The sequence below is a fragment of the Pseudomonas putida genome, from assembly GCF_022627325.1.
In the GTDB taxonomy this organism is placed as follows: Bacteria; Pseudomonadota; Gammaproteobacteria; order Pseudomonadales; family Pseudomonadaceae; genus Aquipseudomonas; species Aquipseudomonas putida_X.
In genome coordinates, this window is the sequence record NZ_JAETZZ010000013.1 from 1 (window position 1) to 173,530 (window position 173,530).

Annotated in this window: 153 protein-coding genes, 2 tRNA genes, 7 pseudogenes and 1 riboswitch; of the genes and pseudogenes, 80 read left to right on the plus strand and 82 right to left on the minus strand. The window is 60.3% G+C overall.

Annotated features, from left to right (window positions below):
• The 3 genes and pseudogenes from JNA92_RS19760 to gdhA all read left to right on the plus strand — a co-directional run.
• Positions 1-108 (plus strand): annotated as a pseudogene (locus tag JNA92_RS19760) (IS110 family transposase); the annotation flags it as partial.
• 270 nt (positions 109-378) lie between these two features.
• The gene (ettA, locus tag JNA92_RS19765) at positions 379-2,046 is read left to right on the plus strand and encodes an energy-dependent translational throttle protein EttA (RefSeq protein ID WP_241806281.1); all 1,668 of its coding nucleotides are present in this window, start codon (positions 379-381) and stop codon (positions 2,044-2,046) included.
• Between the two features lie 241 nt (positions 2,047-2,287).
• Positions 2,288-3,628 carry an NADP-specific glutamate dehydrogenase gene (gene gdhA / locus JNA92_RS19770; protein ID WP_241806282.1) on the plus strand — a complete coding sequence of 447 codons (1,341 nt, stop codon included), beginning with the start codon at positions 2,288-2,290 and terminating at the stop codon, positions 3,626-3,628.
• A 180-nt stretch (positions 3,629-3,808) separates the two neighbouring features.
• Here the strand turns inward: gdhA and JNA92_RS19775 are convergent, their stop codons facing one another.
• From JNA92_RS19775 to JNA92_RS19785, 3 genes are all read right to left on the minus strand, one after another.
• Positions 3,809-4,306, minus strand: a complete 498-nt coding sequence (locus tag JNA92_RS19775) for a GreA/GreB family elongation factor (RefSeq protein ID WP_241806283.1) — start codon at positions 4,304-4,306, stop codon at positions 3,809-3,811.
• 109 nt (positions 4,307-4,415) lie between these two features.
• Complete coding sequence (locus JNA92_RS19780; protein ID WP_241806284.1) at positions 4,416-6,269, minus strand: Lnb N-terminal periplasmic domain-containing protein; 1,854 nt, start codon at positions 6,267-6,269, stop codon at positions 4,416-4,418.
• Between the two features lie 75 nt (positions 6,270-6,344).
• Complete coding sequence (locus JNA92_RS19785; RefSeq protein WP_012316307.1) at positions 6,345-6,833, minus strand: DUF3015 domain-containing protein; 489 nt, start codon at positions 6,831-6,833, stop codon at positions 6,345-6,347.
• Positions 6,834-7,084: 251 nt separating this feature from the next.
• Here JNA92_RS19785 and JNA92_RS19790 point away from each other — a divergent pair, with 251 nt between their 5' ends.
• The 5 genes from JNA92_RS19790 to JNA92_RS19810 all read left to right on the plus strand — a co-directional run bounded on the left by JNA92_RS19790 (position 7,085) and on the right by JNA92_RS19810 (position 11,907).
• Entirely contained in the window at positions 7,085-9,523 is a 2,439-nt protein-coding gene (locus tag JNA92_RS19790; protein ID WP_241806285.1) for a Lon protease family protein, read from the plus strand.
• Positions 9,524-9,686: 163 nt separating this feature from the next.
• Positions 9,687-10,025: a hypothetical protein gene (locus JNA92_RS19795; protein WP_012316305.1), complete on the plus strand. Its 339-nt coding sequence runs from the start codon at positions 9,687-9,689 to the stop codon at positions 10,023-10,025.
• 240 nt (positions 10,026-10,265) lie between these two features.
• On the plus strand, positions 10,266-10,754 hold the full coding sequence (locus JNA92_RS19800) for a TIGR00645 family protein (RefSeq protein ID WP_008092009.1): 489 nt from the start codon (positions 10,266-10,268) through the stop codon (positions 10,752-10,754).
• A 144-nt stretch (positions 10,755-10,898) separates the two neighbouring features.
• A complete protein-coding gene (locus JNA92_RS19805; protein ID WP_241806286.1) occupies positions 10,899-11,204 on the plus strand; it encodes a DUF6482 family protein in 306 nt (101 codons plus the stop codon).
• Positions 11,205-11,289: 85 nt separating this feature from the next.
• Positions 11,290-11,907, plus strand: a complete 618-nt coding sequence (locus tag JNA92_RS19810) for an FKBP-type peptidyl-prolyl cis-trans isomerase (protein ID WP_241806287.1) — start codon at positions 11,290-11,292, stop codon at positions 11,905-11,907.
• A 123-nt stretch (positions 11,908-12,030) separates the two neighbouring features.
• Here the strand turns inward: JNA92_RS19810 and JNA92_RS19815 are convergent, their stop codons facing one another.
• The 3 genes from JNA92_RS19815 to JNA92_RS19825 form a co-directional block, all read right to left on the minus strand.
• Positions 12,031-12,276: a PA4570 family protein gene (locus tag JNA92_RS19815; RefSeq protein ID WP_012316301.1), complete on the minus strand. Its 246-nt coding sequence runs from the start codon at positions 12,274-12,276 to the stop codon at positions 12,031-12,033.
• Between the two features lie 83 nt (positions 12,277-12,359).
• Entirely contained in the window at positions 12,360-12,701 is a 342-nt protein-coding gene (locus JNA92_RS19820) for a zinc ribbon domain-containing protein YjdM (RefSeq protein WP_241806288.1), read from the minus strand.
• Between the two features lie 160 nt (positions 12,702-12,861).
• Entirely contained in the window at positions 12,862-13,830 is a 969-nt protein-coding gene (locus JNA92_RS19825) for a polyprenyl synthetase family protein (protein WP_241806289.1), read from the minus strand.
• A gap of 245 nt (positions 13,831-14,075) precedes the next feature.
• Here JNA92_RS19825 and rplU point away from each other — a divergent pair, with 245 nt between their 5' ends.
• From rplU to JNA92_RS19850, 5 genes are all read left to right on the plus strand, one after another.
• Positions 14,076-14,390 carry a 50S ribosomal protein L21 gene (gene rplU, locus JNA92_RS19830; RefSeq protein ID WP_008092021.1) on the plus strand — a complete coding sequence of 105 codons (315 nt, stop codon included), beginning with the start codon at positions 14,076-14,078 and terminating at the stop codon, positions 14,388-14,390.
• Positions 14,391-14,428: 38 nt separating this feature from the next.
• A complete protein-coding gene (gene rpmA / locus JNA92_RS19835) occupies positions 14,429-14,686 on the plus strand; it encodes a 50S ribosomal protein L27 (RefSeq protein WP_008092023.1) in 258 nt (85 codons plus the stop codon).
• A 190-nt stretch (positions 14,687-14,876) separates the two neighbouring features.
• The gene (cgtA, locus tag JNA92_RS19840; protein WP_241806290.1) at positions 14,877-16,103 is read left to right on the plus strand and encodes an Obg family GTPase CgtA; all 1,227 of its coding nucleotides are present in this window, start codon (positions 14,877-14,879) and stop codon (positions 16,101-16,103) included.
• 87 nt (positions 16,104-16,190) lie between these two features.
• The gene (gene proB, locus JNA92_RS19845; protein ID WP_241806291.1) at positions 16,191-17,309 is read left to right on the plus strand and encodes a glutamate 5-kinase; all 1,119 of its coding nucleotides are present in this window, start codon (positions 16,191-16,193) and stop codon (positions 17,307-17,309) included.
• The gene (locus JNA92_RS19850) at positions 17,306-17,767 is read left to right on the plus strand and encodes a CreA family protein (RefSeq protein ID WP_241806292.1); all 462 of its coding nucleotides are present in this window, start codon (positions 17,306-17,308) and stop codon (positions 17,765-17,767) included. Before proB ends, JNA92_RS19850 begins: the two co-directional genes overlap by 4 nt.
• A gap of 77 nt (positions 17,768-17,844) precedes the next feature.
• Here the strand turns inward: JNA92_RS19850 and mksF are convergent, their stop codons facing one another.
• Genes mksF through mksB form a run of 3 tightly spaced genes read right to left on the minus strand, consistent with a single transcriptional unit; the run spans position 17,845 to position 22,647 of the window.
• On the minus strand, positions 17,845-20,676 hold the full coding sequence (gene mksF / locus JNA92_RS19855; protein WP_241806293.1) for an Mks condensin complex protein MksF: 2,832 nt from the start codon (positions 20,674-20,676) through the stop codon (positions 17,845-17,847).
• On the minus strand, positions 20,673-21,380 hold the full coding sequence (gene mksE / locus JNA92_RS19860; RefSeq protein WP_241806294.1) for an Mks condensin complex protein MksE: 708 nt from the start codon (positions 21,378-21,380) through the stop codon (positions 20,673-20,675). Before mksE ends, mksF begins: the two co-directional genes overlap by 4 nt.
• Complete coding sequence (gene mksB, locus JNA92_RS19865; RefSeq protein WP_241806295.1) at positions 21,370-22,647, minus strand: Mks condensin complex protein MksB; 1,278 nt, start codon at positions 22,645-22,647, stop codon at positions 21,370-21,372. The genes mksE and mksB overlap by 11 nt, the downstream gene beginning before the upstream one ends.
• A gap of 220 nt (positions 22,648-22,867) precedes the next feature.
• Between mksB and JNA92_RS19870 the strand changes: the two genes are divergently transcribed.
• Together JNA92_RS19870 and rimI are read left to right on the plus strand one after the other, a co-directional pair.
• Positions 22,868-23,656 (plus strand): energy transducer TonB, encoded by a 789-nt coding sequence (locus tag JNA92_RS19870; RefSeq protein ID WP_241806373.1) that lies wholly within the window; start codon positions 22,868-22,870, stop codon positions 23,654-23,656.
• Complete coding sequence (rimI, locus tag JNA92_RS19875; RefSeq protein ID WP_012316291.1) at positions 23,653-24,108, plus strand: ribosomal protein S18-alanine N-acetyltransferase; 456 nt, start codon at positions 23,653-23,655, stop codon at positions 24,106-24,108. The genes JNA92_RS19870 and rimI overlap by 4 nt, the downstream gene beginning before the upstream one ends.
• Before the next feature lie 72 nt (positions 24,109-24,180).
• Here the strand turns inward: rimI and JNA92_RS19880 are convergent, their stop codons facing one another.
• Positions 24,181-25,335 (minus strand): hypothetical protein, encoded by a 1,155-nt coding sequence (locus JNA92_RS19880; protein WP_241806296.1) that lies wholly within the window; start codon positions 25,333-25,335, stop codon positions 24,181-24,183.
• 66 nt (positions 25,336-25,401) lie between these two features.
• Here JNA92_RS19880 and JNA92_RS19885 point away from each other — a divergent pair, with 66 nt between their 5' ends.
• A complete protein-coding gene (locus JNA92_RS19885) occupies positions 25,402-25,980 on the plus strand; it encodes a YcbK family protein (protein WP_241806297.1) in 579 nt (192 codons plus the stop codon).
• A 212-nt stretch (positions 25,981-26,192) separates the two neighbouring features.
• Positions 26,193-26,447, plus strand: a pseudogene (locus JNA92_RS26160) (RHS repeat-associated core domain-containing protein); the annotation flags it as partial.
• Between the two features lie 859 nt (positions 26,448-27,306).
• On the opposite strand, the gene JNA92_RS19900 reads toward JNA92_RS26160, so the two are convergent.
• Both JNA92_RS19900 and JNA92_RS19905 read right to left on the minus strand, forming a co-directional pair.
• Positions 27,307-27,383: transfer RNA gene (locus JNA92_RS19900), tRNA-Met, on the minus strand.
• A 95-nt stretch (positions 27,384-27,478) separates the two neighbouring features.
• Positions 27,479-28,308: pseudogene (locus tag JNA92_RS19905) on the minus strand (FecR family protein).
• A gap of 181 nt (positions 28,309-28,489) precedes the next feature.
• Between JNA92_RS19905 and JNA92_RS19910 the strand changes: the two are divergent.
• From JNA92_RS19910 to JNA92_RS19920, 3 genes are all read left to right on the plus strand, one after another.
• Positions 28,490-29,701, plus strand: a complete 1,212-nt coding sequence (locus JNA92_RS19910) for an MFS transporter (protein ID WP_241806298.1) — start codon at positions 28,490-28,492, stop codon at positions 29,699-29,701.
• A 306-nt stretch (positions 29,702-30,007) separates the two neighbouring features.
• Entirely contained in the window at positions 30,008-30,151 is a 144-nt protein-coding gene (locus JNA92_RS19915) for a hypothetical protein (protein WP_241806299.1), read from the plus strand.
• Positions 30,152-30,235: 84 nt separating this feature from the next.
• Positions 30,236-31,396, plus strand: a complete 1,161-nt coding sequence (locus tag JNA92_RS19920) for an MFS transporter (RefSeq protein ID WP_241806300.1) — start codon at positions 30,236-30,238, stop codon at positions 31,394-31,396.
• A 52-nt stretch (positions 31,397-31,448) separates the two neighbouring features.
• On the opposite strand, the gene JNA92_RS19925 is transcribed toward JNA92_RS19920, so the two are convergent.
• The 3 genes from JNA92_RS19925 to JNA92_RS19935 form a co-directional block, all read right to left on the minus strand.
• On the minus strand, positions 31,449-33,923 hold the full coding sequence (locus JNA92_RS19925; protein WP_241806301.1) for a TonB-dependent siderophore receptor: 2,475 nt from the start codon (positions 33,921-33,923) through the stop codon (positions 31,449-31,451).
• Between the two features lie 94 nt (positions 33,924-34,017).
• The gene (locus JNA92_RS19930) at positions 34,018-34,974 is read right to left on the minus strand and encodes a FecR domain-containing protein (RefSeq protein ID WP_241806302.1); all 957 of its coding nucleotides are present in this window, start codon (positions 34,972-34,974) and stop codon (positions 34,018-34,020) included.
• Positions 34,961-35,476, minus strand: a complete 516-nt coding sequence (locus tag JNA92_RS19935; protein WP_241806375.1) for a sigma-70 family RNA polymerase sigma factor — start codon at positions 35,474-35,476, stop codon at positions 34,961-34,963. The genes JNA92_RS19930 and JNA92_RS19935 overlap by 14 nt, the downstream gene beginning before the upstream one ends.
• Before the next feature lie 169 nt (positions 35,477-35,645).
• Between JNA92_RS19935 and JNA92_RS19940 the strand changes: the two genes are divergently transcribed.
• The 3 genes from JNA92_RS19940 to JNA92_RS19950 are packed head-to-tail and all read left to right on the plus strand — an operon-like array spanning position 35,646 to position 39,810.
• Positions 35,646-36,272 carry a DNA-3-methyladenine glycosylase family protein gene (locus tag JNA92_RS19940; protein ID WP_241806303.1) on the plus strand — a complete coding sequence of 209 codons (627 nt, stop codon included), beginning with the start codon at positions 35,646-35,648 and terminating at the stop codon, positions 36,270-36,272.
• 29 nt (positions 36,273-36,301) lie between these two features.
• Entirely contained in the window at positions 36,302-37,354 is a 1,053-nt protein-coding gene (gene ada / locus JNA92_RS19945; protein ID WP_241806304.1) for a bifunctional DNA-binding transcriptional regulator/O6-methylguanine-DNA methyltransferase Ada, read from the plus strand.
• A gap of 56 nt (positions 37,355-37,410) precedes the next feature.
• Positions 37,411-39,810, plus strand: a complete 2,400-nt coding sequence (locus tag JNA92_RS19950; protein WP_241806305.1) for a DUF3772 domain-containing protein — start codon at positions 37,411-37,413, stop codon at positions 39,808-39,810.
• 267 nt (positions 39,811-40,077) lie between these two features.
• Here JNA92_RS19950 and JNA92_RS19955 read toward each other — a convergent pair whose 3' ends face one another.
• The 3 genes from JNA92_RS19955 to JNA92_RS19965 form a co-directional block, all read right to left on the minus strand.
• Positions 40,078-41,508, minus strand: a complete 1,431-nt coding sequence (locus JNA92_RS19955) for an aldehyde dehydrogenase family protein (protein WP_241806306.1) — start codon at positions 41,506-41,508, stop codon at positions 40,078-40,080.
• A 13-nt stretch (positions 41,509-41,521) separates the two neighbouring features.
• On the minus strand, positions 41,522-43,024 hold the full coding sequence (locus JNA92_RS19960) for a purine-cytosine permease family protein (protein WP_241806307.1): 1,503 nt from the start codon (positions 43,022-43,024) through the stop codon (positions 41,522-41,524).
• Positions 43,025-43,115: 91 nt separating this feature from the next.
• Complete coding sequence (locus JNA92_RS19965) at positions 43,116-43,505, minus strand: YybH family protein (protein WP_241806308.1); 390 nt, start codon at positions 43,503-43,505, stop codon at positions 43,116-43,118.
• A gap of 227 nt (positions 43,506-43,732) precedes the next feature.
• Here JNA92_RS19965 and JNA92_RS19970 point away from each other — a divergent pair, with 227 nt between their 5' ends.
• The 5 genes from JNA92_RS19970 to JNA92_RS26165 all read left to right on the plus strand — a co-directional run bounded on the left by JNA92_RS19970 (position 43,733) and on the right by JNA92_RS26165 (position 46,853).
• Positions 43,733-44,722 carry a Fic family protein gene (locus JNA92_RS19970; protein ID WP_241806376.1) on the plus strand — a complete coding sequence of 330 codons (990 nt, stop codon included), beginning with the start codon at positions 43,733-43,735 and terminating at the stop codon, positions 44,720-44,722.
• 107 nt (positions 44,723-44,829) lie between these two features.
• Complete coding sequence (ycaC, locus tag JNA92_RS19975; protein ID WP_046784574.1) at positions 44,830-45,450, plus strand: isochorismate family cysteine hydrolase YcaC; 621 nt, start codon at positions 44,830-44,832, stop codon at positions 45,448-45,450.
• Positions 45,451-45,501: 51 nt separating this feature from the next.
• Positions 45,502-46,320, plus strand: a complete 819-nt coding sequence (ppk2, locus tag JNA92_RS19980; RefSeq protein WP_241806309.1) for a polyphosphate kinase 2 — start codon at positions 45,502-45,504, stop codon at positions 46,318-46,320.
• 77 nt (positions 46,321-46,397) lie between these two features.
• Positions 46,398-46,544 (plus strand): DUF2955 domain-containing protein, encoded by a 147-nt coding sequence (locus tag JNA92_RS19985; RefSeq protein ID WP_241806310.1) that lies wholly within the window; start codon positions 46,398-46,400, stop codon positions 46,542-46,544.
• 102 nt (positions 46,545-46,646) lie between these two features.
• Positions 46,647-46,853, plus strand: coding sequence for a hypothetical protein (locus tag JNA92_RS26165; protein ID WP_241806311.1), 207 nt, complete (start codon positions 46,647-46,649; stop codon positions 46,851-46,853).
• 4 nt (positions 46,854-46,857) lie between these two features.
• Here JNA92_RS26165 and JNA92_RS19995 read toward each other — a convergent pair whose 3' ends face one another.
• Positions 46,858-48,579, minus strand: a complete 1,722-nt coding sequence (locus JNA92_RS19995) for a SulP family inorganic anion transporter (protein WP_241806312.1) — start codon at positions 48,577-48,579, stop codon at positions 46,858-46,860.
• A 553-nt stretch (positions 48,580-49,132) separates the two neighbouring features.
• On the opposite strand from JNA92_RS19995, the gene JNA92_RS20000 reads away from it, so the two are divergent.
• The 3 genes and pseudogenes from JNA92_RS20000 to JNA92_RS20010 all read left to right on the plus strand — a co-directional run bounded on the left by JNA92_RS20000 (position 49,133) and on the right by JNA92_RS20010 (position 53,022).
• Positions 49,133-49,402, plus strand: coding sequence for a hypothetical protein (locus JNA92_RS20000; protein WP_241806313.1), 270 nt, complete (start codon positions 49,133-49,135; stop codon positions 49,400-49,402).
• Positions 49,403-49,455: 53 nt separating this feature from the next.
• A pseudogene (locus tag JNA92_RS20005) lies at positions 49,456-49,701 on the plus strand (PDDEXK nuclease domain-containing protein); the annotation flags it as partial.
• A 723-nt stretch (positions 49,702-50,424) separates the two neighbouring features.
• Positions 50,425-53,022, plus strand: coding sequence for a DEAD/DEAH box helicase family protein (locus tag JNA92_RS20010; protein WP_236232117.1), 2,598 nt, complete (start codon positions 50,425-50,427; stop codon positions 53,020-53,022).
• Positions 53,023-53,145: 123 nt separating this feature from the next.
• Here the strand turns inward: JNA92_RS20010 and JNA92_RS20015 are convergent, their stop codons facing one another.
• Positions 53,146-53,604: a lipocalin-like domain-containing protein gene (locus JNA92_RS20015; RefSeq protein WP_182387373.1), complete on the minus strand. Its 459-nt coding sequence runs from the start codon at positions 53,602-53,604 to the stop codon at positions 53,146-53,148.
• A gap of 9 nt (positions 53,605-53,613) precedes the next feature.
• Complete coding sequence (locus JNA92_RS20020) at positions 53,614-54,378, minus strand: SDR family oxidoreductase (protein ID WP_182387374.1); 765 nt, start codon at positions 54,376-54,378, stop codon at positions 53,614-53,616.
• Positions 54,379-54,481: 103 nt separating this feature from the next.
• Here JNA92_RS20020 and JNA92_RS20025 point away from each other — a divergent pair, with 103 nt between their 5' ends.
• The 3 genes from JNA92_RS20025 to JNA92_RS20035 all read left to right on the plus strand — a co-directional run bounded on the left by JNA92_RS20025 (position 54,482) and on the right by JNA92_RS20035 (position 57,788).
• Positions 54,482-55,417, plus strand: a complete 936-nt coding sequence (locus JNA92_RS20025) for a LysR family transcriptional regulator (RefSeq protein WP_182387375.1) — start codon at positions 54,482-54,484, stop codon at positions 55,415-55,417.
• Positions 55,418-55,565: 148 nt separating this feature from the next.
• Positions 55,566-56,675, plus strand: a complete 1,110-nt coding sequence (locus JNA92_RS20030; protein WP_182387376.1) for an alcohol dehydrogenase catalytic domain-containing protein — start codon at positions 55,566-55,568, stop codon at positions 56,673-56,675.
• Between the two features lie 105 nt (positions 56,676-56,780).
• Positions 56,781-57,788, plus strand: coding sequence for an AraC family transcriptional regulator (locus tag JNA92_RS20035; RefSeq protein WP_236232119.1), 1,008 nt, complete (start codon positions 56,781-56,783; stop codon positions 57,786-57,788).
• 378 nt (positions 57,789-58,166) lie between these two features.
• On the opposite strand, the gene JNA92_RS20040 is transcribed toward JNA92_RS20035, so the two are convergent.
• The 5 genes from JNA92_RS20040 to srpA all read right to left on the minus strand — a co-directional run bounded on the left by JNA92_RS20040 (position 58,167) and on the right by srpA (position 64,589).
• Positions 58,167-58,460: a LysR family transcriptional regulator gene (locus tag JNA92_RS20040; protein WP_182387378.1), complete on the minus strand. Its 294-nt coding sequence runs from the start codon at positions 58,458-58,460 to the stop codon at positions 58,167-58,169.
• Positions 58,447-58,767: an antibiotic biosynthesis monooxygenase gene (locus JNA92_RS26170; RefSeq protein WP_182387379.1), complete on the minus strand. Its 321-nt coding sequence runs from the start codon at positions 58,765-58,767 to the stop codon at positions 58,447-58,449. Before JNA92_RS26170 ends, JNA92_RS20040 begins: the two co-directional genes overlap by 14 nt.
• Positions 58,768-58,875: 108 nt before the next feature.
• A complete protein-coding gene (gene srpC / locus JNA92_RS20045) occupies positions 58,876-60,288 on the minus strand; it encodes a solvent efflux RND transporter outer membrane subunit SrpC (RefSeq protein ID WP_182387380.1) in 1,413 nt (470 codons plus the stop codon).
• Complete coding sequence (gene srpB / locus JNA92_RS20050; RefSeq protein WP_182387381.1) at positions 60,278-63,427, minus strand: solvent efflux RND transporter permease subunit SrpB; 3,150 nt, start codon at positions 63,425-63,427, stop codon at positions 60,278-60,280. The genes srpC and srpB overlap by 11 nt, the downstream gene beginning before the upstream one ends.
• A gap of 13 nt (positions 63,428-63,440) precedes the next feature.
• A complete protein-coding gene (gene srpA, locus JNA92_RS20055; RefSeq protein WP_143514767.1) occupies positions 63,441-64,589 on the minus strand; it encodes a solvent efflux RND transporter periplasmic adaptor subunit SrpA in 1,149 nt (382 codons plus the stop codon).
• A 223-nt stretch (positions 64,590-64,812) separates the two neighbouring features.
• On the opposite strand from srpA, the gene srpS reads away from it, so the two are divergent.
• Both srpS and srpR read left to right on the plus strand, forming a co-directional pair.
• Positions 64,813-65,592, plus strand: coding sequence for a solvent efflux transporter transcriptional repressor SrpS (gene srpS, locus JNA92_RS20060; RefSeq protein ID WP_182387382.1), 780 nt, complete (start codon positions 64,813-64,815; stop codon positions 65,590-65,592).
• A 5-nt stretch (positions 65,593-65,597) separates the two neighbouring features.
• Positions 65,598-66,239, plus strand: a complete 642-nt coding sequence (srpR, locus tag JNA92_RS20065; RefSeq protein WP_182387384.1) for a solvent efflux transporter antirepressor SrpR — start codon at positions 65,598-65,600, stop codon at positions 66,237-66,239.
• Between the two features lie 16 nt (positions 66,240-66,255).
• On the opposite strand, the gene JNA92_RS20070 is transcribed toward srpR, so the two are convergent.
• The 9 genes from JNA92_RS20070 to mhpB form a co-directional block, all read right to left on the minus strand.
• A complete protein-coding gene (locus JNA92_RS20070) occupies positions 66,256-67,899 on the minus strand; it encodes an acetolactate synthase large subunit (protein WP_084851564.1) in 1,644 nt (547 codons plus the stop codon).
• Positions 67,900-68,094: 195 nt separating this feature from the next.
• Positions 68,095-69,843: an FAD-dependent monooxygenase gene (locus JNA92_RS20075; RefSeq protein WP_084851562.1), complete on the minus strand. Its 1,749-nt coding sequence runs from the start codon at positions 69,841-69,843 to the stop codon at positions 68,095-68,097.
• A gap of 411 nt (positions 69,844-70,254) precedes the next feature.
• Entirely contained in the window at positions 70,255-71,523 is a 1,269-nt protein-coding gene (locus JNA92_RS20080; protein ID WP_182387386.1) for an OprD family porin, read from the minus strand.
• A gap of 41 nt (positions 71,524-71,564) precedes the next feature.
• Positions 71,565-72,782, minus strand: a complete 1,218-nt coding sequence (mhpT, locus tag JNA92_RS20085) for a 3-(3-hydroxy-phenyl)propionate transporter MhpT (RefSeq protein WP_084850427.1) — start codon at positions 72,780-72,782, stop codon at positions 71,565-71,567.
• A 265-nt stretch (positions 72,783-73,047) separates the two neighbouring features.
• Positions 73,048-74,058 carry a 4-hydroxy-2-oxovalerate aldolase gene (gene mhpE, locus JNA92_RS20090; RefSeq protein WP_156867043.1) on the minus strand — a complete coding sequence of 337 codons (1,011 nt, stop codon included), beginning with the start codon at positions 74,056-74,058 and terminating at the stop codon, positions 73,048-73,050.
• 11 nt (positions 74,059-74,069) lie between these two features.
• Complete coding sequence (locus JNA92_RS20095) at positions 74,070-75,008, minus strand: acetaldehyde dehydrogenase (acetylating) (RefSeq protein ID WP_084850426.1); 939 nt, start codon at positions 75,006-75,008, stop codon at positions 74,070-74,072.
• A 13-nt stretch (positions 75,009-75,021) separates the two neighbouring features.
• On the minus strand, positions 75,022-75,816 hold the full coding sequence (mhpD, locus tag JNA92_RS20100; protein ID WP_019437720.1) for a 2-keto-4-pentenoate hydratase: 795 nt from the start codon (positions 75,814-75,816) through the stop codon (positions 75,022-75,024).
• 11 nt (positions 75,817-75,827) lie between these two features.
• Entirely contained in the window at positions 75,828-76,685 is an 858-nt protein-coding gene (locus tag JNA92_RS20105; protein WP_172402805.1) for an alpha/beta fold hydrolase, read from the minus strand.
• Positions 76,686-76,708: 23 nt separating this feature from the next.
• Positions 76,709-77,653 (minus strand): 3-carboxyethylcatechol 2,3-dioxygenase, encoded by a 945-nt coding sequence (gene mhpB, locus JNA92_RS20110; protein WP_084850429.1) that lies wholly within the window; start codon positions 77,651-77,653, stop codon positions 76,709-76,711.
• A 327-nt stretch (positions 77,654-77,980) separates the two neighbouring features.
• Here mhpB and JNA92_RS20115 point away from each other — a divergent pair, with 327 nt between their 5' ends.
• The gene (locus tag JNA92_RS20115) at positions 77,981-78,646 is read left to right on the plus strand and encodes a GntR family transcriptional regulator (RefSeq protein WP_139657522.1); all 666 of its coding nucleotides are present in this window, start codon (positions 77,981-77,983) and stop codon (positions 78,644-78,646) included.
• Here JNA92_RS20115 and JNA92_RS20120 read toward each other — a convergent pair.
• The 6 genes from JNA92_RS20120 to JNA92_RS20145 form a co-directional block, all read right to left on the minus strand.
• A complete protein-coding gene (locus tag JNA92_RS20120) occupies positions 78,641-79,558 on the minus strand; it encodes a SphA family protein (protein ID WP_225521985.1) in 918 nt (305 codons plus the stop codon). The two genes, JNA92_RS20115 and JNA92_RS20120, sit on opposite strands and share 6 nt — an antisense overlap.
• Positions 79,559-79,579: 21 nt before the next feature.
• Positions 79,580-80,119, minus strand: coding sequence for a cupin domain-containing protein (locus tag JNA92_RS20125; protein ID WP_182387388.1), 540 nt, complete (start codon positions 80,117-80,119; stop codon positions 79,580-79,582).
• Positions 80,120-80,164: 45 nt separating this feature from the next.
• The gene (locus tag JNA92_RS20130) at positions 80,165-81,280 is read right to left on the minus strand and encodes an alcohol dehydrogenase catalytic domain-containing protein (protein ID WP_023383528.1); all 1,116 of its coding nucleotides are present in this window, start codon (positions 81,278-81,280) and stop codon (positions 80,165-80,167) included.
• Between the two features lie 377 nt (positions 81,281-81,657).
• The gene (locus JNA92_RS20135; protein WP_004574636.1) at positions 81,658-82,947 is read right to left on the minus strand and encodes an ISL3-like element ISPpu12 family transposase; all 1,290 of its coding nucleotides are present in this window, start codon (positions 82,945-82,947) and stop codon (positions 81,658-81,660) included.
• A 21-nt stretch (positions 82,948-82,968) separates the two neighbouring features.
• Complete coding sequence (gene lspA / locus JNA92_RS20140; RefSeq protein WP_003821921.1) at positions 82,969-83,481, minus strand: signal peptidase II; 513 nt, start codon at positions 83,479-83,481, stop codon at positions 82,969-82,971.
• Between the two features lie 3 nt (positions 83,482-83,484).
• Positions 83,485-84,381, minus strand: coding sequence for a cation transporter (locus JNA92_RS20145; RefSeq protein ID WP_004364974.1), 897 nt, complete (start codon positions 84,379-84,381; stop codon positions 83,485-83,487).
• A gap of 95 nt (positions 84,382-84,476) precedes the next feature.
• Here JNA92_RS20145 and cadR point away from each other — a divergent pair, with 95 nt between their 5' ends.
• Positions 84,477-84,884, plus strand: a complete 408-nt coding sequence (cadR, locus tag JNA92_RS20150) for a Cd(II)/Pb(II)-responsive transcriptional regulator (RefSeq protein ID WP_010794431.1) — start codon at positions 84,477-84,479, stop codon at positions 84,882-84,884.
• Between the two features lie 474 nt (positions 84,885-85,358).
• On the opposite strand, the gene JNA92_RS20155 is transcribed toward cadR, so the two are convergent.
• The 5 genes from JNA92_RS20155 to JNA92_RS20175 form a co-directional block, all read right to left on the minus strand.
• Entirely contained in the window at positions 85,359-86,519 is a 1,161-nt protein-coding gene (locus JNA92_RS20155; protein WP_182387390.1) for a S8 family peptidase, read from the minus strand.
• A gap of 72 nt (positions 86,520-86,591) precedes the next feature.
• The gene (locus tag JNA92_RS20160; protein ID WP_084850422.1) at positions 86,592-88,802 is read right to left on the minus strand and encodes a S8 family peptidase; all 2,211 of its coding nucleotides are present in this window, start codon (positions 88,800-88,802) and stop codon (positions 86,592-86,594) included.
• The gene (locus tag JNA92_RS20165; protein ID WP_182387392.1) at positions 88,799-89,971 is read right to left on the minus strand and encodes an AAA family ATPase; all 1,173 of its coding nucleotides are present in this window, start codon (positions 89,969-89,971) and stop codon (positions 88,799-88,801) included. The genes JNA92_RS20160 and JNA92_RS20165 overlap by 4 nt, the downstream gene beginning before the upstream one ends.
• 1,239 nt (positions 89,972-91,210) lie before the next feature.
• Entirely contained in the window at positions 91,211-92,596 is a 1,386-nt protein-coding gene (locus JNA92_RS20170; RefSeq protein ID WP_182387394.1) for a DEAD/DEAH box helicase, read from the minus strand.
• Positions 92,593-93,162, minus strand: coding sequence for a hypothetical protein (locus JNA92_RS20175; RefSeq protein WP_182387397.1), 570 nt, complete (start codon positions 93,160-93,162; stop codon positions 92,593-92,595). Before JNA92_RS20175 ends, JNA92_RS20170 begins: the two co-directional genes overlap by 4 nt.
• Positions 93,163-93,264: 102 nt before the next feature.
• On the opposite strand from JNA92_RS20175, the gene JNA92_RS20180 reads away from it, so the two are divergent.
• Complete coding sequence (locus tag JNA92_RS20180; RefSeq protein ID WP_084850276.1) at positions 93,265-93,483, plus strand: helix-turn-helix domain-containing protein; 219 nt, start codon at positions 93,265-93,267, stop codon at positions 93,481-93,483.
• A 184-nt stretch (positions 93,484-93,667) separates the two neighbouring features.
• On the opposite strand, the gene JNA92_RS20185 is transcribed toward JNA92_RS20180, so the two are convergent.
• The 12 genes from JNA92_RS20185 to JNA92_RS20240 all read right to left on the minus strand — a co-directional run bounded on the left by JNA92_RS20185 (position 93,668) and on the right by JNA92_RS20240 (position 106,013).
• Positions 93,668-94,099 carry a hypothetical protein gene (locus tag JNA92_RS20185; RefSeq protein ID WP_241806314.1) on the minus strand — a complete coding sequence of 144 codons (432 nt, stop codon included), beginning with the start codon at positions 94,097-94,099 and terminating at the stop codon, positions 93,668-93,670.
• The gene (locus JNA92_RS20190; protein WP_182387401.1) at positions 94,083-96,158 is read right to left on the minus strand and encodes a hypothetical protein; all 2,076 of its coding nucleotides are present in this window, start codon (positions 96,156-96,158) and stop codon (positions 94,083-94,085) included. Before JNA92_RS20190 ends, JNA92_RS20185 begins: the two co-directional genes overlap by 17 nt.
• Positions 96,119-97,846 carry a site-specific integrase gene (locus tag JNA92_RS20195; RefSeq protein WP_182387402.1) on the minus strand — a complete coding sequence of 576 codons (1,728 nt, stop codon included), beginning with the start codon at positions 97,844-97,846 and terminating at the stop codon, positions 96,119-96,121. The genes JNA92_RS20190 and JNA92_RS20195 overlap by 40 nt, the downstream gene beginning before the upstream one ends.
• On the minus strand, positions 97,839-98,729 hold the full coding sequence (locus tag JNA92_RS20200) for a site-specific integrase (protein WP_182387403.1): 891 nt from the start codon (positions 98,727-98,729) through the stop codon (positions 97,839-97,841). The genes JNA92_RS20195 and JNA92_RS20200 overlap by 8 nt, the downstream gene beginning before the upstream one ends.
• 493 nt (positions 98,730-99,222) lie before the next feature.
• Positions 99,223-100,323 carry a redox-regulated ATPase YchF gene (gene ychF, locus JNA92_RS20205; protein WP_008099042.1) on the minus strand — a complete coding sequence of 367 codons (1,101 nt, stop codon included), beginning with the start codon at positions 100,321-100,323 and terminating at the stop codon, positions 99,223-99,225.
• 22 nt (positions 100,324-100,345) lie between these two features.
• The gene (gene pth / locus JNA92_RS20210; protein ID WP_008099045.1) at positions 100,346-100,930 is read right to left on the minus strand and encodes an aminoacyl-tRNA hydrolase; all 585 of its coding nucleotides are present in this window, start codon (positions 100,928-100,930) and stop codon (positions 100,346-100,348) included.
• A 76-nt stretch (positions 100,931-101,006) separates the two neighbouring features.
• Positions 101,007-101,603, minus strand: coding sequence for a 50S ribosomal protein L25/general stress protein Ctc (locus JNA92_RS20215; protein WP_241806315.1), 597 nt, complete (start codon positions 101,601-101,603; stop codon positions 101,007-101,009).
• Between the two features lie 118 nt (positions 101,604-101,721).
• Positions 101,722-102,663, minus strand: coding sequence for a ribose-phosphate pyrophosphokinase (locus tag JNA92_RS20220; RefSeq protein WP_003247410.1), 942 nt, complete (start codon positions 102,661-102,663; stop codon positions 101,722-101,724).
• Between the two features lie 48 nt (positions 102,664-102,711).
• Positions 102,712-102,786, minus strand: a tRNA-Gln gene (locus tag JNA92_RS20225).
• 19 nt (positions 102,787-102,805) lie between these two features.
• Positions 102,806-103,666: a 4-(cytidine 5'-diphospho)-2-C-methyl-D-erythritol kinase gene (gene ispE / locus JNA92_RS20230; RefSeq protein WP_241806316.1), complete on the minus strand. Its 861-nt coding sequence runs from the start codon at positions 103,664-103,666 to the stop codon at positions 102,806-102,808.
• A 3-nt stretch (positions 103,667-103,669) separates the two neighbouring features.
• Positions 103,670-104,287: a lipoprotein insertase outer membrane protein LolB gene (gene lolB, locus JNA92_RS20235; protein ID WP_241806317.1), complete on the minus strand. Its 618-nt coding sequence runs from the start codon at positions 104,285-104,287 to the stop codon at positions 103,670-103,672.
• Positions 104,288-104,291: 4 nt separating this feature from the next.
• A complete protein-coding gene (locus JNA92_RS20240; RefSeq protein ID WP_241806318.1) occupies positions 104,292-106,013 on the minus strand; it encodes a tetratricopeptide repeat protein in 1,722 nt (573 codons plus the stop codon).
• Positions 106,014-106,447: 434 nt separating this feature from the next.
• On the opposite strand from JNA92_RS20240, the gene hemA reads away from it, so the two are divergent.
• The 6 genes from hemA (at position 106,448) to JNA92_RS20270 (ending at position 111,796) form a co-directional block, all read left to right on the plus strand.
• Positions 106,448-107,725 carry a glutamyl-tRNA reductase gene (hemA, locus tag JNA92_RS20245; protein ID WP_241806319.1) on the plus strand — a complete coding sequence of 426 codons (1,278 nt, stop codon included), beginning with the start codon at positions 106,448-106,450 and terminating at the stop codon, positions 107,723-107,725.
• Complete coding sequence (gene prfA / locus JNA92_RS20250; RefSeq protein ID WP_241806320.1) at positions 107,722-108,804, plus strand: peptide chain release factor 1; 1,083 nt, start codon at positions 107,722-107,724, stop codon at positions 108,802-108,804. The genes hemA and prfA overlap by 4 nt, the downstream gene beginning before the upstream one ends.
• The gene (gene prmC / locus JNA92_RS20255) at positions 108,804-109,634 is read left to right on the plus strand and encodes a peptide chain release factor N(5)-glutamine methyltransferase (protein WP_241806321.1); all 831 of its coding nucleotides are present in this window, start codon (positions 108,804-108,806) and stop codon (positions 109,632-109,634) included. Before prfA ends, prmC begins: the two co-directional genes overlap by 1 nt.
• The gene (locus JNA92_RS20260; protein WP_241806322.1) at positions 109,628-110,383 is read left to right on the plus strand and encodes a molybdopterin-synthase adenylyltransferase MoeB; all 756 of its coding nucleotides are present in this window, start codon (positions 109,628-109,630) and stop codon (positions 110,381-110,383) included. Before prmC ends, JNA92_RS20260 begins: the two co-directional genes overlap by 7 nt.
• On the plus strand, positions 110,376-111,173 hold the full coding sequence (gene murI / locus JNA92_RS20265) for a glutamate racemase (protein ID WP_241806323.1): 798 nt from the start codon (positions 110,376-110,378) through the stop codon (positions 111,171-111,173). The genes JNA92_RS20260 and murI overlap by 8 nt, the downstream gene beginning before the upstream one ends.
• A 104-nt stretch (positions 111,174-111,277) precedes the next feature.
• Positions 111,278-111,796: an acyloxyacyl hydrolase gene (locus JNA92_RS20270; RefSeq protein ID WP_241806324.1), complete on the plus strand. Its 519-nt coding sequence runs from the start codon at positions 111,278-111,280 to the stop codon at positions 111,794-111,796.
• Positions 111,797-111,852: 56 nt separating this feature from the next.
• On the opposite strand, the gene JNA92_RS20275 is transcribed toward JNA92_RS20270, so the two are convergent.
• From JNA92_RS20275 to JNA92_RS20295, 5 genes are all read right to left on the minus strand, one after another.
• Positions 111,853-112,551, minus strand: coding sequence for an SDR family oxidoreductase (locus JNA92_RS20275; protein WP_241806325.1), 699 nt, complete (start codon positions 112,549-112,551; stop codon positions 111,853-111,855).
• A 17-nt stretch (positions 112,552-112,568) separates the two neighbouring features.
• Positions 112,569-113,990, minus strand: coding sequence for a deoxyribodipyrimidine photo-lyase (gene phrB / locus JNA92_RS20280; RefSeq protein ID WP_241806326.1), 1,422 nt, complete (start codon positions 113,988-113,990; stop codon positions 112,569-112,571).
• Between the two features lie 7 nt (positions 113,991-113,997).
• Positions 113,998-114,879 carry a MerR family transcriptional regulator gene (locus tag JNA92_RS20285; RefSeq protein WP_241806327.1) on the minus strand — a complete coding sequence of 294 codons (882 nt, stop codon included), beginning with the start codon at positions 114,877-114,879 and terminating at the stop codon, positions 113,998-114,000.
• On the minus strand, positions 114,869-115,837 hold the full coding sequence (locus tag JNA92_RS20290; RefSeq protein ID WP_241806328.1) for a YbgA family protein: 969 nt from the start codon (positions 115,835-115,837) through the stop codon (positions 114,869-114,871). The genes JNA92_RS20285 and JNA92_RS20290 overlap by 11 nt, the downstream gene beginning before the upstream one ends.
• A 106-nt stretch (positions 115,838-115,943) precedes the next feature.
• Entirely contained in the window at positions 115,944-116,930 is a 987-nt protein-coding gene (locus tag JNA92_RS20295) for an NAD(P)/FAD-dependent oxidoreductase (RefSeq protein ID WP_012316253.1), read from the minus strand.
• 186 nt (positions 116,931-117,116) lie between these two features.
• Here JNA92_RS20295 and JNA92_RS20300 point away from each other — a divergent pair, with 186 nt between their 5' ends.
• Together JNA92_RS20300 and hemH are read left to right on the plus strand one after the other, a co-directional pair.
• Positions 117,117-118,022: a TIGR01777 family oxidoreductase gene (locus JNA92_RS20300; RefSeq protein ID WP_241806329.1), complete on the plus strand. Its 906-nt coding sequence runs from the start codon at positions 117,117-117,119 to the stop codon at positions 118,020-118,022.
• A gap of 13 nt (positions 118,023-118,035) precedes the next feature.
• A complete protein-coding gene (gene hemH / locus JNA92_RS20305; RefSeq protein ID WP_241806330.1) occupies positions 118,036-119,049 on the plus strand; it encodes a ferrochelatase in 1,014 nt (337 codons plus the stop codon).
• Positions 119,050-119,094: 45 nt separating this feature from the next.
• On the opposite strand, the gene JNA92_RS20310 is transcribed toward hemH, so the two are convergent.
• The gene (locus JNA92_RS20310; protein ID WP_241806331.1) at positions 119,095-120,360 is read right to left on the minus strand and encodes a uracil-xanthine permease family protein; all 1,266 of its coding nucleotides are present in this window, start codon (positions 120,358-120,360) and stop codon (positions 119,095-119,097) included.
• Positions 120,361-120,362: 2 nt separating this feature from the next.
• Complete coding sequence (gene upp / locus JNA92_RS20315; RefSeq protein ID WP_011532223.1) at positions 120,363-121,001, minus strand: uracil phosphoribosyltransferase; 639 nt, start codon at positions 120,999-121,001, stop codon at positions 120,363-120,365.
• A gap of 160 nt (positions 121,002-121,161) precedes the next feature.
• Between upp and JNA92_RS20320 the strand changes: the two genes are divergently transcribed.
• The 4 genes from JNA92_RS20320 to JNA92_RS20335 all read left to right on the plus strand — a co-directional run bounded on the left by JNA92_RS20320 (position 121,162) and on the right by JNA92_RS20335 (position 123,077).
• Positions 121,162-121,719 (plus strand): hypoxanthine-guanine phosphoribosyltransferase, encoded by a 558-nt coding sequence (locus JNA92_RS20320; RefSeq protein ID WP_012316248.1) that lies wholly within the window; start codon positions 121,162-121,164, stop codon positions 121,717-121,719.
• Between the two features lie 2 nt (positions 121,720-121,721).
• Positions 121,722-122,195: a WbuC family cupin fold metalloprotein gene (locus JNA92_RS20325; RefSeq protein WP_241806332.1), complete on the plus strand. Its 474-nt coding sequence runs from the start codon at positions 121,722-121,724 to the stop codon at positions 122,193-122,195.
• Between the two features lie 53 nt (positions 122,196-122,248).
• The gene (locus tag JNA92_RS20330; protein WP_241806333.1) at positions 122,249-122,719 is read left to right on the plus strand and encodes a hypothetical protein; all 471 of its coding nucleotides are present in this window, start codon (positions 122,249-122,251) and stop codon (positions 122,717-122,719) included.
• Between the two features lie 67 nt (positions 122,720-122,786).
• Positions 122,787-123,077 carry a PA4642 family protein gene (locus JNA92_RS20335; RefSeq protein WP_241806334.1) on the plus strand — a complete coding sequence of 97 codons (291 nt, stop codon included), beginning with the start codon at positions 122,787-122,789 and terminating at the stop codon, positions 123,075-123,077.
• 128 nt (positions 123,078-123,205) lie between these two features.
• On the opposite strand, the gene mqo is transcribed toward JNA92_RS20335, so the two are convergent.
• Together mqo and JNA92_RS20345 are read right to left on the minus strand one after the other, a co-directional pair.
• On the minus strand, positions 123,206-124,711 hold the full coding sequence (gene mqo, locus JNA92_RS20340) for a malate dehydrogenase (quinone) (RefSeq protein ID WP_241806335.1): 1,506 nt from the start codon (positions 124,709-124,711) through the stop codon (positions 123,206-123,208).
• Positions 124,712-125,315: 604 nt separating this feature from the next.
• On the minus strand, positions 125,316-125,549 hold the full coding sequence (locus tag JNA92_RS20345) for a hypothetical protein (RefSeq protein ID WP_241806336.1): 234 nt from the start codon (positions 125,547-125,549) through the stop codon (positions 125,316-125,318).
• Positions 125,550-125,741: 192 nt separating this feature from the next.
• Between JNA92_RS20345 and JNA92_RS20350 the strand changes: the two genes are divergently transcribed.
• Positions 125,742-126,326, plus strand: coding sequence for a YajG family lipoprotein (locus tag JNA92_RS20350; protein WP_241806337.1), 585 nt, complete (start codon positions 125,742-125,744; stop codon positions 126,324-126,326).
• 71 nt (positions 126,327-126,397) lie between these two features.
• On the opposite strand, the gene JNA92_RS20355 is transcribed toward JNA92_RS20350, so the two are convergent.
• Entirely contained in the window at positions 126,398-126,604 is a 207-nt protein-coding gene (locus JNA92_RS20355) for a hypothetical protein (RefSeq protein ID WP_241806338.1), read from the minus strand.
• Between the two features lie 160 nt (positions 126,605-126,764).
• Here JNA92_RS20355 and JNA92_RS20360 point away from each other — a divergent pair, with 160 nt between their 5' ends.
• Positions 126,765-127,025 (plus strand): hypothetical protein, encoded by a 261-nt coding sequence (locus JNA92_RS20360; RefSeq protein ID WP_241806339.1) that lies wholly within the window; start codon positions 126,765-126,767, stop codon positions 127,023-127,025.
• A 31-nt stretch (positions 127,026-127,056) separates the two neighbouring features.
• Here the strand turns inward: JNA92_RS20360 and JNA92_RS20365 are convergent, their stop codons facing one another.
• The gene (locus JNA92_RS20365; protein WP_241806340.1) at positions 127,057-128,226 is read right to left on the minus strand and encodes a 1-acyl-sn-glycerol-3-phosphate acyltransferase; all 1,170 of its coding nucleotides are present in this window, start codon (positions 128,224-128,226) and stop codon (positions 127,057-127,059) included.
• Between the two features lie 122 nt (positions 128,227-128,348).
• Between JNA92_RS20365 and JNA92_RS20370 the strand changes: the two genes are divergently transcribed.
• From JNA92_RS20370 to JNA92_RS20385, 4 genes are all read left to right on the plus strand, one after another.
• Positions 128,349-128,534 carry a CPXCG motif-containing cysteine-rich protein gene (locus tag JNA92_RS20370; protein WP_012316238.1) on the plus strand — a complete coding sequence of 62 codons (186 nt, stop codon included), beginning with the start codon at positions 128,349-128,351 and terminating at the stop codon, positions 128,532-128,534.
• On the plus strand, positions 128,534-128,794 hold the full coding sequence (locus JNA92_RS20375; protein WP_115273872.1) for a putative signal transducing protein: 261 nt from the start codon (positions 128,534-128,536) through the stop codon (positions 128,792-128,794). Before JNA92_RS20370 ends, JNA92_RS20375 begins: the two co-directional genes overlap by 1 nt.
• 15 nt (positions 128,795-128,809) lie before the next feature.
• A complete protein-coding gene (locus JNA92_RS20380) occupies positions 128,810-129,430 on the plus strand; it encodes an SOS response-associated peptidase (protein ID WP_241806341.1) in 621 nt (206 codons plus the stop codon).
• A gap of 97 nt (positions 129,431-129,527) precedes the next feature.
• Positions 129,528-130,343 (plus strand): M48 family metallopeptidase, encoded by an 816-nt coding sequence (locus JNA92_RS20385; protein WP_241806342.1) that lies wholly within the window; start codon positions 129,528-129,530, stop codon positions 130,341-130,343.
• 106 nt (positions 130,344-130,449) lie between these two features.
• On the opposite strand, the gene JNA92_RS20390 is transcribed toward JNA92_RS20385, so the two are convergent.
• The 3 genes from JNA92_RS20390 to JNA92_RS20400 form a co-directional block, all read right to left on the minus strand.
• Positions 130,450-131,034: a TMEM165/GDT1 family protein gene (locus tag JNA92_RS20390; RefSeq protein WP_241806377.1), complete on the minus strand. Its 585-nt coding sequence runs from the start codon at positions 131,032-131,034 to the stop codon at positions 130,450-130,452.
• A 90-nt stretch (positions 131,035-131,124) separates the two neighbouring features.
• Positions 131,125-131,245: riboswitch (yybP-ykoY riboswitch) on the minus strand.
• Positions 131,246-131,287: 42 nt separating this feature from the next.
• Positions 131,288-132,283 carry a class I SAM-dependent methyltransferase gene (locus JNA92_RS20395; RefSeq protein WP_241806343.1) on the minus strand — a complete coding sequence of 332 codons (996 nt, stop codon included), beginning with the start codon at positions 132,281-132,283 and terminating at the stop codon, positions 131,288-131,290.
• A 53-nt stretch (positions 132,284-132,336) separates the two neighbouring features.
• Positions 132,337-133,302 (minus strand): 2-hydroxyacid dehydrogenase, encoded by a 966-nt coding sequence (locus JNA92_RS20400; protein WP_241806344.1) that lies wholly within the window; start codon positions 133,300-133,302, stop codon positions 132,337-132,339.
• Positions 133,303-133,463: 161 nt separating this feature from the next.
• Here JNA92_RS20400 and JNA92_RS20405 point away from each other — a divergent pair, with 161 nt between their 5' ends.
• From JNA92_RS20405 to JNA92_RS20440, 8 genes are all read left to right on the plus strand, one after another.
• On the plus strand, positions 133,464-135,146 hold the full coding sequence (locus tag JNA92_RS20405; RefSeq protein WP_241806345.1) for a fatty acid--CoA ligase: 1,683 nt from the start codon (positions 133,464-133,466) through the stop codon (positions 135,144-135,146).
• Between the two features lie 331 nt (positions 135,147-135,477).
• Positions 135,478-137,364: a DUF1302 domain-containing protein gene (locus JNA92_RS20410; RefSeq protein ID WP_241806346.1), complete on the plus strand. Its 1,887-nt coding sequence runs from the start codon at positions 135,478-135,480 to the stop codon at positions 137,362-137,364.
• 25 nt (positions 137,365-137,389) lie between these two features.
• Entirely contained in the window at positions 137,390-138,754 is a 1,365-nt protein-coding gene (locus JNA92_RS20415; RefSeq protein ID WP_241806347.1) for a DUF1329 domain-containing protein, read from the plus strand.
• Between the two features lie 273 nt (positions 138,755-139,027).
• Positions 139,028-141,745, plus strand: coding sequence for a LuxR C-terminal-related transcriptional regulator (locus tag JNA92_RS20420; protein ID WP_241806348.1), 2,718 nt, complete (start codon positions 139,028-139,030; stop codon positions 141,743-141,745).
• A 159-nt stretch (positions 141,746-141,904) separates the two neighbouring features.
• Complete coding sequence (locus tag JNA92_RS20425; RefSeq protein ID WP_241806349.1) at positions 141,905-143,512, plus strand: tetratricopeptide repeat-containing response regulator; 1,608 nt, start codon at positions 141,905-141,907, stop codon at positions 143,510-143,512.
• Positions 143,509-144,201 carry a sensor histidine kinase gene (locus JNA92_RS20430; protein WP_241806350.1) on the plus strand — a complete coding sequence of 231 codons (693 nt, stop codon included), beginning with the start codon at positions 143,509-143,511 and terminating at the stop codon, positions 144,199-144,201. Before JNA92_RS20425 ends, JNA92_RS20430 begins: the two co-directional genes overlap by 4 nt.
• 116 nt (positions 144,202-144,317) lie before the next feature.
• Positions 144,318-144,962 carry an MBL fold metallo-hydrolase gene (locus tag JNA92_RS20435; RefSeq protein WP_241806351.1) on the plus strand — a complete coding sequence of 215 codons (645 nt, stop codon included), beginning with the start codon at positions 144,318-144,320 and terminating at the stop codon, positions 144,960-144,962.
• Positions 144,963-145,071: 109 nt separating this feature from the next.
• A complete protein-coding gene (locus JNA92_RS20440; RefSeq protein ID WP_241806352.1) occupies positions 145,072-145,794 on the plus strand; it encodes an OmpA family protein in 723 nt (240 codons plus the stop codon).
• 103 nt (positions 145,795-145,897) lie between these two features.
• Here JNA92_RS20440 and pta read toward each other — a convergent pair whose 3' ends face one another.
• On the minus strand, positions 145,898-147,985 hold the full coding sequence (gene pta, locus JNA92_RS20445) for a phosphate acetyltransferase (RefSeq protein ID WP_241806353.1): 2,088 nt from the start codon (positions 147,983-147,985) through the stop codon (positions 145,898-145,900).
• A 31-nt stretch (positions 147,986-148,016) separates the two neighbouring features.
• Entirely contained in the window at positions 148,017-148,319 is a 303-nt protein-coding gene (locus JNA92_RS20450; protein WP_241806354.1) for a DUF3565 domain-containing protein, read from the minus strand.
• Here JNA92_RS20450 and JNA92_RS20455 point away from each other — a divergent pair.
• From JNA92_RS20455 to JNA92_RS20465, 3 genes are all read left to right on the plus strand, one after another.
• Positions 148,318-148,803 (plus strand): FKBP-type peptidyl-prolyl cis-trans isomerase, encoded by a 486-nt coding sequence (locus JNA92_RS20455; protein ID WP_241806355.1) that lies wholly within the window; start codon positions 148,318-148,320, stop codon positions 148,801-148,803. The two genes, JNA92_RS20450 and JNA92_RS20455, sit on opposite strands and share 2 nt — an antisense overlap.
• 142 nt (positions 148,804-148,945) lie before the next feature.
• The gene (locus tag JNA92_RS20460; RefSeq protein ID WP_241806356.1) at positions 148,946-149,428 is read left to right on the plus strand and encodes a glutathione peroxidase; all 483 of its coding nucleotides are present in this window, start codon (positions 148,946-148,948) and stop codon (positions 149,426-149,428) included.
• A 124-nt stretch (positions 149,429-149,552) separates the two neighbouring features.
• Positions 149,553-150,656 (plus strand): NADH:flavin oxidoreductase, encoded by a 1,104-nt coding sequence (locus tag JNA92_RS20465; RefSeq protein ID WP_241806357.1) that lies wholly within the window; start codon positions 149,553-149,555, stop codon positions 150,654-150,656.
• On the opposite strand, the gene JNA92_RS20470 is transcribed toward JNA92_RS20465, so the two are convergent.
• Entirely contained in the window at positions 150,625-151,839 is a 1,215-nt protein-coding gene (locus JNA92_RS20470; protein WP_241806358.1) for a glycosyltransferase family 4 protein, read from the minus strand. The genes JNA92_RS20465 and JNA92_RS20470 overlap by 32 nt on opposite strands.
• A 264-nt stretch (positions 151,840-152,103) precedes the next feature.
• Between JNA92_RS20470 and JNA92_RS26175 the strand changes: the two are divergent.
• Together JNA92_RS26175 and JNA92_RS26180 are read left to right on the plus strand one after the other, a co-directional pair.
• A pseudogene (locus JNA92_RS26175) lies at positions 152,104-152,742 on the plus strand (PAS domain-containing protein); the annotation flags it as partial.
• Between the two features lie 165 nt (positions 152,743-152,907).
• A pseudogene (locus tag JNA92_RS26180) lies at positions 152,908-153,330 on the plus strand (methyl-accepting chemotaxis protein); the annotation flags it as partial.
• Between the two features lie 64 nt (positions 153,331-153,394).
• Here the strand turns inward: JNA92_RS26180 and JNA92_RS20485 are convergent.
• Positions 153,395-153,772 carry a hypothetical protein gene (locus JNA92_RS20485; protein WP_241806359.1) on the minus strand — a complete coding sequence of 126 codons (378 nt, stop codon included), beginning with the start codon at positions 153,770-153,772 and terminating at the stop codon, positions 153,395-153,397.
• A 92-nt stretch (positions 153,773-153,864) separates the two neighbouring features.
• Positions 153,865-154,590: a sulfate transporter CysZ gene (gene cysZ / locus JNA92_RS20490; RefSeq protein ID WP_241806360.1), complete on the minus strand. Its 726-nt coding sequence runs from the start codon at positions 154,588-154,590 to the stop codon at positions 153,865-153,867.
• 330 nt (positions 154,591-154,920) lie between these two features.
• Here cysZ and trxB point away from each other — a divergent pair, with 330 nt between their 5' ends.
• Positions 154,921-155,883, plus strand: a complete 963-nt coding sequence (trxB, locus tag JNA92_RS20495; RefSeq protein ID WP_003247318.1) for a thioredoxin-disulfide reductase — start codon at positions 154,921-154,923, stop codon at positions 155,881-155,883.
• A gap of 102 nt (positions 155,884-155,985) precedes the next feature.
• On the opposite strand, the gene nadC is transcribed toward trxB, so the two are convergent.
• Entirely contained in the window at positions 155,986-156,834 is an 849-nt protein-coding gene (gene nadC, locus JNA92_RS20500) for a carboxylating nicotinate-nucleotide diphosphorylase (RefSeq protein WP_241806361.1), read from the minus strand.
• A 242-nt stretch (positions 156,835-157,076) separates the two neighbouring features.
• On the opposite strand from nadC, the gene JNA92_RS20505 reads away from it, so the two are divergent.
• The 5 genes and pseudogenes from JNA92_RS20505 to JNA92_RS26190 all read left to right on the plus strand — a co-directional run bounded on the left by JNA92_RS20505 (position 157,077) and on the right by JNA92_RS26190 (position 162,842).
• Positions 157,077-159,242: a DUF1631 domain-containing protein gene (locus tag JNA92_RS20505; protein ID WP_241806362.1), complete on the plus strand. Its 2,166-nt coding sequence runs from the start codon at positions 157,077-157,079 to the stop codon at positions 159,240-159,242.
• An 85-nt stretch (positions 159,243-159,327) separates the two neighbouring features.
• Entirely contained in the window at positions 159,328-159,900 is a 573-nt protein-coding gene (ampD, locus tag JNA92_RS20510; protein WP_241806363.1) for a 1,6-anhydro-N-acetylmuramyl-L-alanine amidase AmpD, read from the plus strand.
• Positions 159,897-160,727, plus strand: a complete 831-nt coding sequence (gene ampE, locus JNA92_RS20515) for a regulatory signaling modulator protein AmpE (RefSeq protein WP_241806364.1) — start codon at positions 159,897-159,899, stop codon at positions 160,725-160,727. The genes ampD and ampE overlap by 4 nt, the downstream gene beginning before the upstream one ends.
• Positions 160,728-161,780: 1,053 nt before the next feature.
• Positions 161,781-161,984, plus strand: a pseudogene (locus tag JNA92_RS26185) (HAMP domain-containing protein); the annotation flags it as partial.
• Positions 161,985-162,137: 153 nt separating this feature from the next.
• Entirely contained in the window at positions 162,138-162,842 is a 705-nt protein-coding gene (locus JNA92_RS26190) for a methyl-accepting chemotaxis protein (RefSeq protein WP_400626363.1), read from the plus strand.
• A 39-nt stretch (positions 162,843-162,881) separates the two neighbouring features.
• Here JNA92_RS26190 and JNA92_RS20525 read toward each other — a convergent pair whose 3' ends face one another.
• Together JNA92_RS20525 and cra are read right to left on the minus strand one after the other, a co-directional pair.
• Positions 162,882-163,658: a TatD family hydrolase gene (locus JNA92_RS20525; RefSeq protein WP_241806366.1), complete on the minus strand. Its 777-nt coding sequence runs from the start codon at positions 163,656-163,658 to the stop codon at positions 162,882-162,884.
• Between the two features lie 2 nt (positions 163,659-163,660).
• On the minus strand, positions 163,661-164,656 hold the full coding sequence (gene cra / locus JNA92_RS20530) for a catabolite repressor/activator (RefSeq protein WP_241806367.1): 996 nt from the start codon (positions 164,654-164,656) through the stop codon (positions 163,661-163,663).
• 296 nt (positions 164,657-164,952) lie between these two features.
• On the opposite strand from cra, the gene ptsP reads away from it, so the two are divergent.
• The 3 genes from ptsP to JNA92_RS20545 are packed head-to-tail and all read left to right on the plus strand — an operon-like array spanning position 164,953 to position 170,489.
• The gene (gene ptsP / locus JNA92_RS20535) at positions 164,953-167,805 is read left to right on the plus strand and encodes a phosphoenolpyruvate--protein phosphotransferase (RefSeq protein ID WP_241806368.1); all 2,853 of its coding nucleotides are present in this window, start codon (positions 164,953-164,955) and stop codon (positions 167,803-167,805) included.
• Entirely contained in the window at positions 167,806-168,753 is a 948-nt protein-coding gene (gene pfkB, locus JNA92_RS20540; protein ID WP_241806369.1) for a 1-phosphofructokinase, read from the plus strand.
• On the plus strand, positions 168,750-170,489 hold the full coding sequence (locus tag JNA92_RS20545; protein WP_241806370.1) for a PTS fructose-like transporter subunit IIB: 1,740 nt from the start codon (positions 168,750-168,752) through the stop codon (positions 170,487-170,489). The genes pfkB and JNA92_RS20545 overlap by 4 nt, the downstream gene beginning before the upstream one ends.
• A 282-nt stretch (positions 170,490-170,771) precedes the next feature.
• Here JNA92_RS20545 and JNA92_RS20550 read toward each other — a convergent pair whose 3' ends face one another.
• Positions 170,772-170,993 (minus strand): DUF3820 family protein, encoded by a 222-nt coding sequence (locus JNA92_RS20550; RefSeq protein ID WP_012316204.1) that lies wholly within the window; start codon positions 170,991-170,993, stop codon positions 170,772-170,774.
• Positions 170,994-171,194: 201 nt separating this feature from the next.
• Here JNA92_RS20550 and JNA92_RS20555 point away from each other — a divergent pair, with 201 nt between their 5' ends.
• Positions 171,195-171,671 (plus strand): ferritin-like domain-containing protein, encoded by a 477-nt coding sequence (locus tag JNA92_RS20555; RefSeq protein WP_241806371.1) that lies wholly within the window; start codon positions 171,195-171,197, stop codon positions 171,669-171,671.
• Here the strand turns inward: JNA92_RS20555 and JNA92_RS20560 are convergent.
• A complete protein-coding gene (locus JNA92_RS20560; RefSeq protein ID WP_241806372.1) occupies positions 171,668-173,164 on the minus strand; it encodes a GGDEF domain-containing protein in 1,497 nt (498 codons plus the stop codon). The two genes, JNA92_RS20555 and JNA92_RS20560, sit on opposite strands and share 4 nt — an antisense overlap.
• Positions 173,165-173,530 lie beyond the last annotated feature (366 nt).

Sequence of the window (173,530 nt, forward strand, 5' to 3'; positions counted from 1 at the left end):
ACGACCCAGGCGTTGGTAATTCTGGCCAGGAAGCTCGCACGAGTGGCATTCGCCCTGATGAGAAATCAGGACGAATACGTTACCAAAGGCGGGAAAATGGCTTGCTGAGAACCATAGAATCTCCCACTGGGGTAAGTGTGCCCTCGGGGCTTTGGGGCGCCTGGGGCGCAGCGGTCTAACGCCATTTCTAGAAGCCAACGCTATCCCTGTGTGCCGGCTTGCCGGCGATGGGCCGCACCATCCGACCACCCTGTGCAACGCCGCGCGTTGGCGTAGAATGGTCGACTTTGTTAAATGACACCCTGTAAACACATCCGCCTGGCCACCTGGCCGGGGCAATCGTCGATGTCTTTACCTATCTGATTAGAGGGCTTGGTTTTGGCTCAATACGTCTACACCATGCATCGGCTGAGCAAGGTCGTGCCGCCGAAGCGGGAAATTCTCAAGAACATTTCCCTGTCGTTCTTCCCGGGCGCCAAGATCGGCGTACTCGGCCTGAACGGCGCGGGTAAATCGACCCTGCTGCGGATCATGGCGGGCGTCGACAAGGAATTCGACGGCGAAGCCCGTCCGATGTCCGACATCAACGTCGGCTACCTGCCCCAGGAGCCGCAGCTGGACCCGAGCAAAACCGTACGCGAAGTAGTCGAAGAAGCGGTCAGCGTGATCAAGGACGCCCAGGCCCGCCTGGACGAGGTCTACGCCGCCTACGCCGAACCTGACGCCGACTTCGACAAGCTCGCCGCCGAGCAGGCCAAGCTCGAATCCATCCTGCAGGCTGCCGACGGCCACAACCTCGAACGCCAGCTCGACGTCGCCGCCGATGCCCTGCGCCTGCCGGCCTGGGATGCGCGCATCGAACACCTGTCCGGTGGTGAGAAGCGTCGTGTGGCCCTGTGCCGTCTGCTGCTGTCGGCCCCCGACATGCTGCTGCTCGACGAACCCACCAACCACCTGGACGCCGACTCGGTGGCCTGGCTGGAGCGCTTCCTGCACGACTTCCCAGGCACCGTGGTAGCGATTACCCACGACCGTTACTTCCTGGATAATGTCGCCGGCTGGATCCTCGAACTCGACCGCGGCGCCGGCATCCCGTACGAAGGCAACTACTCGGGCTGGCTGGAAGCCAAGTCGGACCGTCTGGCGCAGGAGTCCAAGCAGCAGAGCGCCCACGAGAAGGCCATGAAAGAGGAACTGGAGTGGGTGCGCAAAGGCGCCAAGGCCCGCCAGTCCAAATCCAAGGCACGTCTGCAGCGCTTTGAAGAAATGCAGTCGCAGGAATTCCAGAAGCGCAGCGAAACCAACGAGATCTACATCCCGGCCGGCCCGCGCCTGGGCGACAAGGTCATCGAATTCAAGAACGTGTCCAAAGGCTATGGCGACCGCGTGCTGATCGACAACCTGTCGTTCGCCATGCCTAAAGGTGCCATCGTCGGCGTGATCGGTGGTAACGGTGCCGGTAAGTCGACCCTGTTCCGCATGCTGATGGGCAAGGAACAGCCAGACTCGGGCAGCATCGAGATCGGCGAAACCGTGCAGCTGGCCTGTGTGGACCAGAGCCGCGAAGACCTCGACGGTGCCAAGACTGTGTTCCAGCAGGTCTCCGATGGTTCCGACATGATCCGCATCGGCAACTACGAGATCCCGTCGCGTACCTACGTTGGCCGTTTCAACTTCAAGGGCGGCGACCAGCAGAAGTTCGTCAAGGACCTTTCCGGTGGTGAGCGCGGCCGCTTGCACCTGGCCCTTACCTTGAAAGAGGGCGGCAACGTGCTGCTGCTCGACGAACCGTCCAACGACCTGGACGTCGAGACCCTGCGTTCGCTGGAGGAAGCCCTGCTGGACTTCCCAGGCGCCGCAATCGTGATTTCCCACGACCGTTGGTTCCTCGACCGTGTGGCTACCCACATCCTGGCGTACGAGGACGACTCGAACGTGGTGTTCTTCGAGGGTAACTACACCGAGTACGAAGCCGACCGCAAGAAGCGTCTGGGCGACGCCGCTGCCCAGCCGCACCGGGTACGGCACAAGAAACTGGCCCAGTAAGCCGGTTTCCGATGCACAAGAATGGGGCCCTAAGCGGCCCCATTTTTGTGCCTGGCATACAGTGCTATTGCCGCGAAAAGGGCTATTTTGCCACCGTATAGCCACATGCTTTGTATACAGTTATATAAAACGCACCAAATAATTTCATAAAAACGACATTTTGCCCTGTTCCAGTGCAATTGCTTCTTGGTACATTCCAGAAAACCAATAAGTCCAATCCCTCTTGGTGAGATGTCTGCCCATGATCGAATCTGTCGACCATTTCCTCGAGCGCCTGAAGCAGCGCGACCCGGCCCAGCCCGAATTCCACCAGGCGGTGGAAGAAGTGCTGCGCAGCCTCTGGCCGTTCCTGGAAGCCAACCCACACTACCTGCAGGCCGGCATCCTCGAGCGCATGGTCGAACCTGAGCGTGCGGTGTTGTTCCGCGTATCGTGGGTCGATGACCAGGGCAAGGTTCAGGTCAACCGCGGCTACCGCATCCAGATGAGCAGCGCCATCGGCCCCTACAAGGGCGGCCTGCGTTTCCACCCTTCGGTCAACCTGGGTGTGCTCAAGTTCCTGGCCTTCGAGCAGGTATTCAAGAACTCCCTCACCTCGTTGCCCATGGGCGGCGGCAAGGGCGGCTCGGACTTTGACCCCAAGGGCAAGAGCGACGCCGAAGTGATGCGCTTCTGCCAGGCCTTCATGAGTGAGCTGTACCGCCATATCGGCGCCGACCTGGACGTGCCCGCCGGTGACATCGGTGTGGGCGCCCGCGAAATCGGCTTCATGTTCGGCCAATACAAGCGCCTGGCCAACCAGTTCACGTCGGTGCTGACCGGCAAGGGCATCACCTACGGCGGCAGCCTGATTCGCCCTGAAGCCACCGGCTACGGCTGCGTTTACTTCGCCGAAGAAATGCTCAAGCGTCAGGACCTGCGTATCGATGGTCGTCGTGTGGCGATTTCCGGTTCCGGTAACGTTGCCCAGTACGCCGCGCGCAAGGTCATGGACCTGGGTGGCAAGGTGATCTCGCTGTCCGATTCCGAAGGCACGTTGTACGCCGAAGCGGGGCTGACCGATGCCCAGTGGGAGGCTGTGATGGCGCTGAAAAACGTCAAGCGTGGCCGCATCAGCGAACTGGCCGATCGGTTCGGCCTGGAGTTCCGCAAAGGGCAGACGCCATGGAGCCTGCCATGCGACATCGCCCTGCCGTGTGCCACGCAGAACGAACTGGGCAGCGAAGACGCCCGCACCCTGCTGCGCAACGGCTGCATCTGCGTGGCGGAAGGTGCCAACATGCCGACCACGTTGGAGGCTGTGGATATCTTCCTGGAGGCGGGCATCCTGTACGCACCGGGCAAGGCATCCAACGCCGGCGGTGTGGCTGTGTCGGGCCTGGAAATGTCGCAGAACGCCATGCGCCTGCTGTGGACTGCCGGGGAAGTGGACAGCAAGCTGCACCACATCATGCAGTCGATTCACCATGCTTGCGTGCACTACGGTGAAGAGGCCGATGGCACGGTCAACTACGTGAAGGGCGCCAACATTGCCGGCTTCGTCAAAGTCGCTGACGCCATGCTGGCCCAGGGCGTGGTCTGATTTGAAAGACTGGGGCTGCGTTGCAGCCCATCGCCGGCAAGCCGGCTCACCTCGATTGCGCAGTTCTTCAGGCCTGCGCTTTACCCGTGGAAGCACCCGTCTTGCCCAACTTCTAAAAGCCGGCGCGATACCTGTGTGGCCGGCTTGCCGGCGAATGGGCCGGGCACCGGCCCCTTGGTTTCAGGCCTCAGTCACAATATCCATCACCTCGATCACCTGATCCCCCGCCGGCCGCCGCCACATCACTTCATCCCCTGGCCCTGCGCCCAGCAACGCCCGCCCCAGCGGTGACCCCCAATTGATCAGCCCTCGGCTGGCATCGGCTTCATCCTCTCCCACCAGTTGCACGGTCTGTTCCTGCCCTTGTTCATCGGCAAAGCGCACCCGGCTGCCAATCTGCACCTTGCTGGTCGAGGTCGCAGCGGGTACTACCTGGGCGCTCTGCACCCTGGCGCTGAAATAACGCAAGTCACGCTCAGCGTCTGCCAGGCGTTGCTTGTCACCCTGTTCGCCCAAGGCCTGCAGTTCGGCACGCAAGGCATTGAGTTCGGCCAGGCGCTGCTGCAGCTGGCGCATGCCACTGGCAGTGACGTAGTTGGGCTGGTCGCTGACGTGCCGTTCCACCGGCTGGTCGGCCTGGGCGGCGGCTTGGTCTTCGTTGACGAATGCGCGGCTCATAGGGGCCTCCTTTTGCTCGAAACAGCGTCAGAGAGTGGTAGGTTCACGTTGGCCACGTGTTGGCCTCAAGGGCCCTATCGGCGGCTTGCCGGCGATGGGGCCAGTGCAGTCAGTAGTGGTACCACTTCAGCTCCAGCATCACCTCATTCTGGGCTGTAGCCAAGTGGCTGAACGCCCGCGAAGCACTCAGCCTCAACCCCAGGTTCTGGCTGATCTCCCACTGCTGGTTCAGGCTCACACTGCGCCGCACTTCGCCATTGGTGAAGTAATCGCCTTTGGCTTCCAGTGTCATGTTGCCCAGCCCGTTGCGCCACAGCAGCCCGCCATTGAACCCCGCCGCTGGGGCGATGAACTGGGCGAAGTCGTTATGGTGCTCGACCCGCACAGTGCCCAAGGCGAAGCCCAGCAGCCCGTCGGCCAATTGCCAGGTGCCGCCGGCACCGCCGTTGACATGGCTCACCAGCACTTCATCGTCATGTTTGCCCGGCACCCGCTCCAGGCCACCGGCGACCTGCCACGACCAGGGTTTGAGCAGTTCGTTGCGAGGGGTCAGCGAGCGAATCGTGGCCAGATCCAGGCGTTGCACCTGCCAGTCGTTGCCTTCGTACTGGCGCACCTTGAGTTGCAGGATTTCGATCTGCGCGCCAAGCGGGAAGCCGTAGGCATTGTCGTTCAGGTCGTGATACGCCATGCGCAGCCCGTATTCGGCGTAGGCGCGGTCTTCCCGGGTGCCGACGCCAAGCTGCCAGGTGCGGGAGTCATGGCCGTCCTCGGGCAGGCCGGGGCGTTCGATCTGCAGGGGCGGTGGTGGGTTGCGGTTGATCGCCCGCAACAGCTCGAAGCTACGCCGTGCCTGGCCGGGGTCGCGCTCCTGGCCGTTGGCCCGATAACGCTCCAGGCGGTAAGCGGCGTCCTGCACCAGGGCCTGGCGCTCGCGGGGCAGGGCGGTGAAGGCCGGGCTCTGCAGCTGCGCCGTGTCGGCACTGACGGCCAGCACCTGGCGTTTCTCATCCAGGCCCAGCGGTTCGGCCCGGGCCAGCAGTTCCCGCTCACGCGAGGGCCGGTAAGTCTCGCTGGCGACCATGCCCGACTGTTTCACGGCCTTGACCGTGTCGGTGGGGATTGCGGTCAGCGGGAACTGCGAGGTCAGGTCCAAGCCCGGCCGCGCCACCTGCAGCAGTTCCAGCAGGCGGTAGGAGCAGTTTTCGTCGAAGAAGAAATAGTCGAACTGGACCTGCTTGAGTTCCCACACATGCTCGACCATGCGCCCGGTTTCTTCCGGCGTCAGGTCCAGCTGGTACTCCCACAGGTCACGGTTTTCCAGGCTGCGGTATTCGGACAGTTTTTCCTGATAGGGCATCAGGGCGAAAAGCCCGGGATAGCCGCCCATCAGGCCCTTCCAGGCATACAGGATGCTGTTGTCGCTGCCTTCGATATAGGCGCCGAAGTTGATGGCATAACTCAGCAGCGTGGTGTCGTCGCTGCGGGTATTGGACTGGTCGATGCGCAGCAGGGTATGGCCGAACATCGACGATGGGCTGTTCAGGTAGGCCGCCGGGAAGATCAGCGCCGCGCTGTGCGGGTCGACCGATTCGTACCAGGTCTTGAACTCCTGGCAATCCGGCTGCGGCAAACCTTGCAGGCCCAGTTGCTCCTTCAGCCAGCGGGTGCGGGCGGGGAACACGCATTGGGCATGCTTGTCGCCCAGGCTGGCCGGGGCATACAGCGCCTGCACCGTGGCCCGCAGCTCTTGGTCCGGGTGGTGCGCGCCGTCCTCGGCGAGGAAGAATTTGCGGTCGTCGACATAGCTGCGCCAGCCGCCGAGCTTGGCGGTTTCGTAGTGGCCCAGGGCAATCCAGTAAGGGGTATTGGCCAATTGCTGGAGACGGCCTTCATCCAGCGCAGGCGCGGCATGAACAGGGGCGCAGGCACACAGCGCCAGGTAAGCGAGGCGTTTGAGCATGTCGGGCAACTACTTCTTAACGATGCCGATAAAAAGGCGAAAACCCGCCCCGGGAGGGGGCGGGAGCAGCTGCGCTTAGGCCTCGGTAGCGTACTTGGCCAGGCGTGGGTCGTTCTTCAGAACGGCCAGGGTGTTGCTGTGGACAGTTTCGGCATTCACGTCGGCGCTGCTGAAGATCTGGTTGAAGTGCTGGTGGGTGACCGAGTTGAAGTAACCGCGGTCTTCCGGCGCTACACCCAGTACCACCGCGTAGGTGGTGAGTGCTTCGCCTTGGCCCATGGCCATGTCTTCGGACAGTTCGTTCATCATGCCATTCATGGCGAACCAGGACTTGCCACCATAGGTCAGCGAGGCCTTGGTGGAGCAGCCGTTGGTGCCGGAGGTCATGCCGAAGGTAGCGTTACCGGATGTACCGTTGGTGGTGGAGGCCAGGAAGTGAGCCGGCGTGCCGCGCTGGCCTTCGAACAGCATGTTGCCCCAGCCGCAGTTCGGGCCGCCCGGCGCTTCGGCCATGGCATTGAGCGAGACTACGGTGAACAGAGTACCCAGAAGAATCCGTTTCATAGCATTTGTTCTCTATTTGTCTTAACCAAGGGTCAGGGTTGCTGGCAACTCGGTTGCCAGGTCGGGAAAGCTTTTCACCCACCCGCGCAGCTTGGAGTTTAGGCACGATCTAAAGGTTGCGTCGTTGATTGCGAAAAATTTGCTTGGGTCGCTGATCGATACTGCGACATAAAGTCCCGCTGAGCCTTGCAAGGCGCGCGCGGGCGGCGCCAGAATGCTGCGTATCTGCCCCGCCGAAGTAAGGAAACCCAATGCCCGATCCTGTCGCTGCGCGCCTGCGTCTCGCGCCTGAAGCTTTGACCAGGCGTTTTTCTCCTGAGCAGTTTGCCTTTGCCAATACCGACGATCTGGAACCGTTTCGCGGAGTCCTGGGCCAGGAACGTGCTGTCGAGGCCCTGCAGTTTGGGGTGGCCATGCCACGCCCCGGTTACAACGTATACGTGATGGGCGAGCCCGGTACCGGGCGCTTCTCGTTCGTCAAGCGCTACCTCAAGGCCGAGGGCAAGCGCCAGCAGACCCCTGCCGACTGGGTCTACGTCAACCACTTCGATGACACCCGCGAGCCGCGGGCACTGGAGTTGCCGTCGGGCAGCGCCGCAGCGTTCATCAGCGACATGGGCGGCCTGATCGACAACCTGCTGGCGACGTTCCCGGCGGTATTCGAACACCCGTCGTATCAGCAGAAGAAGGGCGCCATCGACCGTGCCTTCAACCAGCGCTACGACCGTGCGCTGGATGTCATCGAGCGCGCCTCGCTGGAAAAGGACGTGGCCCTGTACCGTGACGCCAGCAATGTCGCCTTCACCCCGATGGCCGACGGCAAGGCACTGGACGAAGCCGAGTTCGCCCAGCTGCCTGAGGAAGTCCGCGAGCAGTTCCACGACGACATCGCCTACCTCGAGGAGCGCCTCAACGAAGAGCTGGCCAGCCTGCCACAGTGGAAGCGCGAGTCGAACAACCACCTGCGCCAGCTCAACGAAGAAACCATCACCCTGGCTTTACAGCCTTTGCTGGCGCCGCTGTCGGAAAAGTACGCCGAGAACGCCGCAGTGTGTGCCTACCTGCAATCGGTGCAGCTGAACCTGCTGCGTACCGTGGTCGAGCAACTGGTCGATGACAGCAAGACCGACGCTGTCGCGCGCAAGCTGCTAGAAGAGCAGTACGCCCCCAGCCTGGTGGTCGGCCATCACGCCGTCGGTGGCGCGCCGGTGGTGTTCGAGCCGCACCCGACCTATGACAACCTGTTCGGGCGGATCGAATACAGCACCGACCAGGGGGCGCTGTACACCTCCTACCGCCAGCTGCGCCCGGGCGCGCTGCACCGCGCCAACGGTGGGTTCCTGATTCTCGAAGCGGAGAAGATGCTCGGCGAGCCGTTCGTCTGGGATGCGCTCAAGCGTGCCCTGCAGTCGCGCAAGTTGAAGATGGAGTCGCCGATCGGTGAACTGGGCCGCGTCGCCAGCGTCAGCCTGCAGCCGCAGATGATCCCGCTCAACGTCAAGCTGGTGATCATCGGTTCGCGTCAGCTGTACTACGCCTTGCAGGACCATGACCCGGACTTCCAGGAGATGTTCCGGGTGCTGGTGGACTTCGACGAAGACATGCCGATGGTCGACGAAAACCTCGAGCAGTTCGCCCAGCTGTTGCGCACCCGTACCAACGAGGAGGGCATGGCGCCGCTGACCAGCGATGCGGTGGCTCGCCTGGCCACCTACAGCGCGCGCCTGGCGGAGAACCAGTCGCGCCTGTCGGCGCGCATCGGTGACCTGTTCCAGCTGGTCAGCGAGGCCGACTTCATCCGCCAGCTGGCCAGTGACGACATGACCGATGCCGGGCACATCGAGCGTGCGCTCAAGGCCAAGGCCACCCGCACCGGGCGCGTTTCGCAGCGGGTGCTCGACGACATGCTGGCAGGCATCATCCTGATCGACACCGAAGGCGCCGCTATCGGCAAGTGCAACGGCCTGACCGTGCTGGAGGTGGGTGATTCGGCCTTCGGCATGCCGGCGCGCATTTCCGCCACCGTCTACCCGGGCGGCAGCGGCATCGTCGACATCGAGCGCGAGGTCAACCTGGGCCAGCCGATCCACTCCAAGGGGGTCATGATCCTCACCGGTTACCTGGGCAGCCGTTACGCCCAGGAATTCCCCTTGGCGATTTCCGCGAGCATTGCCCTGGAGCAGTCCTACGGTTATGTGGACGGTGACAGCGCCTCGTTGGGCGAGGCGTGCACGCTGATCTCGGCATTGTCGCGCACCCCGCTCAAGCAGTGCTTTGCGATCACCGGCTCGATCAACCAGTTCGGTGAAGTGCAGGCAGTGGGTGGGGTCAACGAGAAGATCGAAGGCTTCTTCCGCTTGTGTGAGGCCCGTGGCCTGACGGGCGAGCAGGGGGTGATCATCCCGCGCGCCAACGTTGCCACGCTGATGCTCGATGAGCGTGTGCTGCAGGCGGTCGAGAACGGCGTGTTCCACGTCTATGCGGTCAGCCAGGCTGACGAGGCGCTGAGCCTGCTGGTGGGTGAGGACGCCGGGGAGCTGGACGAGCAGGGGCAGTTCACCGAAGGCAGCGTCAACGCCCGGGTGGTCGAGCGCTTGCGCGAGATCGCCGAGATGGTCAGCGAGGAGGACATCGAGAAGGCGGAAAAGGAACGCCTGGAAGAGGTGATTGCCCAGGCCAAGCCAGCCTGAGTCAATAAATCGGCGCTGGCGGCCATGTGCTACCGTTCAGCGCCGGTTTTCCATCTTTTTGCGTTGCTCTTCTATGCTGGAACTTAGGACAGCGTCAGGGTTCAGGATGGAAACAGCCCGAACGTTTCGAGCTGAACACGGCTTATTGGAGGGGGACGCGGCCATGCGCAACCTCTGCCTTACTCGCCAGTGCCTGGGCCTGGTGACGCGTATCGAATGCAGCATTCGCCCATTGGCCGGTGATAACGGCATGTGGACCTTGCTGTTCGCTGCCGGCATGGCCGGTGAGCAACCCTCAGCCATCAAGGCCCAAGGACCGTTCCATGGGCCGTTGGTCGCCGAGTCCGTGCTCAACGCCATTGTCGACAGCCTTACCCTGCATGGGTACCAGGTGGCCGAAGATCCGCAGATCTGGTGCCTGCACCTGCAGGCGCAATTGCGCCGGATCAACGGTGAACGTTGTCGCAACCTGGGGGACTATCAGTTCCACCCTGAAACCTGAGCGCTTGTTCCTGGGGCAATCGCCGGCAAGCCGGCGCCTACAGCTAGAGCGCCGGCCTTATCCAGCAATTGACGCCCCTGTTGTAGGCGCCGGCTTGCCGGCGATCACCGGTGAAGCCGGTGCCATGCACCGCTGCGTTTGCGCGACACGCAGCCCGCTTGAGCCCGGGCTTTTGCTGTAACAGGCGGCTGGCTATACTCGGCGTCGCTTTTTCAGTCACCTGACGAGTCCCAACCCTCCATGGAACGTATTCTCGAAAACGCGATGTATGCCTCGCGCTGGCTGCTCGCCCCTATCTACTTCGGCCTTTCCCTTGGCCTGTTGGCCTTGGCGCTGAAGTTTTTCCAGGAAGTCATTCACGTCCTGCCCAACGTATTCGCCCTGAGCGAAGCCGACCTGATCCTGGTGATCCTGTCGCTGATCGACATGTCGCTGGTGGGCGGCCTGCTGGTCATGGTGATGATCTCTGGCTACGAGAACTTCGTCTCGCAACTGGACATCGACGACAGCAAGGAGAAGCTCAACTGGCTGGGCAAGATGGACTCTTCGTCGCTGAAGATGAAGGTCGCTGCCTCGATCGTGGCCATTTCCTCCATCCACCTGCTGCGGGTGTTCATGGACGCGCAGAACATCTCTACCGACTACCTGATGTGGTACGTGATCATCCACATGACCTTCGTGGTGTCCGCCTTCTGCATGGGTTACCTGGACAAACTCACCAAGCACTGAGCCCTTGCCGGCCCCGGCGCAGGCTTGCCGGGGCTGGGGCCGGCGCGGCCCAACTGACGAGCGGCGTCAGTAATGCCTTGTGTATTCCCAGGTCCTGTACAAAAAATGAGCACTCATGCCGGGTTGCAGCAGCGAGGTGCTCCCATGAACCTGCATCAGCTCAATACCGAGGCCAGGGCCGGCCATGTCGATGAATTGAACCTGATTGCCATCGAAGGTGGTGATTACCTGATCGAGGCCCGTATCAAGGGCCATGCCCACCCCTTGGCTGATACCCGCGGTGAACGCTTGCGCGTGCACTCGGTGGAAAACGCCCGCACGTTGCTGCAAACCATCCCGATGGTCTCGATGAACCTGGTGCACTGGTCCGTGCAGGACGAAATGTGCGGCATGGGTTCGCACCCCGAAGAAGACCTCAAGGTACCCATTTCCCAGCGTTCGGCCTGGTAGCTGCTCGCAGCGTCCCAGTGTGCTAGGCTGCTCGCCCTTTTCATCAAGGGCGCGGCTGCACTGCGCCCTGCAGTGGAGCACGACAATGTCCGAACTCAACCTGTCCACCGACGAAACCCGCGTCAGCTACGGCATCGGCCGTCAGCTGGGCGGCCAGCTGCGCGACAATCCGCCACCAGGCGTCAACCTGGAAGCCATCGTGGCCGGCCTGACCGACGCCTTCAACGGTGCCGACAGCCGCGTCAGCGAAGCCGACCTGTCGGCCAGCTTCAAGGTCATCCGTGAAGTGATGCAGGCAGAAGCTGCTGCCAAGGCTGAAGCTGCTGCTGCCTCCGGTAAGGAATTCCTGGCCGAGAACGCCAAGCGCGAAGGCATCACCACCCTTGCCTCGGGCCTTCAGTTCGAAGTGCTGACCGCAGGCGAAGGCGCCAAGCCGACCCGCGAAAGCAACGTGCGTACGCACTACCACGGCACGCTGATCGACGGCACTGTGTTCGACAGCTCCTACGAGCGTGGCCAGCCGGCTGAATTCCCGGTCGGTGGCGTGATCGCTGGCTGGACCGAGGCCCTGCAACTGATGAATGCAGGCAGCAAATGGCGCCTGTATGTGCCGAGCGAGCTGGCCTACGGCGCCCAAGGCGTTGGCAGCATCCCGCCGCACAGCGTGCTGGTATTCGACGTCGAGCTGCTCGACGTTCTGTAATACCGCTGGGGCCGCTTCGCGGCCCATCGCCGGCAAGCCGGCTCCCACCAGGGCCGCGCAGAACCTGAGGTTTGCACTGCACTTGGCGCCGGCTTGCCGGGGATGAGGCCGGTGCTGCCGGCTTCAATTCCAGTCTGTTCCCACCGGGCGCAACGCCCGCGCATAACAGAACAGGAACAAATTGCGCACCAGCTCCTTGAGCACCACCGGTTCACTCGAATTCAACCCGCTCATGTCCAGGTCACCCTGATCACGCAGTTCGTCGAGCGCTTCTTCTTCGAGCACGGCGCACACTTCGCCGGTTTCGCGATGCAGGATGCGCAGGTAAGGGTGGGGGCGGTCCAGCCAAGCGTCGATCAGATAAGTCATGGCTATTCTCCTTGGGTGACGGTCCAATGAGAATAATTCTTATTATCAAAATAGCAAGAGACTATTGGCTGTTTTTCAGGTAATCAGACCTTGCGCACGAATTCCGACTTCAGCTTCATGGCGCCAATGCCGTCGATCTTGCAGTCGATGTCGTGGTCGCCGTCGCACAGGCGGATGTTCTTGACCTTGGTACCGACCTTGACCACCAGGGAAGAACCCTTGACCTTGAGGTCCTTGATCACGGTGACGGTGTCGCCGTCCTGCAGTACATTGCCCACTGCATCCTTTTTCACCACGTCATCGCTGCCGGCATCGGCTTCGCCGTTGGCCGACCACTCGTGGGCGCATTCAGGGCAGATCAGCTGGGTGCCATCCTCGTAGGTGTACTCGGAATTGCATTTAGGGCAGGGCGGCAAAGTGCTCACTTCGGTTCCTTAAGCAGACAGACGGTTAAAGGCCCATATTGTATAAGGTTTTAACAGGGAAATGTTTTTGTCCGCACAAATGCATCGCGGGCAAGCCTGCTCCTGCAGAACCCTGTGGATCCTGCGGAGCAGGCTTGCCCGCGAAGAGGGTGGCGCGACCTTAGTGCGTGCGCGCTACGGCAAACTCACTGAGTTCCACCAGTGCATCCCGGTATTGGCTGGCCGGCAGCACTTCCAGGCACTCAATGGCCCGCTTCACGTAATCACGTGCCAGTTGCGCGGTGTAGTCCAGCGCGCCCGAAGCCTCGACCGCCACGCGGATCTGCTCCAGGTCTTCCAGGCCACCCTTCTGGATCGCCTTGCGCACCAGTGCAGCCTGCTCAGGCGTGCCTTCGCGCATGGTGTAGATCAGCGGCAGGGTTGGCTTGCCTTCGGCCAGGTCGTCGCCCACGTTCTTGCCCAGGGTCTGCGAATCGCCTTTGTAGTCGAGCAGGTCGTCGACCAGCTGGAAAGCCACGCCCAGGTGGTCGCCGAAGGTGCGCAGGGCCTCGCGCTGCTCGTCGGTGGCACCGGCCAGCGCGGCGGCGCTGTGGGTCGAGGCCTCGAACAGCATCGCGGTCTTGCCCCGGATGACCTCCATGTACACTTCTTCGGTGGTGCTGGCATCGCGCACGCGCGACAGCTGCAGCACTTCGCCTTCGGCGATCACCCGGGTGGACTTGGAGAGGATCTGCATGACCTGCATTGAGCCCAGCTCGACCATCATTTCGAACGAGCGCGAATAAAGGAAGTCGCCCACCAGCACGCTCGGTGCGTTGCCCCACAGGGCATTGGCGGTGGAACGGCCGCGGCGCATGCCGGACATGTCGACCACATCGTCGTGCAGCAGGGTGGCTGTGTGCAGGAATTCGATGGTTGCAGCGAGCAGGCGCAGGTCGTCGCCCTCGCGGCCCAGAGCCTTGCCACACAGCAGCACCAGCAGCGGGCGCAAGCGCTTGCCACCGGCCGACGTGATATAATCGCCGATCTTCGATACCAGCGGCACGCGCGAGGTCAGCTGCTTCTTGATGATCTCGTCGACGGCGCTGAAATCGTCAGCTACCGCGCGGTAGAAGGTTTGGGGTTGCATCGGCTGCTCCAGTGAGGTTGCGCGGCATGCTAGGTCGCGGGTCCCGGTGTGTCAAGGCGCGCCGCCCGGTGAGCGGGGCCGGTACTTGCAAGCAAAACCACGGTTGCGTACAATCGCGCACCCTAACTTCCTGGGCAGCACCTGCCTTACGCAATTGCGCCGGGCCGTTCCAGCCCTGTGCAGCCATGCCAGCCAATACTCATCATATAAAGCGCTGGGTGAGCAGGATTATCGGAGAAATACCCATGTCTTACGCAGTAATCGTTACCGGCGGCAAGCAGTACAAAGTCGCTGAAGGTGAATTCCTCAAAATCGAAAAGCTGGAAATCGCCACTGGCGAATCCGTGACTTTCGATCGCGTTCTGCTGGTTGCCAACGGTGAAGAAGTCACCATCGGCGCTCCAGTCGTCGCTGGCGCTAAAGTTGTTGCCGAAGTCGTTTCGCAAGGCCGTCACGATAAAGTACGCATCATCAAGTTCCGTCGCCGTAAGCACCACATGAAGCGTATGGGCCACCGCCAGTGGTTCACCGAGATCAAAATCACCGGTATCCAGGCTTAATCGCTCAGATCCCCTGAATTTATTTGGAGAATTGAACCATGGCTCACAAGAAGGCTGGTGGTAGTACTCGTAACGGTCGCGACTCAGAATCGAAACGCCTTGGCGTGAAGATGTATGGCAGCCAGGTCGTCAAGGCCGGCAACATCATCGTCCGTCAGCGCGGCACCCAGTTCCACGCCGGCTACGGCGTTGGCATGGGCAAGGATCACACCCTGTTCGCCAAGATCGAAGGCGTGATCAAGTTCGAGAAGAAAGGCGAGTTCAACCGCCGTTACGTGAGCATCGTCGCCGCTTAATCGCGACGTCGCTCCAGAAGCCCCGTCATGCGACGGGGCTTTTTCGTTTGTGGTGAGCCTCTTGCAAAGCTGTTTGTATGGGCTGCCGGCGTGGGTTTCTTCGGTCGTACGGGGCCGCCGCGCTCATTTTTGCAAGAGCCTCAGGTTTTTTAAGTATTCAGCTCGTCGGAAGGCGAGAGGCGGTTTTTGAATGAAGTTTGTTGACGAAGTATCCATCCGGGTCAAGGCCGGTGATGGTGGTAACGGTTGCATGAGCTTCCGTCGCGAGAAGTTCATCGAGAACGGTGGCCCCAACGGGGGTGACGGTGGCGATGGCGGCTCGGTGTACATGGTGGCCGACGAAAACCTCAACACCCTGGTTGACTACCGCTATACCCGTCACCACGAAGCCCAGCGCGGCGCCAATGGTGGCAGCACCGATTGCACCGGCAAGAAGGGCGAGGACCTGTTCCTGCGTGTGCCGGTCGGTACCACCGTGATCGACGCCTCCACGCAGGAAGTGATCGGTGACCTGGTCACCCCCGGCCAGAAGCTGATGGTCGCCCAAGGCGGCTGGCACGGCCTGGGCAACACCCGTTTCAAATCCAGCACCAACCGTGCGCCGCGCCAGACTACCCCAGGCAAGCCGGGCGACCAGCGCGACCTGAAGATGGAGCTGAAAGTCCTGGCCGATGTGGGCCTGCTGGGCCTGCCGAATGCCGGCAAGAGCACCTTCATCCGTTCGGTGTCGGCCGCCAAGCCGAAGGTCGCCGACTACCCGTTCACCACCCTGGTACCGAACCTGGGCGTGGTCAGCGTCGACCGCTGGAAGAGCTTCGTCATCGCCGACATCCCCGGCCTGATCGAAGGCGCATCCGACGGTGCCGGCCTGGGTATCCGCTTCCTCAAGCACCTGGCGCGTACCCGCGTGCTGCTGCACCTGGTCGACCTGGCGCCGCTGGACGGCAGCAGCCCGGCCGACGCCGCCGAAGTGATCATCAACGAGCTGACCCGCTTCAGCCCGTCGCTCACCGACCGTGAGCGTTGGTTGGTGCTGAACAAGGCCGACATGCTGATGGACGACGAGCGCGACGAGCGCGTCAAGGAAGTGGTGGAGCGTCTGCAGTGGGAAGGCCCGGTCTACGTGATCTCGGCCATCGCCAAGCAGGGCACCGAGCAGCTCTCTCACGACCTGATGCGCTACATCGAAGACCGCGCCGATCGCCTGGCCAACGACCCGGCCTACGCCGAGGAACTGGCCGACCTGGACCAGCGCATCGAAGACGAAGCCCGCGCCCAGCTGCAGGCCCTGGACGACGCCCGTACCTTGCGTCGTACCGGCGTCAAGAGCGTGCACGACATCGGCGACGATGACGCGTGGGACGATGATTTCGAGGACGACGAAGACGGCCCGGAAATCATTTACGTGCGCGACTGACCGGTTGCAGTACACTAAACGCCGCTCTCTGGAGCGGCGTTTTTGTATCCACGGTATCTACAGATTCGACATAGGTTGGAAGAGAAGATGCGAAGCAAGGTGACTGGCGCCAAGCGCTGGGTCGTGAAGATCGGTAGTGCATTGCTCACGGCCGATGGCAAGGGCCTCGACCGCGGTGCCATGGCCGTATGGGTCGAGCAGATGGTTGCCCTGCGTGAGGCGGGTGTTGAGTTGGTGCTGGTGTCCTCTGGGGCCGTGGCTGCCGGCATGAGCCAGCTGGGCTGGACCGCACGACCGAGCGCGATGAATGAGCTGCAGGCTGCCGCTTCGATCGGCCAGATGCGCCTGGTGCAGGCGTGGGAGTCGAGCTTTGGCGAGCACGGCAAGCACACCGCGCAGATCCTTCTGACTCACGACGACCTGTCCGACCGCAAGCGTTACCTCAACGCCCGCAGCACCTTGCGCACCTTGGTCGACCTGGGCGTGGTGCCGGTGATCAACGAAAACGACACCGTGGTTACCGACGAGATCCGCTTCGGCGACAACGACACCTTGGCCGCGTTGGTGGCGAACCTGGTTGAAGCCGACCTGCTGGTGATCCTCACTGACCGTGACGGCATGTTCGACGCCGACCCGCGTAACAATCCAGAGGCGCAGCTGATCTACGAAGCCCGTGCCGATGACCCAGCGCTCGACGCCGTAGCCGGCGGTACCGGCGGTGCCCTGGGCCGTGGCGGCATGCAGACCAAGCTGCGCGCCGCACGCCTGGCTGCCCGTTCTGGTGCCCACACCATCATCATCGGAGGCCGTATCGAACGGGTACTCGACCGGCTCAAGGCTGGCGAGCGCCTGGGTACCCTACTGTCGCCTGAGCGCGGCATGCTGGCGGCGCGCAAGCAGTGGCTGGCTGGCCACTTGCAAACCCGCGGCACCCTGGTGCTGGACGCCGGTGCCGTGCAGGCGCTGCGCCAGGCCAACAAGAGTTTGCTGCCGGTCGGTGTGAAGACCGTCCAAGGCAGCTTCCGCCGTGGTGAAATGGTGGTGTGCGTGGGCCCCGACGGCCTGGAAGTGGCCCGTGGCCTTGCCAACTACAGCGCGCTGGAAGCACAGAAAATCATCGGCCAATCGTCCGATGCCATCGAGTCCCTGCTTGGCTACAGCGCCGAGCCGGAGCTGGTCCACCGTGACAACCTGGTGCTGGTATGAACATGCTCAAACGCGTGATTGCCGTGGCGGCCCTGGCGCTGCCGGTGCTGGCAGTGGCCGAGGAAATCGGCCAGGTATCTACGGTGTTCAAGTTCGTCGGGCCCAACGATCGCATCGTGGTCGAGGCCTTCGATGACCCCAAGGTCGAAGGTGTGACCTGCTACCTGTCGCGCGCCAAGACGGGTGGAGTGAAGGGTGGCCTGGGCTTGGCCGAGGACCGTGCCGAGGCGTCGATTGCCTGCCGCCAGGTGGGGCCGATCAACTTCAAGGGTGAGTTGAAAGATGGCGAGGAGGTGTTCAAGGAACGCACCTCGCTGGTGTTCAAGACCATGCAGGTGGTGCGCTTCCTGGACAAGAAGCGCAATACACTGGTGTACCTGGTGTACAGCGACCGCATGATCGAAGGCAGCCCGCAGAATGCGGTGACGGCGATTCCGATTCTGCCTTGGGCCCATTGAGGCAACAGCGGAGGCCTTCGGCCTCCCATCACCAGCTTGCCGGCGAGGGGCCGCAAAGCGGCCCCGTCACACACTAATCAGGCCAGCTCCTCGGCCTGATCCTCGCGCACCATCGCCTTCTCCACATCACGACGGCTGATGTACTTCCAGTCCGCTTCGTCGATGTAGATGCCATTAGGCCCACTACCGCCTTCCAGGTCGATCGCCACATGCGCCGATACCTGTGGCTTCACGCTCGCCAGAATCGGTACGAAGCCCAGCTGCAGGCTGGTCTCCAGGAGCGCGGCCTGGTTGCGCTCGTCGATGTCCGCCGCTTCGTCCAGGTAGTAAGGCAGGCGAATGCGCCCGGCCAGGTCGCGATCCATCAAGTGCAGCAACAGGTACATGTTGGTCAGCGCTTTGATGGTCATCGTGGTGCCGTTGGAGGCGGCGCCGTCGATGTCGGCGTGAATCACCGGCTGGCTGTTGATCTTGGTGATCTCGAACGCCAGTTCGAACAGGTCCTTGAGGCCCAGCTGGTTGTGGTTGGCCGCCACCAGCCGTGCCAGGTACTCCTTGGCTTCTTCGTTCTTGTGATCCTGCTCCGAATTCTGAGTCAGGTCGAACACCGACAGGGTCTCGCCTTCCTCATACTGGCCGGCGCTGTGGATGATCTGGTCGATATGCTTGAGCGCTTCCTTGTTCGGCGCCAGTACCACGCGGAAGCTCTGCAGGTTGGAAACCTGGCGCTTGTTGATCTCGCGGTTGAACAGGGCCAGCTGGTGCTCGAGGCTGTCGTAGTCGCTGCGGATGTTGCGCAGGGTGCGGGCGATGTCGGTGACTGCGGCGCGGCGCGCCTTGGCCAGGGTCAGGGCCTCGTCGGTACGGTGGGCATACGCATTGACCAGCAGCTGCAGGCGCCGCTCCATGTCATCTTCACTGTCGAACTTGGCCACGCCCTTCAGACGCACCTGGGCGTACAGCGCCTCGATCTGGTTGTCGACACGCTGCAGGGCCTGCCAGCTGTCCTGGTAATCGTTGAGCAGCGGCAATAGGTTGTCCATGGAGTCGTCAACCGCTTCCATGAACGGCGTGCCGAACGGCAGGTCGGCAGGTAGCAGCTGGCGACGGCGCAAGGCGTCTTCCAGGGTGCGCTGCTTGGCTTCCAGGTCGGCGATCTGCCGCCCGACCAGTTGCAGCTTGGCCGACAGTTGCTGGACGCGCTCGGTGAAGGCATCGCTGGAGCGTTTGAGTTCGTCCTGGGCCGCTTCCAATTGCGCCAGTTGTTCCAGCTTCTCCGGCTCTTCAGCCGCCAGTGTTTCGCTGCGACGGTAGTCTTCCAGGGCCTTCTGTGCGTCCAGCACCTCCTGGTACAGGGCTTCGGTCTGGGCTTTGGAGGCGCTGCGGTCGGCGGCCACCGATTGCTGGGTCTTGAGCTGCTTGAGCTCGCGCTCCAGGCGGTCCTTCTGGTCGCGCAGGGCCGCGCGGTCGGCCAGGGCTTGCAGGGCGGGAGGGTCGATGTGCGAAAGGTCGATGGAAATGCCTGGGGCCTCGAAGCGCTCGCCCTTGAAGCCATCGAGCACCGCTTCCAGCGATTTCACCCACAGGTCGCTGTCGTCCAGTTCGATACCGCGCTCGCCCAGCGGCAGGCTGAACAGTGCGCCGTTGAACAGGCGCATCAGGCGGTCGACGTCTGCCTGCGAAAACTCTTCGCGCAGGCGGGCGTAGCTGTTGTTGTCGGCGTGGTCGAGCTGCTGCCTGACCTGCTTGAGGCGTTTTTCCAGGTCGCGTACACGCTCGTCGAGGTCTTCGGCAGAGAACTGCCGCGACTGGGCCAAGGCGCCGGCCAGTTCGTCGTGGGCGTCCTTGGCGGCCAGCAGTTGCTGCTCCAGCACTTTGACGTCATCGACCAGGGCAAAGCGGTGCTTGAGCACCGACAGCTCACCGAGCCAGCGCTGGATACCGGTGATTTCACGTTCCAGGCGCATCAGCTCCTGGGTGCCGCCACGCTGGTCGTTCTGCAGGCGGTCCTGCTCGCCGCGGTAGTGCTCGGCCTGGATCACCAGCTCTTCCTTGCGCGCCATGGCGTATTCCTGCCAAGTGCCCAGCAGGTTGTCGAGCAGTGGCGAGAGGCGGTGCAGCTTGCCGCGCAGGATGTCGCGCTGGGCCACGCCGCCGGCCAGGGCTTCGACCAGCGGGCCGGCGGCAACCAGCGCGTTGTAGTCCTGCTCCATGCGGCGTACGTCGCGGAAGGCTTCTTCACAGGCGGCGATGTAGTCGACGCTGCCCGAGCGCAGGCTATGCTCGAACGCGTCGAGGAACAGCTGTTTGAGCTTGGCGGCGGTGATTTCGCGCATGTGCAGCAAGTTGATGAACAGTGCCCGGAAGGTTTTCAGGCTCTGTTCGCTGGTCGAGCGCAGCGGGATCATGGTCAGGTCCAGCGGCACCGACGTGTGGCCGCCGACCAGCAACCGGCGCAGCTCGTCCGGCTTGAGCTCGTAGGCTTTGAGGCCCAGGCGCTCGAGGTTGGTGAACAGCTCTTTCTGGCGCAGGCAGGTGTCGTTCTTCTGGTAGTGGTCCAGGTCCAGTTCACCCTTGTAGGCAAAGAACTGGTGGCCGAAACCGCCGCCCGGCCCGCGCCCGACCACGCCAATCACGTGGGGCCCGTGGGGCAGGTTGAGTTCGCAGAGAATGTACGAGGTGTCGCTGGCGAAGTAGAAGCGGCGCGACTGCTCCAGGCTGTACTTGCCGAAGCTCATGTCGGACATGCGCGCCAGGATCGGGAACTGCAGGGCGTTGATCGAAGCGGATTTGCCCAGGTTGTTGGCGCCGTAGACCGACAGCGGGTGCTCCAGCGGGAACAGGCCCAGGCTGTAGCCGGCGGTGTTGAGCAGTGCGAAGCGGCGGATGCCGTAGCGTTCCTGGCTCATGCGTCAATCTCCTGTTGCTCTTCGCGGATGGCCCGGGCCAGGGCCTCTTCTTCGCTTTCTTCGCCCTCGAACGGGGTGAGGTCGAGCGGGTCGTCGGTGTGGGCCAGCGCTTCGGGGCTTTCTTCCTCGACCAGCACCGGCGTTGGCAGCGGCAGATCGCTGTGCAGGCTGGCGGCCAGGTCGCGGTCCTGCTGCACCGACAGGCACACATCGAGGAACCGGTGCATCGGCGGCAGGAAGCGGTAGATCCCGTTTTCCTCGTGGGCGAAGCCGAGCTGGGTCATGCGGCGCATGATCTTTTCTTCCAGCTCGTCGACGGTTTGCACTTCAGCCTGCAGGAACAGGTCACGGTATTTGTCCAGCAGCGAGGGCAGCTCATCGCGCCCGATGCTGCCGCCGTCGAGTACCGCCATCGGGTCGCGGCCCTGGTCGGCCAGGTGTTCGACCAGAATGAAGGTGAACAGCGACAGGCGCTGGGCGGTCTTGTTGACCTGCGCGGCGGCCTGCTCGGGGACGAAGTAATAGAAGCCGCGGGTATCGCACACCAGCTCGAAGCCCAAGGCCTTGAACAGGGTGCGGTACTGGTCCTGGAAGTTCGACAGCTGGGCGTACAGCTCCGGGTCGCGGCGGCTGATGTGGAACCCTTTGAACAGCTCGCGGAAGATCGGCGCGAGCTGGGACAGTTCGGAAAGATCAAGATGCATTGGCTGGGCTCGCGTTGGTTTCAGGTTGCGCTTCGCGGCTGGATGTCAGGGCGTACGAGCGCAGGCTGACCAGGTGTTCATGGGTGGTGTACTCGCGCCGTTCCAGGCGTTCGCGCTTGAAGCGCTTCTCACGTGACAGGCGCGAGAACCAGTACAACAGTTCGTCGGTGGCGCCGTCGGGCTCCTGGTCCAGCAGCCAGACCATCAGGTCAGGCAGCGGCAGGGCATCTTCGCAGCGCTCGAGCATTTCCTTGACCGTGCGTGGCGCGCGCGGCAGCGGGCCAGTCTGGGTCTTGTGCGCCTTGGGGAACCTGGCCGGTTTCGGCTCGAAGCGGGCGAGGGCATAAACGTACGCCTCGACCTGGCTGGCGCTGCCCAGGAAGGTGCTCTGCGGCCGGGTGAACAATGGCATGGCCGCCTGCGGCACCGCGTCGATACCTTTGCGCCGGATGACCGACAGGGCCAGGGCGGCGCCGCGGGTCACGGCATTGTGCCGGCGCGCTTCTTCGCGCAGCGGCAGCAGCAGTTCACGGGCGTGGCGCAGGGTCAACTGGGCGCTGGTCTGCATCTCGAGGATGCGCGCATGGGTGCGCAGCAGCATGTCGTCGTCGACCAGGTGGCCCAGGCGCGCCTGTTCGCCGAGCAGTTTCAGCAGCACGGTCTCGACCTTGCGCACGCCCTGTTCGAAGGCGCCGTCGGCGTTGACCAGCTGGATCATCGGCTCGACGTATTCGTCCCAGGTCGCCAGTACTTCGGCATAACGCTGGCGCAGCGGGATCTGGCGGTTGCTGGTCTTGGCCCGTTCGGCCACGGCGACCAGCGCCTGTTCATCGTTGTCGAGCTTCTTCAGCACGTCGCGCACGCGCATGTCGAGCAGGCGCAGCTGGCGCGCCAGGTCATCGCTGTCGCGGTTGTCGAAGGCATCCTGGATATGCCCGGCAAGGCGCTCCAGGTGGCGCAGGTAGGCCTCGATCTCCAGGCACAGGCCCAGACGGTGCTCACGGCGCAGGTAGGCGAGGAAGTCGTGGATCTGGGCGTTGAGCTCGAAACGGTTCGGGCTCTTGGCCACCGGGACCAGGATATCCAGGCGGATCCACACGTCGAGCAGCTGGGTGATGTCCTGCGGCGTGCTTTCCACTTGCTGGCGGCCCAGCTGCTGGCGCAGCTCGACCAGGCTCAGGGTGCCTTGGTCGAAGCGCTCGCACAGCGGCTCGATCAGGGCCCAGTGTTCGGCTAGGGCGCGCAGGACGCGCTTGGGTTCGATCATTGGCGTCTACTCGTTGCCAAGTAAAAAGGGGGCGATTGTACTGCATCCGGGGGTGAGGATTTCACCCCTTGGTCTGTAATCAGGGATAACCCTGAATTGCCTGGGGGGTTCACTGGCCCCCTGGCCAGTTCAGGCGGTAATTTTCTGCCGACCAGTTGCGGCGCTCGGCAGCCAACAGCGTTAGAATGCCCGCTTGTTCCAGCCCCCGGATACCCGTGCCTTGCTGACCGAGCCCCGCCGCCGCGCCTACCTTTCCGCCATGCAAGTGGTGCATTGGCTGCCGCGCGCCGAACTGCCGTTCGCTGCGCCGTCGCGGCCCGAGTTGCTGTTGCCGCAGGTTCCGGTCGAGCAGGCCGCGTTCGAGGTCAGGCCTTCGCCAGCCTCTGCCAACGAAGCGCCGGTCGCACCACAGGCGCGCTCCGGGGAGCGGCCGAAAATCGAGATTCCGCGCCCGGGCACTACCCCCAAGCCCGCTGCCAAACCGGTCGAGGCCGAGGAGCAAGCCCCCGCACCACGCCCGGCCCCCGTGCCGCCACCGCGTTTTTCGCTGCAACTGCTGCGCGCCGGCAACTGCCTGCTGCTGGTGGAATTGGCCACCGGCCAGCCGTTCCAGAGCCGCGACCCGTCCTACCTGCTGCTCAAGGACATGCTACGCGCCGCAGGCCTGCCAGATGCCCCGCAGATCATCGGCGAGCCGGTACGCTGGCCGCTGCTGGTGCGTGGCAACATGGACCAGGGGCCGGAGGCAGCGCGTGATTTCGTCCAGGGCTTCATCCAGGCGCGCCTTGAACAAGCCCCTTGCACCTGCCTTTGGCTGATCGGCATGCCGGCCTTGCGCTTTGCCGCCAATACCGACGCCCAGGCCTATTACCAAGTACTCAAGCTCGACGGCCTGGGCGATGCCTGGGCCTTGCCGGGCCTTGAACTGTTGATGGACGAGCCGCAGCGCAAGGCGGACGTCTGGAAAGCGATGCGCCAGCTGATGGCGCGCTGGAAGAGCGTTGAATGAGTGAATCGATCAGTTTCCGCCCCATGACCGAGGCGGATCTGGATGCCGTGCTTAAGATCGAATATGCCGCGTTCAGCCATCCCTGGACCCGCGGGATTTTCCAGGATGCGCTCAAGTCCTACGAAGTGTGGTTGATGTTCGATGGCCAGCAGCAGGTCGGCCATGGTGTGATCAACGTGATCATCGACGAAGCGCACCTGCTGAACATTACCGTCAAGCCAGAGAACCAGGGGCGTGGCCTGGGGCTGCGCTTGCTCGAGCACCTGATGGCGCGCGCGTATCAGCTCAATGGGCGGGAGTGCTTCCTGGAGGTTCGGGCCAGCAACCAGTCGGCCTATCGCCTGTATGAGCGCTACGGCTTCAACGAGATTGGCCGGCGGCGGGATTACTACCCGGTGGCTGGCGGGCGTGAGGATGCGCTGGTGATGGCGTGTACCTTGCTCGAAGACTGACAATGCGTTGCGTTTGCTGGCCTCTTCGCGGGGCAAGCCCGCGCCCGCGGAGGCCAGCACGGGCTGCATCGATCAAAGATCCTGAAGCCTCTCGATTGGTGCACGCAAATCCCTCAGGGCCCTCGTAACCACCCCGGTATTGCACTTGGCCGCCGCCTGCTCTGGTGGGTACTTGCGTACGGTGCGGAAGAACAATTCACAGGTCTGCTTCTTCTGCGTGGCCTGCCACTTGTTCGAGCACGCTTCCAGCGTCAGCTTCGCATCGGCTTGCCGATTGCGCCCCATGCCGGCCTGCCAGCACGCCGCCGTCAGGTCCTGGCCCATCATCTTCAGCCCTGCTGCATCAGCTTCGTCCTCGTTGCCACCATGGCTTTGCTTGTCTGCCGCATACCAGATCGCGCTCGGGTGGTTGGCTCCCAGCACCGGCACGCTGGCGCCCGCTTTCGGGCTAATGCTGACCAGGCCCAGCACGCCGACGCGGGGCCCATACTGCTGCTCGACCCAGCTGCGCACGGGGGCGCCGAAAGCCACCATCGGCAGGGCTGATGCATCGAGGGGCACGGTCATCTCCCTGACCATGCGGGTCTGGTAAGTGTTGAAGTAGCTGTAGGTGTCTTTCAGCGCTTCCCCGGCACTGGCCGGGGCTGCAATCGGGGCGATATCGATGATGGTCTGGTAGGCCGGTGTGTCGCTGGCCGTCACGCCATTGAAGGTCAGCAGCTCTGCCCAGCGGTCCGTGGTGTTGGAGCGCAGGTAGTCCTGGGCCTGGGTCAGCGAATAATCCGGCGGGAAATGCAGCAGCTCGATGCTGCGGCGGTTCTGCAGGGCCATGCCCAACGGCAGGAACAGGTACCAGTCGTAGGACCATTTGCCGTCCCTGTTCAGCTCGGTGGCGCCTTGGTAGGCCAGCTCGCCGCTGTCGAGCAGCTGGCGCAGTGGCTCGGTATAACTGGCTGGCACATCGCTGATGGTCGCGTGCAGGCGGTCTGCGTCGCGGCTCACGTGCACCTGGGCGCCCGCGTAGCCGTCGCGGCGTACGCTCATGGTCAGGTAGTGCTCGACCGTCTGCTCCAGCGTCCATTGGCGAAAGCAGATCACGTGGCAGTTGTTGGGGAATGCGAACAGGCGAGTGACACGCTGGGCATCGCCCAGGTCGATCTGAGCATCGGCTGCGGCCAGCCCGCTGAAGGCGAGGGCGGCCAGGCTGGGTAAGGCAATCTTGTGCATGCTTAACTCCTTGTAATGGCCGCCCCGATTGGCGGCGATGCTCATACTGGGGCAGAGGGAGCGGGGATGAAAAGGACGAAATGGCTGCTGATGGCCACAAGCCTGATGCTGGGCGGCGTGGCTCAGGCCGATGAACGTGACCTGTGGATGTTCGCGCAGTGGGCCGGGGATCATCAGACCCGGCCCTTCCGTGAGATGTTGGTGGATGCCCGCTTGTATGGCGTGGTGCCGATTCATCAGCTGCTGCGCTCGGCCTCCGACTGGCGGCTGTGCAAGGCTTCACCGTTTGCCGTGCCGCCGCCAGGCAACTGGGCGGCGGTGCGTTCCACGCTGGCGCTGATCAAGACGCTGGCTGATGAAGGCAGCCTGCGTCAGTTCGAAGTGGTCTCGGCCTACCGTGACCCTGGCTTGAACAGGTGTGCAGGGGGCGCCGTGAACAGCGCCCACACCCGTGCCTTCGCCGTCGATATCCTCTTGCCGGGCTGGGCCGACCCCAATCCGTTGTGTCGCTTCTGGCAACAGCATGGCCAGGCCTGGGGCATGGGGCTGGGGCGCTACCCGACAGGCCGCATCCATATCGACACCGCGGGCTATCGCACCTGGGGCGGTGATGGCAGTCCTGGCTCGTCGTTCTGCAGCAAGTGAAATTGACTTATTGTCAGATGCTTTGGCTGATCGGTTGGAGATTGTTAATGCCTTCTAAGAGAACTAGCATTTTTAACAGTATCCCAAGGTCGGCGTATCGTGAATGATGATCCTCGATCATTCATAGGATATGCACCGTGAAACGCTCCGACAATGATGCTATACAAAAGCGAATGCGGGTTTCGGATAACCTGGATTCTGTAGTGAGCGAGTCCGGGCTGGAGCGCAGATCGGTAGCCTACACTCCTTATGGTCTTGCCCCGAACAGGGAGTCGCTGACAGGTTTTGTAGGCCAGATGCGGTCGTTGGTGCCAGAGGGCTATTTTCTCGGTAATGGATATCGTTTTTATAATACGATTCTCATGCGGTTCAATTCGCCTGATGAACTTAGTCCATTCGAAGCGGGAGGGTTGAATGCCTATGCTTATTGTGCAGGAGATCCCGTGAATCGGACAGATCCTAGTGGCCGCATGTACTATGCTGGAACGGGAAAGATTTACAATTGGGTGCGTCCCTGGGAATCGCCGCTGGGAAGTCAAAGTTCAATGCCAAGGTCAAGGTCAAGGTCAAGGTCAAGGTCCAGGTCCCCTGTGCACGTAGTACCGAGGTCGCCCTCCCCTACAAACCAAAATCGGCCATTGACCCCTGCGCAGCTTAGCCGGGAGGGGGTAGCGGCCAGTTCACGATCGCCAAACCGGGAGTCTAAGCGCACTCAGCTGTGGGTGACCAAAGAAATCGCAGATCGTGCTATACAAAAAGTTCAATTAAGCCAGGCAAGTATGTTTGTGGGGCGAGACGGTGAGTCTAATAGGGAGCTGGTAATTAAATATATAGAGCTCAGGCGATTACATAAATCTTGGGAGGCGCGTTACTTGATGCGGGTGAGCGCTCCATCAACTAGTGATGTCGCAAAGTTGGTGGAACATGGTAGCAAGGCCTTAGCGAACACTGCGTATGAAATTCGCCATAGGACTGATAGCTAATTGAAAATGCAGCGGGGCTCGCTCAGGTTCTGTACGAAATCCGGAGGCACTCAATTGGCGCCTACGCTGAGACGTTGTAAAGTTACCCGCCATCAGCGGCAAGGTGTTCGGTGACAGGTCTGCAAAATGATCGATTCAGCCGCGGTGCGCGCAAACCGCGCCTCAATTGGCGCTCGGAAGAAAAGGGGCTGACGAACCTGCCGATCACGCTCTTGGCTGCAGTCGCGGTGGCCTGGCGACCAAGGTCGCAACAGGTGCGATCTCACGATCGATGCCACACAACCTGTCAATTATTCGAGGGCAAAAGAAAAGGGCCTACCTTGCGGTAAGCCCTTTTCAAGTTTGGTGGCTACACAGGGACTTGAACCCCGGACCCCAGCATTATGAATGCTATGCTCTAACCAACTGAGCTATGTAGCCGATGGCGCGCATTATTCCCTTGTGATGCCCCTCTGTCAACACTCATTTCAAAAAAAATTTGCACGCTTTCAAAAACTTAGCCGCCCAGCCTGGTTTCAGCGCACGATCAGCCATTGGCCGAGAATGCTGTACAGCTGCAGATGCTGCTCGGCAACCAGCGCGTCGAGGGTTTCTGCAGCGCGGTCGAGGTCGAAGTCGCCGCTTACCCGCCGCTGCGCCAGGCGCCCGCGTTTTTGATATCGGCCTTTTGCACCGGGCCGATCCGCGCCTCGGTGAAGGTCACCCGCTCACCCGCAGACACCATACGCTGGTCGCTACCCTGGGCGATCAGGGCTTTGCCATTGAGTACCACCAGTTCGTCATGCTCGGCATAACGCGCCACCATCAGGCGAGTGCCGAACACCTGGATACGCGAATCATCCACCTGCAGTTCAAGGGCGCGGCCGTCGAGCGCCACGTGCACCTCTACCTGGCCCTGCACAACCTGCAACAGGCGGGTGCGCCCGCGCAGGTCGACATTCAGTGCACTCGCGCTGCCCATGTGCAGGGTAGAGCCATCGGCCAGGCGCACGCTGCGCCGCTCGCCAGCGCCAGTGTGCAGGTCGCTGCCCAGGCGCTGCATCAGTGGCCAGTAAAGGTACGCGGCCACGCTCAGCGCCAGCAGGAACAGCAATGCCAGCGCTTTGCCGAGGTGGCTGCGCCGCACGGTGAGCTGGCGGGGGCGGGGCCGTGCCGGTGGCGCCTGCAATTGCTGCCAGCAAGCTTCGAGCTCGGCGTAGGCATGGGCGTTGAGCGGGGCCTGGCACCAGCGGGCGAAAGCCTGCCGTTCACGATCATCGCAGCCAGGCTGGCGCAGGCGGGAGAACCACGCGAGTGCTTGCTGTTGCGCGTCGGCCGGAATCTGCGTGGCGGGCATCGGGCTCATGCTGAAAATGTGCTCGCTAAAGGGCGTTATCGCCCAACGATTACGGGAAATTAGTCGGTGAGGATGCTAAATATATTGAGAACCATTTGCAAGTACGCGGTTAAGCGGGATAAAAAGGTAGCTATGTATCCATTTGTTTCCTGATAATCGGATCCCACACCTGCGCACGGATCTCAAACTCATGGCCATCAGCAGCACCTCCACTGCCAGCACCGGTTCGGCAAGCCAAGCCAACCCCCTGGTGATGCGCATCATCGCCTTCTGTGCACTGGCGCACCTGATCAATGACCTCATCCAGTCGGTGCTGCCGGCGATCTACCCGATGCTCAAGGCCAATTACGACCTGAGTTTCACCCAGATCGGCCTGATCACACTGACCTTTCAGATAACGGCGTCGTTGCTGCAGCCCTGGGTTGGCTTCTTCACCGACCGCCGGCCGACACCGAACCTGTTGCCGCTCGGCACCCTGTGCACATTGGTGGGTATCGTCATGCTGGCTTTCGTCGGCAGCTTCCCGATGATCTTGCTGGCTTCTGCACTGGTGGGTATCGGCTCGTCGACCTTCCACCCGGAGACCTCGCGGATTGCGCGGCTGGCCTCAGGTGGGCGTTTCGGCCTGGCGCAGTCGACCTTTCAGGTGGGTGGCAACGCTGGCTCGGCCTTTGGCCCGCTGCTGGCGGCTGCCATCGTCATCCCGTTCGGCCAGACCCATGTGGCATGGTTCGGCGTGGCAGGGCTGCTGTTCTTCGCCGTGACCCTGATGCTGCGCCGCTGGTACACCGAGCACCTCAACCAGGCCAAGGCACGCAAGGTGGTGCAGGCCACCCATGGCATCTCGCGCAAGCGCGTGATCGGGGCGTTGGTCGTCCTGGGCCTGCTGGTGTTCTCCAAGTACTTCTACATGGCCAGTTTCACCAGCTACTTCACCTTCTATCTGATCGAGAAGTTCGACCTGTCGGTGGCCAGCTCGCAGTTGCACCTGTTCCTGTTCCTTGGCGCGGTCGCGGCCGGCACCTTTTTTGGTGGGCCCATCGGTGACCGTATCGGGCGCAAGGCGGTCATCTGGTTCTCCATCCTCGGTGTGGCGCCTTTCACCCTGGCGCTGCCGTACGCCGATCTGTTCTGGACCACCGTGCTTAGCGTGGTCATTGGCTTCATCCTGGCGTCGGCGTTCTCGGCGATCGTGGTGTACGCCCAGGAGCTGGTGCCGGGCAGTGTGGGCATGATTGCCGGGGTCTTCTTCGGGCTGATGTTCGGCTTCGGCGGGATTGGCGCGGCGCTGCTGGGGTACGTCGCGGATTTGCGCGGTATCGAGTACGTGTATGGCGTATGTTCGTTCCTGCCATTGTTCGGCCTGTTGGCGGTGTTTCTGCCTAACACGGGTAAGCGCTGAGCAGGGGCTGCTTTGCAGCCCAATCGCCGGCAAGCCGGCTCCCACGAGGGATTCGCGCCAGCTGTTGGACGTTGAGCCAGACATTGGATGGGTGTCCAACTTCCTGGGGGCAGGCCATCTTGTGGTAGCCGGCTTGCCGGCGATCACCGGTGAAGCCGGTGCCATGCGCCACCTTCACCGGCAAGACCGTCGCTTGCACTGTCGGGGCCGTGCTGCTGCGCGCGGTGGGCGCGGGCAATTGACGGCTCAACCTGGCTTGGCCTAGAGTGCCGCCTCTTGTCTCCAACCTGCGTAGTAGCCAAAGCAATGCGCCGTACCCCATCCCTTCCATACGCCCGCCAGCCTGCCCTCCAGGCCATGCGTCGCGCGTGGCCGAGCGATACGGTGCTCAAGCGTCGCCGCAGTGTGCTGTTTGCCTTTACCTTCTCGCCACACCTCGCCCTGAACTGACCTGCGCCCCTGCGTCACCCGCTTTCCCGGCGTGCGCCCGGGCGCCTGTATCTGCGCGTCTTTTCAGTTTGCTTGGAGTGGTACATGAACATGCGTTTGCTGGCGGGCCTTCTGTTCGCCGTGTCTGTGGTTGGCTTCAGCCTGGGAGCCAGCCTGCCGCTGGTGTCGTTGCGCCTGCATGAGGCCGGCGCCGGCACCTTGCAGATCGGCATCATCTCGGCCATCCCCGCGGCGGGGATGATGCTGTCGGCGTTCATGGTCGACGCCTGTTGCCGGTACCTGACCCGGCGCACCATCTACCTGCTGTGCTTCAGCCTGTGCACCGTCAGCATCGCCTTGCTGGAGCTGGCCTTCGATTCGGTCTGGATGCTGGCCCTGCTGCGCCTGGGCCTGGGTATCGGGATGGGCATCGCAATCATCCTGGGTGAGTCGTGGGTCAACGAACTGTGCCCGGACCACAACCGCGGCAAGATCATGGCGCTTTACGCCACCAGCTTCACCGGCTTCCAGGTGCTCGGCCCGGCGATGCTCGCAGTGATCGGCGCCAACAGCCCGTGGATCACCGGTGTGGTGAGCCTGTGCTATGGCCTGGCGCTGGTGTGCATTGTGCTGACCGTGCCGAACGATCATGTGGAGCATGGTGACGAGGGTGAGAAAAGCTTCGGCCTGGCGGGCTTCTTCCGCGTCGCCCCGGCGTTGTGCGTGGCTGTGCTGTTCTTCTCGTTCTTCGATGCGGTCGTGCTGTCGTTGTTGCCGGTGTACGCCACCAGCCATGGGTTTGCCGTGGGGGTGGCGGCGCTGATGGTGACGGTGGTGTTCGCCGGTGACATGGTTTTCCAGTTGCCGCTGGGCTGGCTGGCCGACCGGGTCGAGCGTACCGGGCTGCACCTGGTGTGCGGACTGGTGGCGATGGCAATCGGTATCGCCTTGCCGTGGCTGCTGCAGATGACCTGGCTGCTGTGGCCGCTGCTGGTGGTGCTTGGCGCCGTGGCAGGCGGTATCTACACCTTGGCGCTGGTACTGATCGGGCAGCGTTTCAAGGGCCAGGACCTTGTCACCGCCAATGCCAGCGTCGGCTTGTTGTGGGGCGTCGGCAGCCTGGTCGGGCCGCTGGTCAGCGGCGCGGCGATGGATGTGGCGCCGCATGGGTTGCCGATGGCGCTGGCGATCATGGCAGGGCTGTTCGTGTGCGTTGCCCGGCAGTCGTACCGGCGGGCCGGTAAGCTGCGGGCAGTGGCGGACTGAAGCGTGTCGTTGCCAGTGCTGGCCCGGCCGCCGGGCAAGCCGGCCGCCTGCGTCAGAAGCTGCCGCGCAAGGTCACCGAGACATTGCGCGGATCACCCCAGTAATACCCGGTCGGCGTCGGCGCGACCTGGCGGTAGTACTTCTTGTCGAAGATATTGTTGGCATTGAGCTGCAACGAGTAATGCTCGTTGAACCGGTAATTGACCATCGCGTTATACACCGCATACCCCGCCTGGGAGGCTTCGGCGCTGCCGCTGCGGTTGTAGATGTCACTCTGCGCTTGCACGCCGCCGCCAACGGTCCACGCTTGTAGCTCACCCGGCAGGCGATAGCTGGTGAACAGGCGCAGCATGCGCTTGGGGTCGGTGGTGCGGATGGCGTTGCCGGTGTTGCTGATGGTGTCCTTGAGTTGCTTGGTGGTGTTGTAGGTGTAGCCACCGGTTACGTTCCAGCCTGGCAGCACTTCGCCGGAAATCTCCAGCTCGAAGCCTTGGCTGCGGTTCTTGCCTGCAGCGACCTTGCAATAGCCCGAGGTGTAGTTGGGCGGGCAGGGGTTGGGGCCGCTCAGGTCATCCAGGGCGTTGCCGACCTGGTAGATGCGGAAGAACGCCAGCGAGGTGTTCAGCCTTCCTTCGTAGAACTCGCCCTTGATGCCGGTCTCGTAAGCTTCGCCTGTGGTTGGCTCCAGCACCGAGCCGCTGACGTCGGTGGCGGTCTGCGGGTTGAAGATTTCGGTGTAGCTGGCGTAGGTACTGAAGTTGTCGTTGAGGTCATAGATCAGCGCTGCGTACGGCACGATCTTGTTGTCGACGCTGAACTTGCCGTTCGCCTTGACGTTGTTTTCCTGCTCGTAGTCATACCAGTTGGCCCGCGCCCCGATGATTGCCGTGAGCGGGTCGGCCAGGGAAATGCGCCAGGTGGCGTAGGCCGCTTCCTGGGTGGTGCGCGTGCGCACCGGATGGGCGGTGATGTCGATGTCCGGTTCGGCCAGGCTGGTCTTTGGGTCCCATTCGCGGATGTCGAACACCCCAGAAGAGACGAAATTGGTGGCCGAGGCGTAGGAATCGTTGCGGATGCGCTCGACACCCAGCATCAGGTCATGGGTGCGGCCGAGCAGCTCGAACGGCCCATTGAGGGTGGCGCTCAGGTTGTTCTGCAGGCTCTCGCCGTCGTCGCCCTCGGTAACCTGATAGTTCATCAGATAGGGGTTGTTGCCTGGGTTGGCCGCGCCGCTGGCCCGGGTGAAGTAGGTCTGCTTGAACCCGTGGTCATCCAGCTCGAAGTGCGTGCGCTGGGCCATCAGCTTGAGCGACCAATCGTTATCGAAACGGTGTTCGAGCTCGGCAAAGGTCTGCAGGTTGCTGCGGTCCCAGCGGTTCCAGTCGGCACCCAGGTAAGTGCTGCGGCCAAGCGGCAGGGGCGAGCCATCGTAGTTGGCGGGCAGGTTGCCCCAGGCGCCGGTGGCATCGAGCTTGGTCCACTCAAGGCCTGTGGTCAGGGTGGTGCTGTCATTCAGATCGAAGGCCAGCACACCGTAGAACACTTCTTTGCGCTCTTGGCGCGAGTCCTGGAAATGGTCCTTGTCATCGTGCACGGCGATCACCCGGCCGCGCACGTTGCCGGTGTCTGTCAGCGGGCCGGAGAGATCGGCGACATACCGCTGGGCATCCCAGGAAGCGAGGGTGACGCTGCCTTCGCCCTGGAATGCGTGCGTCGGGCGCTTGCGCACCAGGTTGACGGTGCCGGACGGGTTACCCGCGCCGCGGATCATGCCGGTGGCCCCGCGCAAGATCTCGGCGCGGTCGATGATGGCCGAATCGCTCTGGATGAATGAGCCTCCGCCGCTGCCCTGCACCACGGTGGCGCCATCGTACTGGATGGCATCGATCGCATAGCCACGCGAGTAGTACTGCACACGTTCGCTGTCGGTGAGGTTCACCACCACACCCGGCGTCTGCTCCAGCAGGTTGGTCAGGTTGGTGATGTTCTGGTCGTCTATGCGCTGACGGGTGACCACGGTCACCGACTGCGGGGTGTGGCGAATGCTCTGTGCAGTCTTGCCGATGGTGACCGCACCGGTCGTGTACGAGCCACTGTGCTCGGTGGTTTCGCCCAAGCGATCGCTGGAAATGCTGGTCGCACCCAGTTGCAGTGCGCTACCGGCGTCCAGTGCCGGTATCAGCAGAAAACTGTTGTCGCCTTCCTGCTGCACTTGCATACCGCTGCCCATCAGCACCAGGGTCAATGCCTGAGCCGGCTCATGGCGGCCCTGCACGCCCTGGGTGGTCTTGCCCAGCAGGCTGTTCGCATCGAACGACAGGCTCAGGCCGCCTTGGCGCGCCAACTGGTCCAGTGCCGGGGCCAGAGGGCCTGCGGGGATGCTCCAGTCGATTTGCCGGTGCTCGCTGGCGGGTGCAGCGGTGGCCTGTACAGGCAGTGCCAAGGCGCTGCCCAGGCCAATGCCGAACACGGCGGCGCGCACGGCATGGCGCAGCCTGTCGTTGCGGGGGGAACACGGGTGGATCATGGACCGCTCCTGAAGGTTTCGTAGACCACTTTTCGGGTTTTGTTCCTTCAGGCCGAACGAGAATGAGATTCCACCTCATTCTTTTTCAAAAAGTTCAGGCGGCTCCTACGCTGACCCAATAGCGTGTGCGGTAATCGACCCGTACCGGCAGGCTGCGGGTCAGCAGTTGCAGAATCTGCCCTGTATCGTTCAGTTGGTAAGTGCCGGATACCTTGAGCGCCGCCACCTCGCCAGCGCAGCGCAGCAGCCCTGGGCGATAGCGGGCCAGTTCGGCGCAGAACTCGCCCAGTGGCATCTGTTGCACGCTCAGCACACCGTCGGTCCAGCCCCACGGGTCGCCATGCAACGAGGCAAGTGCGTGAGCCCCGCGCGGCGACACCTGCAGCACCTCGCCCGCCCGAACCACCCGTGGTGTAGCGGAGGCGGGGAACAAGGTGACTTCGCCGCGGCGCACAGCCAGCAGCAGCCCCTGGTCGTTCTCGCGCAGCAGCAGTTGGCCGTCCCGGGTGGCCATGGCGCCAACCCGGGTAGTGATGTGGAACGGGCGGTTGTCGCCAGGGTTGCAGGCCAGGCTGACTTCACCGCGTAGCAGCGCCAGTTCGCGCAGCTCGGCGTTGTATCGCAGGTCGATAGCGCTGGCTGTGTTGAGCTGGATCTGGCTGCCATCGCTGCCCTGCAAGCGGCGACGTTCGCCAGTGCCGGTGCGGCTGTCGGCCACCAGGGCGGGCAGGCCTAGCGGCTCACGCGCGGCCCAGCCGACACTGCCGCCGATCGCTATCACCGCCAGCAACTTGAGGTGGTCACGGCGATTGATGCGCTGACGTTGGCGGCCATCCAGGGTGCGTCGGCTAAGGTCGCTGGGCAGCCCCGCCAGCTCGTCGCTAAGGGAGCTCACCCGCTGCCAGGCCTTGGCATTGTGGGGGTGGTGGGCCAACCATTGCTGGAACTGCCGTTCGGTAGCCGGGCTGGGGGTGTCGAAGCGCAGCTTCACCAGCCACTCGATGGCCTGGTCGACCTGAGCCTGGGCGGGTGCATGATCACAGTTCGGCATAGCGCAACCGGTAGCAGACGCCCAGGGCCTTGGCCAGGTCGCGTTCGACGGTGGCGCGCGAAATGCCCAGGCGCAGGGCTATCTGCGCGATACTCAAGCCATCGAGCTGGGCCAGCAGAAAGGCCTGACGGGCGCGTGGCCTGAGCTGGTGCAGGGCGCGGTCAAGGCGCTCGAGGGCATCCAGAATCACCAGGCGATGCTCTTCACTGGGTACTTCGCCTTCAGGTACCTGGGCCAGGCTTTCCTGGTAGGCGCGCTCCAGGGCGCGACGGCGGAACTGGTCGATCATCAGGCCGCGAGCGATGCTGCTCAGGTATGCCCGCGGCTCTTTGATCGGCGAAACCTGGCGCGCGCGCAGCAGGCGCACGAAGGTGTCCTGTGCAAGGTCCGCGGCGTGTTCCTGGCAGCCGACCCGGCTGCGCAGCCAGCCACGTAGCCAAGCGTGATGGGACTGGTAGAGCAGGGCGACTTCGGCGGGTTTGAGCGTGTCGTTGAGCTGCATCGTAGCGGCTGACCCCATGAAGCGCACGTGACTGTGAATAGTTCTCAATTCTATGCATGGATGATGGCACGGGGCAATGGTTGCCAGGAATTAGCTGCGCAAGATTCGGCGTTTCCACGATGCGTGGCTGGGCTAAGCTGGTCCTGCCTTGAACCCACTGGAGCTACGGATGATCCTGGCCGACCTCTCGCCTGAAGCCTACCGCGAAGCCACCGAGTACCTGGCCGCGCTGGACCCTGACTGGGCGCGGCACATTGCTGCGACCGGGCCGTGCCTGCACCGGGCGACGCCGGGGCGCGAGCCTTATGAGGCGTTGGTCCGGGCGATTGCGTACCAGCAACTGCATGCACGAGCGGCCGAGGCGATACTCGGACGATTGCTGGCGTTGTTTCCTGGCGATGGGTTCCCCGGGCCTAGGCAGCTGCTTGAGGTGGCGCCGCAAACGCTGCGTGCCTGTGGGTTTTCCGCCAGCAAGCTGGCGACGATTCAGGGGATTGCCCTGGCCGCGCGGGATGGCGCGGTGCCGTGCCGGGAAGAGGCATTGGGCATGAGCGACGAGGCGTTGATCGAGCGCCTGGTTGCGTTGAGGGGCGTGGGCCGCTGGACCGTCGAGATGCTGCTGATCTACAGCCTGGAGCGTTCGGATGTATTACCGGTGGACGATTTCGCCGTGCGCGAGGGGTATCGTCGCCTCAAGGGGCTGGGCAAGGCGCCGACACCGGCGCAGATGCGTTCGCTGGGCGCCGGGTGGCGCCCCTACCGGACTGTGGCAGCCTGGTATCTGTGGCGGGCCTGAGACGATCAGCTTAGTTGAGGCATACCCCAATGACGCCCTACACCACTGACGAACAACGCTGGCAAGCCGTATACACCCGCGATCCGGCGGCGGCAGGCCATTTCGTCTACGCCGTGCGCACCACCGGCATTTACTGCCAACCTGGCTGCAAGGCGCGCATGGCCAAGCGCGAGAACGTTGAATTCTTCACCGATGCCGCCACCGCGCAGGCCGCAGGCTATCGGCCCTGCCGGCGTTGCCAGGGCAAGCCATCGAGCGTTCGCCACGGCGAACTGGTAGCACGCGCCTGCCGCCTGCTCGAAACCCCGGACAACCCACCCGGCCTGGCCCAGCTCGGTACCCAACTGGGTGTCAGCCCGTACCACCTGCACCGCCTGTTCAAGGCCGAAACCGGCCTCACGCCGAAGGCCTATGCCACAGCCTTCCGCGCCCGGCGCCTGCGCGAGGGGCTGGGCGAGGGGAAAACATCGGTGACCGATGCCATCTTTGCTGCAGGGTACAACTCCAACAGCCGTTTCTACGAAAGCGCCGGTCAGCGCTTGGGCATGCGCCCGCGCCAGTACCTTGCCGGTGGTGCGGGCACGGCCATTCATTTTGCCGTGGGGCAGTGTTCACTGGGGGCGATCCTTGTGGCGCAGAGTGAAAAAGGCATTTGCGCGATCCTGTTGGGGGATGCGCCTGAGACGCTACTGGAGCAATTGCAGGACCAATTCCCCAATGCGCGCCTGATCGGCGGCGATGCCGAGTACGAACGCCTGGTGGCGCAGGTGGTGGGCTTCGTCGAGGCGCCAGCCCTGGGTCTGGACTTGCCTCTGGATGTGCAGGGCACCGCGTTTCAGGAGCGGGTCTGGCAGGCTCTGTGTGAAGTGCCAGTGGGCGGCCGGGTAAGCTACACCGAGATCGCCGAGCGTATTGGCGCGCCCAAGGCCGTGCGCGCAGTGGCCATGGCGTGCGCGGCCAACCGTATCGCCGTGGCGATTCCTTGTCACCGGGTGGTGCGCCGGGACGGCGACATCAGCGGCTACCGCTGGGGGGTGGAGCGCAAGCGGCAACTGTTGGAGCGAGAAACGGCACTCTCCTGAACGCTGTAAGCCGCGTAGAATCCACCGCCAAATAGCCTTGTGATGAGGAACGTTCGATGAGGCGTGCCTGCCTTGCCCGATTTTACCTGGGTGTAATGGCCCTGATGCTGGCGCTTGCGTTGCCGGCCTGGTCGGCCTCCGTGCCGGTTGCCAACCTGGTTGCCGGCGAGCTGCCGGTACTTGATGAAAACGCAAGCATCGAGCAGTTGAGCGACAGGCTCGACCAGATTCGTCAGGGCGTGACCAGCAACGCCAACGACGACCTGCTCTCACAACTGCGCATGGCTACCGTGCAGGTCCAGCGCCAGGCTGATGCGCTGAGTAGCTTGCGCGCTGCCGACGTACAGAGCCTCGACGACAAGCTCAAGGTCCTCGGCCCGGTGCAGAAGGACGAAGCCGCCACCCTGGCCGTGCAGCGCAAGGAGCTGGAGGCGCAGAAAAAGTCCGTGCTCGCTGAGCAGGAACAGGCCACCAAGCTGACCCAGTCGGCGCGCGACCTGTCCACGCAAATCGTCAACCTGCGCCGTAGCCAGTTCAACTCGCAAGTTACCAGCCGCGCGGCCAGCCCGCTGAGCCCTGCCTTTTGGCAGTCGCTGATCCGTCCTACCGAGGACGATGTGATGCGCCTGCGTGACCTGCGCGGCGAGGCGGCCGATGCCGTCGCCAGTGCCTTCAGCGCTGAACACCGCGGGCTCTTCATCACCAGCCTGGTGGCTGCGACCCTGGTCTGGACACTGGTCCGCCTGGTGCTTGAACGCGTGCTCGCTGCCGCCATGGTTCGCTGGCTGCCCGAAGGCCGCCTGCGTCGAAGCGCACTGGCGGTGAGCGTGAGCCTGGCCACCCTGGGCACCATCGCCGGCGCCGTGTCGCTGCTGCGCTGGGGCCTTGAAAGTAGTGCCAGGTTGGGCTCGGACATGGCCAACCTGACCAACCACTTCCTCCTGCTCGTGGTGTTCAGTGCCTTCATCACCGGCCTTGGCCGGGCCATGTTGATGCTGCAACGGCCATCCTGGCGCCTGCCGCCGATCCCCGACGAAGTGGCCACTGCTCTGGGTTGGTTCCCCAAGTTGCTGGCCCTGGCACTGATGGTGATGCTGACCTTCGAGCGCATCAACAGTGTGATCGGCACCAGCCTGGCGCTGACTGTCGCCATCAATGGCCTGACCGCGCTGGTGGTGGCCGCGATCTTCTTGGCGGCGCTGGTACGTTACCGCCGTACCTTGCGCAAACATGGGCTGGCGCGCCCGACCGGGCTGGCAGGGCTGATCCCGTTCGTGATCGTGGTGTGGGTCGGGCTGATCCTGCTGACGTTGCTGGCCGGTTACCTCACCCTGGCCTACTTCCTCACTGCCAAGCTGCTGTGGATCAGTGTGGTCGCCACCTGCGCTTACCTGTTGACCACCTTCCTGGCTGACCTGTGCGAAATCCTGCTGTCGCCGCGCCAACCCGGAGGCCTGGCACTGGCGTCGTCGCTGGGCCTGGCACCACGTCACCAGGCGCAGGCCAGTACCATCCTGACCGGTGTCAGCCGCACGGTCCTGCTGTTCCTGGCCGTGATGCTGGCGTTTATGCCCTCTGGCACCAGCCCGGGCGAGTTGCTGCTGAGCCTGGGCGATTGGGACGGCACCGGTGGCAAATTGCTCGGCAACCTGAACATCGTGCCCCAGGACATCCTGCTGGCCGTGGCGTTGCTGTTGGGCGGCATGCTCGGTATCCGTGTGCTCAAGCGCTGGCTGAGCGAGCGCCTGCTGCCGGAAACCGACATGGACGCCGGCATGCGTGCCTCGCTGGTAACGTTGGTCGGTTATTTGGGCTTCCTGTTCCTGGCCATGCTGGTGATGTCGACGTTGCACATCAACCTCACCAGCCTGACCTGGGTGGTCAGTGCGCTGTCGGTGGGTATCGGTTTCGGCTTGCAGCAGATCGTGCAGAATTTCATCTCCGGTCTGATCCTGCTCACCGAACGCCCGGTCAAGGTGGGCGACTGGGTGAGCCTGGCCGGCGTCGAGGGTGACATTCGCCGTATCAACGTGCGCGCCACCGAGATCCAGATGTCCGACCGCTCCACGGTGATCGTGCCCAACTCGCAGTTCATCTCGCAGAACGTGCGCAACGTGACCATGGGCAATGCCTTGGGCGTGGTGGGCATTACCCTGACCTTGCCATTGGATACCGATGCCAACCAGGTTCGCGACCTGCTGCTGAGTGCTTTTCACGAGCATGAAGCGATCCTGGACGCGCCGGCTGCGTCGGTAAGCTTCAAGGACCTGACGGCCAGCGGTATGGTGATCGGTGTCAGTGGCTATGTGGCGGGGCCGCGGCAGGTGTCGGGGGCGCGCAGCGACCTGCTGTTCACCATCCTGGGGCGTTTGCGTGATGAGGGCATTGCCCTGTCTTCACCGCAGAGCATGGTGCTGGTGCAGGAGGGCGCGCGCCAGGGCGACGAGCCGGCGTGAAGGCTTTGCGCGCAAGCCGGCCTGCGGCGGTGCTGCGTCAGGGCTGAGTGGGAGCGACTGTCTTGCTGGCGATACAGGCGCAGCGGTGAATGGCACCGGCTTCACCGGTGATCGCCGGCAAGCCCGGCACACATGGATTGCGCCGGCTTTTAGAAATTGGGCAAGACGGTTGCTGCGACAGGTACAGCGCAGGTCTGAAGAACTGCGCGGTTGGGGTGGGCTGGCTTGCCGGCGATGGGCTGCGCAGCAGCCCCCATGACGGAGCTGTCAGCCCAGGCAACGCGTCACATGCTTGACCGACAGGTAGCCCGACAAACCCCACGGCCCGAGCTCGCGCCCGATGCCGCTACCCTTGGTGCCGCCCCAGGACGTTTCGACGAACACCGCTTGTACCGAGTTGATCCACACATGCCCGACTTCCAGCGCATCGGCCACCCGCTCGGCGCGCTCCAGGTCCGCTGAGCAAACGGTGGCGACAAGGCCGAAACGGCTGTCGTTGGCCTCGGCAATTGCCTGTGCTTCGGTGGTGAAACGGCGCGCGCACAGCACCGGCCCAAAGATCTCTTCAGTCCACAGACGGCTCCCCGCCGGTACGTCGGTATACAGCGTCGGGCTGACAAACCAGCCGTCGCGGTCCAGCGCCTTGCCACCGGCCAGGCACTGCAGCCCCTCTTCACGGGCTGTGGCGAAGTAGCTGGCAACCTTCAGCCATTGCGCCTGGCTGGTCAGCGGGCCCATGTCCACTTCTTCGGTCAGTGGGTTACCGACGCGCAGCGTTTCCAGTGCCTGTTGCAGGCGTGGCAGCAGCGCATCGGCAATGCCATCGTGCACCAGTAAGCGAGAGGTAGCCGAGCACATTTGCCCTGCGTTCCAGGTAATACCGGCGACAATCCACTCTACCGCCTGGTCCACATCGCAATCATCGAAGACCACGATTGCCGATTTGCCGCCCAGCTCCAGGGTCACCGGCCGGCACTGTGCCGATGCGCTGCGCATCACCTGGCTGCCGACGCTGTTGCTGCCGGTGAACGACAGCTTGTCCACACCGCTGTGGTTGCTCAGTGCGGCGCCGGTCTCGGCTTTGCCGTTGACAATGTTCAGCACGCCCGCAGGCAGGCCCAGGGTATCGGCGATCTGGCCGTAGGCCTGCTCGATCAGTGGGGTGATTTCCGAGGGTTTGAGCACCACGGTGCAGCCTGCAGCCAAGGCCGGTGCGAGCTTCCACGCGCTGGTCACCAACGGGAAGTTCCACGGCACGATCAAACCGACCACACCCACCGGCTCCAGCCGGGTGCGGGCGGTGAAGCCCGGTGCGGCCAACGCCACTTCGCGGTTCCTTTGCGGCAGTTGCTCGGCCAGGTCGGCGTAATACGCGAAGGTGGCTATGGCATCGTCCAGGTCGATTTCGGCCTCGTGGCGAGGCTTGCCGTTGTTGCGCATTTGCAGGCTGATCAATGCTTCACGGCGTTGCCCGAGCTGCTCGGCAAAACCGCGCAGGTAGGCCGCACGCTCGCTGGCGCCTACCTGCTTCCATGTGGGCAGGGCTTCGCGCGCCGCCGCCACGGCCTGGTCGACCTGGGCAACGCTGGCGGCCATCAGTTCGGCGAAAGGTTGGCCCAGTGCAGGGTCATTGACACTGATGCAGTCGCTGCCCAGGCCTTCGACCCAGCGGCCGGCAATGTAGTGGGAAGTGGTCATGATCGTTATCCAGTCAGGCTATTTCGGCCGGGTTCAGCACCGGCGTGTGTGAGGTGCTTTTGCAGCGCACCCAGCGTGGGCCGTTGGGGCCATACACGCCGGCAGGTTCAGGGAAGAGGTTGAGCAGCAGCAGGTAAAGCACACCGGCCATGCTCAGGGTGACCGGCAGGCTCACGTCGATGCCGCCAGCCAGGTCGCCCAGCGGGCCGACGAACTGCCCAGGCAGGTTGACGAAGCACAGGCCGACCACCGCGCTGGGGATCCACGCCCCCATGCCGCGCCAGTTCCAGCCATGCAGGAACCAGTAGTGGCCGCCGCGTTGGCCGCGGGTGAACACCTGCAGGTCGTCGGCGTGATAGAAGCCGCGGCGGGTGATCAAGCCGAGAATCATGATCACCATCCACGGGCTGGTGCAGGTAATGATCAGCACGGCGAAGGTCGAAACGCTCTGTACCAGGTTGAAGGTGAAGCGGCCGATGAAGATAAAGGCAATGGCCATTACCCCGATCAGCACGGTGGCGCCCGCGCGGCTGAGCAGGCGGGGGAACACGCTCGACATGTCCAGCCCGGTGCCGTAAAGGGCAGTCGTGCCGGTAGACATGCCACCGATCACCGCGATCAGGCACACCGGCAGGAAGAACCAGCTAGGCGAAATCGCCAGCAGGCCACCCACATAGTTGTTGGCGGCGATATAGTCCGCGGCCTGGGTGGCCACCAGGGTCGCGGTGCACAGGCCGAAAAGGAACGGGATCAGCGTGGCAGCCTGGGCGGCGATCACCGCCAGCATGATGCGCGCCTTGGGCGTTTGCCGCGGGATATAGCGCGACCAGTCGCCCAGGAAGGCGCCGAACGAGACCGGGTTGCTCATGGCCAGGATCGCCGCGCCGACGAAGGCTGCCCAGAACCCGCCCTGGCCAAGGCTGACGCTCCCGGCGTAGCCCGCATCGAATGGGCCGGCGAAGGCGAAGATGCCCAGCAGGAACAGCAGGCTCGAGGCCCACACGGCAATCTTGTTGACCCACAGCATGAAGCGGAAGCCGAAGATGCACACCACCAGCACCAGTGTGGCGAACAGGCCGTAGGCCAGGCCCAGGGTCAGGTCGGTTTCCGGCAGCCCTGCCAGGCGCTTGGCGCCGCCGACCAGGGCATCGCCGGAACTCCATACCGACAGCGAGAAGAACGCCACGGCGGTGAGCAGCGACAGGAACGAGCCGACGATGCGCCCGTGCACGCCGAAGTGTGCGCCCGATGACACCGCGTTGTTGGTGCCGTTGAGCGCACCGAACAAGCCCATGGGTGCAAGGATCAGCGCACCCACGCCGACGCCGAGCAGGATCGCCCAGACCCCGGCCTGGAACGACAGCCCGAACAGCACCGGGAAGCTGCCCAGCACGGCAGTGGCAAAGGTGTTGGCACCGCCGAAGATCAGGCGGAACAGGTCCAGCGGGGAGGCGTCGCGTTGATCGTCAGGGATCTGTTCGACGCCATTGGTCTCGATACCGGTCGAGTGGCTCATGGTGATGCTCCAGCGCGTTGTTGTAGGCCGGCGCGGGGCGCGGCCCTTTTGTGGGTGCGATGGCAGGGCGGCAGGGCCGCGTAAAGGTGAATCAGGCTGCGGTGACGACCGACAGGTGCTCATGGCAGGCCAGCCAGCGTTCGCCGTGGCGGCGGAACACAATGGTTTCGCGCTCGGCCAGTTGCTGCTGTTCGCCAGCGATGCGGATGTGCGTGGCAACATCGTGCATGAAAACCGCCACATCACCCTGCAGGCTTACCTGGGCATTGCGCGAAACGCAGCTAAGCACGGCAAAGCCATCGGCCTGCCATTGGGCCCAGAGGCCCTCGTAGGCACCGCGCGACAGCAGCGGTTGCGCCAAGGTGTGGAAAAGGAAGGTGGCATCTTCGCTGAAGCAGGCGAAGTAGCGGGCGGTGTCGTTGCTGGCGAAGGCGGCGACGAGGTCGGCGGCGGCCTGCCGTACCTGGAGTGTCTGGTCCACGGGAGTGGCCTCACGGTTTTTGTGATTGTGGTGAAGCGATTCTGGTGGGGAGGGGCGGGGGGAAAAATCGCTGGGGGGAAATAATTAGTTTAGAAATTCGTGAACCAACAGCCCCGCTTGCTTTATCCATGCCATAGCAGTGGATAAGGTGAAGGCAATTGCGTGTGGCCTATGGGTGGCAATGCAGCCCCTCTTCAGGTCTTTTGAATTCAAAGGAAATACAGGCGATGAGCAATTATCAGCCGCCGCTGACAGTAACGCCGCGAATATTGGCACTGGTCGCCGAGATCAGTGAGTGCGTGGGGCAACTGACGGCTCATCGGGAGGATACCTTCACACCCCAACTGCGCCGAGGTAACCGTATACGGACCATCCAGGCCTCGCTTGCCATTGAAAACAATACCCTTACCGTCGAGCAGGTGACCGCGCTATTGGATGGCAAGCGAGTAATGGGTTTGCCACGCGAGATCCAGGAAGTCCGCAACGCCTTCTCTGCTTACGATGCGATGCCGGCCTGGCAGCCGGATCGTCAATCCGATTTGCTGACTGCGCACGGTTTACTGATGCAGGGTCTGATTGATGATGCAGGTCACTTCCGCGAGAGTGGCGTGGGTATCTACCGTGAGGCAAAGCTGCTGCACATGGCGCCACCCGCCAGCCGGGTTGCAACGCTGGTACAGGATCTTCTGCATTGGCTGGCCCGCAGTGAGTGGCATCCTCTGATTGTAAGCTGCGTGTTTCATTACGAATTTGAATTCATCCATCCGTTCGCTGACGGTAACGGGCGGATGGGGAGGTTATGGCAGACACTCCTGCTAAGTCGCTGGCGTCCTGTTATGGCATTCATGCCGGTGGAAACTGTTATCCGTGAGCAACAGGAAGCCTATTACGCAGCGCTTGCAGCTTCAGGCCAGGCAGCTGAGGCAACACCGTTTGCTGAGTTCATGCTGAGTGCTCTGCTGCAGGCACTTGTTGAAGCCAGGGCTACCGATCAAGTAACCGATCAAGTAACCGATCAAGTAGCCAGCCTTTTGAGTATTCTTCCGCCCGGTTCCGCGTTGAAAAGCAACGAGCTGATGCAGCGTCTAGGACTTTCTCACCGCCCCACGTTCAGCAAAAGCTATCTGAAACCTGCTTTGGCTGCAGGGCTGATCGAAATGACAGAGCCAGATTCACCTCGCAGTCCGACCCAGCAGTACCGACGAGTGCGTAACTGACATGCTGTGGACGTGATCATCCAGGCCTTCGCCGACTGACGGCGTATCCCAACCTCAATCCTTGCCTACGCTGAAACTCCCAACCTGCGTTCGCAAGGAGATCTGTCATGGCCTTCCAATACAAGCGTCTGGACAAGAACAACGCCGCAGTGCTGCTGGTCGATCACCAGACCGGCTTGCTGTCGCTGGTCCGCGATATCGACCCCGACCGTTTCAAGAACAACGTGTTGGCACTGGCCGACCTGGCCGAGTATTTCAAGCTGCCCACCATCCTCACCACCAGTTTCGAAACCGGTCCCAACGGGCCGCTGGTGCCAGAACTCAAGGAGCAGTTCCCCGACGCGCCTTACATCGCCCGGCCGGGCAACATCAATGCCTGGGACAACGAAGATTTCGTCAAAGCGGTGAAGGCCACGGGCAAGAAGCAGCTGCTTATCGCCGGCGTGGTCACCGAAGTCTGTGTGGCCTTCCCGGCGTTGTCGGCGCTGGAGGAGGGTTTCGAGGTGTTCGTGGTTACCGATGCCTCCGGCACCTTCAATGAGCTGACCCGCGATTCGGCCTGGCGGCGGATGGAGGCAGCCGGGGCGCAACTGATGACCTGGTTCGGGGTGGCCTGCGAGCTGCATCGCGACTGGCGCAATGATGTCGAAGGGCTGGGCACGTTGTTCTCCAACCACATTCCCGACTACCGCAACCTGATGACCAGCTACAGCAAGTTGGCCAAGTAAAACCCCGGGGATCGACCATACTGACTTTCATTCGCCCCAAAGGAGCGTGTCATGGCCAAGCCGTCCAGGAAGAAAGACTTGCAGGCGCCCGCTGAGAAGCTGAGCGGCAAGGCCTATGACAAACAGCTCAAAACCCTGCATGTGGAATTGGTGAAACTGCAGGAATGGGTCGTGGCCAAGGGCCTGAAGGTGTGCATCTTGTTCGAGGGCCGGGATGGTGCCGGCAAGGGCGGTACCATCAAGGCCATCACCGAGCGGGTAAGCCCGCGTGTGTTCCGCGTGGTGGCACTACCGGCGCCGACCGAACGGGAAAAGTCCCAGATGTATGCCCAGCGTTATCTTAACCACCTGCCCGCAGCGGGGGAGGTGGTGATTTTCGATCGCAGCTGGTACAACCGCGCCGGTGTTGAACGGGTAATGGGCTTCTGCACCGAGGAGCAGGCCAGCAAGTTCCTGTCGGTGGTCCCCTTGCTGGAGAAGCTGATGGTCGAGTCGGGGATCATCCTCATCAAGTATTGGCTCGAAGTCAGCGCCCAGGAGCAGACCCGCCGCCTGCAAGATCGCATCAATGACGGTCGCAAAGTATGGAAGCTCTCGCCCATGGACCTTAAGTCCTACTCCCGCTGGGACGAATACACCCACGCCCGCGATGAGATGTTCGCTGCCTCCGACTCATCGTGGGCGCCGTGGTTTCTGGCCCACTCCGACGACAAACGCCGTGCTCGCCTGAACATCATCAGCCATATGCTCTCGCGCATTCCCTACAAGGACGTCACCGGCGACAAGGTGGTGAAGCTGCCCAAACGCGGCAAGATCGGTAAGTACAAAGCCATAGCCTATCCCTTCAAAGTGGTCCAAGAGCGTTTCTGATTCCCTCACTGCGCAGGGTCGCAAGGGTACGAACCTATGCCACATGACGGCAGCCTACTGCAGGCCACGGTGGTCCTATGCCTATTGAGCTGCGCCGCCTGCGCGCGCTGCGCCTGGCGCTAGGCGTGGCGCTCTGCCTGGTGGCGAGTTTCGGCCTTGGCTTGCCGGTGCCCATATTCGCGCCGGTGTTCGTTGTGCTGTTGCGTTCATGCCGCTTGTCATGAAGGCGATGAGCCTTGGGCAGCAGGCTGGCGAAACCCGGGCCCGGCATGCCAGCCGCGAACTCATCGGCTCGCCGGTGCTGGCTGGGGCGCAGGCTCTATCGCGTGGCGAGCACGCGGCATAGCCCTGCGTACTGGGTAAGCTGCCTGACCACCCTGCTCATCCTGCTGGGGCAGTCAGTGCAGGACAGTGCCGCTGGCCAGGACGTCTATCGGGCGTTTGCGGTCCGCATGGCGTTGTTTCTGGCCGTGTCGCTGTATGCGAGTGCCCTGCTGATAGGGCTCGACCGGCGTCGGCTCAAGGCCGTTTAGCGGCTCATGGCTTCCAGTCCACCCCGGTGTCTTGCAGATAGGCATCCACCGCCGCGCCGACAGTGGGGTGAAACGCCGTCTCGCCCATGTGCTGGAACAATTCGAACCGTTTCATCTTGTCTTTCACCGGGTCCTTCATCTCGGCGAACTGCAGCTCGACCCCCCGGGCCTCCAGGGCCCGGTCGAGCTCGGCCAGCATGTCGGCGGACGTGATATCGATACTGGTCACCGGCTCCGCCGCAATCACCAGGCGCTGCACCGGGGTAGGCGACTCATCCACAGCTGCCAGCACCTTGGCCTGAAACTGCTCGGCATTGGCGAAAAACAGCGGCGCATCCCAGCGCAGCAGCACCAGCCCCGGTACCCGGCGAGCCTGTGGATAACGCTGCACGTCATGGTAGCCACGGGTGCCGTCGACGCGGCCGAGCACCGCATGGTGCGGCCGCCAGCCATCCCACAGAAACTCGATCACCGAAATCGCCACGGCGATGCAGATACCGGGGATGGCGCCGAACACCGCAACCCCCACGAAGCAGGTGAACGACAGCCAGAACTCCCATTGCTGCATGCGAAAGATGCGCTTGAGGTCGGCGAACTCGAAAAGCCCCAATGCCGCCGCGATCACCACTGCGGCCAACGCACTGGTGGGCAGGTGCTGCATGAGGTTGGGGGCGACCAACAGCAGGATGGTCACCGCCACCGCGCCGATGATGCCGGTAAGCTGGGTTTTCGAGCCGGCCGCCTCAGCCACCGGCGTACGCGACGAACTGCTGCTGATCGGGATGCCTTGGAACAGCCCGGATGCCAGGTTGGCTACCCCCAGGCCAAACATTTCCTGGTTCGGGTTGACCGTCGTTTTCAGGCGCGCCGCGTAGGTACGTGACAGCACACTGGTATCGGCGAACGACACCAACGCCACGGCGATGCCGCCCAGCAGCACCTCGATCAGGTCGATGTCGGTTACCCAGGGGAAGGCGAAGCTGGGCAAGCCCTGGGGAAGCTCACCCAGTACTTTGACGCCCATCTGGTCGAGGTCGAACAGGCTTACCGCCAGGGTGGCGAGCACCACGGCGATCAGGATGCCCGGTAAGCGCTCGTAGGGCTTGAGCAGCAGAATCAGCGCCAGGCTGCCGGCACCGATGGCAAAGCTGGGCCAGTGCCCCTGGCCGGCGATCAGGGCCTGTGCCAGCCGCCACAGATCGCGCAGGGGCCCCTGGCTGTCGATCGAGAGGCCGAACAGCTTGGGCAACTGGCTGATCAGCACGGTCAGCGCGATACCGTTCATGTAGCCATAGCGGATAGGCTTGGACAGCAACTCGGTGATGAAGCCCAGGCGCAGCAACCCGGCGATCATGCAGAAGGCGCCGGCCACCAGGGCCATCAGGCTGGCGATGGCGATGGCGCGCTGGGGGTCGCTGGCGGCGTACTGCACCACCACCGCCAGGATCGGCGCGGCCAGCGCCGAATCAGGGCCGAGCACCAGGATTCGGCTGGGGCCGAACAACGCGTAGGCCAGCAACGGCACGATGGTCGCGTACAAGCCGTAGATGCCGGGTACACCGGAGGCTTCGGCGTAGGCGATGCCCACGGGCACCAGCATGGTGGTCAGTACCAGCCCGGCAGCGATGTCCTTGGGCAGCCAGGCGAGCTGGTAGTGCACCAGGGTGGCCAGCCCGGGGAGCCAGCGTTGCCAGTCGAAGCCGGGGCGGGGAGGTGTTTCATGCATGGTGGGGCTCCTGGGCGGAGGACGCATGAAGTGCTTGTGGTGGGCTGGCGCAAACAGGCGGCAGTGCGCCAGCCCCGAGGCGTGAGCCAGGTACTCACTTGAAACCAGATGCTTCAATTCACGATAGCTTGGTAATTGTCCTGCGCGGGCTACAGCAACCCACTACTGTCAACGTTGGCCGGGGTTTTTTACCATCATTCGTTTTTTTGGGCACTACTGCCGAGCAAGCCTTCAGGCGTAGGATCTTTCCTAACCTGAAACCAAATACTTCAGTTCAAGTTAGCTTGGGAATTATCCTACGCGCGCAGCTGCCGTTTCTCTGTTGTCGATGATGAGTATCAGGGCTAATTTCCCCAGGTCGTCATGGTTTGACGATCGGGTGTGAGAGCCCGGTGATACATCGTGCCAGTGTTATGGCAGCCGTTCGTGGGCAGGCGTTTGCCTGGCCGGAATTCCGATGTTCGCCGGTCTCTCACCCCGCGTTCGGCTGCCACCCTGCTTCTGTGAGAGGACGTTGAGTGGGGGCTTCGTGTACTGAACTCGGAGAAGCATCATGAAAAAGCTTGTACCTGATCCGCCCACCGCAAAACCCAGCTCCCGCTCGTTCTACACCATCAACAACGACATGCCCTCAGCCGAGGCATTGCTCTATGTCATTCAGTTACTGCGCGGTATTGAAGACACCCTCGACGAATACATCTGCGGCAATGTCGGCGAGGCGGGTATCGGCATGCTGGTCAATTCCGTGCACAACGTGCAGATGGGGCGGGCGTTGACCGAATTGGTGCTGACTCGGGAGGCTGGAGATATTACTTGGCACTGACCGTTTACCCTCAGGTCTCTTAGCGACTGGCCGCGCAGAGGCCTCCTCAATCGCTTCTCAAGGTCGACAGCGACATCGCTCGGCAGTGGTACATGAATGAAGCTGCCCTCCAGAATTGGAGCAGCCGTGCGCTGAATCGGCAAATCGGTACGCTGTTTTACGAGCGTCTGTTGGCGAGTCAAGATCGCGCGGCTGTGAGGTAGGAAGCTGTGACCAATGTGCATACGGGGTGCCAGAGTCCGCGTGATTTTGTGCGTGATCCGATTCTGTTGGAGTTTCTTGGTCTTCCCAAGTCCGGGGCTTTTCACTGGCCTGAAACGGCGGCGCCCCGTTCGCGGGTAGACCCGCTCCTACAGGTTAGCGCCAGCCTGAAGAGCGGCGCAGTACCTGTGGGAGCGGGTCTACCCGCGAACGGGGCGCCGCGGATTTACTGCCGTTATACGTTGTGGCAGCACCGACTAATTGTCAGCCATGGACATAGTGATAACTTATTGATTTTCAAGGAATATCTTGAAGGCTACCATGTCCATTGAAATGTAGGTTTTTTTCCCGGAGGTGGTAGTCGTGAAGTCCATGCTTTGGAGGTTTTTAGCCATCTGTAACCAGTCCGTGTCATCTGCATCTGCCGATAGTCCTCCGCCAATATCCATGAGCGAGGCCGAGATTATCAGGATGCCGATCAAGGCAATGAAATAACCCAAGCAAATGCACGCAATTTGCGCGGTTTTTGGACGTTTTTACCTCTGGCAGCCGCCGCTGCTCATGGATGTCTGCTGGTTTGTGTACGAAATCAGCCATCGAAGGTGGGAAGCTGTTGGCTTCGGTGGTCACCGACAACCCCTGATCGTAGTCGTCATGTGAACACCGGTGAGCACCGAGAGGAAACCGCCAAACCCTTTGATTAGGCAGCATCCTGACTGTACAACTGTACGTTTGACAGCAATTTTTATGGATTCCGTGCTCGCAGGTCCTCATGCAGTGAGGCAGTGAACTCAGGAACAGCGTGTTCGGTTCGCGCTCATGTGGCATTGAAATCCACTGAGCGCAAGCTTGCTGGCTGGCAATGCTGTTTGCTCATCCACCTTGACTGGCAGAAGGCCATCAATAAAGATCCCACCTTGGACAAAACACAGGCGAGGGATCAAATGTTCGACTTCACCAGTCTTACCTTAAAAACTAAATCGGAATGCCCACCGACTCTATTAGATCTGTTCGGTCAACTCGATAGGAAAGCAACTCATATCAGCTTACGGCCTGCGCAGGCAGCAGCATTGAGAAAGTTGGACGAGCAAGCAGCAGAAAGAGATATAGTCCTAAAACTAAGTACTGGTTCAGGAAAAACTGTAGTTGGGTTGGTTTATGCAGAGATGATGCGCTGCCGTTACAAAGGCGATCCAATCATATATGTCTGTCCTACAAACCAATTGGTTGAGCAGGTCTTACAGTCCGCCCAGGCAATTGGGGTTCCCGCTAGTACATTCCCATCGTCGGGTTTACCGTACGATGCACTAGCTGGTGATTCCATCCTGGTTTGCTCATATGATCGTATTTTCAACGCTATCAGTAAGCTTGAGTCAAATGGAGTACGTCCGGCAGCGTTAGTCCTTGATGACGTTCACGCAGGGGTGGAGCGAGTTAAAGCTTGTTATACGGTTAAGGTTCCCGACGCCTGTTTTGAAAAGTTTAAGGCTATGATTCTTCCGCTTTGCGAGGCATCTGATCCGGCTACATGGAGAGGGATCAAGGCGTCCGCATTCGATTCTCGATATGAAGTGCCTTACTGGGTGTGGAGTAATATCCATGCTGAAGTGGTCGCGCTTCTAGAAGAACATAAGGATACAGATGATTTACGTTTCCAATGGGGTAACGTAGCACGCTATTTTGACCAAGCTAGAGTCTGTATCTCAGGTTCCTCTGCAGAGATCTCGCTTTCCGTGCCGCCGGTGGAAGAACGTGCTGTTTATGCTAGTGCTAAGCACCGTCTTTTTATGTCAGCAAGCATCAAGGATGGCTCATCTTTTATAGGGGATCTCGACTGTGATCCTGATGCATTTAAGCGAGTCATTGAGCCTCTTGAAGATGAAGGTGCTGGAGAAAGGATGATGTTGGCAACATCATTGATTTCGCCTGATGCTTCTAAGAAGGATATCGCCGCGGTTTGCTCTAATTTAGCGAAGCAGACCAACGTGGTTGTCCTCACTAGCTCTGAGGCCCAAGCCAAAGTTTGGGTGGAGGCTGGCGCACAGCTTTCGCAAGGAAAGGATTTTGAACCCGCAATTGATAAATTAAAATCTAGCAGTCGCAACTTCATTGTATTTACGCAAAGGTTTGATGGGGTAGATCTTCCCGACGATGCGTGCCGAGTGCTCGTAATTGACGGAGTGCCGTCCGGCGACCGTCTCAGTGATAAAGTAGATGCGCAGAGACAGAAAGATTCACCTGCATTCGAGGTTCGAACAGTAAACAGATTTGAGCAAGCACTCGGTCGAGCCGTTCGGTCCAGTGCCGACTACGCGGCAATTCTGTTAGTCGGGACGGATATTGCCACTTTCATTGGTAAACGAAGCGTAAGGGATCTGCTTGAACCTCGTACGCTGGCTCAGGTCGATCTAGGGAAGGACTTGGTGAAGCTTGGCGGCGGAGCCACTTTGGTTACCGCGATTCAAGGGATGGTTAATGCAGTACTTTCTCGTAACGATCAATGGAAGGATGCACATCGTGCAAGAGTAAAACATCCTGAAAGGTCCGTACGGCAGCAAAATCAGTTAACTCTTCACGAGACCATTGCTTTCACGACGCGAACAAGCTGGAAGTTTGCCAAAGGGAACAATTATCAAGGCGCCGTTACAAATCTTCGCGAAGCGCGTAATACCCAAGGTCTTCACCCGATACAGCAAGCTGAGCTACTTTATAAAATGGGCGCGTACCTTCATCATTTCGATCCAGCTACGGCTGCAGAGGTATATCGAGCAGCTTTTGAAGCTAACTCTAACTTCCCGAGGCCAAATAAAGTAGCTGACAAGAAGTTTGCCAGGATGACAGACCAGAGCATCGCTGCACGGGACTATCTGGGGCAGTTCGCACAAGTTAATGCTGCGATTGCAAGGCTCGACGAGATAGCTGCCAAACTCAGTTTTGCTATGCCAGCCGAAGTTGTTGAGCAAGGTATTATGGAGTTAGGTATTGTCTTGGGTGCTTCATCAAGTCGCCCGGAAAAAGAAACCGGCAGAGGGCCAGATAATTTGTGGCTATTTGACGATGTTGCACTTTGCATAGAGGCGAAGACGGAAAAACATGCTGACCTTTTCAAGGTCGAGGCGGCGCAGTTAGTTCTAAGTCTTGAATGGTGTAAAGAGCATATCGAAGCCCCGGATCGAGGCTTTACACCTGTATTTGTAACGAATTCAGCAAAAGCCGATAGGGTTGAAGATGTAAGTTTCGGTCCGAAGCTTATGACTCAGGATCTTATCTTCAATTTACTGAATGACCTCAGGCAGGCGGTGCTAAGCATTAGTTTTGATGGCCCTCTGTTTACAGATCCTTCATCGCTAGCTAAGGCATATGTTGCTAATAATTTATCGGGCAAACAGATCTTGGCCAGGCTTGAGAAGATTCAATAACATATTTAATCGACCGGCTTAAGGGGCGCTGAGCGGCGACCAGCCCCCGTCGGCAGGCACGCGATAATGTTGGCCCAGCCGGCAATTGTCGGCTGGGCGTAAGTCAGCCTGCTCCATCAGTTGTCATTGGGTAGTTTGCGGTTTTGCTCGACGCCAGCGGATTCGCGCGTTTACTGCCCTTCCGCTTGATCGATATTGACTGGTATTGCCCAGCTCCAAGATATCACCTACCAAATTCGCCGTTCGGGGCTGTACTTGGCCTATCCAATTCGGGAACATCGAGACTGCGATGGTGTGGGTGAGCTCACCCGAGTGTTCGTCTACATCAAAGGGGCCGCTGTAGGAGATGTACGACAGGCCTTGAGAGCGGTACTCCGCATCAGTACCCTCGAACCAGTCACCTGATGTAAACGATGCCCGATTCGGCATGCTCAACTGAGCCGACATATAGCCATCTGCCGAGTAGATTATGAATCCTTCAGGATGTTCACCGAAGGGATGTACAGGGGCAGATCCGTCCACTGGGTATTCTGTGTAGGTTTCGAGAACCCAGGTTCCAATCAGTTTTTCACGCATGCTCATGGTCGTACCTCACATCGTCTGCTGCATGTCGTTGTCGATTGGCAACAGCTGTCCAGAGATGGATTTGCCTGCGTCCGATGCAAGGAAGGCTGCTAGTTCTGCGATGTCCTTCGGGTCCACCAGGCGTTGGAGGGATTGAACAGCAAGCGCCTTGCTACGTTCTTCCTCCACGGAGTTGCCGCTGAGATTGGCCCTGCCTTTGAGCACGTTCTCAAAGCGTTCCCCTTCGACAGCTCCGGGCAGAATGGCGTTAACACGAATCCCGTACCCGCCGAGTTCACGTGAAAGACTCTTGGTGAAACCAATCAATCCCCATTTGCTGGTCGAGTAGGGGGAGCGATCTGGGTAGCCAAGTCGTCCAGCGACAGAAGACATGTTAATGATGGAGGGGTGAGATGAACGCTTGAGCGCAGGAACGGCCAGGCGCGTAACGTTGAAGGTCCCATTCAAATTTATCTGCATGACCTTGTCCCACTCATCGGGGTCAAGTTGCTCAACGGGAGCGGTGGGGCCCGATACCCCGGCGTTGTTGATGAGCACATCTAAACCACCCATGGCTTCGATAAGGCTTGGAATACAGAGTTCAAGGCTGCGGCGATCAGATACATCGCATACCGCGGTGCGAATACTCGTATGCTCTGTATGGAGGCGGTTTAAGCCTTCAGTGTCTATGTCCACTACCGTGACGTCAGCGCCGCGGCTGCTGAAGGCCAGGGCTATCGCATACCCGATTCCGGATGCCCCCGCCGTTATCAGTACTTTCTGTTTAGTCATGGTCGATCTCCATTAGCGTAGGTCTTCCAGAACATTAAAATCTTAAGAAGCTATCCATGAAATTGTTTATTGTTATGCGACCTATCATCGGGATGGATTGGTTATGGACCTGTCGCGTATTGATCTCAACCTTTTGGTTTCGCTGGACACACTACTGGCTGAGTTGAATGTGACCAAGGCAGCTTCACGCCTTCACATCAGCCAGCCCGCGATGTCTGCACAGCTTTCGCGCTTGCGCGAGCTGATGGGCGATCCGCTGTTGGTCCCGATTCAAAAAGGCCGGAGCATGACCCCCACCGCCCGGGCATTGGCGCTGCGGGGACCTCTACGTGCAGCCCTGATGACTCTCGGTTCAGTCATTCAGAGTGAGTTGGGATTCGATCCTTGGAACGACAAGAGAGTCTTCCGGATAGCCGCCTGTGATACCGCCTTAAGCACCATTTGTGAGCCGTTGATTGCATCGATCGCCAAGCACGCTGGTACCCAAATTCAGGTGTCTCTCAATGCCGTTGATCCTGGGCTTATAGGAAGGCAGATGGAGGAAGGCGTTTTCGATCTGCTGATCGACTCTAGCCGCGGCGTTCCTCTGGGGATGAGATGCACGGCACTTAGGACCGATGAGTTCGTCATGGCGCAGCGCAAAGGGCACCCTCGTGGAAGTGAGCCTCTTACCCTGGATGGGTACTGTGAACTCAATCATCTTGTCGTGTCGCCTGAGCGGGAGAGCTTTAGGGGGTATATGGATGAGTATTTGCGCTCCGCTGGCATGAGCCGAAAAATCTACCTCACCGTGCCGACCGCTGGGATGGTTCCAGGGATTCTGATGTCGACGGACTTGGTCTGTACGATGCCTCGCATGCTTACTCAGTCCCATAACGATGCCATCGAGACGTTTGAGTTGCCATTTGAAAGCGAGCCTCTCCAACTCATGATGGCTTGGCATCCGAGGGATGATGCTGACGCAGCTATTCTCTGGCTGCGTCAGTTGGCTCAAAGTCCGGCCACACCAATTCAAGCCTCATCGAGCGATATCAATTAATTTCGCTATCTGGATAGCGGCTATGCGGCCTGGATAGCCACGTTCGAAGCCGAGCGGATAATTGGAGCTGTGGCCGATGTGCCGGTCATATCTCAACGGCTTTCAAAAGCCTCACAGCCCTGACAACGAAAAAAAGAGGGTTTGCTTCATGCCAGGTACGATGTTGGCTGCTCGCCTCCACGAAGTTGGTGGCAAATTTACCGTGGACGAAATTCCGCTTCCAGATGTTGGCGAGCATGACGTCCTGATCAAAACTGCCGCCTGTGGTGTTATCCCAAATCTGCGTAACGTAGTCACAAATTTTCCTGAGTGGTACCCGTTCCTACCTCTGCCGGAGCTGCCTGCTGTGTTCGGGTTGGATGCCGCAGGTACTGTGGTATCGGTTGGCCGCTCTGTGAAAGATTTCAAAGAAGGTGACCGGGTCTATGTCAATCCAGGACTGAGTTGCGGCAACTGTAAGCAGTGTCTGGCTGGCCTTCCGACGCGGTGCGCTAGCTACACCTTCATGGGCTATTTCGGATTCAGTCCGTCTTCGAGTGAAGTATTTCGCGAGTATCGCCATGCCGGGTACGCCCAGTATCTTCGAGCGCCTGCGCGTAACCTGATCACCTTGGCTGACGAACTGCCATTCGAGGTTGCCACACGCCTTGGATACTTGGGCACAGCTTACTCTGCGTTGAAAAAGCTTGAACTCACGCCCGGTCAGAGCTTGCTAGTACTGGGGGCTTCAGGAACCTTGGGTATCGGAGCCACGCTTGCAGCATTAGCGATGGGCGTGACGGATATCATCGTGGCAGCGCGAGATAGGACTGCACTCGAACGACTTCGCCAATTGGCCCCAAAACGCATTCGCTCCCTACAGATCACGAGTACCGACTTGCACGCAAGCATTCGTGACATGGCTCCGGGAGGAGTCCACGCGGTAGTTGATACGCTTGGCGCGAAAGCTCCCGCAGAGCTTTCTGTTTCGGCTATGAACGCCGTCACGTCGGGAGGAAAGATCGTACAGATCGGCGGCGTAAGCGGACCTATTCCGATCGATCCTCACCCGTTCATGTGTACCCAGCTTCATTACATCGGCTCACTGTGGTTTACCACAGCAGAAGCGCAGGAGCTGATGGCGTTGATCAGAGCGGGATTACTCGACACCAATCAGTGGGCACCCCGTCCTTACACACTGGACCAGCTCAACCAAGCCCTTGAAGATATCCAAACCGATGCCAGCGGCTTCTTGAACTATCACATCGTGCACGCATAACGGCGAAGCAAGGCGACGATACAGATCGTCGCCTTGACGTTGTTCTCAGCTCTCTTATGTTGCTAGGTTGCTGGCATAAGTCATCGCCGTATTGGAGGGCTTTCCATGGCCTGGCCCAACGTCTCCCCATTTATACCCTCTGATCAGGTACTCGCGGATTTCAGCGTATGCGAGTCGACCGACCTAGAGGAGGCGGTGCTATGCGGTGAGCGGATGTTCTGCAAGAACCGGCTTGAAAAAAAGGGAATCGATTTCAAGGCTCGATTTTTTCATCGATCGGTCGGCGAGGCTGGGGTTGCCAGAATGTCCTTCGGGGGAGAGGTAGCGATCAACCCTGGGAAGCTGGATGACATCGTGCTGGTCCAGTCGGTCCTTACTGGACATGAGCACGTGATCAGTGATCAGTCGCGCCTCAACTGCAACGCCGGACATGCTACGGTTTTCAACTACCATCGACACTCCTTCTTCAATCATTTCCCTGGCACTGACAAGCTGCTCGTCTGCATTGATCGAACGCTCTTGGAAACCATGCTTCAACGTCAGCTGGGAAGAAGTCTTAAGCAAGACATCTACTTTCAGCCTCATCTGCCCACGGATACGCCAGCAGGCTTGAATTGGCTACAGACAATGGGGTGGGCTTACAGTCAGCTATCGTCCAAGTCATTAGTTTCATCGCATCTACAAAGCCAAATTGGGGAGGTGCTGGCCTCTTCTTTGATCGATTTTCATGTAAGTAATTACAGCCAGGCGCTGCGAGAGTCGGCCGAAAAAAGGGTGGTCCCTGCGGTTGTTCGGATGATTGAGGAGTTCATGGAAGAGCATGCTCAGGAGCCTCTCACGATCTCGCAAATTGCAAGGCATGCCGGCGTGACTGCTCGTACGGTTCAACTCAGTTTTCAACGATTCCGTGGGCTATCGCCGATGCAGTTCTTGAAGGAGATTCGCCTGCGGCGCGTTCGTGTAGAGCTCGAAACCCAGCAGCATCCAGACGTTCAGGTCTCGTCCACCGCACTAAAATGGGGTTTTACCCATCTTGGTCGGTTTTCGTCTGACTACAAGCAGCGATTCGGAGAATCACCTTCCATGACGATCAAACGGCGGGGCGAGAACTAGGAAAGATTGGATTAGAGCAATGTTGAACGTACAGGTTGAGGAGTCTATTAATAGTGACTATCAGCGTGTTTGATTTTGCCAGTGCTAGTTTTTCCATTACTTTGTTTTTCAATGAAGCGAGGCGCGGTACCCCTCCTTGTACCAACCGAGTGTCCTTCATTGCCCTTTGGTGTTGCCGCTTGCCTGCAGGCGGCTTTTTTACCAAACACCCTTCAGTCATTGCGTATGGAATGAGCACGCAGTGATCTCTTCTTGGCTCCTTGGGATGGGATAATAACCTCCCTTTACCATGGCCGTCAGGCCATGGTTTTTTTATTTTCGGTTGAGGCTGAGAGTAAAATCGCCTGGGGAAAGGCGGTAGAGATGTTTCCTTGAGACTCACTGAACGCTTTCTTTATCCACGCTAGCAAGCGCCTCCTGCAAAGTGCTGAGGGCAGGTCCTAGAGCGGTTGCAAGCTGGTTTGCGCGTTCTGTCGGTGTCCAAGCCCGCTTACCCAAAAAGAGCTCATCACCAAATCGTTTGCGAAGCTTAGCTATGGTATTGCTGATAGCTGGCTGTTTTACACCCAAGCGCTCAGAAGCCCGAGTCACTCCCCCTTCTTGATATACCACCAAGAAAGTAATCAGGCTGTGTAAATCTGCATCCAGTAGCGCTTTTTCAGGATTCTGCATGTTGCCCCCACATTTCATTGTCAATGAACAATGCTCTAAAGGAAATGCTTCGGCAATGGGAGGTCAAGCAATCAGTCAATGCTGCGAAACTTGAGCTTGAAAAATGATCTATCATATCTTTCTCATTGTCCCAGAAGCCGCTAATGATCATCGAGCTGAAGTACTTGTTCAGCGCGATTATCGTATAGCTCATACACCCCGGCGCAGTGCGAAGCACGTTAACCAAGTCGTCTACGGCTAAAAGTACCTCATCGTCAGGGCGGTCTTCGAAGCGAACCTCTAACGCGCTTGCTGATATCAACCCCATTGCTAATACTCCCGATTTAAAATCGACGATAATTAGTCACTTCAGTTCGAAAAATATTTCAATATTCGAAATCTAGGGCAGCGCTACTGCTAGCCGCTGCCCAGGATCTTAGTTTCGACTCACGCTCCAGCCGCCCCCGAGGGCTTTGTAAAGCTGGACTTCACTATTGATTTGATCGAGCTGATCATTCAATAGCTTCTGTTGTGAGGAAAACAGTTCGCGTTGAGCATCCAGCACTGTCAAATAGCTATCGACGCCCTGGTCATAGCGCTGCTGAGCCAAGCTAAAATAGGCTTTATAATTATCAACCAACTCGCTTTGAGCACTGAGCTGCTTGCCATAAGTTCCCCTCGCAGCGAGTCCATCGGCTACCTCTCGAAAAGCGGTTTGGATACTCTTCTCGTAGGTCGCTACGCCCACATCCTTCTGAAGCTCAGCGTAATCGAGATTAGCTCGCAGCTTTCCTGCGTTAAAAATTGGCACGCTGATTTGTGGAGCGAAGCTCCAGCTGTCAGATCCGCTGTTGAACAGTCCATCAAGATCGCTGCTGGCTGAGCCCGCTGAAGCTGTCAGGCTAATGCGTGGAAAAAATGCCGCACGAGCTGCGCCGATATTTGCGTTCGCGGCCATAAGTTGATGTTCAGCAGAACGGATGTCCGGTCTGTTCAGCAGCAGATCAGCTGGTAGCCCAGCTGGAACCTTCCCTAGGGCGCTCATGGCCAGTGGCGAGTTTTTTGGCAAATCCGTTGGAATCTTGCTGCCCAGCAACAATTCCAGTGCATTCACATCCTGCGCTATTCGACGGGTGTACAAGGCCTGCTGGGCCTGGGCTTGGTTCACCAAAGTCCTGGCCTGACGAACATCTAGCTCCGACGAGGTTCCTGCCGAAGCACTCGACTCGATCATTGCCAAGCTTTCAACGTAGCTGGTCAGCGTCGCTTCGGTCAGCTCCAAGAGCGCTTGGTCGGTTCGCCACAGAAAATAGGTGGTTGCCACATCGCCTATGAGTGCGATCTGAACGCTGCGCTGCGCCTCCTCAGTAGCGAGGTATTTTTCAAGTGCTTGGTTCGACAAGCTTCGGATTCGGCCAAATAAGTCCAACTCGTAGGCAGTCACCAAGCCTACTTGGTACTGGCTATCGATCCGAGAATCGCCGGTGGGGGATAAATCGTCAGGCAAGCGGGTTCGATTTCCAGAGGCTTGGCCATCAAGTGTGGGAAACCGCTCTGCTCGTTGGATCCGGTACAGCGCTCTGTAGGATTCAACATTTTTGGCAGCGATTCGAAGGTCTCTGTTGTTCTCTAGCGCTGCATCGAGGAGGCGGACCAGCGCTGGATCTTTGAAAAACTCTTTTGCCTTGGGGAGAGCCGCCGCGATACTGCGTTGGTCTCCCAACCCGCCGTAGGCCTGGCCCGTTGGCCATTGTGCCTGCATCGGTGCGGCTGGCTGCCGATAGTCGGGGATCAAGCTGCATCCGCTGAGCATCAGCAAAGCAAACATGGGGAGTGACTTAAACTTCATGAGTCACCTCCTTGACCGCGTTTGGCTTTCTTTTCATGAGCCCCTCGAAAAGCTTGACAACTACCACGTAGAACAGCGGAACAAAGAAGACAGCCAGCACCGTTGCTGTGATCATGCCTCCGACGACGCCGGTAGCAATGGAGTGCTGGCTGCCAGCGCCTGCGCCGGATGCTATGGCCATCGGCAGCACACCGAAGGTGAATGCCAGCGAGGTCATCAATATAGGACGCAAACGCAGCTTGGCGGCCTCTATCGCAGCTTTGACGATCGGATAACCCTCCTTCTCATACAGCTCTTTGGCGAACTCTACGATCAGGATGGCGTTCTTGGCGGACAAGCCAACCGTGGTCATCAAGCCCACCTGGAAGTACACATCTGCCGTCAGGTCGCGCCAAAGCGTTGCCACCACCGCGCCCAAAATACCCAGAGGAACAACCATGATCACTGAGACCGGTACCGACCAGCTCTCATACAGAGCGGCCAGGCACAGGAAAACGATCAGCACAGTCAACGCGTAGAGCAACGGTGCCTGGTCGCCAGTTTGGATTTCTTCATATGAGAGACCGGTGTAGCTCAGGCCAATGCCGGCAGGCAGTTGTTGCATGATTTCAGCGATGGCTATCATCGCGTCACCCGTGCTGTATCCAGGGGCTGGCTCGCCGAGGATGTTCAGGGAAGAAATACCACCGTAGCGCTCCAGCTTAGGCGAGCCGTTTACCCACTCACCGGTTGCAAACGCCGAGAACGGAACCATCTGGCCAAGGCTATTGCGCACGTACCATTTATCGAAGTCCTCAGGTGAGATTCGCGAGATATCTTCGCCCTGGACATACACTCGCTTGACCCGGCCGCGATCGATGAAGTCGTTGACATACATCGAGCCCCAGGCTGCCGACATCGTTTCGTTGATAGACGCGATGCTTACCTGCAGCGCACGGGCCTTTTCGTCATCAATGTTCACCTGGAATTGCGGCTCGTCGTCCTTGCCGTTTGGACGCACTGCTTGGAGCTTCGGGTTCTCGCTTGCCAATTGCAGGAACTGGTTTCGAGCTGCCATCAATGCTTCATGGCCAAGACCAAGGTTGTCCTGCAGGTACAAGTTGAAGCCCATCGCGTTGCCCATTTCCAAAATGGCAGGGGGCACGAATGCCATGACGCTGGCATCTTTGATCTTGGCAAAATGCTGATTAGCCCGCTGAGCGATGCTGAATACGTCCTGCCCGGCTCCGTGACGCTCCTCCCAATCCTTGAAGGTGATCAGTACCAGCCCGGAGTTCTGGCCACGACCAGCAAAGTTGAAACCATTCACCGTCATGAAGTGCTCAACCAACGCACCCTCATCATTGGCCAAGTAGTCTCGCACCTCTTGAAGTACACCCTCGGTACGCTCTGCGGAAGCGTTTGCCGGCGTACGCACTTCGATCATCATCAAGCCCTGATCCTCGTTGGGCAGGAACGCCTTCGGGATCTGAGTGAACAAATAGCCAGTTCCCCCCGTGATGAGCAAGAATGCGAGCAGGTACCTACCGCGGCCCTTCAGCATTGCGCCGACGCCTCGTTCGAATCGCACCGTGCCGCGGTCGAAAACGCGGTTAAACCAGCCGAAGAAGCCCTTTTTCTCGTGGTGGGAATTACCCTCCGGAGCTTTGAGGATGGTTACGCAAAGTGCTGGGGTGAACACAAGAGCGACGAAGATCGACAGCCCCATGCAGACCACGATCGTGATCGCGAACTGTTGATAGATGATGCCAGCGGATCCACCAAAGAACGCCATTGGTACGAATACAGCCGATAGCACCATTCCGATGCCCACCAAGGCCCCGGAAATCTGATCCATCGACTTGCGGGTAGCCTCAAGAGGCGACAAGCCCTCGTCATGCATAAGCCGCTCAACGTTCTCGACCACGACGATGGCATCGTCGACCAGCAAGCCGATAGCAAGCACCATGGCGTACATGGTGAGCACGTTGATATTCAGGCCGAAGTACGGCAGAAGAGCGAATGTGGCGAGCAGCACCACAGGAACTGCCAGAGTGGGGATAAGTGTGGCCCTGAAGCTCTGCAGGAACAGATACATGACCAGGAAGACCAGTACCACTGCCTCAAAGATGGTGTGTACTACCGATTCAATCGAGGCATCAACGACAGGTGTTGTATCGTAGGGATAAATCACTTCCACGCCGTCAGGCAGGTAGGCCTTTTGCTCTGCCATCAGCTTTTTGACCGCCTCTACGGTCTCCAGCAAGTTGCCACCGGTGGACAGCCGCAGCGCCAGACTTGCAGTTGGCGAGTCCTTGTACTGTGCAGAAATGGCGAAGCTGTCAGCACCAAGCTCAGCGCGACCGACATCCTTAACTCGTACCTGGGATCCGTCCGCGTTTACCTTGACCAAAATCTCATCGAACTGGCTAGGCGTCGTCATGCGCGTCTTGCCAAGAACGGTTGCATTCAGCTGGACGCCTGAACGAGTTGGTAATCCACCCAACTGGCCCGAGGACACCTGGACGTTCTGTTCCCGGATAGCATTGGCGACGTCAGTAGGCGTCAGCTGATAGCTGTTGAGCTTGCCGGGATCCAACCAGATACGCATTGCGTATGGCGAGCCAAACAGCTGGAAATCGCCGACACCAGGGATGCGCGAGATCGGATCCTGAAGCTGGGAAGCGATAAGGTTACCGAGGTCGAAGTTATCGAGCTTGCCCGAACGGTCCACCAAGCTCATGACCAGGAAGAAGTTCATCTGGTACTTCACTACACGAAGACCCTGACGCTGAACTTCTTCCGGCAAACGTGGTGTCGCCAACTGCAGCTTGTTCTGCACCTGAACCTGAGCGATATCAGGATCGGTTCCCTGTTCAAAAGTCACGATGATGGTCATGCTGCCGTCAGAGGCGCTCTCAGCCGACATATATCTGAACCCATCCAGACCACTGAGCTGTTGCTCAATCACCTGGACTACCGTGTCCTGTACGGTTTGTGCAGAAGCGCCTGGGTAGCTGACCTGAATCGAAACGGCTGGGGCCGCGATGTTCGGATATTGGCTGATCGGCATCTTCGCCAGCGACAGCGCGCCGGCCAGCATGGCCACGATGGCGAGAACCCAGGCAAAAATCGGCCTGTCGATGAAAAAACGAGACATCAGTGGTGCCCCCTCAGTTAGCCGAGGCTTCTGTGATAGCGGCGAAGCCGTCTACCAAATTCACATTCTTGGCCTCAACCGCGTTGACAGCGATGCCGCTGCGAACACGTTGAACACCTTCGGTAATGATTCGCTCTCCCTCGGTCACGCCGTTGCTGATCAACCAAGCATTGCCCACGGTTCGGAGGGTCTGAATCTCACGGGACTCGACGGTGTTGTCAGCCTTCACGACCCAGACGCTTGGCACACCTCTCGTGTCGCGGCTGATGGCTTGTTGCGGCACCAAGATTGCGGCGTTTTGCACGCCCTCTTTCAGCAGAGCATGCACAAACATGCCTGGTAGCAGCTTGCGATTAGGATTGGGAAATTCGGCGCGAAGGGTCACAGAACCTGTTGTGGGATCAACGCTCACCTCGGAAAACTTCAGAGTTCCTGGCAGTGGATAAGCACTTCCGTCATCCAGCGTCAGGCTGACTTCAGCCTGGTTCTCGCCTGTCTTTTGAAGGCGGCCTGACTCCAGCGCCTTTTGCAGACCAAGAAGCTTAGTGATTGGCTGAGTGACGTCGACATAAATGGGGTCCAGCTGCGTGACGGTGGCGAGCGACTGAGCTTGGCCATTGGTAACGAGCGCCCCCTCGGTGACCGTCGAGCGACCAATGCGCCCGGAGATTGGGGAAAGCACCCGTGTGTATTGAACGTCGATGCGAGCCACCTGGTAATCGGCTTCTGCTTGTTTCCATGCGGCAAGCGCATCGTCGTACTGCTGCTTGCTGACTGCCTTGGTCTTCAACAGCGTTTCATAGCGACGAGCCAGGTTTTGTGCGCTAGTTCGATTCGCTTCTGCACGACGCAACTGCGCTTCGTACGTCCGTGGGTCAATCTGATAAAGCTGCTGACCCAGCTTGACTTCAGCGCCTTCAACAAACGACCGCTTCTGAAGAATCCCCGAAACCTGTGGGCGGACTTCCGCTACACGGAATGCCGAAGTCCGGCCAGGCAAGTCAGTTGTCAGGGTCAGAGCTTGTGCACGCACGGTGTACACGCCCACGTCCGGTGGTGGAGTTGCAGAGCTCACCTGTTCTTTCTCACCACATCCCGAAATTAGCATCAGCGCAGTTAAGGGGATTACCCGTAATGCACGCGGGGATCGTATCTGTCTCACGGTTTGGCTCCATCTCTCTGCCCGCATGACGGGGGCTATTGCTGAATCGTAATGCGGTAGAGTGTACCATTATGCGATACTTTTGGTGCAAGCAAGCCTGAGCCGCCGTTGGTCGAGGTTTACCGATTGAGGCGTTCGCGATGTGTGGCTGGCTAGCGGAGGCAGAGAGCTCTACAGTGGCGGCCAATGTGATAGGACGCAGCCGTACGCGCAGAGGAAAGATATGAACCAATCAGATGAAAATATTGGCAAGGTCGGGGGCATCCAGGTCATCGCCAGAGCAGCCTCGATCATGCGAGCGCTTGGCAGTCATCCGCACGGCTTGAGCTTGGCGGCCATTGCGCAACTGGTTGGGCTGCCTCGCTCCACCGTTCAGAGAATCATCAACGCTCTGGAAGAAGAGTTCCTAGTCGAGGCTTTAGGGCCTGCCGGAGGTTTTCGACTTGGCCCTGCGCTTGGCCAGCTAATCAATCAGGCGCAAACAGACATTCTTTCGTTGGTGAAACCGTACTTGCGCTCGCTGGCTGAGGAGCTGGACGAGTCGGTCTGTCTGGCTTCTCTGGCCGGAGATAAAATCTACGTGCTTGACCGTATCGTGTCAGAGCGAGAGCTGCGGGTAGTGTTTCCGATTGGTATTAACGTACCCGCCGCAGCGACGGCGGCCGGCAAAGTCCTCTTGGCAGCATTACCTGACGAAACCCTACAAGCCGCGCTTGGCGAGCAGCTGCCAGTATTCACCTCCAACACCCTAGGGCGAAAGGCGCTTGTCAAACAACTGAGCGAAGTGCGGCAGAGTGGCGTTGCTAGCGATCTGGACGAGCACATTGATGGCGTGTGCTCATTCGCAACGCTTTTGGATACCTACCTCGGGTATTACTCCCTCGCGGTCGTAATGCCGAGTTCCAGAGCGAGCAAGCAGTCAGACTTGATCAAAAAAGCTCTGCTGCAGAGCAAGCTGAACATAGAGCGTGCTATCGGCCGCGCGTCGAAGAAAGCTCCCTAGATAAGATGGCCAGAAAGACGGCAGCTGAGGCGAAGGAGACAAGACAGCGCATTATTGATGCGGCGCTTGAGGTGTTTGTTGCCCAGGGTGTTCCCGACGCGACCCTAGATCAGATAGCTCGGAAGGCAGGCGTCACGCGTGGTGCTGTCTACTGGCATTTTAACGGGAAGCTGGAAGTGCTCCAGGCGGTGCTGGCATCTCGGCAGCATCCCCTCGAATTGGACTTTACTCCTGACTTAGGTATTGAGCGTTCTTGGGAGGCGGTGGTTGTCGCCATGCTGGACGCCGTGCATAGCCCCCAGTCAAAGCAGTTCTCGGAGATCTTGATTTACCAAGGGCTTGATGAGTCGGGCCTGATCCATAATCGAATGGTGCAAGCGAGCGATCGGTTCCTGCAGTACATTCGCCAAGTTCTTCGGCATGCGGTTACCCAAGGGGAATTGCCCATAAATCTGGATGTTCACACCTCAATCGGCGTCTTCAAAGGACTGATCACCGGACTGCTCTATGAGGGATTACGAAGCAAGGACCAGGAGGCTCAGATAATCAAAGTTGCGCTGGGATCGTTTTTGGCTTTGCTCAGGGAGCCTCCTCGCTTCTTGTTGTGCGAGGAGGCTCAGATTAAGCAAGCCAAACCCTTCGAGTGAGGGGATGACGCGTCGGTTATATAGCCAGCGCTCGTTCCCGAAGCTCGCTGTTGAGGATGCGGTCGTTCTCGCTATAGTCGACAGGGCAGTCAATCACGTGCACGCCAGGGTTGGCGATACAGTGGTCAAGCAGCGGCAACAAGGCGTCAGCGCTTTCTACTCGATAGCCGTGGGCACCGTAGGCTTCGGCGTATTTGACGAAGTCCGGGTTGCCGTAGTCCAGGCCGAAATCGGTGAAGCCCATGTTGGCCTGTTTCCAGCGAATCATGCCGTAGCCATCGTCTCGCAGGATTACCACGGTAATGTGCATGTTCAATCGCACTGCGGTTTCCAATTCTTGGCTGTTCATCATGAAGCCGCCGTCACCACATACCGAGATCACCGGGCGATCCGGGTACACCAGGTGCGAGGCCATGGCCGATGGCAAGCCAGCGCCCATGGTCGCCAGGGCGTTGTCGAGCAGCACGGTGTTCGGCTTGTGTGCCTTGTAGTTGCGGGCGAACCAGATTTTGTAGATGCCGTTATCCAGGGCGACGATGCCTTCGGATGGCAGCACGCGACGGATATCGGCGACCAGACGCTGAGGGTAGACCGGGAAGCGATCGTCGTCGGCACCTTCGGCGATTTGCGCTTCGTTCGCCTCACGGATGGCCATCAGGCGGTTGAAGTCCCAGTGCGCGGTGTCGGTCAGCGCTTCGCTGATCTGCCATACAGAGTTGGCGATGTCACCGATCACCTCCACTTGTGGGAAGTAAACGGCGTCGACTTCTGCGGAACGGAAGCTGATGTGGATGACTTCGGTGCCGCCTCGGACCATGAAGAACGGCGGCTTCTCGATCACGTCGTGGCCGATGTTGATGATCAGGTCGGCCGCTTCGATGGCGCGGTGCACGAAGTCACCGGAGGATAGCGCGGCATTGCCGAGGAAGCGCGGGTGGCGTTCGTCGACCACACCTTTACCCATCTGGGTGGTGATGAACGGGATACCGGTTTTGTCGATCAGTTGCTTGAGGACCTTGGCAGTCATCTTGCGGTTGGCGCCGGCGCCGATCACCAGGATCGGGCTGCGTGCGCTCTGCAGCTTTTCAACGGCGGCTTCAATCGACCTGTGTTCGGCGAGCGGACGGCGGTGCAGGCTGCGTGGAATTGGAAGCGCATCGGTCTGCTCGGCAGCGATATCCTCCGGCAGCTCCAGGTGTACCGCGCCCGGCTTCTCTTCTTCCGCCAGGCGGAACGCTTCGCGCATACGGGCCGGGATGTTGTCGGCCGAGGCGAACTGGTGGGTGTACTTGGTGATGGGGTCCATCATGCCGCACACATCGATGATCTGGAAGCGGCCCTGCTTGGACTTCTTGATCGGCTTCTGGCCGGTGATCATCATCATCGGCATGCCGCCGAGATAGGCATAGGCACTGGCGGTTACCAAGTTGGTCGCGCCAGGGCCCAGGGTCGACAGGCTGACGCCGGTCTTGCCGGTCAGGCGGCCGTAAGTGGCGGCCATGAAGCCCGCGGACTGCTCGTGGCGGGTCAGTACCAGCTTGATCTTCGATTTGCGCAGGGATTCCAGCAGGTCGAGGTTTTCCTCACCAGGGATGCCGAACACATACTCGACACCTTCGTTTTCCAGGCATTGCACAACGACATCAGCGGCCTTAGCCATAGTCACCCTCTTCGCACTCAAGGCAGTTGAGCCCCTAAGTAAGGCGTAGCAGCAGGTTCGCCGCTGTGCCCACGGGCCCTTATAGGTTGGATATTTTTCAAGCGTTCCAGCGCAGTCGGCCGGTTGGCCTCTGCGCGGACGTGAGCAAATAAAAAGAAGGCCCGGCATCTCGGGCCGGGCCTTTTGAGGTAACACTTAACCGAGGACGCTTTTGAGCGCCTGCTGCAACTCTGAAGTAGCTTCATCGGCAGACCAAACAGCATTGCTGTGCCGCCAGGCGATATATCCATCAGGCCGAACCAGAAGGGCACCGGCCTCGTGAATTTCACGAACCGATTGCCAATCGCAGTAAAGGTCCGCAGTACCTTTCGCGCCTGTGACAACTGTGTTCAAGAATGGCAGTTTCAAGCTCTCAGCAGCAGCCACCCAGGCCTGACCGGCAAGGCCAGTGATAAGGGTCATTTTCCCTTTACCTACGACATCGAGCGTCGAAATCCGGTGTCCGTTCTCGTTCACCAGCCAGGCGTGAGGAAGTTTGGCGCCTGCGCGAGTGGTGGCCTGCAGGTACAGTTCTTTGTCCCGAGCCCAGAGCTCAGCACCGTCTCTTGGGTCTGGCTTAACAGCAGAGGATACGTAGCGCTGATTCAGTTCGACACCTTGAGCGTTAAATTCTCGACTCTTGATTTCCAGCGCCTTCTGCAGGTTCATGCGAACTTCTACACCCTCCGGGCTCGGGTCGCGCATGCGATCAAGCAGCTTGGCGATAGTGTCCACGCCATTGCCGAAGTTGAAGCACTCCTTCAGCAGGGCATAGTCCTTGCGGGACTGGTTGGCACGCGCCACGATCTGCTTGCCCACGGGAGCGCGCTCTGCGGTGTAACTTTCCAGCAGATTCGGATCGGCGAATCCTTTGAGGACATAAGCGAGTTTCCAAGCGAGGTTGAAACCGTCCTGCATGCAGGTATTGGAGCCTAGACCGCTGGACGGCGGGTGACGATGAACCGCGTCGCCAGCGCAGAATACGCGGCCACGAGAGTACTCGGTGGCATGTGCCTGGTTTACATACCAGGTCGACATGCGCTCAACCTGGACTTCCAACTTTGGATCGCCGACCAAGAGACGGATTTTCTCCAAAACAGCTTCTGGGGACAGGTCTGGAGCGCCTTTGGCCATGTCGAAGCCCCAGCCTGCAATCCACTGATTCCACGGGCGAATGGCACGCAGCAAGCCCATCCCGATTTCGCCAAAGCCAGCTTCTGGAGTAGCGATCCACTGCAGGATGCTCGGGCGGTGTTCGACGTACTTGCTCAGGTCGGCGTTGAAGATTACGTAGGCGGTTCCGGCCCTGGCCATCTCGCCAACAATCGGCAAATCGATCTCTTTGGCTACTTTTGAGTTAGCTCCATCGGCGCCCACGAGGTACTTCGCTCGGACTTCGTACTCGACACCGGTCAGAACGTCTTTCATGCGAGCAGTTACACCTTCGGCATCTTGCACATGGCTCAGGTACTCGGTGTTGAAGCTCAGTTGAGCACCGCGGATCGCGGCATGCTTCAGAAGGATCGATTCCATCTCAGGTTGGATGAGATCCAGCATGGTGCAGGGACTGCCTTGGACGTAATCGCCCTTGCGTTTGTCGCCAGTACCCCAGGTGCGCATACGTGCGATTTCTTCACCGGCCAGGCTGGTGGTGAAAAGCGTATCGCCCATCTGATCCCAAGGTGTGGCTGCTCTGACAACCTCGTCTTCCAGCCCAAGATCACGCACGACCTCCATGGCGCGCTGGTTCGTGATATGGGCTCGCGGCGAGTTCGCAAGCCAATTGAACATGGTGACCATTTTGACCCGTACACCGTAGGTGGCGAGCGCCAAGGCAGTAGTTGCACCAGCTGGGCCAGTGCCGATCACCAGTACGTCGGTATCGAAGCTAGTGGAGGTAGTCATTTATTATTCTCCAGGCATTACTTGTTGATGCTCTGAACTTGCACGCAAGCCCGGAACATGTCCGACAGGTCCCAAAGCCAGCCAGCACGAAACAGCACCGACCTGGCGTTCGAGACATTAAAAATTTGGGAAACGGCGGGCTCTACTGGGACCCGCAGCTCGGGCGAGCGATGCGAATGAGGGGGAAGAGATTCATGGTACCTCCTGATCTTGTATTTTTTTTCAGGCCATCAGAGTGTCTGGTTCAGCGCTATTAGCTGGCAGGCGAGATCACTCAATTTATACTTGCATGCTAGCATGCAAGAAGAATGGTCGCAATCATCTGGAAACGCCTTTCGTCACGCCAAAAAAAGCCACGAGGTGAGTTCGTGGCTAAGGGTGCAGCGCGTAGGGAGTGGAGCTACGTCGGCTTCACCAAAGGGCAAAGGTGTAATCAATGTTCACACGAAGCTCATTGTCATCCCGGTGCGTTGCTCCAGGGCCGAAATCATTTCGGTACCAAGCGTGTCTGATCCGGAATGCCACGTCCTTGAACGTGCCGCTTTGGATGACATAGGAAAGCTCAACGTCTTTTTCCGACTCTTTGAGCTTGTTGCCGCCGAGGTTCGGAAGGTCAATGTTGTCCCCGCTGACGTAACGCAACATCCCCTTCAGGCCGGGAACACCAAGGCCAACAAAGTCATAGTCGTATTTGACCTGCCAGCTTCTTTCCTTGGGGTTCAGGAACTCCGAGCTCAGTGTGCCTTCCGTGATCACCAGCGGTTCGGTACCAAACAGATAGGGCATCGCTGTATCGCCGGTCAGCTGCATGTAGCCAGCGCCGAGACGATGGACGCCGAGCTGGTAGGTCAACATCAAAGCAGTATTGCGGTTATCAACCTTCCCAGCTTTTGCGGATCCATTGTCTTTGGAATCATAGAAGCGGAAGTCGGAAGTGAGCCGGCCTGGGCCCAACTCACGGTTGTCCACGAAACCCAGGTAGTTTTTGACGTAGATGTCCTCGAGCTCTGCATAGTAATACTTGAGCGTGAGGTTCTTCGACCAGGCGTAATCGCCACCAAGGAAATAAAAGGCATCAGACTCAGCAGCCCCGTTGAAGCGTCCGTTTGGAGCTGAAACTCGCATCTTTTGGTAGTCAGTCGAGTCCCGCAGGTTGATTCGGTCCAGCCAACCCGCGTGCAGAGCAAGATCTGTGATGTCTTGCGAGCGTAGGTAAGTGCCGCGGAAGGTTTGGGGCAGTAGCCGTGTTGGACTTGCGAATGCGATCGGTAAAAACGTGCTTACGGTCCCGTACTGAAGCTCAGTTTTGGAAACCTTGACCTTCGCTGTCAGCCCTAGCTCGGAGTAGTCCTTAGCTGGCTCCCTAGTGGAGGCAGAGAACGGCAATAGGCCGGTGCCGACACGATCTGGTGAGGAGTCAAGGCGCAACCCCATCATGGCTTGGGCATCCAATCCAAAGCCGACAACCCCCTCTGTAAAGCCCGAATTGAAGTTGACGATGAAACCCTGGGCCCACTCTCGCGCTGCAGCTTGCGGTGTCTGGTTGATGTAGTTGCGATCGAAGTAGTAGTTGCGCAGTGTTACCTTGGCTTTCGAATCTTCCACGAAGCCGGCCGCCTGTAGGGAAGCTGCTTGTGCAGCCAGCAGCCCTGCGAATGCAATTTTTTTTGATTTGCTCATGTCGTGTCTTCTTTCTTGTTTTTGTGATGACGCAATCCCGGTCAAACCACCGAGGCGCTGAGCTCAGGGCGTTTTTTCAGCGATGAGAGATAAAGCAGCGAGATAGCCGCCAGAACGATGCCCGGTGCCGAGGCCAACATCACACCGCTCGCACCGGCCCCAAGGACCATCATTTTTCCTACGACGAGTGGACCGGTCATGGCACCGATACGGCCGACTGCGAGTGCTGCACCGGTCCCGGTAGCCCGCCCATTAGCGGGATAGAACTGCGGAGCGAGGGCGTAAAGGACGCACTGGCCACCCGTTGTGAAAATGCCTGCCAAGAATCCTGCACCGATCATGGTAGGGAGTGAGGCCGCCACTGTAAGGCAGGCCAAAGAAATCAGGATGCCCCCATATACCAGCGCCGACATCGCCCAGATAGGCAGGCGATCCATCGCAACGCCGAGCATCAACGTGCCCATGGCCGCGCCAAGCTGCATGGCCAATACGACGACGCTTGCCTCGCTCGGCTTGAAGCCCTGTCCAATCAGAATGCTAGGAAGCCAGTTGATCAGGATGTAGGTGACCATCAGCGTGAAGAAGAAACTGACCCACAAGAGCAGGGTTTTCTTCAGCGCACCGCTCTCTACCAAAATGGCTTTGGTGGAGGGAACTTCGATAGTGGAGGTAGCTGAAATTGTTTGCTTGTATACGTCAGGCAGAAAAAGAAGCAGCAGGGGGACAATGACCAGGGGAACAATGCCGCCGACATAGAAGACGAGCTTCCAGCCAGCCCCGAAATTCAGTAGACCAATGGCGGCTGCCAACGCGGCTCCCAGCGGTACACCGCAATACATCAAGCTGACTGCTGTGCCTCGCATGCGCTCACCAGCAGCTTCAGAGGCGAGTGCAATGAGGTTAGGCAACGACGCACCCAGGCCCACGCCTGTCAGGAACCGAGCGAATAGCAACGCGCCGAAACTCCAGGCTACTGTGGTGACGAGAGAGAAGATGCCGAACAGTGCAACAGAGGCGATGAGCACTTTTTTTCGGCCATAACGATCAGCCAGGCGTCCGCCAACGAAGGCTCCTGGAAGCATACCCAGGACGCCAACACTGAAAACCCAGCCCATTTCCAGCTTATCCAAGCTGTACTCGGCAGACATGCCGTGCGCCGCAATCCCAGGGGCTTGGAGATCCAGGCCTTCCATCAATGCAACGAGGAAGCAAAGCGCGATGGTGATGAATAGTTTGGTCTTATCGGTTTTGTCAGTCATAGCGACCCCCTCCGAAGCCCTTCAAAAGGTCTTCAGAAAACACGTGATTTTGGTTTTAGTACCGCCAGTGATGTGGAGTTACGTCAGCTCAGTAATCACTCAAGAAAAGTGAATAGGTGGGCTGATCACTTCGTGTTCGGAGGTGCTGCGATTCGGAAGTATGCGAGGCATTCATGTTGGTGATCTCTCTTATTGTTGTGTCATAGACCCCCTCCCTTGCGGGAGGGGATTGCTGCAGACAGCTTGCGTGGAGCTGTCTGCGAACTCAGCGCTTCAGCAAATCGAGTGCGACGTCGACGATCATGTCTTCCTGGCCACCGACCATACGGCGTTTGCCCAGCTCGACCAGAATGTCTACTGCCTTGATGCCGTAGCGAGCAGCTGCAACTTCTGCATGGCGAAGGAAGCTCGAATAAACGCCGGCGTAGCCGAGAGCGAGAGTCTCGCGGTCAACACGTACAGGACGATCTTGGAGTGGGCGAACCAAATCATCTGCTGCGTCCATGAGAGCGTACAGATCAGTGCCGTGGTTCCAGCCCAGCTTGTCTGCGGCTGCAATGAAGACTTCCAAGGGAGCATTGCCAGCACCGGCGCCCATGCCCGACAGGCTCGCGTCGATGCGGTCACAGCCTTCCTCGACGGCGACGATCGAGTTGGCAACGCCGAGGCTCAGGTTATGGTGCGCGTGAATACCGGTATGAGTGGCCGGATCGAGGACTGCCTTCACTGCGCGGAAGCGGGCACGAATGTCATCCATATTCATCGCGCCGCCGGAGTCGACGACGTAAATGCAGGTGGCACCGTAGCTTTCCATCAGTTTTGCCTGCTTCGCGAGACCTTCGGGGGTCTGCATGTGGCTCATCATCAGGAAGCCAACCGTGTCCATGCCGAGCTCACGGGCGTATTCGATGTGCTGCTTGGAGACGTCTGCCTCGGTGCAATGGGTGGCGACACGAACAACGCGAGCGCCTGCGGTATAGGCTGCTTTGAGGTCGTGCAGAGTACCGATGCCTGGGAGCAGCAACGTTGCAATCTTGGCGTGCTTCACTGCGTCGGCGGCAGCTTCGATCCACTCGATATCGGTGTGCGCGCCAAAGCCGTAGTTGAAGCTGGAGCCTTGAAGGCCGTCACCATGCGCGACCTCGATCGAGTCGACCTTGGCGGCATCCAGTGCACGAGCGATGGCCTGGACCTGATCCAGTGAGTACTGGTGACGAATGGCGTGCATACCATCACGCAGGGTCACGTCCGAGATGTAGAGCTTCTTACCGTTCATATCTGCGCTCCTCAGGCCTGGCTCATCGACTGTGCCATGCGCTCGGCGGTAGCCAGCGCGGCAGAAGTCATGATGTCGAGATTGCCTGCGTACGCTGGCAAGTAATGGGCAGCACCTTCGACCTCAAGGAAAACTGAGGTCTTCAGGCCACTGAATTTGCCTTGGCCAGGAATGTTCAGTGGGGCAGACTCAGGGATGACTTCAAACTGCACTTTCTGCTTGAGGCGGTAGCCAGGGACATACGCATGCACTGCGGCGACCATTTCTTCAATGGAGGCCTCAACCTGAGCCTGGTCCGCAGCTTCAGACAATACGTAGACGGTGTCGCGCATCATCAGAGGAGGCTCAGCCGGGTTCATGATGATGATGGCTTTACCTTTGGCTGCTCCGCCGATCACCTCGATGGCTTTCGATGTGGTTTCGGTGAACTCGTCGATGTTGGCTCGGGTGCCTGGGCCTGCCGATTTGGAGGCAATCGATGCGACAATCTCTGCGTAATGTACTTTGGCTACACGCGATACCGCAGCGACCATTGGAATAGTTGCCTGCCCGCCGCACGTAACCATGTTCAGGTTCTGCGCGTTGACGTGCTCTTCGAGGTTAACCACAGGCACGCAATAAGGGCCGATAGCTGCCGGAGTAAGGTCAATTACTCGGATGCCCGGCTTGCACTCACGCAGCATGGCGTCGTTTTTGACATGAGCACCGGCACTGGTTGCATCGAAGACGAAATCGATTTCAGCAAATTCTGGCATTTTGACCAGGCCCGCGACACCTTCGTGGGTAGTAGCGACGCCCATTCGACCTGCGCGGGCAAGGCCGTCAGAAGCAGGGTCGATACCAACCATCACAGCCATTTCCAGGTGCTTTGAATTGCGCAGGATCTTGATCATCAAGTCGGTGCCGATGTTTCCGGAGCCGACGATGGCGACTTTGCGTTTTGTTGTCATTTCTAGATCTCCATCACTCGACACTGAACGACACGCCGACGCGGCCAAGGCCTTCAATTTCGGCTTCAAAATGATCACCTGGACTTACGCCAACCATTGGCCCCAGGGCGCCAGTGAGGATGATGTCGCCTGCTCTGAGAGGCTCACCAAACTCAGCCATTGTGCGGGCGAGCCAAACGGCCGCATTCAGCGGGTTGCCCAGGCACTCAGCACCACTTCCGGAACTCACGACCTCACCATTTTTGGAGAGGCGCATCGTTGCACCGCGAAGGTCCAGGCCATCAATGCGCTGCGCAGGGCCACCGAGTACAAAGCACCCGCTTGATGCGTTGTCAGCTACGGTGTCGGCGAACTTGATGTTCCAGCCTTCGATGCGACTGCCGACAATTTCGAGCGCCGGGAGAACCCAGCCAGTTGCGGCGATGACGTCTGCAAAGGTTGTAGAAGCGCTAGGCAGGTCGCGCTCCAGAACCAGTGCAATTTCCGCCTCGATCTTGGGCTGAAGAACACGCTCGAACGGAACCACTTCGTTGTCGCCGTACGCCATGTCGGCAAACAGGCAACCGAAGTCAGGTTGGTCTACGCCCAGCTGCGCTTGGACCTTAGGGTTGGTCAAGCCGATTTTGCGGCCCACCAGGCGTTGCCCATTGGCGATGGCGTAGGCTTGGTTCAGGCGTTGAATCGCATAGGCACTTTCCACATTCGTGGCGCCGATGACGTCACGCAGTGGTCCAACAGGCTCGCCCTTTCCTTCAGCTCTGCGCAGATCAGCCGCCAAGCGCTCAAGGGTCTCTTGTGTGATGTTCATGCTGACCTCGATCAGTGGGTGAGGAAGTCGAGAACCATGCGGTTGAACTTGTCCGCGTGTTCCCATTGGGCCCAGTGGCCGCATTTGTTGAAGACATGCAGTTGAGAATTGGGAATGCCAGCAACCAGCCGCAGGCCGGTATCCATAGGGACGAAGCGGTCGTTGCGACCCCAAACTACGAGGGTTTCGGCCTGAATCTCACCGAGACGATGACCGAAGTCGGGGAATTGCTTGAGGTTCGCAGCGAGGCTTGCGGTGAAGTTTTCGAGATGATCTTTACGAGCCAGCATGTTGTCGAGGCGTGCTTGGAACAGCTCCTCCGTGAGATCGCTGGTGTCGTAGACGAAGATGTTCATCATCTTCTTGAGGTTCTCGATCGTTGGTTCGCGGTACAGTCCGTTCAGCAGCTTGATACCTTCAGTTGGCATCGACACGAATGGGCTGACCCCACCGGTGCCACCGCCCATAAGCACGAGCTTGCCTACGCGCTCAGGCCAGGTCAGCGTGAACGCCACGGCAGTGTGGCCACCCATGGAGTTGCCGAGCAGGTGTACTTTGTCCAGATCCAGCTTATCGACCAACCCTTTCAGAACGCGGGCATTAAGATCGGAGCGAGAGCCGGTGCTTACGATCGAATCACTTTTGCTCCAGCCAGGGCAGTCCATGAGAATGACCCGGAAACCGGCTTCTACCAGGGGCTCGATGTTGCGATTGAAATTGGCCCAGCCGCTAGCACCAGGGCCGGAACCATGCAGCATGACAACCGTTTCTTTGCCTTCACCGCAGTCGTTGTAATGAATATTCAGATCCAGCTCGCCGTCTTGGATGCGAACGAATTTGCTGGTGCCTTTTTCAGTAATTGCAGTCACGATTGATTCTCCGTGAAGGTGTGTTAGCGCTGAGAGTGCGCACTGATAGAGCCGAAGCCTGCGATCCACTCCGGGATCTCTCGGTAATAACGATCTGTCGCGGTATATGCGCCGTGAGCAGCGAGTGCTGAGAACGCAGCGACCCAGGCCTTGACCTCATGCGTGGATTTACCGGCCAATTCGGAAAGATGTGCATTGGGGAGTTGATCGAGGTCGCTAAACAGATCCTGCTCAACAACGTCGAGGAAGTACTGATCCCACTCAGGGTTCAGCGGATGCAGGGTGGTCTGGTCTTCGACAAACCGCTCAGCTGCAATGACCACTCGTTGAGTGCGAGCTGTACGTTCGTCTTCTGGCAGATTGCGGCCACTTCCCATGAGCCGATCAGCCATCCGGGCATCGACTTTGGCTAACTCTGGAACTGGCGGTTGGTGTGAAAGGCCTCCCGACCCAAGGAACAGCACCCGCTTGTTCAGAGTGCGGGTGAATCGACCGACCGCATCACCCATCAATCTGACTCGTTCGAAGGTAGGCAGGGGCGGGGCCACGCAGTTCACGAAGATCGGCAAGACCGGATACTTGTCCAAGCCACCCAGGAGGAATTCGAGCGGTTGAGCGAAGCCGTGGTCGACCTGCATGCGATATGAAACAGGCATGTCGATGCCATTGCTCAGCAAAGATTCAGCGCAGGCTTCAGCGATGGATTTGGGCACAGAGAGGGTGCCGGCGAGCGAGCCAAAATCGCCGATGGCTTCAGCAGCCATGCCCAAGCAGAACGGGGGCATGACATCGTAGAAGAAGCCGTTGTAATGGTCGGGAGCGAAAAGCACCACGAGCTCAGGGTCGAAAGCGGCAATGCGTGCACGGGCAGCGCGGACCACCTCATCCACTTCATCGAGCACGTTCTTGGGCGGATCGAAATGCCCAATGAGGGGCGTGTGTGATAGGCAATGCAGGTAAGCGTTCATCGATACGAAACCTTCACGTCGTGCCCCAGTGCAGGCCGCCTCGCACTGGGACGGCATGAGCGTCTCCTCAACTCCCAAAAGGGGCAGAGGGGGAACGCCATGCAGGTAGATTTGTTTTTGTCTGCCTAATCATCATGCACGCTAGAATGCTAGCATGCAAGCTTGACGATGCCCGCTCATCGTCGGGTGGATCCTCCCCGTGGCAATGGGTCGCGACGTATGACGAAGCGATGGGTGCAAAAATCTGGTTTACTATCCGAAATGCTAGTATGCAAGCCAGTTAGCGAAATGTTGAACCGTGCACTCAGTCCTAGGAAAACCATACCGATGCAAGTGGCAAACAAGAAGACCGCTATCTATCAGCACATTTTGGAACGCCTACTGAGTCGTAGATATGCGTTCGGTGAAAAAATCCTGGTCAAGGAAATTGGCGAAGAAACTGGAGTCAGTCGTCAGCCGATCATGACCGCGCTGAACAGCCTTCAGGAGAGGGGCTTTGTTGTGATCACAGCCCAGGTTGGATGTGAGGTTGTGCACCCTACACGTTTGGAAGTTGATGACTTCTATCAGATGTTTGCGAACAACGAAGCGCTAATCGCAGGGCTTGCTGCTGAACGTGGGTCCCCTGATGATGTGCTGCGTATGTCTGAGATTAACGACAAAATTAGAAGCATCAACCCAGCGCACAGCGATGCCGCCGACAGCTATCGAACATTGAACGTCGAATTCCATCGCCTGCTGCACGCAATGGCAAAATCGCCAATACTCTCGGCGCGCCAAGTGGCAAATTTTGAGCTGTCCGACTTTTTCATCGTTCAGACCTGTGGCTTCCAAGTGCATTTGGATGCTGCTACTGATGAGCACGATGAGATTCTTGCAGCGCTGAAGACCAGAAACAAAATGGCCGCAGCCAATGCGGCTGCGAGCCATATTCACAGTGTGGCGAAGGATGTCGTATCTAAAATGCCTGAGGATGCGAAGCTAGCCTCATAGAGGGAAGGCGAACTCAAGCCATACCGAGTCGCCTTTAGGGCCGTTTTTGACCGCGGTCTCACGCATCCATTTGAGGACGACTCCGGACTTCTGATCGAACGCATAGAAGATCTGGGGGCCAACGGCAAATTTACTCAGCCGATTTCCATCATCGAGGTCACCATGGTCGTAGCGATCGTCGGTGACCTGTTTGGTGTAATAACCCACTAAGCCCAACTGGACCTTGGGATTCGACTGCAGCCTGTAGCCGAGCAGGTAGTCAACGTTGAATACGTTGCCCGAGCGATAGTCGGTGTCGTCGTTCTTCGCATTGATGGTGAAGGTGGGAGCAATCGAGACCTCCCAGTTAGGGTGGGGGAACCAGGTTAAGTCGAATTCCTGGGTATAGCTCGCATTGCCTGTCGGACTATTCGCTAGCTTATTGCCGTCATAGTTACCCAATGGGACGAAGGCGCTAAATCCCGTTAGCAAATGCAAATTTTCCGAAGGCGAGTAGCCGACATACAGAGGGGTCAGGTACAGTTGCCTGAATCCGGAGTCTGTATCGCTATTTCCGAACGCCTCAACCTTGATCTTGTTTGCTGATCCGATGATACCGCTGCTGAGTGTAACGCCGCTATCAAATTTCACATCCCATGTGTGCACCACCCGAATAGCCTGTACAAAGTTCTCCAAGCTAAATCCGGGTACGGAAGATTTTCCGCTGTTGTCTTTAAAGCTATCCGCTTTGTAGTAGGCGGTGTAACTGTACAAAGAGGTTTCACCTGGGGGAGGCAATATTGCTGGAAGAACAGTTTGTACGCCTAGCGGCCAAACGGTATCCCCATTTTCAGTACCGTAACATAGCGAAGAAACGAGCAAAGAGCAGCCGAGCGCGCTGGAAACGCCAGCGCGAGTTACATAATTTTTCATTGTTCTTATCCTATGTAATTTTTACCGCTGAGAGTGGGCACCAATCAGAACGAATGTAACCAGTGCAGGTTCGGTCCCTGGATTTCGCCAAGCATGAATGTTGCCCTGCTGCACTACGATGTCTCCGCTCGCGAGCTCCCTGATCTGGCCGTCGTCCAGTTCGAGGACGAGAGGACCTTTGACGACAATGCCGTAGTCGACTGTCGGAGAAGCGTGCATACCTGGTTGCTCAGGGTCGAAGCATTCATAAAGCCCGAGCAGGTGACGTTGCTGCTCTGAATGAGCTTCATCGGGATTGAAATCCGAGGACTGGAAGATTGTGTCAGGCGGGAAGCTCACCGCCAGGCATTTAGTTTCTCCGGGCTGAGGCAGCAGTGAAGAGGTGGGTTGAACTGGGTCGTCATATGCTTCAGGAAGGGTGGGAGGCGCCTCCGTTTGCCAGATTAAAGAGGTAGCGAATCCTGGAATCGCTTTGTATTCATAGGTCTGAGGCGCCAAATCGTCGGAAAGGAACACAGCTTTACCATTCTGCGTACCCGCAACCACTCGTCTCACTTTCATGTTTGGTCTCCGATTGAGCGCCGCTCGATCGAGCGGCGCTACTGTTCAGGCCAGGCTGGGATTGATTACAACGTTGGTGAAACCGCCTTTGCGGTCTGCTATTGCATCCATTGCCTCGTTGACCTGTTCGATGGCGAAGACCTCTTGGTCGAATACCGAAAGATCCAAGGTGCCGGCAGCAGCCATTTCGGCCATGTCCTGACCTTCTGCCACAGTGAACCAGAGAGAGCCGATCACGCTGATCTGGAAGCACATGAGTTTGAACATCGGTACCGGCAGATCCTCAGACATACCGCCGATATCCACCATGCGGCCGCCGCGGCGAAGCGCACCAATCGCCTCGACGGTAAGTTCATGAGGAGCGCCCGGGCCAACCGCATCAATGAAGACGTCAGCACCGAGCTCATCGGTGTGCTTCCGAACCCAATCACCCAGTGGCTCATCGCCGACGGAAATCGTGAAAATGCGATCTGGGGCGAGTGCGCGTACGCGCTCCAGCAATTGGCGGTTTCGGGCCATCGCGAAGATTTTTGTAGCACCCATGGCTAGGGCAAGCAGGACGGCCCCAAGGCCTAGCGTTCCGGTGGCGCCACTGATCAGCACAGACTGACCAGAACACACGCCTGCTTTTCGAAGGGCCGAATAGGCGGTGCCGAGATAGCCAAACCGACATCCTTGCTCGAAGGATATCGCTTCAGGGAGCTTGACCAAGCCCGACGCTGGCGCGGTCATGTATTGGCACAATCCGCCGTAGGGGTAGTCTTCGAAGATTTCTTGAGAGCCTGGGCCAAACCCGAAGTAGCCCTGGAAGGTGAATGCGGTGCAGTTGATGTGTTGACCGCGCAGACAGGCATGACAGGAGCCGCAGCTACGGCCGGGGTTCACGTACACGCGGTCTCCGACTTTGATGCCGTGCACGCCTTCTCCCACTTCTTTGACGATGCCGGCAGCATCCAAACCGTAAACCGCCGGCAGCTTCGGAAGCGGGAGGTAGGGGAACCAGGTGGAGTAGCTCTCGATGACATTGCGAAGGTTAGGTACCAGGTTGCAAGCCTTCACCTCTACCACCACGTCATGTGCACGGGGTCTAGGGACCTCGATCGAGTCGAGTTGGAAGGTCGGACCAACCTTATGAAGGCGGGCAGCTTTCATCATGCTCATTTCTATTTTCCTTATTTTCATTGGGCCAGAGGCCGTGGGCACTGAACAGAAGGGAACCCCTCTAGCTCGCGGGAGCGAAAGGATTTATCTGCTTGGGAAAAGGGGTAGAGAGGCTGGCCTCGATGGCAGCCATCGGAGGATCTCGTCACGTGCCAGCGTGACGAAACGGGCGATGAGTCTTTGCACGCAATGCTGACCATGATGTGCACCGCTTGTTTGTAGTTATGAGTCCATCATGCACCACTGAAATGCTAGCATGCAAGATGTCTTTCGATAGACGGAGGTAGTCTTGGCTGCAGCAGGTCGGCGCGGATATTCTGGGTATACGGATTTAATGGTTGATGGGGCACCTTCACCCCATCAATCTGATACCACCCTCAGATGGTTGATAGATCGACTCCGTAGTTGAGTTCCTCTGCGAAGTCCGGCAGTCCGTAACCGATGGTTTTCTTGTAGAAAGGAGAGACCTTCGCAGTCGGTGCCTTCTTCTTGTGCTTCGTGGTGTAGAGCATTCGTGCCCGCATCACCTCGAAGGAGTAACCGCGCCCTTCACGGTTCTTGTCCTTGGCCAGTCGGTTGATGGACTCCGTGTAAGCGTTGGTGACGGGCATGTCCGTCTCGAAGTAGGTCATGGTCTCTTCGCGCCAGTTTCCCACTGCCCTGACCAGATCGCTCCAGACTTCCTTTTGGCCCTTCGGGATGGTGGCTATCCACTCGTCCAGGGCGGCTTCTGCCTGGAGCCGTGTGGTGGCGTCCCAGATGCCGTAGAAGCGCTCCTTGTGCTCGTAGGCGGCCAGCAGTTGCGGGAACGCGCCTGTCCAGGTCTCCATGATGAGGCGCTCCCGGTCTGAGACTTCGTGAGCGCGTTTCAGCAGGATTTTCCGGTCTCCCTTGAGAGTCCGGCTCTGGGACGGTTTCAGCTCCTTTCTGAGGCCCTTGCGCACTCTCTCTAGGGCATCGTTGGCCATGCGCACCACATGGAACTTATCGACCACGATACGGGCCTGGGGCAGCACAGCCTTGACCGCTGCCCGGTAGGGGTTCCACATGTCCATGCTGACGATCTCGACCTTCTGCCGGTCTTTCAGCTTCATCAGGTAGTTGGTCACCACGTCCTGGCGGCGGGTGGCCAGCAGGTCGAGCAGGGTTCGCTCCTCAATGTTGGTCAGAATGCAGCGGTAGCGCTTGTTCAGGTATAGCTCGTCAATGCCCAGGATGCGGGGCGTCTCGAAGCGGTGCCAGCGCCCCAGGAACTCGGCGCGGGCGTTGAAGATGTCGCGCACCGTCTTCTCGTCCAGGCCGGTCTGTGCCGCCACAAAGGTGTAGGGGTGGTTGAAGGATTCCTTCTCCACGTACTCATGCAGCCGCAGTGTCATACGGAATCCGTCCACCATCTCCGGTAGCTGGGGCCTGAATGTTGTCTTGCAGGCCCGGCAGGTGTATCGGCGGCGGACCACCCAGAGAGTGACCCGCTTGCCGTGGATGGGCAGATCACGATAGGGAACGTCACGCTTGCCGAACCGTACGAACTCACCCTGCACGCCGCATTCCTCGCAGGCGATGGGATCGGGCACGTCCACCTGGAAGTGCATTTCGTCGTCGGTTGATTTGCAGCCCAGTACTTGGTATTGCGGCAGGTGAAGGATGTTGTCGGGAAGTTCGGTCATGGTGTTGTATAGGCGTAGGTGTCAGTCAGATCCATCCGACTCGGCATTGGTGTTTGCTTTTTTACCCAACAAGCTGCTGGAAACGAAAAGTAAGGCACCGAGGACAATTGCAATATCAGCCAGGTTGAAGGCCGGCCAATGCCAGTCTCGCCAATAGAAATCAAAGGAATCCACAACATAGCCGCGAAAGACCCGGTCAATCAGGTTGCCCATGGCGCCACCGAGGATAAGACTGTAAGCGATGGCTTCTCCTTTATGACGATTTTCAAGGATCAGCTTGATCAGAAAAATCGAGACCACTACCGCGATTCCGATAAAAAAGTAGCGCTGCCAGCCTCCACCATTCGCAAAAAGACTGAATGCGGCACCGGTGTTCCATAGGTGCACCCAGTTAAAGAACGGGGTCACCGAAACATACTCGCCATAGGCCATTGATTGCTGCACCAGCCACTTTACAGCCTGATCAGACGCTGCCAGCAGGCCCGATATGGACAATAGGGCATACGGCGAGAGCTTTTTGCCAATAATGAGCATTATTTAACCCTTCAACGCCAAAATGCGTCTGGCACCGTTAAGTACAATGCCCCCCGCGATGGTGCCGATAATCAGATCCGGATAATTGGAACCGGTCCACGCGACCAGGGCGCCGGCGGTGATGACCCCCAGGTTGATCACCACGTCGTTGGCCGAGAATATCCAGCTTGCCTTCATGTGCGCCCCGCCTTCCCGATGTTTGGATATGAGCAGCAGACAACTGGTATTGGCAATCAATGCGACGAATGCGATAGCCATCATCACCAGCGATTCAGGCTCACTACCGAATACAAAGCGTCTCACCACCTCTACGAGCACGCCCACAGCCAAGATCAGTTGCAGTACACCAGCAAGATGCGCGGCACGTACCTGCATTTTCACGCTATGTCCAACCGCATAAAGGGCAAGCCCGTACACCGCCGCATCGGCAAAATTGTCCAGGGATTCTCCAATCAGGCCGGTGGACCGGGCGATCAGACCGGCAGTCATTTCCACCACGAACAGAAGTGCATTGATGCCGAGCAACCAGCGCAGGGTCCCGGATTCTTGCTTAGCAGAAGCTGCCGAAAACTCGGCGGCCTTGATGGTCTCCGGATTTGCAGCGACGGTTTCCTGAAGCGAGGCGCCTAGCCCCAAGGTCTTCAGTTTCGAGGTGACGGGCTCGACCTCGCCGTCATGCACGACCTTCAGCCGGCGGTTCGACAAGTCGAAGGACAGCGCCCGAATCTCCTCAAAGCCGTTCAGGGCTAGGCGAATCATTCGTTCTTCTGATGGACAGTCCATCTTCGGCACGGCATAAACACTGACCCATCTCCCTGGCGCCTCGGAGGAGGCCTGTATATCGGTATCCGCTGCGGACGTTGCATCACCGCCACAGGCGCCACCACAGGATTTGCTCATGATACGACTCCACTTGAACAATGTTGTGGTACCATTTAAAACTATAAAGCTACTATAAGGTCAATAGAGTAAAGAATCCGTTGGGGAGGAGGCTGATGCGCATTGGTCAGTTGGCGCAGTTGGTAGGGGTCGAAACACAGACGATCCGCTTCTATGAACAGCAGGGCTTGTTGCCGCCGCCTGATCGGCAGGACAACGGTTACCGTGTCTATACCGAGAAACACGTTGAGCGGCTGGCCTTTATTCGTCGCTGCCGCATCCTGGATCTGTCACTGGCAGAAATTCACGAACTAAAGCGCTATCAGGACGACCCTCATCAGCCTTGTACTGCCGTCAACGCCTTGCTCGATGATCACATCTCTCATGTGCGGTCGCAGATAACCGCTCTGCAAGCGCTTGAGAAACAACTCGTTTCACTGAGAGCGAGTTGCAACGATGACCGGGAAGTTGAGGCGTGTGGGGTTCTTGCTGGAATTAGCGAAGGAAACATGCACCAGCAGTAGGTGAAGCATCAACCAGATAATCCGATGAGATGCCGGTCTGTCTCACTCTCATGCAAAGGTAAGATCAACCATTTAATCCGCTTACCCGATATTCTTAGCGTGAGGGAGAGTGAGCTGCCTCGATGCATTTTACTGAGGCGGATCGGGACAATATCGAGTGCCGCCCTTTCGATCGAGGGTCGGCTAATTCCAAAGCAGGGCTTGCTTGCCTAATGGGGCCCGACGGGGGTGGTGCCGACACTGAGCGCTCGGCTGAGTGCCTCTGAGGCAAAAATTATGGTAATGCTTTCTCTCGTTGTGCTCGATAAAGCGGCTTCCAAAACTGAACCTCTACTGATCAGGTCCAGGACGTTGGAGCGCTCAAGAACAAGCAGAGGTACAAAACGTTCTGTCTATTGAAAGTAGCGAAGGCACGAAGGAAAGTTTCCAACCTCAGGACTTCTAAAGAAAGGCGCAGTAATGTGCGCCTTTCTGTCATGCGGTCAGGGGCGCGGTTACCAAGCCGTGACCAAAGTCGCTCGAGTCGAAACCTAAGGTGAAGCAATCTCGACGCGCTTGTGCCGTAAGATGAGCAGAGACAGCTTGAGCGAGCTGGGGGGCTCGAGCTTCGCGAAGCCGTTCCCACCATAGAGCAGCAACTCCGGCTACGTGAGGGCAAGCCATGCTCGTACCACCAATTGAATGAAGCGTTCCCCCAGGCCAGGCAGAAAGCACATCGACGCCTGGAGCGATGACATGAGGAAAGCTGTTTGAGAAATCTGCGACATCATACAAAGGACCAGAAACTCCAGCCGCTCCTACGGAAATCACTCCGTCAGCCGCAGCTGGCAGCGACGCTGCAATTTTGTAATCACGATTTACAGAGCGGCGACTTTCGTTGCCCGCTGCTGCGATGACCAAGGGAGCAGTATTGAAGGCTGCCTGAGCCTTGAACATGGCCATGAGTGAGTCGAGAAGGCGGAGGTTTCCGCGGTAGATTTCCAGAGCTTGTGAGGTCGCCAGGTCTACGGGCCAACCGGCTTGAACCTTCCGTTCAACCTCGCCAGGAAAGTCGAAACCGAGTGACATGGAAATGATGTTCGCGCGCTCTTGGGCGGCCCACTGCAGGCCGCGGAACAGGATGTCGGAGTTCGCATTGCGCTGGCCTATCACCTTACCGATCAAGGCTTGGCTAACGCCTCTAGCTACGCCGATTCTTCGACCATTTACGTCTTGGCCAAAAATGGTTCCAGCGCAATGAGTGCCATGACCGTCCAAGTCACCGTTACCTTCTCCGGTAAAATCACTTTCTATGACATTCATCCCTGCGAACGCCGGATGCGAACGATCAATACCTGTATCCAGCACCGCCACTGTGACGCCCGCACCTGTGTAAGGTGATTGATCAGCCTGGACCGATTCAATCCCCCAAGCGTCACCACTTGACGGAGTCGGTGCTGAGCTTGGAACTGGACGGACTAAGGCGGTAGCCATCGGTTGGGTCACAGCTAAAACTTCGGGATCCCGCCCCAGGTCCGCCACTGCGTGGACAGGCAGGCGCTCCACGGTAAGCATGCTGCCGCTTAAGGGAGTTGCTGCCCGCTTTAGGGAGTTTGTCGAGCTTTGGGGACGTCTCAAGACAATGTAGTTTTCCATTCGCATATCCTTAAGCAAAAATCGAAAGCTGATAGCCTTCGCCCGGGTCTTTTGGCCCGGGCGAGACAGCTGTCAGAGACGTACAGGCAGGGTAACTTGCGGTTGGATCTCTACAAGAGCTGAGTACGCCTCAAGAATGTCAGTGAACAGATCTGGGTGCTTCGGTGCGTGAACAGTCACAATCAGTGCGTACCGAATCTTCTCAGCTTTGTCGGCTGTACCGCCCTTGGCCCTGGCGTTGTAATGGATGTCGAAAGCCGCATCCTTCAAGCTAGACCCGTACATATTTTTTGAGTCATGGAGGACGGTTTCCCACTTCCCGGCGTCGGAACGAAGCTCATCTTCAGTGGCGAATTTCTTCTTCTCGAAAAATGACTTCGTCTTGGCGTTCGCTTTACCTTCTTTTACCTTGTCTTTGTTCGGTCTGAAGGTAACCTCGAGCCCCGCACGGGTGTAGGATGCAGAGTCCTGAGGGTCCGTAGTTGAAGCGAAAGAAAACGTAGCCGTCACCTTCACCTTTCCTGTCAATTGTGAGTCAGGTAGTGGGATGGGGGCACGGATGTACTTGCCGGGCTTGAGCTCACCTTGGTAAACGATGCGGGCTACACCAGATGGGCACGTGATTACCTCAATGAGATCTTCTGGGATCTTTCCCCAACCCACATCTACCGATTCATGGCCGTTCTGATCTGCTGAGTGAATAAGCAAAGCTTTGATAGCTAGTGGAGATAGCTCCTGACCTAGAACGGCGCGTATACCCACTGCAGAGCGCAGCATGTTTGGAGCTGCGAAGCTGGTCCCCAGTAGCGGAGCTAGCGTCGGCTTTTTGCCAGGAGTCAATGCATGGAAGTACTGCTTGCCACCTCCAAATGCCATTAGGTCAGGTTTGATCACGCCAGGACTTCGGCCAGGTCCGCGAGCACTATAGGAGGCACGCGCCCAGGCCTCACTTGTGCAGTTAGCTGCGCCAACGGTCACAGCGTTGACACAGTCCGATGGAACCTGCACGCGATCCAATTGAACGATCGAATCCCTTGCGCCGTTGTTGCCGGCGGCGATCGTCATGAAGGTGTTTCCATCACTGAGCAGATTGTCGATCACTGACGTCCATGCATGTACGTCATCATCCTCTATGGCCACGTCCGGACCTACGCTGAGGTTGATGAATTCATACTGGCGGGACAGCAGGACCTCTTCAATATGACCGAGCGTTCGGTAGAGCTCTAGAGGGTTTTCCAAGCTTGCGCCTTCATCTAGAACCCGAAGGTGATCGACAAACGAGTAAGGGCGAGCCGCTTGCCCCTCTGGCTCAATCGGGCCGAACAGAAAAGCCGAAGTAGCGGCCAAGCCGTGCTCTGGGCCTTCAGGGTCATCGCTAGCGTTCTCATCTAGCACCCGGTAACTACGCAGCCATTTTCCTATTGTGTGCTCTGCTGGGAGGCCGGCGTCGAGAATTGCTACTCGCGGATCTGATGAGAGCGGTGGTTGCGTTGGCAAGGTACATCCAACGGACGGCCCGCTCCGCTTGGTAGTCGGTAAGAGACCACGCATTTTGGGTACGGGCCGGATGACGCGAACAAAAACAAACTCCGAAAGCGCTAGCGCGGCTTGCTGCTCCCCTTCTACGGGTACGAACCAAAGGTTACCGACCTCAAAGCCTAGCTCGGTATGGACGGTAAGCTCTCGTGCTTTCGCAAAATCTACGAAAGCATTCTGGATGAAGCTGCTGTCTTGATCGGGGAGCATGTGGATGCCGCACTCGAAGTACCTATCATGCTCTGTGCCAGGGTTGACCACTCGCTCGCTTGGCTCGAATGCAGAGATATTTTCGATGCGCGTCAGTTCAGTTGCTTCCTCCGAGTCAACTTCAACGCTATTCATCCAATCGCTGAATGCCCTAAACGCTTTTCGCTTGCCTGCGACGAAGATTTCTGTAGTCGGAGTTTCTCTAGGAGCTACCTTGCGGGTCCAGCTCTCCGGAGTAACGCGTACCTTACGGCTCCCAATCGACTCTAGCCCAACTGAACGCAGCATGTTGGCAGGGAAGAAAGACTTCGCGATGTAGCTGGGATTCAAAACGAGACGAGCCACCCCGAAATCCTGAGGACACGCGGAGGAAGAGAGGCTATCCAGCGAAAGAGATGCGCTGTCTGCCTGCTCGGTTAGGCGCTCGCGCGCTTGCTCGAAGGTGTAGGCATCGGCCTTCTCTATCTTCCTACCAACACCTTTGATGCTCTGTGTTAAAAGCTCGCCCCGACCGATCAGAAAATTCGTTTGGCTCATGCAGTAGTACTCGTCCGTGTTGATCGCTTAACAGCGTTTGGTGCTGCATTTCTGTGCTTGCGAATCGTGTCCCGGCTCACACCGGTAATATCGTGAATAGCTCGCTGAGACAGCGAGGTATCGCTATCCAGCATTACCGCGAACTCGATCTGTTCAGCCCGCTCCAGGTGAGGGGTCCTTTGACGTATGAGGTCCTCGATCAACTTCTCAGAACCGGCGGTGCCCAGTGCGAGCGCTCGACGGAAGCGCTGCATCTCTCTCTCAATATCGCTGAAAGACTGATTCTGTAGTGCATACGAAAGGATTCCGGTCCACTTCTCGAACGTAGGGAAATCTGAGCCGAGGAAGCGCTTGATAGCGATGCCTACTGCTTCTGCGTCAGGTGCTTTGAACTCAACCATGAGGTCAAAGCGTCTCCAAAGCGCAGGGTCGATGAGCTCTGGATGGTTGGTCGCAGCCAACAGCAGTCCAGTTGCAGGCCAATCATCTACCTCTTGGAGAATGACGGTGACCAAGCGCTTCAGTTCGCCTACGTCACTGTCGTCACTACGGCGTTTAGCTATTGCATCGATCTCATCGAGGAACAGCACCGACGGTACGCGCTTGGCATAGTCGAGTGCAGCCCTCAGGTTGGCGCCACTCTTACCTAGCAGGCTACTCATCACAGCCGTCAGATCTAGCACGAAGAGAGGTACTCCCAACTGCGCAGCGATCCACCGAGCTGTGATTGTTTTTCCTACACCAGGAGCGCCCACGAACACTGAGGATTTGGTTGGCTGTAACCCAAGCGCCGTCAGCTTCTTGGTCTGTTTTCGTTCTTTGATCAGTTGAGCGAGAGAGTGCTTGACCAAGTCATCCAGCAACGGAGCGGGATAGTCTGGTCCGTCATCGAAAACCTTTAGAAGAGACAGCCGAGACTCTTTGTCGATCGGGAGGGTGGCCTCTTCAATTTTGGTTGGAGCCTCTCTGCGCATATAGGGAGCAGCTCCGCCAGGAGCGATGGTCCTCAGGTACTTGTCGAGCTGCTCCGCCAGCTCGGGTTGCGCGCCTCGATATTGCCTAACGAGGCGCGCAACAAAGAGCCGGACGTCCTCTGTTTTCTCACTGAGGGCCAATCTGGCGACCTGGACTAAATCTGATTTTACTTTGCTGAATTCGTCCATTGTCATGTAAACGCTATGATTCTAAAGGGCTATAGCACATTGTGCTGTGGACTAGATCATAGCATGATGTTTTCAATTCGTCCGCTCTGAGGTGGGCAGGGTCCGAGCCTAGGCGACCTAGCCGACCGGCGGCGTCAGAGGGGCGTTGGGGTGGCCAAACGCAACGCAGGATCAGGTACAAGCCACCTTTGGTGGCCTGCATCAACGACAGAAGCATCCGCGACGGACGGCTCTCTACCCATAGAGGTCAATGAATGTTTGACGGCCGCTATCAAAGCGCTAACCGATGCCAGCTCAACGGTCGTATTTAGACCTACGGTGCCCATTCGCACGCATAGATCGGATCAGGCTCACAATTCTCGTAACCCGACCACTGCTGTGATCCGCGACGCTATCCACGTTTGTCCGCAAATCCGTACCACGCCGCTTTCAGCACAAAAACTGAGGACAAAGATCCAGCGTCCAGTTACTGATGCGAAAAAGGGCCACGCTACTCGGGATCCTGAAATGCAAGGTGGTGTTTCAGGTGACTGCTGCTCTTAGAAACAGCTTTCAACGGCGGCGTAACGGTATTCACTCGGTGAAAATCGACCTGCCCGACCGAATAACAGCAGGGCTGTAATGCACTCCGTGTACGCTAGAGCTTCCTTCTGGACGAAGCGCTCGTACAGGGCGCGTTGAGATTGAGGCACTTTAGCGCGATTTTCTAAGCACTGTTTAACAAGTGGACTAAGCATGGACCCACGAACATCGTACCGGGCGTCAACCGCCTTTAGCACTGTTGTCCAGCATGAATAGAAGATTGGAGGCAGATGGCCAGAAGGCAGTAAGCCTATTTTATCGATCATACCTATTTTATGCTTAGATGTTAAAGAAAACGAGATTGCTTTGATTTGATACCATGATATTTACTCTACAGTCAGCAATAAACTCCATGATCGATCCGGTACAAGAAATCTACCAAATGTAAGAAACCATCGGTGGTCGACGCAACGCAGCGAGGCACACGACGTCCAAGCCCCCAGGCTTCTTGAGCAAGCCACAGATGAGCGAGATTTGAGTTTCCTAGAACGAGCCCGGCAAGATGGCTTACGCAAGAAACTCTTAGCATGAAACAACGTTGCTCCTGGCTCAAACAGCCATGAAGCCGGGGCTTATCCATCCTCAGATAAGTTAGCCTAATCACATGAATTTACCACCCCGGACTACATGCGAAAAATATGTAGGTGCGTACTTGATCATCCGTTAGTAGATGGACAGAATTTCTGTTCGGAACCCCGTGGAAAGTTCCATTCGGAACATGCTTTCTTCTGACAGTGCCCCCTGAATCACTTCATCTGAAGCTGCGGAGGTCTTGAGCACCTGAATATCAAGCGGGCAATTGACTGGCTGCTCCACAGAATCCTCATGGACAGTGGAACCCGCGGCATCAAACCGGAGAAGCTGCGCATAGTCCAATACAGCCAGGTCATCCGGTAAGTCTTCAGCCACTCGCTGTGAGAACTGGACTAAAGAAGGCTCCGCAAGAACGTAGAGCCACGCCTCGTTATCCTTGCTTCCTGTTCGCCTCAGCACTCTGCCCAGAACTTGGCGATAATGAAGTTCGGTTCGAATGCGGCTCAGGTAGCAGCACACCTGCAAGCGAGGAATATCTGTGCCTTCGCTGATCATACCGACCGCGACAATCCACTTACCTTTCCCACTTCTAAAGTCATCTATTAGCTCATGTGCTCCCGGAGTGCGCGTAGTGACTACTACGCAATCCTCGCCGCGTGATTTAAGTACCCGGGCGACCTGGTTGGCATGCCTAATGTTTGTGGAGACTACCAGGCCACCCGCATCGGGAATCCTGCAACGCACCTCATCCAATCGGCTACGCCCAAGATCAATGACCTTCTCGACCATGTCGCTATGGGTGAGCAAGTCCTCAAATGATACTGGGGACTCATTCAGTAGTTGAGCGATGCTTGGATAAACTGTCACGATCGGCGAGTCGTCAACTAGCTCGGTGAGTTTCACCGCGCCATTATCGATGACCACTATTCTTGGAGATCGGCAGACGTTGTCTGCGACTGCTTCCTTCAGACCGTATCGAAAATCACAAACGAGGCGACCTTCAGGGTCGGAATATCGAGCCATAGCAATCGCTTTGTCATCAGAGCGCCAAGGAGTTCCGGAGAGGGCGAGAGTGAAAGCCGCCTGGTCCTGCAACCGTTGAAGGATGATCTGGCCCCAAGAATTGCTTAAAAGCGGATCGTGCCCAGCGCAATGGTGGATCTCGTCGAATACTGCAAAAACACGATAGTCATCGAGCAACTGCCAAAAAGAGGCTGACTGATGACCCATTGCTTGATAGGTATTTGCGACCCCCACCGACCCCAAGCGGCCGTCAAACGGTCGACCCATTACGTGAGCGAATGTCTGCTCCAATCCTGCAACCACTTGGCAAGATGGGGCAAAGCAAAGAACAAGATCAATAGCCTCGGCTTCCAATAACCGCTTCGCGACTTCTGCAGCCATCCGGCTTTTGCCAGAGCCAGGTGTAGCTTGACAAAAAAAATGTGATGAATGCCGATACCGCTCCAGCGCTGCAGCAACGCAAGCGCTTTGCCATACACGCAGATCCTTCATACGGTGACCAGCAGCTTCAACGTTTTTTCGATTGCACGAAGGTGTCCCAAAAGCTTCGAACTGCGATCTCGCGCGTCAATGTAGTCATCTTCAACTCGGACCTTTAGTGCCGGCATCTCAGTAAAAAGCTGTTTATAGCGCTCGGCCTCGCCTAGAGCTGTGAGCATGTCCAGGCGGATTTCCTTCGCCAGTGACTCAAGCCTTTGCGTAGGGCAATCGTTGTGCCGCTGGTGTAACTGCGTTTTGGGGGGGATCACGCTTGGGGTGTCACTCTGTTCATTTGGGAAACGATGATCAACCAGTAAGAGGGTGATGGTTTCAGGCATCTCCATCACATGAAAAATCTGGTCGCGCTTACGCCTGATCGGATCGTGCTTGACCCATCCCACGCGTTTGAGGCGTTGGACTTGGTCGTAGATATATCGCCACAGCTCAACGTCGTTAATCTGGACGTCCAAGAGGCTGGCATAGCCAAGCCTCATCGAGCGGATCGAAAATTGCTCGAAATCGCCATCCTTGAGCAGCTTGAAGACATGCCTGTCTAGCTTAAATGTCGCAGGTTTCATGCAGGCACCCATAAAGCCGAATCGGGCGAAATGCGGATTATAATCCGTCGCTTGCTGTCAGGTAAACGACCGATAGTGCCGCCTTGGTCAATCGAGGCGGTTATGCAAGGGCTGGCAAAGGATCTCGGACAGAAAATCCGTGAGAGGAGGATATTGATCGGGTTGTCTCAGGACGCTCTCGCATTCGCGTGTGCGATAGATCGTAGCTACATGGGAAGGATCGAGAGAGGTGAGGTCAACCTCACCGTTGAAAAGCTTTACAAAATAGCCGTCCAACTCAAGTGCCAACCTCATACTCTAATGCCGCGTCTGCCCCGCTAAGCAGCTGACTGATTGATGTCACGACTCAGTTCTAGGATCGCTGAGTTAAGTACACATTCACAATGCTGAGCCGGCTTTTTGACCCGCAACGCCAGGAGCCTCCTTTCATGCTTTGGCAACTCGCTGTCTAAAAGCTTTGGAGGCGAGTAGTATGCTCTGTTAAGCTTCCAACGTCATACGACTGTTAATCCTGTAGCTTCAATGTCGAAACCGATTGAAAGTTCTTCAACTGTTCTTTGACTGATTGCAACTCAAAGGTTAGCTCAATCACTCTCCGTTGTGCACTAATCAGCTGTGAATGGGCAACGTCTCGCTGCGCTATCACTTCTTCCAGGCGCTTCTTCATATCGGCCCGCAGGCCTCGTTGCCGGAGAAGCTCTTTCCTCTTGGAAGGGCGATCCTGCATGTTGATTTCAATGTAAGCCTGAATTTCTCGGATTAAGGACGGAAACCTGGACTTTCGCAGTGCGCTAGGATCGCATTCAGCCTCCCGGGCTACATTGTTCTGCGATACAATGCTACCAGGATTTAAAACATTAGGTTTATTGGCCTTCAGGCGTTCAAACGCTAGTCGAAAGCGTTGTTCGGCGGTTAGGCATTCAGCTTCTGACGACATTCAGATAATTCTCCAAGCCTTTGCGCTCAGCCAATAGCGCCCTATGACGGGGGCTATTGATGGCAACAATTGCCAGTTCTTGATCGATTAACCGCAACTCCGCTTCGATGTTTTGAACCTTGTCGCGGTCGTAAAGTACGTCAGCACACGGTGCGTTTCCGTCGCCGCCAGTGCAACGTGAAATCGATTCGATTCCCCCATAAGGGCAAGTGCCTCGGTGGGTGCAAGCACCGACGCGCATTTCTCGGAAAAAAATTTGACCACGACGCCCAGCAGCGGCTAGCGCACTGGCATCTTTGTCGCTGACCAAATTGACCAAGACCATCTGCTTTCGCTCATTTCCAATCGGAGACACAAACCGATCTCCAACAGCAACTAGTATTTTATTTGCCATAGCCTCATACATAGCTCCAACGATCATGGCCTCAACCTCTTCGTTGAGCAGTAGCTTTGTGTAGCCGCGACCGTAATACAATGGCATCAGTCTTGATGCGTGCTTCATCTGAAACTGCAGGCTCGAATCAGAGAGCAAGCCACTGGCGAACATATTCACCGCACCAGTACGTCGTAACTGGTGCCAAGCTAAAGGCCATGCGCGTCCTACAGAAAATATCTCGCTTAGGTTTGGTGTCAGCATCTTAGCGATTCGTAAGTCTGCTTCAGTTATGCGAAGTTGGTTCTCGTCGAACAGCCGCTCGAAACGCTTATGAAGTGCACTAAATGAAACGACGTGTATTCGTACAGAGTATGGTTTGGATTTGCTATTGCTGCTAGACGTACTCCACGGTTCGGTTGCTTTGCCAAAGAGATAGGGGTTCTTAATGTCCGCGTCTGTTGGGCGTGAGTATGGATCAGCCGCTGTACATCTCATTCGAAGGTGAGCGACGGAGCTCATTGCTTTCACTGCTACTTCAACGCTTGGGGTTGTAGGCCACCTAGCATCGCTGTCCACATCTGTTTTAGTAGTTTCGCCGCAAATTATTGGTATTCGACCAAGTTTCTCGTCCAGCTCCCAAGTCAAGCAGTCTGCACGTAAAGATGACGCTTCGGTAGTACGCTGAAGGGTGAAAGTTGTAATGTAGGCAAGTCCAGCATTCTGGACCAGAGACATATAGGCGGATAAGTTTCTAATTTCCATGCCAGTAGAGGGGATGGAAACCCATTTCTCAATTAGCTCTGCAATTCCGAATCGCTCGGCAGTTAAAGAAAAGCGGCCATGATACACGTATCCCGCCTTAGAGCCTCTCCCAGGGCGCTCTGGTGACCAAAACGGCAAAGTATTGCTTCTGCGCTCCGTAAAAGCGGCTTCCAGAGAGCCCGAATTTTTAGCATAGGCGTCAACACAGAAGTGGAAACAATCTTCGATTTTTTTCTGATGAGCAAGATAATCGTCTAGACATGCTTTCAGCCGTTCAACCTGATAAGTCCAAATGCGGGGTGGAATATATGCTGTTTGCTCGGTTTCGAATTTTGGACTCGTAGCCGCGAGCCGCTTAATCCCTTCTGGGTCTACGAGGTAAAAACCCAGGTGTTCGCGAGCGTCCCACAGCCGATGAAGTTCTAGTATGGTTGATTTATGCTCGCTGGGTGGAATGATACCGGGAAACTGGTCGAACACCTTAGGAAAGCGCATTAACTCAGTCGCTACGATGCGATTGTCACTACATAGCGAGATTAAGCGACGTATTGCTAGGAACACTCCCTTCAGTCCGTTTGCTGAGCGGCAGGACTTCACTCCCCACATGCGCCACGTGGTTATCACACGAAGCAAGTCCGCGTTAGCTACGTCTAATTTCTTGGCTCTACGATTTTTGAGGTCGTCGCCAAAATCAAGAATCATCGATTTCCCAGCCCACGGAGATATATCCCAAACGGAATCACCCCAACGTGAAAGAATTTTCCCGTCGCGATCTTCGCTGACAACCCACTCCCGTGGTGGTGGCCAGCTAGGAGGGCGAAAAGACTGATTATTCGGAGTCAGCCAGTCGCAGCTGGATCCGAAAATTTCGAGCGAGACTTTCAAAAGATGTCCTCCACAACCATAATTCTTCTTTTCCACTCTGGATGATAAAATCCTTCTTCGACGCGAGCTAATACTTCTTCTAGCCAAGCCTTGCGCTTTTTGTTGGATTCGCCGAGCCAGCGAAGCTTTTCCGATATTCGGTCAATAACAAGTTGTGCAGGATGAACTTCTTTTTCGTGCCGCGGAGGTGTCCATTTTGAGACCTCTATGATTTTCAGATGTCGAAAACAGGCTAATGACCAAAGATAGTCGATCGTATCGATGTCGCGGTGATGTTCACACCACATGCAACCTGACGGTCTGATGCAATCTGGTGTTGGAGCATCTTTTGGCGCGGACTCCAACTGAACTGATATACCGTCGCACAGACCGGGGCCAGCAGGCGTTGTGCAAATAACTGTTGGATCGTGCTCAGACCAAAACCGAATGATTTCGCCCATTGCTCGTTGCTGACTAGGGCGTTCGTAGGTGGTAAGTAGAGTTTCTTTATGGTGTTGCGCCATTGATGCTGTCAGGTCTGCATCACCAGAGCGGCGAAGAAGCCAATTTACGCGAGTATTTCGTAAACTCTGAGGCGGGACGAAGTTGAGACCAATTTTTTTGCAGGCGGCTCTGAGATAAAATTGCGGGTGCTTATGGAGGGCTCGGCCACCACTTCGAATGAAGGGAAAAATGGAATCTGAGCCAGGAAATAGCAGCCGACGCCAATCGAGGTACCTTTCAAAATGAGGCTTGTACTCTTTAAAGACTTCGAAAAGTACTTCGCCATGTCGTCGTGCCTTTCTGTCTCTTACTTGATAGCCATCGAGATGGCTAGAGTAAGTGAATTGGCGTAGCTTTAATTTGTGCGCCTGGGTGAAGTTTATGCCGGTCTGCGCAATGAACATCAGCAGCTCTGCTTCAATTCTTCGATTGGCTATTGGGTAGCGAGTACGAAGAGTACCATCCGCTTCCCAGGCCCGAAAATACTTAAGAGCAATTTCTCGGTCGGGAGTGGGTGGGCCATAATTGTAAGCCTCCAAATGCCGTTCAGCGAATGCTGGGTGGTTAAAGCCCGACCATTCAACCAACTCTTTTCCGTAGCGGAGGGGTATGCGAATGGGAAGAGGAGATTTCAAAACTACTTCAACCGATAGCGCATCGCAGATGTCCTGCAGAAACTGCCCAAACGCAAAGGTATCTTCGAGGTTCTGCTTTTCGGCATTGACACCCAATGCTGTTTTTCGCTGTTTTGGCAGGCGTAAGCGGCTCATTGAAAATAGCGGTATCTTTCGATCTAAGACAGCGTCAAGTACATTGCCCGCACCTACGCCTATTGTGTAGGCGGAGACTTGACTCATATCCTTGATTATCTGGTGCCTATGTACCAGTGAGTCTGTCCAATCTAAATAGATTTGCTGAATCGACTCAATTACGAGTGAGTGTCCTTTGTCCTCGGCCCAAATGAACATATTCCTAATATAACGAATTTCGTTCTGCGCAGTATATGCACTTCCACCGGCTATCAGTTTGGCATTGATTACCTCGTGTATCTTTTCTACGAGATCAAACCGTTCGCGTAGAGGCTGCCCAAGTGCTCCATTTGCTATCATGCGGGTTACTTGCCAGGTCGTGGCTTTTGCCCCGCCGTAGTACAGCAGATAAGTGAGGTCCCATGGGGTTTCGCGAGTGCCTATAATGACGTCCGGAAACGACAAATTTGGTAATTGAATAGTTTCATGCATTGAAGTCGTCCCAGCTTCGTCTCCGGAGACCAGTAAACGCTTCGTGGAAAGCTTGTGCTACCTCTTCTTTGCCCTTTGTACTTTCAAGAAACTTTACATACTTGAAAGTCGTCGATTCGTGTTTGTGAAGCATCGCGCTCTTAACAAACTCAATTGCAGCCGCAGTCGTTGTAACACTGAGGGCCAATTTCATCAGCCATGTTCCGTAGGTGGCTCGGGTCTGATGGAACTTGAAGCGAGCTATAAACTGCAAATTTGCACGCCGGGCCTTATTTCGCAAGCCCGTCATTAATGTGCCTATTGTACTATTGCTATACGGTTTTCCCCGTGAAGTAAGGAAGAGCACCGACCGGTAAGGACTAGCGGCTTTCGCTTCTCTCTTAAGCCGCGCTGTTGAATATGCGTAGCGCTTCAGCTCATCGAGAAGGATCTTTGGGAAAGTAAGATAACCCTCTACATTGAACTTGGTAGAAACTTGTGTCCCGGGCCCAACCCTGATCAAGAAAAGGCCATCAATGAAAGGGTCGGGCTGGGCCTGCTCCAAATTTTCAATTCGCAGCGTGGAGATAGTACGAAGACGTGCGCCGGTAAAGCAGCCGATGGTAAGCATCAGATGGAGCTCTTCGGTCTCCTCATTTGCTGTGAACTCAAGGAGCTCCGTCATATGCGTATCGCTTAGGGGGAGCAGACCATCTTCTAGGCGGTCCCCTGGCGCTCGGCGATTTGGGATAGCGAGATCCGTCGACATGCGGGTGAGCGCACGTCTGAAACCGTGTGTGTCGTGGTAACGAATTAAGATGGGGCGTTCACGCCACATCGGCGTGTTCGTACTGATAAAATCGTGTTCAGCCGCGAATCGATAAAACTGTACGACCGCATTCATGCGTGCTCGCGCAGTGCTTGACGCCAAGGTCCCTGTTTCAATTTGGTGGATTAAATGGCCACGGAAGCGAACAACAGCGCGTTCAGACCTGCGAAGGGGAAAGTGCCGCCAATCAAGCTCGTTTTTCTCAAGGAAGCACGCATATGACCGCAAGTGCTTCATCAAGCTTTTCACGGTCTCAATGTCGCGGTTGTGATTGGTAAGCGTCTCTAGCGCCCAAAGGTTCACTTCGGCCCAGCTTGGTCCGCTCTCCCAAAAGATTTGCGGTAGACGCGGGATGCTTCGCGCGAGCCTATCGTGCTCCCACTCAAGCTCATCACCTACGTGGGCTTCGCGCCAAGGCTTGAAGTCCACGTGCTCTAGGTATGCCATTGACACCCCCATTTCGCGGTTGAGCAAAGGCAATTGCAGCCCTAGCCCTGCGCGAGCAAATCACAACCTCAATGCATGTCCATAGGCTGGCACACAAAGGGTGGATGTCAATGGGGTCGTACTAGACGTTAAAGCGGAAGTGCATCACATCGCCGTCTTTAACGATGTAGTCCTTGCCTTCCAGGCGCCATTTACCGGCTTCCTTGGCTCCGCCTTCACCCTTGAACTGGATGAAGTCGTCATAGGCCACCACTTCAGCGCGGATGAAGCCTTTTTCGAAGTCAGTGTGGATCACGCCCGCTGCCTGCGGGGCAGTGGCACCGACACGCACGGTCCAGGCACGTACTTCCTGCACGCCGGCAGTGAAGTAGGTTTGCAGGTTCAGCAGTTCGTAACCGGCGCGGATCACGCGGTTCAGGCCAGGTTCTTCCAGGCCCAGGGCCTCGAGGAACATGTCCTTCTCTTCACCGTCGTCCAGTTCGGCGATCTCTGCTTCGATCTTGTTGCACACCGGCACCACGACCGCGCCTTCTTCTTCGGCGATGGCCTTGACCACGTCAAGGTGCGGGTTGTTGTCGAAGCCATCTTCAGCCACGTTGGCGATGTACATCACCGGCTTGCTGGTCAGCAGGTGGAAGCCACGGATGACGGCTTTCTCGTCGTCGGCCATGTTCTTCATCAGGCTGCGGGCCGGCTTGCCTTCGGTGAAGTGCGGGATCAGCTTTTCCAGGATTGCCTTTTGCGCCAGGGCTTCCTTGTCGCCGCCCTTGGCATTGCGGGTGACCTTCTGCAGTTGCTTCTCGCAGCTGTCCAGGTCGGCGAAGATCAGCTCGAGGTCAATGATCTCGATGTCGCGCTTGGGGTCGACGCTGTTGGAAACGTGGATCACGTTTTCGTCTTCGAAGCAGCGCACCACGTGGGCGATGGCGTCGGTCTCGCGGATGTTGGCGAGGAACTTGTTGCCCAGGCCTTCACCTTTCGAGGCACCGGCCACCAGGCCGGCGATATCGACGAACTCCATGGTCGTCGGCAGGATGCGATTAGGCTTGACGATTTCCGCCAGCGCAGCCAAGCGCGCATCTGGCATCGGCACGATGCCGCTGTTCGGCTCGATGGTGCAGAAGGGGAAGTTCTCCGCCGCGATGCCAGACTTGGTCAGGGCGTTGAACAGGGTGGACTTGCCGACGTTGGGCAGGCCGACGATGCCGCAATTGAAACCCATGGGTATTCCCCTCTCTAGGAAATCAGGCCTTCTGGCTGTGCAGCTCGCGCATTGCCTTGGCGAAATCGCCGGCAAGCACGTCAGGCAACACGCCGAGGGCAAAATCGATGCTGGCGTCGAGCTTCTCCTGCTCGGCGCGCGGCGCGCGGCCCAGGACGAAGTTGGAGACCAGTTTGGCGTCACCCGGGTGGCCGATGCCAAGCCGCAGGCGGTGGAAGTCGTTCTGGTTGCCGAGCTGCGCGATGATGTCGCGCAGGCCGTTATGCCCGCCATGGCCGCCGCCGCGCTTGAGCTTGGCGACGCCCGGAGGCAGGTCGAGTTCGTCATGCGCCACCAGGATCGCTTCCGGCTTGATGCGGAAGAAATTGGCCAACGCCGCCACGGACTGGCCGCTACGGTTCATGTAGGTGGTGGGGATGAGCAGACGAACGTCGTTGCCCTGATGGCTGAATTTAGCCGTCAGGCCGAAATACTTGCGGTCAGCGGTCAAGGAGACGCGCTGGGCGCTGGCAATGCGTTCAACGAAAAGAGCCCCTGCGTTATGCCGGGTCTGTTCGTATTCGGGGCCGGGGTTACCCAGGCCGACGATCAACTGGATGGCGGTCACGTAGGGGCTCTTCCTTGGAGTTGGTGGGTTACGGTGCGCGGCACTGTAACCCGATCAACACCGGCGCGCGAGTGGATTACTCAGCGGCGCCTTCTTCAGCTTCTGGAGCAACGCGTGGCGCGTGAACGTTGGCAACAGCTTTGTCATCACCGTGGGCCAGAGCAACGAACTCTACGCCTTTCGGAGCTTTCAGGTCCGACAGGTGGATGATGGTGCCGATTTCAGCATTGCCCAGGTCGACTTCGATGAACTCAGGCAGGTCTTTGGCTTCGCAGGAAACTTCGATCTGCGATTCAACGTGCGAGATCTCGCCGCCTTTCTTGACCGGTGCTTCTTCGTTGATGAAGTGCACTGGAACAACAGCGGTCAGCTTCTGGCCAGCAACGACGCGAACGAAGTCGGCGTGCATGATGAAGCCTTTGGCCGGGTGGCGCTGCATGGCCTTGACTACGACGTTCTGCTTGGCGCCGTCGACGTTCAGCTCGATAACGTGGCTGAAGGCAGCTTCGTTTTCGAACAGCTTGGCGATTTCCTTGGCCACGATGGTCAGGGATTGAGCGTCTTTATCGCCACCGTATACAACGGCTGGGATGCTGGCGGTGTGACGCAGGCGGCGGCTCGCACCTTTCCCCAGGTCACTACGCACTTGGGCGTTCAGAGTGAAATCAGTCATTTTGTTTCTCCAAAATAGCCCCCCGAGGGCGTTTGCGACCAGCGCCAACGGGGATGGCAAAAAAGCCCCGCCCCAACACATGCTGGGGCGGGGCGCTTCATATCAGTACCTGTTCCGCTTAGCGGAACATCGCACTGATCGATTCTTCATTGCTGATACGGCGGACCGCTTCAGCGACAACCGGTGCGATATCCAGCTGGCGGATACGGTCACAGGCTTGAGCAGCGGCGGACAGCGGAACGGTGTTGGTCACCACCAGCTCGTCCAATACCGACTTCTCGATGTTCTCGATCGCACGGCCCGAGAGGACAGGGTGCGTGCAATAGGCATAAACCTTGGCCGCGCCGTGTTCTTTCAGTGCCTTGGCCGCATGGCACAGGGTGCCGGCGGTATCGACCATGTCGTCTACCAGGATGCAAGTGCGCCCTTCGACGTCGCCGATGATGTGCATGACTTCGGAGTGGTTGGCCTTTTCACGGCGTTTGTCGATGATACCCAGGTCGACACCCAGGGACTTGGCGACGGCACGTGCGCGCACGACACCACCGATGTCCGGGGAGACGATCATCAGGTTCTCGAAACGCTGGTCTTCGATATCGTCGACCAGTACGGGCGAGCCGTAGATGTTGTCGACCGGGATATCGAAGAAACCCTGGATCTGGTCAGCGTGCAGGTCGACGGTGAGAACACGGTCGATACCCACGACAGTGAGCATGTCAGCGACGACTTTGGCGCTGATGGCTACACGTGCCGAACGCGGACGGCGGTCCTGGCGGGCGTATCCGAAGTAAGGAATCACGGCGGTGATTCGGGATGCTGAGGAGCGGCGGAAGGCGTCGGCCATCACTACCAGTTCCATCAGGTTATCGTTGGTCGGGGCACAGGTCGGCTGAATAATGAAGACGTCTTTACCGCGGACATTTTCATTGATCTCAGTGCTGATCTCACCGTCGGAGAATTTACCGACAGAGACGTCACCGAGAGGGATATGCAGCTGACGTACGACACGCCGAGCCAGATCGGGGTTAGCGTTCCCCGTAAAGACCATCATCTTGGACACGCGCAGTACCTGGAGGCTGAGGGTATACCTGGATGAGTATAAGGAAAATGGCAGGGGCGGCTGGATTCGAACCAACGCATGGCAGGATCAAAACCTGCTGCCTTACCGCTTGGCGACGCCCCTGTATCTGTTGCTGCGAGCGCTATGCACTCGACTTCTTGACCAGACTTTGCAGCTTGCGATGCAACATCGAAACATTGCTTCCTTTCGCCACAAACCCTGTTTGGGTCGCTGAAAGAAGGGCCAGAACTTTATCAGCTTCGGCTTTGCTTGGGAAGGCCCCAAACACGCAACTTCCAGTGCCGGTTAATCGAGCTTCAGTAAATTTACCCAGTAAATTCAACGCGTTGCGAACTTCCGGGTAACTTTGCTCTACCACCGGTTGGCAGTCATTTCGACTGTTTCCCTCGGGAACGGGGCGCATCTTAAGGGGGAGGGAATCACGTGTCAACTGTGGATGTGAAAAAATTTCTACTGTGCTGACAGACACTTGCGGCACCAGCACGACGTACCAGGGTTCTGCCGGGTCGACCGGGGTCAGTTGCTCACCCACACCTTGGGCGAATGCAGCATGGCCACGCACGAACACCGGGACGTCGGCGCCCAGTGTCAGGCCCAGGGCAGCCAGGCGATCTTCGTCCCAATCCAGTTGCCACAGGTGCGCCAGCGCCAGCAATGTGGTCGCGGCATCCGAGCTTCCGCCGCCGATACCGCCGCCCATGGGCAGCACCTTGGTCAGCCAGATATCGGCGCCAAGCCCGGTGCCGGACTGTTCCTGCAGCGTGCGCGCGGCGCGCACGATCAGGTTGCAGTCGTGGGGCACCGCTTCGATTTCGGTGTGCAGGCGGATCGCGCCGTCTTCACGCAGGGCGAAGGTCAGTTCGTCGCCGTGCTCGAGAAACTGAAAGACAGTCTCCAGTTCGTGGTAACCGTCCGGACGGCGGCCGATGATGTGCAGCCACAGGTTGAGCTTGGCCGGGGCGGGCAGGGTGAGCCTGTGCATCGGTCAGTGCCCCAGCTGGCGCGGCTGCCAGTCCTTGACCACCAGGGTCACGTCGAGGTCCTTGCCGTGCAGTTTCAGGCGCTCGGGCAGCCAGTAGCCGTTCTGCTCGGTGTAGCTCAGGTACTGCACCTGCCAGCCGTCCTGGTCCAGGCTGGCCAAGCGGCTGTCGCCATCGAGGGTCAGCTTGCTCTTGCTGTCGGGGGCGGGCAGGCCGCGCACCCACCAGACCAGGTGCGACACCGGCAACTGCCAGCCCAGCTGTTCTTCCAGCAACGCTTCGGGGCTGGCGGCTTCGTAGCGGCCTTGGTTGGCCACTTCCAGTACCACACCGCCGGGGCGGCCGGTCAGGCGTGCTGCGCCTCGGCCCAGCGGGCCGGCCAGACGGATGTCGTAATAGTCCTGGCGCTGCAACCAGAACAGCGTGCCACTGCCGGAGTCGCGCGGCGCGCGTATGCCGACCTTGCCGTTGATCTGCCAGCCATCGAGGCTGCTCAATTGCGCTTTATGGGTGCGCCACTGCTGTGGGTCGCCGTGGCCTTGAAGGGCCTCGCGGCTACCGAAGCCGGCACAGCCAGCCAGCAGGGCGATCAGGGTGAAGGTGATGCAATGGCGCAAAAACATGGCGTTAAAGGGTCTCGGATCCGGTCAGGCGCAAGACGGTCTTGCGCAGGATGGGGCTGTCGGGCTGGGCCTCGAAGGCCTTGGCCCAGACCTGGCGAGCTTCACGGCGCTTGCCGTTGGCCCACAGAACCTCGCCCAGGTGAGCAGCCACTTCATGGTCGGGGAAGCGCTCCAGGGCCTGGCGCAGGTAACGCTCGGCCTCCTCGAGGTCACCCAGGCGGTAGGCGACCCAGCCCTTGCTGTCGAGGATTGCCGGGTCGTCCGGGGATAGCTCATAGGCCTTGTCGATCAGGGCCTTGGCTTCAGTGTAACGGGTTGTGCGGTCGGCCAAGGTATAACCCAGGGCGTTCAGCGCCATGGCGTTTTCTGGTTCGCGAGCGATGATGGCGCGCAGGTCTTTTTCCATCTGCGGCAGGTCGTCACGCTTTTCGGCGAGCATGGCGCGGGTGTAAAGCAGGTTGAGGTCGTCCGGGTAGCGCTGGATGGCCTGTTGCAGCACCTGGTTGGCCTGGGCGTCCTTGTTGTTGTTGCTGTAGCTTTCCGACTCGATCAGGTAAAGCTGGATGGCGAGCTCCGGCTGCGCCTCGCGGGCCTGGGCCAGTTGGCGGGACGCCTCGGTGCCACGGCCGTTGGCGATCAGGATATCGGCCTGGCGCAATTGTGCCGGCAGGTAATCCGGGCCCGGGCCGACCAGCGCGTATTCGCTCAGGGCTCCGGCGGGGTCGTGGCGTTCTTCGGCAATACGGCCCAGGTTCAGGTGGGCGGCGTCGACGTTGCTGTCACGCTCGATCAGCTCGCGCAGGTAGCTCTCGGCCTCATCCCAGTCCTTGTTCTCCAGGCATACCAGCGCCAGCGAGTAACGCAGCTCGTCATCATCGGGGTATTGCTGGACCAGGCTGATGAACTCGGCCTTGGCATCGGCGATGCGGTCCTGTTCGACCAGGGTGCGCGCATAGGTCAGCCGCAGGCGCTTGTCGTCTGGGTTATCGCGAATCGCCCCGCGCAGCAGTGGCAGCGCTTCCGGGCCGCGGTCCAGGGCCTGGAGCAGGCGGGCGCGCAGCAGGGTCGAAGCGATCTCGCCATTTTGCGCCGGGTGCGACTCAAGCAGCTCGAGGGCTTCTTCAGCCTTGCCATCCTGATTCAGCAGCAGGGCCTTGCCGAACACCAGCTGGTTGTTGTCGGGGTACTTGACCAGCAGGCGGTCGAAACTCTGCATCAGGCCGTCGCGGGTGCTCTGGTCGGTTTCGGCGGCCGACAGGGCGAGGAAATCGAAGTGCGTGTCGCCCTGGCCTTGCAGCACCTTCTCCATATAGGTCATGGAGTCGTCATAGCGGCCTGCCCGCGCCAGCTGGATGGCAGCGGCGCGCTGGGCGTCGAGGTTTTGTGGGTCGTTGCGGGCCCAGATCAGTGCGCTGTCCAAGGCCGGCTCGTCGGCGCCGAGGTACTCGGCGATGCGGTAGGCGCGCTCGGACACGCCCGGGTCCTGGGTTTTCTCGGCCTGGTCGGTGTAGTTGGCCAGGGCGATATCGAACCGGTTGCGCTGGCCGGCGAGTTCGGCCACCAGCAGGCTATAGAGCGTGTCCTGCTTGAACGACCCATACACCACGGGCTTGTCGGCCTCTGCCTTGCCGGCTTCGGCAACGGGAGGCTCGGCCTTGTGTGGGGCCAGGCTCTGGCAGCCCTGGAGCAGGGCGAAGGCAAGCAGCAGTGCGTAGGGTCTGTTCATATGAAGAGGCTTAGAAGGACTTACCGGCGGTCGGAGCATGATGACACAAGCGCGGGGGCAAACCCACCTGCGAAGGTCGTGCTTTACAGCGTTGCTGGTGATTAGGTGGGACAGCGGGGTAGGTGGGATGTTCACTGCCCTGTGGCTTGTCGCCGCCGGCTCGGCAACGCGCCAGTCTGACTGCTTTCAAGTGTTGGCCAAGGGCTTGAGCCTGGATATCGTCAATTTTTATAGGCGATAAAGGGCATGTTTCCCGCTCCCTGGCCCTTTTTTTGACATGGGTTTCGGGACCCAGGGGCAATGGCCCCTGGCGAGGGGTTGGCAAGGTTTCGCGGCCTGCGCGCCTCACCCTCACGACAATAGCGAACGGTGGTTGTTCTAAAACCTGCGAAAGAGGACAATTATCGGCTTCTCGTCACAACCAGCGACCTTGCATGGCCTTTCTTGCACTTGGTATCAACCATAAGACTGCCTCGGTAGACGTACGCGAGCGCGTGGCGTTTACCCCAGAGCAGCTGGTCGACGCCCTGCAGCAGCTTTGTCGGCTGACCGCCAGCCGTGAAGCGGCGATCCTGTCGACCTGCAACCGCAGCGAGCTCTATATAGAACAGGATCAGTTGTCCGCCGAGGCGGTCCTGCAGTGGCTGGCCGATTATCACCGCCTTAGCCTGGATGAGCTGCGCGCCAGTGCCTACATCCATGAAGAGCATGATGCCGTCCGGCACATGATGCGGGTTGCCTCGGGCCTCGACTCGCTGGTACTTGGCGAACCGCAGATCCTGGGCCAGATGAAGTCGGCCTATGCCGTGGCGCGCGAGGCTGGCACCGTGGGCCCGCTCCTCGGGCGCCTGTTCCAGGCCACCTTCAGCGCAGCCAAACAGGTGCGTACCGACACCGCGATCGGCGAGAACCCGGTGTCGGTGGCGTTCGCTGCGGTCAGCCTGGCGCGGCAGATCTTCAGTGACCTGGGGCGCAGCCAGGCGCTGCTGATCGGCGCCGGTGAAACCATCACCCTGGTTGCTCGCCACCTGCATGAGCAGGGCGTGCGCCGTATCGTCGTGGCCAACCGTACACTGGAGCGGGCCAGCCTGCTGGCCGAGCAGTTCGGGGCTCACGCCGTGTTGCTGGCCGATATCCCACAAGAGCTGGCGCACAGCGACATCGTCATCAGCTCGACCGCCAGCCAACTGCCCATCCTGGGCAAGGGCGCGGTGGAAAGCGCGCTGAAGCAGCGCCGGCACAAGCCGATCTTCATGGTCGACATCGCCGTGCCGCGCGACATCGAGCCGGAGGTGGGTGAGCTCGACGACGTGTACCTGTATACCGTCGATGACCTGCACGAAGTGGTCGCGGAAAACCTCAAAAGCCGCCAGGGCGCGGCCCAGGCGGCCGAAGAGCTGGTCTCGGTGGGCGCCGAAGACTTCATGGTGCGTCTGCGCGAACTGGCTGCGGTCGATGTGTTGCGCGCCTATCGCCAGCAAAGCGAGCGCCTGCGCGACGAAGAACTGCAAAAGGCCCAGCGTCTGCTGGCCAACGGTGGCAACCCCGAGGAGGTACTGGCGCAACTGGCCCGGGGGCTGACCAACAAACTCCTGCATGCGCCCAGCGTGCAGTTGAAAAAGCTCTCGGCCGAGGGCCGCCTCGATGCGCTGGCCATGGCCCAGGAACTCTTTGCCCTCAACGAGGGCTCGACGGACAAATCCTTGCAATGAAAGCGTCGCTGCTGAACAAACTGGACACGCTCCAGGACCGCTTCGAGGAACTCACCGCCTTGCTGGGTGATGCCGAAGTCATTTCCGACCAGGCGCGCTTTCGCGCCTATTCTCGCGAATACGCCGAAGTGGAGCCGGTGATCGGCGCCTATAAAGAGTGGCGCAAGGTGCAGGACGACCTCGAAGGTGCCCAGGCGCTGCTCAAGGACGCCGACCCCGATATGCGCGAAATGGCTGTGGAAGAAGTACGCGAAGCCAAGGAGCAACTGCTGGGGCTGGAGTCGCAGCTGCAACGCATGCTGTTGCCTAAAGACCCCAATGACGGGCGCAACGTGTTCCTCGAAATTCGCGCAGGCACCGGTGGCGACGAGGCGGCCATCTTCTCGGGCGATCTGTTCCGCATGTATTCGCGCTATGCCGAACGGCGCGGCTGGCGCCTTGAAATTCTCTCCGAGAACGAAGGCGAGCACGGCGGCTATAAAGAGATCATCGCCCGCGTCGAAGGCGACAGCGTTTACGGCAAGCTCAAGTTCGAGTCTGGCGCGCACCGCGTGCAGCGCGTGCCTGAAACCGAATCGCAAGGCCGTATCCACACCTCGGCGTGTACTGTCGCGGTGCTGCCCGAGCCGGATGAACAAGTGGCTATCGAGATCAACCCGGCCGATTTGCGCGTGGACACCTACCGCGCATCCGGCGCCGGTGGCCAGCACGTCAACAAAACAGACTCGGCCATTCGCATCACCCACTTGCCTACTGGCATCGTGGTGGAGTGCCAGGAGGAGCGTTCGCAGCACAAGAACCGCGCCCGAGCCATGTCCTGGCTGTCGGCCAAGCTCAATGACATGCAGACCAGCGCGGCGCAGAACGCCATCGCCAGTGAACGTAAACTGCTGGTCGGTTCGGGCGACCGCTCAGAGCGTATCCGTACCTACAATTATCCACAGGGGCGGGTGACCGATCACCGTATCAACCTGACCTTGTATTCCCTCGACGATATCCTTGCCGGGGGCGTGGACGCGGTGATCGAACCGTTGCTGGCTGAATACCAGGCTGATCAGCTGGCGGCACTGGGGGATTGATGACCATCATCGCCAGCCTGCTGCGCACTGCGCAATTGCCGGATTCGCCCACCGCACGCCTGGACGCCGAACTGCTGCTGGCAGCGGCCATCGGCAAGTCTCGCAGCTACCTGCATACATGGCCTGAGCGCATCGTCAGCAGCGAGGATGCGCAGACCTACGCGGGCTACCTCGAGCGTCGCCGGGGTGGCGAGCCCGTTGCCTACATTCTGGGCCAACAGGGCTTCTGGAAACTCGACCTGGAAGTGGCACCACACACGTTGATTCCGCGCCCTGATACCGAGCTTCTGGTCGAGACGGCGCTTGAGCTGCAGCCTGCAACGCCCGCCAAGGTGCTCGACCTGGGCACCGGCACTGGCGCGATAGCGCTGGCCTTGGCCAGCGAGCGCCCGGCCTGGCAGGTCACGGCACTGGACCGGGTCGAGGAAGCGGTAGCACTGGCTGAGCGTAATCGTCAACGCTTGGGCCTGGGTAACGTGAAGGTGCTCGCCAGCCACTGGTTCAGTGCCTTGAGCGGGGAGCGTTTCGACCTGATCCTCAGCAACCCGCCGTACATCGCTGCCCAAGACCCGCACCTGGCTGCCGGTGATGTGCGCTTCGAGCCCAGCAGTGCACTGGTGGCCGGGGACGATGGCCTGGACGACCTGCGGCTGATCGTTGGCCAGGCACCGGCGCATCTGCTGCCCGGTGGCTGGCTGCTGCTGGAACACGGTTACGACCAGGCACAGGCGGTGCGCGCGCTGCTGGCCGGGCAAGGTTTCATCGAGGTGGCCAGCCGCAAGGACCTGGGCGGTCACGAACGTATTTCCCTGGGGCGCCTGCCATGCTGACCGATCAGGAATTGTTGCGTTACAGCCGGCAGATCCTGCTGGCACAGGTGGACATCGAAGGCCAGTTGCGCCTCAAGCAAAGCAAGGCGCTGATCATCGGCTTGGGTGGTCTGGGCTCACCGGTGGCGCTCTACTTGGCTGCCGCGGGTGTGGGTGAGCTGCACCTGGCGGACTTCGATACCGTCGACCTGACCAACCTGCAGCGTCAGGTCATCCATGACAGTGGCAGCGTTGGCATGAGCAAGGTGGACTCGGCGCTGCAGCGGCTTGCGGCCATCAACCCTGAAATCACCTTGGTCGCCCACCGTCAGGCGCTGGACGAAGATTCCCTGGCTGCTGCGGTAGCAGCCGTCGACCTGGTGCTGGACTGTTCCGACAACTTCGGTACCCGTGAGGCCGTCAATGCAGCGTGCTTCGCCCACGGTAAGCCGCTGGTCAGTGGGGCAGCCATCCGCCTCGAAGGGCAGCTGTCGGTGTTCGACCCTCGGCGCGATTACAGCCCTTGCTACCATTGCCTGTATGGCCATGGCAGCGAAGACGAGCTGACCTGCAGCGAAGCCGGCGTGATCGGCCCGCTGGTGGGGCTGGTCGGCAGCCTGCAGGCGCTGGAAGCCATGAAACTGCTGGCGTGTTTTGGCGAGCCGCTGGTGGGCCGCTTGCTGCTGATCGACGCCATGGGCACGCGCCTGCGTGAGTTGCGGGTCAAGCGCGACCCGGCTTGTGCGGTGTGTGGCAAACGCGATGGCTGAGCGCTCGGCAGCGGTTGGCGTGATGGACTCCGGGGTCGGCGGTTTGTCCGTGCTGGCTGAGATCCAGCGCTTGCTGCCCAGCGAGTCGCTGCTCTATGTGGCCGATTGCGGGCATGTGCCGTATGGCGAGAAAACCCCCGACTACATCCGCCAGCGTTGCCGGCGCATTGCCGAGTTTTTCCAGGCGCAGGGTGCCAAGGCGATGGTCCTGGCCTGCAACACGGCAACCGTGGCAGCGGTTGCCGACCTGCGTGAGCTTTACCCCGACTGGCCGCTGGTAGGCATGGAGCCGGCCGTGAAGCCTGCTGCTGCCGCCACCCGTTCTGGCGTGGTCGGTGTGCTGGCCACTACCGGCACCTTGCAGAGCGCTAAGTTCGCCGCCTTGCTCGACCGCTTCGCCAGCGACGTACGCGTGGTCACCCAGCCTTGCCCTGGGCTGGTCGAGCTGATCGAGACGGGTGACCTGGGTAGCCCGCAATTGCGCCAGCTGTTGCTTGGGTACTTGCAGCCCTTGCTTGCGGCAGGGTGCGATACGTTGATTCTCGGGTGTACCCATTACCCATTCCTGCGCCCATTGCTGGCCGGGATGGTGCCCGCCGACGTCGCTATCATCGATACCGGGGCGGCGGTGGCGCGCCAACTGCAACGGTTACTCGCCGCGCGCGGGCTGCTGGCCGAAGGGCCGGCACGCGAAGCGGCATTCTGGACCAGCGCCGAGCCGCGGTCATTGGAAACCATCCTTCCTGTGCTGTGGAATACGTCGGGTAGTGTGAAAAAGTTCGAGTTGTAAAAAAAACGTGAAAACAGCTGAACTATCGTCCCACTCCTGATTTCTATGTTTTGCCTGCCATGAGGCAAACACTTACAACAGCATTGGAAAGAAGGATGTTTCTCATGAGGAAACTGCTCGGCTTGGCGGCGGCTGCCGCCATTACTTTGGGACAAGTCGCGGCAGTGCAAGCTGCCGATGTTTCGTTATCGGTGGGGCAGACGGGGGACTCCACGCAAGTTTACCGCCTGGGTCTGCAGTCAAACTGGGATGCCAGCTGGTGGCAGACGAGCGTCGGTCGGCTGACGGGTTATTGGGACGGTGCTTACACCTATTGGGACGGCGACGAGACGGCGAGCAACCATAGCCTGTCTTTCGCACCTGTATTCGTCTACGAGTTCGCCGGTGAGTCGGTGAAGCCCTACATCGAAGCAGGGATCGGTGTGGCTGCATTTTCCAGCACCGAACTTGAAAGCAACGAGTTGGGCTCGTCATTCCAGTTCGAAGACCGCATCGGTTTCGGGCTGCGTTTTGCAGGTGGGCATGAGATTGGCGTGCGGGCAATCCACTATTCCAATGCCGGCATCAAACAGCCCAATGATGGGGTCGAGAGCTACAGCCTGCATTACCGCATGGCACTTTGAAGTTGTCTTGCCATCCACTTCGCGGGGCCGCGAAGGGGATGGCAAACCCCCATCACTTAGCGTGACAACGGCCACAAGCTGCTGGGGTTCGTGACCTCCAGCACGAGCTCCGGCTCGCGCAGTGGCAAGCGTCGCAGCAGCTCTTGTGCCGCGCTCTGTGGCGTCCACTCTTCTGGGTAGGCCATCGCTGACGTGACTGGCGTCTTCAGCGATTGCGGCGCCACCACTGTCAGGTCAATACCTTCATTTTTCAGCGACTGGCGCGCCTCGCGAAACCACTGCGGTGTGTTGTTCCAGCCTGCTGTGACTTGCGTGGGCGCGTACAACTGCAGGGCTGAATAACGGTTGAAGATCGCCATTACCTGCGGCTTGTCGCCTTTGATCAGCAACGGTAATACCTTGCCCATACAGTGCTCGGCCGCCAGCTGATTACTGCTGACGATCGTCTCGAACACGTCTGTGGCCGATACCGTATCCGGCAGGTAATCGCTGGTCCCGGCATTGATGATCAGGCTGTCCAGCGAGCCCCAGGTATGACAAAGCTGAAGGCAGGCATCGGCTGCCTGGTCTTCGTCATGCAACTGCCAGGGCAGGCGCAAGATACGGCTGCCATGGTGCGCTGCCAAGCTATCGAGCGCTTGGCAGTCCTTGCCACTTGCCGCTACCCGGTGCCCTTGCCCAAGCAGCTGTTCCACTAAAGCCAGTCCCAGGCCGCTGCCGGCCCCCGTAACCCAGAAAAATCGCGGATGATTCAATACACGGACCCCTCACCCTAACTACGCGACAACCCCTTGAAGGCCTCCAGTGCACGCTGGCGACTACTACTTAGGTCAACTATAGGACGATGGTACGAATTATCGGCGAAAAGATCCTTATTTTGCGTAGGCTGATGGATACTTTTTTCATCCAGCCCGCGCAGCTCGGGTACCCAGTGGCGAATGAAGTGCCCTTGTGGGTCGAACCGTTGCGACTGCGAAATGGGGTTGAAGATACGGAAATAAGGTACCGAGTCCGTGCCCGTGGAGGCGCTCCACTGCCAGCCACCATTGTTGGCGGCAAGATCACCGTCTATCAGGTGGCGCATGAAATGCCGTTCGCCCTTGCGCCAATCGATCAGCAAGTTCTTGCTGAGGAACATGGCGACGATCATGCGCAGGCGATTGTGCATCCATCCGGTGTGCAGCAACTGGCGCATGGCCGCGTCGATGATCGGGAACCCGGTGCGTCCCTGTTCCCAGGCCTCAAGGTCGGCAGGGGCATCGCGCCAGGGCAATGCCTCAGTGTGTGTGCGGAATGCTCGGTGCCGTGACACCTGTGGATAACCGGTCAGGATATGTTTGTAGAACTCGCGCCAGAGTAATTCGTTGATCCAGGTCTGGGTGCCAGTACTACCACTGTCGAACTCGCCGCGGTTGCTCGCCAGTGCGGCGTGCAGGCACTGGCGGGGTGAGACCACCCCGGCCGCCAGGTAAGCCGAAAGTTGGCTGGTACCCGGTTTAGCCGGCAGGTCGCGCAGGTGATGGTAATCCTCGATGGTTTCATCCACGAAGCGTGACAGCCGGGCGTGCGCTTCGTCCTCGCCAGCAGGCCAGTGTTCGCTCAGGGCACGCGGTGGTTTGTCGAAGCCTTCGATGTGTTGTGGGATGGGGTCGCTGGCGACGTCCACCGGGGCCTGCCTTTTTACCCGAGGCGCTTGCGACGGCAGGCTTCGGTGCAGGTGTTCCAGGCAAACTTTCTTGAACTGGCTGAAGACCTGGAAGTAATCCCCACTGCGGGTCAGCACGGTGCCGGGGCGGAACAGCAGCTGGTCGAGGTAGCTGTGGGCCTGAACGCCGGAAGCTTCCAGTAGCGCCCGGGTCGCCTGGTCGCGGCTGTTCTCGTTGATGCCGTACTCATCGTTCCAGTGCACCGCTTCGATCTTGTGCTGGCGGCATACGTCAAGCAGCGTTTGCGCCGCCTGATCCCAGGTGTCGATCCTGCGGACCAGCAGCGGGATATTGAGGCCCTCGAGTGACTTTCGCAGGTCGCGCAGGTTACGCAGCCAGAAGTCGACCTTGCAGGCAGCGTCGTCGTGCGCCTGCCATTGGCCTGGGCTGGCCAGCCACAAGGCCACGGTAGGGCCGCGTTCACAGGCGGCGCTCAGGGCAGTGTTGTCGTTGACGCGCAGGTCGCTGCGCAGCCAGATCAATTGCATGGGGTATCTACTCTACAGGCGGGCGGTCATTGCCTTGCAGCGTTCGCAATGCCGCCTGCGGGGTATCGAACAGGAAAAGCTCGGGCAGACCGAAGGCTTGCAGTTGAGCTTGATGGAGGGAAATCGTGGCACCGCCCAGCAGCTTCGTGCCTGCTATGCCCTGCAGGGTGCGCAGCAGGGCCCTGCCTTCGATGCGCGGGCCCAGGTGCAGCAGCAGGGCGCGAGGTTGCAGAGCGGTGACGGCGCGCTGCAACTCCACCCCGCTCACGGGGTATTCCAGCACTTCGACGGGGATGCCACTGCTGCTCAGCAACCAGGCAGAAAGCCAAAAGCTGGGGTCGAAGGCGTGCTCGCTGTCTTGGGCCAGCAGCACGGCCGGGCCGTGCAGTGATTGATTGTCGTGGTAGACCCGCGCCCCCAACTTGCTGCGCAGCCACGTGTGGAAGAACACCTGCTCAAGCCTGGCATTGAAGTAATTGCACCAACGCTGCGCCAGGCTATCGAGCAACGGCAGTAGCAATTTCTCGCACAGGGTGACTGCAGGGTACAGCGCCATGGCTTGGTTCAGCTGCTGGTCGAGGCTGCGCTGGGACAGGTTGGCGATGGCCTCGATCAACTGTTGCTGGCGAGTTTGCCAGTCGCCTTGCGGGGCAGCGCCGGGTGGTTTGTCGAGCAACTCACGCACCTGGCCGACCGATGCGCCCCGTTCCAGCCACGCCAGGATCGCTTGGACTCGTTCGACCTGATCGCGCCCATACAAGCGGTGGCCTTTGGCGGTCCGTTGTGGCTTCAGCAGGCCATAGCGCCGCTCCCAGGCGCGCAGGGTGACTGGGTTCACGCCGGTGCGGCGGGCCAGTTCACCGATGGGCATGGGCGTTTCAGACTGCATTACGTAGCCCCAGGCTGTCGGGGTGTGGCTGCAGGTAGGCCTGCTGCAGCAGGTACGGGTCTGGGTGCTTGCGCAAATGGTGTTTGAGCAAGGTCAGCGGCACCACCAGCGGCACGACCCCTTGCTGGTACTGGTCGATGATGTGTTTCAGCTCGGCCTTGTCCTGCTGCGTCAATGCGTCTTTGAAATAGCCACTGAGGTGCTGCAGAACGTTGCCATGGGTGCCGCGGCTGGCGCAGCGACGCAGCGCCTGCATCAACTGGCTGAAATAGCGGGGCCCGATGACCTCAGGGTCGTCGTCCCGGCTCATGCTGCCAAGCAGGCGCCCAAGCTGCCGGTAAGCCTGCGGGTTGTTGGCCATGAGCAGGTACTTGTAGCGCGAATGGAAGCGCACCAGTGCGCCACGGCTCAAACCCTCGGCCAGCAGATGCTGCCAGTCCGCATAGGCGTAGACGCGGCTGATGAAGTTTTCGCGCAATACCGGGTCGTGCAGGCGGCCCTCTTCCTCCACCGGCAGGTCCGGGCGACGGGCGCAGAAGGCCGCTGCATAGGCGCCCCTGCCGCCCTGTACTGCCGGGTGACCGTTATCCTGGTAGACCTTGACCCGTTCCAGCCCGCAGGACGGCGACTTCTGCATGAAAATGTAGCCACAGATATCAGCCAGCTCATCGGCCATCTGTTCGCCGTAGCTGGCGAGTGGGCCAGTGAAGTCCTCGCCAGGGTTGCGTGTCCCGACCACGACGGGGTGTTCGGGGTCACCGACCAGGCGGATCGGGTCGCGGGGCACGCCCAGGCCGATAGCGACTTCTGGGCAGACCGGCCGCCAATCGAAATGTTCTTCCAGCTGGGTACGGCACAGATCGGACGATTTGTGCCCGCCGTTGTAGCGCACACTGTGGCCTGTCAGGCATGAGCTGATGGCAATGCGGGGCTTACGCTGGGCGGATGGATCGTGCATGGCTGCCTCCGAAAACTTGTACATGGAATCGCGCGTGTACAAGGTTATTCCAGCACAGCCACAAACTTATGCAAACTAGTATTTTTGTATAGTTTTGCAGTTTTGCTTATTCGAGATGCTCCAGCAGGCGTCGGGCCGCCTCCTGACCGCTGAGCCAGGCGCCTTCCACGCGGCCAGACAAGCACCAGTCGCCGCAGGCATAGAGCCCTTGGTCGGCATCGGCCAGCGCGCCCCATTCGTGACTGCCGGCCGGCCGCGCATACAGCCAGCGATGCGCCACGGAGAAGGACGGTGCGGGCACCACGCAGCCGACCAGTTCGGCGAATTCGCCCCAAAGCTGTTCGATCACTTCTTCCTTGGCCAGGTCGATGTGCTGCTTGCTCCACGTGGAGGTGGCATGCAGTACCCAGGTATCGAGCTGCTCATCGCGGCCTGGCTTGCTACGGTTGCGGGCCAACCAGTCGAGCGGGTTGTCCTGTACGAAGCAGCCCTGCATCGGGGTGTCCAGCGGTGTCTGAAAAGCCAGGGCAACGGCCCATGTGGGCTCCATTACCACGCCCGCTGCCACAGCGGCCAGTTTGGGGGTCGCGGCCAGCAGCGGCGTGGCTTGCGGCGCGGGGACGGCAATCACAACGCGGCTGAACGGGCCATGGCTGCAGCCTTCGGTGTCCTGAAGGTGCCAGTACTGCTTGCCGCGGAACACTTCGGCGATGCGGCAGCCGAAGTTGACCGTGACGTCCTTGAGCATGCCGCGGGTGATCGCGCTCATGCGCGGCACGCCGACCCAGCGCGTCTGTTCGTCGGGGGAGGGAGTCAGTTCACCGTCACGGTAGTTGTACAGCTGCGGCTTCCACTGTTCGGCCCAGCCGGCGGCCACCCATTGCTGCACCTGCTCGACGAAGCGCCGGTCGCGCGCAGTGAAGTACTGGGCGCCCAGATCGAGCGCTCCGGCCTCGCTGCGTTTGCTGGCCATGCGCCCGCCACTGCCGTGGCCTTTGTCGAACAGGTGAACGGATTGCCCGGCCTTCTGCAGGGCCTGGGCAGCGGAAAGGCCGGCGATACCGGCACCGATGATGGCAATAGGTACTGTCATGATGGCCTCTTCGAACCTTGCTGTAAGCAGACTACGCTGTCAGGCAAACCTGTACAATGCTTAAAATCTGTATAAGGTTATACCGCTTCTTAGGGCAGGTTGGCCTATGTTTATCTGAGAGCGTTGGGTTAAAAAAGTGCCTTGCTGTAAAAATAGACCATCGCCGCACTCTGTGAGGACACAGCCATGCATATATTGCTGACAGGCGGCACTGGCTTGATCGGCCAGCATCTTTGCCCGTTCTGGCTCGCCCAAGGTCATCGCCTGACCGTGTGGAGCCGGCGCCCCGACCAGGTTGCGCGCCTGTGTGGCAGCGGGGTGCGAGGGGTTGCCCGGCTGGAAGAACTGGCCGCAGACGAGCCCGTGGACGCCGTGATCAACCTGGCCGGCGCACCGATTGCCGACCGGCCCTGGACTGCGTCACGGCGCAATGTGCTATGGGCCAGCCGTATCAGCCTTACCGAGCAATTGCTGGCCTGGCTCGAGACCCGCGAGCAACGTCCCGAAGTGCTGATTTCGGGGTCGGCGGTGGGCTGGTATGGCGATGGCGGTGAGCGTGAATTGACCGAGGCTTCGCCGCCGGTACGCGAGGATTTCGCCAGCCAACTGTGCATCGCGTGGGAAGAAACCGCGCAGCGTGCGCAGGCCCTTGGGCTGCGCGTGGTGTTGGTGCGCACGGGGCTGGTGCTGGCCAGCGATGGGGGCTTCCTGTCGCGCCTGCGCCTGCCGTTCAAGCTGGGGCTGGGCGGCCCATTGGGCAATGGCCGGCAGTGGATGCCTTGGGTGCATATAGACGACCAGGTTGCCCTGATAGATTTTCTGTTACGGCACAAGGACACCAGCGGTCCTTATAATGCCTGCGCGCCAGAGCCTGTGCGTAACCGCGAATTCGCCCGGCGCCTGGGCCGGGCGCTGCACCGGCCGGCGCTACTGCCGGTACCCGGCCTGCTGCTGAAGGCGGGCCTGGGCGAGCTGTCGACGCTGTTGCTTGGTGGCCAGCGGGCACGGCCTGTGCGTTTGCTGGCCGCAGGCTTCACCTTCCGTTTCAACGATCTGCAATCGGCCTTGGACAACCTGTCCAAGCGCCTCTGACATAGGACGCTGCATGACCGATCACGCGCTGTTGCTGGTCAACCTGGGTTCTCCGGCTTCCACATCGGTAGCCGATGTGCGCCGCTACCTCAATCAGTTCCTGATGGACCCCTACGTAGTCGACCTGCCATGGCCGTTGCGGCGCTTGCTGGTGTCGCTGATCCTGATCAAGCGCCCGGAGCAGTCTGCCCACGCCTATGCTTCGATCTGGTGGGACGAGGGCTCGCCCCTGGTGGTGTTGACGCGTCGGCTGCAGGCCGCGATGGTCGAGCACTGGCCCCACGGCCCGGTGGAAATCGCCATGCGTTATGGCGAGCCGGCGCTGCCACAGGTGCTCGAGCGCCTTGCCGCTCAAGGTGTGCGTACGGTGACGCTGGCGCCGCTTTACCCACAATTCGCTGACAGTACGGTGACTACGGTGGTGGCGCAGGCCAACCAGACTGTCGCCGAACGCGCCTTGCCGTTGCAATTGCGTGTGCTGCAACCGTTCTACGACCACCCTGAATACATCGATGCCCTGGTGGCCAGCGCCCGGCCTTACCTTGAACAGGACTATGACCACCTGTTGCTGAGTTTCCATGGTTTGCCGGAGCGGCACCTGAAGAAGCTCATGCCTGGCAGCAAGCATGATCTGCGGGCAGCGGACTGCTGCAAGGACGCCAGCGCCGAAGTGCGCGCGGTGTGCTACCGCGGGCAATGCCTGGCGTCGGCGAAGGCGTTCGCCACCAGGATGGGCATCCCGGACGGCAAGTGGTCTGTCTCGTTCCAGTCGCGGTTAGGGCGGGACAAGTGGATCGAACCCTATACCGAGACGCGTCTGGATGAGCTGGCCAAGGCTGGTGCCAAAAAGCTGCTGGTGATGTGCCCTGCGTTCGTGGCCGACTGCATCGAGACGCTGGAGGAAATTGGCGATCGCGGCAAGGAGCAGTTCATCGAGGCGGGGGGCGAAGAGTTGGTCCTGGTGCCGTGCCTGAATGATCACCCGGAGTGGGTGAGGGTGCTGGCGCAGATGTGTGAAAAGGCGTGAATAAAAAGGGCCGCTTAGCGGCCCTTTAGCGACGCGAGGCCGCTTCTACACATCCAGCTTCTCTTTCTTCCAGCCATCGTTGCCCGGCAGGATCAGGTTCAGGGCAATGGCCACGATAGCGCACAGGGCGATGCCCTTCAGGCCCCAATCATCTGGGCCGTCGCCGCTGCCTATCAGCACGCCGCCGATACCGAATACCAGGGTCACCGACACGATCACCAGGTTGCGTGCTTCGCCCAGGTCGATCTTGTGGCGGATCATGGTGTTCATGCCCACCGCTGCGATCGAGCCGAACAGCAGGCAGAGGATGCCGCCCATCACCGGCACCGGGATGCTTTGCAACAACGCGCCGAACTTGCCGATGAAGGCCAGGGTGATGGCAAAGATCGCCGCCCAGGTCATGATCTTCGGGTTGTAGTTCTTGGTCAGCATCACGGCGCCGGTCACTTCGGCATACGTGGTATTGGGTGGGCCGCCGAACAGGCCTGCTGCCGTGGTGGCCAGGCCGTCACCGAGCAGAGTGCGGTGCAGGCCAGGCTTCTTCAGGTAGTCGCGGCCGGTCACGCTGCCGACTGCGATCACGCCGCCGATGTGCTCGATCGCCGGGGCCAGGGCTACCGGTACGATGAACAGGATGGCCTGCCAGTTGAACGCTGGTGCGGTGAAGTTGGGGATCTCAAGCCAAGGCGCGGCGGCAATCTTGGCGGTGTCGACCACGCCAAAGGCGAACGCCAAAGCAAACCCTACCAGTACCCCGGAGATGATCGGCACCAGGCGGAAGATGCCTTTGCCGAACACCGCGACGATCAGGGTGGTGAGCAACGCCGGCATTGAAATCAGCATGGCGGTCTTGTACGGCATGAGTACCGCGCCGTCACCGCCCTTGCCCATTGCCATGTTGGCCGCGATCGGTGCCATGGCCAGGCCGATGGAGATGATCACCGGGCCGATCACCACGGGTGGCAGCATGCGGTCAATGAAACCGGTGCCCTTGATCTTCACCATCAGGCCCATGAAGGTGTACACGAAACCTGCGGCCATCACGCCGCCCATGGTCTCGGCCAGGCCGAACTGGCCTTTGGCAAGGATGATGGGCGTGATGAAGGCAAAGCTCGAGGCCAGGAACACCGGGACCTGGCGGCCGGTGACCAGCTGGAACAGCAGGGTGCCGATACCCGCGGTGAACAGCGCGACGTTAGGGTCCAGGCCGGTGATCAGCGGCATCAGCACCAGCGCGCCAAATGCCACGAAGAGCATCTGCGCGCCCGAAACGACCTGGCGCCAGAGCGGGTCGTTGAAGCCGTCCTGCATGGTCAGGCGTCCTTCTGCTTGGTGCCGAAGATCTTGTCACCGGCGTCGCCCAGGCCCGGCACGATGTAGCCGTGTTCGTTGAGGCGCTGGTCGATCGAGGCGGTGTAGATCTGCACATCCGGGTGGGCTTTTTCCACCACTTCGATACCTTCTGGGGCTGCGACCAGCACCATGGCGCGGATTTCCTTGCAGCCGGCTTTCTTCAGCAGGTCGATGGTGGCGACCATCGAACCACCGGTGGCGAGCATCGGGTCGATGATCAGCGCCAGGCGCTGGTTGATGTCCGGCGCCAGCTTTTCCAGGTAGGTGTGCGCTTCGAGGGTCTCCTCGTTGCGGGCGACACCCACGGCACTGACCTTGGCGCCCGGGATCAGGCTGAGCACGCCATCAAGCATGCCGATGCCGGCGCGCAGGATCGGTACCACGGTGATCTTCTTGCCGGCGATTTTTTCAACTTGCACCTTGCCACACCAGCCATCGATCTCGTAGGTTTCCAGTGGCAGGTCCTGAGTGGCTTCGTAGGTCAGTAGCGCGCCGACTTCCTGGGCGAGTTCGCGAAAGTTCTTGGTGCTGATGTCGGCACGGCGCATCAGGCCGAGCTTATGGCGGATCAGCGGGTGGCGGATCTCACGAGTGGGCATAGGGGGGGCTCCGAAAGGCGGGCAAAAAAACCGCGCTAGATTAATCTATTCAGCCTTTGCTGTCGTGCAGTCCTTTTGCACGTTAGTCCATAAATGCTTGATCTGTGACGAGCGGATGCGTACCTTTGCCCGCTTTTCCAAAATCCCCCTGGAGAGCGCAATGTCCGCTGATCTCGAGCACATCCGTCAAGTCATGCGCGAGGCAGACTGCCTGTACAACGAAGCCGAAGTCGAAGCGGCCATTGCCAAGGTTGGCGAGCAGATCTGCAAGGACCTGCACGACAAGAACCCGGTGGTGTTCTGTGTCATGAACGGAGGCCTGATCTTCGCTGGCAAGCTGCTGACCCACCTGCAGTTCCCGCTGGAGGCCTCGTACCTGCATGCCACGCGTTATCGCAACCAGACCAGTGGCGGTGAGCTGTTCTGGAAGGCTAAGCCTGAGGTGTCGTTCATCGATCGTGACGTGTTGATCGTCGACGATATCCTCGACGAGGGTCACACCCTCAGTGCCATCATCGAGTTCTGCAAGCATGCTGGCGCCCGCTCGGTGCACACTGCGGTGCTGATCGACAAAGACCACGACCGCAAGGCCAGCCCGGATCTGAAGGCCAGCTATGTGGGCCTGCCGTGCATCGATCGCTACATCTTCGGTTATGGCATGGACTATAAAGGTTACTGGCGTAACGCGAACGGCATCTTCGCCGTCAAGGGACTGTGATCATGAGCCAGCCTGCTTTCATCGACCAAGCGTTGTTTGCCGGGCTGGCGCAAAAAGCCGCCGACGCACCGCGTGGTCGCTACCATCACAACTTCCATGACATGCAGGACCCCTGTCACCGTTTGGCAGTGGGCTTGCAGCCGTCCACTTACATCGCGCCTCACCGGCACCTGAGCGAGGACAAGGCCGAGACCTTGTTGGCGCTCAAAGGCCGCTTGGGGCTGCTGATGTTCGATGAGCAGGGTGCCGTCATCGACAAGCGCGTGCTCGAGGCCGGTGGCGACTGCCTTGGCGTGGACCTGCGCCCGGGCATCTTCCATTCTTTGGTGGTGCTTGAGGCAGACAGCATCCTGTTCGAATGCAAGGCGGGCCCGTACCGGCCTTTGGCCGACGGCGAGCATGCACCTTGGGCGCCGCGTGAAGGCGAAGAGGGTGTTGCCCAGTATCACGCCTGGATGCTCGCGCAGTTCGATTGACAGCCCCTGTCGTTGCGCGTGCTAGAGTGCGCCTTCATGCCAAGGAGCCTCACATGCGTGCGATCGTTCCCCTGTTGCTGGCGGTCAGCCTGCCTCTTGCCGCCGCACCGCTGCACAGCCAGTTTCTCCCGCCCGATGACCAGGCCCTGCGCCAGGAAGCGCCGACCGGCCAGCAACTGTTGCAGGTCACCGACTACTCGGTAGTGGTTGGGGCGCAGCGCCAATCTGATCAACAGCCCATTCCGATCACAGCCTCCTTGCAGATGCGCCTCAAAGGCAAGCCGCTGAGTAAAGGTGCGACCATCAGCCAGGTGTTGCTCACCTTCGAGGGCGAGGCCGGCAAGAGCCTGAAAAAGCCGGTGTATGACGACAAGACCCGTACGTTGAGCCTGAATTATCCGGTCAGCGACTACCGAGTGGTGATGGACCTGCTGCGCAACGAGACGGTGTATGTACAGTTTCTGACCTACCCCAACGGCCATGTCTGGGCCGACTTGCACACGGGTACCGTACGTACGCGTTGAGACGTGCTGCGTGTGGGGGGTAAACTGCCGGCCTTCGAAATCCGTGATGGTCCAGTTGGAGCCGGCAATGCGCAAAGACAAGAAGCAGGTGATTGGTGACGAAATCAGCGACGACTATATCAAGTCGTTCCTTCAGTTTGAGCCTGCGGATGGTGTGACCTCACCTTCTCAGCACAAGCTGATCAAGGCTTACCGCGGTTTGCGTGTCGACGATTTCGAGCGTTTCGTAGGGTTCTTCGTCGAAGCCGGGTTGGACCTGGATGGCAAAGACGAACAGGGCAAGACCTTCGTCGAAGTGATCGCCGATCAGCGCAATGCGGCTGAGTACATCGAGATCATCGAAAAAGCCCGGGGCTGACTGATCCCCAGGCACAAAAAACGCCCCAGCGGCGATGCCATACAGTTAGTGTGATCAGGGCCGCAAAGCGGCCCTGGATCACCTAACTGACAGGCATAACCCCAAGGGGCGTTTTCGTCTCAGCCGGTTCAGGCGTAATGCTTGGCCGGGCTGTTCTCTACCAGGTCCAGCGCCTCATCATTCTCGGCACTGATCTTGTGGTACAGAGCTGCATCGGTGGCCAAGGTCTTCTCGCGAGCCGGGAAGATTTCCTTGAGCTTGGCGGCCCAGGCGCCCTTGGTCTGCTCGGGGAAGCAGCGTTCGATCAGTTCAAGCATGATCGACACCGTCACCGATGCGCCAGGGGACGCGCCGAGCAGCGCTGCCAGGCTGCCGTCCTGTGCCGACACCAACTCGGTACCGAACTGCAGGATGCCGCCTTTTTTCGGATCCTTCTTGATGATCTGCACGCGCTGGCCAGCCACTTCCAGGCGCCAGTCTTCGGCCTTCGCCTGCGGGTAGAAGCGGCGCAGTGACTCGAGGCGCTGTTCCATCGACTGCATCACTTCGCTGACCAGGTACTTGGTCAGGTCCATGTTGTCGCGGGCAACGGCCAGCATCGGGCCAATGTTGCCCATGCGCACCGACAGCGGCAGGTCCATCAACGAGCCGTGCTTGAGGAACTTGGTAGTGAAGCCGGCGTAGGGGCCGAACAGCAGCGATGTGTTGCCGTCCACCACGCGGGTGTCCAGGTGCGGCACCGACATCGGCGGCGCGCCGACGGCGGCCTGGCTGTAGACCTTGGCCTGGTGCTGCTTGACGATTTCCGGGTTGTCGCAACGCAGCCACTGGCCGCTGACCGGGAAGCCGCCGAAGCCTTTGCCTTCCGGGATGCCCGACAGTTGCAGTAGCGGCAGTGCCGCGCCGCCGGCGCCGAGGAACACGAAGCGGGCGTCCACTTCACGGCTGCCGCCGCTGTTGACGTCCTTGATGCTGACGGTCCAGCCCGCGCCATTACGGCGCAGGCCAACGACCTTCTTGCTGTACTTGACCTGCGCATTCTGCGAGTCGCCCAGCAGCTTGAGCAGCTTGTTGGTCAGTGCGCCGAAGTTGACGTCGGTACCCTTGGTCACGCGGGTGGCGGCAATATGCTGGTCGGCCGGGCGGCCTGGCATCATCAACGGCATCCATTCATTCATCACCGCCTTGTCTTCGGTGTATTCCATCTCGGCGAAGGCGTGGTGCTGCTTGAGCAGCTCGAAACGCTTCTTGAGGAAGGCAACACCTTTGTCACCTTCGACGTAGCTCAGGTGCGGGACAGGGTTGATGAAGGCACGGGCCGGGCCGAAATTGCCTTTTTTGCTCAGGTAAGCCCAGAACTGGCGCGATACCTCGAACTGGGTGTTGATGTGCACGGCCTTCTTGATGTCGATGCTGCCATCGGCGGCCTGGGGCGTGTAGTTCAGCTCGCACAGGCCGGCATGGCCGGTGCCTGCGTTGTTCCAGGGGTTGGAGCTTTCCGCGGCCCCGGAGTCCATCGCCTCGACGACCTCAAGCTTCAGGGTCGGGTCGAGCTCCTTGAGCAGTACGGCCAGGGTGGCACTCATGATGCCCGCGCCTACCAGTACTACATCAACCGATTCGTTCTGCGCCATTTAACGCGTCTCCACAATCTACAGCTACCTAATTGACAGCATAGGACCCCAGGGGTGCCAGGATCGCCATGTCCGACTTTTCGCAGTTCTTGCAACTTCCGCGGACACCGCCAAATCAGTCTTCGGGTTCGTCTATTGAACGCCGTTTGCCCCAGGTGCGGCAATTCGACTTATGGTCAAGGTGTCGTGCGTGCGTTATGGAACGGATTCAGACACCCATGTGAAATGAGCGTATCAGCCGCCTGTTCAGGGCCGTTCGGGACACCTCTGTCGCTATTGCACATGCCAGACTGTTCATTTGCTCGCCACACTCTCGTGAAGTTGTGAAAACCGTTTTTTTCACGCTCTTTTGGAGACGTGAACCTCAAAAGGGGACTGCGCGATGGCAACCCACAGGTTCATGCAGTGCGAAGGGCCGGAAACGCAGGCACGACAGCCGATGCAAGACCTGAGTGGAAGGCTCTCTGTGGGCGAAGCGGTGAAGGTGCCGGGGTCAAACGGCAAATGCGGGGCCCGATCAGGAGACGTCCTTATAATCGGGGGGAGATTATAACGATGTCGCGGGCAGAAAGGTCGTTATTCGTGCTTTTTATTGCAGCGTTTGTCAGGCGGGCAGGGTGCGCCGCTGCCAATGGCGGCTTGCATGGGCGCAAACCCGGGCGCTGGCGGGCAGTGGGTGGCCCAGCCAGGCAAGCTGGATTTCCGTGACCTGCACCCAGCCGCTGTTGCCGGGTGGCTGGCTGCATTGCTTGAACCCCAGGCAGATGCCGTCGCCATTGAGGCGGGCATAGGTGGTGTGGCGCGAGCGTTGCAAGAGCAGGGTCCAGAGCGAGGCCATGGTGTTGAGTCCTGTGTGTTAGGGCTTGTGGCGAGGATAACCGCCGGACCATGAACCGCGTGTGACAGACTCCCCTGGTATCAAGCGGCAAGCCACAACAAGGCGCCCGCGGGCTTTTACTTCTAGCTTGCCGCTTGTAGCTTGCCGCTAGGTATACTGTGAGCCTTCGCCGCATTTTCTGGAGAAACACGCATGTTGCAACGTCTGTTGTTCGGTTTGCTTGCCGTGGCCAGCCTGAGCCTGGTGGGGTGTGCCCACAGCCCGCAACAACTCAGCCCGCAACCCAAGCTCAACGCCCAGCTCGCTCCGGTCGGCCACGGCCAGCCGGTGGTGGTCAAGGTAGTGGACGGCCGGGCTTCGCAGTCCCTGGGTACTCGTGGTGGCATGTACCCCGAGACCAGCACTATCAGTGTCAGTGGCAATGACATCGTGCCCAAAGTGCAGGCCCAGGCCGAGGCAGCCGTACGCCTGTTGGGCTTCACCCCCACGGCCAACGCCGGCAATGCGCCGCAGCTGACCGTGACCCTGGCCGAGTTGAAGTACCAGTCGCCCAAGGACAACCTGTACGTGACCGAAGCCACCATCGGCGCCACCTTCCGCGCCGATGTGTCGAACGCCAACCGCCGTTACAGCGGCCGCTATGGCGCCTCGTTGGACCAGCGCTTCGGCATGGCGCCCAACCAGGAAACCAACACCAAGCTGGTGAGTGACGTGCTGAGCGATGCGTTGACCCGCCTGTTCAAGGACCCGACCATCGGTCAGGTGCTGGGCGAATAAGCTTTCGCTGTAGCGAGAAAAAACCGCTGCCTGTTTGCCAGGCAGCGGTTTTTTTTGCTCGTGCACAGGCCTCAGGCCGCGTCGAAATGAAAGTCCAGCACGCTCACGCCCGTCAGCCGGTCCACCTCTGGCAAATGCTCATGCGCATGCCCGCCCAGCGCGCAATACACCAGCCACTGGCGGTCCTGGACATTGATGGCGAAACCATCGATCAACGCCTGCTGTTCATCGCTCTGGGCAACGAGATAGAGGCGATCCTGGTTTTCGGCGTGCAGCATGAACAGGCTCCGGCTTGGGAAAAGGCCGACAGGGTGGCCTGCCCTTATGACGAGCGTGTGACAGATGAAATTTAGTGACACTTTGTCGCCAATGTCGGGCGTCGGCGCCGGCCTTCGGTAGAATGCCGGCCTTCGCTGACGTTCTGACCGAGGTTGCGTGATGTCCTTGCAAGTGCTCTGGGGGGTTCTGGCCGCCCATCCGACCAAGCTGATCAATCTGCTGGCACTGTTGATGACCTGCCCGGGCGGGTTGCTGCTGCACAGTGCACGGCGTCGCCAGGCCATCACCCGCGAGAGCCTGGCAGCGGATGAAGGCCTGGTGGATGCGTTCGACCAGCGGGTGCCGCGCTATTACTATATTCTCGGCTTTGCCTGCCTGGCGATGGCCTTGCTGCTGTCCTGGTTCAGTACCTGGATCTGAACCCTGCGGGGCCGCCAGGCGGCCCCTGTAATCAGGCAACCGGTGCCTGTTGCCTGACCTGATACTGGTTGCGCACCGGGGTGGCGTATTGCAGCACCAGGTATGGCCGCTGCTCCTGCGGGCAGGCGTCCAGGCGGCGTTGCCATTCTTCCTTGGCTTTTGCCAGCTCCTCTGCGGGGAACACCTTCTCGGCGCTCGGCACCTGCAGTGCCTCATCCTTTTCGTCCCACATTGCATAGGCCAGGTAGTGCACCGGGAACAACCGGTAGCCACCCAGGATCTGCCGGTCGATCTCCTGCGCCAGCTGTTTGGTGTCCTCGTAGAACGCGGTTACCGGCGGGGCGAAGTTGATATGGACACGGCCCTTGTAGCCGGTGATGCCTTTGGCAATGCTGTTGTCGTCTTCACCTGGCGCTTTCTGGTAGGTACCGGTGGTCGCACGGATATACAGCTCGCGCGCCTTGGCCTGATCGCAAGGGTCGTACTCGTAGCTGATGGACACCGGGGTGAGGTTGAGGCCCTGGATCACTGCACCGAAAGGCTCGTCCTTGCGGCTCATGTGGAACATCTTGAGGATGGCCGAGTCGGTACGGTCATCACCATCCTTGGCACGGCCTTCGGCCTGGGCGATCCAGATCGAGGTACCGTCGTTGCGGATCGAATGGTTGATGTAGGCCGAGAGCAGCTGGTAGGCCGCGAGCTTTTCACGCCGGCCGCTGAGCGAGCGGTGGACGATGAAGCTCTTGTTCAGGCGCATCATGTCGCTGACGAATGGCTTTTGCAGCAGGTTGTCGCCAATGGCGATGCGTGGCGTCGGCAGGCCGGCGTGGTACACCGCGTAGTTGACGAAGGCCGGATCCATGACGATGTCACGGTGGTTGGCCAGGAACAGATAGGCGGTACCGGACTTGAGTTGCTCGACGCCTGTGTACGTGACCCCGTCGGTAGCGCGCTCGATGGTGTGGTCGACGTAGTATTCGACCTTGTCCTGCAACGTGGACACGCAGGTGACCCCGGCGAACTCCTTGCGCAGGCGGCGGGCGATCAGCGGCTTGAGCAGCCAGCCGAATGCCCCGGCTGCGCGCGGGAAGCGGAAGTGGGTGAGGATATCGAGGAATGCCGGGTCGCTGAGCAGGCGTGCCAGCACGGCAGGGACCTCAGCATCGTCGTACGGTCGGATGGCATCGAATTCGCCCATCATGCTCTCTTGTTGGAAACGGCTAGGGTAATAAGGTAGGGGTGGGGCCCGAAAAACGGCTCGGACACACGCAGGCCCTGTAAACAGACCGGCAATTATACGCATAAGTCACTGCGGAGGCCGCGATGCTGGAAACCGACTTCTACGATTGCCCTTATTGCGGCGAGCGCGTGGAAACCACCGTGGACATCTCCGGTGGCGACCAGATGTACACCGAAGACTGCCAGGTATGTTGTCAGCCGGTGGTTTTCATCCTGCAGGTGCACGGCGACGAATGGATGCTTGAAGTCAGACGCGAGGACGATGCCTGATGCGGCGGATCTACGAACCAGAAACGTTGCTGGAAGCAGAAATGCTCGCTGGCATGCTGGCCAGCGAGGGTATCGAGGTGCACCTGATCGGCCGTGACCTGATGGGCGGTGTTGGCGAGTTGCCGATGCAAGGCTTGCTCGGGCTTGCGGTGGCCGATGAGCAGGCCGGGTACGCACGGCAGCTGATCGATGCGTACAATGGTGCCCAGCCGCTTGTCGGCGACGAACCGGAGAGCTATCCCGGTACCTTGATCTGCTAGGTTCTGAATTCGCCCATGTGTGGACGCTATGCCCTGTTTCGCTGGCCCCAGGCGCTTGCCAGCCTGCCAGGCTTTCCTGCTGGCCAGCCGGCGCAATGGAATATCTCGCCCGGCGCTTCGGTGCTGATCCAGCGCCAGGTCGACGGCCAGATGCAAGTGGCCAAGGCACGCTGGGGCCTGACCCCGGCCTGGCTCACTGACCTCTCACGCACCCCCGCGCATGCCCGGGCCGAAACCTTGGCCGAGCAGCCCATGTTCCGCGAAGCGTTGCGTCTGCGGCGCTGCCTGATGCCCGCCAACGGCTTTTACGAATGGCGCGGCACGGCGCGCAAGCGCCCTTACTGGCTGACGCCGGGGGAGGGCGCGTCGTTGTGGTTCGCGGCCATATGGGAGGCTTATCCGGTCCAGGACCAGGTGTGGTTGAGCTGTGCGGTAGTGACCCAGGCGGCGATGAACCAGCGTCGGCCGCTGATCCTGGATGAGGCGGGGCAGGCTGCTTGGCTGGACCCTGACACGCCGCTGGCGCGTTTGCATGAGCTGCTCGCCAGCCCACCAGCCACGCTACGTGAACGTGCGTTGGCCAATTTCGTCAATGACCCGAAGCTGGATGCGCCCGAGTGCCTGACGCCGGCCTGATGGGGCCCTCACAGGCAAATAAAATCTTCCCTGCGGCTCTGGTAGCGCATGGGCGACTCGGCCTAGGATATCCCGCATGTAAAAAGGGAGTGTTTTCATGCGTAAGTCTTTTGTCGTCAGCCTGTTGAGTGCTGGCATCCTGCTGGCTGGCTGCCAGGCGGTCAATACCACCAGCGGGGGTGCTGTGGGCGTTGAGCGCAAGCAGTACATGTTCAGCATGCTCTCGACCGATGAGGTCAACCAGATGTACGCCCAGTCGTACCAGCAGACCCTCGGGGAAGCGTCGAGCAAGGGCGTGCTGGACAAGTCCAGCGCCGATGCCAAGCGCGTGCAGGTGATTGCCGACCGGCTGATCGCTCAGGCGCCGAAATTCCGCCCTGATGCCGCGCAGTGGCAGTGGGAGGTCAATGTGATCAAGAGCGATGAGCTCAACGCCAACTGCGGCCCTGGCGGCAAGATCATCGTCTACACCGGTCTGATCGACCAGCTCAAGCTCACCGATGCCGAGATTGCCGCCGTGGTTGGCCATGAAATCGCGCATGCCTTGCGTGAGCACAGCCGCGAGGCGATGTCCAAGGCTTATGGTGTGGAAATGGCCCGCCAGGGTGCAGGTGCGTTGTTTGGCCTTGGCCAGAACAGTATTGCGCTGGCAGACCAGGTGGTGAACTACGCGATGACCCTGCCCAACAGCCGTGCCAATGAAAACGAAGCCGACCTGATCGGCTTGGAGCTGTCGGCACGTGCCGGCTACGACCCGAATGCCGCGATCACCTTGTGGAACAAGATGAGCAAGGCGTCCGAAGGCGCACCGCCTGAGTTCATGAGCACTCACCCGGCGTCCGAGAGCCGGATCGCCTCGTTACAGGCGGCGATTCCCAAAGTCATGCCTCTGTACCAGGCCGCCAAGAAGTAACAGCAGCTTCAAGCTTCAAGCTTCAAGCTGCAAGCAAGAGCAAGAGCAGTACGCGTATGTCTGCCTCTCTCGTACAGCTTGCAGCTTGCAGCTTGCAGCTTGCAGCTTAACCCCCCACCCAGCCGCTGGCTTTCATGGCCGAGTAGACAGCGACGATTGCCAGCACGATGAAGGCTGTTGCGGCGAGGCGGCGAATCAGCGTCAGCGGCAGCTTTTCTGCGGCAAAATTGCCCGCCAGGACTACCGGTACATTCGCAATCAGCATGCCCAGCGTAGTACCGATGATGACCATGATCAGGTGCGGGTACTGAGCTGCCAGCATCACCGTCGCAACCTGGGTCTTGTCACCGATCTCGGCCAGGAAGAATGCGATCAGCGTGGTCAGGAACGGGCCGAAACGTCGCGCAGGGTTTTCATCGTCATCCATCTTGTCCGGCACCAGGGTCCACAGGGCCGTCGCAGTGAAGCTCGCAGCCAGTATCCAGTGCAGCGCTGTCTCGCTGAAGAACCCGCTGACCCAGGCACCCACTGCACCTGCTGCGGCATGATTGGCCAAGGTGGCGGCGATGATGCCGGCGATGATCGGCCACGGCTTGCGGAAGCGGGCAGCGAGAATGAGCGCGAGCAGCTGCGTCTTGTCGCCAATTTCGGCTAACGCGACGATCGCGGTGGGTACGAGAAGAGATTCCAGCATCAGGATTCCTATGGGGGCGGGTCGACACGGCTATGACACGTACAGCCTCCCCGCCCCGGGTAAGGTGTGCGTGTCATAGGTCTTGTCAAACCCCGGATCCGTCTGCGCAGATCGTGGGTCGCACGCGCCATGGCCTGTGGGCCAAGTGTGTTGACGCGTGCCGGGCAAGCAGGTTGCTTGCGGGAGACTACTCCCCTAGGACGGTGCGGATTCTGCCTAGGCGAAACGGTTTGGGCAAGCCCTGTTTTTGTCAGCGTGTTGCCTGATAGATGCGAAAGCCGTCTGCCTCGGCGCAGGTCCGGCAGTTGCCCAGAGCGCCTTCGATCAGCGGCTGATAACGCAGGAAGCTATTGGCAACCAAGCGCATTTCGCCGCCTTTTCGCAGATGTTGCCCTGATTTTTTCAGCAGGTTTTCCGAAGCCTGATAGTTGGTATGCACCCCGGTATGGAACGGTGGGTTGCTCAGGATCAGGCTCAAGTCGCCGGGCGCAGCATCGATACCGTCGCCACTGATGACTTCACCTTCCAGCTGATTGGCCGCCAGTGTCAGGCGGCTGGCGGCCACGGCGAAGGCGTCCACGTCCAGCATCGTGACCCGGCTCTGGGGGTAACGGCGTTTGACCGTGGCGCCGAGTACGCCGGCACCACAACCGAAGTCCAGTACATGGCCCACGGGCAGGTTATCCAAGTGTTTGAGCAGCAACGCCGTGCCGCGGTCCAGACGGCCGTGGCTGAACACCCCAGGCAGGCTGACCACTTGCAGTGGGCCGTCCTCCAGCTCGAGCGTGAAGCGTTCGGCCAGGCTTTCCAGTGGCTTGGCTTCGGGCGTGTTGTCCACGGTGACCTGCCACAGTTGGCAATGCCGGGCACTGTCGAGCTTGCGTGGTTTGCCCAAGGCTTGCAGATGCTTGGCCGCACCTTCGATGCCGCCGCGTTTTTCGCCCACCAGATAGAGCTCGCCACCACCCAGGCGTGACGCCAGTGCGTTAACCAAGTAGGCCGCCAGTTCGCGCGACTTGGGCAGGTACAGCACTGCCGCCTCGAAGGGGACCGGCGGCACGTCGACGCCGTAATGGCTGCGCCCGGCAAAGCGGGCGTCGAGCATGGCCTGATCGCCCGCATGCCACGTCCAGGCCTGAGCCTGCGGCAACTGGCCGAGCAGGTCATCGGCGGGGGCGCCGGCAATCAGCAGCCGACCCTGGAACAGGTCCGCCTGGCGGAGCAAAACTTCACTGCGCGGGTCCATGGACGACGCCTCCTGAAAAAAGTGGCGCAGTGTAGCAGAGCCTGCCCTTGCCCTCAGCTGACCACGCGGCGTGGTTGGCCGGCAAAGAATGCCTGGGTGTTCTCGCTGAGCTGGCCGACGATGCGCTGGCGCGACTCCACCGCGCCCCAGGCGCTATGCGGTGTGATCAGCAGGCGCGGGATGTCGCTGGCCAGCAGCGGGTTGCCGTTGACCGGTGGCTCGACGCTCAGTACATCGGTGGCAGCGCCGCCCAGATGGCCGCGACGCAGGGTTTCAGCCAGGGCGTGCTCGTCGATCAGGCCGCCGCGGGCAGTATTGACCACCAGCGCGCCGGGCTTGAGCAAGGCCAGCTCACGTGCACCGATCATATGCCGGGTGTGTTCGTTGAGAGGGCAGTGCAGGGTCAGGGCATCGACTTGCGGCAGCAATTCGTCCAGCGGCAGGCGATCGTCGCGCGCCGGGCGCCCGGGGATCTGCCCGCTCAACACGCGCATGCCAAAGGCTTGCGCCAGCCGCGCGACGGCGCCACCGAGTTCACCATGGCCGAGCAGGCCCAGTGTTTTGCCTTCCAGTTCCACGATCGGGAAGTCCAGCAGGCAGAACTGGCTGGCCTTGGCCCATTGCCCCTCGGCCACCGCCCGGTTGTAGTCGCACAGGCGCGTGGCCAACGCCAGCAGCAGGGCCAGGGTGTGTTGTGCCACCGAGGGTGTGCCGTAGCCCTGGCAGTTGCAGACCGTGATGCCCTGGGCGCGGGCGGCAGCCAGGTCGACGTTGTTGGTGCCGGTGGCGGCGACCAGGATCAGCTTGAGCTGTGGGTTGGCAGCCAGGGCGTTGGCGTCGAGCATGACCTTGTTGCTGATCACCGCAACAGCGCCCTGCAGGCGCTCGGCTACCTGATCCGGGCGGGTGGCGTCGTACAGTTCGAAGGCGTCGAACTGGCTCTGCAGCGGTGATAGGTCGAGGTCACCAAGGTCCAGGGATTTATGGTCGAGAAACACGGCGCGACGCGGGCTGGGCATAGGTACGGCTCCAGTGGCAGGGCAAGGGTTGGTCCATCGACCGCACAATGCCACTCATACCTCGCGCAGCCAAATCATTCCTTCGGCTGATTTGACCGTCACATTGACGAACTACAGTAGGTAACAGACTTGTCCGGCCAGCTTTTCAAGAAGGGATAACCATGCTGCAGACCCGCATCATCAAGCCCGCCGAGGGCGCCTACAGCTTTCCTCTGCTGATCAAACGCCTGCTGATGTCCGGCAGCCGCTATGAAAAGACCCGCGAAATCGTCTATCGCGACCAGTTGCGGCTGACTTATCCACAGCTCAACGAACGTATCGCCCGCCTGGCCAACGTGCTGACCGAAGCCGGGGTCAAGGCCGGTGACACCGTGGCGGTGATGGATTGGGACAGCCACCGTTATCTGGAATGCATGTTCGCCATCCCGATGATCGGCGCGGTGGTGCACACCATCAACGTGCGCCTGTCGCCTGAGCAGATTCTCTACACCATGAACCACGCCGAGGACCGCTTCGTGCTGGTCAACAGCGATTTTGTCGGCCTTTACCAGTCCATTGCCGGGCAGTTGACCACGGTCGACAAGACCCTGCTGCTGACCGATGGCCCGGACAAGACCGCCGAGTTGCCGAACCTGGTGGGCGAGTACGAGCAGTTGCTCGCTGCGGCCAGCGCGCAGTACGACTTCCCGGACTTCGACGAGAACTCGGTCGCCACCACGTTCTACACCACCGGCACCACAGGTAACCCCAAGGGCGTTTACTTCACCCATCGCCAGTTGGTGCTGCACACCTTGGCCGAGGCTTCGGTGACCGGCAGTATCGACAGCGTCCGCCTGCTTGGCAGCAATGATGTGTACATGCCCATCACCCCCATGTTTCACGTGCATGCCTGGGGCATCCCGTATGCGGCCACCATGCTCGGCATGAAGCAGGTGTACCCGGGCCGCTACGAGCCCGACATGCTGATCAAGCTGTGGCGGGACGAAAAGGTCACCTTCTCGCACTGCGTGCCCACCATCCTGCAGATGTTGCTCAATTGCCCGAGCTCCCAGGGCCAGCACTTCGGCGGCTGGAAGATCATCATCGGTGGCAGTGCGCTCAACCGCTCGCTTTATCAGGCGGCGCTGGCCCGGGGTATTCAGCTGACTGCAGCCTATGGCATGTCCGAGACCTGCCCGCTGATTTCTGCCGCGCACCTGAACGATGAGCTGCAGGCCGGCAGCGAAGACGAACGCGTGACCTACCGCATCAAGGCAGGTGTGCCGGTGCCACTGGTGGAGGCAGCGATCGTCGATGGCGATGGCAATTTCCTCCCGGCAGATGGCGAGACTCAAGGCGAGCTGGTGTTGCGTGCCCCTTGGTTGACCATGGGCTACTTCAAGGAACCGCAAAAAAGCGAGGAGCTGTGGCAGGGTGGCTGGCTGCACACCGGTGACGTCGCCACGCTCGACGGCATGGGTTACATAGACATCCGCGACCGCATCAAAGACGTTATCAAGACCGGGGGCGAATGGATCTCCTCTCTGGACCTCGAGGACCTGATCAGCCGCCATCCTGATGTGCGTGAGGTTGCCGTGGTTGGGGTCGCCGACCCGCAGTGGGGTGAGCGCCCGTTTGCCCTGCTGGTGGTGCGTGACGGCCAGATGGTCGATGCCAAGGCGTTGAAGGAGCACCTCAAGCCGTTTGTGGAACAAGGTCACATCAACAAGTGGGCGATTCCCTGCCAGATCGCCGTTGTTACAGAAATTCCCAAGACCAGTGTCGGGAAACTCGACAAGAAGCGCATCCGCCAGGACATCGTCCAGTGGCAGGCAAGTAACAGCGCCTTCCTTTCCACCCTGTAACCGCATGGCGGGTCGTGTGCCCCGCAACACGACCCGCAGGCCAGAGCGGCTGGCACCTTGCCATTCAGTAAAAATCGGCCATGCTTGAGCACTGCCGGTGCGCAACCTGGTTACACGCCAGGGCGAATTGGCCAAGGGAATGCAAATCACACTTTAGAGGGATCAAGCACCTTGGTCGGCTGGCTATAGTCGGGGCCAGGGGATTTTCAGGAATGGGGGAGGGCGACACGCGCAACACGTGTCGTCACGGGCGCAAGCCTGAACACCGGTCGCACGGGCCGTTCTTGAAAGGACTCACTGCCATAACAAAAAAGTACATGGAGTAGCGTCGATGACATCTGCATACCCGTTCTGGCGTCGGGCCAAGCTGCCTTTGGCCGTCAGCCTTGCTTCCACGCTCGCAAGCCCTGCTTTCGCGGTCAGTTTCAACATCGGGGAAATCGAAGGCCAGTTCGACTCGTCGCTCTCTGTCGGGGCCAGCTGGTCGACCGCCAACCCGAACAGCAACCTGATCGGGGTCAATAACGGCGGCAAGGGTCTTTCGCAAACTTCGGACGATGGTCACCTCAACTTCAAGAAAGGTGAAACCTTCTCGAAGATCTTCAAAGGCATCCATGACCTTGAACTGAAGTACGGGGACACCGGGATCTTCGTGCGGGGCAAGTACTGGTACGACTTTGAACTCAAGGACGAAAACCGCGAGTTCAAGGACATCAGTGACTCCAACCGCAAGGAGGGCGCCAAGTCCTCCGGTTCCCAGCTGCTCGATGCCTTTGTCTACCACAACTACTCGATCGGTGATCAGCCCGGCTCGGTGCGTCTGGGCAAGCAGGTGGTGAGCTGGGGTGAAAGCACGTTCATCGGCGGTGGTATCAACTCGATCAACCCGATCGACGTGTCCGCCTTCCGCCGCCCTGGTGCGGAGATCAAGGAAGGCCTGATCCCGGTCAACATGTTCTACATCTCGCAGAGCCTGACCGACAACCTTTCGGCCGAAGCCTTCTACCAGATCGAGTGGGACCAGACCGTCGTAGATAACTGCGGTACCTTCTTCTCGCAGCCCGACATCATTGCTGATGGCTGCACCGACAACCTGCGCGTGCTCAACAGCAGCCGCACAGTGCCTGCAGCCGCCCGGCAGTTTCTTGCCACCCGTGGCGTGAACATCAACGAGGAAGGGGTGATGGTGGCCCGTGGCGCCGACCGCGACGCCCGCGACAGCGGCCAGTTCGGTGTCGCCCTACGCTACATGTTCGATCCGCTGGACACCGAGTTCGGTGCCTACTTCATGAACTATCACAGTCGGGCGCCCATTTTCAGTGCAACCGGTGCATCGCCATCGGTGTTCGCAGGCCTGAGCGCGCTGCCAGCGCAGCTGCGTGCCCTGGCACCGCTGATCGTGGCGGGTAACTCCCAGTATTTCGTCGAGTACCCTGAAGACATCCGCCTGTATGGCCTGAGCTTCTCCACCACGCTGCCCACCGGTACCGCATGGAGTGGTGAGATCAGCTACCGCCCGAATGCGCCAGTGCAGTTGAACACTACCGATATCCTGTTCGCTGGGGTGCGTCCAATAGGTGGCGCGTTGAGCAACGCCTCGCTGCTCACTGGCACGCCAGGGCAAGACCTGAACGGTTACCGCCGCAAAGAAATCACTCAGTTCCAGACCACCCTGACGCACTTCTTTGACCAGGTGATGGGTGCCAGCCGAATGACTGTGGTCGGCGAACTGGGGGTCACCCATGTCGGTGGCCTGGAAAACGCGCGCGAAACCCGCTACGGCCGTGATCCTGTGTTCGGCCCTGGTCCACTGCCAGCCACGGGTGGCGCCGACACCTGCCAGGCGCTCAATGCTAGCACCATCGCTGGCGCCGGTGCTGGTGCCTCGACCGCCAACCTGAACCGCAAGTGCGAAAACGACGGCTATACCACCAGCACTTCTTGGGGTTACCGCGCCCGGGTCATCTGGGATTACAACGACGTGTTTGCCGGGGTCAACCTCAAGCCCAACGTGGCCTGGTCGCATGACGTATCCGGTTATTCACCCGGCCCTGGTGGCAACTTCGAGGAAGGTCGCAAGGCCGTCAGCCTGGGCCTGGATGCCGAATACCAGAACACCTACACCGCGAGCCTGTCGTACACCAATTTCTTCGACGGCAAGTACAGCACCGTGGATGATCGCGACTTCGTCGCCCTCAGCTTCGGCGTGAACTTCTAAGCACACAGATCCAGGACGACACGACATGAACAAGACCAGAAGTCTGCTGCAAGCCGGTGTACTGGGCCTGTCCCTGCTGGCAACCAGCGTCATGGCTGCGGTTTCCGCCGATGAAGCGGCAAAGCTGGGCAGCACCCTGACCCCGATGGGCGCGGAAAAGGCCGGTAACGCCGACGGTTCCATCGGCCCGTGGCAGCCGCTGTCAAAGACTGCAGGCAGCGTCGATGCCAAGGGTTTCCTTTCCGACCCCTATGCCAGCGACAAGCCACTGTTCACCATCACCGCGCAGAACGTTGACCAGTACAAGGACAAGCTGTCGCCAGGCCAGGTGGCAATGTTCAAGCGCTACCCGGAAACCTTCAAGATCCCGGTGTACAAGACCCACCGCGGTTCCACGGTACCTGACGATGTGTTCGCCGCCATCAAGAAGAATGCCACTGCGACCACGCTGGTCGAAGGCGGCAACGGCCTGAACAACTTCCAGACCGCCGTGCCATTCCCGATTCCCAAGACTGGCATCGAGGTTATCTGGAACCACATCACCCGCTACCGTGGCGGCAGCGTCAGCCGTTTGGTAACCCAGGCCACGCCGCAGCAGAACGGCTCCTACAGCCTGGTGTACTTCGCCGACCAGTTCGTCTTTCGCGACAAGATGAAGGACTTCGATCCGAACAACCCGGGCAACGTCCTCTTCTACTTCAAGCAGGAGGTGACCGCACCGGCACGCCTGGCCGGTACCGTGCTGCTGGTGCACGAAACCCTCGACCAGGTGAAAGAGCCACGCAAGGCCTGGATCTACAACGCCGGCCAGCGTCGCGTGCGCCAGGCACCGCAGGTGTCGTATGACGGGCCAGGTACCGCAGCCGACGGCCTGCGTACCTCGGACAACCTGGACATGTACAACGGTGCGCCAGACCGCTACGACTGGAAGCTTGAAGGCAAGAAGGAGATGTACATCGCCTCCAACGCTTACAAGCTCGACGATCCTAAGCTCAAGTACTCCGACATCCTCAAGGCCGGTCACATCAATCAGGACCTGACCCGTTACGAGCTGCGCCGGGTCTGGCATGTGGTCGCGACGCTCAAGCCGGGCCAGCGCCACATCTATGCCAAGCGCGACTTCTATATCGACGAGGATACCTGGCAGGCAGCGGTGATCGACCAGTATGACGGCCGCGGCCAGCTGTGGCGGGTTTCCGAGGCGCACGCCCAGGATTACTACAATGTGCAGGTACCTTGGTACACCCTGGAGGCCATCTACGACCTGCAATCGGGCCGTTACCTGGCCTTGGGCATGAAGAACGAGGAGAAGCGCGCCTACGACTTCGGCTTCAGTGCCAGCAAGGCAGATTTCCAGCCAGCTGCGCTGCGCCAGTCGGGTATTCGCTGACCCGCTAGTGTTTCACCCCTTGTGATACTCCCAGAACGCCCCGGCTTGCCGGGGCGTTTCTGTTACGGCCCCTCCATTGAGTCGCCGGCGCAGTCATAAAGCGGGTGAATATCTCGCTAAACCCTGCGCCAGCCCTCTGTCAATCAGCTCCGTCTTTTTTTGTCGTAGTCTTTTACGGGCCATTTGCGCCCATCATCTTCAAATGCTCCGCATTACCCGCTAGTCTCGGAACAATCCGTACTGCCGTAGTCTTCCAATCAGAACGAGCCGGCCATGACTGATTTGTCCCGTACGCATGGAGTCGCCAGCCAGGCCGTGGGCCTGCTGGACGGGCGTTTCTTCCGGCCGCCGCTGCCGCACGGCCACGTGCCGCGTGCGCGCCTGTGCCAGCGCTTGCAGGCTGGCCTCGGCGGCCGTTTGTTGTTGGTCAATGCACCGGCAGGCTTTGGCAAGAGCTCCTTGGCCATGGAGTTCTGCGAGGCGCTGCCCGACCATTGGCGCAGCCTCTGGCTGGGGCTGAGCCAGCGCGATGCCGACCCGGGCCGTTTTCTCGAGCGCTTGCTAGAGGGCCTGCAGCAGTACTGCCCGGCGTTGGGCGGCCAGGCCATGGGCCTGCTGAAAATGCGCCAGCGCCACCAACCCTTCGCCTTCGAGGAATGGATCGACAGCCTGCTCGACGAGTTGGTGATGTACCTGCACGCCGATACACCGTTGCTGCTGGTACTGGACGACTATCACCTGGCCCAGGGGCCGGTGCTCGATCGCTGCCTGCAGTTTTTTCTCAACCACTTGCCGGCCGGCTTGGTGTTGCTGGTCACCAGCCGCCAGCGGCCAGATTGGCACCTGGCGCGGCTGCGGCTCTCGCGGCAATTGGTCGAGATCAACGAGCAGGAGCTGCGCCTGACGCCCGACGAGGCCCTGGCCGTTATCGGACGCCAGCCTACAGGCCTGCGCGGCCAGGCCTTGGACAACCTGATCCAGCGCAGCGACGGCTGGGTTGCCGGATTGCGGTTCTGGCAACTGGCAGCTAGCGAGTCCGGCGACGAGCATGCGCTGCCCCAGGCTCTGCATGGCGGTGAAGGGCTGATCCGCGATTATCTGCTGGAAGAAGTCATCGAAATCCTGCCGGAAGACGTGCAGGCGTTTCTGTTCGACACGGCGTGCCAGGAGCGCTTCTGCGCGGCGTTGTGCGATGCCCTGCGCGAGCGCGACGACAGCGCGGCCATCCTGCATTACCTGCAGGCGCACCAGGTGTTTCTGGTGCCGCTGGACGAGCATGGCCACTGGTATCGCTACCATCACCTGTTCTCCGACCTGTTACGCAGCCGCCAGTCCAACGAACCGCAGGCGCACCTGCACCTGCGTGCCTGCCGTTGGTTCCAGGCTCAGGGGCTGCTTGACGAAGCGGTGGAGCAAGCCCTGCGGGCTGGCCATCTGGACGTTGCCGCTGACCTGGTGCAGAGCCTGTCGGAGGAGCAGCTGTTGGCCGAGCAGAACGTCGGCATGCTGCTGCGCTGGAAGATGGACTTGCCCGACAGCCTGCTGATCAGTACGCCCCGGCTGATCGTGCTGTACAGCTGGGCGCTGGGCCTGGCGTGCCAGTTGGACGCCGCCGAAGAGCTGGCAAGCTACCTCAGCCGCTTTTTGCCAGCGCCTTCAGCCACCGCGCAACGCTCCATGCTGGCCCAGTGGCTGGCCTTGAGCGGGGTAATTGCACGTGGCCGCGGTGATCGCGAACGCACCCTGGCCTATTGTGGTGAGGCGCTGCAAAGCCTGCCTTGCAAACGTTACGGGCAGCGTCTGGTGTGCCTGTCGACGCTGTCCAACCTGGCGATTGCCGATGGCGACTTCTGGCGAGCGCGTGGTTGGAACCGCGAGGCGCTGGAGCTGGCCCAGCGGGTTGGCAACCCTTTGTTCGAAGCCTTGGCGCACTACGACCGTGCCCGGGTGCTGCATGCCAGGGGCGAGGCACTGCGCGCGCTGGATGAAGTACGCCAAGGGCTGCAACGCCTTCAGGGCCTCTCGGCGCAGCGGCTGTATGCGGTGCGCGCGCGGCTGACGTTGTACGAGGGTTACCTGCTGGTGACGCGCCTGCAACCTGCGCAAGGGCGTGCGCGCTTGCGTGCGGGGCTGGGCGAAGCGCGCGCCTGCCGCGACATCAGCGTGCTGATAGGTCACTGCGTGATCGCAACCCTCGATGGCCGTGAAGGGCGCTACGCCGACGCCTTCGCCGAGTTGGCCGAAGCCGAGAGGCTGATGCATATCTGGGATGTGCCGCCGATCTTCTACCTGGCCATGATCACGCTGGTGAAGTGCGAGTTGTGGCTGGCGCAGGGGCGTATCGACCTGGCCGAGTCCTGGCTGCTGCGCCTGGGCCAGACGTACGGTGGCGAACAGCCGGCGGCGGCGCCGGAGTTCCACCCGTTGTTACCGCTGCACATCGAGCTGCAGCAGGCCTTGCTCGAACGCATCCAAGGCCGCAGTGAGGATGCCGCTGGGCGCCTGCGCGGCCTGGTCGAGCGCGGGCAGGTAAGCGGCGGCATGATGCTGACCCTCAGCGCGCTGTGCCAATGGATGGCCTTGTCTTTGGAGCAGGGTGCCGAGGCGCAGGCTGCCGAGCGTTTGCCCGTGGCCCTGGCAGCAGCCCAAGGCGGGGTGATGCAGCCGTTTCAGTGGTTGATCGAGCAGCACCCGCTGTGGCTTCGCGAGCAGCTGCTCGCACGGCCCGCCTGCAAGGTTCAGGTGGAGCTGCTGGCTCGTCTGCCCGAGCTGGCGGCGCCGAGTAGCGGCACGTGCGAGGCGCTGAGTGGTCGTGAGCTGGCAGTGCTGGAGTTGATCGCCCAAGGCTGCTCGAACCAGCAGATCAGCGAGCGCCTGTTCATCTCCTTGCACACGGTCAAGACCCACGCCAGCCATATCAACAGCAAACTCGGGGTAGAGCGGCGTACCCAGGCGGTGGCACGGGCCAAGTCGTTGGGCCTGCTGGCCTGATGCCGGCCGTTGACAGCCTGGCTGGATAAACGACCGCCCAGGCCAGCCTCTGGCTGCTGCACGGCCTGCCCTCATCTTTTGCGCCTGCCTGCCGATACACGTTTCGGCGGTATGCATCGCCGCACGCCACCCTCCCATCATCCAATACAGGTCGTGTTGATGCTGCAGTACGGGCAAAAGAGCTTTCTGATCGTCGATGACTTCACCGACTTTCGCACGTCGACGCGCTCCATGCTGCGCGAGCTGGGCGTGCGTGACGTCGACACTGCCGACAGCGGTGAGCAGGCCCTGCGTATGTGCGGGCAAAAGCGCTATGACTACATTCTTCAGGATTTCCACCTTGGGGATGGCAAGAAGAACGGCCAGCAAGTGCTGGAGGACATGATCCTCGACAAGCTGATCAGCCATGAGTGCGTGTTCATCATGGTGACCGCCGAGAGTAGCCAGGCCATCGTGCTCAGCGCCCTGGAGCACGAGCCCGATGCCTACCTGACCAAACCGTTCAACCGGGTAGGCCTGGCTCAGCGCCTGGACAAGCTGACGCAGCGCAAGACCTTGCTCAAGCCGATCCTGCAGGCACTGGACCGTGGCCGCCCGGCCGAAGTGCTGGCAGCGTGCGCCGAGTTGTGCAAGAAGGACCCGCGTTTCGCGCCCCTGTGCCTGCGTTACCGGGCTGATGCTTTACGCGATCTGAACCGCTTCGACGAGCTGGAAAAGTTCCTCAAGGGCATTCTCGCCAGCCGTCCGCAGCCATGGGTGTATGCGGCATTGGGCAGCCTGATGCACAAGCGTGGCCAGCATGCCCAGGCCCAGGGCGTTTATGAGCAGGCGCTCAAGGCCTTCCCGATCATGCCCGGGCTTTACGACGGCATGGCGGATGTTCTGGTGGCCCAAGGCGAGACCAAGCGCGCGCAGAACATGCTTGAAGAGGCCGTGCGCCTGTCGCCCCTGGCAGTACGCCGCCAGGCGGCGCTGGGCAAACTGGCGCTGGACAACGAAGACTTCGAAAGCGCCTCGAAGGCGTTTCGCCACGCGGTGAACCAAGGCCAGAGCTCGCGCTACAAGGATGCAGAAAGCAACCTTGGGCTGGTGCAGGCATTGATGAACAAGAACGCCGGCTTCGGCCTGGATGCACGTACCCGGGTCGAGATCAACACCGTGCTCAGCGAGGTGGCCAAGGACAACGTCGAGGATCAGGGCCTGCAAGTGCGTGCGCGCTTGATGAAGGCTGCCAGCCTGCAGCAGGCCGGTGATGCAGAGACCGCCGCCAAGCTGACCGAGCAGGCCCTGCAGCGGCTGGACAAGATGGACCAGTTCTTCTCGGTCGAAGCCGCCCTGACCGTGGCCAAACAGCTGCAGGCCCTGGGCCAGGAAGACGCCGGCGGTACGATCCTCAAGGGCTGTGTGGAAACCTACGGCGATGATCCCAAGGTCATGCAGAGTGTGGCCAAGCTGACGGATGACCCCACTGTACTCGGGGCGGTTACCGAAGCGGTGGACCTCAACCGCCAGGGTGTGCGCAGCTATCAGGCCGGGCAGCTCAATGAAGCCCTGCAGATGTTCCGCAAGGCCCTGTCATTGCAACCGAAGAACATCAGCATCGCCCTGAACACTGCCCAGGCGCTGTTGCGCATCGGTGGCGAAGCCACACCGCCGGCAATCATGCAGGAGTGTCGCAATTGCCTGACCAGCGTCGCGGGTATCCCTGCCAGCGACAGCCGGTATGACCGTTACCGCAAACTGCACATCAAGGTGTTCGGCGCATGAGCCAGGACAATCAGGGGCTGGATTTTTCCACGGTGATCGCCTCCACCGTGCACGACCTGAAAAACTCGTTGTCTGCGCTGATCCAGTCCCACGACCAGTGGCTGGCGCGCCTGCCCGAGGCGCTGCGCGGGGGAACCGAGCAGGGCGTGATCGAGCACGAATTCCGCCACCTCAATGGCATGCTGGTACAAATGCTGGGCTTGTACAAACTGGGCGTGAACCAGCTGCCGGTGTGCCCGGACTATCACGAGCTGGACGACTTCATCGAAGCGCAGCTGGCGGCTCATCAGCAAGTGCTGGAGCACAACGATATCCTCGCCACCTGGCGCATCGACAGCGAAAATCCGCTGGGTTTCTTCGACCGGGAACTGGTCGCTTCGGTGATTGCCAATGTGATCACCAATGCCACCCGCTATGCCGGCCATGCGCTATTGATCAGCATTGCGGAGGAAAACGAGCAATTGGTGATCAGCGTCAACGATGACGGCCCTGGCTACCCGGCCCGCATGCTTGAGCGGCAGCAGGATTATGTACAGGGCATCGATGCTCAGAGCGGCAGCACCGGGCTAGGCCTTTATTTCGCCGCGCGCATCGCTGCGCTGCATGAGCGCGATGGCGTGCGGGGGCGGATCGAGATCGCCAATGGTGGCGCGCTTGGCGGAGGCTTGTTCAGGTTGTATCTGCCTTAGGCGCGATTTCACAGGCCCTGAAGATTTCCAGGCAGGCGTTCGATCCTCGACAACACCGCATAATTGCCTCCCTGGGGCGGGCAACGATAACATCCAGGCAGTCGTCAGGAGCCCCCATGAACACTGCCCCAACCACCCTCATCCGCGAAACCTTCCCCGTCGGGCCTTTGCAGTGCAATTGCACCCTGATCGGCGATCCGCTGACCAAAAAGGCCATCGTCGTCGACCCCGGCGGTGACCCGGAGAAGATCCTCGCCCGCCTGCAGGCCCACGGCCTGACCCTGGTGAGCATCATCCACACCCATGCGCACTTCGATCATTTCCTCGCCTCGGGCAAGCTCAAGGAGCTGACTGGTGCCACCTTGCACCTGCACAAGGACGACCAAGTGCTGTGGGATAACCTGGAGATGCAGTGCCAGATGTTCGGTGTCCCTTATACCCCGGTGCCCTCGCCAGACCGCTGGCTGGGTGACGATGAAGCGCTGGCCTGCGGCTGTGGCGTGGCGTTGCACACGCCCGGGCATACGCCGGGCTCGATGAGTTTCTGGTTCGCTGACGCCAAGCTGTTGGTGGCCGGGGACACCCTGTTCCGGCGTGGCATCGGCCGTACCGATTTGTGGGGCGGCGATCAGCGGGCTATCGTTCGCTCGATCAAGGAGCGGCTGTATCGCCTGGATGAAGATGCGATCGTGGTCACCGGCCACGGCCCTGATACCCGGCTGGGTGACGAGATGCGTGAGAACCCGTTCGTGCGGGCCTGAGCCAGCATGAACAGTTCGTCATGGAATTTTTTTGTCTAAGCGCGATCCAAGGCTGGCATAGATGCATTCATGATGTGCCGCACACACGAATTATTGTAGGAGCTTGTCCATGTTCACCATGCGTCGCCTGATTATCGTCGCAACCGCTGCAGCCCTGATGACCGGCTGTGCCGGCCAGAACCCCTACGACAGCCAAGGTCAGGCGCAAGGTGGTTCGACCGGGATGAGCAAGACCGCCAAGTACGGCGGCCTGGGCGCGCTGGCCGGCGCCATCGCCGGTGCCGCCATCGACCATGACAACCGTGGCAAGGGCGCGCTGATTGGCGCCGCTGCGGTAGGTGCTGCCGCTGCGGGTTACGGTTACTACGCTGACAAGCAAGAAGCCGAACTGCGTGCGCAGATGGCCAACACCGGCGTCGAAGTGCAGCGCCAGGGCGATCAGATCAAGCTGATCATGCCGGGCAACATCACGTTCGCCACCGATTCGGCGAACATCGCACCAAGCTTCTACTCCCCGCTGAACAACCTGGCCACCTCGTTCAAGCAGTTCAACCAGAACACCATCGAAGTGGTTGGTTTCACTGACAGCACCGGCAGCCGCCAGCACAACATGGACCTGTCGCAGCGCCGAGCCCAGGCAGTGAGCACCTACCTGACCTCGCAAGGCGTGGACGCATCGCGCGTGTCGGTGCGTGGCATGGGCCCGGACCAGCCGATCGCGAGCAACGCCGATGCCAATGGCCGTGCGCAGAACCGCCGCGTCGAGGTCAACCTCAAGCCTATCCCTGGCCAACAGTACGATCAGCAGGGGCAGGTGCAGCAGTACCCTTGAACCAGCAGGGCCGCTGTGCGGCCCAATCGCCGGCAAGCCGGCTCCCACTGGGACTTGTGTGAGCCGGCTTGCCGACGATTGGGCTGCAAAGCAGCCCCCGGTTTCAACGCACCACGCTGGCCTGAATGGCTGTCAGCGCGATCGTGTGCACGATATCGTCCACCTGAGCGCCCCGCGGCAGGTCGTTCACCGGTTTGCGCAGCCCTTGCAGCATTGGCCCCAGGCTAACGCCATCGGTACTGCGTTGCACCGCCTTGTGGGTGGTGTTACCAGTGTTCAGGTCTGGGAACACGAACACGGTGGCGCGCCCTGCCACTTGGCTGTTTGGCGCCAACTGGCGGGCGATGGTCGGGTTAGCAGCAGCGTCGTACTGCAGCGGGCCGTCGATCACAAGGCCCCGCTCGGCCTCTTGTGCCAGGCGCGTTGCTTCGCGCACCTTCTCGACTTCTTCGTCGCTCGCCGAGTCACTTGAATAGCTGATCATCGCCACCCGTGGCGCAATGCCGAAGGCTTGCGCCGATTCAGCGCTCTGCCGCGCGATTTCAGCCAGCTCGCCGGCGCTGGGGTGCGGGTTCATCACGCAGTCGCCGTACACCAGTACCTGCTCGGGGAACAGCATGAAAAAGACCGAAGACACCAGGCTGGCCCCGGGTGCGGTCTTGATCAGCTGCAGGGCAGGGCGGATGGTGTTGGCGGTGGAATGCACCAGGCCGGACACCAGGCCGTCGACCTCGTCCAGCGCAAGCATCATGGTGCCGATCACCACCGGGTCTTCCAGCTGTTGCTCAGCCATCGGCGCATTGAGGTTCTTGCTTTTGCGCAGGTCGACCATCGGCTCGACATAGCGTCCGCGAATCAACTCAGGGTCAAGGATTTCCAGGTCCGCGGGCAGTGTAATCCCCTGCGCACGGGCCACCGCTTCGACGTCCTCGGGCTTGGCCAGCAGCACGCAGCGGGCGATGCCCCGCGCCTGGCAGATCGCAGCGGCCTGTACCAGCAATGGTTCGGCGCCTTCGGGCAGGACAATACGTTTGTTGGCCTGCTGCGCCCGCTGTATCAGCTGGTAGCGGAACACTGCAGGTGACAGGCGCAGCTCACGTGGAGTACCACAGCGCTGGTGCAGCCAGGCAGCGTCGAGGTGGCTGGCGACGAAATCGGTGATGAACTCGGCGCGCTCACGGTCGTCCACCGGGATCTCGCGGTTGAGCGAGTTGAGCTGGTTGGCCGTGTCGTACGAACCGGTGCTGACCGAGAGGATCGGCAAGCCAGCCTGCAGGGCGCCGCGGCACAGGCCGAGGATGCGTGCATCGGGCTTGCTGTCGCTGGTCAGCAGCAGGCCGGCCAGGGGCACGCCGTTGATCGCGGCCAGGCTCACCGCCAGAATGATGTCGTCGCGGTCGCCCGGGGTCACCACCAGGGTGCCTGGCGTAAGCAACGGCACGGTATTGGCCACGGTGCGTGCACAGATGATGATCTTGTTCATGCGCCGTTGCTCGTAGTCACCGGCATTGATCACCTGGGCGCCAAGCAGGTCGGCCACATCACGGGTGCGCGGGGCGTTGAGTTCGGGTTGGTAGGGGATGCAGCCGAGCAGCCTGAAATCGTTGCCGCGCAGCAGCGGCGAGTGCTCGCGCAGGCGTGCGGCGAACTCGGCCATGCTTTCGTCGGTGCGGACCTTGTTGAGGATCACCCCGAGCACTTTCGGGTCGCGCGGGCCACCGAACAGTTGGGCCTGCAACTCGACCCGCCCGGACAGTTCGCTGAGCACTTCGTTTTCTGGCGCCGACACCAGGATCACTTCGGCATCCAGGCTCTTGGCAAGGTGCAGGTTGACCCGTGCTGCGTAGCTGGCGTGGCGGGTCGGCACCATGCCTTCGACCACCACCACGTCGTTGCCCACGCAAGCCTGCTGGTAGAGGCGGATGATTTCTTCGAGCAGTTCGTCGAGCTGGCCATCGCCGAGCATACGCTCGACCTGAGCGAGGCTCAGCGGCATTGGCGGCTTGATACCGTGGGTGCGTGCGACCAGTTCGCTGGAGCGTTCCGGGCCGGTATCCCCAGGGTGGGGCTGGGCGATCGGCTTGAAAAAACCGACCTTGAGCCCGGCGCGTTCCAACGTGCGCACCAGGCCGAGGCTGATGGATGTCAGGCCGACACCGAAGTCGGTCGGCGCAATGAAAAATGTCTGCATGCGTGCTTCTCGGAATAAGCGTTGCAAGGAATCAACGGCCAAGGGTATCGCTATCGGCCTCTTGTGCACACCAGCCACAGGCGAAAGCCTGGCCAATGCGCAGTGCACGCTGCTGGGGGTCGAGCACCCACGGGCGTGCCTGCCACGGCGGCTGATGGCGCAGGTGCTGGGTGTGGCCGCAGGACAGCTCGACCACCCAGTGGCCTTCGTGGTCCTGGTGAAAGCCCATGATCCGACTGATGGATCTCCCAGCCGCCGCGCTGCGTTCGCAATCGGGCGATGCGTTGGTTACACTTGTGCGCTCTACATTCTTTTGCAAAAGGTCTTGCCCCATGCTGATCGCCGCCAACAAGGCAGTCTCCATCGACTATACCCTGACCAACGACGCCGGGGAGACCATCGACAGCTCCGCCGGTGGCGCGCCGCTGGTCTACCTGCACGGCCACGCCAACATCATCCCGGGCCTGGAAAAAGCCCTGGAAGGCAAACAGGCTGGCGATGAACTGAACGTCAGCGTCGAGCCTGAAGAGGCTTACGGCGAATACCTGGCCGAACTGGTCAGCACCCTGAACCGCAGCATGTTCGAAGGTGTCGACCAAGTGGAAGTGGGCATGCAGTTCCATGCCTCGGCACCGGATGGCCAGATGCAGATCGTCACCATCCGTGACGTGGACGGCGACGACGTGACTGTCGACGGCAACCACCCGCTGGCCGGCCAGCGTCTGAACTTCCAGGTCAAGGTCGTCAACGTGCGTGATGCCAGCGAAGAAGAAATCGCTCACCGTCACGTCCACGGTGAAGGTGGCCATCACCACTGATTTTCTGCGCTAAGCTCAGAAAGTCGCCAGGCGCTCGGACAAGCCGACATACCTCCCCGCGAGGTGCACGGCTTGGATGAGCGCCTTTTTAGTGGGCGCTGTTCGCCCCAGCGGCAACCGGGAACCTGAGAGGGGATTCATCATGAGTGCATTTCACGACCTGACGTTAAAGGCGCTTAACGGCCAGGACCTGCCTTTGGCACCGTTCAAGGGCCAGGTAGTGCTGGTGGTCAATGTCGCCTCCAAGTGTGGCCTGACGCCGCAATACGCTTCGCTGGAAAAGCTGCAGCAGCAGTTCAAGGGTAAGGGCTTCAACGTGCTTGGCTTGCCCTGTAACCAGTTCGCGGGCCAGGAGCCGGGCAGCGAGAAGGAAATCCAGGAGTTCTGCAGCCTCAACTATGGCGTGAGCTTCCCGTTGGGGGCCAAGCTCGAGGTCAACGGGCCGCAGCGTCATTCGCTGTACCGCCTGCTGGCGGGTGAGGGCGCCGAGTTTCCTGGCGATATCAGCTGGAACTTCGAAAAGTTTCTGGTGGGCAAGGACGGGCGGGTGTTGGCGCGTTTCGCACCGCGTACGGCGCCGGATGATCCAAGCGTGGTGCAAGCCATCGAGAAAGCGTTGGGCTGACGATCGCTGGGGCCGCTTCGCGCCCCCAGCGATACCGCTGAATCACCCCGATCAATAATGCTGGGCCATCCCTTCCACTGGCCCTAACCTCAGGCGTATTTCCTCACCCAGACGGAAGCGCCCAATGTCCACCCACCCCCTGTTCCAGCCATTCACCCTCGGCGCGCTCCAGTTGCCGACCCGTGTCGTGATGGCGCCGATGACCCGTACCTTCTGCCCAGGCGGCGTACCGCACGACGGTGTGATCGAGTACTACCGCCGCCGCGCCGCCGCAGGCGTGGGCCTGATCATCACTGAGGGCACCACGGTCGAACACAAGGCTGCCAACGGTTATGCCCATGTCCCGCGTTTTCATGGGGAAGATGCCTTGGCCGGTTGGGCGCGCGTAGTCGATGCTGTCCATGCCGAAGGTGGGCGTATCGTGCCGCAGTTGTGGCATGTGGGTGCGGTTCGCCGCCTGGGCACCGAGCCGGACCCGGAAGTGCCGGGCTATGGGCCAAGCGAAAAGGCCAAGGATGGCCAGGTGCTGGTGCATGGCATGACACACGATGATATCCGTGAGGTGATTGCCGCGTTCGCCACTGCAGCACGCGATGCCCAGGCCATCGGCATGGACGGCGTGGAAATCCATGGCGCCCACGGCTATCTGATCGACCAGTTCTTCTGGGCAGCCAGCAACCGCCGCGAGGATGAGTACGGCGGCGACCTGGCCGGCCGCTCGCGCTTTGCCATTGAGCTGATCCAGGCCGTGCGGGCGGCCGTGGGCCCTGACTTCCCGATCATCTTCCGCTTCTCGCAATGGAAGCAGCAGGATTACAACGCCCGCCTGGTTGAAACACCTGAGGCACTGGCCGCTTTCCTCAAGCCCCTGTCCGATGCGGGTGTGGATATCTTTCATTGTTCGACGCGACGGTTCTGGGAACCGGAGTTCGAAGGTTCCGAGCTGAACCTCGCCGGTTGGACGCGCAAGCTGACTGGCAAACCGACCATTACCGTGGGTAGCGTCGGGCTCGACGGCGAGTTCCTGCAGTTCATGGTCGATACCGACAAGGTGGCCAAGCCTGCCAGCCTCGAAGGTTTGCTGCGCCGCCTGGGTGATGAGGAATTTGACCTGGTGGCCGTAGGCCGGGCTTTGCTGGTGGATGCCGAATGGGCGCAGAAGGTTCGCGAAGGCCGCGAAGCACAGGTGCTGCCGTTCAGCCGCGAGGCGCTGGCGACCCTGGCTTGACCGCCAGGGCGGTGCCTGCGGGCTCGCTACCCGCGCGCGCTAGCAGGCAAGCGTTGTACAGGTGCGTCTCGAATTGCTCGACGATCGCCGGCCAGCCTTGGCGGCTGGCGTGCTGGCGGGCATTCAGACGCACCCGGCGCAGGGTTTCGCTTTCTTCGAGCAGCCAGCAGGCGGCATCGATGAACGCCACCTGATCACCGGGCATGGCCAGGGCGCCACTGTGCCCCTGGCGGATATGCTGGGCGGCGGCGGCTTCATCATAGGCCACCACCGCCAGCCCCGAGGCCATGGCTTCGAGCACTACATTGCCAAAAGTCTCGGTCAGGCTGGGGAACAGAAACAGGTCGCCGCTGGCATAGTGCTCGGCCAGTGACTCACCTCGCTGGGCGCCACAGAACACGGCATCGCGCAACTGCTGTTCGAGCGCAGCGCGCTGCGGGCCGTCACCGACCACGATCAGGCGCAGCCGCTTGTGTGGATAAGTCTTCTTCAGGGCGTCCATACAGGGGCGTAGCAGCCCCAGATTCTTTTCTGCCGCCAGGCGCCCAACGTGCAGTACGGCGATGTCTTCAGGGCCCAACCCCCAGGTATCACGCATCGGCTGACTGCGCCTGGTCGGGTTGAACAGGCAGGCGTCCACCCCACGGGCCATCAACGCAAGGCGTTCGAAGCCACGCCGCTCCAGTTCCAGCGTCTGGCTGGCGCTGGGTACCAAGGTGGCGGCGGTGCGTCGGTGGAACCAACGCAAGTAATGAGTGAGCAGCCGCGCCAGCAGGCCAAGGCCATACCGGCCGCAATACTGCGGGAAATTGGTATGGAAACCGCTGACCACCGGGACGCCCAAGCGCCGGGCCGCCCGTAATGCGCTGAGCCCCAGAGGCCCTTGCGTGGCAATGTACAGCACATCCGGGCGCTGCCGGCGCCAGCGTCGCAATAGCGTGTGCATCGACACTTCGCCCCATTGCAGCCCCGGGTATCCCGGCAGGCCCCAGCCGCGGCACAGCAACAGGTGCTGATCGTCGCCTGCAGGCAATTCGCCGGCCTGGCGTGGCCGTACGATCTCGACCTGGTGGCCACGCTGTCGCAGGCCATCGCCAAGTTGGCCAAGTGTATTGGCCACGCCGTTGATTTCGGGTGGGAAGGTTTCGCTGACGAGGGTGATGCGCAGGGCTGGTGTGTTCATGAAAAAAGTTTCCGCTCGCCGCATTGCGCCCATGTGACAGCCTTGTGACGCGCCCGTGACGCCTGATCGCCGGCCGTTTCAGTGGGATGAATATTTCCTTGAGCAGCACTCAAGAGCCCTGATAGGCAGCCGATGAAGATGCATCTGATCAGGTGACGCGCTCCGGGAGCGGTGATGTTCAACAGCAAGCTCAAAAAAGAAATCCAGCAACTGCGCGAGGAGCTTCATTCCATCGAGCAGATCAAGAACAGCCTGGACAGCGAAATGCTGGTGCTACAGCTCGACCCCCAAGGGCGTATCGAGCTGGTCAACGGCAACTTCGAGAAAGAGATGCTGTACCGTAGCGAGCAACTGATCGGGCGCAGTATCGAAGAAATCGTGCCGGAACATGTGAAGAAGCTCGACTTCTACCAGCGCATGAAAAGCGCCATCCACCGCGGCGAACACCTCAATGGTGCCTTCCGCTTGCTGCGTGGCAACGGCGAAGAGGCCTGGCTGCGCTCGATCCTGCAACCAGTCAAGGGCAGTGATGGGCTCATCAGGCATTTCTCCATGCACTCCAGCGACCTGACCCGCACCATCGAGACCTCGCGCGAACACGAAAGCCTTATCAAGGCCTTGATGCGCTCCACTGCGGTGATCGAATTCAATCTTGACGGCCTGGTGCTGACTGCCAATGACCGCTTTCTGCAAACGCTGGGCTACAGCCTGGAGCAGGTTCGCGGCAAGCATCACCGCATGTTCTGCGAGCCAGAAGAAGCCAACTCGGCGGGCTATCAGGCGTTCTGGGACAAGCTGCGCCGTGGTGAGTACGTGGCCGACCGCTTCAAGCGGATCGATGCCCATGGCCGTACCGTGTGGCTGGAGGCTTCCTACAACCCGATCATCGATGCCCATGATGTGCTGTACAAGGTAGTGAAGTTCGCCACCGTGATCACCGACCAGGTCAATCAGGAGCAAGCCGTGGCGCAGGCAGCGGACATCGCCTACACCACCTCGCTCGAAACCGACAGCAGCGCGCGCAAGGCTACCGATGTGGTGACCCAGACCGTCGAGGTGATGCGCGGCTTGGAGGGCTCGATGCAGGACGCCGCGGAAGGTATCCAGGCGTTGGACAAGCAGTCCAAGGTGATCGGCGCGATCATCAAGACCATCAGCGATATTGCCGGCCAGACCAACCTGCTGGCGCTCAACGCCGCCATCGAGGCCGCGCGTGCCGGGGAGCAGGGGCGTGGCTTTGCGGTGGTCGCCGACGAAGTGCGCCAGTTGGCTTCACGTACGAGTACCGCTACTGAAGAGATCGCCAAGGTCGTGCAGCAGAATGAGCAATTGGCCCAGGCGGCGGTGGACATCATCGATACCAGCAAGCGCCAGGCCGAACAGGGGCTTGCGCTGGCGGCGGATACCGGAGGCGTGATCGTCGAAATTCAGGAGGGGGCGAAGAAAGTGGTGGATGCGGTGGGGCAGTTTTCCAGCCAGCTGAGCCATTGAGACGGTTGCCGCATGACAACGCCAAATACCCGGAGCAGATAGGCGCCGGGTACGCAGTCATGGGTCAGGCAGTCAGTTGCTCGTAGACGTCACTGGCAATGGCAGCGAAGGTTTCGATACTGGCGTATTTGCCATCGATGCGGTGCTCGTCAGCGAACGAATGCGCGACACCGAAGACGCCGCTGGTCTCACCCCTGATGACCGGATGCTCATTGTTTTGCACAGCCTCGACCAGCAGGATTACCAGCGAGGCGCTGTGAGTCACCAACTGCTCACTTGGGTCATTGACGCTGTTGACGAACAGCGCGGAGGCCGGAAAATCGATGCCTTGGGCCTGCAACGCTTCATCCAGCCGCCAGTTGGCCTTGTGCTTGAGAATCTCGAAGCCTTGTAGGTGCTCAGGAATGCCAGACAGGTCCAAATAGTCTTTATCATCGTTCATAGTGTTCAACTCCTGATTATCGGGCTGCGAAGGTGCGGCCCGATAATCAGTAGACAACGGCGGGTAATGCGGCTAGCAGTACATATGTCTCGCTAGCGCTCTCTCACCCAGAACAGCGTCGCCCCGGCCACCGCAGCCGGCATCATCAGCACGTTTACGCCTGGGATAAGCAACGCCAGGTACGTGATGCCACCGAAGCCCATCGACTGCCAGCGCTTCTCGCGCAACCAGGCCAGCATGTCCTGCCAGCTCATCTTGTTGTTGTCCGCCGGGTAGTCGATGTACTGGATGGCCATCATCCACACACCGAAGATCAGCCACAGCGGCGCGGCGATCACGTTGACCACCGGGATGAACGAGAGGATGAACAGCGCGATGGCTCGTGGCAGAAAGTAACCGAGCTTGCGCATTTCGCGGCCGAAGGTGCGTGGCACCATCGCCACCAGTTCGCCCCAGCTGAAGGCTGGGAAGTTATCCTCGCCACGCACCACCACCTCGACCTTTTCGGCCAGAAAGCCATTGAAAGGCGCGGCGATGATGTTGGCCACCAGGGTGAAGGTGAAGAACACCATCAGCACCAGCAAGGCGACGAAAAGCGGCCAGAGGATGTAGCTGAGAAAGCTCAGCCAGTCGGGCAGGGTTGGCAACAGGGCATCGAGCCAAAGGCCGAACTGGTGGCCGGCGAAGTAGATCATGCCGCCGAACAGCAGCAAGTTGATCGCCAACGGCAGCAGCACGAACAACCGCAGATTGGGGCTGAGCACCAGTTTCAGGCCTTCGCGCAGGTACTGGGGGCCGGAGAGGACAGGGGCTTGCATCGAGACGCTCCGCAGAGAAGGGAAAACGCGCTGACCTTACCGGCTTTGCCGCGCCGACGAAAGGCGGGCAGCGTGCGGGAAACTGCCTGTAACAAAAGCGCCAGGGCCTTTTTCGTAGGTGAAATTGACGTATAGAGGGTGCCTATGAGGTGGATTGTCGAAGGATATTTCCTTAATCTCTGCCACCTCGCTACAGTGCGCTCAACTTTCAGGTTTCGGACCTGCGCGTTGTAGCCTTCCCCAAGTGCTGCGTGGGTCCTTTTTAATTTCCAGCTGGCGCAGCCGGTATACCGATGCCGGCCCCTGAGGCCCGCTCGACAGGAGTTCGACATGTCTGAAGTACGTCATTCGCGCGTCATCATCCTCGGTTCCGGCCCTGCCGGTTACAGTGCGGCGGTGTACGCCGCCCGCGCCAACCTCAAGCCGCTGCTGATCACCGGCATGCAGGCTGGCGGCCAACTGACCACCACTACCGAAGTCGACAACTGGCCAGGCGACCCCCATGGCCTGACCGGCCCGGCGCTGATGCAGCGCATGCAGGAACACGCCGAGCGTTTCGAGACCGAGATCGTCTTCGACCACATCAACGCCGTGGACCTGGCCAACAAGCCCTTCACCCTGCAGGGTGACAGCGGCAAGTACACTTGCGACGCGCTGATCATCGCCACGGGTGCCAGCGCGCGCTACCTGGGCCTGCCGTCGGAAGAAACCTTCATGGGCAAGGGTGTGTCGGCTTGCGCTACCTGCGACGGCTTCTTCTATCGCAACAAGCCGGTGGCAGTGGTTGGCGGTGGTAACACTGCCGTGGAAGAGGCGTTGTACCTGGCCAACATCGCCAGTAAGGTAACCCTTGTGCACCGCCGCGAAACGTTCCGCGCCGAAAAGATCCTGGTCGACAAGCTCAACGCCCGCGTCGCCGAAGGCAAGATCGAGCTCAAGCTCAACGCTACCTTGGATGAAGTGCTGGGTGACAACATGGGCGTGACCGGTGCGCGCTTGAAGAACAACGATGGCAGCAGCGACGAAATCAAGGTCGACGGCGTGTTCATCGCTATCGGTCACACGCCGAACACCTCGCTGTTCGAAGGCCAGCTCACCCTGAAGGACGGCTACCTGGTGGTCAATGGCGGCCGTGAAGGCAACGCGACCGCCACCAATGTCGAAGGTGTGTTTGCCGCAGGCGACGTGGCTGACCACGTTTACCGCCAGGCGATCACCTCTGCTGGTGCCGGCTGCATGGCGGCGCTGGACGTCGAGCGTTACCTGGACGGCCTGGCCAACGCCTCGTTCTGATCTGTTGCCGGTTTTTAGCGTTTCAGGGCCGCACAGCGGCCCCAAATCCGAAGACACCGCGCCATCTGGCCGGTGTTTTCTTTAGTCCCGCTACAGCCCACTTCAGAGGCTCAGGCGCATCGACAGGTCGACAGCCTTCACATCCTTGGTCATCGCACCAATGGAGATGTAGTCCACCCCAGTCTCGGCAATCACCCGCAGGGTGCTTTCAGTCACCCCGCCACTGGCCTCCAGCTTGGCTTTGCCAGCGGTAATGCGTACCGCTTCGCCCATTTCCTCCAGGCTCAGCTCATCGAGCATGATGATGTCAGCACCGGCGCTCAACGCCTGGCGCAGTTCATCCAGGCTTTCCACCTCGATTTCCACCGGCTTGCCCGGCGCAATGCGGTGGGCTGCCGCTACTGCTTCGGGCACACCGCCGCTGGCGGCAATATGGTTTTCCTTGATCAGGAACGCATCGAACAGGCCGATGCGGTGGTTGTGGCAGCCGCCGCAGGTCACCGCATATTTTTGCGCCAGGCGCAGGCCGGGCAGGGTCTTGCGGGTGTCGAGCAGTTGCACCTGGGTGCCTTCGACCAGGTCGGCGAGCGCACGGGCCCGCGTGGCCACGCCCGACAGCAGCTGCAGGAAGTTCAGCGCACTTCGCTCGCCGCTGAGCAGTGAACGTGCCGGGCCTTCGAGGTGGAACAGCGCCTGGTTGGCCGTGGCACGGTCACCATCGGCCACCTGCCAGTGCACCGCAACACGCGGATCGAGTTGACGGAACACGGCATCGACCCAGGCGGTGCCGGCAATCACGCAATCTTCGCGGGTGATGATGGTGGCCTTGGCCAGGCGCTCGGCCGGAATCAGCTGCGCGGTGATGTCGCCGCTGCCGATGTCCTCCAGCAGCGCGCGGCGCACGTTGGCTTCGATCTCGGCGGTCAGGTCGGCAAGGCGTAGGTTCGGCATGGTCGGCTCCACAAGCAAGTTGCCGGCGATTATAGGGCAGGGGGCCGCTGTTTACAGCCGCCTTGCAGCGGACCTTTGGTCAGGCCAAGTGAGCATTTGGCAAAAAATACAGTCATTTACCGGCGAGTGAAGCGGCGCTGGCAGGGATCGGCTTTTTTACCGATAATAGCGCCCAGTATTTGGCGTCATAGCTTTGACGATTTTCATATTTATCGAACACGTCGCCCAGCAAGGAGTTCGGGATGCATAAAGAAGGCAAGGTGGTGCCCTTGGCGGCCGCCATCGATCGAGGTGCGCGCACGCCCTTGCCTTGTCTGCCGATGCTGTTGCTGCAGGTGCGCGACAAGGCGGCGCTGCAATTGCGCCAAGGCTTGCAGGCCTTGTTCGACAACGCTGACGATACCCTCTTTGAAATGGCCGAGAAGGCTGCCGACCGTTTCGATCAGAACCTCTATTTCGAAGCCATGCGCGACCTGCGCCTCAAGCGCAAGAGCATCGAGCGCGGCTTTCTCGACACCTTCTACGAGACTTTCGCCCGCCTCGGGCAGCCCGAGCCGCTGGGTTTTGCAGCCGTTGCCGATCACCCGCGGAACAAGGCTCAGCAGGAGCGGGCTGCGACCATCGACAACATGGTCGCGCAGGTGCTGTCGCGTGACGGGCTTGCCCTGGATCAGTTGAGCCTGCGTTTGCAGGCCCTGCTCGAATGTACCCTGGACGCGCAAAAGAACCCGCTCGCACCTGGCGCATTATGTGGCTACTTCCTCGAAGCCGGGCGTAATCTGGGTGTTGGCCTGCGGGTCAAACTGGTCTTGCTGAAGCTGTTCGAACGCTATGTGCTGCGTGATACCGACGTGCTCTACGGCGAAGCCAACCAGTTGTTGGCCGCTGCCGGCGTGCTGGCTGAGCTGCCGCCTGCGCCGCGCCGGCGTGCCGAGGACCGTCGCCTGAGCTCGCGGCGCGCGCCTGCCAGCCTCAGGCCTGACGGGGCCATCGGCGCAGACAGTGCCGGGCAGGCTTTCTTCACCTCCTTGCAGGGGCTGCTGGCACCGGCACGCGGGAGGATCGCGCCACGCTTGCAATCGATTGCCACGGCTCAGCCGATAAACACTGCCGACCTGCTGCGCCTGCTCACGCATTTGCAGCACTACGTGCCGGCCACCTTCGACGAAGACGATTTCGACCTTGGCCAGCAGCTCGAACAGTTGCTGTTGCGGGTGAGTGTGCGCAGTGGCACCCGCAGGCGCATTGCCACGGCCGACATAGACATGATCAACCTGGTCGGCCTGCTGTTCGATTACATCCAGGCCGATGACAACCTGCCGCACAGCCTGCGGGCGCTGATTGCACGCCTGCATATCCCGATGCTCAAGGTGGCACTGCTCGACAAAGGGCTGTTCAGCCGCGCCAGCCACCCTGCCCGGCGCTTGCTCAATGAGATCGCTGCCGCCTCGATCGGCTGGGAGACCGGCAGCGAAGGCCTGCGTGACAGCCTGCACCTGCGGGTAGAGCGCATCGTCCAGCGTCTGCTCAACGACTTCACCGAGGACGCGGCGGTGTTCGCCGAACTGCTGGAGGACTTCATGGCCTTCAGCCAGGATGAACGGCGGCGCAACGAACTGCTCGAGCAGCGCACCCGCGATGCCGAAGAAGGGCGTGCGCGGGCGGTGCAGGCTCGCCAGCAGGTGCAACAGGTACTCAATCAGCGCTTGCGCGGTAAGGTGCTGCCTCAAGCGGTGGTGCAGATGCTGGTACAAGCCTGGAGCCAGGTGCTGCTGCTGGCATGGCTCAAACAGGGTGAGGGCTCCTCGGCGTGGATCAACGCCCTTGCGACCATGGACACCTTGCTCGCCAGCATCCTCCCCCGGCGTGATCCGCAGGCCCTGCTGCAGCAAGTGCCCGGCCTGCTCAAGGCATTGCGCGAGGGGTTGGCCGGCGTGGCGCTGGACTCGCAGTCGACCCGCGACTTTTTCCAGCAGCTCGAGCAACTGCACCTGCGTGCCTGCGCCGGGGCCGAACTGCCGCCTGCCCCAGACGATCAGGCCCTGGCCGCAGTGCTGGTGGCTGAGGACATCGTGCTGGCAATGGCCGAAGAGCCCGCTTGTACGCCGCTGCACCCGCACGACGAGCACACCGCGCAGCTGCGTGCGGTGCAACGCCTGCGCATCGGCGCGTGGATAGAAGTGCTCGACGATGACGAGCCGTTGCGCTGCAAACTGGTGGCGCGTATCGACAGCAGTGACCGCCTGGTATTCGCCAACCGCACCGGCATGAAGGTACGCGAGTGGAACCTGCTGGGCCTCGCTCAAGCACTGCGCCTTGGTGAGGTGCGGCTACTGGACGACGGCCTGCTGTTCGAGCGGGCACTGGAGAGCGTGCTGGAAAGCTTGCGCCAGCAGCAGGTTCATTGACCTGCTGCTGCAGATTCACATGCAAAGCGCGATACTGGCAGGGCATACTGCGCCTCTGTACCTAGCGTTCTTCAGGAACTGCCCCATGCAATTGGACCGTGCCACCGGCTGGTTCCACGGAAACGGAATCACCCACTGCCCTTCGCCGAACTTCAACGCGCGACCCGAGGGCGAATCGATTTCCCTGCTGGTGATCCACAACATCAGCCTGCCGCCGGCCTGCTTCGGCAGCGGCAAAGTCCAACAGTTCTTCCAGAACCGCCTGGACCCCGACGAACATCCCTACTTTGCCAGCATCAGCCACCTGACCGTATCGGCGCACCTGTTCGTGGAACGCGACGGTGCGGTGACCCAATTCGTGTCGTTGCTGGACCGTGCCTGGCATGCGGGTGTGTCGTGTTTTGACGGCCGAGAAGGCTGTAACGACTTTTCCATCGGTATCGAGCTGGAAGGTACCGACGACCTGCCTTACAGCGATGCCCAGTACCGTGCGCTGGAGCAACTCACCCGGCAGATTCAGGCGGCTTGGCCAGCTATCGACCTGGGCCGGATCCGTGGCCATAGCGACATTGCCCCGCAGCGCAAGACCGATCCCGGCCCGGCATTCGACTGGCAGCGTTACCGTGCCGCCGTGCAGCACAACGAGGACAAGGCATGAGTTTTCTGGTGTTGATACTGGCGTTGTGGGTCGAGAAGTTCTCGGCGCTGCGCCATCAGGTACAGCGCGATGGCTTCTTCCTGGGCGAGCTGGTGCGCCTGGAGCGCAGCGGGCGGGTGCATCCCTGGTGGAGCTTGGCCATCCTGGTGCTTGCACCCGTGGCGGTGCTGGTGCTGCTGCTGCACGTGCTCGACCCGGTGGCCTATGGGTTGCTGGCGCTGCCAGTGCACCTGCTGGTGCTGATCTACAGCCTGGGCCGCGGCGATGCCAAGGCTGCCTTGGGCCCGCTTCGCGATGCCTGGCGGCGCGGCGACGACCAGGCCGCGCTGCATGTGGCCGAGCGCGACCTGGGCCTGGAGGCTGATGAAGCCCAGGTGTTGCTGGTGCGCGTGCAAGGCTACTTGTTGTGGCAGGCCTATCAGAGTTTCTTCGCTGTGATCTTCTGGTACTTCGTGCTCGGCCCCGGGGCGGCGTTGGCCTATCGCTTGCTGGCGCTGACAGGCGATAACAGTAACCAACCTGCGCTGAAGGCCCGTGCCGAGCAGCTGCGGCACATCATGGACTGGCTTCCAGTGCGCGTGCTGGCCCTGAGTTTTGCCCTGGTTGGCAATTTCGTCGCAGTGACCCGCGTGATGCTGCACGAACTGCTCAACTGGCATATCAGCGCCGGGCACCTGGTGGCCAGGGTCGGGCGGGTTGCCGATGACATTCCCGAGCAAGAGGACAGCCAGCCTGGTGTGGCCCGGCTCGATAGCCTGTGGGAGCTGCTGCTGCGCTGTGCGGTGCTGTGGTACGCGGGCTTTGCGCTGTGGACGGTGCTGGTCTGAGCGCCGGTTAACCTTAAGTTACAAACCTCCGGTTCGATCTGCGTTATACAGGTGGCCTAGTGCTACCCCTCGCAGAACAACAAGAATTCAAGGAGGTGCCCCGTGAAGCGTCTGCTCTACCCGGCAATCGCACTGATGAACCGGCTGAGCTTCGGCCAGAAGTTCAGCCTCATCAGCGCCCTGTTCTTCCTGCCCATGCTCGCCACCAGCAGCTACCTGGTGCGCGACGCCTATCAGCAGTTCCAGGCAACCCGTGCTCAATTGCAGGGCATCACCCCATTGAGTGGCAGCCTGGTATTGCGCGCCGACATGGAAACCCTCGGCAACCTCATGCAGATCAATGCCGTGCTCGGGCAGTCGGGCCAGGCCGGCGACCTGGAGTCGCGCATCGCTGCCTTGCAGGACAAGGTCCAGGCACAGGTGCAGGCCCTGCAAGGCCATGAGTCGGTTCCTCAGGCAAAGCTCGACGAGCTGGCCGGCGCTTTTGCCAGTGCCCAGGCCGAAACCTCTTTGCAGGCCAAGGTCGCCCTCTTCGACAAGTTGCTGGGCCAAGTACAGGTGCTGAGCAAACTGGTGGCCAGCCAGTCCGGCCTGAGCCAGGACAGCCAGGTTTCGGTGCGCCAGTTGAGCGAATTGCTCGGCACCGCCACCGCACAGGTGACTTTGGCCCTGGGCGAGGGCAGGGCGATGGGCGCCATTGCACTTGGCCGAGGGTTCATCGACTCGTCCGGCAGCGTGCGCTTCGAAGACCTGCTGCAGCGTCTGGAGCGTTTGGCGGCGGACTATGGCATGCGGGTGGATGAAGCCCTGGCCAGTGACCCCAGCGTCCCCGCGGCCATGAGCGCCGCTGCGCAGGCCAGCAAAGCTTCCGTCAAACAAGCCGCCGCGTTGTTCGAAGAGCGTGTGGTGGTCGCTGAAACCCTGGATGCGCCATGGCTCCCCTTCTATCAACAGGTGAGTGAGCTGATGGCTCACACCTACCAACTGAACGATCAAGTCCTTGGGCATCTGCAACTGCAGTTGCAGGAGCGTCTTGGCCAGCAGCGCCTGCGCATGGTCGCCCTGGTGGCGGTGCTGGCGGGCGTCTTCGCGCTGATCCTCTACCTCTACGGCGGCTTTTATGTGTCGACCCGCACGACGCTGCGCAAGCTGGGTGGCGCGATGGACAAGGTGGCGGCCGGTGACATGACGGTCAGTTTCAACGCCCACAGCCGCGATGAACTGGGCGAACTGGCGCAGGGCTTCAGCGAAACCGTGCGCCGGATCCGTTGCCTGATCGAGCAGGTTGGCCACACCGTTGTGGCGGTCGAAGCGCAGGCCGGGCAGGTATTGGCCGTATCGGCACGCAGCAGCCAGTCCGTGAGCGGCCAGCGTGAACAGATCGAGCAGGTGGCCACGGCGATGAACCAGATGAGCGCCACTGCGCAGGAGGTGGCGCGCAGTGCTGCCTTGGCCGCCGATGGTGCGCAGCAGGTCAATCACGAAAGTGCCAATGGCCGCACCTTGGTGCAAGAGCAGCAAGGCAGCATTGGCCGGCTGGCTGCCGAAATCGACCAGACCGTGTTGGCGATCAATCAGCTGGCTGACGACAGCCAGGCGATCAGCCAGGTCCTTGAAGTGATCCGCAGTATCGCTGAGCAGACCAACCTGTTGGCGCTCAACGCTGCTATCGAGGCGGCCCGGGCCGGTGAGCAAGGGCGGGGGTTTGCCGTGGTCGCTGATGAAGTGCGTACCTTGGCCAAACGTACCCAGGACTCCACTGCGCAGATTGCGCAGATGATCCAGCGTTTGCAGGACGGTGTCGGGGCAGCGGTTCGCGCCATGGGCAGCAGCCATCAGATGGCTGCGGGCACGGTCGAGGAGGCACGCCAGGTGCAACAGGCGCTTGGCAACATCCTTGGCGCGGTAGGCGGCATCGTCGAGCAGAACCAGCAGATAGCGGCGGCGGTAGAGCAGCAGACGGCGGTGGCCCATGACATTGACCAGAACATCGTGGCGATCAACCAGGCGGCGCAGGACACCTCGTTGGGCGCTTGCCAGACCGAGGATGCCAGCCGGGCATTGTCGGAGCAGGTGGTGGAGTTGAAACGCTTGATTGGCGCGTTCAGGGTTTAGCCAGTGCCGGCCTGTGCACGGGCCGAGCCTGTGCCAGGACTACCAGCCAAACAACTCACAGGCATTTGTGCTGCTGGCTTCGGCCAGCAACTGCACATCAATGCCGATCACCTCGGCCAATGCCTGGGCGATCTCTGGCAGATGCTCCGGGCTGTTTCGCTCACCGGCAAACATCGCCGGGGCCATGTCCGGGGCGTCGGTCTCCAGCACGATGCTCTCCAGCGGCAGGCGCGGCAGGGTCTTGCGCAAGCGCACAGCCTGCGGCCAGGTTGCGGCGCCACCCAGCCCCAGGCGGAAACCCAGCTTGATGTATTCGCGCGCTTCTTCGTAACTGCCGGCGAAGGCGTGGATGATCCCTGCCCGCGCCGGCTTGTAGCGCTTGAGCGTGGCGATTACCTGAGCATGGCTGCGGCGCACGTGGAGCAGGGCGGGCAGTTCGAAGTCACAGGCCATCTGCAATTGGGCTTCGAACAGCGCTTGCTGGCGCGCCTTGTCCAGCGTTTCGATGTAGTAGTCCAGGCCGAATTCGCCCACGGCGCATAGCCGCGGATCGCCATCCAGACGTTCAAGCCATTGACGCAACTGCACCAGGTGCTCGGGGCGATGCTGCTCCAGGTAGACCGGATGCAACCCAAGCGCTGCGCGCACGCGCTCATCGCTGCAGGCCAGGTCCCACACCCGCTGGAAATTGGCCTGATCAACCCCCAGCACGACCATGCGCTCCACCCCACGCCCCTGCGCACTGGCCAGCAGGCGCGTGCGGTCGGCATCGAAGTCGGGGAAGTCAAGGTGGGTGTGCGTGTCGATCAGGCGCATGTTCAGGCCACAGTGATACGTTGCTTGAAGGTTCTGGCGACGGCATGCACGCCGGGTTCGTAGCGTTTGTCCTCGATGGCCGCCAAGGCAAGCTCCAGGGCGGTGGCGGCGATCAGGCCGTGTTGCTGGGCCATGGCATTGACCGGCAGCGGCAGGAAATCGAGCAACTGGTTGTCACCGAAGGTGCCCAGGTGCAGCAGGCGCGAATCGGCCGGGCGCGCCTGCAGGGTGTCGAACACGCCTTGCAGCAGCACGTAGGACGTCGTGACCAAGGCATCCGGCAGGCCGCCCAGCTCGTCGATCAGCTGCTGCATCAAGCGCTGGCCGCATTCGCGGCTGAATGCCTCGCCCTGATAACGGCGCACGTCCCCGCTAAAACCCTGCATCGCTTCGTCGAAGCCGCCCGCACGGGCCTGGCTGACCGACAGCTCCGGGCGCGCGCCGATCAGCGCGATGCTGCGCGGTGCCGTGGCCAGCAGGCTATCGGCCAACTGGCGGCTGGCATCGCGATCATCGCTGATGACCGAACAGAAGTGTGCCGGGTTCAGGCGCCGGTCGATGGCGATCACCGGCAGGCCCTTGTCCTGCAGTTCACGGTAGCTGTCATCTTCCGGGGGCAGGCAACTGGCGACGAACAAGGCATCGCAACGCCGGGCACGGAACAGTTGCTGCAGTTGGCGCTCACTGTCGGGCCGGTCATCGCTGCTGGCGATCAGCAGTTGATAGCCACGGGCGCGGGCGCCTTGCTCCAGCTGCTTGGCAATGCGAGCGTAGCTGGGGTTTTCCAGGTCCGGCAGAATGAAGCCCAAGGTACGGGTGTGCCGGCTGCGCAGGCCCGCAGCCTGGGGGTTGGGCGTGAAGCCGTGGGCCTCGACCACCGCACGCACCCGCTCGACGGTGCTGTTGCTGATGCGCTGCTGTTCGGCCTTGCCATTGATGACGTAGCTGGCAGTGGTCACGGACACACCAGCCAGACGGGCGATATCGCTGAGTTTCACCGAATTTTCCTTGTTATTACCGGGGCGGGCTATACCACCAGACCGGGCAGTTTGACCCGGGCTGGTTGCCACGCGCAGACGACCATTGTCGCAATTGTCCGACAGGATGGGGCTTTTTCCCCGGAAGATTATCGAGTAACGTGGCCGCTTGGTCAGATTAAACGTTTCAGCTATTAATTTTTCTGCCTTGCCTGCCGCTCGTGCAAGGCCTTTGACTGGCTGAATACGTGAATTTCACAACAATACCTCAGTACCCGGTGCAAAAGTGCACGCAGGGGCTGCAAAAGGAGAAGGTCATGCTCGAGCTCGCCAAAGAGCAGATAGCCATGGGCCAGACGGCTACCGACAAAGGCCAGGCCCTGCGCCTGCTGGCGGATCGACTGGTCGCTGACGGCCTGGTCGCCGAAGGGTATTTGCAGGGCCTGCAGGCGCGCGAAGCGCAAGGCTCCACATTCCTGGGCCAAGGTATCGCCATCCCCCACGGCACGCCGCAGACCCGCGACCTGGTGTATGCCACTGGCGTGCGCGTGCTGCAGTTTCCTGAAGGCGTGGACTGGGGGGACGGGCAGATCGTCTACCTGGCCATCGGCATTGCCGCACGCTCCGACGAGCACCTGCGTTTGCTGCAATTGCTGACCCGCGCCCTGGGCGAAACCGACCTGGCCGAAGCCCTGCGCCGTGCCAGTTCCGCCGAAGCGCTGCTCAAGCTGCTGCAGGGCGCACCCCAGGCGCTGGCGCTGGATGCGCAACTGGTCAGCCTGAACCTGCCCGCCGAAGACTTCGACGAGTTGGCCTGGCGCGGTGCCCGCCTCTTGCAACGTGCCGGGTGTGTCGACAATGGTTTTGCGGCCGTGCTGCAGCAGGCCGAGCCTCTGCCCCTGGGCGAGGGGCTCTGGTGGCTGCACAGCGAGCGGCAGGTCCGTCAGCCTGGCTTGGCCTTCGTCACTCCCCAGCAGCCGCTGCGCTACCGCGACCAGCCACTGAATGGCCTGTTTTGCCTGGCCAGCCTCGGTGCAGCCCACCAGGCGCTGCTCGAGCGCCTGTGCGAGGTGCTGATCGAGGGGCGTGGGCAAACGCTTTACCAGGCCACCAGCAGCCGCGCGGTACTGGAGGTGCTCGGTGGCGAGACCGCGCCCGACTGGCCCAGCGCTCGTATCGTGCTGGCCAATCCACATGGCCTGCACGCCCGCCCGGCAAAAATCCTCGCGCAGTTGGCCAAGGGTTTCGAGGGCGAAATCCGCCTGCGAGTGCTGGACAGCGCGCAACCTGCGGTGTCGGTCAAGAGCCTGAGCAAGCTGCTCAGCCTCGGCGCACGGCGTGGCCAGGAACTGGAGCTGCTGGCCGAGCCGTCCATTGCCGCTGATGCTTTGCCAGCACTGCTGGCGGCAATCGAGCAGGGCTTGGGTGAGGACGTCGAGCCTTTGCCGAAAACCACGGCTGCGGTGAGCCCGGAGCCTGTCGAGGTGTTGCAGGCGCCGGCTGCCGGTAGCCGTATCCAGGCGGTGGCTGCGGCCCCGGGCATTGCCAGTGGGCCCGCCCACGTCTGCGTCGAGCGCGACATCGATTACCCCCTGCGTGGCGAATCGCCGGCGCAGGAGCGGGCCAAGCTGCGCCGGGCACTGGAGACAGTGAACGCCGAGTTGCAGGCCTTGGTGCAGCGCAGCGACAAGGCCGTTGGCGAGATCTTCGTCACCCATCAGGAAATGCTCGCCGACCCTGCACTGGCCGACGATGTCGAGCTGCGTCTGGCCCAGGGTGAGAGCGCCGCCGCCGCGTGGATGGCCGTTATCGAAGCGGCGGCCCGCGAACAGGAGGCGCTGCATGATGCGCTGCTCGCCGAGCGTGCCGCCGACCTGCGAGACATCGGCCGCCGGGTGTTGGCGCAGTTGTGCGGTGTGCAGACGCAGGCCGAGCCTGATCAACCCTATGTGCTGGTGATGGGCGAGGTCGGCCCCTCGGATGTTGCCCGCCTGGACCCGGCGCGGGTTGCCGGTATCGTCACCGCCCATGGCGGCGCAACCGCACACAGCGCGATCGTCGCGCGGGCCCTGGGCATCCCGGCGGTGGTCGGCGCGGGGGCGGCGCTGCTGCTGCTCGAAGCCGGTACGCCGCTGTTGCTCGATGGCCAGCGCGGCGTGGTCAGCGTCGCCCCGCCAGCCGATGAGCTGCAACGTGCGCTGGCCGAGCGCGACCTGCGCGAACAGCGCCTGCAAGCAGCCTGGGCCAACCGTCATGAGCCCGCGGTAACCCGTGATGGCCATGCCGTCGAGGTATTCGCCAATATCGGCCAGAGCGGCGGCATCGACAAGGTGGTGGAGCAGGGCGCCGAAGGTATCGGCCTACTGCGCACCGAGCTGATCTTCATGGCCCACTCGCAGGCGCCGGATGTCGCCACCCAGGAAGCCGAGTACCGCCGTGTGCTGGATGGGCTGGGCGGGCGACCCCTGGTCGTGCGCACCCTCGATGTGGGCGGGGACAAACCGTTGCCCTATTGGCCGATCGCTGCCGAGGAAAACCCGTTTCTCGGTGTGCGCGGCGTGCGCCTGACCTTGCAGCGCCCGCAGATCATGGAAGACCAGCTCAGAGCCCTGCTGCGCGCCGCTGATCAGCGCCCGTTGCGCATCATGTTCCCGATGGTCGGCCAAGTGCACGAATGGCGGGAGGCGAGGGCCATGGTCGAGCGCCTGCGTGAAGAAATACCGGTAGCCGACCTGCAACTGGGCATCATGGTCGAAGTGCCGTCCGCCGCGTTGCTGGCGCCACAACTGGCCCGCGAAGTGGACTTTTTCAGTATTGGCACCAACGACCTGACCCAATACACCTTGGCCATCGACCGTGGCCACCCCAGCCTGTCGGCCCAGGCCGACGGCCTGCACCCGGCGGTGCTGAGCCTGATCGACATGACCGTGCGCGCCGCCCATGCCGAGGGCAAGTGGGTAGGCGTGTGCGGTGAACTGGCCGCCGACCCGCAGGCGGTGGCGGTGCTGCTGGGCCTGGACGTGGACGAACTGAGCGTGGCCGCGCGCAGCGTTGCCGAAGTCAAGGCACTGGTTCGCCAGGCCGATCACCAGACGGCCCGCGCCCTGGCGCGCGAGGCCCTGCAACAGGACAGCGCCGCAGCGGTTCGCGCGCTGGTGGAGCGTTACTGAATGGCCAAGATCCTTACCCTGACCCTGAACCCGGCGCTGGACATCACCGTAAGCCTCGATGCGCTGCGCCCCGGGCACGTCAACCGCGCCCAGGACCAGCACAGCCATGCCGCGGGTAAAGGGTTGAACGTGGCCCAGGTACTGGCCGACCTCGGGCACAGCGTGACCGTCGCTGGTTTCCTGGGCCAGGACAACCTGCAACCGTTCGAGGCGTTGATCCAATGGCGCGGCTTTGCCGATTGCTTCGTGCGTGTGCCGGGCGAGACACGCAGCAACCTCAAACTGGTCGAAGCCGATGGCCGTGTGACCGATATCAATGGCCAAGGCCCGCAGGTCGATGAGGCTGCTTGCGAGGCCCTGCTGCGCCTGCTTGAGCAGGTGGCTCCCCAACATGACGCCGTGGTGGTGGCGGGGAGCCTGCCACGCGGTATCAGCCCTGATTGGTTCGCCCGGTTGCTCGAACAGCTCAAGGGCCAAGGCCTGAAGGTTGCCCTCGACAGCAGCGGTGCGGCCCTGCGCGCCGGCCTGGACAGCGCCCCTTGGCTGGTCAAACCCAACACCGAAGAACTGGGCGAAGTGCTTGGCCTTGACGTGCACAGCGCTGCCGAACAGCAGGCTGCCGCCCAACGGCTGCTGGCCACGGGTGTCGAGCATGTGGTGGTGTCGGCAGGGGAGCAGGGCGTCAGCTGGTTCACGGCTGGCCGCACACTGCACGCCCAGCCACCGCAAGTGCGTGTTGCCAGCACGGTCGGCGCGGGCGACTCGCTGGTAGCCGGCATGGTTCACGGCTTGCTGCTGGCTGAGGCGCCTGGGCATACCCTGCGCCGCGCCACGGCCATCGCCGCCCAGGCCGTGACCCAGGTCGGCTTCGGTATCCGTGACCGCGAGCAACTGGCGCGCCTGGAGGCCGCCGTGCAACTGACAGAACAACAAGAGGCTCGCCGATGAACATTGCCATTGTCACCGCCTGCCCGAACGGCCAGGTATCCAGCGTGCTGAGTGCGCGCCTGCTGGCCGCTGCTGCCCAGCGCCGCGGTTGGAAAACCTGCGTGGAAGTGCAGGATGCCGAACATCCCGACCGCCAACTGAGCGCCGCGCAGATCGCGGATGCCGACTGGGTGCTGGTTGTCAGCACCGGGCCGGTCGACCTGGCCCGCTTCGCCGGCAAGCGTTTGTTCCAGAGCACACCGGCGCAAGCGCTGGCCGACCGTGAAGGTTTCCTCGACGAGGCGGCGGCGAAGGCCCAGGTACAGGCCGTTACTCATCAGGCCGAACAGCCGATGGCCACTGCTGGGGCCAAGGTCGTTGCGGTCACTGCCTGCCCGACTGGCGTGGCGCATACGTTCATGGCAGCCGAAGCGTTGCAGCAGGCAGCGCAACAGCTTGGCTATCAACTCACCGTAGAAACCCAAGGTTCGGTCGGTGCGCGTAACCCGCTGTCGGCCCAGGCCATCGCCGAAGCCGACGTGGTGCTGCTGGCTGCCGATATCGAAGTGCCCACCGCGCGTTTTGCCGGTAAGCGTATCTACCGTTGCGGAACCGGCATCGCCCTCAAGCAGGCCCGTGCCACGCTGGACAAGGCCCTGGCCGAAGCCAAGGTGGAAAGCGCAGCTGACACTGCAGCCGCTGCAAGTGCCGGCAAGGGCGAGAAAACCGGTGTTTATAAACACTTGCTGACAGGTGTTTCGTTCATGCTGCCGATGGTGGTGGCAGGCGGCTTGCTGATCGCTCTGTCGTTCGTCTTCGGTATCGAGGCCTACAAGGAGCCGGGCACCCTGCCGGCGGCATTGATGCAGATCGGCGGCGAGGCTGCATTCAAGCTGATGGTGCCGTTGCTGGCGGGGTACATCGCCTGGTCCATCGCCGACCGCCCGGGCCTTGCGCCCGGCATGATCGGCGGGCTGCTGGCCAGCACCCTGGGGGCCGGTTTCATCGGCGGTATCGTCGCGGGTTTTCTCGCCGGTTACAGCGCCAAAGCCATTGCCCGCTGGGCACGCCTGCCGAGCAGCCTCGATGCACTCAAACCGATCCTGATCATTCCGCTGTTGGCGAGCCTGTTCACAGGCCTGGTGATGATCTATGTGGTCGGCCAGCCGGTGGCCGCCATGCTCGAAGGCCTGACGCAGTTTCTCGACAGCATGGGCACCACCAACGCCATCCTCCTGGGGCTGCTGCTTGGCGGGATGATGTGCATCGACCTGGGCGGGCCGATCAACAAAGCGGCCTATGCCTTTTCGGTAGGGCTGCTGGCATCCTCGAGCTACGCGCCGATGGCGGCGACCATGGCGGCGGGCATGGTGCCGCCGATCGGCCTGGGCATCGCCACGTTCCTGGCCCGGCGTAAGTTCGCCCAAACCGAGCGCGAGGCCGGCAAGGCCGCTCTGGTGCTGGGTTTGTGCTTCATTTCCGAAGGCGCCATCCCGTTCGCTGCCAAAGACCCGCTGCGGGTCATCCCGGCAAGTATCGCCGGCGGCGCGTTGACCGGCGCGCTGTCGATGTACTTCGGTTGCAAGCTGATGGCGCCCCATGGCGGGCTGTTCGTGCTGCTGATTCCCAACGCGATCAACCATGCGCTGCTGTACCTGCTGGCCATCGTCGCGGGTAGCCTGCTGACAGCGGTGGTGTATGCGCTGATCAAAAAGAGCGAGCGGGTGGAAATGGTCGTGGCGCCGGCCAAGGGCTAGGTGGTTCGACCATCACTGGCCTCAGCGCGGGTACGCCGGCCCGCCAGGTACACCAGTCCTCTTCAGGGCAAGGGTTGGATCGGTGGCCAGCTTCTTGGGGGCAGTCCAATCGCGCCAGCTTTTAGACGTTGAGCAAGCCAGTTGCTTGCACAGGTACAACGCAGGTCTAAGGAGCTGCGCGGTCGGGGTGGGAGCCGGCTTGCCGGCGATGGGCTGCGCAGCAGCCCCCATAGCCCAGATGTAGCTCGACGGGACCCACGCGCATCTGGGTGCGCAACAGGCTCAGCGCCGGTGCTTTTGCCGCAGCGGCACCAGCAGATCCCCCAGGCCGTTGTGATCGACCTCGTGCATCAACGCCAGCAACCCGCCCAGCTCACCCGCCGGAAACCCCTTGCGCGCAAACCATGCCAGGTAGTCACCCGGCAAGTCGGCGATGATCCGGCCTTGGTATTTGCCAAAGGGCATGGTGCGGATTACCAGCAGTTCGAGGGTTTCCGGTTTCATCGGTAATACCTGGCAGTAGACGTGCGCCGACCATACTGCAATCTGCACGAGCACCCAAGCGGCAATCATGCATAACGCCATTTTCCATGGTTTCCACTCTTCAAGCAACTTATTGTTTTTTAAGCTTTTTTATTTATTCGTCGGTTTGGCACGAAGGCTGCTCCTGTTTACATGACTATTACCTGCCAAGGAGTTTCAGCCATGAGCGATCTCAACAAAGACGTAATCCACGTGCTTAACGACCTGATCGAGTACAGCAAGGACGGCGAGAAAGGGTTCAGAACTTCGGCTGACGATGTGAAGAACCCGGAGCTGAAATCCTTCTTCGCCCAACGCGCTGGCGAGTGCGGCAATGCAGCGAGCGAACTGCAGAGTGAAGTGCGTCGCCTGGGCGGCGACCCGGAAACCTCCACCAGCATCAGCGGCGACCTGCACCGCGGCTGGGTGAACCTGAAGTCGATGGTTACCGGTAAGGATGACGAGGCCGTGCTCAACGAAGTCGAACGCGGCGAAGACCATGCCCTCAAAGCCTACAAGGAAGCCCGTGAGAAACTGGTCAAGCTGGGCCGTTCTGCCACCGACCAGAGCTATATGCTCGTTGAAAAGCAACTGCAGGGCGTACAGCGTAACCACGACCAGGTGAAGGCACTGCGCAACGCCGCACGCGCCCGCTCCTAAACCTCAGGGCCCTCTACCCGGTTTCGGCCCTTGGCTTTGGCCCGGTAGAGCGCCTCATCCGCGGCCCCCAGCATGGTCGCCAGATCTTGCTGGGTGCCGGGGGTGTGGACGCTGATGCCGATGCTCACCGTCACCGCGTGGGCATCATCGGCAAAGGGGGCCAGTGCCGCGACATGGGTACGGATCCTTTCCGCCAGCAGACGGGCACCGGACAGTTCGGTTTCCGGCAAAACCACTTGAAATTCCTCCCCCCCGTATCGCGCCGCCAAGTCTGCCGGGCGTCGTATGCACTGTTCGATCGTCTTGGCCACTTCACGTAACGCATGATCGCCCCCGGCGTGCCCGTGGCGCTGGTTGAATGCCTTGAAGTGATCCACATCCACCATCAGCACGGCCAACGGTTTACGGTTGCGCTGGGCGCGCGCCCATTCCTGGCGCAACACCTGATCCAGACGGCGGCGGTTGGCCAGGCCGGTCAGGCTATCGGTTGCCGCCAATGTGGCCAGGCCCTGTTCAGCCTCATGCCTGCGGCGCAATTCGCGACCCAGCAGCAGGGTAAGCCAGAGAATACCGATGCACAGCACGCCGGTGGCGATACTGACCACCACCGCCGTGCGGCGCCATGACTGGAACACCTCATCGCTTGAGTGCACCACCAGTACGATCAACGGCAGGTCGGCGACCCGGGCGAAGGTGTACATGCGCTGGGTGCCATAGAAACTGGAGCGGGCTGTAAAGCTGCCGCTGCGCTCGCCGAGGATGCGCTTGAAGTTGGGCCGGTCGGCGACGCTGGTGCCGATCAACGGGTCTTGGTCGCGTTGTGGCTGGCGGGCGAGCAGTTGGCCATCGACGTTGAGCAGGTTGATGCTGCTTTCATGGCCGATATCAAGGCGCTGGAACAGTTCGTTGAAATAGGAGAGGCGCAGGGCGCCGGCGGCCAGCCCGGCAAAGCTGCCATCGGCTGCGGGGATGCGCCGGCTGAAACTGATGCACCAGTCAAGGTCGCCGAGCCGCGCCTTGAATGGCGGGCTGATCAACAACCCCAGGTCAGGGTTGCGGCGATGGGCCCGGAAGTCGAAGGTATCGGCGAAATTGGCTTGGCGTGGGGTCACGCTGGTGGAGTCGGCCACGACGTCGCCATTGGCATTGAGCCAGAGAATATCGCCGCGCACCGGGGCCGCGAAGGTCTGGTTGAAAAGGATCTGCTGGCGCAGGCTGGGCGTGACCTGCAGCAGTTCGGGGTGCTGCACGGCCCAGATCAGCCCGCGCAGGGATTGGTCATAAAGTTCGACGTTGCGCAGAATGTCGCTTTCGATCAGTTGGACGATATTGCCGGAGGAGCGCATGGCCGATTGCTCGACACTCTCGCGCTCACGCCCCAGCAGGTAACCGACGATGCCCACGATGGCGAGCACGGCGATGCAACTGCCCAGATTGAGGATCAGTTCGGGGTGCGACCTGTAGAGGGCGAGACGCGGTAATCGAGTGGGCATTCGCGCTACTGCTGAGGCAGGGCCGGTTGCGGCGGGCAATATTCTAGGGAAGTGGTGATTGTCGGACAAGATTTGTCCGACGGAATCGAGCAGGGGGCTGCTGCGCAGCCCATCGCCGGCAAGCCGGCTCCCACCGCGACCGCGCAGCTCTTCAGGTTACGCTTTGCCAATTTCCAGAAGTAGACGCCCGTCCTGTGGTAGGAACTGCCATGCTCACCTTCTAAAAGCTGGCGCGGTCCCTGGACTGCCCCCAAGAAGTTGGACACCAATCCAACCCTTGGGGGATCTATGGGTAAGTACACCGAGCAATTCAAGCTCACAGCGATTACAGCCTACCTGGATGGCAGCAACGGTTTCCGAAAGGTG

Excerpts from the sequence above, each read along its gene's own strand:
- hemA (WP_241806319.1), top strand. The coding sequence starts at position 106,448 with ATGGCCTTTCTTGCACTTGGTATCAACCATAAGACTGCCTCGGTAGAC.
- JNA92_RS20350 (WP_241806337.1), top strand. The coding sequence starts at position 125,742 with ATGTTGCAACGTCTGTTGTTCGGTTTGCTTGCCGTGGCCAGCCTGAGC.
- JNA92_RS20300 (WP_241806329.1), top strand. The coding sequence starts at position 117,117 with ATGCATATATTGCTGACAGGCGGCACTGGCTTGATCGGCCAGCATCTT.
- JNA92_RS19950 (WP_241806305.1), top strand. The coding sequence starts at position 37,411 with ATGAGGCGTGCCTGCCTTGCCCGATTTTACCTGGGTGTAATGGCCCTG.
- JNA92_RS19930 (WP_241806302.1), bottom strand. The coding sequence starts at position 34,974 with ATGCCGAACTGTGATCATGCACCCGCCCAGGCTCAGGTCGACCAGGCC.
- JNA92_RS19955 (WP_241806306.1), bottom strand. The coding sequence starts at position 41,508 with ATGACCACTTCCCACTACATTGCCGGCCGCTGGGTCGAAGGCCTGGGC.
- JNA92_RS20380 (WP_241806341.1), top strand. The coding sequence starts at position 128,810 with ATGTGTGGACGCTATGCCCTGTTTCGCTGGCCCCAGGCGCTTGCCAGC.
- rplU (WP_008092021.1), top strand. The coding sequence starts at position 14,076 with ATGTCTTACGCAGTAATCGTTACCGGCGGCAAGCAGTACAAAGTCGCT.
- ppk2 (WP_241806309.1), top strand. The coding sequence starts at position 45,502 with ATGGCCAAGCCGTCCAGGAAGAAAGACTTGCAGGCGCCCGCTGAGAAG.
- pfkB (WP_241806369.1), top strand. The coding sequence starts at position 167,806 with ATGGCCAAGATCCTTACCCTGACCCTGAACCCGGCGCTGGACATCACC.
- JNA92_RS20155 (WP_182387390.1), bottom strand. The coding sequence starts at position 86,519 with ATGGAAAACTACATTGTCTTGAGACGTCCCCAAAGCTCGACAAACTCC.
- JNA92_RS20440 (WP_241806352.1), top strand. The coding sequence starts at position 145,072 with ATGTTCACCATGCGTCGCCTGATTATCGTCGCAACCGCTGCAGCCCTG.
- srpR (WP_182387384.1), top strand. The coding sequence starts at position 65,598 with ATGGCCAGAAAGACGGCAGCTGAGGCGAAGGAGACAAGACAGCGCATT.
- JNA92_RS19925 (WP_241806301.1), bottom strand. The coding sequence starts at position 33,923 with ATGATCCACCCGTGTTCCCCCCGCAACGACAGGCTGCGCCATGCCGTG.
- JNA92_RS20040 (WP_182387378.1), bottom strand. The coding sequence starts at position 58,460 with ATGCAGAATCCTGAAAAAGCGCTACTGGATGCAGATTTACACAGCCTG.
- JNA92_RS20125 (WP_182387388.1), bottom strand. The coding sequence starts at position 80,119 with ATGAAAGTGAGACGAGTGGTTGCGGGTACGCAGAATGGTAAAGCTGTG.
- prfA (WP_241806320.1), top strand. The coding sequence starts at position 107,722 with ATGAAAGCGTCGCTGCTGAACAAACTGGACACGCTCCAGGACCGCTTC.
- ampD (WP_241806363.1), top strand. The coding sequence starts at position 159,328 with ATGCAATTGGACCGTGCCACCGGCTGGTTCCACGGAAACGGAATCACC.
- mqo (WP_241806335.1), bottom strand. The coding sequence starts at position 124,711 with ATGGCGCAGAACGAATCGGTTGATGTAGTACTGGTAGGCGCGGGCATC.
- JNA92_RS19970 (WP_241806376.1), top strand. The coding sequence starts at position 43,733 with ATGAGCAATTATCAGCCGCCGCTGACAGTAACGCCGCGAATATTGGCA.
- JNA92_RS20015 (WP_182387373.1), bottom strand. The coding sequence starts at position 53,604 with ATGAGCATGCGTGAAAAACTGATTGGAACCTGGGTTCTCGAAACCTAC.
- cgtA (WP_241806290.1), top strand. The coding sequence starts at position 14,877 with ATGAAGTTTGTTGACGAAGTATCCATCCGGGTCAAGGCCGGTGATGGT.
- JNA92_RS20115 (WP_139657522.1), top strand. The coding sequence starts at position 77,981 with ATGCAAGTGGCAAACAAGAAGACCGCTATCTATCAGCACATTTTGGAA.
- pta (WP_241806353.1), bottom strand. The coding sequence starts at position 147,985 with ATGCAGACATTTTTCATTGCGCCGACCGACTTCGGTGTCGGCCTGACA.
- mhpE (WP_156867043.1), bottom strand. The coding sequence starts at position 74,058 with ATGAACGGTAAGAAGCTCTACATCTCGGACGTGACCCTGCGTGATGGT.
- JNA92_RS20320 (WP_012316248.1), top strand. The coding sequence starts at position 121,162 with ATGTCCGCTGATCTCGAGCACATCCGTCAAGTCATGCGCGAGGCAGAC.
- JNA92_RS20130 (WP_023383528.1), bottom strand. The coding sequence starts at position 81,280 with ATGAGCATGATGAAAGCTGCCCGCCTTCATAAGGTTGGTCCGACCTTC.
- JNA92_RS19920 (WP_241806300.1), top strand. The coding sequence starts at position 30,236 with ATGAACATGCGTTTGCTGGCGGGCCTTCTGTTCGCCGTGTCTGTGGTT.
- JNA92_RS20080 (WP_182387386.1), bottom strand. The coding sequence starts at position 71,523 with ATGAGCAAATCAAAAAAAATTGCATTCGCAGGGCTGCTGGCTGCACAA.
- JNA92_RS20525 (WP_241806366.1), bottom strand. The coding sequence starts at position 163,658 with ATGCGCCTGATCGACACGCACACCCACCTTGACTTCCCCGACTTCGAT.
- ampE (WP_241806364.1), top strand. The coding sequence starts at position 159,897 with ATGAGTTTTCTGGTGTTGATACTGGCGTTGTGGGTCGAGAAGTTCTCG.
- JNA92_RS26170 (WP_182387379.1), bottom strand. The coding sequence starts at position 58,767 with ATGGGGTTGATATCAGCAAGCGCGTTAGAGGTTCGCTTCGAAGACCGC.
- JNA92_RS20030 (WP_182387376.1), top strand. The coding sequence starts at position 55,566 with ATGCCAGGTACGATGTTGGCTGCTCGCCTCCACGAAGTTGGTGGCAAA.
- JNA92_RS20135 (WP_004574636.1), bottom strand. The coding sequence starts at position 82,947 with ATGACCGAACTTCCCGACAACATCCTTCACCTGCCGCAATACCAAGTA.
- JNA92_RS26190 (WP_400626363.1), top strand. The coding sequence starts at position 162,138 with ATGAGCGCCACTGCGCAGGAGGTGGCGCGCAGTGCTGCCTTGGCCGCC.
- JNA92_RS20170 (WP_182387394.1), bottom strand. The coding sequence starts at position 92,596 with ATGAAGGATCTGCGTGTATGGCAAAGCGCTTGCGTTGCTGCAGCGCTG.
- ada (WP_241806304.1), top strand. The coding sequence starts at position 36,302 with ATGACGCCCTACACCACTGACGAACAACGCTGGCAAGCCGTATACACC.
- JNA92_RS19780 (WP_241806284.1), bottom strand. The coding sequence starts at position 6,269 with ATGCTCAAACGCCTCGCTTACCTGGCGCTGTGTGCCTGCGCCCCTGTT.
- JNA92_RS20260 (WP_241806322.1), top strand. The coding sequence starts at position 109,628 with ATGCTGACCGATCAGGAATTGTTGCGTTACAGCCGGCAGATCCTGCTG.
- JNA92_RS19785 (WP_012316307.1), bottom strand. The coding sequence starts at position 6,833 with ATGAAACGGATTCTTCTGGGTACTCTGTTCACCGTAGTCTCGCTCAAT.
- phrB (WP_241806326.1), bottom strand. The coding sequence starts at position 113,990 with ATGCAATTGATCTGGCTGCGCAGCGACCTGCGCGTCAACGACAACACT.
- gdhA (WP_241806282.1), top strand. The coding sequence starts at position 2,288 with ATGATCGAATCTGTCGACCATTTCCTCGAGCGCCTGAAGCAGCGCGAC.
- JNA92_RS20560 (WP_241806372.1), bottom strand. The coding sequence starts at position 173,164 with ATGCCCACTCGATTACCGCGTCTCGCCCTCTACAGGTCGCACCCCGAA.
- JNA92_RS20505 (WP_241806362.1), top strand. The coding sequence starts at position 157,077 with ATGCATAAAGAAGGCAAGGTGGTGCCCTTGGCGGCCGCCATCGATCGA.
- JNA92_RS19795 (WP_012316305.1), top strand. The coding sequence starts at position 9,687 with ATGCGCAACCTCTGCCTTACTCGCCAGTGCCTGGGCCTGGTGACGCGT.
- srpC (WP_182387380.1), bottom strand. The coding sequence starts at position 60,288 with ATGAAGTTTAAGTCACTCCCCATGTTTGCTTTGCTGATGCTCAGCGGA.
- JNA92_RS19810 (WP_241806287.1), top strand. The coding sequence starts at position 11,290 with ATGTCCGAACTCAACCTGTCCACCGACGAAACCCGCGTCAGCTACGGC.
- JNA92_RS20120 (WP_225521985.1), bottom strand. The coding sequence starts at position 79,558 with ATGAAAAATTATGTAACTCGCGCTGGCGTTTCCAGCGCGCTCGGCTGC.
- lspA (WP_003821921.1), bottom strand. The coding sequence starts at position 83,481 with ATGCTCATTATTGGCAAAAAGCTCTCGCCGTATGCCCTATTGTCCATA.
- JNA92_RS20370 (WP_012316238.1), top strand. The coding sequence starts at position 128,349 with ATGCTGGAAACCGACTTCTACGATTGCCCTTATTGCGGCGAGCGCGTG.
- JNA92_RS19815 (WP_012316301.1), bottom strand. The coding sequence starts at position 12,276 with ATGACTTATCTGATCGACGCTTGGCTGGACCGCCCCCACCCTTACCTG.
- JNA92_RS20290 (WP_241806328.1), bottom strand. The coding sequence starts at position 115,837 with ATGCACGATCCATCCGCCCAGCGTAAGCCCCGCATTGCCATCAGCTCA.
- JNA92_RS20450 (WP_241806354.1), bottom strand. The coding sequence starts at position 148,319 with ATGGGGCAAGACCTTTTGCAAAAGAATGTAGAGCGCACAAGTGTAACC.
- mhpT (WP_084850427.1), bottom strand. The coding sequence starts at position 72,782 with ATGACTGACAAAACCGATAAGACCAAACTATTCATCACCATCGCGCTT.
- JNA92_RS20385 (WP_241806342.1), top strand. The coding sequence starts at position 129,528 with ATGCGTAAGTCTTTTGTCGTCAGCCTGTTGAGTGCTGGCATCCTGCTG.
- JNA92_RS20095 (WP_084850426.1), bottom strand. The coding sequence starts at position 75,008 with ATGACAACAAAACGCAAAGTCGCCATCGTCGGCTCCGGAAACATCGGC.
- cysZ (WP_241806360.1), bottom strand. The coding sequence starts at position 154,590 with ATGCAAGCCCCTGTCCTCTCCGGCCCCCAGTACCTGCGCGAAGGCCTG.
- mksE (WP_241806294.1), bottom strand. The coding sequence starts at position 21,380 with ATGCATCTTGATCTTTCCGAACTGTCCCAGCTCGCGCCGATCTTCCGC.
- JNA92_RS20335 (WP_241806334.1), top strand. The coding sequence starts at position 122,787 with ATGCGCAAAGACAAGAAGCAGGTGATTGGTGACGAAATCAGCGACGAC.
- JNA92_RS20160 (WP_084850422.1), bottom strand. The coding sequence starts at position 88,802 with ATGAGCCAAACGAATTTTCTGATCGGTCGGGGCGAGCTTTTAACACAG.
- ptsP (WP_241806368.1), top strand. The coding sequence starts at position 164,953 with ATGCTCGAGCTCGCCAAAGAGCAGATAGCCATGGGCCAGACGGCTACC.
- JNA92_RS20365 (WP_241806340.1), bottom strand. The coding sequence starts at position 128,226 with ATGATGGGCGAATTCGATGCCATCCGACCGTACGACGATGCTGAGGTC.
- JNA92_RS20165 (WP_182387392.1), bottom strand. The coding sequence starts at position 89,971 with ATGACAATGGACGAATTCAGCAAAGTAAAATCAGATTTAGTCCAGGTC.
- JNA92_RS20405 (WP_241806345.1), top strand. The coding sequence starts at position 133,464 with ATGCTGCAGACCCGCATCATCAAGCCCGCCGAGGGCGCCTACAGCTTT.
- JNA92_RS20455 (WP_241806355.1), top strand. The coding sequence starts at position 148,318 with ATGCTGATCGCCGCCAACAAGGCAGTCTCCATCGACTATACCCTGACC.
- JNA92_RS20460 (WP_241806356.1), top strand. The coding sequence starts at position 148,946 with ATGAGTGCATTTCACGACCTGACGTTAAAGGCGCTTAACGGCCAGGAC.
- JNA92_RS20000 (WP_241806313.1), top strand. The coding sequence starts at position 49,133 with ATGAAAAAGCTTGTACCTGATCCGCCCACCGCAAAACCCAGCTCCCGC.
- JNA92_RS20285 (WP_241806327.1), bottom strand. The coding sequence starts at position 114,879 with ATGCAGTCTGAAACGCCCATGCCCATCGGTGAACTGGCCCGCCGCACC.
- trxB (WP_003247318.1), top strand. The coding sequence starts at position 154,921 with ATGTCTGAAGTACGTCATTCGCGCGTCATCATCCTCGGTTCCGGCCCT.
- JNA92_RS20360 (WP_241806339.1), top strand. The coding sequence starts at position 126,765 with ATGTCCTTGCAAGTGCTCTGGGGGGTTCTGGCCGCCCATCCGACCAAG.
- JNA92_RS20435 (WP_241806351.1), top strand. The coding sequence starts at position 144,318 with ATGAACACTGCCCCAACCACCCTCATCCGCGAAACCTTCCCCGTCGGG.
- JNA92_RS20485 (WP_241806359.1), bottom strand. The coding sequence starts at position 153,772 with ATGAACGATGATAAAGACTATTTGGACCTGTCTGGCATTCCTGAGCAC.
- ispE (WP_241806316.1), bottom strand. The coding sequence starts at position 103,666 with ATGCACAGGCTCACCCTGCCCGCCCCGGCCAAGCTCAACCTGTGGCTG.
- JNA92_RS19995 (WP_241806312.1), bottom strand. The coding sequence starts at position 48,579 with ATGCATGAAACACCTCCCCGCCCCGGCTTCGACTGGCAACGCTGGCTC.
- JNA92_RS19915 (WP_241806299.1), top strand. The coding sequence starts at position 30,008 with ATGCGCCGTACCCCATCCCTTCCATACGCCCGCCAGCCTGCCCTCCAG.
- JNA92_RS20330 (WP_241806333.1), top strand. The coding sequence starts at position 122,249 with ATGCGTGCGATCGTTCCCCTGTTGCTGGCGGTCAGCCTGCCTCTTGCC.
- JNA92_RS19775 (WP_241806283.1), bottom strand. The coding sequence starts at position 4,306 with ATGAGCCGCGCATTCGTCAACGAAGACCAAGCCGCCGCCCAGGCCGAC.
- lolB (WP_241806317.1), bottom strand. The coding sequence starts at position 104,287 with ATGTTTTTGCGCCATTGCATCACCTTCACCCTGATCGCCCTGCTGGCT.
- JNA92_RS19960 (WP_241806307.1), bottom strand. The coding sequence starts at position 43,024 with ATGAGCCACTCGACCGGTATCGAGACCAATGGCGTCGAACAGATCCCT.
- JNA92_RS20175 (WP_182387397.1), bottom strand. The coding sequence starts at position 93,162 with ATGAAACCTGCGACATTTAAGCTAGACAGGCATGTCTTCAAGCTGCTC.
- JNA92_RS20345 (WP_241806336.1), bottom strand. The coding sequence starts at position 125,549 with ATGGCCTCGCTCTGGACCCTGCTCTTGCAACGCTCGCGCCACACCACC.
- JNA92_RS20395 (WP_241806343.1), bottom strand. The coding sequence starts at position 132,283 with ATGGACCCGCGCAGTGAAGTTTTGCTCCGCCAGGCGGACCTGTTCCAG.
- JNA92_RS20400 (WP_241806344.1), bottom strand. The coding sequence starts at position 133,302 with ATGCCCAGCCCGCGTCGCGCCGTGTTTCTCGACCATAAATCCCTGGAC.
- JNA92_RS20295 (WP_012316253.1), bottom strand. The coding sequence starts at position 116,930 with ATGACAGTACCTATTGCCATCATCGGTGCCGGTATCGCCGGCCTTTCC.
- JNA92_RS20355 (WP_241806338.1), bottom strand. The coding sequence starts at position 126,604 with ATGCTGCACGCCGAAAACCAGGATCGCCTCTATCTCGTTGCCCAGAGC.
- JNA92_RS19790 (WP_241806285.1), top strand. The coding sequence starts at position 7,085 with ATGCCCGATCCTGTCGCTGCGCGCCTGCGTCTCGCGCCTGAAGCTTTG.
- JNA92_RS19800 (WP_008092009.1), top strand. The coding sequence starts at position 10,266 with ATGGAACGTATTCTCGAAAACGCGATGTATGCCTCGCGCTGGCTGCTC.
- JNA92_RS20145 (WP_004364974.1), bottom strand. The coding sequence starts at position 84,381 with ATGAGCAAATCCTGTGGTGGCGCCTGTGGCGGTGATGCAACGTCCGCA.
- JNA92_RS20180 (WP_084850276.1), top strand. The coding sequence starts at position 93,265 with ATGCAAGGGCTGGCAAAGGATCTCGGACAGAAAATCCGTGAGAGGAGG.
- JNA92_RS20420 (WP_241806348.1), top strand. The coding sequence starts at position 139,028 with ATGACTGATTTGTCCCGTACGCATGGAGTCGCCAGCCAGGCCGTGGGC.
- ychF (WP_008099042.1), bottom strand. The coding sequence starts at position 100,323 with ATGGGTTTCAATTGCGGCATCGTCGGCCTGCCCAACGTCGGCAAGTCC.
- JNA92_RS20070 (WP_084851564.1), bottom strand. The coding sequence starts at position 67,899 with ATGGCTAAGGCCGCTGATGTCGTTGTGCAATGCCTGGAAAACGAAGGT.
- JNA92_RS20555 (WP_241806371.1), top strand. The coding sequence starts at position 171,195 with ATGAGCGATCTCAACAAAGACGTAATCCACGTGCTTAACGACCTGATC.
- JNA92_RS19910 (WP_241806298.1), top strand. The coding sequence starts at position 28,490 with ATGGCCATCAGCAGCACCTCCACTGCCAGCACCGGTTCGGCAAGCCAA.
- hemH (WP_241806330.1), top strand. The coding sequence starts at position 118,036 with ATGACCGATCACGCGCTGTTGCTGGTCAACCTGGGTTCTCCGGCTTCC.
- JNA92_RS20035 (WP_236232119.1), top strand. The coding sequence starts at position 56,781 with ATGGCCTGGCCCAACGTCTCCCCATTTATACCCTCTGATCAGGTACTC.
- JNA92_RS20430 (WP_241806350.1), top strand. The coding sequence starts at position 143,509 with ATGAGCCAGGACAATCAGGGGCTGGATTTTTCCACGGTGATCGCCTCC.
- srpB (WP_182387381.1), bottom strand. The coding sequence starts at position 63,427 with ATGTCTCGTTTTTTCATCGACAGGCCGATTTTTGCCTGGGTTCTCGCC.
- cadR (WP_010794431.1), top strand. The coding sequence starts at position 84,477 with ATGCGCATTGGTCAGTTGGCGCAGTTGGTAGGGGTCGAAACACAGACG.
- mksB (WP_241806295.1), bottom strand. The coding sequence starts at position 22,647 with ATGATCGAACCCAAGCGCGTCCTGCGCGCCCTAGCCGAACACTGGGCC.
- JNA92_RS19935 (WP_241806375.1), bottom strand. The coding sequence starts at position 35,476 with ATGCAGCTCAACGACACGCTCAAACCCGCCGAAGTCGCCCTGCTCTAC.
- mhpB (WP_084850429.1), bottom strand. The coding sequence starts at position 77,653 with ATGAACGCTTACCTGCATTGCCTATCACACACGCCCCTCATTGGGCAT.
- JNA92_RS19850 (WP_241806292.1), top strand. The coding sequence starts at position 17,306 with ATGAACATGCTCAAACGCGTGATTGCCGTGGCGGCCCTGGCGCTGCCG.
- JNA92_RS20195 (WP_182387402.1), bottom strand. The coding sequence starts at position 97,846 with ATGCATGAAACTATTCAATTACCAAATTTGTCGTTTCCGGACGTCATT.
- rimI (WP_012316291.1), top strand. The coding sequence starts at position 23,653 with ATGAGTGAATCGATCAGTTTCCGCCCCATGACCGAGGCGGATCTGGAT.
- JNA92_RS19985 (WP_241806310.1), top strand. The coding sequence starts at position 46,398 with ATGCCTATTGAGCTGCGCCGCCTGCGCGCGCTGCGCCTGGCGCTAGGC.
- JNA92_RS20375 (WP_115273872.1), top strand. The coding sequence starts at position 128,534 with ATGCGGCGGATCTACGAACCAGAAACGTTGCTGGAAGCAGAAATGCTC.
- JNA92_RS19880 (WP_241806296.1), bottom strand. The coding sequence starts at position 25,335 with ATGCACAAGATTGCCTTACCCAGCCTGGCCGCCCTCGCCTTCAGCGGG.
- JNA92_RS20470 (WP_241806358.1), bottom strand. The coding sequence starts at position 151,839 with ATGAACACACCAGCCCTGCGCATCACCCTCGTCAGCGAAACCTTCCCA.
- JNA92_RS19885 (WP_241806297.1), top strand. The coding sequence starts at position 25,402 with ATGAAAAGGACGAAATGGCTGCTGATGGCCACAAGCCTGATGCTGGGC.
- proB (WP_241806291.1), top strand. The coding sequence starts at position 16,191 with ATGCGAAGCAAGGTGACTGGCGCCAAGCGCTGGGTCGTGAAGATCGGT.
- JNA92_RS20215 (WP_241806315.1), bottom strand. The coding sequence starts at position 101,603 with ATGACTGATTTCACTCTGAACGCCCAAGTGCGTAGTGACCTGGGGAAA.
- upp (WP_011532223.1), bottom strand. The coding sequence starts at position 121,001 with ATGCCCACTCGTGAGATCCGCCACCCGCTGATCCGCCATAAGCTCGGC.
- prmC (WP_241806321.1), top strand. The coding sequence starts at position 108,804 with ATGACCATCATCGCCAGCCTGCTGCGCACTGCGCAATTGCCGGATTCG.
- JNA92_RS20075 (WP_084851562.1), bottom strand. The coding sequence starts at position 69,843 with ATGACTACCTCCACTAGCTTCGATACCGACGTACTGGTGATCGGCACT.
- JNA92_RS20310 (WP_241806331.1), bottom strand. The coding sequence starts at position 120,360 with ATGCAGGACGGCTTCAACGACCCGCTCTGGCGCCAGGTCGTTTCGGGC.
- JNA92_RS20325 (WP_241806332.1), top strand. The coding sequence starts at position 121,722 with ATGAGCCAGCCTGCTTTCATCGACCAAGCGTTGTTTGCCGGGCTGGCG.
- ycaC (WP_046784574.1), top strand. The coding sequence starts at position 44,830 with ATGGCCTTCCAATACAAGCGTCTGGACAAGAACAACGCCGCAGTGCTG.
- JNA92_RS20415 (WP_241806347.1), top strand. The coding sequence starts at position 137,390 with ATGAACAAGACCAGAAGTCTGCTGCAAGCCGGTGTACTGGGCCTGTCC.
- JNA92_RS20545 (WP_241806370.1), top strand. The coding sequence starts at position 168,750 with ATGAACATTGCCATTGTCACCGCCTGCCCGAACGGCCAGGTATCCAGC.
- JNA92_RS20550 (WP_012316204.1), bottom strand. The coding sequence starts at position 170,993 with ATGAAACCGGAAACCCTCGAACTGCTGGTAATCCGCACCATGCCCTTT.
- JNA92_RS20240 (WP_241806318.1), bottom strand. The coding sequence starts at position 106,013 with ATGAACAGACCCTACGCACTGCTGCTTGCCTTCGCCCTGCTCCAGGGC.
- JNA92_RS19940 (WP_241806303.1), top strand. The coding sequence starts at position 35,646 with ATGATCCTGGCCGACCTCTCGCCTGAAGCCTACCGCGAAGCCACCGAG.
- mksF (WP_241806293.1), bottom strand. The coding sequence starts at position 20,676 with ATGAGCCAGGAACGCTACGGCATCCGCCGCTTCGCACTGCTCAACACC.
- JNA92_RS20410 (WP_241806346.1), top strand. The coding sequence starts at position 135,478 with ATGACATCTGCATACCCGTTCTGGCGTCGGGCCAAGCTGCCTTTGGCC.
- nadC (WP_241806361.1), bottom strand. The coding sequence starts at position 156,834 with ATGCCGAACCTACGCCTTGCCGACCTGACCGCCGAGATCGAAGCCAAC.
- JNA92_RS20020 (WP_182387374.1), bottom strand. The coding sequence starts at position 54,378 with ATGACTAAACAGAAAGTACTGATAACGGCGGGGGCATCCGGAATCGGG.
- JNA92_RS20185 (WP_241806314.1), bottom strand. The coding sequence starts at position 94,099 with ATGTCGTCAGAAGCTGAATGCCTAACCGCCGAACAACGCTTTCGACTA.
- rpmA (WP_008092023.1), top strand. The coding sequence starts at position 14,429 with ATGGCTCACAAGAAGGCTGGTGGTAGTACTCGTAACGGTCGCGACTCA.
- JNA92_RS20025 (WP_182387375.1), top strand. The coding sequence starts at position 54,482 with ATGGACCTGTCGCGTATTGATCTCAACCTTTTGGTTTCGCTGGACACA.
- JNA92_RS19805 (WP_241806286.1), top strand. The coding sequence starts at position 10,899 with ATGAACCTGCATCAGCTCAATACCGAGGCCAGGGCCGGCCATGTCGAT.
- JNA92_RS20200 (WP_182387403.1), bottom strand. The coding sequence starts at position 98,729 with ATGAATGCGGTCGTACAGTTTTATCGATTCGCGGCTGAACACGATTTT.
- JNA92_RS20425 (WP_241806349.1), top strand. The coding sequence starts at position 141,905 with ATGCTGCAGTACGGGCAAAAGAGCTTTCTGATCGTCGATGACTTCACC.
- murI (WP_241806323.1), top strand. The coding sequence starts at position 110,376 with ATGGCTGAGCGCTCGGCAGCGGTTGGCGTGATGGACTCCGGGGTCGGC.
- srpS (WP_182387382.1), top strand. The coding sequence starts at position 64,813 with ATGAACCAATCAGATGAAAATATTGGCAAGGTCGGGGGCATCCAGGTC.
- JNA92_RS20270 (WP_241806324.1), top strand. The coding sequence starts at position 111,278 with ATGAGGAAACTGCTCGGCTTGGCGGCGGCTGCCGCCATTACTTTGGGA.
- JNA92_RS19825 (WP_241806289.1), bottom strand. The coding sequence starts at position 13,830 with ATGCAACCCCAAACCTTCTACCGCGCGGTAGCTGACGATTTCAGCGCC.
- JNA92_RS20465 (WP_241806357.1), top strand. The coding sequence starts at position 149,553 with ATGTCCACCCACCCCCTGTTCCAGCCATTCACCCTCGGCGCGCTCCAG.
- mhpD (WP_019437720.1), bottom strand. The coding sequence starts at position 75,816 with ATGAACATCACACAAGAGACCCTTGAGCGCTTGGCGGCTGATCTGCGC.